We start from the raw sequence: 165,493 nt of genomic DNA, 5'->3' as shown, positions 1-165,493 counted from the left end.
TGCCGCCAGCGTTCAATCTGAGCCAGGATCAAACTCTTCAGTTTAATCTCTGTTACTTTGCCATTTTATTGGCACCGTCTTGCGACGGGTCGCTCACTCAAAAAACTGACAGGCTACTTCCGAAGAAGTATCCTATTTCATTATTTCTTGTGAACATTTGATATTTTAAGTTAGACGCCAATCCGAAGATTGACGCTGCACTTACATCAAATGCCCACACTTATCGACTGTTAATTGTTAAAGAACTGTATTCGGTGCTACTTTCGCGCTATCGACAAAGCGTTGTGTTTGTCAGCTGCGAAGAAGGAAGAGTATGAAGCGTTTGCAGCATTTCGTCAACCTTCTTTTTTCACCCTGCTTTACTCTGCATTTGCATGCGTCGTTCAGCGAGGGGGCGAATTATAGCCAAGGCGCCACGGCGGCGCAAGGGCCATTTACGGCAACACGAACGATTTCACCAGGGTCAGCTCGCCGGCGGCCCGCATCGGCACCTGGAAGCTCTGCAATTTTTCACGCGGCGTGCCTTCGTTGGTGATGATGGACAGTCGGGCCACCGTCAGCACGGAGGTGTTTTCGCCGCTGCCGTAGTAATTGACGTAGACGTGATAATTGCCCTTCACGGGCGCCGAACTGGAAAAGATTTCCGGACCATAGCCGGTCGTCACGTCCACGTCCAGCGCGCCGCCATCTTTCAATACGCGGTTGCCGTACCAGGCGTGGCCGCCGTCCGGCGTGACCACGTGCAGGTCGAGGTCGGTGCCGGCGCTATCCCACGACAGCACGACACGCAGGCGCGCCTGGGTCTTGCCCTGGTAGCCGTCGACAAACTGGGTGCGCGCGCGACTCCTGCCGTCGGGCGAGCGTACTTCCACACTATTGGAGCCACTGCCAAAGCCATAGGGACGGCCATAGCTGCCGTCTTCGCCCACTTCCATCGGCATCGCCACGCCGTTGACGACCAAGGTGGCAGGCTTGCCCTTGACGGCGCCCGCGATGCGCCCGCGTATCTGCGCCGTTTCGGCCTGGCCCGGCTGCAGATTGACCGACGCGGCCGGGTAATTGACCGCTTGCGTATAGTCCTCGCGCGCGCCGGCCGAATTGCGCCAGCCGCTCTTCGGTGCGTCGATGGTGACCTGGGCCTGCGCCCAGAGCGGTAATAACATGAACGGAATCGCGCAACGGATATAAAAACTCACAGGGCCTCCAGGTTAAGGTCGACGAGCCGGCGGGCCAGCCGCTCGACATATTCTTCGTCCTGGCCGCGCGGATGGTTGCGCAAGCCAAGGTGCAGATATTCATGGGCCAGGGTGATGCGGTCTTCGCGCGTGGCCAGCGGCCGCATGTAGATGCGGTTACGCGACTGCTCCGAATATGGCGCGCCGCTTTGCAAGGCGCAGACCAGCGGCGCTTGCGGCGGCGCTTCATAACCGGCCTCGCGCAGCAGCACGCGCTGCCAGCGCGGCACGGACCGCGCCAGCCAATCCTCGTTCTGCGCCAGGCGCCGGCAACGCGCGCCCGTATTGCCGAAGGTGCTCAGGGCGCCGCCCGGATAAGCCGCCGCCAGCAATTCATCATAGTGCTTGCCCTGTCTGGCTTGGCGCACCGCCTCGCTCCACGCCATCGTGCCCTCGGACGCCTGGTTACTGTGATAGCGCACGGTGACGCCATCGACGATCAGCTGGTCGGTCCAGCGCGCAATCGCCAGCGCCGCCGGCGTGGCGGGGCTGGGACTGACGCGCTGGGTCGCGCTGCTGTCGGCGATCTGCTGGCAGCCCGCCACCGTCACCGCGTTCTGCTGCAGATACGTGCGCGCGGCAATCGCCAGCGCCTTGGCCGCTTCCGGCTCGTTGGCATTCGCCTCGCGGTCGAGCACACGCGCCACATATTCATTGACGCCAAAGCGGCCGCGCAATAGCGGGCGGCCGCCCTTCTCTTGCAGCAGCATCAGCTCGCCGGTACTGCGCAAGGCCAGGTTCTGGCCATTGTCGAATTGCACATGGTAGCGGCCATTCAGAGGGCCAGGTGCGGCCACGCCACGTTCGCCGCGCACGGTGCGGATCGGATAGCGCTTGAAATAATCGACCACCACGCAACCACCATCGTCGGCCGCGCCTACGTTCGGCAAGCTGGCGGCCAGCCTGGGCGCCCACTGTTCAAAGACATTGCTGCTGCCGCCCGCGCCACCGAACCAGATGGGCGTGCCGTCGGCCAGCCAGCCGGCCGCGCCGCCGATGCGTTCGTTCTCGCGGCGCTGCTCGTGCCAGGAATACGTCTTCACGCGCAGCTGGCTGCCGAACCAACGGGCAGTGCCGGCGCCGCGTCCATCAAGCACCACGCGCAGCAGCGCCGCTTCCGCGTCCACGCGGCTGGCAGCCGGGATGCTGTCCAGGGCGCGCAGCAGGCTATCGAGGCGCACCATGCGCTTTGGTGCCAGCTGCGCAGGGTCGGACAACCAGGCAAAGTCGCCTGCCGGCGCGCTACCGAGGCGGCCGGTCCAGTATTTGCGCCATGCGGTGGCCGTGATCATCAGCCGCCCAGGCGAGAAGAATGGGCCACACGATTGCGCCAGCGCCGCATCGTGGCCGATGCTCTGGCCCGCATCGCAGCAATACACTTCTTCCGGATCGCGGCCGCCGCAGCGATAGTCCGGCATCACCACCTTGTTATCCGTCGCGTACACATACACGAACAGCTTCCACAAGCTGGCCAGCGGCACTTGCCGCGCGCCGTCGAACAGCGGCGGCGCGACACCGCCCTGGCGCAGCTGGCGCACTTCCATCTTGCCGTTGCGCCACCAGGCCACGTCCAATGAAGCCGACCAGGCAGGCATGGCCAGCAGCGTGGCAAGCATCAATGCAGGACGTGCAAAGCCCATCACTCGACCTGCAGTGCGCGCGTGGTCTTGCCGCCGCCTTCGAAAGCTTTCTGCTCCGGCTGGTACATGCGGTAAAAGCGCGCCGGCGGCAGCACGTAACTGCCCTTCTGCGCAAAGCGCAGCAAATGGCGCACCGTCACCTCGCCGGCCAAAGGCTCGATCGGCACGGCATAGCCGTCGCGGCGCTCCGTATGACGCGCGCGTTCCAGCGCGGCCGGCTTGTCGCCCGCCATGACCATGCCCCAGGTAGTCGATTCGACCATGGCGCCCGGCGGCAGCGCCACTTCCAGCAAGCCAAAACGGTGCTTCGCGCCCGGCGCCGCTTTCAAGGTAATTTCATCGAGATACAACGCGTCCGTGCTGAGCGCCTCTCCCGGCTTGACCAGCTCCGTCGTGTAGCCGCCCTTGCCCGCCTTCATGCGCAGGATGCGGCGCTCGACGGCGACCGGCAAGGTTTGCGCTTCGGCCGCGTGGCTGTCGTACTGCAGCACGGCCACCGTGCCGGCCGGCGCCGGTGCGGCGAGACGTAATTTATCCGGCGCGCCCTTGGCGTCCGTCCAGCGCCAGACCGGCTGGCCGCTGCGGCTGTCGCGTTTTTGCCAGGCGCCGTCCAGCGCGACGGCCGGGCCCTTGCCGAACGATACGCCACCCAGCTTCTTTTGCACCCACATCAAGGTCATCGCGCGGTCCAGTGTCGGCATCTCGGCGCGCACACTGGCCAGCACGGCGTCGGCCTGCGACGGGGGGACTTCGCCGGCCAGCATCAGCAGGGCCTGCGCCACCGGCGCTTTGGACTCGCGCAGCACCTGCCACGAGCTGGCCACTTGCAGTTGCAGCCCATGCGGCAAGGCGATGCCATTCTGGCTGGCCACCAGCGCCACCAGGCCCAGCGACATCGCTTGCGCTTCGCGGTCAGATGCCCCGCCCAGCAGCAGGCTACCGCTGTCGCCAGGTTGGCGCGGCTTGCCGCCCAGGACGGCGATCGCGCTGTCGTCCACGAGTCCCGCCGCCAGGGTCTGCGTGGGCAGGCCCATCTCGCGCGCCATCCACAGCACCAGCGCGCGGTCGCCCATCGCATCCTTCAAGCCATGTTCGCTGTAGACGGCCAGCAGCTTGTTCCAGTGCTCGGGCGGCAGCTCGATGTGCAGCGCGCGCGCCGCGTACCAGTCCGCGTAATAGGCATAGGCCGTCATCAATGCATTGCCGGCCGTGGCATTGCCCCACCAGCCGAAGACGGCGTTCGGGCCGGCCATCGATACCAGGCGCAGGCGCTGCGCAGTCAGCAGCGTTTGCAGGCGTTCGCTTGCCGCGCCCGCGTCCGGCCCCAGGCTTTGCGTGGCCAGCGCCAGCGGAATCAAACGGCTGGCCGTCTGCTCCACGCAGCCATATGGATAGTCGATCAGATCGTCGGCGATGCGCGCGAACTGGCTGGCCGCTCCCTGGGCGAACGAGACGCGGATATTGCGCGCATCCGCCGGCAGCTTGAGTGGAATATCCGCGGTGGCGCCATCGAGCGGCAACGCCAAGGAGCGCGGGCTGCTCCAGGCGGCGGGCAAGGTTTGCATGGCCGTGTCCAAGGCGTCGACCAGTTTGCCATTCTGTTTCAGCTCCAGGCGCAGCGGCCCGCCGCCAGCCGCCAGCGGAAATTCAACGTAGTTGACACCCGGTTTGGCGGTCAATTTTTCCGTCTTCGGCTGTGCCCCGCCGGAGAGAACGACGTCGAGCGTATGCTCCTTGCCCGTCTGGTTGAATACGGCCACCGAAGCGCGTGGCGCATCGCCGGCGCGCATCCAGTCGGGCGCCGTCCACTTGGCATAGAAATTTTTATCGGAACGCAGATAGGCGGTGCGCTGGCCCACGCGCCCCTGTTCATCCATCGCGCGCCCCGTGATCCTCCAGCGGGTCAGCGCATCGGGCATGGTAAAACTCACGCGCGCGTTGCCATTCGCGTCGGTCTTCAGCGACGGCGCCCAGTAAGCCGTGTCGATATTGTCGCGGCGCGGACGTTCGAGCACCTTCACGCCACGCTCGTTGTAATTGTGGCGCGCCGGCGCGCCCGCTGTGCGGCCCTGCGCCATGTCGTAGCTGATGAAGGACAGGCTGGCCGTCGTGCGCACGTTGTTACGGCGCGGGTGATAGAAAAAGTCGCCGATGTCCGGTGCGATTTCCGGCTGCAGTACATAGATCATTTCATCGACCACGCCCAGCGCCACCATCGTGCTCAAGGGCTTGCCATCAAGGGTGGCCTTGACGTCCAGCGTGACCTTCTCGCCCGGCTGGTAGACCTCCTTGTCGCTCTTGAACTGCAGCGCGATGCGCGGCTCGATCACTTGCAGGCCGGCGTTCTCGAACACAAAGTCGCCATTGCGCGTGTACGCCACCGAGAACGTCATGTTCGGGCCGTGCTCTTCTTTTACGGGGATGCGCACTCTCCACTGCCGCGGCGCCACCCGCTTCGCCTGGTACCAGTCAGCGGCGCCGGCCATCAGACCATGGTGCTCCACCTTGTCGCGCTCAAGCGTGAACAGCGCCTGGTCGACCTTGTCGGAGAACGTGATCAAGGCCTCTGCCGTGTCGCCCGGACGATAGCGGGCGCGGTCCAGCACGATCTCGATGCTGCCCGGCGTGGTCTGGATTCCATCACCCGACACCCAGTGGCTGGCGGCCGCCAGCAGGTTGCCGCGCTCGTCGCGCAGCGCCAGCTGATACGAGCCCGATGCGGGGAACGTCACGTCCCAGCCCTTGGCGTTTGGATCGAACGCGCCGTCGGTCTTGCTCTGTTTTTCCAGCTGCACCATCTCCCAGCGCACGGGCCTGGCCGCGCCCTGGCCATCGGCGAGCAAATCAAAATGCACGGCCTGGCCTGGATCGGAAAACTGCCGCGTGGCCTTCAGCTGGTAGCTGCTGCTCGAGCGTTCTATCATCAGCTCGCGCGTCGCCTTGACGCGGTAGGCCGCGCCATCGGTCGCCAGCACGGTCAGGATGTAGCGCGAGGGATCGGCGGCGGGCGGCAAGCTGAAGTCGACATTGCCGCTGCCATCGCTCGTCACTTCCTCGGTCTTCAAAGCCACGGGAAACAGGCCGCTGTAGCGCAGTTCGCCTTCAACCATGGTGTTTTGCTGGCCGCGCAAGGACAAGGTCATCTTCGCGTTTTTCACGGGCTTGCCATCGGGGTAGCGCAGCGCGATGCTGCCCTTGACCGCCTCGCCCGTCTTGAATTCGGGCTTCGATGGCTGGACGTTGATTTCAAAGTGCGGCTTGACGTATTCGGCTACGCGGAAGGCCGCGCCATACACGCCATCCTTGTAATTGAAACGCAGTTCATAGCCGCCGGCGGTCGCTTCCATGGGCAGGCGGAAGCGCGTGTCGGCGCCCGTGTCGCCGGACAGCTGCAGCGTTTGCGTCAGCAGCGGCGTACCGTTCGGATTGAGCACGCTCAAGCTGACCGGCGCCGCGCTTGCCGCCTGCGAGTTGCGTGCGGAGGTAAATTCGCGTCCCAAAAACTTGACGTTGACTTCATCGCCCGGCCGGTACAGGGGCCGGTCCGTCACGGCATAGATCTTGGTGTTGTAGATCTCGCTGTCATAGTAAAAATTCTCGGATACGAACACGCCGCCGGCGCGGTCCTGGCCCAGCACATACGTGTGTTCCGGGCTGCCGCGCTCGAGCGAGGCGACACCATCGGCGCCGGTGACAGCCGACTGCAGCACGCCGGTGCCGTCCGTCCACGCCACATTGGCGCCCGCCACGGCGGCGCTGTTGTCGCGCCGCGCCGTCCACACCAGCATCTGGCCGGACGATACCTTGGTGACGGCCACCGTGTCCGACACGAATACCAAAGTGGTGGCGCGGTGCTCGCCGATGATCGCTTCGATCAGGTACAGGCCCGGCTTGCGTTTGCCCAGCGGGATCATCACGTTGCCGGCGCCAGCGACGATGAAGTCGCTGCTGGAGCCATCGAGCTTGACGCCTTTCGGTGGCGCGATGGCCTTGGCTTGCCAGATCGGATAGCGGAAGCTGTCGACCAGTTCCATGCCCTTGATCGGCTTGTACTGCGGATGGTTGGCGAACACGGTGCGCCGACGGATCGCGTCGTTGGTCGCCAGTTGCGGCTGCTCTTTTGTGACCGCAAGGCGTGCCTCGCCGGAAAACAGCTTGCGCCAGGCCAGGCGCGACTGCTTCCACCAGCTATCCCACAAAAAGCTCAAGGTGTTGGCCAGGCCTTCGCCCTGGTAATTGCCCTCGACCTGGATGCGGTGCAGATTACGCTGCTTTTTCAGGAATTCCATCGGCTCGGGCACGCGGTAGACGACGATGTCGGCGCCCGAATACGCTTCCAGGTTCATGCGTCCCATGTCGCGGCCCGGCACCTCGAGGCGCACGCGCGCTTCATCAAGACTGCCATAGCTGGCGTCCGACAGCAGGAAGAACGGTTCGCCCTTGAAGGTCGTGTAATTGCTTGTCTCGCGCTGCTGCGCGAAGGCGCTGCCCAGCATGAACAGCGCCAGCAGGCCCATACATAGCAGCTTCATGACAAAAATAGGCTTCATGACAGGAACGCCAGCCGGAACACGCCGGCGAAATTGGGATTGTTGACCACAGGTTGCCACCGCGTGTCCTTCCAGCTCGTAAGTTCTTTGATATCGACGGTCCGCAGACCATTGTCGTCGGGGGTGACGGTGCCGGTGTGGTAGGCGATGCGCGCTCCCATCCAGACCATCAGATGCTGTTCGTCGCCCTGGTCGAAAAACAGCAGGTCGCCGGGCAGCGCCTGGCTGATTTCGCGGGCGATGAAACGGCTGTTGTGCTGTACCAGCGCCAGCGCCGTGACGAAGTGGCCGACATTGCCGCCCGTCTGCACCCAGCGGTTGCGCAAGGCGGCCTGGGCCGCGCTCAGTTCCAGCTCGGGCGGCAGGCGCCTGTTGCTGGCGATGCCGTTCGCATGCAGCCACTTCGCGTCATGCACGGTGAGCGCTTCATTGACGGCAAAGCGCACCAGGCCGGCGCAATCGCGGTGCGTCCAGCGCGGCGACGGCCCCCGTTCGATCTGCGCGTTGACGATGCGCAGCATCCAGGCCTGGAAGGCACGGCTCTGGGCTTGCGACAGCTGCACTTGCGGTTCGGCGGCCGCGCGCAGGGCCCAGGCGGGCATTGCCACGGTGGCGGCGCAGGCCGCCAGCGATCGCAAGGCGGCACGGCGTCCATGCCGTCCATGCCACAGCGTCATCGCCCAGTCTCCTGCCATTCCAGCGCTTCCCACGACGTGCCGCTGGCCGGCTGCCGCTTGAGCACCATGCGCAGCGGCGGATATTTTTTCAAGGCGTTCAGGCGCGGCACCAGGTGTTCATTGGCGGCTGCGCGCAAGACCGGTTCGTTATTCGCCGGCAGGGTATCGAAGGCTTCCAGCTGGATCAGCCGGGCCAGCGACGCCGGCGCGATCAGGCCGATGGTGCGCGCGCCATCGGGCAGCAGGTCGCTGGCGGCCGGCGCCTGCTTGCGGCGCACGGCCAGCACCTGGTCCACCAGCTTGCCGTCGGCGGAAAAGACAACGGTATTGCCGGCCACGGCCAACGCCGGCGTGGACTGGCCCAGCGCCGTGGGGACGCTGCGTTCCCAGCGAACGGCGCCATCCTTCCCTGTGGTCTTGCGCACGGGGTCCTTGCCGCCGATGGCCGCCTCGAACAGGCTGCCATAGACAGCGTCATCGCCGGCCTGCGCACTGCGGGTGGCCACGAACACCGGCGTATGCAGGCGCGAAGTCCCGTACCAGCACGCGGCGGCCGGGCCTTGCAAGTGCCCGGCCAGCGGCGCCACCGGCTCCGATGTCTTGCTGCCCAGGCGCTTGAGCACGGGCTGCAGCGCGGTCCAGTCGACGGGTACGCTGAAACAGGCGCTCGGGTTGTGCGGCAGCACGGGCCACAAGGCGCTGCTGTCGTAGCCACCGTTTTTCAGTTTGTCGGCATTGAGCAGCACCTTCGATTGCCAGGCGCCCTGTTGAAAATCGAAGCGCAGCGCCTCTAACGCGCCAAAGAAGGGCTGGTAGCCGAAGGACAGGAAGTCCGCCTTGACGGCGATGCTGTGGCCCTCGGGCGCGGCTGGATCGAGATGGAACTGCGCATGAAAGACGTTCTGCTTGGCCGGCTCCGGCGCCAGCAGGCTGGCCACGGTTTTCTCGGCCGTGCCATCGCCATGCTTGCCATCGCTGCCGCCATACAGCATGCCGGGATGGGACAGGATGACCAGGCGCTGGCCATGCGCGGCAAACAGCAAGGTGCGCTGGTAGGCATAGTTCAGCGCATACACGGGCACCTGGCCGCCATCGACGCGCAAGCTGCCGGCCACGCGCATCTGCGTATCCTTCAAGGCGATCTTGCCCGCTTCCTCGAGCAAACGCGTGAGCTGGCTGCGCGACACGGCAATGGCGAAATGCTTGAGCGAGCCGTCGGCGTCGCGCCACAAGGCCACTTCCGCCGGCTGGTCCAGCACCATGCGCAGCAACTGGTCGCCCCAGCCCAGCTCATGTTCATAGGCGATGCGGCGCAAACTGCCCTTCAAACCCAGCCGGTCTTCGCTTTGCTCGTAATAGAACAGGAAATCCTCGCGCAGCACGTCGCGTGCCAGCGGCACCGTCAGCAGGTCGCGCGGCAAGGCCGACAGGCTTTTCGTGCGGACCAACGCGTCGGGCTTGGATAAATCGAGCTTCAGGCCGTTGACCGGTCCCATCGCGCCCCAGCCGAAAACCCGGTAGCCGACCAGTGCGGCCGCTACCACGGCCACGCCGGCCAGCGTCCCGAGCAGGACTTTTTTATTGAGTACTTTTTTCGCCAGCACCTTGTATCCTTTTAGCCTGCCGCAGCATTGACAAGTTAGTAATTATTGACAAATGGTAACATGGCATTTGTTGCCGCAGCGCACAGCTGACGCGACAGCGTAAAATAGCGGTTTCGCCGTTTTCATCGCCGCCATGACCATCCTGCTCTCCACCCTGAACGCCCGCTACACCCACGCCTCGCTGGGATTGCGCTATCTGCTGGCCAATATGGGCCCGCTGCAGGCGCAGACGCGGCTGCAGGAATTCGTCATCGGCACGAAAACCACGGAACTGGTCGAGCGCATCCTCATCAACAAGCCGCGCATCATCGGTTTTGGCGTATATATATGGAACGTCGAGGAAACGACCAAACTGGTGGCCATGCTCAAGCGCGTGGCGCCCGAAGTCGTCATCGTGCTGGGCGGGCCGGAAGTGTCGCATGAGGCGGGCGAGCAGGAAATCGTCAAGCTGGCCGACTACCTGATCACGGGCTGGGGCGACGTCACCTTCCCCAAGCTGTGCGGCGAGATCCTCAACGGGCCAAAACCGCTGATGAAGATCCATGCGGGCGTGCAAGCGCCGCTGGCGGAACTGCAACTGCCCTACTCCTTGTATACAGATGACGATATCCGCCACCGCACGATTTACGTGGAAGCGTCGCGCGGCTGTCCGTTCAAGTGCGAATTCTGCCTGTCTGCCCTGGACAAGACGGCCTGGCCCTTCGCGCTCGAGAACTTCCTGGCCGAGATGGAATCCCTGCATGCGCGCGGCGCGCGCCTGTTCAAGTTCGTCGACCGCACCTTCAACCTGAACATCAAGACCAGCCTGAAGATCATGCAGTTCTTCCTGGACAAGATCGAGGCGAATCCGGACGACCCGATCTACGCCCACTTCGAACTGGTGCCAGACCACTTGCCCGACGCCTTGAAAGAAGGCATCAGCAAATTCCCGCCCGGCGCGCTGCAGTTCGAGATCGGCATCCAGAGTTTCAATCCGGACGTGCAATCGCTGGTCAGCCGCAAGCAGGACAATCAAAAGGCGGCCGACAACATCCGCTGGCTGTGCGAGGAATCGAACGCCCACTTGCACGTGGACTTGATCGCCGGCTTGCCGGGCGAAGATGAAGCGAGCTTCGCGGCCGGCTTCAACAAGCTGGTGGCCTTGAAACCGCATGAAATCCAGTTCGGCATATTGAAGCGGCTGCGCGGCACGCCCATCATCCGCCATACGGAAAACTATGGCATGGTGTTCGATCCGCACCCGCCCTACACCATCCTGGCGAACAAGCAGCTCGATTTCATGAGCATGCAGCGCCTCGTGCGCTTCGCCCGCTACTGGGACCTGGTGGCCAACTCTGGCCGTTTTGCCAATACGGTGCAATGGATGCTGGGCGAGTCGCCGTTTGAAAACTTCATGGATTTTTCGAACTGGCTGTACGCCCACACGGACGCCACCCACCGCATCGCCATGGAGCGCCTGGCCAAGCTGGTGGCGCAATGGCTGCAGACGCGCGGCATGAGCGCGCTGGAGGCCAACGCCCTCGTGGCCAGCGACTATGCGGGTGGCGCGCAAGCGGCCGCGCATGCCAAGCCAGCCGAAGCGAGTACTGGCAGCGCCAAGGTGCGCCCGGACGTCGCCCTGCCCCAGCGGCAGGCGCGCCACCTGGCGTCCTGACAGGCCGGCGATTGAACAGCGGTGGCGGTCTGCGCCATTCTCCCTTAAACTGGCACGATGCCGACTGTACAATCGCCGAAACTGACCCTCTCCCAGACCAGCCCCCAACAGGGAGCCATCGTGACCGCCAGCGGCACCTGGCAGGTGCACGCCCTCGCGCATGACAATGCGATCAAGGCCGTCGACGCCCAGCTCAAGCCCTTGCAGGGCGATGCCAAGGTGCAATGGGACCTGTCGGCCATCGACAGCATGGACCATATCGGCGCCCAGCTGTTCTGGAATGCCTGGGGCAAGCAACGCCCCGCGCAGCTGACCCTGGCGCCATCGCAGGAAGAGTTTTTCCGACGCATCGAAGAAACGGGGCCGTTGACGACGCCGCCCTCGCGCGCCAACCGCCTTACGCCCGTGATGAAACTGGGCATGGCCATCCTGCTGTTTTTCGAACATTTGAAGGGCTTTATTGCCTTGGTCGGCCAGGTGACGCAGGATATCGGCCGCTTCGCGCGCCATCCGATGCGCGGGCCGTGGCGTGAAATTTCCGCCAATATCTTCCATGCGGGATTCCAGGCGCTGGGCATCACGGCCCTCGTGGGCTTTCTGATCGGCGTCGTGCTGTCCTATTTGTCGGCGCAGCAGCTGCGCGCGTTTGGCGGCGACATCTACCTGGTCAACCTGCTGGGCATGAGCGTCATCCGCGAACTGGGGCCGCTATTGGCCGCCATTCTCGTGGCCGGGCGTTCGGGTTCGTCCATCACGGCCCAGCTGGGCGTCATGCGCGTCACGGAAGAACTCGACGCCATGCTGGTGATGGGCATTTCGCATGGTTTCCGCCTGATCATGCCGAAAGTGCTGGCCCTGGCCATTTCCATGCCCCTGCTCGTCATCTGGACGGACACGGCCGCGCTGATCGGCGGCATGGTGGCGGCCAAGGTGGAATTGAACCTGTCGGCCCGCTACTTCATCCAGAAGCTGCCGGACGCCGTGCCGCTGGCCAACTACATGATCGGCCTGGGCAAGGGTGCCATCTTCGGCATGCTGATCGCGCTGGTCTCGTGCCACTTCGGCCTGCGCATCAAGGCCAACACGGAAAGCCTGGGACGCGGCACCACCACCGCCGTCGTCACGGCCATCACCGTCGTGATCCTGGCCGACGCCGTGTTCGCCATCGTCTTCAATGGAGTGGGCTACTGATGACGGACGACACCGATATCGCCTGCGGCACGAGCCAGGACGGCCAGTTCAACCTGCACGGCAGCGCGCCCGTGGTGGACATCACGAATCTGTGGACCAAGTTCGGCCGCACCGTTGTGCACCAGGACTTGAACCTGGAAATCGAACGGGGAGAGATCCTGTCCATCGTGGGCGGCTCCGGCACGGGCAAGACGGTGCTGCTGCGCCAGATGCTGGGCCTGGAACATCCGGCGCGCGGCTGCGTCAAAGTCTTCGGCGAAGATATCAACCGGGCAAGTTCCGACCAGCTGCAACAGTTGCGCAACCACTGGGGCATGCTGTTCCAGCAGGGCGCGCTGTATTCGGCCCTGACCGTGTTCGACAATGTGGCCCAGCCCATGCGCGAATTGCGCGTGCTGCCCGAGGCGCTGGTGCACGACGCGGTATTATTGAAAATGAATATGGTGGGACTGGGCCCGGAACATGCGCTCAAAATGCCATCGGACTTGTCGGGCGGCATGATCAAGCGCGTGGCACTGGCGCGCGCCCTGGCGCTGGAGCCGAAGCTGCTGTTCCTCGATGAACCGACGGCGGGCCTGGACCCGGACTTGTCGGAAAGTTTCGTCGCCCTGATCCAGTCGCTGCACCGCGAGCTGGGCTTGACGGTGGTGATGGTCACGCATGACCTCGACACCTTGTTCGCCCTGTCCACGCGCATCGCCGTGCTGGCGGAAAAACACGTGATCGCCATCGGCCCCACGCGCGAAGTCATCCAGGTGGACCACCCGTTCATCAAGCAATTTTTCCTCGGCGACCGCGGCAAGCGCGCGCTGGCCGTCCTCGATGAAAAACAGGCGGCGGGCAATGCGGCGCTGCCGGGCGGCGACGCCGGCACAGACAAGAAAGCGGAGAAGTAATGGAAAACAGATCACATGCCCTGATGACGGGATTTTTTACTATCACCCTGCTGGTGGCCGCCATCCTGTTCGGCGTCTGGTTCAACCGCGACCGCGTGGAACGCGTGCCCTACCTGCTGGCCACCACGCTGTCCGTGCCGGGCCTGAATCCGCAGGCGACCGTGCGCTACCGGGGCCTGGAAGTGGGCAAGGTCGACGCCATCGACTTCGACACGCAAAAGGCGGGGCAAATCCTCGTGCACATCAGCGTGGCGCCCGACACCCCCGTCACCAATACCACGTTTGCCACCCTCGGCTACCAGGGCGTGACGGGCATCGCCTACATCCAGCTCGACGATGAGCACGTGGGCTCGAAACTGCTGGGCACCAGCAAGGACAAGCCTTCGCTGATTCCCCTGCGCGCCGGCTTGCTCGACCAGCTGGAAAAGCGGGGCAAGCGCATCCTCGACCAGGCCGAGCAGATCACCAACAAGGTCAACAATCTGCTCAGCCCCGACAACCAGGCAGCCATGCTGGGCGCCTTCACGGAAGTGGGCAAGGCAGCCAAGGCCTTCGGCGCCATTCCGCAGCAGCTGGAACCGACCCTGACGCAACTGCCCCAACTGACGGAACAGACGCGCCAAACCCTGACGGCCGTCAGCACGGCCAGCAAGAATGTGTCGGACTTGACGGCCACGTGGAAAAAGCTGGGCAACGATATCCAGGCGCCCGGCGGCGTGCTCGACAAGGTCAATGGCACGGTCGACCGGGTCGGCAGCTCGGTGGAAACGGTGGCCAATGGCGTGTCGCTGGAAGTCTTGCCGCAGGTAATCGAGCTGAGCGGCGAGGCCCGTTCCTCGATGCGCTCCCTGAAAACCACCATGAGCACGCTCAATGAACAGCCGCAGAGCATCTTGTTCGGCGCCCCAGACATCCCGCCCGGTCCGGGCGAGCCCGGTTTTTCGGCGCCGGGCAAATAAGGAGAACATCGCATGCCTATCCCACGCAATCTCACCGCCCTGGCCCTGGCCGCCGTCTTCCTGCTGGGCGGCTGCGCCAGCCGCGGCCCCGTCCCCACTTTCTATGATTTCGGCCCGGCCGCGCCGCTGACGTCCGCGCCAGCGGCCGCGCCGGCCGTGCCCGTGCTGGTGATCGCCGACGCCAACGGCCCGTCCTGGCTCGACAGCCAGCGCATGTATTACCGGCTGCTGTACGCAGACGCGCAGCAATCGCGGCCCTACGCCTACAACCGCTGGAACACGCCGCCGCTGCAGCTGCTGAGCCAGCGCCTGAAAACCCGCGTGGCGCAAAGCGGCGTGAAAGTGCTGTCGACCACGGATGCGGCCGCCGGCATGCCCCTGCTGCGCATTGACGTCGATGATTTTTCGCAAAATTTCGACACGCAAACGCAAAGCAGCGGCCACGTATCGCTGCGCGCCTCGCTGTTTCGCGGCCACCGCCTGATCGACCAGAAAACCTTCAGCCGCAGCGGCCCTGCCGGCAGCGCGGACGCGCAAGGGGGCGCGCAAGCGCTGGCGGCGGCATCGGACGCCATCGCCGCCGACCTGCTGACCTGGCTGGGCACGCTGAATATCACGAAAGAATGACCGACCCCGCATCCCCAGCCAGCCCGGTGGCGCCACTGCCGCCCGTCCGTTCCTCGCCCGTGTCGCGCGCGACCCTGCTCGCCTACGTGTTCCTGATCGTGTACGCGAGCTGGTTCCCGTTCACGGGCTGGCACAGCAATGGTTTGTCGCCGCTGACGTTCCTGGAAAACACGCGCATGCCCCGTTACTGGACGGGCTTCGACGTGGGCATCAACGTCGTCGGCTACATCCCGCTGGGCGCGCTGATCGTGTATTCGCTGTTTCCAAGGATTACTGGTTTCTTTGCCGTCATCGTCGCCAGCCTGTGCGGCATGTTCATTTCCGGCAGCATGGAAGCCGTGCAAACCTATCTGCCCAGCCGTGTCTCGTCGAACCTGGATTTTTATACGAATGCGGCCGGCTGCTTGATCGGTTCCGTCATCGGCGCCCTGTCGGCACGCAAGCTGCTCGACCATAGCCATTTGTACCGCTTGCGCCAGCGCTGGTTTGCCCAGCACGCCAGCCAGGGCCTGGTGCTGGTGGCCCTGTGGCCGCTGGCGCAAATCTATCCGCAAGGCTATCTGTTCGGCCTGGGCCAGCTGCTGCCCATCCTGTCGGACTGGCTGTCGCAGCTGGCCGGCATCGATATCGACCTGGCCACGTACCTGCGTCCCGACGTCGTCTTGACGGTCGAGCAATATTGGCTTTCAGAAACCATCATCACGGCTTGCGGCATGACGGGCGCCGTGCTGACCTTGCTGTGCCTGCTGCGCCGCGCCGCGCCGCGCACCATCTTGATGCTGGGCCTGATCACCGCCGCCCTGATCGTGCGCTCGATGGCCAGCGCGCTGCTGTTTTCCCCGGAGAACGCCTTCGTCTGGATCACGCCGGGCGCGCAGGGCGGCTTTCTGATCGGCCTGATCATGCTGGGCGGCCTGGCCTTCGCGCCCCACGTGGCCCAGCGCCGCATCGCGGCCGCCACCTTGCTGCTGAGCCTGGTGATGGTGAATACGACGCCGATCAACCCGTATTTCATGTCGACCTTGCAAGGCTGGGTACAAGGTAAGTTCCTGAACTTCAATGGCGCGGCGCAATTTTTGGCCTTGCTGTGGCCTTTCATGGCCCTGTGGTTCCTGTGCCTGCCCTCGCATCGCCTGAACCGGCAGGAAGATGTGCAGCGCCAGCGTCGCGAAGACCCCCCATAAGCGCTATCATGGCGCATTGATGAAATCGCAGGAGGATAGTATGAGCGACGCACCGTATTTTGAACGCCACGTTTTTTTCTGCATGAACAAACGTGAAGATGGCCGCAACAGCTGCGGCGACCATGGCGCGGAAGCGGCGCAAAAGCATTGCAAGCGCCGCATCAAGGAACTCGACATGAATGGCGCGGGCAAGATCCGTATCAACCAGGCCGGCTGCATGGACCGCTGCGAAGAGGGCCCGCTGCTGGTCATCTACCCGGAAGCGACCTGGTACACCTATGTCGACACCAGCGATATCGATGAAATCATCGATACGCACCTGGTGGGTGGCAAGGTCGTCGAACGCCTCAAGATTTAATGCCAATTTAAGAGATATCCACCAGTATGAGCATCATGAACAGAAACTCGGAAAAATTTACCCTCGCCGGCCATGCAGGCAGCATGGAAGGCTTGCTCGATTTCCCGGCAGACACTCCTCGCGGCATCGCCCTCGTTGCCCATCCACACCCGCTGTACGGCGGCACGATGGACAACAAGGTCACGCAAACCCTGGCGCGCGCCTTTGTCGCCCTCGGCTACGTGGTGGCGCGCATCAACTTCCGCGGCGTGGGCGCATCGGAAGGCGTACACGACCATGGCGTGGGCGAGACGGACGACATGCAGTTGCTGTATGAACACATGCGCGGCCTGTACCCGGGCTTGCCCGTGGCCCTGTCCGGCTTCTCGTTCGGCACCTTCGTGCAATCGAAACTGCAGGAACGCCTGGCCGCCGCCGGTACGCCCGTCGAGCGCCTGGCACTGATCGGCAGCGCGGCCGGCAAGTGGGCCATGGCCGATATTCCCGCCGACACCATCTTGATCCACGGCGAACTGGACGACACGATCCCCCTGTCCGCCGTCTTCGACTGGGCCCGTCCACAAGACATACCCGTGATCGTGATCCCCGGCGCCGACCACTTTTTCCACCGCAAGCTCAATCACATCAAGAACCTCGTGATTGCCCTGTGGCATGGTGACAAACCCGCAATCGCAGCAGATGATCATTGAAGTGTGGGCTTACTCCTGCTTCCACGGCTATAATTGATCCGTTTTTTCCACGCGGCCATGTCAGTAGCAACAACATGGCCCTCAGCCTTCATCTTTTTCGCAGACCAGCCTCCATGAAAAAACTTTTAGCGGCACTGGCCTCCAGTGTACTTTTCCTATCCGCCGCCTTCGCGCAAACCGTTCCCGCCCCAACCATCGCCGCCAAGTCCTGGCTGCTGCTTGACGCCACCAGTGGCCAGATCATTGCTTCGCAAGATCCGGACGCGCGCATCGAGCCAGCCTCGCTGACCAAGATCATGACGGCTTACCTGACGTTTGCCGCCATCCGCGAAAAGAAACTGGCGCTGGACCAGAAAGTAAACGTGTCCGTGCGCGCATGGAAAGTCGATTCGAGCAGCTCGAAGATGTTCATCGACCCCGCTACCCCCGTCTCGATCGACGACTTGCTGCACGGCCTGATGATTCAATCGGGTAATGACGCCGCCGTGGCGCTGGCGGAAGCCGTTGCCGGCGATGAAGGCACGTTCGTCGTGCTGATGAACCGCGAAGCCCAGCGCATGGGCATGAAAAACACGCGTTTTGCCAATCCGCATGGCTTGCCTAGCCCCGATAACTATTCCACGGCGCAAGACTTGTCCGTGCTGGCCAAGCGCGTGATCGCCGACTACCCGGAATTCTACAAAATCGATTCCATCAAGAGCTTTACGTACAACAAGATCACCCAGCCTAACCGCAACCGCCTGCTGTGGCTGGACCCAACCGTCGATGGCATGAAGACAGGCCACACGGAAGCGGCCGGCTATTGCATGATCGCGTCGGCCCGCCGTCCAGGCGGCACGGGCGAGCGCCGTTTGATTTCCGTGGTGCTGGGCACCTCGTCCGACCAGGCCCGCACGCAGGAAAGCCAGAAGCTGCTGAACTGGGGCTTCCAGAACTTCGATACGGTCAAGCTGTACTCGAAAGGCCAGGCCGTGGCCACGCCGGAAGTGTGGAAAGGCTCGAAAAGCACCGTGAAAATCGGTTTCGCACGCGATGTGCTCGTCACCGTACCAAAAGGCACGGCTGCCAAGATGAAGCCTGTGCTGGAACGCAAGGACCCGCTGGTCGCGCCACTGGCTGAAAACGCCCCTGTCGGCAAACTGAAAATGATGGTCGACGACAAGGTCCTGCTGGAACTGCCGGTCGTGGCGCTGGAAACCATCAACCAGGCAACGATCTTCGGCCGCGCCTGGGATTCGATGCGCCTGTGGATGAAATAAGTTTTTAACGTTCCCATAAAAAATGCCCGCAGATGCTGCGGGCATTTTTTTCGCCTGCTCACTTTACTTCACGGGAGCATCCTTCAGGTGCGGCTTGCGCGCCACGGGCGGGAAGGTGCCGTGGCGGCCTGCCGCAAACGTCGCTTCCGTCTGCGACGCCTCCACCGGCACGGACACCTTGCGCACCTTGGCCACCTGCGCCGCCGTCACCGGCGTGCCGCGGTTGCCCCAGCTGGTCTGGATGAACGTCACCACCTGGGCAGTCTGCTCGTCATTAAAAATGTCCGCATACGGCGCCATCGTCAGCGCCGACGGCGCCGTGCGCGTGGCCGGCACGGCGCCGCCCGACAGCACGATGTTGATGGCCGACGTGGGATCGTTCGTCTGCAGCACGGCATTGCCGGCCAGCGCAGGGAAAGCCTTGTCGTAGCCCTTGCCGTCGGAACGGTGGCAGCCGGCGCAACGGTCCAGGTACAACTGCGCGCCTGTCGAGTTGACGATACCGCTGAACAATTGCTTGCCCAGTTTGTCGTCGGCCACGAAGGCTGGCGTGGCCGGATTCGATGGCGGCAATGACTTCAGGTATTTCGCCATCGCCGCCAGGTCGCCATCCGTCATGTGCTGCATGGAATGGGCCACCACGTCGTTCATGGCGCCGAACGAGGCCGTATGGCTGTTGCGGCCCGTTTTGAGGAATTCGGCGATCTCCGCCGCGCTCCAGCGCGCCAGGCCGCCGCCATGTTCATTGCGCAACGATGGCACGGACCAGCCGTCGATCACGCCGCCGCCCGCCAGGAACGTCGTGTTGCCCTCGTCCGTCAGCGATTTTTCCTGCATGCCCACGCCGCGCGCCGTATGGCAGGCGCCGCAGTGGCCCAGGCCCTGCACCAGGTAGGCGCCGCGCAGCAATTGCGCGTCGCCCGTGACCGGTGCCTTGTAGGGCTGCGGCGTGGGAGCAAACGCCCAGCGCCAGATGGTCAAGGGGAAACGCATCGACAATGGCCATGGAATATCGGCCGCCTTGTTCGGCGTCGGGTCCGCCTTCACGCCGTGCATGAAGTAGGCGTACAGGGCCTGCATGTCCGCCTCGCTCAGGCGCGAGTACGACGGATACGGCATGGCCGGATACACGGTGTAGCCGTGTTTCGTCACGCCCGTGCGCATCAGCTTGTCGAAATCGGCAAAGCTCCAGTCGCCGATGCCAGCCTTTTTATCGGGCGTGATGTTGGTGGAATACACCTTGCCGATCGGCGTTTCCATGCCCAGGCCACCGGCGAACGGCTGGCCTTTCGTGCCGGCCGTATGGCAGGCGATGCAGTCGCCCGCGCGGGCCAGGTATTCGCCCTGGCGTATCAGCTGGGCGTTCGGGACGGTGGCGGCGGCCGACCAGGCGGCGCCGGGGATACTGGCGGCGAGCGCCAGCAGCAGCGCGCCCACGGTATTGGTGAATGTGTTGTTCATCTTGTTCTTCATCAGGCGACCAGGGGACGGGGATCTTTCAGGTATTGCTCGCGAATAGCCTTGGCCGACCAGTAGGTCAGCGCGCAAGCGAGGCCCGTCGGGTTGTAGCCTATGCCGACCGGGAACACGCTGGAACCGACGGCAAACACGTTGTGCACGTCCCAGCTCTGCAGGTAACGGTTGACGACGCTGGTCTTGCGGTCCGCGCCCATGGCCGTGCCGCCCGCCCAGTGCGTGGTCTGGTAGTTGCGCAGGTCGAGATGGTCGCCCACGTTCTTGACGGACACCTTGATCGATTCCGGGTTCATGGCTTCGGCCACCTTCATCATCTTGTCCGTGACGAAACGGCTCATCTTGATGTCGTTTTCCTTCCAGTCGAAGGTAAAACGCAGCAATTGCTGGCCATACTTGTCCGTGTAGGTGGGGTCGAGGTCGACATAGCAGTCGCGGTAAGTCATGTTGGCGCCGTGGCAGTCGAACGAGACCGTGTTCAAATAGCTCTTCTTGACGGCCTTTTTCCAGGCCGAACCCCAGGCGGGCGTGCCGTCCGGCGTGGCAATGCCGGAAATAGGCTTGGAGCCGGCCGGGTTGCACCAGGCGGGCGAGCCGCCGACAAAGCCCAGCGGGCCATGGTCGAAATTGTCGCCATTCCAGTCATCGAGCGCGACGCCGGTGCCGCCGGCGCCGATGAACGGGTTCGTGTTCGTGTCTTCCTTGAAGAAGGTCTGGATGGTGGACATCATCTGGTAGGCGATATTGCGCCCCACCACACCCTCGTTGCTGACGGGGTCATATGGCTTGCCGATGCCCGACAGCAGGAACAAATGCGCATTGTTGTAGGCAAAGGCGCTCGCGATGACGAGGTCGGCCGGCTGCTCGACGGCCTTGCCGTCCGCATTGATGTAGGTCACGCCCGTTGCGCGCGCTTTGCCACCCTTGCTGCCGTCGAGGTTGATGCGCACGACGTTGCAATTGGCGCGCAATTCAAAGTTCGCCACCATGCGCAGGGCCGGCATGATGTTGACGTTGGGCGAAGCCTTGGAATAGTTATAGCAGGCGTAGCCCGAGCAGAAACCGCAGAAGTTGCATGGGCCCATCTGGCAGCCGTACGGATTCGTGTACGGGCCGGACGCGTTCGACGAGGCGTTGACGAAGGGGTGGTAGCCGACAGCCTTGGCCGCGCGGCGGAACAGCTCGGCCGTGTACGGCACTTTTTGCGGCGCCAGCGCGTAATTGTCGGAGCGGTCGCCCTCGAACACATTGCCGTCGCCGACGACGATGCCGTTGACTTTATACGCCTGGCCCGAGGTGCCGAAGACTTTCTCGACGAAATCGAAGTGCGGCTCCAGCTCGGCGTAAGTCACGCCGAAGTCCTGGATCGTCATGCCTTCGGGGATGAATTTCTTGCCGTAGCGGCGTTCGTAATGGCTGCGGATTTGCAGCTCTTCCGGCAAGACGCGCCAGTGCATGCCCGACCAGTGCAAGCCCGCGCCGCCCACGCCCGTGCCCGGCTTGAAGGCGCCGATCTGGCGGTAGGGTACGGCCACGCCCGTGATGCTGTGGCGGAAGGTGAACGTGCTCTTCGACATATCCTGGAACAGCTTGCTGCGCTGGATGTAGGTCAGCTCGTCGAGCGTCTTCGGATAAGCGCCATCGGGATAGGTGTCGCGGTACTCGCCGCGTTCCAGCGCGACCACGTTCAGGCCCGCCTCCGTCAATTCCTTGGCCATGATGGCGCCGGTCCAGCCGAAGCCGACAATCACGGCATCGACAGGCTTCATTTTTACATCTGGTGTGATATCACGCATGATGGTTTTTCTTTTTCTTTGATCGGGTACTAAAAGTTTTAGGCGATGGATACGGGAGGCAGCGGATACTTCTTGCCATACTGTTCCACCCAATCCATGTAGTCGGCGCGCGCGCCAGGGAAACCCACCATCTTCCAGGCCAGCATGTCCTTGTTACCACCGTGCACGGGGTCGCAGAAATAGCCTTCGCGCGTGTTTTGCAGCAGCTGGTTGAAGAAGACTTTCGACGGCACTTCGCCGATGTCCAAGGTCCCTTTTTGCAATTGCGTGATGACGGCGTCGCGCTCGGCCCCGTTCAGCTGCACGAAAGGCTTGCCGGACTGTTTCTGCACGGCCGCATTGACGCCGGCCAGGGCACTCTTGTACAGCTCGCGCGGCGCCATATGGAACTGGTAGCCGAACTGTTCGATCGATGGCACGAACGGCCCCTGCATGTACCACAGCGCGCCATAGGCGTATGGCGTGTTCATCTGCAAGTCGATGAATTCATGCGCGCCCGATTCCAGCGCGCCCGGCCCTTCGGCGTCGGCGGGAATCAGGCGGTCGACCAGCGCCGTCAAGGTGGCCCATTCGGTGGCGTCGAAAAAGCGCGGTTTGTAGGCAGGCTGGTCCTTGGAGACGGCCATGGCCAGGCCGCCGCCGGCACCGGCCAGCAAGGCCACGGCAGGCGCGGCGCCGACGGCCTTGCGCAGGAAGTTGCGCCGATGGGGCGAAATCCCGATGATTTTCATAGGTTTTCCTCAGGCGGCACGAGCCGCCACAGTGATGGATGTGGAAGTCAGAAAGAAAATACGGGCACGCGCCGCGCAGAGTGCAGAGTTCACGTTGGACAGACTGGGATATCGCGGCGCTCCACCGTCAATCTCCCGGTTAGTTGACGAGGATGATTGACAAGCAGTTGCTTTGCATTTACGGTGCGCATCGTACCATAATTAAAAGAAACATTCAGAGACAGGCCAGACGTGATTAAAAAAGAGGCAGCAGTGCGTGGCCGCCCGCGCAAGGCGGGCGTGGAAGATGCGGTACTGGAAGCGATCGTCATGCTGGTGCGCCAGCATGGGCTCGATGCGGTGACGACACAGATGGTGGCCGACGCTGCCGGCGTGGGGCGCCAGACGATCTACCGGCGCTGGCCGCGCCGCGAAGACATGCTGCTCGACGCGCTCGTCAAGCGCACGGCGGAAAAGCTGCAGCGCGCGCTCGACATGCCGGACGGCCAGGAAATCGAGGCGATCTGCGCGCGCATCTTCGACAACCTGAACGCCGATGGCCGCTTCACCTGCGACTTGTTGGTGCTGATCCACAATGATGCGGCGGCGCAACTGCGTTTTCGCGAGCAGATCGTCGCGCCGTGGATTACCCTGGTGGTGCAGCGCCTCGTCAACATCGGCGTGCGCGCCGACCTCGACCTGCGCCTGTTCGCCTTCATGCTGCAGTCGGCGCTCGTGTACCAGATGCAACTGGGCGGCCAGCTCGACGATGCCCTGCAGGAGCGGTGCTGCCGCTTTATCCGCAGCATGCTCTAGCACTGGATATAATCGTGGCGTCACCTTCTTCGCCACCACCAGAAAGCCAGCCCATGAGCCACGTGTTTCCCGCCAGCCTGCAAGCGCCACGCAGCCGTTTAAGCAGCAACGGTCCCGAACTGTCGCGCATCGTCGCCGGCATGTGGCGCATCGGCGAGTGGAATATGTCGGCGCAGCAACGCCTGGCCTTCATCGAGCAATGCCTGGCGCTGGGCGTGAGCAGTTTCGACCACGCCGATATTTATGGCGATTACAGCGCCGAAGGTTTATTTGGCGAAGCGCTGGCCCTGCAGCCGGCCTTGCGCGACAAGATGGAGCTGGTCAGCAAATGCGGCATCAAGCTGCTGTCGCCGCACCGCCCCGGCCATGCCATCCAGCATTACGACACGAGCGCGGCACACATCACCAGTTCCGTGGAACAGACCTTGCGCCAGTTGCAGACGGACCGCCTGGACTTGCTGCTGATCCACCGCCCCGACCCGCTGATGGATTTCGACGAGATCGCCGGCGCCTTCACGCAATTGAAAGCGGCGGGCAAGGTGCTGCACTTTGGCGTGTCGAACTTCAGCCGCCACCAGTTCGAGTGCCTGCACCGGCGCTTTCCATTGGTGACGAACCAGGTGGAATTTTCGCCGCTGCACGTGGCGCCCCTGTTCGACGAAACCTTCGACGGCTTGCAGGACGTGGGGGTGGCGCCGATGATCTGGTCGCCGCTGGCGGGCGGCCGGCTGTTCCAGGGCGGCGACGCGAATGTGGAAAATTTGCGCAATGTCATCAAGCAGATCGCGGATCAACTGCAGCGTCCGTTTGCCAGCGTGGTGTTTGCCTGGATCATGCAACTGCCATGCCGCCCCCTGCCGCTGACGGGCACTGGCCGCATCGAGGCCGTGGGCGTGGCCGTGGAAGGCACGCAGTTTACGCTCAGCCGTAGCGACTGGTTCGCCATCCTGCGCGCCGCGCGCGGGCACGAGGTGGCCTGAGATTAATCGATCTCGTCCGGGTCGTTGAATACCTGCGGCAGCGCAATGCCGCGCCAGCCCAGGTACCACGCCAGGTTCAGCGCCAGGGTGGCGGCGATGTAGACGGCGAAGAACAGCGCGAAGAAGCTTGTTTTCAGCCACACGAGCAGGCCGATGGCCACGATCAGCACCAGCAGCGCGGCAGGGCTTTTCTTTTGCTTGGAGCTGGGGAAGCGCAAGGTCGACACCATCAGGCTGCCCACGCCGACGAGCAGCAGCATCAGCAGATAGCTGTGCAGCATGGAATCGATGGGCGCCGGCCACGCCACCACGACGGCCGCCACGCAGGCGGCCCCGGCCGTGATCGGCATGCCGACGAAATACAGGGGATCGGTACGCCCCACATTCACATTGAAGCGCGCCAGGCGCATGGCGCCGCACGCGACAAAGAAGAAGCTGGCCATGCCGCCAAAGCGCAGCAGCAGCGGATCGTGCACGCCCATCTGCACGAAACCATAGCAGTACAACAGGACGGCTGGCGCGCAGCCGAAATTCATCACGTCGGCGATGGAATCGAGCTGCACGCCGAACTGCGAACTGGTGCCCGTCAACCGGGCCACGTAGCCGTCGAGCGCATCAAACACGCCGGCGAGCACCAGCAGCGCCGCCGCCAGGCGGTAGGCATCCGCGTCGCCGACGCCGGCGTTATCGACGGAAATGACGATGCTGGCAAAACCGCAGGCTATCGACAGCAAAGTCACCATGCTGGGCAAGGCATATTTGGCGCGCTGCAGGCGCGATTTGGGCAATGTATTCAAATGTATGGGCAATCAAAGTAGCGGGATGAGGCAATGCAGCGGCAAACGCTGCGCCGCGCCCATTCTACCCTGCGCAGCTGCGACGCCGTCCGCGCACGGTCGCGCGACATATCTTTTCATGGATGCTCTACGGAGTATCAAAATACTTTAGAATCGTTTTACAGGGCAGCACACGGGTCCCCGCCGCTGTCCGCCTACCTATACAGGAGTCAATTTGATTGCCTCGTCGCTGCGTTGGAAATACTGGATACCCACCCTGCTGAGTGCTGCCCTGCTCAGTGCATGCGGCGGAGGCGGCAGCGATAGCAGCAATGCTGCGCCCGGCACGTCGACCCCGGCCGGGCAACTGACACAGGAGCCAGGCGCTCCCGTCCTCAGCAACAATATTGCCACCGATGGTTTTAACTGGTTCAACTACCGACGCAGCCAGATCGGCCTGTCGCCACTGGTGCGCAACAGCCTGATCGACAGCGCGGCCCTGGGCCATTCCAGCTATCTCAATCTCAACAATACAGTGGCGCACGAACAGGTGCAGGGCAAGCCCGGCTTTACAGGCGTCACGCTGGGCGACCGCCTGGCCAAGGCCGGCTACGTCGTCACCTCGCTGCAGGGCGAAGTCATCGCCGGCGCGAGCAACACGTCCGGCTTTTACCTGGCCGAAGAGCTCGTCACGGCCATCTATCACCGCTTCGTCATTTTCGAGCCGCTGTTCAAGGAAGGTGGCGCGGGCGCGGCCGTCAGCGGCACCGGCTATGCGTATTTCACCACCGACCTGGCCGGCAACCGCAACTATGGCCCCGGGTTGACGGCGGGACAAATCGTCACCTATCCGTTCAGCGGCCAGCAAAAGGTGGCCGTCAGTTTTTCCAGCGATAACGAATCACCCGATCCCGTGCCGAACCAGGACGTGGTCGGCTACCCGATCAGCGTGCATGCCAACTACGGCACGCCCGTCAGCGTGGCGGCGTTCAGCGTGCGCCAGCGCGGCGCCGCCGCGGACCTGGCGGTGCGCCTGCTCACCAGTGGCAACGATGTGCATACGCCGGTCTCGGCCGCATCCATCATCCCGCTGGCGCCCTTGAACGCGAACACCAGCTATGACGTGAGTTTCATCGGCAAAGTCAATGGCGCCGACGTCACGCGCAGCTGGTCATTCACGACGCGCTAGCCATGCCAAGCGGGCGCGGCGTCGAAGACGAGTGGATGTAGAATAGCTGGTACTGCTTTACTGACATTGACAAGTTTTGGGGCGCCCTGCACACCAGGCATGATGAAACCACACGCCACTTGCGATGATGATGCCGCCGTTGCGGCATCCGACATGGTCCGTATCCTCGATGTCGAGAACGGACTGGGCCGCATCATGGGCGACCGCGTCCTGTACCTGAAAATCCTGCGCCGCTTCCTGCACGACCACGGCACCACGCCGTGCCAGATCCGCGCCGAATTCGACACGGGCAACTATGCCTCCGCGCGGCTGAAGGCGCATACCCTGAAGGGCGCCGCCGGCATGATCGGCGCACGCCATGTGCACAGCTTGGCGCAAACCCTGGAATCGGCACTGCGCGCGCAGGCGCCCGACCTGGCCCAGCAGATGCTGCAGCTGGAACTGGCGCAAGACCAATTGCTCGGCGCGGTCAGCAGCATGCTGGGCACGCCGGAGGCAACCCACACGGCGGCGCAGGACGTGGCGCCCGACCCGGCCGCGCCCGCCATCCAGCTGCTGCTGGCGCGCCTGGCCAGCCATTTGCGCGAAGGCGACGGGGCAGCCATCGACATCCTGGAAAACTCGGCCAGCGTGCTCGCCGCCAGCCTGGGCGTGAACGTCTACCAGGAAGTGGCGGCCGCCGCGCACGAATTTGATTTCGACGGCGCCCTGGCGGCGCTGCTGCGGCGCCGCTAGCGCTCAGCCCGCTGCCGCTCAGCTGTTGTACTGTGCCTCTTCCGCATACGCCACGCAACAACTCTTGCAACAGAAACGGCGCACGGCATCGAGCGGCTTGTCGCAGTACCAGCAAGCGCCTTTCGGCGGCAGCGCTGCGATCAATTGCGACAGGGAAGGCAATGGCGGCGCCACGACTCCCCCGCTTTCCACGACTTCCGGCTGTTCGCTGTCCATGGCGCTTCCTTTCCTAGCGGCACTTCAAGGCCGCTCAGCAAGATTACGTCAGCGCAGTTCGGACTTCATGACATTTCTCAACGGGGCAGATGCTAGCTTGACTTCCGATAGCTGCGCACCGCGTCATTGGCCTGTTCGTCGATGATTTTCCGCAGCTTCGGCTGCCCCGCATACTTGGCGGACAGCCGCTTCCATTGCCGCTGCGCCTGGCCGCAGGCATCGTCCACGGCCGCGATGATTTCGCGCTGGCGCGCCTTGTCGTTCTCATCCCATTCGCCGGCAAAATGCTCGCACGTTTGCGCGTGCTCAATGAACTTGGCCACGTCCTTGGGTAATTTTTCCTGCGCGCCAACCAGCATGGGCAGGCAGGCGAACACGAAAGCGAGCATAAGTTTCATCGCCACCTCCTTATTTGCCGATGCAGAAACGGCTGAAGATCACGCCCAGCAGATCGTCTGGCGAAAACTCGCCCGTGATGCTCGACAGTTGCACCTGCGCCAGGCGCAGCTCTTCGGCGAACAGGTCCAGCGACTGGTCATCCTGCGCCGCGTGCTCGGCCGCGATATTCAAATGCTTGCCGGCAGATTTCAAGGCGATCAGATGGCGTTCGCGCGCCAGGTACAGCGATTCGCCCGTCTGCTGCCAGCCGGCGATGCGCAGCAGTTCCGCGCGCAAGAGGTCGATACCGATGTGCTCGTGCGCCGACAGATACACGTGGGTGGCGTCCGGCATGCTGTCGACGCCGGGCTTGTGGCCGGAGAGATCGATCTTGTTCCACACGCGCACCACGGGCACGCCTTCGGGGAAGGCGGCGACGATGGTTTCATCGGCCAGGGTCGGGCCGTGGTCGGCGTCGAGCAGATGCAGGATCACGTCCGCCTTGCCGATCTCGCCCCAGGTGCGCTCAATGCCGATGCGCTCGACGGCGTCGACAGTGTCGCCCGCGCTGCGGATGCCGGCCGTGTCGATGATGTTGAGCGGAATGCCTTCGATCTGGATGGTTTCGCTGACCTTGTCGCGCGTGGTGCCGGCGATCGGCGTGACGATGGCCACGTCGGCGCCCGCCAGCGCGTTCAGCAGCGACGATTTACCCACGTTGGGCTGGCCGGCCAGCACGACATTGAGACCTTCGCGCAGCAGCGCGCCCTGCGCCGCCTGGGCAAACACTTTGTTCAAGGCTTCGATGACGGCTTTCAATTGACCGCGCGCATTCGATTTTTCCAGGAAGTCGATTTCCTCTTCCGGGAAATCCAGGGTCGCCTCGACCAGCATGCGCAAGCCCGTCACCTGTTCCACCAGCGCGTGGATGGTGTTCGAGAACGCGCCCGACAGCGATTGCGAGGCGGACTTGGCGGCCGCTTCCGTGGACGCGTCGATCAGGTCGGCCACGGCTTCCGCCTGCGCCAGGTCCAGCTTGTCATTGAGAAAAGCGCGGCGCGTGAATTCGCCCGGTTCGGCCAGACGCAAGCCGCTGTCACGGCCCGCTTCCAGCACGCGCGCCAGCAGCAGCTGCAGCACGACGGGGCCGCCATGGCCCTGCAATTCCAGCACGTCTTCGCCCGTGTAGGAATGCGGGCCCTTGAAGTGGATGGCGATACCCTGGTCGATGATGGCGCCATCGGCTTCCGTAAAGGGAAGATAGGTGGCGTGACGCGGTTTGAGCTGCTGCGCGCCGAACAGGGCCGTCATCAGGGGAGCGAGATTTTTGCCGGAGGCGCGTACCACGCCGATGCCGCCGCGCCCGGGAGCGGTGGCGATGGCGGCGATAGGGGAAGAGTCGAGTTTCATGGGGGATATTGTAGATGAAAAAAAAGCCCGCGCGAGGCGGGCTTTCTGTTCGCTGGCCGGAATTATTTGGCGGCTGGCGCGTATTTTTTGGTGATCACCCATTGCTGGCCGATCGACAGGACGTTGTTGACGACCCAGTAGAGTACCAGGCCCGACGGGAAGAAGAAGAACATCACCGAGAATGCCAGTGGCATGAACAGCATCATCTTCGCTTGCATCGGATCGGCCGGGGCCGGGTTCAGCTTGGTCGTGATGTACATCGAGATCGCGTACAGCACAGGCAGGATGCACCATGGGTCATGCTGGGCCAGGTCGGTGATCCAGCCGATCCACGGCGCGCCGCGGATTTCCACGGACGCGTTCAGCACCCAGTACAGGGCGATAAAGACGGGCATCTGGATCAGGATCGGCAGGCAGCCGCCCAGCGGATTGATCTTTTCCGTCTTGTACAGCTCCATCGTGGCCTGGTTCATCTTTTGCGGGTCGCCCTTGTAGCGCTCGCGGATCGCCTGCATCTTCGGCGTGACCAGTTTCATCTTGGCCATGCTGCGGTAGCCGGCGGCCGACAGCGGGAAGAACGCCAGCTTGATCAGGATCGTGAAGGCGATGATGGTCCAGCCCCAGTTGCCCAGCACGCTGTGGATGTGTTCCATGACCCAGAAGATCGGCTTGGCGATGATGGTCAGCCAGCCGTAATCCTTGACCAGTTCCAGGCCAGGCGATACCGATTCCAGCAAGTGCGCAATTTGCGGACCCGAGTACAGCTTGCTGTCCATGCTGGCCGAGGCGCCAGGCGCCAGGGTCGGCAATGGCAGCACGTTGCCGATGGCGTACAGATTGGTGCCGACTTTCTTCGTGAAGATGTCGCGCTTGACGTTCTCGGGCGGAACAAAGGCGGACACAAAGAAGTGCTGCGAAATCGCAAACCAGCCGCCATTCGCCGATTGCGGATGCAGGCCTTTCATGGCGTTGTCGTTGCCCTTCTTCTCGTCTTCCACGGCCGCTTTTTCGATTTTCTCGAACGTCAGCTTCTGGTACTTGTCTTGCGGCGTGTACAGGGTCGGACCCGTGAAGCTGCTGTTGAAGAAGGAATCGCCGACCGGCTTGTTGCCGTCATGCGTCAGTTGCAGGTACAGCTGCGGCGTCACGGGGGCCGCGCCCACGTTGGCCACGTCGTGGCGCACGTCGATGACGTAGTCGCCGCGCTTGAACGTAAACGTCTTGGTCAGCTTGACGCCGCCTTCGACCGCTTCCATCACCAGTTGCACTTGCTTGCCGTCACCGAGGGTGCGCACGCCAGGCTGCACGGTAAAACCGCTCGCGTGGGTAGGGAAAGGACCGCCGACCAGGCCCGACTGCGCCAGGTAGGTATGGTTCGCGCCTTCGTCGAACAGCACTTCGTTTTGCTTGCCTTCGTCAGGCTGGCACCATTTGAACAGGCCGAAGCAGCCGCCGAACCAGCCCGGATTGCCCGCGCCCTTGAACTTCAGCAATTCCAGACGCTTGACCTGGCCGCCCAGGGTGTCGATGTCGACCTTGATGACGTCGGTGGTGATGGTAATCACTTCGCGCTTGAACGCGGCGGGATCGGTCACTTCGCCAGGCACGGCGGTCGCGCCGGCGGCAGCCAGGGCGGCCGTCTTGGCCGGGGTGACAGGCGCCTTGGCGGTTTGTTCCGTGTTCGCGGAGAACATCGACGGCTTGCCGTTCGAGATCATCCATTCGTTCCAGAGAATTACCAGCGAGACGGAAAACACGATCCACAGGATGGTACGTTTATTGATATCCATTAGGGTATTTGTCAGGAGTGGTTGCAACCGCAAGCGGTCGTTGAAGATTGTTTGCAATCGGCCGGCGGCACCGGGTCGACGCCCCCTTCATTCCAGGGGTGGCAGCGGCACAGGCGCTTGGCAGCCAGCAGGCTGCCCTTGGCTGTACCGTGCACGCGCAGCGCTTCCATCGCGTAATGCGAACAGCTCGGATAGAAACGGCAATTCTGTCCCAGCATGGGGCTGATCAGCAACTGATAAGCGCGCAGCAGGAACAGCAGCAGGGTTTTCATGGCGTGCAGGGTGGTGATGCAGCAACAGAACGGGCCTGGGCGGCGATTTGCGCCGCGAACAGGCGGCTCAATTCTTCACGCAGCTCGGCTTTGAGCTTGGTCGTGGTGGCCGGGCCATCCTTGCTGTTGACGGCGCGCGACAAACGCACCACGCAGTCGACCGGCGGCATCGCGCTGTTGCGAAACAGCTCGCGCGTGACGCGCTTGATCGTGTTGCGGGTCGCCGCGCGGGGCGCGAAACGCTTGGCCACAACGACGCCCAGCCGCGCATGCGGCAATTGATTGTGTCGGGTGTACAGCACAAAATGCGCTGTTTTTTGCGAAGGGCGCAAACGAAAAACGGATGAAAATTCATCCGTTTTAACGATACGCCGAACGCGCGCGAAGTCGTGTGAACCTTCGCGTTGATTGCCGACTGGAGTACAGCTAGCCACGCGATCAGCTGTCAACGACAAGCCTAGACGGCCAGACGTTTACGGCCTTTTGCGCGACGTGCGTTGAGCACATCACGGCCACCACGGGTAGCCATACGAGCGCGGAAGCCGTGCGTACGCTTGCGGCGAACGACGGAAGGTTGGTAAGTACGTTTCATGTTGGTCTCGCTAAAAACAAAAAAAATGCAAAATCGGGTCTGACGTCCCGTCAGTTTTTGGTGCCAATGACAATCGCGCACTTATGCCAAGGCACAAGCTGGCCAATCTCATCGCCCGCTTAATCCACGCTTAGTCCATATTGTCGTTCCAAATGAATAAACACGGAATACGGGCGGGGAACCCTGAATTATTCAGCATATGCCCCCCTCTTGTCAAGGATTGCCGTGATCGCCTGGAAATTTGCGCGCCGGCCCCCATCTGCTTGCAAGGCCCCGCCACAGGCCGCGCCAGCACTGCCTGTGACGGGATAACCGGGGGATAAGTCGCCTCTTATGCACACGGCGCCCCACCCTGCCACAGAAAAATAAGCGTCGTGCCTGTGGATAACTTTGTCAGTCGGGAGTAGAATAGCGCGTTACGTGTGGCGAGCCCTCGCGCGACGCCGGCCTTGCAACACGGTGAACGCAGGGCAGAATCGATACGCCCTCCCACACCTTTTCACATAGACATACATGGATAATTTCTGGCAGGCCTGTTCCGCGCAGTTGGAACTGGAGCTGACACCGCAACAATTCAGTGCGTGGATCAAACCGCTTATCCCTCTCGATTACGAAGAGGGCAAGCTGCGCATTGCTGCGCCCAATCGCTTCAAGCTCGATTGGGTCAAGACCCAGTTCGCCAGCCGCATCACGGCCCTGGCCATTCAGTACTTCGAAGCGCCGACGGAAGTGCAGTTCGTGCTCGACCCGCGTCTGGCCTTGCCGAAGAAGCCCGTTGCCGCCAGCACCCCGGCCAGCGATCCGAACGGCGGCGCGCCTAGCGCGCGCGCCGCGGAGCCGCAGCCCAGCGTGCCGGAACTGAGCATCGGCGCCGCCCCGCGCCGCGAACAGAGCCGCATCAACACCGACCTGACCTTCGACAGTTTCGTGACCGGCAAGGCCAACCAGTTGGCGCGCGCCGCCGCCATCCAGGTGGCGAACAATCCGGGCGTGTCCTATAACCCGCTGTTCTTCTACGGCGGCGTCGGCCTCGGTAAAACCCACTTGATCCACGCCATCGGCAACCAGGTGATGGCCGACAATCCGGGCGCAAAGATACGCTACATTCACGCGGAACAGTACGTTCGCGACGTAGTGACCGCTTACCAGCGCAAGGGTTTCGACGATTTCAAGCACTACTATCACTCGCTCGACATGCTGCTGATCGATGATATCCAGTTCTTTGGCGGCAAAAGCCGCACGCAGGAAGAGTTCTTCTATGCGTTCGAGGCATTGATTGCTGCAAAGAAACAGATCATCATCACCTCGGATACGTATCCGAAGGAAATCACGGGCATGGACGACCGCCTGATCTCGCGCTTCGACTCGGGCCTGACGGTGGCCATCGAACCGCCGGAACTGGAAATGCGCGTGGCGATTCTATTGAAAAAAGCCAAGCAGGAAGGCGTGACCTTCTCCGACGACGTGGCCTTCTTTGTCGCCAAGCACTTGCGCTCGAACGTGCGCGAGCTGGAAGGCGCGCTGCGCAAAATTCTGGCGTACTCGCGTTTCCATGGCAAGGACATCACCATCGATATCGTCAAGGAAGCCTTGAAGGACTTGCTGTCGGTGCAAAACCGTCAGATTTCCGTGGAAAACATCCAGAAAACCGTGGCCGACTTTTTCAATATCAAGGTTGCCGACATGTATTCGAAGCGCCGCCCCGCGAATATCGCCCGGCCGCGCCAGATCGCCATGTACCTGGCCAAGGAATTGACGCAGAAGAGCCTGCCCGAAATCGGCGAGCTGTTCGGCGGCCGCGACCACACCACGGTGCTGCATGCCGTGCGCAAGATCGCGCTGGACCGCACCAAGAATCCGGAATGCAACCATGAATTGCATGTGCTGGAACAAACGTTAAAAGGATAAGCGCGCCTGCGGGGCAAGGCTGGCTCAAAACGTGCTTTACCCTTATTATCTGGGAGAGCACCGCAGCCGGCCTGCCGGGGCTCCCCTTGCAATGATTGTTAAATTACTACGTTAAACTTCATACCTATACATTGAGGATAAATATGCAATTGGTCAAAACCACCCGAGATACCCTTCTCCGGCCACTGCAGATCGTGAGCGGTATTGTCGAGCGTCGGCACACTATGCCGATTCTGGCCAATATCCTCATCCGCAAAGACGGTGAAAATGTCTCCTTCCTGTCGACCGACACCGAAGTGCAGATCACCACGCACGCGGAAATCGGTTCCGGCGCGGACGTGACGGGCACCACCGTGGCCGCGCGCAAGCTGCTGGACATTCTGCGCGCCCTGCCCGAATCGGGCGACGTCACGATGACGCTGCTGAACAAGCGCCTGACCGTGCAAACGGGCAAGTCGCGTTTCGCCCTGCAAACCCTGGCGGCGGAAGAGTTTCCAACCGTGCAACAGGCGGAAAGCTACAACGCGTCCGTCACCCTGCCCCAGAAAACGCTGAAACACCTGTTCAATATGGTGCATTTCTCGATGGCGCAGCAAGACATCCGCTACTACCTGAACGGCTTGCTGCTGGTTCTGGATGGCAATAACGTCATCGCCGTAGCCACCGACGGCCACCGCCTGGCGTTTTGCCAGGTCGCCACCGAGCAGACGTTCGCGCGCCAGGAAGTCATTATTCCGCGCAAGACCATCATCGAACTGCAGCGCCTGCTGGAAGAGAACGATGAGCCGGTCCAGCTGGACATCGCCGCCAACCAGGTGAAACTGACCTTTGCCGACATCGAGCTGATCTCGAAGCTGGTGGAAGGCAAGTTCCCCGACTACACGCGCGTGATTCCAAAAGGCTACAAAAACGACTTCACCATCGGCCGCGATGAACTGCTGCGCTCGCTGCAACGCGCCGCCATCATGACCAGCGACAAGTTCAAGGGCGTGCGCTGCATCATCACCCCGGGCAGCATGAAGATCAGCTCGACCAATGCGGACCAGGAAGAAGCCGTCGAAGAGCTGGAAATCGACTACGGCGGCGACTCCGTCGACATCGGTTTCAACGTGACGTATCTGCTGGACGTGCTGAACAACCTGAAATGCGAATACGTCAACATCGCGCTCGGTGATTCGAACTCGTCCGCCCTGATCTCCATCCCCGACAATGCCGACTTCAAGTATGTCGTCATGCCGATGCGCATCTAAAGACCACAGCAGTGACGTAGGTCGGATGAGCGCAGCGTAATCCGACATGCTGAATCGCCGTCTGTCGGGTTACGCCGTTCCGGCTAACCCGACCTACGTCATCAGCCAGCAGCCCCGAATCAATCAGCAATCGTTATTTGAGAAAGCAGTCCATGTCCGAGAATCCACAAGACACCCCGATCCAGGCCAAAACGGAAGAATACGGCGCCTCCTCCATCCAGATCCTGGAAGGCCTGGAAGCCGTACGCAAACGCCCGGGCATGTACATTGGCGACACCTCGGACGGCACCGGCTTGCACCATCTGGTGTTCGAAGTGCTGGACAACTCCATCGATGAATCGCTGGCCGGCCACTGCACGGAAATCCACGTCACCATCCACAGCGACAATTCGATCTCGATCACCGACAATGGCCGCGGCGTGCCGACCGGCCTGAAGATGGACGACAAGCACGATCCAAAGCGTTCGGCGGCGGAAATCGTCATGACCGAACTGCACGCGGGCGGCAAGTTCGACCAGAACTCGTACAAAGTCTCGGGCGGCTTGCACGGCGTGGGCGTCTCCTGCGTCAACGGCCTGTCGAAACTGCTGAAACTGACCATCCGCCGCGACGGCAAAGTGCACTTCATGGAATTCGTGCGCGGCGTGCCGCAGAACCGCGAAATCGAAATGCGCGACGGCGTGGCCGTCTCGCCCATCAAGGTCATCGGCGATACGGACAAGCGCGGCACGGAAGTGCATTTCTGGGCCGACGAAGAGATTTTCACGCACGTGGAATTCCACTACGAAATCCTGGCCAAGCGCATCCGCGAACTGTCCTTCCTGAACAATGGCGTCAACATCAAGTTGTCCGACCAGCGTACGGGCAAGGAAGAAGTGTTCGCCTTCGAAGGCGGCACGCGCGGCTTCGTCGAATACATCAACAAGGCCAAATCGGTCTTGCACCCGACCATTTTCCAGGCCACGGGCGAGCGCCTGTCGGACCAGGGCACGAACATCACGGTCGACGTGTCGATGCAGTGGAACGATGCCTACAATGAACAGGTGTTGTGCTTCACGAATAATATCCCGCAACGCGACGGCGGCACCCACTTGACGGGTCTGCGCGCGGCCATGACGCGCGTGATCAACAAGTACATCGACGAGCAGGAATTCGCCAAGAAGGCGAAAGTGGAAATCAACGGCGACGACATGCGCGAAGGCCTGACCTGCGTGCTGTCCGTCAAAGTGCCGGAACCGAAATTCTCGTCGCAGACGAAAGACAAACTGGTGTCGTCGGAAGTGCGCGGCCCCGTCGAAGAGATCGTCGCCAAGACCCTGGCCGATTACCTGCAAGAAAAACCAAACGACGCCAAGATCATTTGCGGCAAGATCGTCGAAGCGGCGCGCGCACGCGAAGCGGCCCGCAAGGCCCGCGACCTGACCCGCCGCAAAGGCATCATGGACGGCTTGGGCCTGTCGGCCAAGCTGGCCGACTGCCAGGAAAAAGACCCCGCCCTGTGCGAACTGTACATCGTCGAGGGTGACTCGGCAGGTGGCTCGGCAAAACAAGGGCGCGACCGCAAGTTCCAGGCGATCCTGCCGCTGCGCGGTAAAGTCTTGAACGTGGAAAAAGCCCGTTTCGAAAAAATGCTGTCATCGGAGCAGATCACCACCCTGATCGCCACGCTCGGCACCTCGATCGGACCGGACGAATTCAACGTGGAAAAACTGCGCTACCACCGCATCATCATCATGACCGATGCGGACGTCGACGGCGCCCACATCCGTACCCTGCTGCTGACCCTGTTCTACCGCCAGATGCCGCAACTGGTCGAGCGCGGCCACATCTACATCGCGCAACCGCCGCTGTACAAGGTCAAGGCCGGCCGTGACGAGCGCTATCTGAAAGATGACGCCGAAGAAGCGAGCTACATGATGACGGTGGCGCTGAACACGGCCGTGCTGGTGCCGCGCGAAGGCGCGGAAGGCATTTCCGGCGAAACGTTGACGGAACTGGTGCGCAAGTTCAACCTGTCGAACAGCATCATGACGCGCCTGACCCGCGTCATCGACCGCGCCGCCCTGACGGCCATCATGACGGGCGTGCAGCTGGACCTGTCGACGCTGGACCTGGCGGAAACCTCCGCCCTGGCCCTGCAGACGGCCATCAACGACAGCGCCGTGCGCGTGCACGTGCGTTCCGACGATTTGTCGGAAAAACACAAGCTGCACATCGAGCGCATGCACCACGGTAACGTCAAAGTGACGGCCATCGACGCCGACTTCGTGCAAGGCCCGGACTACGCCGTGCTGAGCAGCGGCGCCGCCACCTTCGAAGGCCTGATCGGCGAAGGCGCGTTCGTCCGCCGCGGCGAAGGCGAGCGCACCAAGGAAATCGCCGTGGTCGACTTCCACCAGGCCATGCAATGGCTGCGCGACGAAGCCGAACGCACGGTCTCGAAACAACGCTACAAAGGTCTGGGCGAAATGAACCCGGATCAACTGTGGGAAACGACGATGGACCCGACCGTCCGCCGCTTGTTGAAAGTGCAGATCGAAGACGCGATTGCCGCGGATCAGATCTTCACCACCTTGATGGGGGATGATGTGGAGCCACGCCGCGCGTTCATTGAAAACAATGCGCTGCGGGCGGGGAATATCGACGTGTAAGCCAGCCAGCTTCCTGGTTTCCGTTGCAGCCAAGGCGGCCCTCTTCAGGGCCGCTTTTTTTATGCACGCAACATCCTGCCGCCATATTGACATACTTGCTAAAAGCAAGCAATAATGTGCCTTAAGCAAATAAATGAAAGCTATCGTATGCAGGCGGATCAACTCGGCGAGCGCACGGAGATCGTGCGTCGTTTCAACCGTTTCTATACGCGCCAGATTGGCGTGCTGCATGAACACTTGCTGGACAGCGCATTCTCTCTGACGGAGGTGCGCATCCTGTATGAGCTGGCGCACCGGGAGCAACTGACCAGCGCGGACCTGTGCCGCGAGCTGGGTTTGAACGCGGGCTACCTGAGCCGTGTCATTGCCGGATTCGAAAAGCAGGGACTGATCGCCAAGACGCGCTCGCCCACGGATGCGCGCGCGGCGCAATTGCAGCTGACCGAACAGGGACAGCGCACCCTCGCGCCCCTGGTCGATGCCTCTCGGCGCGAAGTGGCGGCCATGCTGGAACGCTTGCCGGCAACGGCGCAGCAGGAACTGGTCGCTGCCATGGGGCAAATCCAGAGTTTGCTGGGGGAAACATCGCCCGGTTATATCCTGCGCAATCCGCAGCCGGGCGACATGGGCTGGATCATCCACCGGCAAGCCGTGCTGTATGCGCAGGAATATGGCTGGAACAACGAGTACGAGGCGCTTGTTGCCGAAATCCTCGCCAAATTCGTGCGTGAATTCGACCCGACCCGCGAGCGCTGCTGGATCGCCGAGAAGGACGGCAAGGTGATCGGTTCGGTCTTCATCGTGCGCCAGGACGAGACGACGGCCAAGCTACGCCTGCTGTATGTCGACCCGTGCGCGCGCGGCCTGGGCATCGGCAGCCGCCTGGTCGATGAATGCCTGCGCTTCAGCCGCCAGGTTGGCTATACGAAAATGGTGTTGTGGACCAACAGCATCCTCGCCGATGCGCGCCGCATCTATGACAAGGCAGGCTTCCAGCTGGTCGAGGAAGAGCCGCATCACAGCTTTGGCAAGGACCTGGTCGGCCAGGTGCTGGCACGCGCGCTGTAACGACGTGCTTGCGCCGCCGTCTGCCACTGTGGCGGCGGCAGGACACTGGCTACCGTTTCCCTCGCTTCAATCACCATTTCCCTCAAGAAACCAGTACACTAGTTCCTGAGCGCAACTATTTTGTGCGCGCCATGCCGCCTGCCATTGCCGGGAGGCGTCCCTGCCGCAAGGCGTGTTGTCTGCCTGGACAAATGGAATGTTCACTTCGCGCAGTCTGTCTCCTGCCTTCTATTACCTGTTCTTTTCAGGAGAACGGGAGCAGCAGCAGCGCTTTTTCAAGGAACTGCATTTCATTTCGATAGCGATCCTGACGTTTGGCCTGGCTTGCTGGCTGGTCACGTTCAGCCTGACCTTGCCGCGCGCTTCGCTCGATCATGCGCAGGCGGCGCTGGGTGTGACGGGCATGCTGGTCGGGCTGCTGCTGACCATGTATGCGAGGTCCTTGCAGGCCATCATCGCCAGCGGCACGATCAGCGTGCTGTTCATCGCTTTCAGCTTTCGCGTGCTGATGCTGGGCACGGAAGACCCCGCTTTCTGGGTGTTGCCGCTGGGCGTGATGATCACCCTGACGACGGCGCCCATTTTCAGCGGCATCGCGTATTACCTGGGCGTATCGCTGTGCGTGTGGGCCATCCTGGGGCTGGGGCAGTTTCCCGTGCATGCGGGCCAGGCCGACCAGCATTGGCCCGTGCTGGCCGTCACCATCAGCGTCATCATCGGCCTGGCGCTGAATATCTATTTTCTCGTCTTGCGCATCCACAACTACCGTGCCCAGCGCGACCTGGCGACGATGGCCTACAAGGATGGCTTGACGGGACTCAACAACCGCCGCATGTTTACGCAGGGCGCCCGCGCCCTGCAGCGTACGGTGCGCACGCCCGCGTATTTCCTGATGATCGACATCGATGACTTCAAGCAAATTAACGACGTGTACGGCCATGACGTGGGCGACGAAGTGCTGAAAAAAATCGCTGACGTGATCGCCAGGCTGTCGGGCGAGCACCTGTGCGGGCGCCTCGGTGGCGAGGAGTTCGCCGTCATTTACCTGGGCGAAAAAAACGCGGCCTGCGACTTCGCCGCCCAGCTGGTCGATGCCGTCGAGGCAGCCTTCGTGCCGGAACGCAAGGTATCCGTCAGCATCGGCGTCGCGGAACTGATCAAGGAAGCGGACTTGTCGCACAGCTACCGGCGCGCCGACGAATCCTTGTACCTGGCCAAGAAAAGCGGCAAGAACCGCTACGTGCTCGACGCCGCTTGAGAACACGTCATTTCTTCACAGAATGCTAAGATCGCGGCCCGCGCGTGCCGGCGACCGGACCGGCATGGCGTCTCGACAAGGATGACCATTGAATTTTCCCCTGCACACCGTGTTCCCCCTGCTGTCGCTGTGCGCGGCCCTGTATGCGCCGACGATTGCACTCGCGCAAACGGCGGAGGATGCCGCCTTCGTTGCCGCCACCGTGCCCGTGCCGTCGCCGCCGCTGCGCCTGAGTGCGCATCCGGAAATCCGCGCCGACGTCTTCAAGCTGCTCGGCTATGCGCGCGGCAGCTATACGCAGGGCAATACCCTGATCGCGCGCCAGGTGCTCGACAGCATGTATTCACTCGATGACATCACGCGCACCATGCTGCCCGACGGGCGTTCGGTGCTGGCCTCCATCGATGCCGGCACGCACGGTGCGTGGCGCGCCGCCATGCTGTTCGATCCGCAACGCAAGCTGTTGGCGCTGGGCCTCGTCAACGGCCATTGCCAGGCCGTCACCGGCGACGCCGCGCCGGCCTGCCTGCCATCCACGCACGCCGTGCTGACGGTGTTCGTGCCGCCAGGCGCAGAGGACGAGATAGCCGCGCCGCTGCTGGTCTGGGCGCGGCAATTGCCGCCCATGCTGGCACAGGCCGCGCCGGAACAACGGCAAAGCATTGCGGCGGTGGAATACATCACGACCCGCCCCGGCCAGCCCGGCTGGGAGGCGCGCGACGTGCCGCCCGGCTTTCCCGACAGCCTGCTGCACCTGCTGCTGCCGAATGCGGAATTGAATGGCAGCTCCAGCGGCGGCAAGATCGTCACACCGGCGGGCCTGGCCGGCTTGCCCATGCGCACGCCCACGGAAATGGCCGAGGCGGGCGACGAGCCCGTGCCCGATGCCGAGATCACCGTGCGCAGCTATGCCGATTTCCACTGGGTGCTCAACACCTACGCCAAACTGGCCAAGGGCGCGCAAGTGAAGGGCCACGACGACAAGGTGGTGTTTACGGGCAGCGATGCCGGCGGCCGCTACACGGTGACCTTGCGCGAACCCAACAAGGACGATGGCGTGTTCATCACCGTGGCCAGCTGGCGGGAAAAATAAACGACAGAGCAGGGAAAGCATTGCCATTACGCACAAGAGCATGGCATTTTGGCATTTTGCGGTATGATTTCCGGCCGTGCGGCGCGGCCCTGTCCCTGCCTTGCCCACCCTGCCCTTCAAGCCAGTCACGCTTGCGTCGCATCCTGCCTCTAAGGAATTCATATGTTCGGTTTTAACTTGCGCGTTGCCAAGATGGTGTGGACGGCGTTCCTCATCGCCTTTTTGTTATTTCTCACCTACAAGGTCTCGTCGACCCTGATCGTCGTGGTCTTTGCCATTTTCTTCAGCTACCTCGTGTATCCGCTGATCGGCCTGCTCGAACGCCATGGCCCGAAACGCTTGCCGCGCACGGCCGCCATCGGCATTGTCTTTCTCGTGGTGATCTTGCTGGTGGCGATACTGGGTTCCATCTTCGGCGCGCGCATCGAAGAAGAGGCGATCAAACTCAGCGATCAGTTGCCGACCCTGCTCAAGGGCAACAACTTTGCCGAGCGCATCCCCTTGCCGGAATTCATGGAGCCGTTGCGCGCGCGCCTGCTGTCGTTCATGCAGTCGCAACTGAGCAGCGGCACGGGACAAGCGATGCCGCTGGCGAAAGAACTGGGCTTGACCGTCATGCATGCGGCCAGCAACCTGATCTATCTGGTGCTGGTACCCGTGCTGAGTTTTTTGCTGATCAAGGAAGGACCGGACATGCGCGACGGCTTGCTGTCGCTGCTGAACCGCCCGAACAAGAAACTCTGGGGCGCCATCATCGACGACCTCGACATCCTGCTGTCGCGCTATGTGCGCGCCCTGCTGCTGTTGTCGATCGCCACGTTTGTGTCCTACAGCATCGCCTTTTCCCTGATGGGCGTGCCGTACAGCCTGCTGCTGGCCGGCGCGGCCGCCTTGCTGGAATTCATTCCGTTTGCCGGCCCGCTGGCGGCCGCCGTCATCGCCGTGGTCGTGGCCGGTTTCAGCGGCTTCGAGCACGTGTTCTGGCTGATCGGCTTTATCGCCGCCTACCGCTTGTTCCAGGATTACGTGGTCAATCCGTACTTGATGAGCGAAGGCGTGGAAGTGAGCCCGCTGATGGTGATCGTGGGCTTGCTGGCCGGCGACCAGTTGGGGGGCGTGGTCGGCATCTTTTTGTCCGTGCCCGTGATGGCGGCCATCAAGATTGTCTTCGTGCGTGCGCGGGCAGCCTTGCAGGCGCGCCATGATGCGATGGAGAAAGCGGAACAGGCTGCAGAGGAAGCGCGCGCCCAGGCCCTGGCCGAGGCGGCGCGCTTGCAGGAACAGGGCAGCAAGGCCGCCCTGGAAGCGCAGTAACTTAGAACTCTTCCCACTCGCCGCTATTGTCGGCGGCGGGTTTGGCGGAGCGTGGCTGGGCTGCGGCCGGGGCGGCAGCGGCGCGCGCCGGTGCCAGGCGCAGCGACGGGCGTTTCAAGGCCGTGCTGGCGGCGGCCACGACAGGCTTGCGCAAGGCAGGCTTGGCCGCAGACGGACCGCTATGGTTGGCGTCGAGTTTGAAGATGCTGACCATCTCGGCCAGCGCCGCCGCCTGCTCCTGCATGGCTTCCGAGGCGGCCGCCGCTTCTTCCACCAAGGCCGCATTCTGTTGCGTCACGGTATCCATTTCCGCCACGGCTTGGTTGATCTGGCCGATGCCCAGTTCCTGCTCGCGGCCGGCGGCGCTGATTTCGCCCATGATGTCCGTCACGCGGCGGATGCTCGAGACGATCTCGTCCATCGTCGTACCCGTCTGGCTGACCAGTTCGCTACCGGCGCCCACGTTCTGCACCGAAGCTTCGATGAGCACTTTAATATCCTTGGCGGCGCTGGCCGAGCGGTGCGCCAGGTTGCGCACTTCCGTGGCGACGACGGCAAAACCACGACCCTGCTCGCCGGCACGCGCCGCTTCCACGGCCGCGTTCAGGGCCAGGATATTCGTCTGGAAGGCGATGCCATCGATCACGCCGATGATGTCGGCAATCTTTTTCGACGATTCGCTGATGGTGCCCATGGTATCGACCACTTGCGCCACCAATGCGCCACCTTTCACCGCCACGTCCGAGGCCGACACGGCCAGCTGGTTGGCCTGGCGCGCATTGTCGGAATTCTGCTTCACGGTCGAGGTCAGCTCTTCCAGCGACGAGGCCGTTTCTTCCAGGCTCGACGCTTGCTGCTCCGTGCGGCTGGACAGATCCAGGTTGCCCGAAGCGATTTCATTGCTGGCCGTGGCGATGGCGCCGCTGCCGTCACGCACACCGCGCACGGTGGTCGACAGGCGTTCCTGCATCTTCTGCAAGCCCGTCAGCAAGGCGCCCATTTCGTCGTGGCGCGTGATGACGATGTCGTTGGCCAGGTTGCCGTCGGAAATGGCGCCGAAATGGCGCAGGGCCTGGTCCAGCGGGCCAAAGATGGCGCGCAGCAGCAAGATGCTGGAAATAATGGTCAGCAAGGCACCGACTATCATGCCGCCGATGGCCATGCTCACTTGCGTGTGGTAGCTGGACTGGCTTTCCGCATACATCTTGGATGCCGAAGTGACCTGGTATTGCGTCAAGGTTTCGGCGGCCTGGTCCAGGCTGCGGTACAGCGGCGTCAGCCCCTTCATCATCAATTCGTCCGCCTGCGCGACGTTGCCTTCACGCAAAGCCTTGCTCATGGCCAGCACGCCATTGTTCATGTAATCGCTGCGCTTCTTGTCCATGTCGTCGGACAGGCGCTTTTCATCCGCGCTTTGCGGCAAGCCCAGGTACACCTTCCAGGACTTGTTCGAAGCTTCCATGAATTGTTCGGCGCGGGCCAGGGTATCCTTGGCATCGGCCGCGTCCGGGTGCACCATCACGCGGTCCATCGTAAAGCGGGCACGGCCCAGGGCAATTTGCGATTCGCCGATCGCTTGCGTCGATGCCAGCTGATTGCTGTAGACCTCGTTGAGGCTGTTGTTGGCCGATTTCAGGCTGATAATACTCATGACGCCCAGCAGGGCGATCAGCAGACCCAGCACACTCATGGTGGCAATCAGGCGCATCTTTATTGTTATATTCGACAGCATGCAATTTTCCTTGGTAGGGGCGCAACCATGCCTGCGCATGCCGGACGAGATAGCGGCAAACGCCAGATGGATGGGTCACGTGAATTGTTCAGGACAGGTCGATACGGCGTGTGCGGCAGCAGGGGGGAAGGCGGCCCGCGCATATCGTCAGGAGTGCAAGACAGGGCAACGAGGTCGAGGTTTCCTGTACTTTTAATTTCCTGATTGCAAGATACAGGGAAAGATTACCAGTAGCAACATCCAGCATGGATTTTCACGCTTTGTAACAAGCGGATGATGTTTTTTGCGCAGAACTGGCATTCCGCTGCCGTGCGCGGTCGCGTGGGAATGCCAGTTATGTTAATAGACGGTTTCTGCAATCGAGCATGGTCAGCATTTGCCAGCCACCGTCCGGTGTCGGCTTTTACGGCCCCTGTTTCACGTCATCGACATACAGGCCGCCACCGCCAGGTTCCACCCACTGGCCCTGCTTCTTGCCATTTACATAGTTGCCCTGCCATTGCACCACCCCGTCGATGCGGCGTTCGCTGGGGCCGTTCAAGCGGTCCTTCACAAACGTGTCATAACCGGTAAAACTGTGCATGTCCACTTCGCGCCATTCGTCCACACCCGGGTTCACTTCCCAGCGGCCCGTGCGCTGGCCACGCTGCATCATGCCCGTCGTCGTTTCATCGCCGCTTTCATACGTCCACGGCCCTTCGGCCTTGTCATCGACAAAGGCGCCAAACGAGCGGATGGTGTTCGGCTCCTCGTAGTGCCACTGCCCCGTGCGCTTGCCGTGCGCATACTGGCCACGGGCATACACGCTGCCCACGCAGCAATTCACGTTGTACTCGATGAATAGCCCATCCTGGCTGGCGGCAAAGCGCTGCGGCTGCGTTTCCCATGTGATCCACTTGATGTGATAGCTGGGTGCGCGGTTCCCTTTCCGGCCCTTGCCCAGCAGATACGTGACCGTGAGGAAATGGCCATCCTTTTCCACGAAGGTTTTTTTATAGGCAAACGCCGGCGCATCGGCCGGCTTGCCGGGCAATAAATCGCCATCGATATTGAAATAGCCGACGAGGGTGCCATGGCCATGCTCGATGGCGTCGAACTCGGCCACGCCCGTGGGTGCGTAGGCTATGCTGTGGTCGATCTGCGGAAAATGGGCCAGCGCCGTGCGCACCTGCGCCTCGTCCGTGGTTTTCGCGCCGCGCTCGACGGTACTGGCGGTGGCCATCGGTTTACCATCGTAGAACCGCGCCGCCTGCGCTGGCGCCAGGGTGCCCAGCGCCAGCAGCGCCGCCATCGTGCTCATCCAAAATGTTTGCCGCATGCCCACTCCACTGCCGAAAAACCGCCATTATGCATGGCCGTTCAGGCAAGACCGGACACACGAGGACGCCGGCCGAACAGGGGCCGCTGCACCGTCTGTGCCAGCAGCACGCCCAGCAGCGAGATGCCGCCGCCGACCAGGTGGTACACATGCATGTTTTCGTGCAGCCAGACGATGGCCAGCAGGGCCGTCAGCAGGGGCAGCAGGTTAACGTAGATGCTGCAGCGGTTCGGCCCCAGCAGTTTGACGCCTTCGATCCACAGGTAGGACAGGACGATGGACGAGCCTATGCCCGCATAGCCGATCAAGGGCAAGGTGGTGGCGTCCAGCTTGGCGCTGCCGGGCGGCAAGAGCAGGAAGAACGGCAGCATGCACGCCAGGGCGGCCAGCGCCTGGCAATAAATGGCTTGCCAGGCGGGAATGGACAAACGCCAGCGGCGCAGCAGCACGCCATACAGGGCGAAGCTCAGGGAAGCGAGCAGCATCAGCGCATCGCCCGCGTGCACGCCCTGCTGCAGCAAGGCCAGCACGTCGCCGCGTCCCACCAGGTACAGCAGGCCGCCAAACGACAGCACGCCGCCGGCCGCCATGCCCACCGTCAGGCGCTCGCCCAGCAGCAAGACGCTGAGCAGGGCCGTCATCAGGGGCGCCAGCGCCGTGACGATGGCCATATTCGTCGCCGTGGTGCTTTCTGCGGCGCGGTAGGACAAACTCTGGAACAAGGCCATCGACATCAGGCCGCACAGGGCCAGCTGCCACCAGTGGCGGCGGATGGCGGCGCGGTTGCGCCACAGGGGCCGGGCGATAAACGGTGTCATCACCAGCAAGACCAATACCAGGCGGTAAAAGGTGATGGCCGTGGGGGCGATGCTGGACGCGGCCAGCTTGGACACGATGACGTTGCCGGCCCACAGCAACATGGCCAGAAACGGATACAGATAGGCGCGCACAGGCATGCGAAACTCCGGGAATAGTTGCGGGGAACCATCATGCCGCAGGCACGCCGCGCCTTCTCGCGCTAAGATGTCCATACCTATCGCAAAACTGACCCCATTTTCATGGATTGTTCGTCCCACGCCTTTCAGGAATTGCTGCCCGTCACGGCGCGCGCCATGGCGCTGGCCGTCGACTATGCGCACGGCCACGTGATTTCCGCGCACCGCCACACGCATGCGCAGTTGCTGTATGCCATCGAGGGCGTGATGACCATCGAGGCGCAGGGCGGGCGCTGGGTAGTGCCGCCCACGCGCGGCGTGTGGCTGCAGCCCGGCATCGCGCACAAGGTGCGCATGAGCGGCGCCGTGAAAATGCGCACAGTGTTCGTCAACTGCGCCAATTCGCCATTGCTGCCTGGCCACAGCTGCGTGCTCGAGATCAGTCCATTGCTGCGGCAACTGATTGTGGCGGCCGTCGACATCGCGCCCGATTTCACGGAAGGCAGCCGCGACTGGCATCTGCTGCAATTGCTGTTGCACGAGCTCGACAGCCTGCCCGTGCTGCCCCTGTATCTGCCGTTACCCGTCGATGCGCGCCTGCGCGGCATTTGCGCGCGGCTGATGGAACAGCCGGGCGAACAGCAGACGGTGGCGCATTGGGCACAGGAACTGTCCATCACCGAGCGCAGTCTGCACCGATTATTCCAGAAACAGACGGGCATGCGCTTTGGCCAGTGGCGCCAGCAGGCGCGATTGCTGCGGGCGCTGGAGCAATTGGCGCAAGGCGTCAAGGTCATCGACGTGGCCATGGACAACGGCTACACGAGCCAGAGCGCATTCACGGCCATGTTTAAAAAACATTTCGGCACCACGCCCACCGCGTTTTACCAGGCGAAAGTCATCGCTGCATAAAAAAAATGCTGCTATGCATCAATAATCATGGGCGATAGCCGCCGAGCTTGTTATCATCGCAAGCCTTATCGCACCGCGCCCATCCTGGCGGCGGTGTTGACCTCATCTTCTCGCCACCATGACACAGAATTTCTTCCAGACATTTATCCTGCTCTTGCTCGTCACTGACCCGTTCGGCAACGTTTCCCTGTTCGTCAATGCCCTGAAACGGGTGCCCATCGAGCGGCGTTGGAAAGTCGTGGTGCGCGAATGCATGATCGCCTTCGGCATCTTGCTGCTGTTTATGTTCTTCGGCCGCCATTTCCTGAACGCCTTGCAATTGTCGGAGGTGGCCCTGCGCATCGGCGGCGGCGTGATTTTGTTCCTGATCGCCATGCGCATGGTATTTCCGCAGCCGAACGCGGGCAATAGCGACCACGAGATGGGCGGCGAACCGTTCATCGTGCCGCTGGCCATTCCCGCGCTGGCCGGCCCGTCGGCCCTGGCCACCGTGCTGCTGTTTTCCTCGCATGAAATGAACGAAGTGATCGCCCACGTGGCGGGCTTGACGGCCGTGGCCGTCGTCTGGCTGGCCGTCTTCCTGTGCGCCGAACGCTTGCAGCGGGCGCTCGGTCCAAGGGTCATGACGGCGTTCGAGCGCCTGATGGGCTTGATTCTGACGGCGATGGCCATTGAAATGCTGCTCGCCGGCATACGCGCCTTCCTGAAATCCGTTTAACATCAGCATTCATCCACTGAAGGAGTCCAGCATGAGCCGTTGCGCCCACATTTGCCTGATGGCCGATTACAACCAGTGGATGAATGTCAAGGTCTACGCGGCGGCGGCCAGCCTGCCGCCAGGCGAGCTGGAGCGCGAACGGGGCGCCTTTTTCGGTTCCCTGCTGGCCACCTTGAATCACGTGATGGTGGGCGACACCCTGTGGCTGCAGCGCTATGCGAAGCACCCGGCCGGCTTCCCCCTGCTCGATCCCGTCCGCGCCATCACGCCGCCCGCGTCGCTCACGCACCCGCTGTTCGCGGCCGAGGATTTTGCCGCCATGCACGCGCACCGGCTGTGGCTGGACCAGCTCATCATCGACTGGGCCGCCTCCATCCGCGAAGAAGACCTGGACCACCTGCTCGACTACCGCAACAGCAAGGGACCGAACCGGCGCGAGTTTTTCAGCCTGCTCATGCATTTCTTCAACCACCAGACGCACCACCGGGGCCAGGCCAGCACACTGCTGTCGCAGGCGGGCATCGACATTGGCGAGACGGATTTACTGTTTCGCATCCCCAACCATATAGCCGACTGACGAGGGGCGGTACAGCCACGCCTTCACGGCAACCGCCGCCAGCGCCAGCATACCCAGCAGCGCGCCGCACACCAGCGCCCCCTGCATGCCATGGCGCGCAATGGCCATGCCTCCCGCCAAAGTCCCCACCGTCACGCCCAGGTTGATGGCGGCGATGTACACGCCGATGGCGAACGCGGGCGCCTCGCGCGCTTCGCGGCTGAGCCACACTTGCGTGACGATCAGCCCGCTCGTATGCGCCGCGCCCCAGAACAGCAACAGCACCGCCATGGGCGCCCAGCCGATACCGCTGCCCGCATAGCGGTACAGCAGCCAGTATGCCAGCCCCAGCAGCACGGGCTGCAGCAACACCGAGCGCAGCACGTGCGTGCCCAGCTGGCGCCCCGCGAACAGATTGCCCGCCACGCCACCGATACCAAACACCACCAGCGCCAGCCCCGTCTGGCGCACCGACAAGCCCGCCACCTGCTGCAGATACGCGGCCGCATACGCATACACGGCAAACATGGCGGCAAACACCAGCACGGCGGCGGCAATGGTCAGCCACAGGGCGGGTTTGCGCAGCACGGCCAGCTGGCGCCCGTAGGCCATCGGCGCCTCGCGTGGCGTGTCCGGCAGGAACACATATAAACCGAGCGCCGCCAGGGCATTGACGAGGGCGCAGGCAAGGAACGATGCCTCGTAGCCATACTGCGCGGCAATCCAGGTGGTGAGCGGAATGCCCAGCACCATGCCCATGCTGGTGCCCGTGAATGCATGCGCGCCGGCCCGCGCCGCCTGCGGCGGCGGGTACAGGGCGGCGGCCGCCACCATGGCCAGCGAGAAATACACAGGATGAAACAGGGCCGGCACGATGCGCAGCGCCAGCAGCAGCTCGAAGCGGGGCGCATACGCCGACACCACGCTGGCCAGCGCGAACACGAGCAGGGACGCGATCAGCACGCGCTTGCGGCGCCAGCGCGTGGCCAGCAGCACGAGGAAGGGGCCGCCCACGGCGATGACGAGGGCGAACAGGCTCACCAGCGAGCCCGCCTGCGCGGCCGTCACGCCGTAGCGCTGCATGATCATCGGCAAGATGCCGACCACGCCAAACTCGATGCAATACACGCCGAACAGGCCCAGCGCAAGAAAGACGATGGGATGCGGCCGTGTCATGGCGCCTCCATCACGCCATACACCGCCTGGCACAGTTCCGTCACGAACGGCCCCGCCATGCCTTCCAGTGCCGTATTCGTAAACGCCACCACGGACAGCTCTTGCGCCGGGTCGACAAACCACGAATGGCCATACGTGCCGCCCATGCGCCAGCTGCCGACGGACTCCGGCGTGGCAGCGGCAAGCGGGTCCGTCAACACGGTAAAGCCGAGGCCAAAGCCGCGGCCCGGCCAGAACGGCAAGTCGAACGCCCCAGTCTGGCTCGTGCCCATCTGATGCGCCAGACCGGTCGGCAGCAGCGGCGCGCCGCCCTGGCGCAAGGTTTCCAGCAAACGCATGAAGTCGGGCGCGGAACCCACCATGCTGGCGCCGCCCGATGGATACGCCTGCGCGTCGCGGGCACGCGCCGGTGACAGGGTAAAACCGGCCATGCCATCGAGAAACGGCAGATGGTCTTCGCCCTCGTCGCGCAAGCGGCGCGGCCGGGACTCTCCCGCAGCCCGGTCCGCATACGCGACGGCCAGGCGGGCCGGATCGGCCGCCGCAAACCCCGTGTCGCGCATGGCCAGCGGCGCCGTCACCAGATGTTCCACGGCCTGCGCCAGCGGCAAATCAGTCACCGCTTCGATCACGGCGCCCAGCACGTCGGTGGCAATCGAATACGCCCAGCGCTCGCCCGGCGCATACGCGAGCGGCACGGTAGCCAGGCGGCGCAGGTTGTCCTCCAGGGAAATGCGCGACGCATCCATGCCGTCCGACACCCCGGCCTGCGCATACGGACCACCCGGCGGCTGGAAGAAACCATAGTCGAGCCCGGCAGTGTGCGTGAGCAAGTGGCGCACGGTGATGGCCGCCACCGTACCGTCCGGCTGGCGCGGCGCAAAATACGGCAGCCAGCGCGTCACCAGGTCGTCCAGGCCCAGGCGATGCTGTCCCACCAGCGCCAGCGCGGCCGCCGAGACGATGGGTTTGCTGACGGACGCCAGGCGGAAGACGGCGTCCTCAACCATGGGCGTGCCCGCCTCACGGTCCAGGTAGCCAGCCGCGCGGCGGTACATTTCCTGGCCACGCTGGCGCACCAGCACGACGGCGCCCACCAGGCGCTGCTGCTGCAGAACACAGTCCAGCAAGGGATCGATGCGGGCGGACAGGGCCGCGGAAGAGAAGTTATAAATCATGACAGAGCCTTTCAAATGATCAGACGGCCAAGGTAAGGCAGGCGCGATCAAAGAAAAACAGGCTATAGTTTCTGTCTGTGCGGACGTTGAGATCCGCAATTGACGAGGAACGACATGGATAACCTGGCGGGATTGACGGCCTTCGTGCAGGCGGCCGAGACGCGCAGTTTTGTGGCGGCGGGCCGCGTGCTCGGCATTTCCGCCTCGGCCGTGGGCAAGAGCATCGCGCGGCTGGAAGAGCGCCTCGGCGTGCGTCTGTTTCACCGCAGCACGCGCAGCATCGCGCTCACCAGCGAAGGCACCGTGTTTCTCGAACGCTGCCGGCGCATCCTGGGCGAGATCGAAGCGGCCGAGCTGGAGTTATCGAACAGCAAGAGCGCGCCGCAAGGCCGGCTGCGCGTCAGCCTGCCGCAGGTGGGCAGCTTGCTCAATCCCGTGCTGGCCGCGTTCGCGCGCGCCTATCCGCTGGTGGAACTCGACCTCGATTTCAGCGACCGCCGGGTCGACGTGATCGAAGAAGGCTACGACGCCGTCGTGCGCGCGGGAGAGAGCGCCGACAGCCGTTTGATGAGCCGCCTGCTGGGCCAGTTCCAGCTGCAGCTGGTGGCCGCGCCCGCCTACCTGGCGCGGCACGGCACGCCGCTGCTTCCCGCCGACCTCGCACAGCACACTTGTTTGCTGTACAAATTTCCCAGCAGCGGCAAGGTCGAGGCCTGGCCCCTGCCCGAGTGGCCTGCCCTGCACGCGGCCGGCTTGCCGTCCCTGCTCCACTGCAACCATGTCGACACCCTGCTGCACTTTGCCGAAAGCGGCCTGGGCATCGCCGCCCTGCCCGACTTCGCCGTGCGCGCCGCGCTGGCCGCAGGCCGCTTGCAGAGCTTGCTGGAAGGCCATCGCCAGCACGACGGCGCCTTCCGCATCCTGTGGCCCAGCAGCCGTCACCTGACACCGAAACTGCGCGCCTTCATCGATTTCCTGGCCACCCACGTGTTTCCGGAAAGCTGAATCGACATCCAGCGCCGCGCTCGTTGTTTCCACACGACAACTTATACAATTTGCTACCAGTTTTTCAGATTTTCGCGGACTTGATACAAGTTTTTGTATTGCAGTGCGGAATTTTGAGGAACAATTACAGGCTGGCCGCCGCTACGTATAAACCCGTAGCGCTGGCCTGTCCGATGTTTTCCCTCACTTCCGCAACACGAAAGCAATCATGTCACTCACACAATTCAAAATCGGCACCCGGCTCGGGATCGGGTTTGCTGTCGTCCTCGGCCTGCTGGTGGCCGTCTTGCTCGTCGGCCTGTATTCCATGGGACAACTGAGCGCACGCACGCACGACATCGTGACCGACAAGAACGTCAAGATGGCGGCCGCCAATACCATGAGCGACAACGTGCGCAACATCACCCTGGCGATCACGAGCGTGGTGGTGGCGCCGACGGAAGCGCTGGTGCAGGCGGAACTGGCGAAAATTGGCGAAGCGCGCAAGAAGTACGGCGCCGCCAAGGAAACCTTGCAAAAGAAAATCTCGACGGACAAGGAAACGGCGCTGATGGCCGAACTGGACGCGGCCCTGAAAGCGGGCGCGCCGCTGAACAACAAGGTCATCGAACTGCGCAATGCGGGCCAGACGGACGAAGCGATCGCCTTTTTGACGCAGCAGGCGGCGCCGAGCCTGAAGCGCGTGCTGGGCGCGCTCGACAGCCTCGTCGCGTATGAAGGCGAACAGGCGGCGCAGGCGGCAACGGACGCCGAAACGCTGAGCGCCAGCGCGCGCGCCTCCATGCTTGCCCTGGGCAGCGTGGCCGTGCTGCTGGGCGCCTTCGTTGCCTGGATCATCACGCGTTCGATCACCCAGCCCATCAATGCGGCTGTCAGCGTGGCCGAAACCGTCGCGTCGGGCGACTTGTCGTCGCACATCGTCGTCAATTCCAGCGATGAAACGGGCCGCCTGCTGGGCGCCCTGAAAGCCATGAACACCAGCCTGCTGGGCGTGGTGGCGCAAGTGCGCAACGGCACGGATGCGATCTCCACGGCATCGAGCGAAATTGCCGCCGGCAACCTCGATCTGTCGTCCCGCACGGAAGAGCAAGCCAGCTCGCTGGAAGAAACGGCGTCGGCCATGGAAGAGCTGACCTCGACCGTGAAGCAGAACGCGGACAATGCGCGCCAGGCGAACCAGCTGGCGAAAAGCGCGTCGGAAGTGGCCGTGCGCGGCGGCAGCATCGTCTCGCAAGTGGTCGATACCATGGGCACGATCAATGCCTCGTCGCGCAAGATCGTCGACATCATCGGCGTCATCGACGGCATCGCCTTCCAGACGAATATCCTGGCCTTGAACGCGGCCGTGGAAGCGGCGCGCGCGGGCGAACAGGGCCGCGGCTTTGCCGTCGTGGCTTCGGAAGTGCGCAACCTGGCCCAACGATCGGCTGGCGCGGCGAAAGAAATCAAGGAATTGATCGCCGCCTCTGTTGCCAACGTGGACACGGGTTCGCGCCTCGTCAATGAAGCGGGCCAGACCATGGGCGACATCGTCGACAGCATCGTGCGCGTGACCGACATCATGGGCGAAATCACGTCCGCCACGCACGAGCAGACCATCGGCATCGAACAGATCAACATGGCCATCGCGCAAATGGATGAAGTGACGCAGCAAAACGCGGCCCTGGTGGAAGAAGCGGCAGCCGCCTCGCAAAGCATGCAGGACCAGGCGGGCGAACTGGCCCACGTGGTCGGCTTCTTTAAAACCGGCAACCATGTCGCCAGCGCAACCAAGCTGGCGCCTGTGCGCGCCACGCCAGCAGCACCAGCCATCGCGCGCCCCGCAACCAAGCCAGCGCCAGCGCGCAAGGCCGTCGCGGCCGCGCCGGCACGCCGCAGCAATGCGGCTGCAGAGAGCGAATGGGAAGAGTTTTAATACAGTAGTTTTAACAACCGGCAACACCCTCCCCAAGGGAAAGCCAGGCAGGAAGTTGCTGCCTGGCTTTTTTTCGTCTGCCAATACCACTTTTTTTGCGGCAAAGCCCGCGCAATAGACAAAAGTGCAAAACGTGCAGCGCGCATACGCTTTACAATCCTCGCTCGCTTTACAAAATATTGGTCATCATGAATCAGGCAGAACAGCAGCGCCTCCTGGCTATCCTGGAGTATTGGCACAAGATCGAATTCTTTATCCCGTTTGACCTGAATCAAATCACGGACGTTGAAGACCAGTCCACCGTGCGTCTCCTGCACCGCGAACAGCTGGCGCAATTGCCGCCGCAGTTCGTCACGCAATGGCAAGTAGCGTCCGACCGCGAGATCGACGGCTTTTCATTGTTCCTTGGCGTGTTCGACAAGGCGGAAATCAACAAGGCTTGTCCGCCAGCCACTGGCCCGGAAAACATTGCCGAAACAGAAAAAACAGAACTGCTGGGACGCTCGTGCTTTGCCCGCATCAATCTCAATGCGCTGGGCGAGCCGCAGTTCGATCCCGTGTCCGTGTCGACCTTGCCGTGGGCCCTGGGCCGCGCACGCACGCCGGACTGGTCGGGCCTGAGCCTGGACGCCTTCAGCGACAGCCAGCTGGCGCTGCAGGACAGCTTGCGCAACTTCGCGGCCAGCCGCACGCCACAGCAAGTGACGGACGAAGCCGGCAATGTCTCCTCTCCCCTGTCCGGCATGGAAATCGCGGCCCTGGCCGACCTGCTGCGCGACTGGGCCGGCTTCCACCCGTCGGCCGGCCAGCCGCTGGCCGTGCTGGAATTGCGCACGCGCAAGAAACGCGCCGCCGCCGACACGGCCGATGCGCTTGAAAGCAGCCAGAACCGCACCTTGGACTTAGGCGACGTCGCGGAACCGTCTATCGATATCCTCAACAGTTTTTACCTCGATGACCTGGAACAGATCATCCGCGCCTTGCGTGGCGGCAAGCTGCCGGCCACGGTCGCCGCCTACCTGACGCCGCTGGCGCAGGATGAGCGCATCAACCTGTACAGCCCGGCCGGACGCCAGGCGCTGGCCGCCATGCTCAATCCGGCGAACATGAATCGCGGCCACTGGCTGGAAGACGCCAGCTACGCCATGAGCCTGATGCAGCAGTTCGCCATCCACGGCGCGCGCACGGGCTTGAGCGAACGCGGTATCTTTTCCGTCAACGGTCCGCCGGGCACGGGCAAGACGACCTTGTTGCGCGAATTGTTCGCCGACAACATCGTGCGCCGCGCCAGCGTGCTGTCCTGCCTCGATCGCGCCGGCGACGCCTTCATCGGCAAGGTCGCCGTCGCCTTCGAAGGCGTGCGCGACCCGATCACCATCGCCCGCTTGCGTCCGGAACTGACGGGCTTTGAAATGGTCGTCGCTTCGTCGAACAATGCGGCGGTGGAAAACATTTCCGGCGACCTCCCAAAACCCAAGCAACTGGGCAAGGAATGGGCGCGCACGCGCTATTTTGAAAGCGTGGCGCGCCGGATCGTGGCCGACGGCAATGGCGCCAACCGCGCCCTGGGCGAGGCGGAAGCGCCGTGGGGCTTGATGTCCTGCGCGCTGGGCAACAGCGCGAACCGCCGCCGCTTCGTCAGCAATTTCTATGACGACGACTGGGACAAGACCACGACGCGCAAGACGCCGAACGCGCAAAATATCCGCCAGTGGTTGGCCAGCCACCAGGGCGTGAGCTTTGCCCAGGCCGCGCGCGAATTCCGCGAAACGGAACACGTGGTGGAAAAAGCCCTGGCCGAGCACGCCCAATACGCGGCCTTGTGGCAAGCCGTGGGCACGTGCACGGAAGCCGAATTCATCCACAGCAGCCAGCAAGCGCTGATCGCTGCCGAGCAGGAAATGGATGCGGCCAATGGCGCCCTGTCCGACGCGCTGGCGCAACAGGACACCTTGCTGGTCAGCAAGAAGGAATTGCTGGAAGAAGAACGCCTGGTGGCGCTGACACAGCCCGGTTTCTTTGCCCGCCTGTTCCGCACGGCACCGGCGCGCGCCTACAAGGACGCCTTCGTGGCCAATGTCGAGGCGCAGCGCCAGGCCGCGCGCGACGTGTCCGCCATCAAGCTGCTGCTCAAGGGCGAACTGGAGCCCCGTTGCGAACGCGCCCGCAACAGCCTGCACATCGCCCTGCGCACGGCGCAATCGCGCCAGCGCGAATGGGATGACAGTACGGAACTGCTGCGCCGCGCGCGCATGCGCTTCCCCACCATCGCCGCGCCGGCGAGCCTGGAAGAGCTGGACGGCGACGCCTTGCAAATTGGCGGCCTGTGGCATGAACCGGCACTGGCCCGTTTGCGCTCGCGCCTGTTCGCCAAGGCCCTGGCCCTGCATGAAGCATGGCTGGCGGAAGTGGCAAAGAAAGGCGGACCCGGCTTCGGCGGCAACTTGCTGGCCGTCTCCAAATTGCTGAAAAACAAGCGCGCCTATGACCAGTCGCACATCGCCATGGTCTGGCACAGCCTGTTCATGGTGGTGCCCGTCGTGTCGACGACGTTCGCCTCGTTCGCGCGCCAGTTCCAGGGCATGGGTCCCGAATCGCTGGGCTGGCTGTTCATCGATGAAGCGGGCCAGGCCGTGCCGCAAGCGGCGCTGGGCAGCCTGTGGCGCGCCAAGCGCGCCGTCGTCGTGGGCGACCCGCTGCAGATCGAACCCGTGTTCACGGTGCCGGGCCGCCTCGTGCAAACCTTGTCCGCCCAGTCGCCGCACACGCAGGACGGCAGTTATGCGCCGACAAGCGTGTCCGTGCAGACACTGGCCGACAAGGCCAACCGCTATGGCGCCACTGTAGGCGCGAATAGCGCGCAACCGCTGTGGATCGGCAGCCCCCTGCGCGTGCACCGCCGCTGCGTGGAACCGATGTTTTCGCTGGCCAACAGCATCGCCTACGAAGACAAGATGGTCTACGGCTTGAGCGAGCGCACGCCGCCAGCCGGCGCGCGGGGACTCACGCGTGGCCCCAGCTGCTGGATCGACGCCGCCGGCCCCGTCAGCTACAAGCAGGTCGTGCCCGTGCAACTCGATTTCGTGCTGGAAGTGCTGCTGAAGCTGTATCGCCGCGACGGCAAGCTGCCCGACATGTATGTGATCACGCCGTTCAAGGCCGTGCGCAACGAATTGCGCTCGCGCATCGTGGACATGGACTGGGATCGCCGCCTCGGCTACGGCAAGGCGCCGACGGCCCGCGAATTGCGCCAGTGGAGCAGCCAGATGGTGGGCACCGTGCATACCTTCCAGGGCAAGGAACAAAGCGTCGTGATGCTGGTCCTCGGCGCCGACGACAGCACGGTGGGCGCGGCGCAGTGGGCGGCGGCCACGCCGAACCTGCTCAACGTGGCCCTGACGCGCGCGCAGCACCATGTGTACATCGTCGGCAACTCGCTGCTGTGGGGACAGTTGCCGCACTTTGCGCCGGCGTGCGCGCAATTGCCGCATGCGGGCATGCATGAGTTTTTGGTGGAGATGGGTTGACGGCCCCATGACCATGCTTTACGGCGTAGGTCGGATTAGGTCCGCAGGACCGTAATCCGACAATATGGTTGGCGCATGATGTCGGATTACGCGCTTGCGCGCTAATCCGACCTACAGTCCTCGAGCGGAAACACTAAAGTGAACGTCGTGGCGGCCGCATCGGACGCCACGGTCGCGCTGCCGCTATGCAACTGCATGATGGCCGTGACGATGGCCAGGCCCAGGCCTGTGGAAGCGGCCGAATCGCTGCGGGCCGGGTCGGCGCGATAAAAACGCTCGAACAAATGGGGCAAGTGGCGCGCGGGGATGGCCGGGCCGAGGTTGCTCACGCTCAGTTCCACGCCCTCGTTCGTCGCGTGCGAGCGCAGCAGGATCGTGCTGCCCGGCGCCGCGTGGCGGATGGCGTTCGACAGCAGATTACCGAGCGCGCGGCGCAGCAGTTGCGGCTCGGCCGTCACCGTGCCGCTGCCGTGGCAAGCCAGCGCCAGCTCGCGCTCTTCGGCCAGGCCTTCAAAGAAATCGGCCAGGCGCAAAAACTCGTCCTGTATGGGCAGGACTTGCTTGACGAGCAGCATTTCCTCCTGCTGGGCGCGCGCCAGAAACAGCATGCTGTCGATCATGCGCGACAGCCGTTCCAGCTCTTCCACATTCGACGACACCAGCTGTTCATATTCGTGCGCGCTGCGCGGACGAGCCAGCATGACCTGGCTTTGCCCCAGCAGATTGGTGACGGGCGTGCGGAATTCATGCGCCAGGTCGGCGGAAAATTGCGACAGCCGCGCATAGCCTTCCTGCAAGCGCGCCAGCATGGCGTTCAGGGCCTGTATCAGGGGCAGTAATTCCGTGGGCGCGCCGCGCGCATCGAGCTGCTGCTCCAGCTTGCCCGGCCGCACGAGGGCTGCGTGCGCGGCGATATTGCGCAGCGGTCGCAATCCCCGCAGCAGCATCAGGCTCGCCAACAGGGCCGCCACCAGCGCGCTGACGGCCACCGAAACGACGATCTGCCAGCGATAGGCGGCAAACATGGCCGTGCGGTCGCCGTAGACCCGGGCGACGGAAATGTCCGCCATCTGCGCCGGATCGCCGATGCGCGCGCTGGCCGCCACCACGCGTGCGGGATAGCCGTCGCGGCTGGTCCAGCTGACGATATCGCTGTTTGTCACGGGCGCATCGACGGCAACGGGAACAGCATGCGCCACCGTCTCGCCGTTCGGATTGACGTCGATCAAACGCGTGCCATCGGCGCGCACGATGCGCACCAGCGAATTCTCTTGACCGCTCATGGTGTCGCGGAAATACTGGGGCCGTTCGCGGATGATGTCGAGGGTGCCCGCATTACCCAGCAATTGCTGGATCTGCCGCAGTTTACCCAGCAACAGAATATCGTCGCGGCGCTCGATTTCCGCCACAAACGAGCGGTACAGATGCATGCCCAGCCCGGCCGACACGAGCGCCACGATCAGCACGAAGACGAGCGTGACGCGCAGGGTCAGCGAGCGGCGAAGTTGCGCCAGTTTCATGCGTCAGCTGCCGTGGGCGCGCGCAATTCGCAGACATAGCCCATGCCCCGCAAGGTGTGGATCAGCTTGGGTTCGAACGGGTCGTCGAGCTTGCTGCGCAGGCGGCGGATGGCCGCGTCGATGACGTTGGTGTCGCTCTCGAAATTGATGTCCCACACTTGCGAGGCGATGATGGAGCGCGACAAGACTTCGCCCTGGCGCCGCGCCAGCAGATGCAGCAAGCCGAACTCCTTCGCCGTCAGGGTGATGCGCTGGCCTTGGCGGCTGACCTTGCGTTTCATCACGTCGATTTCCATGTCGCCGATGCGGATGACGTCGTCTTCGCGCGGCGGCCCGCGCCGCAGCAAAGTGCGGATGCGCGCCACCAGTTCGGCAAAGGCGAATGGTTTCACCAAGTAATCATCGGCGCCCAGTTCCAACCCTTTGACCCGGTCCTGCACTTCGTCGCGCGCCGTGAGGAAAATCACGGGCACGTCCGCGCCGCCCTCTTGCAGCCGCAGCGCGCGCAAGACTTGCCAACCGTCCATGATGGGCAGCATCACGTCGAGCACGATGAGATCGGGTGACTCCGTACTTGCCATGTGCAGGCCGTCGCGGCCGTTGCGCGCCAGGCTGACCGTAAAGCCGGACTCGGCCAGACCGCGCAGCAGATAGTCGCCCGTCTTCGGTTCGTCTTCTATGACCAGGATGCGCATCGGTGGGGGCTTTCTTGTGGGAAGTTGGACCATTCTACGCCGCACGCAGGGCGCAGCAGATGATAAAAATGTCATGCGCCGATCATCTTCTCGTAGGGCAACGCTGGCCATACTGGCGTCACTTACTCAACGGACAGCCACATGAAAAACCTGTTACTCGGCAGTACCCTGCTGTGCCTGCTGGCCAGCCCAGTCCACGCCCAGCTGCGCAAGATCGATGACCTTTCGCTGGCGGCGGCCAACAAGCTGGCCGACGCGGCCATGGCTGCCTGCCAGGCGCAAGGCCGGCACATCGTCGTCACCGTGCTGGACCGTGGCGGCAATATTGTCGCCGTGCAGCGCGCCGATGGCGTCGGGCCGCACAACACGGATGCCAGCCGGCGCAAAGCCTACACGGCCCTGTCGACGAAAACCGATACGCAGGCGCTGGCCGTGGCCGCGCGCGGCAATCCCGACATGGCCAATTTGACCACCGTGCCGGAACTCTTGCTGCTGGGCGGCGGCCTGCCCTTGCGAACCAAGGGCGAAGTGGTCGGCGCCATCGGCGTGGCTGGCGGCGGTGGCGCGCAGCAAGACCGCGCCTGCGCCCATGCCGCCCTGGCCGCCATCCCCGAACTCGATTCCCCTACCCTGTAAAGAAAGATACGACGATGACCACACTGAAACACATTACCGCCGCCCTGGCCTTCGCCAGCCTGTCCGGCATGGCCCTGGCCGCCGCCAATCCCTTGAGCGTGCACATCCTCGACTTGCAGAGCGGCCAGCCGACGGCGGGCGTAACGGTCACCCTGGAGCAAAAGAACGGTGAAGGCTGGCAACAGCTGGGCAGCGCCGTGACGAATGCGCAGGGACGCATCGCGGCCATGTATCCGGTGGATGCGCCCATGCAGGCGGGCGACTACCGCATCGTGTTCAAGACAGGCGAGCACTATGCACGGCTGAAACAGGAAACGTTTTTCCCGGAAATCCCCGTGCAATTTCACGTGGAAAAGACGGACCAGCACTATCACATCCCGCTGCTGCTCAGCCCTTTCGGCTTTTCCACGTATCGCGGTAACTGACCGTTGATCAGGCCACCGTCTTTGCCGTCTGACCGAACAGCACGCTTTTCGCGTCGCCGCTGACGGTCGGCTGCACATTGATCTCGGCCGCCCGCGCATATGCGCGCACGGTGGCGGGACGGGCGGCGATGGCCGCGAACCAGCGCGCCAGGTGCGGGAAATCTTCCAGCTTCTGGCGCTGGCGTTCGTGCGGCACGATCCACGGGTAGATCGCCATGTCGGCGATGGAATAGCTGTCGCCGGCCACGAATGCGCGGTCGGCCAGGCGCTTGTTCAACACGCCATATAGCCGGTTCGTTTCATTCACGTAGCGCGTGATGGCGTAATCGATGGGTTCGGGCGCATATTGCACGAAATGGTGATTTTGCCCGGCCATGGGGCCCAGGCCGCCCATTTGCCAGAACAGCCACTGCATGACTTCGGCGCGTCCGCGCACGTCCGCCGGCAGGAATTGCCCGCTTTTCTCGGCCAGGTATTGCAGAATCGCGCCCGACTCGAACAACGACAACGGCGCGCCGCCATCTTCCGGCGCCTGGTCGACGATGGCGGGAATGCGGTTGTTCGGCGCGATGGCGAGAAACTCGGGCTTGAACTGCTCGCCCTTGCCGATATGCACGGGAATGATGTTGTAGGGGATGCCCGCTTCTTCCAGGAACATCGTCACTTTGTGCCCATTGGGCGTGGTCCAGTAATACAGGTCGATCATCGTCGTCTTTCAGCTCGTTGGCATAGGGCGGGCGTAACTATTGTCGCGCCGCAACTGGTGTGCATGGATATAATGCCACGTAAGCGAAAAACAAGACGGCGCCCAGGCAGGGCAAGCATTCACTCGCACCGTCACGCAGGCATCCCGACATTCCAGAGCACAAACAAAGAAAGCCGACCATGCGCAAACTCCTGATCGTCACGCTGTCCGTCCTGCTGTCAGGCTGTGTCCAGGACTTCGCCATCTACATGTTCGACGGCCAGGACCATTCCCTGACCATACGCCGCCAGCAACGTTATTTTTGGCAAGATACCGTGGAGGTGCAGCTGATGGCGACCAATCTGCCGCAATGCCAGCGCCTGCATACCCTGTCGACGGATGCGCCGGCCGACATCACCGTCGAGCTGTTTGCGGCCGGCGATGGCATCTGGAATATCCGCATGGGCAAGCAGTTGTGGCAAGCGGAAACGAATACCTGCAATGAACTGACGGAAATGGAAAACGACCCGAAAGCCGACCTGGGCCAGCCGGTCGGGCAATTCGTGGTCGTCGATGACAAGCTGGAATTCGAACCGGCACCGCCAGCGGCAGCGCCAGCCCGGTAAAACCCTAGCGCGTCGCCAGGCTGCGCAGCGGCTTTTTCGCCACGGCGCGCGGTGCGCCAGCCGAGCTTGCCGCCAGGCGCGGCGCCGTGCCCGACTCTTGCGCCGACAGTTTGAAGCGCGCCACCAGCTGCGCCAGCACGGCCGCCTGGTCCTGCATGCTCGACGCCGCTGCCGCCGCCTCTTCCACCAGTGCCGCATTTTGCTGCGTCACGCTATCCATTTCCGTGATCGCCTGGTTGACGTGGCCGATACCCGTGCTTTGCTCGTGCGAGGCGGCCGTGATGTCGGCCATGATGTCGGTGACGCGCGACACGGAAGCGACCACCTGATCCATGGTCGTGCCCGCCTGTGCGACGAGGGTGCTGCCGGCCGCGATGCTGTCGACGGAGGCGCCGATCAGTTCCTTGATTTCCTTGGCCGCGCCCGCCGAGCGCTGCGCCAGGTTGCGCACCTCGGACGCCACGACGGCGAAGCCGCGTCCCTGTTCACCGGCGCGCGCCGCTTCCACCGCCGCGTTCAGGGCCAGGATATTCGTCTGGAAGGCGATGCCATCGATGACGCCGATGATGTCGACGATCTTGCGCGACGAAGCGTTGATCGTGTCCATGGTGCCGATCACTTGCGCCACCACGGCGCCACCCTGGCGCGCCACGGCGGAAGCGGACTGCGCCAGTTCATTTGCCTGCACGGCGTTGCCCGCGTTCTGCGTCACGGTCGAGGTCAGTTCCTCCATCGAGGCGGCCGTTTCTTCCAGCGAACTGGCTTGCATTTCCGTGCGCGCCGACAAGTCCATATTGCCGCTGGCGATCTCGCTCGATGCCGTGGCGATCGTCTCGGCGCTGTGGCGGATTTCGCTGATCGCATCGACCAGGTTCGATTGCATGGTTTTCATCGCGTACAGCACGCTGTGGCGGTCGTTGGCATGCGTGCGCACGACGCCGCTCAAATCGTTATTTGCGATCTTTTCGGCCACGTCGGCCGCATATTCGGGGTCGCCGCCCAGCGCATGGCGCAGGCTGCGGTTGATCACCACGACGACGGCGGACAGCAGCGCGCAGACGAGTACCAGCACGCCCAGCGAGGTGAGCAGCGACTGGCGGAAGGCCGCGTCGATATCGTCCATGTACACGCCCGTCACGATGGTCCAGCTCCATGGCTTGTAGGCCACCACGCGGCTCATCTTCGGTTCGGGGGTCTTCTGGCCGGGACGGGGGAAATAATAGTGAACGAAGCCCTTGCCCGTATCGGTCTTGCCGACGGCAACGATGTCGCGGTACAGATAGGTGCCGTTGGCATCTTTAAAATCCGCCATGTTCTTGCCATTCGTTTGCGGCGCGGCAGGATTCATCACGACAACGGCGTCGAGGTTGATGATGGACAAATAACCGGTCTCGCCGAAACGCATGCTCTTGATCACGGCCGTGGCCTGCTTTTGCGCTTCTTCCTTCGTCAAGGCGCCGCTGGCGGCCAGGTCGCCGAACATCTTGACGGCGCCCAGGCCCAGGTCGGCGGCATTGCTCAGGTCGGCGCTGCGCTCTTCGATGCGGATCTTGCGGATTTCCAGGGCGTTATAGACAAAAATAACGGTGATGCACAACAGGCTGCAAATCAGGGGAATCCATAACTTCTGCTGGAACGTCAATTTCTTCATGCTGTGTCTCCAACTATCTATGTGCGGCGAAAGGCGTGGCCCGCTTCCAGCTCGGCAGGCCAGGAATGCGGCGGCGACGGTGCTCTGGCGGCACCGTTCAGACGACACCAGCATACGCTCGAAATACCGATATTTACAATGCCGGGAAGCAATGATTTGTGCCTGGTGTTGTTAATGCGTTGTCGTTGCACATGCTGCATCGCAATAGAATTAGCGTCAGCACGCGTGCTTTTTTTACGCTACAGTCGCTCTACCGTCGCCACCGCGCAAGGAATCCCATGTCGACCACATTCACCTGGCAAGGCTTTGCCATCCTGTCGGCCATGTTCGCGGCCCTGACGGCCATCCTGGGCAAGCTGGGCGTCGCTCACCTGAACAGCAATATGGCCACCTTGATACGCACGGGCGTCATCCTGCTGGTGACGGCCGCCATCATCTCCCTGCGCGCCGAATGGCAGCGCCCCAGCGGCGGCAACTGGGTGGGCTGGACTTGCCTGATCGCCTCGGGCGTGGCCACGGGATTGTCGTGGCTATGCTATTTCCGCGCATTGCAGCTGGGTCCCGTCTCGCTGGTGGCGCCCGTCGACAAGCTCAGCGTGGCGCTCGTCATGCTGGCTGGCTGGCTGGTGCTGGGCGAACCGTTCACGCTGAAGGCGGCCGCCGGCGGCGGATTGATCGTGCTCGGCTCGCTGATTTTGCTGCTGTGAGGCATTCCACGGCACGGGGGGCGCGCCTGTGTCAGAATGCACGCCGCATAGATCGACACACGAAAGAACAGCATGACCAAGAATGAAGCCATGAAACGCATCAACGACCGCCTGGGCAAACCCACCCTGACGGAGAAAAATACGCACTTTGCCAGCGTCGCCAGCTATGGCACGGACGAAGGCTGGTGGCTGAAGATCCCCTTCCTGACGTTCAAGCAGGAATTGCACTTCATCCTCAACAATGAAAAAACGAAAAGCTTCCAGCACCTGAAAATCGGCGCCAACCAGATCCTCAGCCCCGGCATGAAGTTCCGCAGCACGGGCGGCGCCGCCGACGCCTTCATGTCGGCCTCGGCGCCGAAACGCCTGGTCGACTTGCTCGACGGCGGCAGCAAGTACAACTTCACCAAGCATTTCATCAACGATTACCGCTACTAAAACACCTGACCAAACCTACTGCGCGGCGCGCTTTGCGCGCCTGCGATGCTCACCGTACTAGAGTACGGTTGCGCTTCTTAGCCACAAATCACTGCCGCTCGCGACGGTTTTGTCAGGTGCTCTTCATGTCGTTAGTCTTCCCTTGGCGGCAGCCACGCGTGCAGCAAATGCTGCGCGATGTCGAGCGCATCGTCGCGGCTGGTGCCGAAATGCAGGGGGTAGCCCCAGAACTTGCCGAACATCACGGCAAAAGCCTTGCCCGCCAGGCGCTTGGCGGCGCTCGGCTCGACCAGCACCATGCCCTGGATATACGCGCGGATGGCCGCCTTGTTCTGCTTCATCCAGAGCGCAGCCCGCTTGCGCTCTTCCTGCGGGTGTTCGTGCCCCTCCTCGTCAAAACCTTCCTCGCTGAGAATGACAAACGCCTGGCGACGCGCCAGCAGCGCGTCAAACTGGACAAACAGCATATCGGGCTGGACAGGCGCTGCCTCGCGGCGCATCCAGACGAGGGGAAAAGTGGATAGATCAAGCTGCATGGTGATGACTCCTTCAAGGGGTTGCCGTTCCTCCTTACCTTCATCAGAACACTGGCGGCGGCGGTTGCCGTTGAAGCGGGGCTGCGGATACCCATACGATAGCGCTGGCGGCGCTGCGCGTCATTGCATAAAATAGCCACAATATTATTCAATCCAGCCAAACCATTCCCATGCCCTCTCCCCTCTTGCCCAAGGTGCTGACGGCCCAGCTGGGCCTCGAGGCCGGCGCTTCCCTCATCGATTTCGACATCGATGGCGTGCTGCGCCCGCTGCTGGCCGTGGGACTGGCCAGCGTGCCCGAGGATGGCGAGCAGGCGCCGCACCGGCACCGCAAGGGGCAGCTGCTGTATGCGACGCGTGGCGTGATTCATTGCGAGGTGGACAGTGGCGTGTGGATCGTGCCGCCCCAGTGCGCCGTGTGGATACCGGGCGGCCTGATGCATTCGGCGCAGGGCGTGGGCGAGGCCGCATGTTATTGCCTGTTTGTTGAACCGGCCATGGCGCCGGCCTTGCCGGCCGTCTGCTGCACCGTGGCCGTGTCGCCCCTGCTGCGCGAACTGATCTCCAAGGCGGCCGGTTTTCCCACCCTGGCCGCGCTGCATGGCGCGCAAGAACGCCTGGTGCTCACCCTGCTCGATGAACTGGCGGCCGCGCCCGTGGAAGACTTGCACCTGCCGATGCCACGCGATCCTCGCCTGCGCCGCCTGGCCGCCCTGCTGCTGGCGCAGCCCGGCGATAAAAGCACCCTGGCCGAATGGGCCGGCCGCATCGGCATGAGCGAGCGCAGCATGACCCGGCAATCACTGGAGGAACTGGGCATGAGCGTGGGCCGCTGGCGCCGGCAATTGCACGTCATCCTGGCCTTGCAGCGGCTGGCGCAAGGCCACAGCGTGAAAGCGGTGGCGCTGGAACTCGGTTATGAAAACACGAGCGGTTTCGTCACCATGTTCCGCAAGGCCGTGGGCAAGCCGCCGGCGCGCTACCTGGCGGAACGGGAATCGAAGAGGATATAAAAACGCATAAAAAAGGCGGCATCACGCCGCCTTCGTCACGCATCGTCGCCGAACAATCAGCTTTCGCGCGCCAATGCCAGAAATTCCGTGCGCAGCGCCAGGTTCGGCTGCATCTCGCCCAGCATGGCCGAGGTGATGGTTTCCTCGCCCGGCGTGCGGATGCCGCGGCTTTCCATGCACAGGTGGCGGCAGCGTACGACCACGCCCACCGATTTCGGTTCCAGCACTTCCATCAGGGCATTGGCGATCTGCATCGTCATGCGTTCCTGCACTTGCAGGCGCTTGGAGAAGCAATCGACGAGGCGCGTCAGTTTCGACAGGCCGACGATCTTGCCGTTGGGCACGTAGCCGATGGTGGCCTTGCCGAAGAATGGCGCCAGATGGTGTTCGCAATGGCTGTAGACGGGAATGCCGCGCACGACGATCAGCTCGTTGTACTGTTCCGCGCCATCTTCAAACGCTTTCAGCAAATCCACCGGATCCTGGCCATAGCCGGACGTCCAGTGCTTCCACGCCTTGGCCACGCGCGCCGGCGTTTCCAGCAAGCCGGGACGCTGCGGATCTTCGCCAAAGCTGCTGATCAGCCGACGCCAGTCGTTTTCGGAGAATTCTTCTTGAGACATGCTACACCACCCTAAAATTTGCAATTGCCGTCAGTATATAGAAAATGTGACAGGCTGCCCCGACGGCCATTGCTTTCCCTATGGCTTAGGCGGACGGTGCGCGCGCACCAGCAGCGCGGAAATCGACACGCTCGAACTCGCCTCCGGCCACACGTCGCCGGGGCCGAACCAGCGCGCCTCGGCGATCTCGTTTTCATCGACACGGATCTCGCCATCGAGATAATCGGCCGTAAACGCGATCATCAGCGAATGGGGAAACGGCCAGGACTGGCTCATGAAGTATTGCAGGTTGTGCACGCGCAAGCCCACCTCTTCCATCACTTCGCGGTGCACGGCTTCCTCGATCGATTCGCCCGCTTCCAGGAAACCAGCCAGTGGACTGAAACGCTGCGATGGCGAGTGCTTGTGCATGGCCAGCAGCACCTGGTCGCCCTTGCGGATGAGCACCATCATGGCCGGCGAAATGCGCGGATACGCGAGCATGCCGCAGGCGGCGCACGTGAAACAGCGTTCGCCGCGCGTGCGCTGCATGGGCGTGGCGCACACGCCGCAATGGCGGTGCGTGCGCGCCCACTCGGCCAGCTGCACGGCGCGGCTGGCCAGGCCCAGGAAGGCGTCGTCGACGGCATTGAACAGGGTGCGCATGCCGTGCCAGGCCAGGCCGGCGCCGGCGGGCAATTCCTCGTCGGCCCAGACCGTCTGGCAATAGCGGCCTTGCCACAAGCCCACGGGCTGGGCGTCGCCGAGGTCGATATCGAGCGCGGCCACCTCGGCGGCAGTGGGCAGGGCCAGCTCGGGCGTGCGCAACAACAGACGCCCGCGGTGAAAGACAAAGGTCAGCGTCTGGTCTGCGGCCGGGGCAGGTTCGGGCGCATCGATCAGGGGGACAAAGGCATCGGGAGTCTGCAGCATGCTCGGTGGAATTTGTAAAGGTTGCTCATCATACTCCCGCTGCCGGACGCTTGCGCGCATAGCAGCGCCGCAGCGGCAAAGCAAGCATTCATCAGCCATGGCCGTATTTTTTTTGCGTCAAGCCCAATCCGTTGCGTAAACGATACTGATAACGATTCTCATTTACGAAATAGCGCCCAGTTATTACAATACCGCCTACCCCGTCTCCATCGCCAGCCACTTGCCCGCGTGCCCAAGCACAACGGCGCAGAGCCAGCCAGGAACCACTACCCTGACCTTTTCGAAAGAGCAAGATGGCAATCAAGAGCCGCAAACACGCACCTACCCGTTTCAACCAGCACATCGGCGCCGCCCTGGCCGTGATGCTGCTGCCCGTCGCCGCCCAGGCGGCAGACCCGGCCGGCCAAAGCGCCCCGGCATCGCAGCAAACCCTGAACGAAATCAAGGTCGTGGGCTCCAAGGAAAATGATTTCAAGGCCGAAAAAGCCTCGTCGCCGAAATACACGGAAGACCTGGTCAACACGGCGCAAACCATCGTCGTGATCAAAAAGGAATTGATCGAGCAGCAAGGCGCGCTGACCCTGACGGACGCGCTGCGCAACACGCCCGGCGTCGGCACCTTCTTCCTCGGCGAGAACGGCAACACGAACACGGGCGACGCCGTCTACATGCGCGGCTTCGATGCCTCGGGCAGCATCTATGTCGATGGCGTGCGCGACGTGGGTTCCATCTCGCGCGACGTCTTCAACATCGAACAGATCGACGTATTGAAGGGCCCGGCGGGCACGGACAGCGGCCGCGGTTCGCCGACCGGTTCGATCAACCTGGTCAGCAAGACGGCCACCATGGAAAACAAATTCAATTCCCTGCTGACGGCGGGCAGCGGCAAGCAGAAACGCGCCACGGCCGACTGGAACCGCATCATCGACGCCGATTCCGGCACGGCCTTCCGTCTGAACCTGATGACGCAGGACAGCGGCAACCCGGCGCGCGATGAAGTCAAGAACAAGCGCTGGGCCTTCGCGCCCACCGTCACCTTCGGCATCGGCAAACCGACGCGCATCACGGCCAGCTACCTGCACGTGGATCAAAACAACGTGCCCGACGGCTTTGTGCCGACCATCGGCTTGCCAGGCTACTCGACGCCGGACACCATCACGCCGACGAACAAGGTGATCCGTACCTTCCTGAACGGCGCCGCCAAGGTCGATCCGAAGAATTTCTACGGTTCCACTGCGGATCACGACAAGGTCAAGGCCGACATGGGCACCTTGCGCATCGACCATGACTTCTCGCCGACCGTGCAGTTCCAGAACACCACGCGCTACGGCAAGACCAAACAGGATTACCTGCTGACGGCCTTCATGGGCAGCACCGCCAACCTGAAGACGCCGGTCGCCGCTGATCCGTCGACCTGGACCCTGGCACGCTCGCTGCGCACCGTGAAGGACCAGGAAAACACGATTCTGACCAACCAGACCGTGGTCAGCGCGCAATTCGACACGGGCGTGCTGAAACACTCGGTGGTGGCTGGCGCCGAATTCACCAGCGAAAAACAGACCAACTACAGCTATGTGCCTGCCAGCCTGGGCACCATGCCGGACGCCAATCTGTACCATCCGAATCCGCGCGACCCCGTCACCGGCTACCAGCCCGTGCGCAACGGCGCGTTCACCGAAGGCGAAGTCAACACGCAAAGCCTGTATGTGTTCGACACCGTCAAGTTCGGCGACAAGTGGATCTTCAACGGCGGCGTGCGCTTCGACCATTTCAACACCACGTATGACGCCGTCACCCTGCAAACGGCCGTGACCGCACCGGCAGTACAGCCATTGCCAGTGGGCACGCCGATTCCTACCCACTTGACCCTGAGCGACACCTTGGCCAACGGCAAGATTTCGGCCATGTACAAGCCGACGCCGGACAGCAGCGTGTATGCCTTGCTGGCCACGTCGAAAGCGCCACCCGGCGTCAACTTCGCCCTGAGCACGGGCGCCAGCAGCGCGCAAAACCCGAAATATGACCCGCAGGAAACCATTACCAAGGAAATCGGCACCAAGTGGGACTTCCTGAAGCAAAAGCTGTCGCTGTCGGCCGCCGTCTACCAGACCACCGTCAAGAATGAAGTGGAACAAGATCCTGTGATCCCGACCATTTATTACCAGACCGGCAAGAAGCGCGTGGAAGGCCTGGAATTGGGCGTGGTGGGCGAGATCATGCCGAACTGGCTCGTCAGCGCCGGCTACACCCGCATGAACACCAAGGTCGAGTCGGGCAGGGTCGTCACGGCCAGCGGCGTCAACAACCTCAGCTACACGCCTAAACAGGCGTTTACGGGCTGGACCTCGTACACCCTGCCCTTCGGCCTGAAGATCGGTGGCGGCGCGCGTTACGTGGGTGAAATGCTGCGCGGCACCGATGGCGCCGTCGGCACGCCGGCCCGCGTGGATGCCTACTGGGTCTTCGACGCCATGGCAACCTACACCGTCAACAAGAACCTCGACCTGCAGCTGAACGCCTACAACCTGGCCGACAAGACCTATGTGGCGGCCATCAACAAGTCCGGTTTCCGCTACACCCCGAGCCAGCCACGTTCGTTCAGCCTGACGGCCAATATCAAGTTCTGACGTCAATAGAACACGACTGCGCCACATCAAGCCCCTCTTCGGAGGGGCTTTTTTATTGTCCTGATAATCTTGCCTTTTTGGCGTACCGCCACCGTGCCGCGACTAGCGTATGAAAAGTCATACAGCGATGGCCCGCCGCGTCCAATATTTCGCGCAAGCAGGCCAAATTGCGACATCCTGACAACAAAAAAAGCTTCCTTAAATCAACAACTTAAGAAGTTATGCGCCAAATGCCGATTTCAGGCATATCCTTTGCTATGTACAGGTTTTGCTGCAAATAATCGCTGGCACGCAAGGGCTTGTTTTTGAGAAATATTGACTCCAAGCTTGAGTTGCTCGCAATCAATAATCCGCTCACAGCGGCGCTTCATTTGGAGGAGTCAAAATGAAAAAGAAACGGCCATTAACCCTGTACATCCTGATTGCCATGGTCCTCGGCATTATTGTCGGCTATGGATGCAATACCGCCTTCCCTGATGCCAAGCTCAGCGCTCAGATCGCTGGCAATATTTCCATCGTCACCGACGTTTTCCTGCGCCTGATCAAAATGATCATTGCGCTGCTCGTATTCTCCACCCTGACGGTCGGCATCGCCCACATGGGCGACGGCAAGACGGCGGGCCGCATCGGCCTGAAAGCCATGTGCTGGTTCGTCGTTGCCTCGCTCGTGTCGCTGGCGCTGGGCATGGTGCTGTCGAACCTGATGCAGCTGGGAACCAACCTGGGCTTGCCATTGCCGGACGTCCACGCTTCGACGAATTTGAAAACGGCCGCCTTCACCTTGAAAGATTTCTTCACGCACCTGGTGCCGAAGTCGCCGATCGAGGCCATGGCCAACAATGAAATCCTGCAAGTACTGGTGTTCTCGATCTTCTTCGGCGGCGCACTGGCCGGCCTGGGCGAATCGGGCAAGACCCTGACGGCCGTCGTCGACCAGCTGGCGCAAGTCATGCTGCGCATCACCGGCACCATCATGAACTTGGCCCCACTGGCCGTGTTCGCCGCAATGGCTTCCGTCATCACCACGCACGGCCTGGGCGTGCTGGTCACGTTTGCCAAGTTCATGGGCGGCTTCTACCTGGGCCTGCTGTGCCTGTGGGCACTGCTGATCGGCGCCGGCTTCGTCGTCATCGGCCCGCGCGTCTTCAAACTGGTTGGCCTGATCCGTGAACCATTCTTGCTGGCATTCTCGACGGCCAGCTCGGAAGCGGCCTATCCAAAACTGCTGACGGCGCTCGACCAGTTCGGCGTGGACCGCAAGATTTCCAGCTTCGTGTTGCCGATGGGCTACTCCTTCAACCTCGATGGCTCGATGATGTACTGCACCTTCGCCGTGCTGTTCATCGCGCAAGCCTACGGTATCGACCTGTCGATCGGCACGCAGATCACCATGCTGCTGCTGCTGATGCTGACCTCGAAAGGCATGGCCGGCGTGCCGCGCGCCTCGCTGGTGGTGATTGCCGCGACCCTGAACCAGTTCAATATTCCGGAAGCGGGCCTGCTGCTGCTGATGGGCGTCGATCAATTCCTCGACATGGGCCGTTCGGCCACCAACGCGGTCGGCAATGCCGTCGCCACGGCCGTCGTCGCCAAGTGGGAAGGTGGCCTGGCCACCGAGGAGGAAGCAGCCGCAGCCAACGCGGCCAGCCAGAACACGGAAAGCCATTGGGGCGAAGCGGATCACGCTAGCAAAGCCTGATAGCGCCATGGCCCGCCACAAGCGGGCTATTTATTTGTTGTCCATGTTGAGTAACAAGCAGTCAGGTAGTGCGATCAGTAGTCATTCCAACCTATTAGAGAGATTTTCATGAAAAAAGTCCTGTTTACCCTGCTGACCCTCGGCGCAGCCTCCACCGGCGCCCTGGCCCAATCGAACGTGACCATGTATGGCGTGGCGGACGCCGGCCTGGTGTTCGACAAGGATGCCGCCGGCGACCGCCTGAACCGCGTCGCTTCCGGCATCGCCTCGGGCTCGCGCATCGGCTTCAAGGGCAAGGAAGACCTGGGCGGCGGCCTGGCCGCCACCTTCGTGCTGGAAAGCGGTTTCAATATCGACACCGGCACCTCGGGCCAGGGCGGCCGGCTGTTCGGCCGCCAGGCGTATGTGGGCCTGACCGGCAGCGCCGGCGCCCTCACCCTGGGCCGCCAATATACGCCGTACTACCTGGCCCTGCGCGACGTGGCCGATCCGTTTGTCATCGGCCTGGCCGGCACGGCATCGAACATTATGGCGACGAATTACCGCGTCGATAATATGGTGCAATACAGCTCGCCGACCTATAGCCACCTGTCGGCCGACCTGGCGTACGGTTTTGGCGAAGTGGCCGGCGACAATGCGAAAAACCGCAGCATGGGCGGCGCCGTGCATTACATCGATGGCCCGCTGAACGTGACCCTGACGCATCACCGCCAGGAAAATGCGCTGGCGACCCAGCAAAGCCGCAACACCTTGCTGGCCACGCGCTACGACTTTGGCGTAGTACAAGGTAACTTCGGCTACGCCGACAACCGCGCCCTCGACAACAGCAAGAGCAACGACATCCTGGTCGGCTTCAGCGCACCGTTCGGCGCCACCAAGCTGGTCGCGTCGTACATCCGTCACAACGACAAGAGCAACGCCAACCGTGACGCCCAGCAGTGGGCCATTGGCGCCTTCTATGCGCTGTCCAAGCGCAGCGACCTGTACACAGGTTACGGCCACATCAGCAACAAGAACGGCGCGACCTACAAGGTTGGCAATGCCACCGACGATGGCACCGGCACCAGCGGTTTCAACTTGGGTATGCGCCACACGTTCTAAGGACGTCGAGCTGTCCGTAAAATAGAAGTGTGGGCCGCCGGATGCATATCCGGCGGCTTTTTTATTTCCGCGATTACTTAAATGCGATACTGTGGGTTCTTGCAAGTTGGCAGCTGATTTTATGAATAACAGTAGTAAACCCTCCCTTTCCTGGCGCCAGCGCCTGTCGCAACGGTCGGGCCGCGAAACGCTGGCCTGGGGCGTGGTGCTGGCCGCCTGCCTGGCCACCGTCTGGCTCGTGTATTTCTGGACCGAACGCATCGCCATCGGCAAGCTGCAGGCCAGTGGCGCGCAGCGCCTGGAGGTGTATGTCAGCAGTCTTGAAAATGCGCTGGAGAAATACGACTTCCTGCCCAAGACCCTGGAGCTGAACCGCGACGTGATCCGCCTGCTGCAGCACCCGGAAGATCCGGTGCTGGTCGATACGGTCAACCATTACCTCGAGCAGATGAATGCCCAGGCGAAATCGTCGACCATTTTCATCAGCAACCTCGACGGCAACACGCGGGCCGCCAGCAACTGGCAACAGCCCGATAGTTTTATTGGCGACAATATCTCGTTCCGCCCCTACGCCCAGGATGCGCTGCGCGGCACGCCGGGCCGCTTCTATGGCGTGGGCACGACGCGCCTGGAACCCGGTTACTTCTTTGCCCACGGCATCTACCAGAATGGCCACATGCTGGGCCTGGCAACGGTGAAGGTGAATCTGGAAACCCTGGAAAAACGCTGGGTGCAAGGCGCCGACAAGGTGATGCTGGCCGACGAGCACGGCGTGATCTTCCTCAGCTCCATGGCGGACTGGAAGTACAAGACCCTGGCGCCGCTGTCGCCCGCCATCGTCGAGGAACTCAACCGCACGCGCCAGTACTATTCGAAGCAGCTCGCTGCCATCCCCTTCGTTTCCGACCGCCAGCTGGGCAATGGCGCGCGCGTGATCAGCGTGCGCGAGCATGAACATGCCGATGCCCCGCCGAAGACCAGCTCGAGCGTCATGACGCAGATCAAGCTCAAATCGCCGCAAGGCTGGACTTTTATTTACCTGTCCGACCTGGCGCAAGCCAAGGCCAGCGCGCGCGCGGCGGCCGCCTTCTCTTGCGTGCTGCTGGGCTTTTTCATGCTGCTGTTCTTTTACCTGCGCCAGCGCCGCGCGGCCGTGGCGCAAAAATTGCGCGCCCGCGAAGATCTGCAGCACGCCTACGACAACTTGGAAGCCATGGTCGAGGAGCGCACGTCGGAACTGAACGCCATGACGCAAAGCCTGAGCCAGGAAATCGAGGTGCGCAGCAAGGCCGAGCAAAAGCTGCACATCACGCAAAACGAACTTTTTCAGGCCGGCAAGATGGCCGTGCTGGGGCAAATGTCGGCCAGCATCACACATGAACTGAACCAGCCACTGACGGCGCTGCGCACCATGTCCGACAATGCCGTCATCCTGCTCGAGCGGGGGCGGCTCGACGATGCACGGCGCAACCTGGCGAAGATATCGCAAATTGCGGCCAGGATGGGGACCATTACGGGACAATTGAAGATTTTTGCGCGCAAATCGACAACCAGCCTGACCTCCGTGTCGATCCCCACGGCGATCAGCAACGCCCTGTTCCTCGTCGAACGGCGGCTGCAGGTGGAAAATGTGCGTTTTACCCTGCAATTGCCGCCCGAAGACATCTTCGCCATGTGCGAAAGCAACCGCCTCGAGCAGGTGCTGGTGAACCTGTACGCCAATGCGCTCGATGCCATGAACGGCAGCGACGTGCGCAGCCTGCGCGTGTCCGTCGAATCCACGCCCGGGCACGTGCTGATCCACGTGGCCGACACGGGCCCGGGCCTGTCGACGGAAGTGTATGAACACCTGTTCGAACCGTTCTTCACGACCAAACCGCAAGGCCTGGGACTGGGCCTGGGCTTGGCCATTTCCGAACAGATCACGCGCCAGTTCGGCGGCGTGCTGCGCGCCGAGAACGCCCCCGGCGGCGGCGCCATCTTCACCATCGAACTACAGATAGCAACGCAGGAGGAAAAACATGTTTGACGGCTTGAAGGTCTTGCTGGTCGAAGACGACCCCACCGTACGCGAAGGCAGCGAGCAGGCATTGCAGCTGGCCGGCCTGGATGTGCTGGCCTTCCACTCGGCCGAGCTGGCCTATAAACTGCTGACGCCGGATTTCCCCGGCATCGTCGTCAGCGACGTGCGCCTGCCCGGCATGAGCGGCCTGGAATTGCTGCAAGCGGTCAAGACGCTCGATGCCAACCTGCCCGTGATCCTCGTCACGGGCCACGGCGACATCACCATGGCCGTGCACGCCATGCGCACGGGCGCCTACGATTTCATCGAAAAGCCGTATTCGTCCGACCAGCTGGTCGACGTCATCCTGCGCGCGCTGGAAACCCGGCGCCTGACCCTGGAAGTGCACAGCCTGCGCCGCCAGCTCGAGGACGGCGGCGGCATCGAAGCGCGTTTATTGGGCAATTCCGTGGCGATGCGCGACATACGGCGCCTGATACTCGACGTAGCAGACGAACCGGCCGATGTGCTGATCTATGGCGACACGGGCACGGGCAAGGAAATGGTGGCCCGCTGCCTGCACGACTTCAGCCACCGCCGCAAGCACAACTTTGTCGCCGTCAACTGCGGCGCGATTCCCGAAAGCATATTCGAGAGCGAAGTCTTTGGCCACGAACCGGGCGCGTTTACGGGCGCGGCCAAGCGGCAGGTGGGCAAGATCGAACACGCGGACCAGGGCACTTTCTTCCTCGACGAAATCGAATCGCTGCCCCTGTCGCTGCAAGTGAAATTGCTGCGCGTGCTGCAGGAACGCTATATCGAACGGCTCGGCTCGAACGTGCCCACGCCCGTCGACGTGCGCGTCATCGCGGCGGCCAAGCTGGACCTGGAAGACTTGTCGCAGCAGCAGAAATTCCGCAGCGACCTGTACTACCGATTGAATTTGATCGTGCTGCACCTGCCGCCGCTGCGCGAACGGCGCGAAGACATCCCCATCCTCTTCGAGCACTTCGTGCTGGCCGCCGCCGCCCGCTACAACCGCGCCGCGCCCGTCGTTTCCAGCGCGCAGATGCGCAACCTGATGGCCCACTCCTGGCCCGGCAATGTACGCGAACTGCGCAATATCGCCGACCGCTTCGTGCTGGGCATCGCCGGGGGCGCCTCGAGCTTGCTGGCGGCCGGACTGGCCAGTCCATTGTCGCTGGCGGAACAGGTCAACGGCTTCGAACGGTCACTGATCGAGCAGGAACTGCGCGCATATGCGGGCAACGTCAGCGAAGTGAGCGCGGTGCTCGGCTTGCCGAAACAGACCTTGTATCACAAGATGCAAAAGTACAACCTGGTGGCGGAAGAGTTCAGGTAGGCACGCCGACCCGGCCCGTGCGCAAGGGCACGACCCAGTCGGGCCGGCCGTTGGCCAGCGCCAGCCGGGCCGCCTTTTCCCAGTCATATTCCACCGCGCGCAACTGCGCCGTCCAGCTGCCATCGGCTCCCTGTTCGGCAATCGCATAGCGCGCGTGCGGCGTGCCGTTTTCCATCACGTGCGGATAACCATGGTCGTCGTCGTAGGCTTGCAAGCCCACGCTGCCCGGGTTGACGATCAGCCGGCCATCGGCTAGGCGCACCTGGCGCGGCATGTGCGTATGGCCGCACAGTATCAAGGCCGCGTCGGCCTCGCCGGCACGTTCCGCCACTTCCCGCAGCGTGGCGGCACGGCTGCCTTGCGGCGTGACGCTGTCGAGAAAATACACGAGGTCGCTGCTGGGCGTGCCATGCACGAGCAGCACGTCATGCCGCAGGCGCAAGGTGGCGGGCAGCGCATCTATCCATGCGAGTTGCTCCGGCAACAGTTGCGCGCGCGCATAGGCGTCGGACACGCCCATGCGGGCCGGATCGCCCAGCAGCTGGCGCTCGTGGTTGCCGCGGATGGTGGGCAGATTGATACCCATCAGGCGCGTCGCCGTGGCGCGCGGCTGCAGATGGCCCGAGACGATATCGCCGAGGTTGACGGTCACGTCCACGCCACGCCGGGCGATGTCGGCAAGCACGGCGTCAAGCGCGTCCAGGTTGCCGTGGATATCGGATATGGCAGCGATTCTCATGCGATGTCTCCTGTTCTTGCGCACCATTCTGCGCGCCTCCCCTGTTGCAGGCAATGCCGCGCACCAGCAATGACATGCGGTAGGACAAATCCGACGGTAATTTGCGCCGTGCGGCTACGTGATCTAAATGTAACAGTTGCTACCATTTCCTCATTGCATTAGACCTGTCGGCCGCCCCAGCGTCGCGGCCCACCCATTACTTTTCAGAGGAGTAGTTCCATGTTTGTCACGCCCGTCCCCGCCCGCCTTTCCCCACTCCGTTTGCAGCTTCTCGCCTTGCGCGGCGCCCTGATGCTGGGCGTGCTGGGCATTGCCACGGCGGCGGCCACGGCGCGGGCCGAGCCATCGCCGACACTGGACCGTGTCAGCATTTCCGTGGGGGCGTTTTCCGCCGATCCGCGCATCAATATCGGCGCCGACACGCAGTTTGGCCGCATCGACGCGCCCGAATCGAAGCCAAGCCACACCACGATTCCCCGCGTCAAGGCGGACTTGCTGATCGGCGACCGCCATGGCCTGGCGTTCGACTACTACCGCTATGATAAATCCTACACTCCCACATTGACGGGCGAAACCATCATCAATGGCCAGCCCGTGACGGGCACAGCCACGGCGAATGCCGACCTGAAACTGGACCTGGCCAAGCTGGCCTATAAATGGTGGCTGGGCAGCGGCAACGACACTTTCGGCATCGGCCTGGGCGCCGCCTACTACCATGCCAACCTGAATGGCACGGCGACCGGCATCGTCAATGGCGAAACGGCCACGGCGCGCGATTCCATCAGCGAGCACGCCTTTGCTCCGCTGCTGGAAGTGGGCTGGCGCCACGCCTTCACACCGGACTTGCGCATGTATGCGGAAGCGTCGGGCATCAAGAAAAACGGCGGGCGCATCAATGGACACATCTACGGTGGCAATATCGGCATGGAATGGTTCCCGTTCAAGAACATCGGTTTCGTGGCCGATTACGGCATCTCGAAAATCAAGCTGCACCGCGACAGCGAACGTGATGCCGACCTGAACATTCGTCTGACGGGACCGTCGGCATATGTGAAAGTACGCTTCTAAACCAGCTCAGGCCGCCGGTTTCAGCAACGTCAGCTGGAACCGCGGCAAGTCCGGATCGTCGTACGCCTCGACCCTGGCAAACGGCAGGCGCGCAAATGCCTGCCGCCAGAACGCGCAGGCAGCGACATCGGCGCGGAACGTCGCCACCATCCACGTCTGCTCGCTGCCCAGCAGCACGCGGCGCACCACTTCCAGCGCCAGCCCCCGACGCCGGTATTTGCGCAAGATGAAAAAGTCGCTGAACTCCTGCACCGGCAGCTTGCCGGCCATGCCAGGCTCCGTAATGAAAAATCCCGCCAGCGCGCCATCGACCTCGATCCAGGCGGCCGTATGGCCGGGCGCATGCACGTACTCGGCCAGCCCGGCATCGCACACATCGTAGCGGCCATCGGCCAGCACGTCCTCCCCGCTCCAGGCGGCATTGTCGTAGCAATACAGCTGGAACAGCTGCGCCAACGCCCCTTCTTCGCCCGGGGCTACGGCGCGCAATGTCATGTTCTGTGCTACCGGCATGGTCCGCCTTTCCGCCACCTGGCGTTGCTGAGATGACGAGTGTAGCACCACGTCGCTCATCCCTTCCCGTACGGTTCAGGCCAGCAAGTACATCTGCCGCAATGCGCATCCCACCTGCACCACACAAAACAACATGGCAACGAGCAATAGCCCCAGATGGATTTTTAAAATCAGAGCGGATGCATGGAAAGAAGCGCAATCTGTACCAGAGGTGGCACAGCGGTACAGGCAAAACGCTCGATACCGGCATGCGCGACTAAACAAGGGAGCTGCCCACACGGTCGATACGGCCCGCATAACAGCCCCGCTTGGCATTGTGGACGTGAATATAACTGACGCCCGCATCGGCGAATAATCGCGCAATGACGGCTTCCATGGCGCTGCCATCGACCACCTCGGCATCGAGCATCATGCCGTCGGCGGCATAGGCGCGCAGCGACAATAGACGCAGCCGCATCGATTCCGGCACCTCGTTGACGGCATCGTAGGCTTGCGTGGCGCCCTCGCGGACAAAAATGGCATGGCAAGCCCGGTAAGGCGTCATGGCGGGCTGGCAGACATGATTCAATAACAGCACGGTCTCGCCCAGTTCGGCCTCCGCCAGCGTTATACGGTCAGGAAATCCAGGTTTTTGGTCGACCACATGGCGCCGCATGCCGAGCGCCATCAATTCGGCATCGGACAGGGAAAAAAAGGGAATAAAAGGTTCGGGCGACAAACCCGTAATGTGAAAATCCATGCTGTTCTCCGGTGTCGTCAAAACCACCATCAGACCAGCATCGGGACAGCGCCGCCATCCGCTTCTTGCTGTGGAATGTGACCATGCCCCCGGATCGCCCACTACCGCCCGCGCGCATAAAAAAGCCTGCTTCACGGATGAAGCAGGCTCTTTATCGGCAGTAGCTGGCGACAGGCGTCAGAACGGCGTGCTTAGAACGGGATGTCGTCATCCATATCCGAGAAGTTCGGTGCTGGCTTCGGTGCCGGGCGTGGTGCTGGCGCCGGGGCTGGGCGCGGAGCCGGTGCTTGGCGCGGGGCCGGGGCTTCGTAGCCACCGCCGCCACCGTAGCTGTCATCGCCACCGCCGGCGTCGCCGCCCATGCCGGAACGGCCGCCCAGCATTTGCATCTGTTCCGCGATGATGTCGGTTGCGTACTTCTCGACGCCGTCCTTGTCCGTGTATTTACGGGTTTGCAGACGGCCTTCGACGTAGACGGACGAGCCTTTTTTCAGGTATTGGCCGACGATTTCCGCCAGGCGGCCGAAGAACGAGATACGGTGCCACTCTGTCAATTCTTTTTGTTCGCCCGTGTTGCGGTCCTTCGATTTGTACGAAGTGGCCACGGCGATGTTGGCGATCGCGTCGCCGCTAGGCATGTAGCGGATTTCCGGGTCACGGCCCAGATTGCCGACGATGATGACTTTGTTGACTGATGCCATGAATAACTCCTGATGAACTGCAGCGGGAGCCGGTGTCCCGCGCGTTAGTTTAGTGTACTAAACGAGGATTATAAGCGACCACGCGGCGCAAAGCACCCGCTTTCTAACGGACGCCAGCTACCGTGCGGCAGCACGTTTTTTTCACAGCAAGAGAAAACAAGAAACTTGAATACTGGTATTATATACAGTGTTTAAACGTCTGCACGCATCTGTATCAAACTTTGTCGGGGCACGTTCGCCTGGCGGCGCAATCCGCCCATGGACGCCTCAGGCATGCAGAGCAAAACCCGGCTATAGTTACAGGTTGACCCGTTGTGGCCTCTCATCCGCACCCTGGCCCGATGCGCCGGCCGCACCACTCACTGAAAGCAAGGCAATCACATGGAACAGATCCGCATTCGCGGCGCTCGCACGCATAACCTCAAGAATATCAATCTCGATTTGCCGCGCAATAAGCTGATCGTGATTACCGGCTTGTCCGGCTCCGGCAAGTCGTCGCTGGCCTTCGACACCTTGTACGCGGAAGGCCAGCGCCGCTACGTCGAATCGCTGTCGGCCTACGCGCGCCAGTTCCTGCAACTGATGGAAAAGCCCGACGTCGACCTGATCGAAGGTTTATCGCCCGCCATCTCCATCGAACAGAAGGCAACGTCGCACAACCCCCGTTCCACAGTCGGCACCGTGACGGAAATCCACGATTATCTGCGCCTGCTGTATGCGCGCGTGGGCACGCCCTACTGCCCCGACCATCCGGAAAACGCGCTGGCTGCCCAGTCCGTGTCGCAAATGGTCGACGCCGTGCTGGCCATGCCGGAAGACACCAAGCTGATGATACTGGCGCCCGTCGTCGCCAACCGCAAGGGCGAACACGTGGACTTGTTCGAGCAGATGCAGGCGCAGGGCTTCGTGCGCTTCCGCGTGCAGAGCGGCACGCATGCGGCCAAAATCTACGAAGTCGATGACCTCCCGAAATTAAAAAAGACGGAAAAACACACAATCGACGTCGTCATCGATCGGGTGAAGGTGAACCAGGACATCAAGCAGCGCCTGGCGGAAAGTTTCGAGACGGCCCTGCGCCTGGCCGACGGCCGCGCCATTGCCTACGAAATGGATACCGCCCAGGAGCATGTGTACTCCAACAAATTCGCCTGCAATGTGTGCGGCTATTCCCTGCAGGAACTGGAACCGCGTCTGTTCTCGTTCAACAACCCCATGGGCGCCTGCCCAGAATGCGACGGCCTGGGCCACATTGAATTCTTTGACCCGAAACGCATCGTCGCGTTCCCCAACCTGTCGCTGGCTTCGGGCGCCGTCAAAGGCTGGGACCGCCGCAACCAGTTTTATTTCCAGATGCTGACGAACCTGGCCGCCTTCTATGAATTCGACCTGGACATGCCGTTCGAGCAGCTGGACTTGAATTCACAGCAAGCCGTGCTGTACGGTTCCGGCAAGCAAGTGATTCCGTTCAGCTATGTGAACGAACGGGGCCGCACCGTCATCAAGGAACACACGTTCGAAGGCGTGGTCAACAATCTGCAGCGCCGCTACCGCGAGACGGACTCGATGGCCGTCAAGGAAGAATTGGCCAAGTTCATCAATGAAAAATGCTGCCCTTCATGCGATGGCGCGCGCCTGCGCGTGGAAGCGCGCTTCGTCAAGGTCGGCACGGGCAAGCAGCAGCGCGCCATTTATGAGGTGGCGGAAAAACCGCTGCGCGAAACCCTGGAATTCTTTGAAAAGCTGAAACTGACGGGCGCCAAGAAAGAGATCGCCGACAGGGTTGTGAAAGAAATCATTTCGCGCCTGAAATTCCTCAACAACGTGGGCCTCGACTACCTGTCGCTGGACCGCAGCGCCGACACGCTCTCCGGCGGCGAAGCACAGCGCATCCGCCTCGCATCGCAAATCGGCTCCGGTTTGACGGGCGTCATGTACGTGCTCGATGAACCGTCGATCGGCTTGCACCAGCGCGATAATGACCGCCTGATCGAAACCTTGAAACACTTGCGCGACATCGGTAACAGCGTGCTGGTGGTCGAGCATGACGAAGACGCGATCCGCACGGCCGACTACATCGTCGACATGGGCATCGGCGCGGGCGTGCACGGCGGCGAGATCATCGCCGAAGGCACCCTGCCCGACATTTTAAAAAACAAGAAATCGCTGACGGCGCAGTACCTGAACGGCAAGCTGAAAATCGCCGTGCCGGCCAAGCGCCACGCCAGCGATCCGGAAAAGCAGCTGGTCATTACTGGCGCGACGGGCAACAACCTGAAAAAAGTGTCGCTGAGCTTGCCGGTGGGCTTGATGACGTGCGTGACGGGCGTGTCCGGCTCGGGCAAGTCGTCGCTCGTCAACGATACCTTGTACCCTGCCCTGTCGCGCCATCTGTATGGTTCGCAGACGGAACCGGCGCCGCACGACTCGATCAGCGGCCTGGAGCACTTCGACAAGGTCATTTCCGTCGACCAGGCGCCGATCGGCCGCACGCCGCGCTCGAATCCCGCGACCTACACGGGCTTGTTCACGCCGATCCGCGATTTGTTCTCCACCGTGCCGACGGCCAAGGAACGCGGCTACAGCGCGGGCCGCTTCTCGTTCAACGTGAAGGGCGGACGCTGCGAAGCGTGCCAGGGCGATGGCGTGATCAAGGTCGAGATGCACTTCTTGCCCGACGTCTATGTGCCGTGCGACGTGTGCCACGGCAAGCGCTACAACCGCGAAACCCTGGAAGTGCAATACAAGGGCAAGAACATCACGGAAGTGCTGGGCATGACGGTGGAAGAGGCACATGAATTCTTCAAGCCCGTGCCCTTGATCGCGCGCAAGCTGCAAACCCTGCTCGACGTGGGCCTCGGCTACATCAAGCTGGGGCAAAGCGCCACGACCTTGTCCGGCGGCGAGGCGCAGCGCGTGAAATTGTCGCTGGAATTGTCCAAGCGCGACACGGGCCGCACCCTGTACATCCTCGATGAACCGACGACGGGCTTGCATTTCCACGACATCGATTTGTTATTAAAAGTCATCCACCGCCTGCGCGACCAGGGCAACACCCTCGTCATCATCGAGCACAACCTGGACGTCATCAAGACGGCCGACTGGATCGTCGACCTGGGTCCGGAAGGGGGCGCCGGCGGCGGGCAGATCATCGCCACGGGCACGCCGGAAGACGTGGCGCTGAACCCGGCCAGCGTGACAGGTAAATACCTGGGACCGCTGCTCAAGCAATAAGGACGGCAGCGCAATAAAAAACGGCGCGGATTGCTCATGCAATCCGCGCCGTTTCTCTTTTGATAGCACCCCAGTCATTGCCGGCGTGTCCTTTATCGCACGCCAGTCTTTGCCGGCGCGTTTCTCCCCCACTACAACTCTCAACACCTGACAAGCTACTGCGCTAGTCAGGTGCCGCTTTACGCTAACTTAGTTACGCACTCAGCCGCTTTTCCAGCGCAGCCTTGTTATCTGCCAATTCTTGCGGCAGATGATACGCGAGTTTTTCAAACAACTGCGTATGCAATTTCAATTCTTCCACCCACGCGGCCTTGTCGATCGAGGTGATGGTGTCGAACTGTTGCTGCGTGAATGGCAAGCCATCCCAGTTCAGGTCGCCATACTGCGGCGTCGTGCCGAACAGGTTTTCCACGCCGCCCGCCTTGCCTTCGATGCGGTCCAGCATCCATTTCAGCACGCGCATATTGTCGCCAAAGCCAGGCCAGACGAACTTGCCCGCCTCGTCCGTACGGAACCAGTTGACGCAATAGATCTTCGGCAGGGCAGCCGGGTTGACCTTGCCCACCTTGACGCCCATGTCCAGCCAATGCTGGAAGTAATCGCTCATGTTATAGCCGATAAACGGCAACATGGCAAATGGATCGCGGCGCACGACGCCCATCTGACCCACGGCCGCAGCCGTCGTTTCCGAGCCCATGGTGGCAGCCATGTAGACGCCTTCGACCCAGTTGCGCGCTTCCGTGACCAATGGCACGGTGGTCGAGCGGCGGCCGCCGAAGATGAAGGCCGAGATCGGCACGCCGGCCGGATCGTCCCAGGCCGAGTCGATCACGGGGTTTTGCGTTGCCGCAACAGTAAAGCGCGCGTTCGGGTGCGCGGCCTTGGTACCGGACGCCGGCGTCCAGTCCTTGCCTTGCCAGTCGATCAGGTGGCTAGGTGCTTCCTTGGTCAAGCCTTCCCACCACACGTCGCCATCGTCCGTCAGCGCCACGTTGGTGAAAATCGTGTTGTCGCGCATGGACGCCATGCAGTTGTAATTGGTTTTTTCGTTCGTGCCCGGCGCCACGCCGAAGTAGCCCGCTTCCGGGTTGATCGCATACAGGCGGCCATCGGCGCCAGGCTTGATCCAGGCGATATCGTCGCCGATGGTGGTCACTTTCCAGCCATTAAAACTTGCCGGCGGGATCAGCATGGCGAAGTTGGTCTTGCCGCAAGCCGATGGGAACGCTGCCGCGACATAATGCTTCTTGCCTTCCGGCGATTCCACGCCGAGGATCAGCATGTGTTCGGCCAGCCAGCCCGGATTGTTGTCGGCAGCTTGCGCTTCCTGGTAGCCCATGTTCGAGGCGATGCGCAGGGCGAAGCACTTCTTGCCCAGCAAGGCGTTGCCGCCGTAGCCCGAACCGAAAGACCAGATTTCGCGTGTTTCCGGGAAATGCACGATGTACTTGGTGCTGTTGCACGGCCATTTCACGTCGGCCTGGCCGGTGGCCAGCGGGGCGCCCACGCTGTGCACGCACGGCACGAACTCGCCATCGGTACCGAGCACGTCGTACACGGCACGGCCCATGCGGGTCATGATCTTCATGTTGACGGCGACATACGGCGAATCGGACAGTTCCACGCCGATGTGCGCGATTGGCGAACCCAGCGGGCCCATCGAGAATGGCACGACATACATGGTGCGGCCACGCATGCAGCCATCGAACAGGCCGTTCAGGGTGTGACGCATTTCGCCAGGTTCGGTCCAGTTATTCGTCGGGCCGGCCGCTTCTTTCGTTGCCGAGCAGATATACGTGCGGTCTTCGACGCGGGCCACGTCGCTCGGGTCCGAGCAGGCCAGGTAGGAATTCGGGCGCTTTTCCGCATTCAGTTTTTTCATGGTGCCGCTGGCAACCATTTCAGCGCACAGGCGCTCGTACTCTTCTTGCGAGCCATCGCACCAGTAGATGCGGTCCGGCTTGGTCAGCGCGGCAATGTCGGCCACCCAGTTGATCAGTTTCTGTTGTTTAATATAAGCTGGGACGTTGAGTGCGGCGACGCCACCCATGACGGGCTGATTCATATTACCTCCAATACCAATAAAAGAAATTCTGGTCATTCCGCAAGACAGGCAGCATCGTTGAGAGGTGGCTGCGGCTCACTGCGGGCGGCGTGCTCACGCGGGCAGGGCTCTGGTGTCGTTTACCTGGATCATGCACCCAGGCTGCGGGAACAGTTTGCGCTATCACTATAATCAGGAAGCTTCAAAAGTGCCGGCGATTGTACACCCGCCAAACGGCTATTCTCGCAAAAATGTAGGAGAATAGCCTGACTAATGTAGTAGGCTATTCAGCATTTCCCGTATCCTGTTATTTCCCTACCAAATCCTTACTAAAATCGGCCATCCACCATGAAAATTGCCATACTCGATGATTACCAGGATGCCGTGCGCGGCCTCGATTGTTTCCAGTTTCTCGATGGCCACGAGGTCAAAGTGTTCAGCAATACAACACGAGGCCTGGGCCAGCTGGCGATCCGCCTGGCGCCGTTCGACGCGCTGGTGCTGATCCGCGAACGCAGCAGTTTCAACCGGGCATTGCTGTCGAAACTGCCGAACCTGAAACTGATTTCGCAAACGGGCAAGGTCAGCGGGCACATCGACGTGGCTGCCGCCACCGAGCTGGGCATCGCCATCGCGGAAGGCATCGGTTCGCCCACGGCGCCGGCCGAACTGACGTGGGCGCTGATCATGGCGGCGCAGCGCAAGATCGTGCCGTACGCGCAACATTTACAGGAAGGGCTGTGGCAGACGTCGTCGCTGGAGCCACAGCGCAATACGCTGGGCACCGTATTGAAAGGGCGCACCCTGGCGATCTGGGGCTATGGCAAGATCGGGCAATTGATCGCCGGCTATGGCCGCGCCTTCGGCATGACCATCCTCGTGTGGGGGAGCGAAACGAGCCGCGCGGCGGCCGTGGCGGCCGGCGATACGGCGGCGGCATCGCGTGCAGCCTTCTTCGAGCAGGCCGACGTGCTGAGCTTGCACTTGCGCCTGTCCGACAAGACGCGCGGCCTGGTAACGGCAGAGGACCTGGCGCGCATGAAGCCGACGTCCCTGTTCGTCAACACCAGCCGCGCCGAACTGGTCGCCGAGGGCGCGCTGGAAGCGGCGTTGCCGCTGGGACGCCCGGGCGCCGCGGCGCTGGACGTGTTTACGGATGAACCCTTGCCGCCAGGTTCGCCGCTCTTGCAGCTGCCGAACGTGCTGGCCACGCCGCACCTGGGCTACGTCGAGCGTGACAGCTATGAGCTGTATTTCCGCTACGCCTTGCAAAACATCGTCGATTTTGAACGTGGCCAATGCACGCGCCTGCTCAACCCCGAGGTGTTGACGCATGCGCGGCAAAGCCCTCAGGAGCGCTGAAATCCCTTGATGAGATCGGGCTCGCCCGTGATGCGGATGGCGGGCGCCGGCAGCGCGTGCCGGCCGCGCCACAGGCCGGCCCAGCCGGGCGGCCAGGCGATATCCGGCCCGCTGTACGGCGCCACGCCGGCGCGCACGGCCACCACCGGCACGGGCGGCATGTCTTGCAAGGGTTCGCCTGCCGTGCGCTGCATGTCCAGGCTGTACATGTAGTGGGGTAATAAAGCGTCGCAGACGCGGCCAAACCACTCCGTGTGGTCGTCGTCGCGTCCCAGCGCCTGCGCCAGCCCCTGCGGGTCGAACCGGGCCAGCGCATCGATCAACTCGCCGGTGGAGGCGCCGGGCGTATCGCCCCAGCCCATCACGGGGTTGACGTTGTAATCGGCGCCCGAGCCATACCAGCCTTCGCGCCAGGGCCGCTGCATCCAGTCGCGCGGCCCTGTAAACAAATGCCAGCGCCAGTGCAGGCCGGAAGGCTTGGGCCAGGAATACAGATACAGCTTTTGATAGCCGGCCTGGTGCAGCTCGCGCACCATGGCCATCAGGCGCGCGTGCGGCATGCGGTCCGGCGGCGCGCGGCGAAACAGGATTGCTTCGCCATCGGCGAACTGCACGTCGTCCGTCGACAGGTTCAAATCCAGGGTCCGCGCCTCGCTGCCGAAACGGGCGGCGATCCAGCCCGTCAGCAAATTGACGGACGTGATCACCCCGTAGCCGCGGTGGCGGTGAAAAATGACGGTGCCGGGAGCGAGCGCTTTCATACGGAGTCGGGGGTGGCAGGCAAACAAAGAAACCAGTGTACTCACAGATGACCAAATTTTCCAGATGCGGCGCCATTCACGCAAGGGCGCCAATCCACGATATCATGCGCGTCATTCTCCACTGACATCGTGACCACATCATGACTTTGCGCATACTCGCCACTGGCGGCACTTTCGACAAACACTACAACGAATTGAACGGTACCCTGGGCTTTTCCGACAGTCATTTGCCGGCAGCGATTGCCCGCGCGCGCATGACGGCGCCCGTGGCGCTGGAGCAATTACCCCTGCTGGACTCGCTCGACATGCAGGATGCGGACCGCCAGCGCGTGCTGGCCTCGTGCCGCGCGGCGCAGGAGAAAGCCATCGTCATCATCCACGGCACCGACACCATGCGCGAAACGGCACAAGTGCTGGGCGCGGCGAACCTGCAGCAAACGGTGATTTTGACAGGCGCCATGATTCCCTACGAAATCGACAACTCCGACGCCCTGTTCAACCTGGGCTTTGCCTGCGGCGTGGCACAAACCTTGCCGGCAGGCGTGTACGTGGCCATGAATGGCCAGATCTTCGCCTGGGACAATGTGCAAAAGAACCGCGCCGCCGGCGTATTCCAGCCCTTGTAAGCCGATGGCCCGACAGGGCAAAAAAACAGACCGGCACACGGCCTGAGCGACACTCTGTCACAATTCGACCAGCCCGCTTTTAGCGGGCTTTTTTACATATTTTCACCTGGCATAAATTCTGCAATTCCTTAGTTTTCATCAAATTATTGCAGGCAGAACATCAAATTGCCAATACAATAATTTAATGTTGTATAAAAACGCCATTGATCATTTTTTAAAACAACGATATTTATAAATATAAACTTTATATTTAACATTTAAATCAAATATTCTTCAGTATCTCGAATTTATTGCCAAATCCGACACGGTTAAGCTGCATTTTTTCTTGCTGAGACGACATAATGTTCGCCTCGACAAGTTAAAAGTGCATTTATAACAATATTGCGCTAAGTAGTCTTCCACTTCCCACCGACGTGGTTCCGCCTACCGTACACGCCTCCGCTGGCCATCTACCCGATGGCTTGAGCGGTGCTCGTGTACTGCTTGTCGTTATTAAAACTACTACGGAGTAATTGTTACAATGGCATTTAAAGAAAAAATCGGCGTACGCAGCGTGCGCCTGGCCCTGACCGTTCTGGCAGGTAGCGTCTTGTTCTCCGGCCAATCCATGGCGGACGAAGCAATCCAAAAAGTTGAAATTACCGGTTCGAGCATCAAGCGTATCGCCGTCGAAGGCGCATTGCCTGTGCAGCGCCTGTCGCAAGAAGCGATCGCCAAATCGGGCGCCACGTCGGTTGCCGACCTGATCCAGGCCCTGCCAGCCATGCAAGGCTTCACCATCGGCGCAGTTGCTGCCGGTTCTGATTCGGGCGGCAATACCAGTGCATCGCTGCACGGTATCGGCGAGTCCTACACCCTGGTGTTGTTGAACGGCCGCCGCATCGCGCCACAAGGTTCCGGCACCACGGTCAACCTGAACGCCATCCCGATGAGCGCCGTTGAGCGCGTCGAAATCCTGACCGACGGCGCTTCGGCCCTGTACGGCTCGGACGCCATCGCCGGCGTACTGAACTTCATCCTGAAGAAAAACCAGCAAGGCGCCACCCTGGAAGCCACCTATGGCGGCCCGGAAGACAAGGGCGGCAACGCCTGGAATACCAGCGTCACCTACGGTTTCGGCGACCTGGACGAAGACCGTTTCAACGTGCTGCTGTCCTACCGCCACGACGAGCAGTCGAAACTGGTAGCGACCGATCGCAAATTCGCCGATACCTCGTTCGTGAAATTCAACCGCGGCGGCAAGAACTACATCTGGGACCGCACCAGCACATCGGCTTCGCCAGCAGGCGCCACTGTTGCCTACAAAACGAAGAACAGCGCATCGACTTCCTTCACGCCTTACTTGCGGCAAAACGGAAATTGCCCTGACGACTCCTTCGTCACGACCGGCAATGCACGCGCTTGCGGCTTCGACACGGGTTCCACCGTGGAAATCGTGCCGCAATCGAAACGCGACAGCCTGTTTTCCAAAGCAACGTACAAGCTCAATGACAGCCTAAACGCGTTCGCCGAACTGGCCTACTCGCGCTACGACCTGACGGCGCGTATCGCCGCCAACCCGATCCCCATCTCGATCGCGCAAACGGTAAAAAACCCTAAAACCAACGTTGACGAGCTGGTGTTCAATAATCCAGCTGCCTACGCGACATACGTGCAACCTTACCTGACGCCAGCGCAACAGGCTGATATCAAATCGGTCACGGCCAACTACCGCAGCACCGACTTCGGTTTGCGTGCAAGCCAGACCGTTACCCAAACCAAGCACATGGTGGTTGGCGTGGAAGGCGAACTGGGCGCGTGGAACTTCGAAAGCGGCCTGACCTGGTCGCAAAACTCGATCGACGAGCGTTACACCGGCGGCTACGCGACAAATCAGGGCTTCAATGCGATCCTGGCCAATCCGGATTTCGATGCGTTCGCGTTGGGCCAAAAGCCATCCGTGCAAGCGCAAGTCGCCGGCGCGCAGTTCGTCGGCTCCGTGCGTACCGCATCGACCACGATGCGCGGCATCGACACGCACGGTTCGCGTGAATTGTTCTCCTTGCCAGGCGGCAAGGCCAGCCTGGGTATCGGCGGCGACTACCGCACCTACCGCTATGAGCAGTCGCCAGGCGCCACCGGTGACGACATCTACAGCTTCAACACGAAAGCTGCCTACGACATGAGCCGCGACACCTACGGCGCGTTTGTCGAGTTGCTGGCACCGTTGACCAAGTCATTCGAAATGACCGTCGGTGGCCGTTACGATGCCGTCAAGGCGATCGATGACAAACTGAACAGCAAAACTGTCGGTAAAAAAGACAGCGCCAATACCTACAAGGTATCGGCACGCTGGCAGCCGGTACAAACCGTGCTGATCCGCGGCTCCTACGGCACGGGCTTCAAGGCGCCAAGCATGCTGGACATCGCTCAGCCACTGGTCAATGCTGGCTTTACCGCCAAGAAATTTACCTGCCCATATCCAGGTACCGAGTTCTGCCGCGGCGAACCAATTCAATACAACGCCGTATCGGAAGGCAATCCAGAACTGCAATCGGAAAAATCGAAACAGTTCACCCTGGGCTTCCGTGTTGAGCCTAGCTCTGCCTTCTCGTTCGGCGCCGACCTGTGGGATGTGAAACTGCGCAATGCCGTCTCGGAAATCACCGAAGATCAGGCATTTGCCGATCCGGTCAAGTATGCGACGAGCTTCGATTACTACAAGGAGCCATCGACCGGCAATACCTACTACGCGTTCAAGAAACTGTCGGTCAACGTCGGCAAGAAGGAATACCGTGGTATCGACTGGGATCTGTCGGCCAACCACAAGTTCTCCTTCGGCAAGCTGACCGCCCAATTGAGCGGTACGCACATGTTGCACGCGAACTACACCAAGGCGGGCAGCAACAACGTGTTCACCAGCAACATGAACTTCTTCGGCGACACCAACGAAGTCACGTTCCGCAACCTGATGAAGCTGACGACGACCCTGGATACGGGCCGCCTGAGCAACACGGTCACGGTCAACTACCGTAACGGCTACACCGATGCGGCAGCAAGCGTATACAACGAGGACACCAAAACCAAAATAGACGATTTCCGCCTGCAAGTACCGTCGTACACGACGTTCGACTGGCAAGCACGTTTCGCCTTTGACAAGCAAACCACGATCCGCGCAGGCATCAAAAACCTGTTCGACCGTGCGCCACCGCTGTCGCTGCGCGCTTCGTCGGGCCACCAGGTTGGTTTCGACCCACGCTACGCCGATCCAATGATGCGTTCGTTCTACATCACCGGCAACTACAAGTTCTAATGTGACGTTTTGAATTAGCTTGTCCGAAAGCGCCTTGCACTTCACCGTGCAAGGCGCTTTTTTTTATGCCGAAACATATTACGCAGACGAAAAAAAGGAGCCGCAGCTCCTTTTTTGTACCGGCATGACTGTTGTTACGCCGTCGCTTCGCCACCCAATGCTACCACCACGTCGGCCATCAGCTTGGAGAGCTCGCCCGTCATCAGCATCACGTCGCCGTCGAAACGCTCTTCGTCGTTCTTCGTGCTCGATTCCGTTTCCTTGATCACGTCCAGCGGCTTGACGCTCTTGATGGCCAGGGACTCCGTCAGCACGAACGAGATCTTGTCGTTCCACGTCATGGCCAGGCGCGTGCACTGCTTGCCGGCCGCGATGTGGCGGCGCACGTCGTCCGCTTCCAAGGTGTGGCGCACATAGCGCACGGTGGCCTTGCTTTCACCCGTGGCGCGCAATTCCGTATCCATGTCGACCGTGAAGCCGGCCGGCGCATCGTCAGCCTGCAGCCATTCCGTCATCACCGCCACGGGCGAGCGCTGCACGCGCAGGCTTTCCAGCGGCAGTTTGTCGACGGCTTTCAACAGCAGCTTGATGACTTCATCGGCTTTCGCCGGGCTGGCGGCATCGACCACCAGCCAGCCATTGACGGGGTCGATCCACGTCCAGACGTTGCTGCGGATGCTGAAGGCGCGCGGCAGCAGTTCGTCGGCCACGCGTTCCTTCAATTCCTTCATGGCCTTCTTGCCTGGGGCAAAGCCTTGCGCTTCTTCCATCTCGGCAGCGCGGGCCTTGGCCACCTGATTGATGACGGTCGCTGGCAGCAGTTTCTTTTCCGTGCCCAGCAGGATCAGCATCTGCTTGTTGACCACGTGGACCAGGCCGCCGTTCGGGCGTGGCGTATCCCAGCCCTGGCGCATCAGATCCATGCTGGTCGCCGGCGTAAATTTGTTCGAGGACAGCGCCTCTTCCAGTTGTTCTGGCGTGTAAGCCCACGGTGCGGGCAGGCGGTAAATCTGAAGATTCTTGAACCACATAGTTTTTGTCTTCCGTTTGTTTCAGTAGTGCCAGGGGAACGCCATTCTACACTTTCAACACGGAAATGCCGTCAAAAGCGCGGACTGGCGCGGTGTTGTTGCTGCGTGGGGAATGCCGCTACAGGGCGGGAAACAGCTCCGCCTGGGCCGGCGCCTGCCGCGTCACGAGGGCAGGGTCGGACAAGGTGGAGATGCGCACGCCCAGCAGGCGGATTTTTTTGTCAAATGGCACGCGCCGCAAGCAATCGCGGCTGGCGCGCAGGATGGCGGCGGCATCCGCCGTGGCACTGGGCAAGGTGACGTCGCGCGTGACGGTGCTGAAATCCTCGAAACGCAGCTTGATGCCCACCGTGCGCCCCGCCAGCGATTGTTTGTCGAGGTCGCCCGCCACGCGCGTGCACAGGCTTTCCAGCTTTTCCGACAGGGTGGCGCGGTCGCGCACCACCTGCAAGTCGCGCTCGAACGTCGTTTCACGACTGACGGACTTGGTTTCCCGGTTCGTCTGCACGGGCCGGTCATCGATGCCCAACGCCGCCTGGCGCAGCCAGCCCGTGTACAGGTCGCCGAACTGCGTGCGCAGCATGGCCATGTCGGCCCGGGCCAGCTCGCCGATGGTGATGATGCCCAGTGCTTCCAGCTTGGCCGTCGCCTTGGGGCCGATGCCGTTGATCTTTTTCGCCGGCAAGGGCCACACGCGCGTGGCGACATCCTCCGGGTGCAGGATGGTCAGGCCGTCCGGTTTTTCCAGGTCGGAACAGATTTTCGCCAGCAATTTGTTGGGCGCCAGACCGATCGAGCACGACAGGCCCGTGGCGTCGAACACGGCCGCCTTCAGGCGGGCCGCCATGGCCGGCGCCTGCTCGCCGTATTCGGTGAGATCGACATAGATTTCATCGATACCCACGTTCTGGATGATGGGACACAGCTGGGCCACGGCCTGCTTGAAGCGGGCCGAATAGTCGCGGTAAGCTTCAAAATCGGCCGGCAACAGGATGCTGTCGGGCGCCAGCTTGGCCGCCTTCATGATGCCCATGGCGGAAAAGACGCCGAACACGCGCGCCGCATAGGTCGACGTGGTGACGACGCCGCGCCCCACGTAGTCGCGCATGCGCGCAAACTGCCGCGTGCCGTCTTCCTGCAGCACGGGCTGCTGCAAGCGCCCGCCGCCGATGACGACGGCTTCGCCGCGCAATTCCGGATATTTCAACAATTCCACGGAGGCAAAGAAGGCGTCCATGTCCAGGTGGGCTATCCAGCGGCGCGGTTCGGAGGGTACGGGGGCAGATGCGGTCAAGGACACCTCGCGGCGGGATACTGTAGTTATATACAGTATCGCTGGAAATGCCCGTGGATGCAAGCTGAAACGCACGCGCACGGCGGTTGCTTTTCTCAATAGCAAGATTACAATCCTGACACAACTATTCAAAGGAGTCGCCTTGTCCATCACCCATCACGCTGCGCGCCGCCGGTCCGCCTGGTTATCCATCCTGCCGGCCCTGCTGCTGTCCACGCTGGCGCCATCCGCGCTGGCCGCTGACGCCGCCACCATGTCGGCCCCCGTTGCCGCCAAGACGGCCTGGCAGGAAACGCGCCACGGCACCGTCGTCACGGACGACTACCGCTGGCTGCAAAAGAAAACCGATCCTGCCGTGATCGACTACCTGAATGCGGAAAACGCCTACACGGCCGCCGTCACGGCCCCGATCCAGCCGCTGGCCGACAAGGTGTTTGCGGAGGTCAAGGGGCGCATGCAGGAAGTGGACTTGTCCGTGCCTGCGCGCCAGGGCAATTTCTACTATTACACGCGCATGGAAGCGGGCAAGCAATACCCGATTCACTGCCGCCGTCCCGTCGGCGCCAGCGGCGCCTACGATGCGCAGGCGCTTGAGGAAATCCTGCTGGACCAGAATCAATTGGCCGAAGGCCACAAATTCTTTGCCGTGCGCGCATTTGCCATCAGCCCGAATGAACAACTGCTGGCCTACACCACCGACACGACGGGTTTCCGCCAGTACGAGCTGCACGTCAAGGATTTGAAGACAGGCAAGCTGCTCACGGACACCATGCCGCGCGTGACGTCCCTGGCATGGGCGGCCAACAACGCCACCCTGATGCTGGCGCAGGAAGACGCCACCACCAAGCGCTCGGACCGCGTGTTCCGCCTGGCCCTGGGCGGCGCGCCGCAACAGGTTTACCACGAACCGGTGGAACAGTTCGCCATCCATGTGGACCGCACGCACGACAAGCAGTTCTTCGTGCTCACCTCGGGCAGCACGGATACGAGCGAAGTGCTGCTGCTGCCGACGAACAAGCCGCAAGGCAGTTTCCAGAGCGTGCTGAAACGCGAAAAAGGCCACCGCTACGTCGTCGAGCACCGCGACGGCCAGCTGTTTATTCTGACCAACAAAGAGGCGAAGAATTTCCGCGTCGTCAGCGCGCCGGTGACCGCCCCGCAGCCGAAGAACTGGAAGAGCGTCGTGCCGCACAACAAGGATGCCGTGATCCAGTCCATCGACGTCTTCCAAGGTTACCTGGTGGTGATGGAAAAGGCGCGCGCCCTGAACCGCGCCCGCATCCATGATTTCGCGCGCAATAGCTGGAAGACGGTGCAGTTCGACGATCCCGTCTACCTGGCCACGTCCGTCGGCACGCCGGAGTTTTCCGCCACGCAATTTCGCATGTCCTACCAGTCGCCCGTCACGCCGCCCACCGTCATCGACGTGGCAATGCAAGACGGCAAGCGCACGGTGCTGAAGCAACAGGAAATCGTCGGCGGCTTCGACGGCAGCCGCTACACGACGCAGCGCCTGTGGGTGACAGCGCGCGATGGCGTGCAAGTGCCGCTGTGGCTCGTCTACAAGAAAGGCGTGAAGCTCGACGGCTCGGCGCCGCTGCTGCTGTACTCGTATGGCTCGTATGGCATCTCGACGGAAGCCACTTTTTCCATCAGCCGCATCAGCCTGCTGGAACGGGGCGTCATCTATGCGCAGGCGCATATCCGCGGTGGCACGGACATGGGCGAAGCGTGGCATGAAGACGGCATGCTGATGAAGAAGAAAAACACCTTCAATGACTTCATCGACAGCGCCGACTACCTAGTGCGCGAAAAATGGACGAGTCCGAACCGCCTGATCATCCAGGGCGGCAGCGCGGGCGGCTTGCTGATGGGCGCCGTCGTCAACATGCGTCCCGAGCTGTTCCACGCCGTGCACGCGGCCGTGCCCTTCGTCGACGTGATGAACACCATGATGGACGCCAGCCTGCCGCTGACGACGGGCGAATACCTGGAATGGGGCGACCCGAACCAGAAGGCGGCCTACGACTACATGCTCAGCTACTCGCCATACGACAACATTGCGCGCAAGAATTACCCGGCCATGCTGGTGACGACGGGCCTGAACGACAGCCAGGTCATGTACTGGGAACCGGCGAAATACGTGGCCAAGCTGCGCGCGTATAAGACGGACGGCAATCCGCTGCTGCTGAAAACGAATATGGGCGCCGGCCATGGCGGCGCCTCGGGCCGTTACAACGCCATCGCCGAGAACGCTTTCAATATGGCGTGGATGCTGTCGCAGTGGAATATCACGGAATAATGTGAAAAAAGCGCTTGCACAAGGATTTTACCCGTCCTATAATAGCGCCTCTTCCAGACGTGGTGACAAACGTCGGGATGGTTTTCTGAGACAAGCATTGGGTGCTTAGCTCAGTTGGTAGAGCGGCGCCCTTACAAGGCGTAGGTCGGGAGTTCGAGCCTCTCAGCACCCACCAAATCAGAAAACTGTCCAGTGCTTCATGGATCAGCAATACAGATCATACGAGCTTGGAGTGGTAGTTCAGTTGGTTAGAATACCGGCCTGTCACGTCGGGGGTCGCGGGTTCGAGTCCCGTCCGCTCCGCCAATAAAAGAAAAGCCCTTTGGTTCTCTGAACCGAAGGGCTTTTCCCATTTCAGAACAAGAAAACACATCAACACTCCCTACCGTGAACATTTTTGCGCTTTTCAGCAAAAAAACTGCCGTTCGCCCTCAAGAATAGTTGCACAAGCACGAAAGCGCCCCCTATAATAGTGCCTCTTCCAGACGTGGTGACAAACGTCGGGATATTTTTCTGGGTATGCGGGTGCTTAGCTCAGTTGGTAGAGCGGCGCCCTTACAAGGCGTAGGTCGGGAGTTCGAGCCTCTCAGCACCCACCACCAATACAGAAAATTATCCAGTGCTTCATGGATCAGCAACACAGATCATACGAGCTTGGAGTGGTAGTTCAGTTGGTTAGAATACCGGCCTGTCACGTCGGGGGTCGCGGGTTCGAGTCCCGTCCGCTCCGCCAATAAAAGAAAAGCCCTTTGGTTCTCTGAACCGAAGGGCTTTTCCCATTGTGGGGTCAGACCCACAACACCGCTAACACAGAGTGTTACGCCAACGCTCATGGGGGTCTGACCCCAGCTGTTAGAATCAGCGCTACCCCGACTCCGCTCCTGCCTGATGCGCCTGCCCCGCAGCCTTTCCCCCTATCTTGCCCTGCGCTTGCGCCTGGCCCATCATGCTTTGCTGCAATTTGCCGCCAGCCTGGCCAGTTCCATGGAAATTCTCGTGTTCCTGGCCGGCCCCGTCTTGCTGGGCTTGCTCAGCGTCATCGCCCTGCCCGGTTTTCTCGCCGTCACCCTGCCCTGGCCCGCCGCGCTTGGCCTGCTGGGTGCACAAGTGCTGCTCACGTGCCTGCCCGCCTGGCTGCTGCGCAAGCGATTGTTGCCCGCCAACATAGCCGCCTGGCTGCGCCAGCTGCCCTTGCCGCCGCGCCTGCGCTGGCAAGCCGATATCGCCGTGGCCGGCCTGCTGATGCTGCCGCTGGGCGTCGCCTATGCCGTCTCGGCCAGCATCTGGCTGGTGCAGTCGCCGCCCTGGTTGCGCCCGGTCGCCGCGCCCGGCATGGCCGCCACCGTCGCCGTCTGGCTGCTAGCCTGGCTGCTGACGACGCTCATCGTGGCGCAGCGCCTGCGCCCGCCGCAGCCCGCACAAAAGGCGCGCCCGCCAACGATGACGGCATACGTGCCGCAACGGCCCCGCTGCGCTACCCTGTTCCTGTGGCGCCAGCTGTTCTGGCTGCCGTTCTGGCGCAACGAGAATGTGATCGGCCTGCAGCAAAGCCTGCTGCTGGCCACGGCTGGCGCCAGCATGCTGGCCTGGCTGCTGCGCACGCCCCTCGTGCCCGCACCGCTGCTCGGTTTGCTGGCCAGCGCCAGCCTCATCATTTTGACGGACCGGGGCGACAAGGCCGTGCGCGAGCAGATCGCCGTGCTGCGCCCTACGCTGAACGCCTGGCCCGTCGCCAGCACGGCCTTGACGCGCCTCGCTTGCGCGGCCAGCCTGCTGCCACCGTTTGCCGTGCTGCTGGCAGGCGCGGTCTTGCTGTACTGCATCGATCCCGCCGCCTTGCAGCAGCGCGTGACCCGGGTCTACGCCATCGCGGCCAGCCTGGCCCTGCTGGCCATCGTCGGCCTGCCCCGCCTGACGGCGCGCGGGCGCGTCGCCCTCGTCGTCCTGTCCATCCTTGCCTTGAGCGCCATCGGAAGCGAATTATGGAATTGAATGCCACCTCTCCCGTGCTGCACGTCGAGCACCTCGATTTTCACTTCCCCACGCACAGCGTCTTCCAAAGTTTTAGCCAGCAATTCGGTCCCGGCGTCACCTGGCTGCGCGGCGCGAACGGGGCCGGCAAGACGACCCTGCTGAAGCTGGCGGGCGGCGCCCTGCTGCCCGCGCGCGGCGCCATCCGCCTCGATGACGTCGACAGCGGCTTCATGCCGCTGGCCTACCGCGCGCAAGCGTTCTATTGCGGCGGCGATGCGCCCGCCCTGCCCTGGCTGCAAGTGCACGAGTTTCTCGACCTGCACCTGGCCCTGTATCCGGGCAGCAACGAGTCCCTGCTGAACGACGAGCTGAGCGCGTTTTCCTTGCTGCAGACCTTGCAGCAAAGCATCACCGCGCTCTCGCTGGGCCAGCACAAAAAGCTGCAACTGGCGCTGGCCCTGGCCTTGCCCGTGCGCCTGCTGCTGATCGATGAGCCGTTCAACGGCCTCGACGCGGCCGCCATGGCGCATCTGCGCGCGCGCCTGTCCGAGCCATCCCGCCTGGCGCGCCAGTGCATCGTGCTGACCAGCCATTTGGCACCGGACGTGCCGCTGGCGGCGACAGTGCAATTGTGAAATAGGCCTTTGCAGATCAGACAAGAAACGCTTAGGATGCCGTGTTGCAAAAACCGGCGATCCCGGTGCAGCCACAACGACAACACGGCGCGGCTACTCGCTGCGCCTGGCTTATTCTTGGAGATGACTATGTTGAACACCCACCGCAGCGCCCTGGCGATACTGTGCGCCACCCTCGCCACCTCGGCCATCGCAGCTGGGCCCACGGGCACGGCCGCCGACTATGGCAGCAGCGCCTCGCACGCCGCCGCCCAGCGCAGCATCGAGCTGCAGCCCGACACCCGCCACATCAACGTCACGCGCGGCGAAACCGTCACCATCGCGCGCGCCGGCCAGCGTTTTACGTGGCACGTGCAAACTTTTAACCATCAAACGACATTCGCCCTGGCCGAGATCGCGCCGAAGGACATGGCCGTCGATGGCGTGCAAGTGTATGTGGCCGCCAATCCCCTGTACGCGGGCAGTTGAGTTTCTTCTACACGTAAAAAAACCGGAGCAGCCTCGCGGCCGCTCCGGTTTTTTTTCGGCGTGCAGATTTACGCCGTCAATGCTTCTTTTGCCGCCGATTCATCAACCACTTCCTCGTCGTCCGAGCGGATCAGGTGGTCAAAGGCGGACAGGGCTGCCTTGGCGCCTTCGCCGGTGGCGATGATGATCTGCTTGTACGGCACCGTGGTGACGTCGCCGGCCGCAAACACGCCGGGGATCGAGGTCTGGCCGCGGGCATCCACTTCGATTTCGCCGTGGCGCGACAGCGCTACCGTGCCTTTGAGCCATTCCGTGTTCGGCACCAGGCCGATTTGCACGAAGACGCCTTCCAGCTCGACCTTTTTCGACTCGCCGCTGACGCGGTCCGTGTAGGAGAGGCCATTGACGATCTTGCCGTCGCCGTGGATCTCGGTCGTTTGCGCCGAGGTGATCACGGTCACGTTGGGCAAGCTGTGCAGCTTGCGTTGCAGCACCGCATCGGCACGCAGTTCCGCGCCGAACTCGATCAGGGTCACGTGTTTCACGAGGCCGGCCAGGTCGATCGCCGCTTCCACGCCCGAGTTGCCGCCGCCGATCACGGCCACGCGCTTGCCCTTGAACAGCGGGCCATCGCAGTGCGGGCAGTAGGCGACACCGTGGTTGCGGTATTCCTTCTCGCCCGGCACGTTGATTTCGCGCCAGCGGGCACCGGTGGCCAGGATGACGGTCTTGGCTTTCAGCACGGCGCCATTGGCCGTTTCAATCTGCACCAATTTGCCCGGCGTCAGTTTCGCGGCGCGCTGGGTGTTCATGATGTCGACTTCGTATTCCTTGACGTGCTGTTCCAGCGCCACGGCGAACTTCGGACCATCGGTTTCCTTGACGGAAATAAAGTTCTCGATGGCGAGCGTATCGAGCACCTGGCCGCCGAAACGCTCGGCCAGCACGCCCGTCTTGATGCCTTTGCGGGCCGCGTAGATGGCCGCTGCCGCGCCGGCAGGACCGCCGCCGACGATCAGTACGTCAAACACATCTTTCTTGTTCAACGCTGCCGCCTGGCGGGCGCCGGCATTGGTATCGAGCTTGGCGAGGATTTCCTCGACATTCGTGCGACCCTGGCCAAAGTGTTCGCCATTGAGGAACATCATCGGCACGGCCATGATTTGCCGCTCTTCCACTTCTTGCGGGAACACGCCGCCATCGATGGTGGTGACCTTGATGCGCGGGTTGATCACCGCCATGGCATTCAAGGCTTGCACCACTTCCGGGCAGTTATGGCAGGAGAGCGAAATAAACGTTTCAAATTCGTAGTCGCCGTCGAGGTTGCGGATCTGCTCGATCACGGCCTCGTCGAACTTGATGGTGTGGCCGCCCACTTGCAGCAGCGCCAGCACCAGGGAGGTAAATTCGTGGCCCAGCGGTACGCCGGCGAAACGCACGCCGATGTCCGAGCCTGCACGGTTGATGCTGAACGACGGGACCCGTACGCCAGCGTCAAGGCGCTCGACCAGCGTGATCTTGTCGCTCAACAGGACTATCTCCTGGAGCAATTCCTTCATCTCGCGGGCTTTTGCGCTGTCATCGAGAGAAGCGACCAGCTCAAGCGGATACACCACTTTTTCCAGGTAGGATTTCAGTTGGGTTTTGAGGGTTGCATCTAACATGATTTTTTCTTCCTTTACAAATATTTAGGCGAATGCCGGGCCGGACGCCCGGTCCGGCATCGCGGTAACTACTTGTTTGCTACGTGTTGCATCGAGACTTAAATCTTGCCGACCAGGTCCAGCGATGGGGTCAGGGTTGCTGCGCCTTCCGTCCATTTGGCTGGGCAAACTTCGCCTGGGTGAGCGGCAACGTATTGGGCTGCCTTAACTTTGCGCAACAGTTCCGATGCATCACGGCCGATGCCGTTGTCATGCACTTCCAGCACTTTGATGAAGCCGTCCGGATTGATGACGAAGGTACCGCGCAGTGCCATGCCTTCTTCTTCGATCATGACTTCGAAATTGCGCGACAGGGCGCCGGTTGGGTCGCCGATCAGTGCGTATTGCACTTTCTTGATGGCGTCCGAGGTGTCGTGCCATGCTTTGTGCGCGAAGTGCGAGTCGGTCGAGATGCCGTAGACATCGACGCCCAGCTTCTGGAATTCAGCGTGGTGATCGGCCAGATCTTCCAGTTCGGTTGGGCAAACGAAGGTGAAGTCGGCTGGGTAGAAGACGAATACCGACCACTTGCCTTTCAGCGACGCTTCCGTCAGGTCGACGAATTTGCCATTGTGGTATGCGGTTGCCTTGAATGGTTTAACTTGGGTATTGATCAGCGACATTTCATTTCCTCTCGTGTGGTGAATCAGTAAGACTCTAGTGTAAGGGGTTTTAACCCATATGCAAAATTGATTGTCACAATAGTTTCAATTGGTTTTAGCTATCATGACATGATGAGAACTCCATGATAGGCAGTTCCCACGCGCTTGGATAGCGGCGGCAGTGGATACCCCTGCCGCCGCCAGGTGTTTAGTTCTTCAGTTCTTCCGGTACCTTGCCGCCGTTTTCCGCCAGCTTGATCATCACCTGGCGGTGCAGCCAGATATTCATGCTGGCCGAATCGTTGGTGTCGCCTGTGAAATGCAGTTCTTGCGCCAGTTCCTTGCGCGCGGCCAGGCTGCTGTCGAGTTGAAGCAGTTTCATCAGGTCGACGATGGACGTGCGCCAATTGAGTTTTTCCGCGTTCTTGCTGGCCAGGTCGACCAGCACCACTTCCACGTCCACCACGGGCGCGGCAGCCGCTGGTGCAGGCGCTGCCGCTGGTGCGGCCGCTGGCGCATCGGTAGCGGCCGCCGGCGTGGCTGCCGGGGCGGCGTCGGACGAATGGTGGAAGATTTTATTGTAGATGTTGCTGAAAATGCCCATGAGGTCACCTCGAGTTGAGTGAATGGAAGAAGTTTGCCTGCGCACCCGGTGTAGGTACCGGTGACAGCAAAGCCGGGCGCAGGCGCCAGCCCATCGAGTATAAGCCCGTTCACGCCGGAAGCCCTGTCCCGCAGGCTTGCGTCAGATCTGGTGGCAGGCCAAGGCTGTTTCAAGGGTGCAAGGGCTGCCGGGCGCGCAGCAGCGCGTCGAACGCGTCGATGACCAGCGGCGGGGCAAACAGCTCGCCTTGCGCAAAATCGCAGCCGGTCTCCAGCAGCAGCGCGCGCTGTTCTTGCGTCTCCACGCCTTCGGCAATGACCTGCAAGCCCAGCTTGTGCGCCATGGTGACGACGGCTTCGCACAGCGCCAGTTCGCTGGCGCCGGGGACCAGCTTGCGCACCAGCACGCCGTCGAGCTTCAGGTAATCGACGCCGCACTGCTGCAGCTGCGTCAGCGAGGCATGGCCGCTGCCGAAGTCGTCGAGGGCGATCTGCAGGCCTGCCTCGCGCAGGTGCTGCAGACGCGGCGCCATGCTATTGCCATTGGGTAAAAGCACATCTTCGCGCATGTCGAGCACAATGGCCGAGGCCGGCACATCGAGCGCCATCAACTGGCGCAGCCAGGTGCCGGGCGCCTCCACTTCGCGCTGCAGCTCCAGCGACGACTGGTTCAGGCACAGTTGCAGCCCCGGCAAGCCGATGGCGTGACCTTGCGCGCGCCAGTCCAGCAGTTGCGCGGCCGCCGTGCGCAGCACCCAGTCGCCGATCTCCACGATCAGGCCGCTGCTTTCGGCCAGCGCCAGGAAATCCGGCGGGCATACCACACCCCGCTGCGGATGCTGCCAGCGCAGCAAGGCTTCCGCTTTGACAAGTTTGCTGCTGTGCAGCTCGACGATGGGCTGATAATACAGCCGCATCTGCTGTTCGCGCAGGGCCGTGCGCAAGTCCGCCGCCAGGCGCATGCGATTGACGGCCGCCACCTGCATGGCGGGCGTGAAGTAACTGTAGCGGTTGCGCCCCGCGCCTTTCGACACATACATGGCCTGGTCCGCCTGCTTGAGCAAGTCCTCGATATTGCCCGCATCATCGGGATACAGGGTGATGCCGATCGAGGCCGAGACGAAGGCCTGCTCCTGCCCCAGCACGAATGGCGCCAGCAAGCCGTCGAGTATCTGCCGCGCGATACGGTCGACTTGCTGCAAATCATCGAGGTCGGACAGGATCACCGTGAATTCATCGCCGCCCAGGCGCGCCACCGTGTCCGTCTCGCGCACGCCTACGCGGATGCGCCGCGCCGCTTCGATCAGCAAGATGTCGCCCTGGTGATGGCCCAGGGTGTCGTTGACTTCCTTGAAGTGGTCGAGATCGATGAACAGGATGGCCACGCGGCTCGCATCGCGCCGTCCCTGGGCCAGCGCCAGGCGCAGGCGCTCGTGGAACATGCGGCGGTTCGGCAATTGCGTCAGGGTATCGAAGTTGGCTTGCTGCCAGATCAGCGCTTCCGTTTGCCGCTTGTCCGTCACGTCTTCCAGCATGCACAGGTGGTGCGGGCCGCCATGGCGCGCCGTGGCGATGGCCGTCACCGAGGCATCGACCCACACCACGCCGCCATCGGGACGCACGATGCGCTTGGCGTGGCGGAAACCCTGCATGCGCTGCGCCAGCAGCTGCGCCATGTGCGCCTGCTCGCCGGCCACGTCGTCGGGATGGCTGATCTCCATCCAGCTCGACCGCTTCATCTGCTCCAGGGTGCGCCCGGCGATGGCCAGGTAGCGCGGATTAATATCGAGAAACTGCCCGCTCACGGTATCGATCAGGGCGATGCCCATGGGCGCTTCCTCGAACATGGTGCGAAAGCGCAATTCGCCTTGCCGGATGGTTTCCTCCGTGCGGCGGCGCTCGCGCGCCAGATTGCTGAAGTGGAACGCCGCCGACACGGCCAACAGGCTGCCCGCCACGCCCAGCGACAGGTATAGCCAGCCCAGGTCGGCGCCGGGCACGGGGCGGTACAAAAAACCCTGGTAGGCGCGGCTGGCCGTGGCCTTGGGCGGCAGCACGCCCATGGCCGCATAGGTGTCGGCGATGTGCTGCCAGCGCTGCGGATTCATGTAGCCGGGCTCCACCAGCACGGGCTGCAGCAGCAATTCCATCTGCTGCGCCTCGTACAGCAGATGGGCGCGGTCGTGGCGCTGGCTGTACTTGGCGTGTATCAGTCGCGCCATTTCCTCGCGGTGCGCCATCGCGTATTGCCAGCCGCGCAGGCTGGCGGCGCGGAACGCTTTCACGCGCTCGGGATGGCGGCGCAGTTCCTGTTCGCTGGTAAACAGGTTGTCGCCGTAGAAATCGATGCCGGCCGTGCGCGGCGTGAATTGATAGTAGGGAAAGCCCGCCCGGTCCAGGTAGTCCGGTTCGTTGGTGGAATACGCGGCAATGGCATCGACCTTGCCGTCGATAAAATCCTCGAGGCGGTAGCTGGGCGGCAAGTGGCGCATCTGCTGCGGCGCGACACCCATTTTTCCCAGGAACAGCGACACTTCATCGGAAGCGGCCGCCACATTGACGGCCGCGCCGATCATCACGGGCGCCCCCACCAGCTTGCGCACGTCGGGCGCGCCGCCATGCTGGCGCATCAGCAGCACGCTGGGCGAATGCTGGAATACCACGGCCAGCACCACCACGGGTTTGCCCGCCAGGCGGCTGAGCAACAAGGTGCTGTTGCCCACGCCATACTGGGCCTGGCCCGCCAGCACGGCCGCCTCTGCAGGGGGCACGCCGCTGCCTTCGACCAGTTTCACTTCCAGCCCCGCCTCGCGGTAATAGCCTTGCTCGATGGCCGCGTAATAGCCGGCGAACTGGAACTGATGCGTGAAATTGAGGTGCAGGGAGACGGTTTCCAGCGCCCGGGCGGGCGTGGCCAGGCATAGCAGCAGAATGAAACAGCAGCGGAAAGCGTCGTGTGCTTGCATCGGCATGGCGTGACACCGCAGGAAGCTGCCGCGTTGGCAGGGGTAAGGCTATTGTAGCCGCCCCTTTTGCCAATAGATAATTATTTCTGCCGGAGCAATAGCGTTGATGTTTTTGGCAAACAACCGCGCCATTGCTTGCGTTAGAACACGACGCCGGCCACCAGAATGACGTTGGCATACGGGCTGCACTCGCCCGTGCGCACGATGGCGCGCGCACCCTTGCTCAATTGCTTGAACTCCTCGTGCGTCACCTGGCGCGCATCGGGCAAGGCCAGGGCCGCCACCTGGGCCGCCATGGCCGGATTATGCTGGGGCAATTCGCTGGCGAGCAAATGGTATTCCACCTGCATTTCGCTGAGCACGGTATTCACGGTATCGATGAAACCGGGAATGCCGCGCGTCAGGGCCAGGTCGATCAGGGGCACGCCCGGCTGCGACGGCAAGCCCGCGTCGCCGATGACGAGCATGTCGCCATGGCCGAGCGAGGCGATCAGTTGCGACAGTGCGATATTGAGCAGCGGTGATTTTTTCATGGGTTCAGAACAGCTCGTGCAAGTGGGGGATCGACGTTTGCGCGCCGGGCTTGGTGACGCTCCAGGCGGCCGCGCGCTGGCCTTGGCCGATCGCTTCCGCCTCGTCCATGCCGGACGCCAGGCCCGCCACAAAACCGCCGATAAAGGTGTCGCCGGCGGCCGTCGTGTCGACGGCTTTTACCGCTTCGGCCGGGAACGTGTAATCGCCGCCATACAGGGCCGCGTGCACGCCCTTGGAACCCAAGGTAATGATGACGTTGTCGCTGCCCAGCTTTTGCAGCGCGCCCGCCAGCGCCTTGACGTCCGCGCCTTCCGGGCTGACGCCGGCCAGCATGGCCGCTTCGATTTCATTCGGGATCAGATAGTCGACCAGTTCCAGCACGCCTTCCGGCAAGCTGGCGGCCGGAGCCGGGTTCAGCACGACGGTCTTGCCCAGCGAACGGGCCAATTTGATCGCGTGCACGACGGTCGCCATCGGCGTTTCCAGCTGCAGCACGACGATGTCGGCCTGTTCGATCAGCGCCTTCGCCGCGTCGATGTGCGCGGGGCTGAGCAGATCGTTGGCGCCGCCGGCGATCACGATGCTGTTCTGGCCGTTGTCATCGACAAGGATGGAAGCGATGCCGGACGCGACGCCAGGCAAGGTGGTGATGTGGCTGTCGATGATGCCGTCGCCGACCAGCGCGGAGCGCAACGTCGCGCCAAACGCATCGTCGCCCACGCAGCCGACCATGGCCACTTGCTGGGCGCCCGCCACTTTGCCGCTCAGACGCGCGCAGGCCACGGCCTGGTTGGCGCCCTTGCCGCCAGGAATGGTTCTAAACGCGCCGCCCGTCAGGGTTTCGCCGGGAAGGGGCATGCGCGGCACGCGCAAGACCAGGTCCATATTGATGCTGCCGATAACCACGATCATGATGTCATTCCCATCAGTTCAGTTGCAGGTAAAGAAGTAGGTACAGAAGAAGGCACTGCGACGGCGGCACTGGAACCGCGCACGTGCAGCTCGGGCGCGATGCTGCGCTGCTGGCGCGGCAAGGCGGGGTCCGCGATGCGGGCCAGCAGGCAGGCGGCCGTGATGTGGCCCAGCTCGCGCGTATTTTGCGCCACGCTGGTCAAGGCCGGGTGCACGAAGCTGGCCAGGTCGATATCGTCGAAGCCGACGACGGCCAGGTCCACGGGCACGGCAATGCCCCGCTCGGCGGCGGCGCGCAGGGCGCCAAAGGCCATCAAGTCATTGCAGCAGAACAAGGCGTCGGGGCGTTGGCCTGGCGGCAGCGCCAGCAGATCCAGCGCGGCCGCATAGCCGCCCGCGCTCGTGAAATCGCCATGGCGGCACAGCGCATCGTCCATGACCACGCCCGCGTCCGCCATGGCATCGCGCGCGCCGGCTATGCGCTCGTTGGAAATGCTCACTTCGCGCGGACCGGCGATGCAGGCGAGACGCCGGCGTCCCAGGCCCAGCAAATGGCGCGCGGCCAAGGCACCGCCAGCGCGGTTGTCGACGGCCACGGCATCGATGGACAGGTCGCTGGGCGCGCGGTCGAGCAGCACGGCCGGCACCTTCATCTTGCGCAGCAATTCGCCATCGCTGTCGGCCAGCGCGGACAGAATCAAGCCGTCGCAGCGCTTGGTCAGCAGCACATTTAAATAGTCGCGCTGCTTGACGGGGTCGTCATCGGAATTGCACAGGATCACGCTGTAGCCGGCCGCGTAGCAGCTGTCCTCGATGCCGCGCGCTACTTCCGAAAAATACGGGTTCGTATTGTTGGGGATGATGAGGCCGATGGTGCCCGTGCTGCGGCTGCGCAAGGAACGCGCCAAGGCGCTGGGCACGTAATGCAATTGTTCCACGGCCGCCAGCACGGCGCGGCGCGCCTCGTCGCTGACTGGGCGGGTATTATTGAGGACGTGCGATACGGTGGTAAACGACACCCCCGCCGCCTGCGCCACTTGTTTGATGGTTGCCATGGGCCAGTATTATGAACGCTCGCCGCGACGGCGGTAGGTGTCGAGCACCACGGCCGCGACGATCACCAGGCCCGTGACGATGCGTTTCACGGGTTCGGACACGCCCACTTGCGCCAGGCCCGCTTCCAGCACGGAAATAATCAACACGCCGATAAAGGTGCTGATGACGGAGCCGCGTCCGCCCATCAGGCTCGTGCCGCCGATCACGACGGCGGCGATCACTTGCAATTCCATGCCCACGCCGCCGTTCGGGTCGGCCGCTTCCAGGCGCGACACCTGGAACAGCGCGCCCACGCCGGCGAGCAAACCCATCAAGGCAAACACCAGCACTTTCGACGGTTTCGTGTTGATGCCGGACAAACGCACGGCTTCTTCATTCGTGCCGATGCCGATCCAGTGGCGTCCCAGCACCGTGCGCGTGAGCACCAGATGACCGACGACAACGATGGCGATCGAGGCGATGAAAGCGGGCGACAGGCCGAAGGCGATCGGCGAGCTGATGCCGTCAACGGCGCTGCCGATGTATTCCGTGCGCGAGTTCGTCACCTGATACGCCATGCCGCGCGCCATTTCCAGCACGCCCAGGGACACGATGAACGAGGGAATGCGCCAGCCGACGGAAATCAAGCCCGTGGTGGCGCCGCACAGGGCGGCGACGAACATGCCCAGCAGGGCTGCGCTCCACACGGGCCAGCCCCAGTGCACGACGGCCAAGGACAGCACGGAGGCGGCCAGCGCCATCACGGAGCCGACCGACAAATCGATGCCGCCGATGATCAGCACGAAGGTCATGCCGACAGCCATCACGACCAGGGTCGGGATGTTGTTCGACAGGGTGCTCAAGGTGGCCAAGGTAAAGAAGTTTTCGCTGGCGAACGAGAACAGCACGCACATGGCCAGCAGGGCGCCGATCAGGCCCGCATAGTTTTTCAGGTCGGCCAGGCTGCGCTGCAGATACGAAGGAGAGGAATTGGTGGTCATGGGAATCTTTCCGGCGGATCAGGCCGCAGCTGGAGTGGAAGTGGGGGTCAAATAGCCGGAGAAGGCGGCCGACAGCAGCGCGTCCTGGCTCCAGGCGCCGCGCTCGAAGGTCTCGACGATGCTGCCGGCGCTCATGACGGCGATGCGGTCGCAGATCAGCATCAGTTCGCGCAAGTCGCTCGAGACGATGACGAGGCCCTTGCCCTGGCGCGCCTGTTCGGCCAGCACCTGATAAATATCAAACTTGGCGCCGATATCGATGCCACGCGTGGGCTCGTCGAACAGCATCACGGGGCAGTCGCGGTACAGCCAGCGGGCGATCACCACCTTTTGCTGGTTGCCGCCGGACAGTTCCGCCACCGTTTGCGCGCTGTTGCGCGAGCGGATGCCCAGGCGCTCGATGTAATCGTCAGCCACCGACGCTTCGGACGCATCGTTGAGCCAGCCTGCGCCGCTGACGGTGTCGAGCGAGGCCAGGGTCGTATTGACGGCGATGGACTGGCGCAACAACAAGCCTTGTCCCTTGCGGTCTTCCGTGATCATGGCGATGCCCGCTTTCACCGCTGCCTGCGGCGAGGCCAGGGCGGCCGGCGTTTCGCTGTCGCCAAGGAACACGTCACCGGCGTCGGCACGGTCGGCGCCGAAGATCAGGCGCAGCAATTCCGTGCGGCCCGAGCCGATCAGGCCGGCGATGCCGAGGATTTCACCGGCGCGCAAGTCGAACGAGGTCGGGTTGACGACCTTGCCGCGCGCCAGTCCCCGCACGCGCAGCAGCGGCGCGCCTATGGTGCGCCCGCTCAAGTCCACCGCATCGTCGGCCGAACGGCCCACCATCAGGCTGACCAGGTCGGCGGCGGAGTGGCCCGCGATATCGTCGTCGCACACGAGCTGGCCGTCGCGCAGCACGGCGATGCGGTCGGCCACGCGCTTGAGTTCTTCCAGGCGGTGGGAAATATAGATGATGCACACGCCTTCGGCTTTCAGGCGTTCAATTTGCAGGAACAGCAACTCCACTTCGCGGTGCGTCAGCATGGCCGTCGGCTCGTCGAGCACCAGCAGGCGGCAGGCGCCAATCAGATTGCGCGCGATTTCGATCATTTGCTGGTGGCCGATGCCCAGTTCGCCCACGAGGGTCCACGGGTCGAGTCCGCCCAGGCCCACTTTTTCCATCTGTTCGCGCGCGTCGCGCTCGAGACGGGCGCGGTCGATGAAGCCGAAACGCTGCGGCAGGTTTTTCAGGTACAGGTTTTCCGCGATCGACAGGGTAGGAATCAGATTGAGTTCCTGCATTACCATGCGGATGCCCAGCGCTTCGGCCGCGCCGCGCGAGGCGGGCTGGTAAGGCTTGCCGTCGAGCAGCATCGTGCCCGTGGTGGCTTGCTCCAGGCCGCAGATGATCTTCGACAAGGTGCTCTTGCCAGCACCATTTTCACCCGTCAGCGCCATGACCTGGCCAGGGGCGAAGCGCAGGCCCACGCCGCCCAGCACGGGGCCGACATAGGACTTGCCGATGTTATCCAGGGTCAATAGAGGGGGGGCGGCTGATGGCGCCGGGGGGATGTCGGTAGGCATGATAAAACTCCGCGGAAAAAGACGGCGGGGCCGGCGCCAGCAATGTTGCTATGGCGCTGGCCCCGGCGGGATCAAACGATCAGGACTTGGCGCCCTTGGCAACCAGTTCGACCTTGGTTTCGATGACGCCACCCAGATCGGCCTGTTTCTTCTTCTGCGCCAGCGCTTTGAGCACGGTGTCGATGCCGAACACGGCTTGCTGCGAACCGAACTGGTCGGCGGTAGCCAGCACGCGGCCATCGGCCAGCATCGGCTTGATGGCGTTGATGTTGTCGTAACCGACGACGAGCACTTTGCCCGTCTTGCCGGCCGCCTTGATGGCCGACACGGCGCCGATGGCCATGTTGTCGTTACCGCACAGCAAAGCCTTGATGTTCGGGTTGGCGTTCAGCATGGCGGCCGCCACCGTGTTGGCAGGGGCGATTTCCCACTGGCCCGACTGCACGCTGACAACCTTGGCGCCGGCCGCGTTCATGGCGTCCTGGAAGCCCAGGGTGCGCTGCTGCGCGTTGTAGGTCGTCGACACGCCTTCGATGATGCCGACCGGGTCACCCTTCTTGATCTGCTTGGCCAGGAAGTCGCCGACCACCTTGGCGCCCTTGCGGTTGTCCGGGCCGACGAACGGCACGGTGATGCCCTTCTCTTTCAGGGCGCCTTCGTCGAGCTTGTTGTCGATATTGACGACGATGATGCCCGCGTCGATGGCTTTTTTCAGCACCGGCACCAGCGCTTTCGAATCGGCCGGGGCGATCACCAGCGCGTTGACGCGCGAGACGATCATTTGCTCGACCAGCTTGATCTGGCTCGACGTATCCGTCTCATCCTTGATGCCGTTCGACAGCAGGTCGTACTTGGCGGCATTGGCCTTCTGATGCGCCTTGGCGCCATTTTCCATGGTCAGGAAAAATTCATTGGCGAGCGACTTCATCACCAGCGCCACCTTCGGTTTGGCAGGTGTCTGCGCCATCGCCGGTACGGCGGGCAAGGCACACACCAGGACAGCGGCGGCAATCATTTTCAGGCGAATACGGGATGTCATGAGCGTCTCCAGAGTTGTTGGTCAAGCACGTGTGGATCATGCTTTTATGGAATTTTACGATGCGCAAACGTTTGCGCGAAGCGAATAGTGCCTCAATGCCCTATTCCAGTGCAAGCAAAACTGTATGTGCGGTGCAGCAAAAAGGCGGCGCCCAGAGGGAAAGGGGCAGGCCGATGCGATCAGCCTGCCGAGGGGAAATGCGCGGAAGTCAGGCGTTTGTTGCGGGACGGGCGCTGGCCCATTGCACGGCCAGCACGCTGGCCAGCACCAGCAGCAAGCCCAGCATCGACCAGCCCGTCATGGCCTGGCCCAGCAAGGCCCAGCCCAGCACGACGGCCATCAGGGGGCTGAGCAGCCCCAGCGAGGAAACGGCCACGGGCGACAGCCTGGCGATGCCGCGAAACCACAGCGCATATGCCAGCAGGGCGCCGGCCAGGCACAGGTAGGCGTAGGCCAGGACTTGCTGCCAGGACAGCGCCGGCAAGGGCGCATCGGCCAGCCAGGCGACGGGCGCCAGCATCAGGCCGCCCAGCAGCAATTGCCAGCCCGTCAGCGCCAGCACGGGCAAGTCCGGCTTCCAGCGCCGCGTCAGATAGGTACCGGCCGCCATGCAGGCCGTGCCGCCCAGCGCGGCGGCAATGCCGATCGGTTCCCACACCGTACGCGGCGACAACAGCAACACGGCCATACCCGCCACGCCCAGCACGCTGGCCCCCAAGGCCAGGCGGGCCGGACGGCGCCCTTCCACGCCCCAGGCCAGGCCCATCACCAGCAGCGGCTGGATGGCGCCCACCACGGCCGCCAAGCCGCCGGGCAAGCGGTAGGCCGCGACGAACAGCAGGGCCTGGAACACGCCGATATTCAACGCCGACAGGATCAGCACGCGGCCCCAGTCGCGCCGCGCGGGCAAGCGACGCATCACAAGCAGCAACAGCAAGCCGGCCGGCAGTACGCGGATCAGGGCCGCCGTGAACGGCCGCTCCGGCGGCAGCAGTTCGGACGTGACGATATACGTGGAACCCCAGATCAGGGGCGCCAGCGCCGTGAGCACGATATCGCCCCAGGCGGGGCGGACAGGAGAGGCAGGCATGGACTATCTCGACATCAAGATAAAAAGCCAGTGTGGGCGCGAACTATCTTGATGTCAAGATAAATTGACGTTGGGTCGCCGCCAGACGGGCGTAAAAAAGCCCGGCATGGCCGGGCTCCGGGATGATGCGAGACAGCAAGCTGCGCCGTCTGGAGAAGGGGCTAGTCGCGCACCCGCTGCAGGACCGCGATCCGCAAGCCGCCAAGCATGAGCGTGGCCGTATTGTTGCTGTTGCTCAGACTGACCTGCATGGGCATGCCGCCCCGCTCTTCCGAGAGGATCGTCACGACATTGCCCTCGGCGGTAAACGTGGCCTTGCTTGCCTTGCCATGTTCATCGATCATGCTATCCCGCGTAAATTCCAGGACTTCGCCCGCCGAGGTCTTCCATTTGCCCACCAGCGGATGAGCGCCAAAGCGGAACAGGCTTTTCAGCTTGTCCAGCATGCCCGCTCCTTGCGCGCCGGACGCGTTGCGCATGGCGCCCGCCATGGCCATGGCGGCCTCGTGCATTTGCGCGCGGTCGGTGACTTGCCATTGCTTGTCGACCAGCGCCAGCGGCAGTTGCACTTCCAGGTCGCCATGTGGCAAACGCTGCAGGATCAGCGCACGGTCCGGCGATTTGGCGAGCCATGCCGCTTCATCGGTCAGCGCCAGCTTGGCTGTCGCCATCGCCACCTGCTGACCGCCCATGTCGCGTACCTGCTCGTAGCCGCTGACACTGGCCACTTTCACGCCCTTGGCCACGCACAGCTTGTCGCCGCGCAAGGCGGCCTTGCCCGGGGCGGACAGCGCGTAGACAAATTGCGATTGCGTGATCCAGCCACCGCTGCTTTGCTCGACGGGAGCGCTGTACAGGCCGCCGCGCACGAGGATATCGAGCCATTGCCGAGTGGAACTGTCGTACGACGCCACGCGGATTTCTTCCTTCTGGTACGGCAAGTTGGACAAGCACAGCAGCTTGTCGCGCGCCGCCTCGTCGGCCGCCAGGTGGGCATCGATGGCGCGGCTGAAACTGCCGGCCGAGGCCGCCTCGGGCGCCAGCAACCACGCCAGTGCACCACCGGCCACGATGACCACCGCCAGCACGCCGCCGGCGATCATGACGTGGCGCCGCTGCACGCCGGCGCCCGCCGGCTTGGCGGGCGCGGCGGGTGCCGGTGCCGGTGAAGGCGACGACGCGGCGTTGACGGCCTTGCCGCACTCGTCGCAGAAACGCGCGTCCGGCGTGTGGGCGGTGCCGCACTGTTTACAGAATTGCGCCATGGTCTGCCTTACTTGAGTTTATGCGCGCATTCGCCGCAGAACACGTCATCGGACGCGACCGGTGCCTTGCAGCTTGGGCAGTGCAGGCTGTCAACGGGTGCGGCAGCCGGCGTGGCCGGCGTGGCCGGTGCGGCCGGTGCGGCCGGTGCGGCGGGAGCAGCCGCCTGCTCGGCCAGGGCGCGCGCGCGTTCACGCGCTTCCTCGGCTTTTTTCTTGACCGTGGCCAGGCCGTCGTTCAGGCTCGCTTCCGAGGCGCTGAAATCGACGTTGCGCGTGGCGTTCAGGTAAATGATGCACACGCCCTTGGTGAAGATCAGGCCCGGTACCACGGCCGCGGCCGCCATCAGCAAGCCGCCCCCCAGACCGGCTGCGATGATGTAGCCGGAACCGCCATTCAATCCCGAAGCCAGGGAATACATGTTCATCTGGCCGCCCAGGCCCAGGATGCCGGCCGACATGCCGCTCGTCAGCGACACGCCGGTACCGACCACGCCAAAGATCAGCAGCGCCACAAACGTCGTGATCAGGAACAGCAGCACTTCCAGCAAGATCACGGACACCAGCTTGGTGCGCACGATCAGGTTCAGGCGGGCAATGATCTGGAACACGGTGGCGCCCGACCAGGCGGCAGGGCCGGCCAGCGGCAGCATCACGTAGAACAGGGCAAACACCAGCACGCCCAGCACGATGGCCGACAGCGGGAAGACGACCGTGTACAGCACGGGGCCAAGCACGGGAATCTTGCAGACGAACAAGATGATGGCGATGGCGATCATGGCCGCCAGCACGATCAGAAATTCCAGGAACACGACCGCGATCAGGCGATGGCTCGTGTACAGCGAGACGAGCACGGCATCGACCAGGCTCATGCCAGGCTGGCCTTGCGCATCGCGCATCAGCAGGATGCCCACGGCGTTGGAGCCGTAAAACATCACGAGGAAGGCCATCAGGCCGCCCAGGAAGCCCAGCAGCACGCTGCTCATGCTGCCGGCAAGCATCGTCAACAGGCCGCCGACGAGCACGGCGCCGATGAAGGTCAGGGCCAGCAGGGCAATCGCGCGGAAGTTCTTGATGGCGTCGGTCGCTTCGATCAGCGAGCCGAGCGCGGAGGAAAAGGGAAGAGGTTTAGCTGCTTCTGTGGAAATGGTCATGTGTGGCCTGGAAGGGTCAATCGGGGAAAAGGGCAGCCTGCCTGGCCGCCCCGGGATATGGATGGGTTAGTAGGCGCGGGCCAGTTGCAGCTCGCTCGCGGGCGCCTGGCGCTGGACGATCTGCAGCTTGACGTCCTGGCCACCGACGCGCTTGCTATTCAGGTACAGGGCCGTGCGTACCGGGTAAATGCCTTGCGGCACGCCTTCCGGCATGGGAATCGAGAAGCCGCCCTTGTAGGCGCCGCTGCCGTTGTTGCTGCTGACCACCTTGCGCACGGTTTTGATCAACTCGCCATTGGGCTTGTACAGGCTCAATTCTTCTTCGACCAGCGGGTTCGGATCGCGCGTGCCGGCCGCCACTTCGATATACGAATTGGTCTGCGCCTTCTGGCCAGGACGCACGGACGATGGCGTAAAGCCCGTCTCGTATTTCACCAGGGTCGATTGCTCGGGCAGCTTGCCCTTGTTCGCCACCTTGTAGTCGGTCTGCACTTGCTGCGCCGTCTTGACTTGCTGGCTTTGATAATTGAGGGCCACGCAGGCGAGCGCGCCCAGGCTGGCGCCCAGTGCCGCGCCGCGCACGGTGTTGGTGCCACCGCCCAGCAAGCCGCCCACGACGGCGCCGATGCCGGCCAGCATGGCCGTATTGCATTCGCCGCTGGCCGCTTCCGTGCCTGCGGCGGTGGTGTTGCCGGTGGCGCCAGGGCCGCCCGGCGCGGCGCAGCCGGCCAGCATCGAGGACACGACCAGCAGCGCCACCATGGGCTTGGCAATTTGTTTCAAGTTTTTCACGTTATTCTCCGGAAAGATCAAAATAGGAATGGGAGGCAAGCGGCGCCGCTTACTCGATCTGGATTTGCGACAGCGCCTTGTCTTGCGCTTCTTTCGCCTTGCGCTTGATATCGAGCGCATGGCGGTTGCCCGCATCCATGCGCAACACGGCATTCGCGTTGGCAATGGCACAGTCGTATTTGCGCTGGCTCATGCAGTGGCTCGCTTCGGACAGGCTGTCCGTGATCACGCTTTCCAGGCCGCTGGACTGTTTGACAGGCGCCGGCGGCGGTGTCGCCTTGACGGGCTTGGCCGGCTTTTCCGCGACGGGGGCCGGTGCTGGGGCCGGCGCTGGCTCGGGAGCAGCGACAGGAGCCGGTGCAGGAGCGGCGGCAGGTACTGGCGCCGGTGCAGGCTCGGCTGCGGCCGCAGCGGGCTCGGGCGCCGTGGCGCCATCGAGCGCCGGGTCGCTGATGGCCAGCGGCTGCTCGGCGGCAGGTGCAGGGTCCGCCTGCGCTGGCAAGGCTGGAACAGCTTCCGGCACCGCGGCAGCCGGCTTGCCTGACATGAAATAGTAAGCGCCCGCACCGCCCAGCAGCACCACCGCTGCGACGGCGGCGGCGATCAGTTTCGTGCGCTTGGCAGCTGGTAGACTGTCCGCGGGCACGTCGGCGGCGGGAACAGCTTCGGGCGCTGGCTCGGGTGCAGCTTCGGGCACGGGATCGGCACGGCGCTTTTCCAGCACGGGCGGCGGCGGCGCGACCGGTTCCGGCACTGGCGCCGGGGCGGGCTCGACGGCGGGCTCAATCACGGCTTCAAGCACAGGTTCAATCCCCCCCACAATCGCTGGCGCAATCACGGGCTCCGGCAGCGGCAGCGGCGGCGGCACGGGCGCGGCAACGGGCGCCACGGCAAAGCTGAACGCGCACTTGGGGCAGAACTTGGCGTCCGGCTTGCAGTCATGGCCGCACTGGCCACAGGATTTGCCTGGCACCGGGGCGGCGGCAGGCGCAACGGCAAACGTGGTGCCGCAGGAAGAACAGAATTTGGCGCCCGGTTTATTCTCGGCTTGGCAGGAAAGGCATTTCAATTGGCATCTCTTTTCATATCAACGCTGGGAGCCGCGTACGCTGGCGCTTGCCAGAATGGCAGCTTTGTTGCCGTACGGCTAAATATCCAAGGAGTATATTTTCAAACACCAAGTTGCCACAAGGGAAAATTGTCTTTTGCTCTATTCAATTTTTAAATATTGGTAAAAATCCTGCCGCGCCCGCATTTTGTGCCCCATCCTGGTGCGCAGATAACAAAAAACCCGGCAACGCTGTACGCGTTGCCGGGTTTCAGTCAATGCCCGAGGGGGAGGAACCGCTTACTTGCGTCCGCCCCGTGCCGGCGCCCCATGGCCGCCCTTGGCTGGCGGCTTGCCGCCACGCCCCATCGGCACGGCGGCCGGCTTGGCCTTGGTTTTGATGGTCGACAAGATCGATGGGCGCACTTTCGACTCGACGGCCGTCGCCTTCGGCGCGGCAGCCGTGCCGCCCAGGGCGATGCGGTTCTTGCCCGGCGTCACCTTGAACTTGTCCGGCGTGCCGGCGCCATGCGTCTGGCGGCTGCGTTCGCCTGCGGCCAGGCCGCCCGATTCCGACGACGTCCAGGCGGGTATCAAGTGCTTGTCGCCATTGCCGATCAAGTCGCCACGGCCCATGTTGACCAGCGCTTCGCGCAGGATAGGCCAGTTGGCCGGGTCCTGGTAACGCAGGAAAGCCTTGTGCGTGCGGCGGATCTTGCCGCTGCGCGCCGTTTCCACCACTTCCGAGTCCGCCGTGACCTTGCGCAAAGGATTCTTGCGCGTGTGATACATCGTCGTGGCCATGGCCATCGGCGTGGGCATGAAGGTTTGCACCTGGTCCAGCTTGAAATTGTTTTTCTTCAGCCACAGGGCCAGGTTCAGCATGTCCACGTCCGTCGTGCCCGGATGGGCGGCGATGAAGTACGGGATCAGATACTGCTTCTTGCCCGCTTCCAAGGAGAAACGGTCGAACATTTCCTTGAATTCGTCATACGCGCCGATGCCGGGCTTCATCATCTTCGACAAGGTGCCCTCTTCCGTGTGCTCAGGGGCAATCTTCAGCAAGCCGCCGACGTGGTGCGTCACCAGTTCCTTCACGTACTCGGGCGAACGCACGGCCAGGTCATAGCGCAAACCCGAGCTGATCAAGACTTTCTTGATGCCAGGAATGGCGCGCGCCTTGCGGTACAGGGAAATGAGCTTGCTGTGGTCAGTGCCCAGGTTCACGCAGATGGATGGGTAGACGCACGACAGGCGGCGGCACGACACTTCGATCTCTTTTTCCTTGCACGCCAGGCGGTACATATTCGCCGTCGGGCCGCCCATATCGGAAATGGTGCCCGTAAAACCTTTGGTTTTATCGCGGATATGCTCGATTTCGCGCAGGATCGACGGTTCCGAACGGCTCTGGATGATGCGGCCTTCATGCTCCGTGATCGAGCAGAAGGTGCAGCCGCCGAAGCAGCCGCGCATGATGTTGACGGAAAAGCGGATCATTTCCCAGGCGGGAATGTGCGCCTTGCCATAGCTCGGGTGCGGGGCGCGCGCGTAATTCATGTCGTACACGCCATCCATCTCGTCCATGGCCAGCGGCAACGGCGGCGGGTTCAGCCACACGTCGCGTTCGCCGTGCGCCTGCACCATGGCGCGCGCATTGCCCGGATTCGATTCCAGGTGGAACACGCGCGACGCATGCGCGTACATGACGGGGTCATCCTTGACGACGTCGTACGATGGCAGGCGCACGACCGTCTTGTCGTGCTTTTCCTTGGCCATGGCCAGGCGCTCTTCGCGGCTCATGATGCGGATAGGCTTGATGACTTCGGCCGATTTCGACGCATTTTCCGTGGCGCAGGCGGTCTTGTCTTCCTGCACCATCTCGTAGGGGCTGTAGTGCGGATCGATCTTGCCGGGCACGTCGACGCGGGTGGAATTGTGCACGCCCCAGTCGTCGCCGGGCAGCCAGCCGGACGGCACCATGAAGGCCGTGCCGCGCAGGTTGCGGATATCCTTGATCGATTCGCCGGCGGCCAGACGGTGCGTCAGGTCGACCAGCGCCCGCTCGGCATTGCCGAAGATCAGCAAATCGGCCTTGGAATCGGGCAAAACGGAACGGCGGACCTTGTCCGACCAGTAATCGTAATGGGCGATGCGGCGCAACGATGCTTCGATACTGCCGATGACGATGGGCACGTCGGGATAGGCTTCGCGCGCGCGCTGGGCGTACACGGTGACGGCGCGATCCGGGCGCTTGTTCGGTTCGGCATTCGCCGTGTAGGCGTCGTCGGAGCGGATCTTGCGGTCGGCCGTGTACTGGTTGACCATGGAATCCATGTTGCCGGCGGTAATGCCGTAGTACAAACGCGGCTTGCCGAGGATGCGGAACGCATCGGCCGACAGCCAGTCCGGCTGGCTGATGATGCCAACGCGGTAACCTTGCGCTTCAAGCAGGCGGCCGACGAGGGCCATGCCGAAACTCGGATGGTCGATGTAGGCGTCGCCCGTGACGAGGATGACGTCGCACTGGTCCCAGCCCAGCGCGTCCATCTCGGCACGCGACATCGGCAGGAAAGGCGCCACGGCAGCGCGGGCAGACCGCTTGGGAACGGTCGCAAATAAATTGGTAGGGGAGCTCATAGGGTACGGATTGTACCGGAATTGGCCATTTCCAACCTGACGGCCTGCTTTTTACTGTTGGATTTCAGTACAAAAAACGTTTATTTTTCAAACACTTGGGGAAATGTGGCCCTTGGGGTCAGACCCTTCAGGGGTCTGACCCCAGCTTTTCCCCGGGTTACATCAGATCCCCATATTCGCCAGAATCTCACCAAGTTCCCGCAGCGCCGGCTCCAGTTTCGGATGCTTGACCGCAAACTTGGCCGACAATTCCTGGCTGCGCTCGGCCAGTCCATAGGTGGTCGACTCTTCTTCCTGTTCCTGCGCGGCGCGCTTTTCCAGCAGCTGCTGAATATCGCCATTGAGCTGTTGCAGCAAACCATGCGTTTCTTCATCCACAGGATCGCCAGATGCGATGGTCGATTGCAGCTGTTGCAACGATTCCTTGAGTTTGCTATCCATGTTTTTTCCTGTCAGTCGGTAAATTGTGTGTCCAGGAACAATTGTTCCACCTTGCTTCTGGCCCACGGGGTCTTGCGCAAAAACTTCAGGCTCGACTTGATGCTGGGATCGCTGATGAAGCAATTGATATCGATGTGCTTGGCCAGGCCATCCCAACCGTAATGGGCTTGCAGGCGCGTCACAATCGCTTCCAGGGTAATGCCATTCAAATCTTGCTGACTCATAAACTCTTTCGACTGCCTTCTTGTTTACATCTTACTCAATTCTACGCCGCCGGCACGGAAAGCTTGCGTGCGCCAGGTCAACGCAACGCAAGCTTCTGATGAGGACGTCTTACTTGGCGTTCAAGCCGCGGCGTTCCAGCAATGGTTCCACGGTGGCATCACGGCCGCGGAAGTCACGGAACAGTTGCAGCGCATCGACGCTGCCGCCGCGCGACAATAACTTGCTGCGGAACCAGTCGCCATTCTTGCGCGTCAGGCCGCCGTTTTCCTTGAACCAGTTGACCGATTCCGCATCCAGCTTTTCCGACCACAGGTAGGCGTAATACGCGGCCGAGTAGCCGCCCGAGAAGCTGTGCGAGAAATACGTGGTGCGGTAGCGCGGCGGCACGGGAGCGTAATCGACGCCCGCGTCTTTCAGCGATGCCGCTTCAAAGGCCAGCACGTCGGTCGGGATCTGGCTTGGCGCCAGCTGGTGCCAGCGCTGGTCCAGCAAGGCCGCCGACAGGTATTCCGTCGTCATGAAACCCTGGTTGAATTTCTTCGCCGCCGTCACCTTGTCGAGCAATTCCTGCGGCATGGCCGCGCCGCTCTGATAGTGCTTGGCATAGTTTTGCAGCACTTCCGGCCAGACGGCCCACATTTCATTGACTTGCGATGGATACTCGACGAAGTCGCTCGGCACGCTGGTGCCGGCAAAGCGCGGGTACTTCACGTTCGAAAACATACCGTGCAGCGCATGGCCGAATTCGTGGAACATGGTCGTCACTTCATCGAACGTCAGCAAGGTCGGCTGGCCGGCCGGCGGCTTCGGAATGTTCAGCTGGTTGGCCACGACCGGATGCGTGCCCATCAGCATTGACTGCGACACGTATTCATTCATCCACGCGCCGCCATGCTTGTTGCCGCGCGCATAGAAGTCGGCGATGAACAGGGCCAGCGGCTTGCCGTTGGCGTCCGTCACGTCGTAGACGCGCACGTCCGGGTTGTACACCGGTAGATCAGTACGCTGCTTGAAGCTGATGCCGTACAGTTTATTGGCGGCAAAGAAGACGCCGTTGTTCAGCACGCTGTTCAATTCCAGGTACGGTTTCAGCTCGTTTTCATCGAAATTGAACCGTTGCTTGCGCAGCTTGTCCGTGTAGATGGCCCAGTCGGCCGCCGCCACCTGGAAACCGCCTTTTTCCGCATCGACCACTTGTTGCAGGTCGGCCGCTTCGCGGCGCGCGTTGGCGACGGCTGGTTTCGCCAGTTCCGACAGCAGGGTGTTGACGGCCGTCGTCGTCTTGGCCGTCTGGTCCTCCAGCGAATACGCGGCGTAGTTGGCGTAACCGAGCAAGGTGGCCCGTTCGGCGCGCAGTTTCGCCAGTTTCAATACGATGGCGCGGTTGTCGAACTCGCCGCCCTGGCTGCCCCGGTTCAGCGACGCATCCATCAGGCGCTGGCGTGTCTTACGATCCGTCAATACGGCCAGCGGCGGCTGGCCGCTGGTGTTCACCAGAGCAATGACAAACTTGCCCGTCAGGCCGCGTTCCTTGGCGGCGGCGGCGGCCGTGTCGATATCGCTGTCCGTCATGCCGGCCAGTTCAGCGCGCGTGTCGACGACGATGCTCTTGGCATTCGTTTCCTTCAGCACGTTTTGCGCGAAGGCCGTTTCCAGGCCCGCCTGCTCGGCGTTATAGGCTTTCAATTTTTCCTTGTCCGCATCGGACAGCTTGGCGCCGGCGCGCACGAAATCCGTGTGATAGCGTTCCAGCAGGCGCAAGGATTCGGCATCGAGGCCCAGCTTGTCGCGCTTGGCGTACAGGGTGTCGATGCGGGTAAACAGCTTCGGATTCAAGGTAATCGCATCGCCATGCGCGGCCAGTTTCGGCGACACGTCCACTTCCACCGCTTCCAGCACGGCATTGGTATTGGTCGACGTCATATTGCTGAAGATGCTCTGCACGCGGTGCAGCAACTGCCCCGTACGCTCGAGCGCCACGATGGTATTCTCGAAGGTGGGCGCCTGGCGGTTGTTGGCGATGGCGTTGACTTCGGCCAGCTGGCGTTTCATGCCTTCGGCAAACGCCGGCGCGTAGTGTTCGTCCTTGATCAGGCCGAACTGCGGCATCTGGAATGGCAGCGGACTGGCTTTCAGCAAGGGGTTCTGGGCGCTGACGGCGGCGGCAGGCGCGGATTTTGCGGTGGCGGCAGCCATGGCGGATGGGGCGGCGTGGGCCAGCATGACGCTGGCGGCGATGACGAGCAGTTGTGGACGGATCATGACATCTTTCTGAAAGCGCGGGGAAGAGCCGCGATCGCGTCGCGGGCCAGTGGCAGATCATAGCAGCCTGTCACACAGGCGTCATCCAACATGGGCGATCCTGTGGTGCATCACGCCAAATGCCCGGTTTACCACGGTTTGCAATCGAAATCTCCAAATAAAAATGGCCGCCAATTGCTTGGCGGCCTTTTTCATTGACCCGGCTTTCACACCGGAATCATCCGACTTGCTTGCCGGTTTATTTGCCGTTCAGGCCACGGCGTTCCAGCAGCGGTTCGATCTTCGCATCGCGGCCGCGGAAGTTGCGGTAGATGTCGAGCGCGTCGGCGCTGCCGCCACGCGACAGCAGTTTATTGCGGAACCAGTCGCCGTTCTTGCGCGTCAGGCCACCGTTTTCCTTGAACCATTCGACCGTATCGGCATCGAGCTTTTCCGACCACAGATACGCGTAGTAGCCGGCCGAGTAGCCGCCCGCGAACGCGTGCGAGAAATACGTGGTGCGGTAGCGCGGCGGCGCCGGGGCGAAATCGACGCCCGCATCCGTCAAGGCGGCTTTTTCAAAGGCCAGCACGTCGGTGGGGATTTGCGCCGGGGTCAGCTGGTGCCAGCGCTGGTCCAGTAGGGCCGACGCCAGGTATTCCGTGGTTTTGTAGCCCTGGTTGAAATTGTCGGCCGCCGTCACTTTCGCCAGCAGCTCGGCGGGAATCGCCGCGTCCGTCTGATAGTGCTTGGCATAGTTTTGCAGCACTTCCGGCCACAGCGCCCACATTTCATTGACTTGCGACGGGTATTCGACGAAGTCGCGCGGCACGCTGGTGCCGGCGAAGCGCGGATATTTTACGTTCGAAAACATGCCGTGCAGCGCATGGCCGAATTCGTGGAACATGGTGTTGACTTCGTCAAACGTCATCAGGGTCGGCTGGCCCGCTTCCGGCTTCGGGATGTTCAGGTTATTCGCGATCACCGGCTTGCGGCCCAGCAAGGTCGACTGGCCCACATAGGCATTCGCCCAGGCGCCGCCGCGCTTGTTGCTGCGCGCGTAAGGGTCGAGGGTGAAGATGGCCAGCTGCGTGCCGTCTTCATTGAAGACGTCGTACACCAGCATGTCGGCGTTGTAGACGGGCAAATCGGTACGCTGCTTGAAGGTCAAGCCGTACAATTTGCCGGCGGCAAAGAACACGCCCTTGGTCAGCACGCTGTGCATTTCAAAGTACGGTTTCAATTGCGTTTCATCGAAGTTGTAGCGTTCGGCGCGCACCTTGTCGCTATAGAAGGCCCAGTCGGCGGCGCCCACCTTGAAGCCGCCTTTGCCTGCATCGATGACCTTCTGGATATCGTCCGCTTCACGGCGCGCATTGACGACGGCCGGCTTCGCCAGCTCGCCCAGCAGGGCGTTCACGGCGGTGGTGTCGTGCGCCGTCTGGTCTTCCAGCGAATACGCCGCATAGTTCGGGTAACCCATCAGCGCGGCACGTTCGGCGCGCAGTTTCGCCAGTTCCAGCACTTCCTGGGTGTTGTCGAACTCGCCGCCACGGCTGCCGCGCGCTTGCGAGGCGGCCATGATGCGTTCGCGCAAGGCGCGGTTGGTCAGCAGCGACAGCGGCGCCTGGCCCGTCGTGTTGACGAGGGCGATCACGTATTTGCCGTCCAGGCCGCGTTTCTTGGCCAGGCCGGCGGCCACTTCGATGGCGGCGGGCGACAGGCCGTCCAGTTCTTCGCGCGTGTCGACGACGACGGCCGAAGCGTTCAATTCTTTCAAGACGTTCTGGGCGAACTTGGTCGACAGGGCAGCGAGCTGGCCGTTGTAGGCGCGCAGTTTTTCCTTGTCCGCCGCCGACAGCTTGGCGCCGGCGCGCACGAAGTCCGTGTGGTAGCGCTCCAGCAGGCGTTTCGATTCGGCATCCAGACCCAGCTTGTCGCGCTTGGCGTACAGGGTGTCGATGCGCTTGAAGAGTTTGTCGTTGAGCATGACCGCGTCGCTGTGGGCCGCCATTTTCGGTGCCAGTTCGCGTTCCAGGCCCTGGATCGTGTCATTCGTATTCGAGCCGGACATCACGGAAAACACAGTGCGCACGCGGCCCAGCAACTGGCCCGAGCGTTCCATGGCGACGATGGTGTTGTCGAACGTGGCCGGCTTCTTGTTGTTCGCAATCGCACTGATTTCCGCCAGGTTGGCGGCCATGCCTGCCGCAAAGGCGGGCGCGTAGTCGGCGTCCTGCACCTTGTCGAACGGCGGATAGTTGAACGGCAGGCTGCTCGCTTGCGCAAACGGGTTCGAGGCGGGCAAGGCTGCCGCCGCGGTAGCGGTGGCGGCAAAAGCGGCGGCGGCAGGCGCCAGCACCAGGCTGGCGGCGATGACGAGCATAGTTGGACGGGTCATGTCTTCTTTCAAGAAACGCAAGAGAGCCGCGATTGTGTCGCGGGCCAGCCTGAAATAATAACAGTCTGAAACACTTGCGTCACCAGCAACTACCGATGGTATCGCGCCAGGCGGTGATGAACGGTTTTCATGCCTTGCGCATGAAAATGTCTTTTAATAGTGCGGCGGACGCTCGTTGACCAGCCCGCCATTGGCCTGCTGCGCCCCGTCGCGCACGTGTTCGCCCAACTTGTGCAGCATCGCCTCGAGCTGGTCGATGCGCTTGCCCTGCTGGTACACCATCTGGTTCAGCGACTCGACCAGGTCTTCCTGCTGCGCCAGCTTGATTTCGATATCGACGAAACGTACTTCCATCTGTTCTGCATTGTCCATGGTGCTCTCGGTGATTCCTGACTGAAAGGGAGCATTTTAACGCGTGCCTTCACACAGACCGCATCGTGCCGGTAGACAACGATGCGGAGCGTGACCAGGTTCTATTTCGCGGATAGGTCGGCAGGCAGGCCACGCAGCGCCAGGGCAGCCGCCATACTGGACAGGCCCAACAGGTAAAACACCACCATGGCCAATAACACGGTGCCATACAAAACCACCTGCATGGCGCTGGCGCTCCCCGTAGACGCCCAGCACACCGCAGCGACCGCTATCATGCCGGCAAAGACCGCGATGATACGTGTGAGCGTGGCTTGCGCATAACGCCAGAGATTGTCAAAGTCATTGTAGGCAAACCGCGCCAGCCTACCCTTGCATTTGATGGCCATCACGCTAAGCAGCAGCATGGCCAGGACTGTGAGCAAGACCGGATAGCCGAAGCCGGACAACAGCTGGAACGCCAGGGCGGGCCAGCGCGAGTCGCCGCGCCACCAGCCCAAACCGGCGACGGCACTGCTCAAGGTGAACAGTAGCGCGGGACGGGTCAGCGAAGACACGGTCAGCGGAGCTTCAAATGGATGGGTCATGGCAGCCTCAAAAAAGTGGAAGATACTCCGTATAGCACCGCCGTACCATTTGCGGGCAAAACGGTGGTGGCAGCACCCGCCGCCGGCACGCGACACTAGCCTTTCGGCGCGGCCAGCAAGGCCTTCATGCGCGCCAGACGTTCTTTTGGCGAAATCACTTCCGCCTCCGTCGGCACGGCGTCGCCCACGTCGAGTTCCATTTCCTTGATGAAGCGCGACGGGTCGCAATGGACTTGCTCGCCGGCCCGCTTGCGCTTCTTGCACCAGGTGATGTGCAAGGTGCGCTGCGCCCGCGTGATGCCCACGTACATCAGCCGGCGCTCTTCCTGGATGCGCGCGGCGATGGTTTCGGCCGGCGCGTCAGGGTCGCCCTTGTGCGGCAAGATCCCCTCTTCCACGCCCACCAGAAACACGTGCGGAAATTCGAGCCCTTTCGACGCGTGCAGGGTCGACATGCGCACGGCGTCCTGCTCCTCGTCCTTGCCCTCAAGCATCGTCATCAGGGCCACCATCTGCGTCAGTTCCAGCACGTTCTTTTCTTCGCCGTCGCGGTCCTTGCCGCCCCGGCCCCGTTCCTTGAGCCAGTTGACGAATTCCAGCACGTTCTGCCACTTGCTTTGTGCTTGGCGTTCCTCGAAAGCATCGTACAGATACGATTCATAGTGGATTTCCTTCATCATGTCGTCCAGCACTTCGGCCGCGTTGTCGCCGCTGCCGGCCGCGCCCGGACGGCTGGCGCGCGATTCCAGGTCGTTGATGAAGTTGCAGAAGTCGCGCAACGGCCCCAGCTGGCGGTCCGTCAGCTTGGCCTCGATTCCGCCCTTGAAGACGGCCTGGAACAGCGAGCACTGCCACTGCCCCGAGAACGCGCCCAGCACTTCCAGGGTCGACTGGCCCACGCCACGGCGCGGCGTCGTCACGGCGCGAATGAAGGCCGGATCGTCGTCTTCGTTGGCCAGCAAACGCAGGTAGCTGATGATGTCCTTGATCTCGGCCTTGTCGAAGAAGCTCTGGCCGCCGGAAATCGTGTACGGGATACGTTCCTTGCGCAAGCACTGCTCGATGATGCGCGCCTGGTGGTTGCCCCGGTACAAAATCGCATAATCGGAAAATTTGTTCTTGCGTTCAAAATGGTCGGCCGAAATCATGATGGCGACCTGCTCCGCCTCCTGCTCGTCCGTCTGCATGCCCAGCACCTTGATCGGCTCGCCCAGGCCGTGCTCGGACCACAGCGACTTTTCAAACAGTTTCGGGTTGTTGCCGATGACGGCATTGGCCGCGTTCAGCACGCGCATGGTGGAGCGGTAATTCTGCTCGAGCTTGATCACGCGCAGATCGGGAAAATCCGTCTCCAGGGTCTTCAGGTTTTCCACGGTGGCGCCGCGCCACGCGTAAATCGCCTGGTCGTCGTCGCCCACGGCCGTAAACATCGGCTTCTTGCCGATGCCCGTCACCATCAGTTTCACCAGTTCGTACTGGCAAGTATTCGTGTCCTGGTATTCATCGACGAGCAGATAGCGCAGGCGGCGCTGCCACTTGTCGCGCACGGCGCCGTTGTTGCGAAACAGTTCCACGGGCAGGCGGATCAAATCGTCGAAATCGACGGCCTGGTAGGCGGAGAGCGTTGCCACATAGCTGCGGTAGATGCGCGCCGCGTTCGCCTCATCCTCATCCTTGGCTTGCGCCAGGGCCATGTCCGGATCGATCAGGCCATTTTTCCACAAAGACATGGCATTCTGGATGCCACGAATGATTTGTTTATCGGTGGTAATGGCGAGGTCTTGCACAAGCGAAAAACAGTCGTCGCTGTCCATGATGGAAAAGCGGTCCTTGAGCCCCACGCCATTGGCTTCCTGGCGCAGGATTTTCACGCCCAGCGAGTGGAAGGTCGACACCGTCAACTGCTTGGCCTGGCGCGGCTGTTTCAGCAGCTTGGCGATGCGTTCCTGCATTTCCAGCGCCGCCTTGTTGGTAAAGGTCAGGGCGGCGATGGTGCGCGGATCGTAGCCCCGGTCTTCGATCAGATGGGCGATCTTTTGCGTGATCACGCGCGTCTTGCCCGAGCCGGCGCCCGCCAGCACGAGGCAAGGGCCGTCGAGGTAGGTAACCGCTTCGCTTTGAGGCGCATTCAGACCGAACTGTGGTGCTTTGGACATCAGGGTATTTCCGCAGGGAACAGCAGCCCATTGTACCAGCGTCGCGCAGGCTATTTGCATGGCGGGCCCTGCCTGAAAAACAGGCAATGGCATTGATATATCGCCATCTGACGCCATCTTGGGCCATGCAATGCGTGCGGCACGGCCACGCCTGGAGTACCATTCCGCCTATATCGCCCGTGCGCGCCCACTTACCGAATGGCAGTCCCATGAAATTTGAACACCTGATTGAAATCAACGATCCCTTGAACCCGCTGATCGACACCTTGACCCTGGAGCAAGTGTGGCGCGGCCTCGTCTTGCGCGCAGAGTCGCCCAAGCTGTTCGTGCCGCACCTCGATGAATGCCATATCAGCGAGCGCAGCGACACCGGTTTCGCGCGCAGCCTGCGCTACGGCGAACTGGTCATCAACGACAAAGTGGTGCTGGTGCCGCAACTGCAGGTGCGCTATGAAGTGCCGGCGCAACAGGATATCAGCGCCTCTTCGCTGGTGATGACCATCGAAATGCCCGACGAAGCGAGCCTGTGGGTACGTTTCCAGTACGACGACGGCCACGACGCGGCCACCGACGAGGCCAACGCCCTGTACGACGACTTCCGCCGTTCCGCCTACCAGGAATCCGATATCGACACGGTGCGCGTCATGCGCGAGCTGGCGCTCGAGGGACGGCTGGATGCAGGCTTGCTGAACTAAATCAAACTCTGGCGCTGCTGCCCCACAGCTGGTCGGGGCGAAACTGCAGTCCCGCCTGCTCGGCGCTGAGCACTTCGCGAATCGCATGCAAGTCCACGCGCGTATCGCGCCGCAGCGGCACGTCCAGGCGCGCGCCGCGGGGGCCGATCAGCGATTGCACGTGGGGCGTGGCCGCATTCAAGCCCTTGCGCGTGACGACGCCGATTTCTCCATTGAGCAGTTTGACGAAGGTGCCGACCGGGTAGATGCCCAGTTCGCGCACCAGCAGGGACGCCAGCGGCGCATCGAGCGAGGCTTTTTCCGCCGACAGCATTTCGCGCAGGGCCACGTTCGGCAACAAGGGCTGGCGGTAGCTGCGCGCCGAAACCCTGGCGCAATAGCGGTCGGCCAGCATGATCAGGCGGGCGCCAACGCCGATCTGCTCGCCCGTGATACCCAGCGGATAGCCGCTGCCATCGATATTTTCATGGTGCTGCAGCACGGCTTGCAGCCAGACGGCGTCCGTCACGCCGGCCGCGCGCAGCAAGTCGACACCGGCTTGCGGATGGGCACGCAAATAGACGCGCTCCTGCGCATCCAGCGGCCCCGCCTTGTGCTGGAAATGGGCATGGCGTTCCAGCATGCCCACGTTCATGCTCAGCGCGGCCAGCAGCACGCTGCGGATCAGGCCATCGTCGAGCTTCAGGGCGCGCGCCAGCAAGGCCGTGATGACGGCCGTGTCGACGCTGTGGCGCACGGCAAAGTCGCCCGCACCCTGGTTGTGCAGGATGCAAGCCAGCGCCACGTCGGCGTCGAGGGCGACGGCCTCTTCCACCAGCTGCGCCAGCGGCGCCAGTTGTGCCTGCGCCACCATTTGTCCGGCGGCGATGGCCGGCAAGACGAGGGCCAGGCCAGCCGTGACGAGATTGAGCATGCGCAGGGCCGACGGCGCTTCCGTGGCCGTGCGCGGCACGTCGGCGCTGGTATCGGCGATGACGCCGCGCGCCAGCAGCAATGCGATCTGGTTCTCGCTGCTGATGACATGGCCCAGCCTGGCCAGCAAGCTGCCCGTTTCGCCGTGCACGTCCCAGGGCAGGGCCACGCCCAGGGCAAGTTCTCCCGCGTAAATGCGCCGAATCTTCACATCGTCTCCGTCATCGCTAGCCGCTCCCCCCTTTTACCATTGCGGCATGGGTGGCGTGCATCAATTGAAATGTTTTTTGCTTTTAATCAATATTCCAATGTGACAGCGATGATCGCGCAATCATGTGAGCTTGTCTACAAAATTATATAAATCATAAAGTTGCATTCAGGGACCGGGCGTGCAATCGGCGCAGCCGGGCGCGTGTTCCGGGTCTGTTTCCAGGTGCAGCGCCAGTTCGCGCAAGGCCGTGCGCACGCCTTCCTCGATGACGGGGTGGTAAAACGGCATGTCGAGCATGGCCGGCACCGTCAGCTGCGCCTGGCATGCCCAGGCCAGCAAGTGGCCCAGGTGTTCCGCCCGTGGGCCGATCAGCTCGGCGCCGAGAAAGCGCTTGCTGCCAAATTCCGCATACACGCGCAGCAAGCCCTGGTTTTGCAGCATGACACGGCTGCGGCCCTGGTTGCCGAACGACACGGCGCCAACGGCGAAGCGGCCCACGTGGCTCACGCACAATTGCTGGTACGTGGCGCCCACGGTGGCGATCTGCGGCTCCGTGAAGGCGATCGTCAACGGCGTGCGGCGCAAGCCCGGCTTGACGTCGGGAAAGCGCGCCGCGTTCTCGCCGGCGATGCGCCCCTCGTCGGCCGCCTCGGGCAGCAGCGGTAGTTCGTTGTCGGCATCGCCGGCGATGAAGATGGCGCTCTTGCCGCACTGCATGGTGTGCCGGTCATGCAGCGGAATGCCATGGCGGTCGAGCTCGATTTGCGCCGTTTCCAGGCCGATCTTGTCCACGTTCGGCGCACGGCCGATGGCGGCCAGCACATACTCGAACTGCTCGATTTTTTCCACGCCGGCGTCGTCGCGACTGGTCAGCAGGATGCCGCTGCCGTCAGGCGTTTTTGCCATGTGCGCGACCTTGGTCATGAAACGGATATCGAGTTCGCGCGCCAGCACGGCGTCCGCCTCGCGCAGCACCAGCGGGTCCGTCAGTTGCGCCACCTTGTTGCCGCGCGCAAACAGGGTCACGCGCACGCCCAAGCGTGCCAGCGCCTGGCCCAGCTCCAGCCCGATGACGCCGCTGCCGATCACGGCCACGGAGCCGGGCAAATCCGTCCAGTCGAACACGGCGTCGCTGGTGATGAGGCGCTCGCCCGCCGCCTGCCACTCGGGCGGCACGATGGGCGTGGACCCGGTGGCGATGACCACGCTGGCGGCCTCGACGATCGTATGCTCATCGACCTGCAATTTGCCGGGAGAAATAAAACGCGCATGGCCGCGCAGCTTTTCTTCCTCGGGGATGGCGTTGACGCCGTCGAGCACGAAGCCGACAAAACGGTCGCGCTCGCTGCGCACCCGGGCCATCACTTGCCGGCCGTCGATGCGCACGGGACCCGGATGCACGCCAAAGCCGGGCGCGGCAGCCACGGCATGGGCCGCTTCGGCCGCCGCGATCAGGAGTTTGCTGGGCATGCAGCCGACTCTGGCGCAGGTAGTGCCGTACGGCCCGCTTTCGATCATCAGCACGCGCTTGCCCTGCATGCGCGCCGCCCTGTGCGCCGTCATGCCGGCCGTGCCGCCGCCGATCACGGCCACATCCACTTGTATCGTCTTCATCATGCTATCCATCCCACCGAGGTTTGCTCACAGCGTTCGATGTTACCCGTTTGCCGAAAATAAGGTTTTACTTTGCTGCAATATATGCATTAGTATAACTAATCTTTTTCAAAATTTATAAGCTGAGCTAATGGGATCACTCGATTATCGCGCGCTGGCCGTGCTGGACGCCGTGGCCAGCCATGGCAGTTTCGACAAGGCCGCCCTGGCGCTGGGCATCACCCAGTCGGCCGTCTCGCAGCGCATCAAGGCGCTGGAAGACGCCAGCGGGCGGTTGCTGATCATCCGTGGCCAGCCAGCCGTGCCGACGGGACTGGGCCAGCGCCTGATCGTGCATCACCGTAACGTCAAGCTGATGGAAGCGTCGCTCGACATCGACCTGGGCAACAGCGTCAGCATGCCGGAAATCGCCATCGCCATCGATGCCGACAGCCTGGCCACGTGGTTCCCCGACACCTTGCCGGCCCTGCTGGCGCCGCCGCGCTGCCAGCTCGACGTGCGCCTGGCCGACAGCGACAGCGCCTTGCAGATGGTGCGCGACGGTTCCGTGTTTGGCTGCGTGGCGGCCGAATCCGGCGTGGCCATCGACGCGGCGGCCGCCACCAGCGTCACGCCGCTGGGCGCGATGCGTTATGTCTGCGTGGCAACACCCGTGTTCGCGGGCCACTGGTTCGGCGATGGTTTTATTGCCGAGGCGGTGCAACTGGCGCCCGCCGTCGTGGGCCAGCACGGCTTGCTGGCGCGTTTCCTCGCTGAACAATTGAACATGCGTGAACCATTCCCCCACCACACCTTGCCGGTGGAAGCGGCGCGCCGCAGCTGCGTCCTGGATGGCCTCGCCTACGGCCTGATGCCGCAGCGCCTGGCCGCGCCAGCGCTGGCGACGGACAGACTGGTCGATCTGATGCCGGGCAGCACCCTGGACGTGCCGCTGAGCTGGCATGCGTGGGCCTTGGACACGCCATTTACCAAGCTGCTGTCCGAGCAGGTCGTCCGGGCCGGACGCGCTTATCTGGATTAAATATCGAGCGGGTCCACTTCCAGCGACCATTTCACGCGCGTCTTCATGGCGCGCAATTCAGTGAGCCATTCTTTTAAAAACGCCTGCAGCGCGGGCCGCGAGGGCGATTCCAGCAGCAGCTGGGCGCGGTCCACGTTGTAGACGCGCGTCATGCTCATGGGAATCGGGTCATTGATGGTCACCTGCGGGTGTTCCATGCACTCTTTCGCCGCCTGCAGGAATTCGATGGCCGTGGCCAGCTCGGGCGCTTCGGCGCGCAGCAGGGCCTGGAACAGGTAGGGCGGCAGCGCCGCCTGCGCCCGCTCTTCCAGCAAGGTGGTGGCGAAATGGTCGTAATCGTGGTTGACGACGGCGTCGTACAGCGGATGGCGCGCATAGCGCGTCTGGATCAGCACTTCACTGACGCTGCCCCCTTCCGTCTGCGCGGCGCGGCCGGCGCGGCCCGCCACCTGCATCAGCTGGGCGAACAGCCGTTCGCTGGCCCGGTAATCCTGCGAAAACAGGGCAGTATCCGGATTCAAAATGCCGACCAGGGTCAGCTTTTTGAAATCGTGGCCCTTGGCCACCATCTGCGTGCCGATCAGAATATCGACTTCGCCCCGGTGCACGGTGTCGAACGCTTCCTGCGCGCTGCCCTTCTTGCGCGTGGAATCGGCGTCGATGCGCAAGATGCGCGCTTCAGGAAACAATTGCTGCAAGCCCTCTTCCACGCGCTGCGTACCGCGTCCCAGCGGCTGCAAGTCGACGTTGCCGCACGTGGGACAATGGCGGGGGATGCGCAATTCCAGGCTGCAATGGTGGCAGCGCAAGCGGTGTTCGGGCTTGTGCAGCACCATGAACGAGGTGCAGCGCGTGCAATTGCTGATCCAGCCGCACGATTCGCAGCAGATCACCGGCGAATAGCCGCGCCGGTTCAGGAACAGCAGCGATTGCTCACCGCGCTCCATGCGCAGTTTCAGTGCGGCTACCAGATGCGAAGTCAGGCCATCTTTCGGCTTGTCGCGCTCCATGTCCAGGATCTTGACGCGCGGTAACACCGCATTCCTGACGGCCCGCTCGCGCAATTCCAGCTTGCGGTAGCGCCCCGTCTGTGCATGGTGCCAGCTTTCCAGCGAGGGCGTGGCCGAACCGAGCACGATGGGGATCTGCAATTGCCAGGCGCGCCATACGGCCAGGTCGCGCGCGGAATAGCGCAAGCCTTCCTGCTGCTTGTAGGAAGGGTCGTGCTCCTCGTCGATGACGATCAGTTTCAGCTTCGGCAGCGAAGCAAGAATGGCCAGCCGCGTGCCAAGCACGATGCGCGCCTGGCCCTGGTGGGCGGCCAGCCAGTGCAGCATGCGCTCGCCCTCGGACAGGCTGCTGTGCAAAGTCGCCAGCATGACGCCCGGAAAGCGCGCACGGATATTGCCTTCCAGCTGGGGCGTGAGGTTGATCTCCGGCACCAGAATGAGGATTTGTGCATCGTCCCCGCGCGCCAGCACCTGGGCGCAGGCTTGCAGATACACTTCCGTCTTGCCGCTGCCCGTCACCCCGTACAGCAGGGTCGGCTTGAAACCTTGCGCGCCGCCGATGGCGTCCGCCGCTTCCTGCTGGGCGGCATTCAGGGCCGGCATGTTCAGCGGCGTGCCGTCGTGCGCGTCGGCCAGCTTGCCCAGCTTCTTGATGGCGCGGTCGAGCGCCACGGTGGTGAGCACGCGCAAGTTCTTCGGCAAACCGGGCAGCGCCACTTCACCGAGCGGACGCTGGTAGTAATCGGCGGCAAAGGCGGCCAGCGCCAGCCACTGTTCCGACAGGGGCGCCAGCTGGCTGCGTACGGCCAGCACGTCCTTCAATTTCGCGACGGGCACGTCGGTGCTGTCGGACACGCCGACGATCAGCCCCATCACTTCGCGCCGGCCAAATGGCACCAGCGCCAGCTGCCCCACTTGCGGCAATGGCGCGGCAGCGTCCGCACCGGCATCGGCCGCCGCGTTCCAGCGGTAGTCGAACAGGGCGTTCAAGGGCGTGTCGAGCGCGATTTTCAGGATGCACGACGTCAAAATGCACTGCGACATGGAGGGTGGGCCTATCTCAATAAAAAAGCGCGCCGTACGGTAGAGGACGCTGCGGGATGTCAGGCATCGAGCCAGCGGGCCATGATACTTGTTTCGCCCGTCAAACGCCTAACGGCGGACAGGACAGCGTGCCATCGTGCCTGAAGAAAATTCTGTGGATAACTTTGTGGACAAAGCAAAATTAACTTTCACAAAAATGTGGACAGAAAATTTTGATCGCCGTCAAGAGCGGCACGCAAGAAAAATTAACGCATTAAAATCAATGACTTAAAAATTGATGCCCGGGAAGCCATAAATCCACAGGGCATTTCCGCCGCTGTGCATAACTGAACCATTTGTAATGTATTTATACAGAAATCAGCACCGTTTTGATGCATCCGCTCCGGGAAAACACAGGAGGCATGAAGTAAAGTTGACAATTGCCGGGCAAGCGTTCGGTTTTAGCTGTCGAGCGGCGAAACATTGCTCAATTATCATGCACTGCAACATGCACTTCAGGTGAAACTTGAACATCGGCGCTAAGTATCGGTTAACAAAATACTTTTCAATTTTATCCACAGAATCTGTTGATAACTTTGTGGACAATGAAGGAATAAGGCAAGCGAACGAAAGAATAACCTTATCAAATGCAATAAAGTCCGCCGAACAATGGATTTTTTATCTCTTAATAATCAAGTACTTGCAAAGCCTTCCCGGGCATGGCTTTTATACTGCCTCTTATTTCCGCAGCAAAAAAAATTGTGCATAAGTCGGTATTTTTTGCTAAGGGGCAGCAAAGAAAAAGGCAGGCTTCCGCTGGAAAGCCTGCCTTGGGCGCCTTGGCGCCGGGGAAAACGGGAACTTACTGGCCGTTGCGCATGGCGCGGCTCATGCTGTGCACGGCTTCCACCATGGCTGCCACGGATTCCGGCGGCGTGAACTGGGAAATGCCGTGGCCAAGGTTGAACACGTGGCCCGCGCCTGCCGATGGCGCGCCAAAGGCGTTGAGCACTTTCGCCACTTCGGCGCGGATCTGCTCGGGGCTGGCGAACAGGATGGCCGGGTCGAGATTGCCCTGCAAGCCCACTTTATGACCGACCAGCTGGCGCGCGCGCGTCAGGTTGACGGTCCAGTCCAGGCCCACGGCATCGGCGCCGATGTCGGCGATCTGCTCGATCCACTGGCCGCCGCCCTTGGTAAACACGATGGCGGGAATCTTGACGCCATCCTTGTCGCGTTTCAGCTGCGCCACCACTTGCTGCATGTAGGCCAGCGAAAATTCCTGGTAGGCGCCATCGGCCAGCGCACCGCCCCAGGAATCGAAAATCATCACGGCTTGCGCGCCGGCATCGATTTGCGCATTCAGGTATTGCGCCACGGACGTGGCGTTGATGGCCAGGATGTGGTGCATCAGGTCCGGGCGGTTGTACAGCATCTTCTTGATGGTGTGGAACTCTTTCGAACCGCCGCCTTCCACCATATAGCACGCCAGGGTCCACGGGCTGCCGGAAAAACCGATCAGCGGCACGCGGCCATTCAATTCCGTGCGAATTTGCGTGACGGCCTTGAAAACGTAGTCGAGCGATTCCAGGTCCGGCACTTGCAGCGCCTTCACGTCCTGTTCCGTGCGCAGCGGGCGCTCGAACTTCGGACCTTCGCCATCGGCGAAGTACAAGCCCAGGCCCATGGCGTCCGGCACCGTCAGGATGTCGGAAAACAGAATCGCCGCGTCGAGCGGGAAACGCTCGAGGGGCTGCAAGGTCACTTCCGTCGCGTAATCGGGATTCTTTGCCAGGCCCAGGAAGGAGCCGGCCCGCTCGCGCGTGGCGCGGTATTCGGGCAGGTAGCGGCCCGCCTGGCGCATCAGCCAGACAGGGGTATGCTCGGTCGGCTGGCGCAGCAGGGCGCGCAGGAAATTGTCATTCTGGAGCGGAGCAAATTGTGGCATGGAAGGCAATCAATAGCTGGGAGAAGCGGTATTATCGCATCCAATCGCCGCCAAATCATTGATTCCGGTGCCGCTTTGCAGCATTTGCCGCGCGGCGCGCCGCTTTCGTTGTGCCTGCCCTTCCATTATGATGATGAACGCCGCCGCGCGCCCTGACCCTGCCTGGCGGCCCTTGATCCCCCTCACTACACGGAGCCCGCATGACCTCGACCGCATCCAGCATCCCTTATGGCGTTTGGCCATCGCCGATCAGCGCAGCCATCGTCGCCGCCGGCGCCTCGCCGCTGACGCAGTTGGCCCTGGGGGAGGCGGATGGCGCCGACGTGTACTGGCTGGCCGGACGCGCCAGTGAGGCGGGCCGCAATACCCTGCTGCGCCAGCGCGGCGCGCGTGTCGATGAACTGACGCCGGCACCGTTCAATGTGCGCACCCGCGTGCATGAATATGGCGGCGGCGCGTATGCCGTGGCCGGCGATACCGTGTATTTCTCGCATTTCGCCGACAATTGCCTGTACCGCGTGAGCGGCGACGGCGCGCCTGAAGCGTTCACCACGGGCGGCAACACGCGCCATGCGGACTTCGTTGTCGATGCGGCCCGTTCCCGCCTGATCGCCGTGCGCGAACAGCATCCGGAAGAAGGTCACGCCCATCCGGAAAACAGCCTGGCGGCCGTCGGTTTCGACGGGCGCGAAACCGTGCTGGCGCGCGGTCACGATTTTTATGCGGCGCCGCGTTTGTCGCCGGACGGCAGCCAGCTGGCCTGGATCAGCTGGGACCACCCGCGCCTGCCGTGGCAAGGCACGGAACTGTGGCTGGCCGACGTGCAGGCGGACGGCAGCCTCGGCTCGCCACGCCTGATCGCCGGCGGCGCGCGCGAGTCGATTTGCCAGCCTGAATGGTCGCCCAAGGGCTTGCTGCACTTCGTCTCCGACAGCAGCGGCTGGTGGAATCTGTACCGCCTGCACGGCGCCGACATCGAGGCCCTGTGCCCGATGGAAGCGGAATTTGCCACGCCGCACTGGACCTTCGGCGGCAGCATGTACGGTTTCCTGTCCGACGACGAGATCGTCTGCACGTATATCCAAGCCGGCATCAGCTACCTGGCGCAATTGAACGTGGCGGCGGCGAAACTGGAGCCGATCCCCCACCCCTACCAGGAAATCCGCGAACTGCGCGTGGGGGCCGGCTTCGTCGCGCTGCTGGGCGGCAGCCCCACCATCGCACTGGAACTGGCGCGCATCGATTTGGCGAACCATGAGCTGGAAGTGCTGGCCCAGTCGATCGCACAATTGCCCGCGCTCGAGTATCTGTCCGTGCCGCGCAGCTTGAGTTTCCCAAGCAGCAATGGCCGCACGGCCTACGCCTTCTTTTATGCACCCGCCAACGGCGACGTGCAGGCGCCGGCGGGAACATTACCGCCCGTCATCGTCATCAGCCATGGCGGCCCCACCAGCATGGCCAGCAATACCCTGAAACTGGCAACGCAGTACTGGACCAGCCGCGGCATCGGCGTGCTCGACGTCAACTATGGCGGCAGCAGCGGTTTCGGCCGCGAATACCGCGACGCGCTGCGCGGGCAATGGGGCATCGTCGACGTGGAAGACTGCATCGCCGGCGCGCGCTACCTGGCTGCCAACGGCCTGGCCGACCCCGAGCGCCTGATCGTACGCGGCGGCAGCGCGGGCGGCCTGACGACCCTGTGCGCATTGACGTTCCACGACGTCTTCAAGGCGGGCGCCAGTTACTATGGCGTGTCCGACCTGAAAGGCCTGGACGACGATTCGCACAAGTTCGAATCGCGCTACACCGATTACCTGATCGCCTCGCAGCCGCAAGCCGAGGCGCTGTACCGCGAGCGCTCGCCCATCCACCACACGGATAAACTGTCGCGCCCGATGATTTTCTTCCAGGGCCTGGACGACAAGGTCGTGCCGCCGCAGCAGTCGCAGCTGATGGTCGACGCCCTGCAGGCGCGCGGCGTGCCCGTCGCGTACGTGCCGCTCGAAGGCGAGGGACACGGCTTCCGCAAGGCGGAAAACATCGTGCGCACCCTGGATGCGGAACTGTATTTCTACCAGCGCGTGTTCGGCCTGCCCGTGGCTGCCGGCGAGCCGCCCGTGCATATCGATAATCTGCCCGCATGAGTGAAGACCATTTGCTGGACGAGTTCGCCGCACTGGAGCAGCACGAACAGATGATCCTGGCCTTGCTGGCCATCACGGGCGAACCGGTCGGCAAGCACGCCGTGTATGAACACTTGCAGCGGGCCAATGTCGTCGAACCGGACGGCACGCCGTTTTCCCTGCTGGTGGTGACGAACATGCTGCAGCGGCTGACGCGTCTGGCGCTGGCCAGCGAGGTGGTGGGACGCGGCTTTGCCTGCGAAGCGAAGCTGCGCTGGCCCGCCATGCGCGCGGCCATCGAACATCTGGTGTTTCGCGACCTGTGCCAGGCCATCGAGCTGATCAATCCCGTGCGCCGCAACTGGGATGGCTATGTGGAATTGCGCAGCTACCGGCAAGGCGTGGCGCGCCTGCGCATCGCCCTGTTGCGCAACGACGAGGTACGCCACGTGGCCGCCATCCTGGCCGCCTGCATGGCCTGCTATGAAGCGCAGCAGCTGCATCCGCTGATCGAGATTTTCGGCCGCCCGTTCGAGCCGGAAATGCTGTCCTTCGTCATGCCGCAATTGCAGGATGACATACTCGCCGTGCTGCTGGGCAACGCCCCGCGCGAACCGGCCACGGCGCACGCCATCCGCACCTACGCGCGCGCCCACCATGCACGCCAGGCGGCCGCCGGCGACCATATCGGCGCCGCCCTGCCGCTGGCCTTGGCCGAAGATGCCCTGCTGTGCGGCGAACTCGACGCGGCCGCCCGCTACCTGGCGGGCCAGCAGGGGCCGCAGGCGCTGTTTGTCGACAGCAGCATCGCCCTGTTGCGCGGCGAACATGCGCACGCCGTGGCGGGCTTCGAAACGGCCTTGAAAGGGCTGCGCAAGGAGGCGGGCAAGCGCAAGCTGTGCTTCACGGGCATCGGCGGCCATTTGTACGTGCTGGCACTATTGCGCGGCAACGATGCCAAGCTGCTGAAAAACGCGGAAACCTATCTCGATATCGCGCTGCACGCGCAGCCGAACCACGACAGCATCGTCTACCAGCAACTCAACACCTTGTGCCTCGTGCGCGCCGGCGTGCAGCAGGCGGAAAGCATTTCCACCCGCAGCTGGGAAACGGGACTGCAGCCGCAATTGTTCCAGGCCCTGCTGTACTACTGGCTGGCCCTGCCGCAACTGGCCGAACGCAAGGACCAGTTGCGAGCGCTGGTGCAGCAGGCGGACGCGGCCGGCTACGATCTGATCGCGGCCCAGGCGGCCGGCTTGCTGGGCTTGATGGGCGAACCGCAGCAGGAACGCTACGCCACGGCCAAGCGGGCGCAGCATGGATTGACGGACATGGCGCCGTGGTTCGAGCGCCAGGAAGCGTGGCAGCGCCAGTTGAGTGCCCTGATTAACCTGCAGCAGAACGCGCCCGCCGAAGCGCTGGGCGGCGTGTCGCGCCTCGTGTGGCTGGTGGCGTTCGACCCGCGCTTTGGCCTGACGGCCGTGGAAGTGCGCGAACAGAAACGCGACGCGCGCGGCGGCTGGAGCAAGGGCCGCGCCATGGGTCTCAAACGCCTGGCCGAGGAAGCGGGCGACATCGATTTCCTCACGCCGCAAGACGCCCGCGCGGCCGGCAGCATCGCCCCTTTCAAACAATATTATTCGTCGGCGCCGCGCTATGAAGTCGAGCTGGACAAGGCTGCCGTCTTGCTCGTCGGCCACCCGCTCGTGTTCTGGCTCGACAACCCCGACACGCGCGTGGAACTGATCGCCGGCGCGCCCGAACTCCTGATCAAGTCGCACGAGGGGCAGCTGTGGCTGGGCATGCAGCCGCCACTGCCCGACAGCGGCAGCCATGTCGTGGTGCAGCGCGAGACGCCGACGCGCCTGCGCGTCGTGCACATCCTCGACGAGCACCGGCGCATCGGCGCCATCGTGGGCCTGGGCCTGTCCGTGCCCCTGCATGCCGAGAAACAGGTGATGCAGGCGATCGGCGCCATCTCGTCCATGGTCACCGTGCAATCGGACATCGGCGGTGGTGGCGGCGACGCGGAAGCGATCACGGCCGACCACCGCCTGCACGTGCACCTGCTGCCCTACCAGCAGGGCCTGAAAATGCAGATCCTGGTGCGCCCGTTGCTCGACAACGGCGCCTATTACGCACCGGGCAGCGGCGCCGAAAGCGTGTTTGCCGACGTGGCGGGCCGGGCCGTGCAGGCGCGGCGCGACCTGAACGCGGAACGCGAAGCGCAGCGCCAGCTCATTGGTAAATGCCTGGTGCTGGAAGAGGCGGAAGAAGAGCATGGCGAGTGGCTGCTGGGCCAGCCTGCCTTGGGCTTGCAACTGCTGGTCGAATTGCAGGCGCTCGACCCCGCCGGCATGGTGCTGGCCTGGCCCGAAGGCGAAACCATGCGCGTGTCGAAACGCATCGACAGCGGCCAGATGCGCTTGAACATCAAGAGCGAAAAGGACTGGTTTGCCGCCAGCGGCGAAGTGCAGATCGATGAAGACAAGGTGATGGATTTGCGCGCCCTGCTCGACTTGATGCAGAACAATAAAAGCCGCTTCGTGGCCTTGGGCGACAACCAGTTCCTGGCCCTCAGCGACGAGCTGCACCGGCGCCTGTCGGAACTGGCCGCGTATGGCGAGGCGCATGCCGACGGCGTGCACATCCACCCGCTGGCCGCTTTCGCGCTGGAAGAGCTGGCCAACGATGCGGGCGGCGTGAAGGCCGACAAACTGTGGCGCGAACACTTGCTGCGCCTGCGCGCCCTCGACGACTATCAACCGCAACTGCCCAGCACCCTGCAGGCGGACTTGCGCGACTACCAGCTGGCCGGCTACGAATGGCTGGCGCGCCTGGCGCACTGGGGCGTGGGCGCCTGCCTGGCCGACGACATGGGACTCGGCAAGACCTTACAGGCGCTGGCCCTGATCCTGGCGCGCGCGCCGAACGGCCCCACCCTGGTGGTCGCCCCCACGTCCGTCTGCATGAACTGGATCAGCGAAGCGCAGCGCTTCGCGCCCACCTTGAACATCAAACTGTTCGGCAGCGGCGACCGCGCCGACATGCTGGACACATTGCAGCCCTTCGACGTGGTGGTGGCCAGCTATGGCTTGCTGCAGCAGGAAGCGGCCATGTTTGCCGGCGTGCGCTGGCATACGATCGTGCTCGACGAAGCGCAGGCGATCAAGAATGGCGCGACCAAACGCTCGCAAGCCGTGATGGCCCTGCAAGGCGATTTCCGCATGGTGGCCAGCGGCACGCCGCTGGAAAACCACCTGGGCGAACTGTGGAACCTGTTCCGCTTCATCAACCCCGGTTTGCTGGGCACTCTCGACCAGTTCAACCTGCGCTTCGCGGGGCCGATTGAAAAGGACCAGGATAAACGAGCGGCGGCCGGCGCGCGCCTGCGCTTGCGCCGCCTGATCGCGCCGTTCATCCTGCGCCGGACCAAGACGCAAGTGCTGTCGGAATTGCCGTCGCGCACGGAAATCGTGCTGGAAGTGGAATTGTCGCCGCAGGAAACGGCACTGTACGAATCGTTGCGCCGCGAAGCGCTGGAAAAGCTGGCCATGGTGGAAGGGCCGGCATCCAAGAAAGCCATCCAGATCCTGGCCGAAATCATGAAACTGCGCCGCGCCTGCTGCAATCCGCAACTGGTGGCGCCGGAACTGGGCCTGGCCAGCAGCAAGCTGGCGGCCTTCGCCCAATTGCTGTCGGGCTTGCTGGAAAACCGCCACAAGGTACTCGTCTTCAGCCAGTTCGTCGACCATCTGACCCTGATCCGCCAGCACCTGGAGCAGCATGGCGTGCGCTACCAGTATCTCGACGGCAGCACGCCCATGCAGGAGCGCAAGCGCCGCGTCGATGCCTTCCAGGCGGGCGACGGCGACGTTTTCCTGATCAGCCTGAAGGCGGGCGGCATGGGCATCAATTTGACGGCGGCCGATTACGTGATCCACATGGACCCGTGGTGGAACCCGGCCGTGGAAGACCAGGCCTCGGACCGCGCCCACCGCATGGGGCAATTGCGTCCCGTCACCATCTACCGCCTGGTGGCCAAGCACACGATCGAGGAAGGCATCGTCGAATTGCACCAGCACAAGCGCGACCTGGCCGACAGTCTGCTGGAAGGCAGCGACGCGGCCGCGCGCATGTCGGCCCATGACATGCTGGCCATGCTGCAGGACGGGTTGAAGCCATGAGCTTGAAAAAATGCACGGGCAAGCCGCGTTCCATGCGATGATCGTTTTTCCCTGTTTTGATGCCACGCCATGACCGACTTTATCGCCACCAGCGCCGGCCAGCGCGCCACCTTTTTGTGCGGCAAATCCTGGACCGCCTACGTCAGCACCTTCCTCATTGCCGTGCTGCTGTTTTTTGCCGCCCTGCCGCTGGCCTTCAAGTACAACACGCGCGCCGCCTTCATCGTGCTGATCGGTTCGGCCCTGATCGTCGGCTACCGCCTGCTGACGATACGCAGCTATCAGCTGTATATTGATGAGGCGGGCGTGTGGCTGGCCTCCGGCATCTTGCCGTGGAAAAAGAAACTGACGGGCGTCAAATGGCGCGACATGGATGAAGCCGTCTATGAAACGAACTTCTGGAGCTGGCTGTTCCAGTCCTATACTGTGCGCGTCAGCCAGCGCTATACGCAAGACATCGAAATCCACGCCACCGGCATGGCGCGCGGCAAGGATGCCGTGGCGGCCATCAATGCGCGCCACCAGGAACTGCTGCACGGCAGCGCCATCATCGTCTAGCGCCGCAGGGGCAATTAGTGCTAACCTTTGGGCCGCCCAGGCAAGCAAGGCCAACCTTTCAATAGTTGTTTGTTAGCCATATTATTAGTTTATTATTTTATGATAATAACAAACAACAAAATATTCAAGAGATAAACTATGCTGATAAAAAATAAAGTTGCGCTCGCCGCATTGATGATGGCTTTTACCCTGACACCGGCCAGCGCCGCCAAGAAGCCGCAGAAAAGCGGCAAGGCCGGCACCAGCAGCAGCAAGAAGAAAACCAGCGCCAAGAAAGCGGCCGTCGTCACGGCGGCCACGGCAGCTACGGTCGCTGCCGTTGCCAGCGAGAACAGCAGCGACCGTTCCATGAATAACCTGAGCGGCCAGTTCCTCACGGCCCTGTGGCGCCTGGACCCGGAAAGCGCGATTTCCGTCGGCAAGTACGATGGCGCCGCCAACCTGAGCATTCCCGACGCGGCCAGCCGCCAGAAGCAACTGGCCTTCATCGAAGAATGGCTGGGCAAGTTCGGCAAGCTCAATGCCGGAAAAATGTCGGACAAGCAACGTACCGACCTGGCCTTGCTGACGAATAAACTGCAATCGGACCGCTGGTATCTGACCACCTTCCGCGAATTCGAATGGAATCCCGCCCAGTACAACGTGGCCGGTTCCATCGATTTCATCCTGAACACGGAATACGCGGCCCAGCCGCAGCGCCTGCGCACCTTGCTCAAGCGCATCGCCACCGTGCCGCAATACTACGCGGCCGCGCGCGCCAGCATCGTCAATCCCACGCGCGAACACACGCAGCTGGCCATCGCCCAGAGCGCCGGCGTGCTCAGCGTGCTTGACGACCTGAACAAGACGGCACAGGGCTCCATCCTGACACCGACGGAAAAGCAGCTGTACAACGCGCGCATCGCCGCCGCCCGCACGGCCGTGCAAGGCTATGCGGCCTGGCTGACGGAGCAGGATGCGGCGCTGGCGCAGAACGGCAATGCGCGCTCCTTCCGCATCGGCAAGGATTTGTATGAGCAAAAATTTGCCTACGATATCCAGGCCAGCGTGAGCGCCGAGCAGATGTACCAGAAGGCCCTGGCCGCGCGCGAAAAGCTGCTCGAGCACATGGATAGCCTGTCCGACGAGCTGTGGGTGAAAACCATGGGCAGCACGGCCAAGCCGGCGGACCGCACGGCGAAGATCGGCATGGTGATCGACAAGCTGTCGAGCAACCACGTGGCGGCCGCCGATTTCGTGCCGGAAATTCGCCGCCAGATCCCGGAACTGCAGGAATGGGTGAGCAGCCACAACCTGCTGACGATGGACCCGAAAAAGCCCCTCGTCGTGCGTGAAACGCCCGCTTACCAGCGCGGCGTGGCCGGCGCCAGCATCGAGGCGCCCGGCCCGTACCGCCCGCAGGACCGCACCTATTACAACGTGACGCCGCTCGATGGCGAAACGCCGGAACAGGCGGAAAGCAGCTTGCGCGAATACAACCACTGGATCTTGCAGATCCTGAATATCCACGAAGCCATTCCCGGCCACTACACGCAGCTCGTGTATGCGAACAAATCGCCATCCTTGGTCAAATCGATCTTCGGCAACGGCGCCATGATCGAAGGCTGGGCCGTGTATGGCGAGCGCATGATGCTCGAATCGGGCTATGGCAACAACGCGCCGGAAATGTGGCTGATGTATTCGAAGTGGAATTTGCGCAGCGTCACCAACACCATCCTCGACTACAGCGTGCACGTGCTGGGCATGACGGAAGCGCAAGCGCTCGACCTGCTGACGCGCCAGGCCTTCCAGACCCAGCGTGAAGCGAAGGAAAAATGGCGCCGTGTGCAGCTGAGCTCGGTGCAACTGACCAGCTATTTCAGCGGCTACAGCGAAATCATGGATTTGCGCGAACAGCGCAAGCAAGCGCTGGGCAACAAATTCGTGCTGAAGGATTTCCATGAGCAATTCCTCAGCTACGGCAGCGCACCCGTGAAAGTCATCAAGGAACTGATGAATTAACTCGTACGCATCCTCTGCTTGCAAAGGGCGCCGCGGCGCCCTTTTTGCATGCGTTTGCGCCGCCGCAAACCAGCGGCGTGTCTGTCCATTAAGCTGACGGGAAGGCAGGCGCCACAGCACTCCTCACTGGCAATTGCCGATTTTCCTGCTAGGCTGGATATCAGGAGCGTCCATGCATATGCCCATCCAGTTCGACACCCTCGATTACGCCAAGCGCCTTGCCTCGGCCGGCGTGCCCACACAGCAGGCAGAGGCCCATGCCACGGCCTTGGGCGACGTGCTGGGTTCGGCTGTCGTCGTACATGGCGAACTGGCGGCGCTGGAGCGCAATCTGCTGGGGGAAATCAAGCTGGTGTCGCACAACGTCGATACCAAGGTCGGTGCCCTGGAGGTGAAGATCGATGCGCTGGAACATAGATTCGATACCAAATTAGAGGCATTGGAGCAAAAAGTCGATGCCCGTCTGGAACGCATGGACTTGCGCCATGGCGCGGACATGAAACACGTCTATTGGATGATGAGTACCCTGATCCTGCTCAACCTGGGCATCCTCAGCAAACTGATGCTGCAATAGGCATACACGCACTTTCCTGGCGATAAAAAAGCCGCTGCTCCCGAGGAAGTCAGCGGCTTTCGTTTGCGAATATAACAGGCCGTCTAGGACGCTTCTTCCGGCGCCTGGGTGGCCTTGACGAAGATGGGCGCCACCAGCAGGCCCAGCTCGAACAGCAAACACATCGGGATGGCCAGCGAGAACTGGCTGACGACGTCCGGCGGCGTGACGATGGCGGCAATGACGAAAGCGCCGACGATGACGTAGGGACGCACCTCCTTGAGTTTCGCGATGGAAACCAGGCCCATGCGCACGAGGATGACCACCACCACGGGCACTTCGAAGGTGGCACCAAAGGCCAGGCACATCGACATGACGAAATCGAGGTAGTTTTCGATATCGGGCGTGACGGCGATCGACGACGGCGAAAAGTCGCTGATGAAGTGGAAGACGCGGCCAAACACGAAGAAATAACAGAAGGCCACGCCAGCCATGAACAGCAGGGAAGACGAGATGACGAGCGGCGCGATCAGGCGCTTTTCATGCGTGTACAGGCCGGGCGCGATGAACGCCCACATCTGGTACAGCACCCACGGCAAGGCGACGATGAAGGCGATGACCAGGGTCACTTTCATCGGCACGAGGAACGGTGAAATCACGCCGGTGGCGATCATTTTCGAGCCGGCCGGCAGCGAGGCGATCATTGGGGCAGCGATGAAATCGTAGATATGCGAAGGGCCGGGCCAGTAAAACAGGATGGCGCAGACGACGGCGATGCCGATCGAGGCCTTGACCAGGCGGTTGCGCAGCTCGACCAGATGCGAGATAAAAGTTTCTTCCACCGGGGATTTGCTACTCATGAGTAAAAGGAGGAGGAACTGGCGCGCGGACGGAAGCGCGCCACGCGGGCGGCCGCCGACTGCACGTGCAGCTTGCCGCCGTGGCGCTGCTTGTACCAGCCAGGGATGGCGGAATTGCGCACCAGCTTCTTGCGGCGGAATTCGCGCGCCTTGCGGGCCAGGTCATCGTTGGTGGCGCGCAGCATGGCTTCATGTTCGTCGTGATGCCCGTCATACGCACTGGCATCGCCGCGCCAGGCGTTTTCCACTTCGGCCAGGTTGCCGGAGATCGAATTTTCCACGCCATGCATGGATTTCTCCACGCTTTGCTTGACGGAATGGGCCGCATCCTGCACTTCCTTCTGCAGGTTTTTCAGCTCTTCCAGTTCAATTTCGCGCGTGACTTCGGACTTCACCTGGTTCAGATAGCGTTGCGCGCGGCCATACAGGGTACCGGCCATGCGCGCCACTCTCGGCAACTTTTCAGGGCCGATGACTATCAACGCAACGACGCCGATGATGGCGATTTTAGAGAGACCGAGATCGATCATAAGCGGACAAGGGCTGTTACCGGACGAGGCAAGCGCCCCGCCACGCTATCAGAACTTGCTTTTCTCTTTCGTCTCGACGTCGATGGTGCTTTTGTCGGCCACTTGCGATGGCGCAGCAGGAGGGGTATTGGCTGCCGGGGCGTCATCTTCGCCCTTGACGCCATCCTTGAAGCCTTTGACGGCCTTGCCGATATCACCGCCGATATTGCCCAGTTTCTTGGTGCCGAAGACCAGCATCACAATGACCAGAACGATCAGCCAGTGCCAAATACTCAATGAACCCATCACATTCTCCTTGCGGGACGGTGCCCGAATAGCGTCAACCAATGCCGGTAGTATACACGCGAACCCGGCGCACGGCGAAATCAGTGCTGGCCGCGCCAGGGGCGGGGACCGCCGTACACGTGCATGTGCAGGTGATACACTTCCTGCCCCCCGTTCGGGCCGCTGTTGATCATGGTCTTGAAGCCGCCGGCAGGCGCGCCATCGGCGTCATAGCTGACGGCGCAGCCGAACTCGGCAGCGAGTTTCGGCGCCAGGCGCAGCAGCTTGCCCAGCACTTCCGTATGGCTGTCGTCGCAGTCGGACAGGCTGGCCACGTGGCGCTTCGGAATCAAGAGCAGGTGCACGGGGGCGGCCGGGTTGATGTCCTTGAAGGCCAGCAAGTCCTCGTCTTCATACACGATGGTCGAGGGAATTTTTTTTGCAGCAATTTTGCAGAAAATACAGTTATCCACGCACGCTCCAATAGGTCAGTGTTTGTCTGTTTCGCCGGCGTCGCGCAGTTCATCCTTGCGGGCCGCCTTTTCCTCGAGGCCGGACAAGCCTTCGCGGCGCGCCAGCTCGTCAAGCACCTGCTGCGGCGTCAGGTCGAACTGCGCCAGCATCACCAGACTGTGAAACCACAGGTCGGCGCACTCGTACAGGACCTTCGACGGGTCGTTGTCGCGGCGCGCATCCTTGGCCGCCATCACGGTTTCCGTCGCTTCCTCGCCGATTTTTTTCAAAATCGCATCATCGCCCTTGGCAAACAGGCGCGCGACATACGAGGTGGCGGGGTCGCCGCCGTTGGCCAGCTTGCGCGATTCGATCACGGCGGCCAGGCGTTTTAAAGTTTCGCTCATTTGCTCTTGCTTTCCGCGTAAATCGTCTCCGGGTCTTTCAGGACGGGGTCGGTGATTTGCCATTCGCCCGTTTTTTCATCGCCTTCGAACTTCTGGAAGAAGCAGGAATGGCGGCCCGTATGGCAGGCGATGCCGCCAGCTTGCTCGATTTTCAGCAAGACCACGTCTTCGTCGCAATCGAGGCGGATTTCCAGCACCTTTTGCGTGTGGCCCGACTCCTCGCCCTTGTGCCACAGTTTCTTGCGCGAACGACTCCAGTACACGGCTTCGCCCAGCTCCACCGTGCGCGCCAGCGCGTCGCGGTTCATCCAGGCGAACATCAGCACGTCATTGCTGCCCGCTTCCTGCGCGATCACGGGCACGAGGCCGTGCTCGTCCCATTTGACCTTTTTCAGCCACTTGGCATTGCTTGCTACGATGGTTCCGTTTTGCATGTTCTTCTATCCTGCTGATTTTACGCGAGGCGCATGGGGATGCCCTGCTGCGCCATGAAACGCTTGGCTTCCTGCACCGTGTGCTGGCCATAGTGGAAGATGCTGGCGGCCAGCACGGCATCCGCGCGGCCCACCTTGATGCCATCGACCAAGTCCTGCAAGCCGCCCACACCGCCCGAGGCGATGACGGGAATGCTGACGGCGTCAGACACGCCGCGCGTCAGGCCCAGGTCGAAGCCGACTTTGGTGCCATCGCGGTCCATGCTGGTGAGCAAGATCTCTCCGGCGCCCAGGCTTTCCATTTTACGCGCCCATTCGAACGCGTCCAGGCCAGTGGCGGTGCGCCCGCCATGGGTAAACACTTCCCACTTGCCGGGCGACACTTGCTTGGCGTCGATGGCGACGACGATGCATTGCGAGCCGTGCTTTTGCGATGCCTCGTACACCAGCTGGGGATTCGTCACGGCCGAGGTGTTGATGCTGACCTTGTCGGCGCCCGCGTTGAGCAGCCGGCGCACGTCTTCCACCACGCGCACGCCGCCGCCCACGGTCAACGGAATGAACACTTGCGACGCGACGGCTTCGATGATGTCGAAGATCAGGCCGCGGTTGTCGCTGGAAGCGGTAATGTCGAGGAAAGTGATTTCATCGGCGCCCTGCTCGTCATAGCGGCGGGCGATTTCCACCGGATCGCCGGCGTCGCGCAATTCCGTGAAATTGACGCCTTTGACGACGCGGCCATTGGTCACGTCGAGGCAGGGGATGATACGTTTTGCAAGCATGATGGTATCCAGATTGTCGCCAGGCCGGGCGTGCGCAGGCACGCTCCCGGCCGGGCAGGCTTAAACGGCGGCGTCGGTCAGTTCGTCGGCGCGTTCCTGCGCCTGCGCCAGGTCGATCGTGCCTTCATAGATGGAACGGCCGCAGATCACGCCTTCGATGCCTTCGGCCTGGACCGCGCACAACGCTTCCACGTCGCCGATGTTGTGCAGGCCGCCCGAGGCGATGACGGGGATCTTGACGGCTTGCGCCAGCTTGACGGTGGCGTCGATATTGATGCCGCCCATCATGCCGTCGCGGCCGATGTCCGTGTAGATGATCGATTCGACGCCATAGGCCTCGAATTTTTTCGCCAGATCGATCACTTCGTGGCCCGACATCTTGCTCCAGCCATCGGTTGCCACCTTGCCATCCTTGGCATCGAGGCCGACGATGATGTGGCCCGGGAAGGCGCTGCAGGCATCGTGCAGGAAGCCGGGGCTTTTCACGGCCGCCGTGCCGATGATGATGTAGGTGATGCCGGCGTCGAGGTAGCGCTCGATGGTGTCGAGGTCGCGGATGCCGCCGCCCAGCTGCACGGGGATTTCCTCGATGTCGTTTTCCACGGCAAAGTCCTGCACGGCCTTCAGGATGGCTTTCACGGCGCCTTCGTTCTTCGGCTTGCCGGCAAAAGCGCCGTTCAGGTCGACCAGGTGCAGCCGGCGCGCGCCTTGCATCAGCCAATGGCGGGCCATGTCGGCCGGGTCTTCGGAAAATACGGTGGCAAGTTCCATATCGCCTTGTTTCAGGCGTACGCAGTGACCGTCTTTCAGGTCGATGGCGGGAATGAGCAGCATGGTCAGTGTGGTTTAAAAGTGAGTGAGAAGCGAAAAAAAGCCGGAGAGCTAACGTTAAGGTTGCCAGTGAACGAAGTTCTTGTACAGCTGCAGGCCAGCGGCAGCACTTTTTTCAGGGTGGAACTGTGTCGCGAAAATATTATCACGGGCGACGGCGCAAGCGAACGGCGCGCCATAGACAGTCTCGCCCACCGTGTGCAACGCCTCTTGAGGTTGAGCAAAATAGCTGTGCACAAAGTAAAAATAGGCGTTGTCGGCAATGCCATCCCACATGACATGGGACGCCGTTTGCCGCACTTGGTTCCAGCCCATTTGCGGCACCTTGAAGCGCGAGCCGTCTTCCTGCACCTGGCCGTCGAGCTGGAAGCGCACGACTTTGCCTGGCAACAAGCCCAGACCGGCCGCGTCTCCCTCTTCGCTGCCGTCGAACAGCATTTGCTCGCCGATGCACACGCCTAGCACGGGTTTGCTGTCGGCGGCGCGCAGCAGCGCTTCGAGCACGCCCGATTCGCGCAGGCTGCGCATGCAGTCGGGCATGGCGCCCTGGCCCGGCAAGACGATGCGGTCGGCGCTGTCGATGTCGGCAGCTACGCCGGAAATGCGCACGTCGGCTTCGGGCGCCACGGCACGCAAGGCCTGCGCCACCGAGCGCAAATTGCCCATGCCGTAATCCACCACCACAATTTTATTCATGTTTAATCTCGGAATCTACAGTGATCCGCAGGCGCTTACAGGCTGCCCTTGGTCGATGGAATGATGCCGGCCGCGCGCTCGTCGAGCTCGGCAGCCATGCGCAGCGCGCGGCCAAAGGCCTTGAACACGGTTTCGCATTGATGGTGGGCATTCGTGCCGCGCAGATTGTCGATATGCAAGGTCACGCCCGCATGGTTGACGAAGCCGCGGAAAAATTCCAGGGTCAGGTCGACGTCGAAGCCGGCGATCATGGCGCGCGTAAACGGGATGTGGTATTCGATGCCCGGGCGGCCCGAGAAATCGAGCACCACGCGCGACAGCGCCTCGTCCAGCGGCACGTACGCATGGCCGTAGCGGCGGATGCCCTTCTTGTCGCCGATGGCCTTGGCCACCGCCATGCCCAGCGTGATGCCCACGTCTTCCACCGTATGGTGGTTGTCGATATGCACGTCGCCCGTCGCTTCGATATCGAGATCGATCAAGCCGTGGCGGGCGATCTGGTCCAGCATATGGTCGAGGAAGGGCACGCCAGTGTTCAGCTTTTGCTGGCCGGTGCCATCGAGGTTAAGGGCGACGCGAACTTGCGTCTCATTGGTGTTGCGCGTGATTTCTGCGGTGCGGTTCATGGGAGGCTCTGGCGATAGGCTAAACGAGGGATGCCTTGAAGGCATCGTAAAAAAGGGAATTTTCTTCCGGGGTGCTGACGCTGATGCGCAGGCAATTGGCCAACGCAGCATGCATTTTACTCATATTTTTAATTAAAACCCGGCGGGCAAGCAGTTTTGCGCAAACATCGTCGGAATCAGCCACACGAATCAAAAGAAAATTTGCCTTCGAGGGAAACACGGTTACGCCCGGCAGTTCCGCCAGGCGCCGCGCCAGGTCGTCGCGCGCGCTGTTGAGCAGGTCCGCCTGCGCATTGAGCACATCGAGGTGCTCGAGCGCGAATTCGGCCGCCGCCTGCGTCAGCACGTTCACGTTATACGGCGGGCGCACTTTCTCGAATTGCGCCAGCAGGGCCGGCGCAGCCGACATGTAGCCGAGGCGGATGCCGGCCAGGCCCAGTTTCGACACGGTGCGCATCACCACCAGGTTCTCGAACTCGGGCAGGCGGCCCATGAAACTGTGCTGCGCGAACGGCTCGTACGCTTCGTCGACGACGGCGATGCCCGTGTCGCCCAGCGCCGCGAGGATGCGCTCGATGTCGGCGCTGGCAAACAGGTTGCCCGTCGGGTTGTTCGGATAGGCGAGGAAGACCAGCGCCGGGCGGTGTTCTTCGATGGCCGCCAGCATGGCCGGCATGTCCAGGCTGAAGTCGGCCTGCAAGGGCACGCCAACGAAATCCATGCCGGCAAACTGCGCCGAGCGCGCATACATGACGAAGGCGGGAACGGGCGCCAGCAGCACGGCGCGCTTGCCCGGCGCCTGCGTGGCGCAGGCCATGGCCAGGATCGAGATCAGTTCATCGGAGCCGTTGCCCAGCATGACATCGTAGCCGGCGGGCACGCCGAGCTTGGCGCAGATGGCCGCCTGCAGGCTGGCGTAGGACGGCGGGTAGCGGTTCAGCGCCACGCCGGCCAGGCGCGCGCCCAGTTCCTCGCGCAGATGCGGCGGCAGCGGATACGGGTTTTCCATCGCATCGAGTTTGATGTAACCGCTGGCATCGGCTACCTGGTAGCTTTTGACGGCCCGCACATCGGACCGCACGGTGTTGCTGATTAACTGATCGAGGAAAGACATGCTGCAAACACTCCTGATGGAATTAAATGGATACGTCTTCCGGCACGGCGGCGCTGCGCGCCTTGCGGGCCGGCGCTTTTTTCGCGGCGGGCGGTTTCTTCACGGCGGCCGGCTTTTTCGCTGCCGCCGGTTTTTTCGCCGCCGCCCTGGCGGGCTTGGTCGCGGCCAATGTGGCCGGTTCGGCCAGCTCCTGCGTCAATGCCGCCAGGCGCTGTTCGATGATGGCGCAATAGTCGGGGTTCAATTCGAAGCCGACGAAATCGCGCCCGCAGCGCTTGGCGGCCAGCGCCGTGGTGCCGCTGCCCATGAACAGGTCGAGCACCACGCCACCGGGCGGGCACGACGCCTTGACCATGCGCTCGATGATTTCGAGCGGCTTTTGCGTCGGGTGGTCGGCCCGTTCCGGGTGTTCCTTGTGCAGGCGCGATACGCTCCACAAGTCTTTCGGGTTGTAACCCACTTCCAGCCATTTGGCGCCGATGAAGATCGAGCGCGAACGGGCTTTCTTGGTGGCCGCGTCGTAGGCGATGCGCACCGCGTCAAGGTCGAAGTAGTAATCCTTGCGCTTGACGAAGAAGCCGATGGTGTCATGCACCGATGAAAAGCTGCGCACGCTGCCGCCCATGGACGGCACGCGGCGGTCCCAGATGATTTCGTTCATCATCGCCATGCGCTGCTTCAGCATGACGAAGATCTCCGGCGAATAACGCCAGGTGAGAAAGATATACAGGCTGCCGTTGGCTTTGAGCTTGGGCAGCGCCGCATCGATCCACTGTTCCGTCCAGCGCAGGTAGTCTGCCACCGACTGCTGGTCCGAGGCATTGCCGTAATCCTTGCCCAGGTTGTACGGCGGATCCGTCAGGATCAGGTCCACCGAGCCATCGGGAATGCGCGCCAGCCCCGCCAGCGCATCTTCGCAATAGACCCGGTTGACCCAGTCAGGGCGATCCGCCAACTTCGTCATGGCTGCGGCTTCAGGCGCAGTTCGGCGCTGCGCGCGTGCGCCTGCAAGCCTTCGCCATACGCCAGGGTAGCGGCGACACGGCCCAGGGTTTGCGCACCCGCTTCGCTCACGTAGATGATGGACGAGCGTTTCTGGAAGTCGTACACGCCCAGCGGCGACGAGAAACGCGCCGTGCGCGACGTCGGCAGCACGTGATTGGGGCCGCAGCAATAGTCGCCCAGCGATTCGGACGAGAAGCGGCCCAGGAACATGGCGCCCGCGTGGCGGATCTGCTCGGCCCACTGCTGCGGATTCTCGGCCGAGATTTCCAGGTGTTCGGCCGCGATGGCATTGGCGATCTCGCATGCCTCTTCCATGCTGCGCACCTTGATCAGGGCGCCGCGGTCGGCCAGCGAGGTGCTGATGGTGGCCTGGCGCGGCATCGTCGGCAGCAGCTTGGCGATGCTCTCTTCGACTTTCGCGATGTAATCGGCGTCCGGGCACAGCAGGATCGCCTGCGCCAGTTCGTCGTGCTCGGCCTGCGAAAACAGGTCCATGGCGACCCAGTCCGGGTCCGTCGTGCCGTCGCACAGCACGAGGATTTCGGAAGGCCCCGCGATCATGTCGATCCCGACGATGCCGAATACGCGGCGCTTGGCGGCGGCCACGTAGGCGTTGCCGGGGCCGACGATTTTATCCACGGCGGCAATCGTCTGCGTGCCATACGCCAGTGCGCCGACGGCTTGCGCGCCGCCGATGGTGATCACGCGCGTCACGCCCGCGATCGCGGCGGCGGCCAGCACCATCTGGTTTTTCACGCCATCGGGCGTCGGCACCACCATGATGATCTCGCTCACGCCCGCCACGTGCGCGGGAATGGCGTTCATCAGCACGGACGACGGATACGCGGCCTTGCCGCCCGGGACGTAGATGCCGACCCGGTCCAGCGGCGTGATCTTCTGCCCCAGCACCGTGCCATCGGGTTCGGTGTAGGTGAAGCCGCGCAGTTCCTCGCGCTGGCGTTCGTGGAAGGCGCGGATGCGCTGGGCGGCGATCTGCAGCGCTTCGCGCTGGGCCGACGGCAAGCCGTTCAGGGCAGCCTGCAATTCGGCCTGCGAAATATCGAAGGCCGCCATTTCCGCCGCGCCGCCATGCGGGATGCGGTCGAAACGGTTGGTGTATTCCAGCACGGCGGCGTCGCCGCGCGTTTTCACATCGGCCAGGATTTTTGCGACCGACGTTTCAATCGCCGCATCGGTCCCCTCCTCGAACGCCAGCAAGGTGTCGAGCGATTGTTGGAAACCATCCTGGCTTGAATCGAGCTTGCGTATCTGTATCGGCATAATCGGCTTTCTGCTACTGAATGTGTCTAGGCTTGCGAGGCGGTTTGCGAGGCGCGTTCAAACGCCTCGATGATCGGCTGCAAGCGCTCGCGCTTGAGTTTTAACGCCGCCTGGTTCACCACCAGGCGCGACGAAATTTCCATGATGTGCTCGACCTCGACGAGGTTGTTCGCACGCAGGGTGCTGCCCGTGCTGACCAGGTCGACGATGGCGTCGGACAAACCGACCAAAGGCGCCAGCTCCATCGATCCATACAGCTTGATCAGGTCGACGTGCACGCCCTTGGCGGCGAAGTGCTCGCGCGCCGTGTGCACGAACTTGGTGGCCACGCGCAATCGCGCACCCTGGTGCACGGCCTTTTCGTAGTCAAAACCGGCCTGCACCGCCACCGACATGCGGCAAGCGGCGATATTCAGGTCGATCGGCTGATACAGGCCTTCGCCGCCGTGTTCGAGCAGGACATCCTTGCCCGCCACGCCGAAATCGGCCGCGCCGTACTGCACGTAGGTCGGCACGTCGCTGGCGCGCACGATGATGACGCGCACGTTCGGATCGTTGGTGGCCAAAATCAGCTTGCGCGAGGTCTCCGGGTTTTCCAGCACACGGATGCCGGCCGCTTCCAGCAGCGGCATGGTGTCCTCAAAAATGCGGCCTTTCGACAGCGCCAGAATCAGCTGGGAGCTGTCACCGTTGTTCGATCCGTTCATGCTCGTTCCTTGTTATTTGATGCGTACGATATTGGCGCCGACGGCGGACAGCTTCACTTCCATGCGGTCATAGCCGCGGTCGAGGTGATAGATGCGGTCGATCAGGGTTTCGCCATCGGCGGCCAGGGCCGCGATCACCAGCGACGCCGACGCGCGCAGGTCCGTTGCCATCACGGGTGCGCCGCGCAGCTGCTTGACGCCGGCGATGATGGCCGTGTTGCCTTCGATGGTGATGTCGGCGCCCAGGCGGTTCATTTCCTGCACGTGCATGAAGCGGTTCTCGAAGATTGTCTCGGTGACGCGGCTGGCGCCATTGGCGATGGTGTTTACGGCCATGAACTGCGCCTGCATGTCGGTCGGGAAGCCCGGGTATTCCGTCGTGCGGAAGCTGACGGGGTTCGGGCGGGCCGACATCTCGGCGCGAATCCAGTCGGCGCCGAAGGTCATCGTCAGGCCCATGGCGCGCAGCTTGTCGAGCGCAGAGTCGAGGATGTCGGTACGCACGTTGCGCAGGGTGATATCGCCGCCGGTGGCCGCCACGGCGCACAGGAAGGTACCCGTCTCGATACGGTCGGGTATCACCGCGTGCGAGGCGCCGTGCAGCGCGTCGACGCCCTGGATCACCAGGCGGCTGGTGCCGATGCCGTCGATCTTCGCGCCCATGGCCACCAAGAGGTGGGCCAGGTCCGTCACTTCCGGTTCGCAGGCGGCGTTTTCCAGGATGGTTTCGCCTTCGGCCAGGGTCGCTGCCATCAGCAGGTTCTCGGTGCCGGTGACGGTGATCATGTCGGTGACGATGCGCGCGCCTTTGAGCTTGGCGCACTTGGCGTAGATGTAGCCCGCCTCGATGCGGATCTCGGCGCCCAAGGCTTCCAGACCCTTGATGTGCTGGTCGACGGGGCGCGAACCGATGGCGCAGCCGCCCGGCAGCGACACCTTGGCTTCGCCGAAGCGCGCCAGCATGGGGCCGAGCACGAGAATCGAGGCGCGCATGGTTTTCACCAGTTCATACGGCGCTTCCAGGGTGTCGATGGCGCTGCCGTTGAGCACCACGCGGTCACCGTCCTGCTGCACTTTCAGGCCAGTCTGGCCCAGCAGTTTCAACATCGTGGCCACGTCGTGCAGATGCGGCACGTTGGTCAGGTTCAGGTCGCCCGCGGTCAGCAGACCGGCGCACAGGATGGGCAGGGCGGCGTTTTTCGCGCCGGAGATGGCGATGTCGCCGTTCAGGCGGTTGCCGCCGTTGATGAGGAGCTTGTCCATGTGCTTATCCTTGGAATTCTTCAGGTGTCAGGGTTTTCATCGACAGCGCGTGGATTTCCTCGCGCATGCGGTCGCCCAGCGCCGCGTAGACGATCTGGTGGCGGGCAATCAGACGCTTGCCGGCAAACGCGGGCGAGACGATCACGGCCTGGAAGTGCTGGCCATCGCCCTCCACTTCGAGGTGCGTGCATTCGAGGCCGGCCGACAGATAGCCGTGGATCAGTTCTGGAGTGGTGGTCACGATAAGTCCTTGATATTGAATAATGTAGTGATGTGAGGTGCCGCAGTTAGTGGCGCAATCTGTAACCGCTTTTCAGCAGGCGGATCGACGCCAGCGCCAGGATCACGAGGAAGCCGGCGACGATGGAAAGACTGAGCCACGGGCTGACGTCGGACACGCCGAAGAAGCCGTAGCGGAAGCCGTCGATCATGTAGAAGAAGGGGTTCAAATGCGATACCGTCTGCCAGAAGGCGGGGAGCGAATGGATCGAATAGAACACGCCCGACAAAAAGGTGGCCGGCATGATCAGGAAGTTCTGGAAGGCGGCCAGCTGGTCGAATTTCTCGGCCCAGATGCCGGCGATCAGGCCCATGGTGCCCAGCATGGCGGCGCCCAGGAAGGCGAAGATCACGATCCACAGCGGCGCGACGAACGACAAATTAGCGAACCAGCACGTGATGGCGAACACGCCAAAGCCCACGGCCAGGCCGCGCGCGACGGAAGCGAGCACGTACGCCGAGAAGATTTCCCAGTGCGACAGGGGCGTCAGCAGCACGAACACCAGGTTGCCCGTGATCTTGGACTGGATCAGCGAGGACGAGGAATTGGCAAACGCGTTTTGCAGCACGCTCATCATCACCAGGCCGGGAATCAGAAAGGCCGTGTAGCTGACGCCGGGACTCGGCTCGACGCGGCCATCGAGTACATGGCCGAACACCAGCAGGTACAGCATCGACGTGAGCACGGGCGCGGCCACGGTTTGCGTCGCCACTTTCCAGAAGCGCAGCGTCTCTTTGTAGACGAGGGTGCGAAATCCTGTCGAAATCATACGGTACCTTTATCCATGATCTGCAAGAAGATATCTTCCAGGTCGGCTTGTTGCAATTGCATTTCATCGATCTCGACGCCCGCTACGCGCAGGCGCGCGAGGATTTTCTCGACTTCGCTGTATTCGTTGACGCGCAGGCTGAACTTGTTCGGCGCCTGCTGTTCTTCCGCATGCAGCACCAGGTGCCGCAGGTCGTCCGGCAGGCTGCCGTTTTTGAGGTGCAGCTGCAGCTGCGAGCCGGCGATGCGGCGGATCAGGGCCGACATGGTGTCGAGCGCCACCACCTTGCCGGTTTTCAGCATGGCCACGCGCTGGCACATGGCTTGCGCCTCTTCCAGGTAGTGGGTGGTCAGCACGACCGTGTGGCCGCCTTCGCGGTTCAGGCGCGAGATGAACTTCCACAGGGTCTGGCGCAGTTCCACGTCGACGCCGGCCGTCGGCTCATCGAGCACGATGACGGGTGGCTTGTGCACCAGCGCTTGCGCCACGAGCACGCGGCGCTTCATGCCGCCGGACAGGGCGCGCATATTCGTGTCGGCCTTGCCGGTCAGGTCGAGGTTTTCCATGACCTCGTCGATCCACTTGTCGTTGTTCGGCAGGCCAAAGTAGCCTGACTGCAGGCGCAGGGTTTCGCGCACGGTGAAGAACGGGTCGAACACCAGTTCCTGCGGCACCACGCCCAGGTTGCGGCGCGCGTTGCGGAAGTCCTTGACCACGTCGTGGCCGTGGATCTTGACGGTGCCCGCGTCAGGGCGGATCAGGCCGGCGATGATGGAAATGAGGGTGGTCTTGCCGGCGCCATTCGGGCCGAGCAGGCCGAAAAACTCGCCTTCCTCGATGGCCAGCGACACGCCGCCCAGCGCCTTGAGCGATTTATAGCTCTTTTCTACATTCGTAATTTGAATTGCGGTCATGTGCTTGTTTCAAGTGTAATGCGTCTGGTGTGATGCGCCAGTTGCCGCAGACATGGAGGCCGGCAGGCTGGTGCAGGGCGCCCCTTCCGCAGAGGGTGGCGCAACAGTCAATTATAGTTGGAAACTTCGTGGAACACTTGGAGATCAATCCGGCGGCGCTGCTGGCCTGCCGGCTTGAAAGCTACTGCTGATGCGGGGAGTGGGACAGGATCAATGATGATGCAGGTCGGACGGGCTGCGTTCGGCGAGGCCGCCGGCGCTGGCGCAGTCGTCGGCCGTCAAGGTGCTCGACACGAGCGAGCAGACGCCATACAGCTTGGTCAGGTTTTTCAGGTTGTTCGGCAGATTTTTCAGCTCCAGCACGGCGCCGGCATCCTGCGCGGCGCGCTGCCACGTCAGCATGACGGAAACGGCGGCCGAATCGACGGCCTTGACGTTGCGCAAGTCGAACTTCGTCTGACCCGAGCGGATGGCGTCCAGACCCTGCTCCAATGCCGAAGTGGCATTGTGCACGGTCAGGGAAGTCAGGGACTGCAAGGTGTCGAGAGAGTCGGGCATGGCGTCGGGCTGCGCTGGTCTGGAGCTGGGTCAGGAGCTATATGATAGCCGATTATTTGGCTTTGGCAGCGGGACGGCTGGCCAGGGCCTTGTTTTTTGCCTGCAAGGTCTTGATCAGGCCATCGATGCCGCCCTTGCTGATCTCGCTGGCAAAGCTGCTTTTGTACGTTTCCACCAGCCACGCGCCCAGCACGTTGATGTCATAGATCTTCCAGCCAGCTGGGGTTTTCGCCACGCGGTAGTTCAGGGGCACGGGTTCGCCGCGCGCCACGTTCACCTGCGAGCGCACTTCCACTTCCGTGTCGGCCGGGTCGGCGCGCAGCGGCTTGAATTCCACGGTTTCATTCTTGATCTGCGACAGGGCGCCCGAATACGTGTAGATCAGCAAGGTGCGAAATTCCGCAGCCAGTTGCTTTTGCTGGTCCGGCGTGGCGTCACGCCAGTAGCGGCCGGCGGCCAGGGCCGTCATGCGCTGGAAATCCACGTACGGCAAGATTTTGCTTTCCACCAATTCAGTGACGCGCTTGATATCGCCAGCCTGGATGGCCTTGTCGTTCTTGGCCGTGTCGATCACGTCCTGGCTGATGCGTTTGACCAGGACGTCCGGCGCTTCCACGGCGGGAGCGGCCTGGGCGGCGGTGGCAAAAGCGATGGTGGCCATCGCCAGCAGTTGTTTCATCAATTTCATGGTTCTACCTTTCATGGTGTTGCTGTGCACCGGCTGGCGTTGATCGCAGCCGTGGTGTTCTTGCGTCCAGTTTACTCCTGAGGCCTGGCCTCGGAAGCAACGGTATTGCTACCAGATGTTACGAGGTCCGCCGGCGCCACCACGGCGGCGGCCGTTGCCGCAGGCGCGTCATTGGCCGGCTGCGGTTTTGCCTCGTACTCCGGCTCGTAATCGCTGGTGTCGTTTTTTGGCACTTTGCGGTCGCGGCGGTCCGTATCGCCATCGAATACCTTGCTTTCGCGCGCCTGCAGGAAGCCGTCGCGGATGAATTCATAGCGGTCCAGCGCGGCCGCTTCCATCAGGTTGGTCGCGTCGAGCAGCGCGGCGCGTTTGTCGACCACGCGCGTCACCGTGCCGATATTGCGCACATTGACGGGATCCTTGTAGCGCCATGGATCGCCCGTGATGTCGAGCGGCAGGGCCACCGTGTCGCGCACGGTCGATGGGCCCAGCAGCGGCAGCATCACGTACGGACCGGGCTGGACGCCATACCAGCCCAGGGTCTGGCCAAAGTCTTCGTTATGCTTGGGAATACCGGCCTGCGAAGCGATGTCGATCAGGCCAAGAAGTCCGAAGGTCGAGTTCATGCTGACGCGCACGACGTCTTGCAAGCCCGCTTCGCCCTTGCCTTGCAGCAAGTTGTTCACGGCGCTCCACACATCGGCCAGGTTGCCGAAGAAGTTGCCCACGCCCGTTTGCACGAACGATGGCGTCACCGTCTTGTAGGCCGTGGCGACCGGCTTCAAGGCCACCTGGTCGACGGTATCGTTAAACTTGAACATGGCGCGGTTATACCCTTCCAGCGGGTCGCGCGGATTGGTGCCGGTGGCGCAAGCGCTCACGCTGGCGGCGATGGCCAGGGCCAGGCCGATACGCGCCAGGCTGCCGTGGGATTGTTTGGTCGACTCGCTCATTTGCTGTCCTTTCCTTCCGCTGCCTTGCTGTAGATGAACTGATTGATCAGATCTTCCAGCACTGTGGCCGATTGAGTACGGGCGATCTTGTCGCCCTCTGCCAGGTTCGCCAGATCGCCGCCTGCTTCCAGGCCGATATATTGCTCACCCAGCAAACCGGCCGTCAAAATCTTGGCCGAGCTGTCTTTCGGAAATTTGTAGCCATCTTCGATGTCCAGTTTCACCAGCGCCTGGTAGGTCTTGTCGTCAAAGCGGATCTCCGCCACGCGCCCCACCACCACGCCCGCGCCCTTGACGGGCGCCTGCGGCTTGAGGCCGCCAATATTGTCGAACTTGGCACTAATGGTATACGTCTTGCTGAAAGACAGCGAGCTCATATTGCCGGCCTTGAGCGCCAGAAACATCAATGCCGCCACACCCAGCAAGACGAACAAGCCGACCCAGACATCCAAAGATTTACGTTGCATAAACAATCCTAAATAATTTTTACTTGCTGCCGCCTGCGCAACATCTTGCCCAGGCCCGCTGTTTGTAGCTGATCGGCAATTACTTGCTAAACATCAAAGCCGTCATCATGAAATCGAGCCACCACACCATCAACGACGAAATCACCACCGTGCGCGTGGTAGCGCCGGACACATCTTCCGGCGTCGGCTGTGCCTGGTAACCCTGGAACAGCGCGATGAAGGTCACCGCGATACCGAACACCAGGCTCTTGATGGTGCCATTGCCCACTTCTTTCCAGACATCGACGCCGCCTTGCATCTGCGACCAGAACGAGCCTTCATCGACGCCGATCAGCACCACGCCGACCAGGTAGCTGCCGATAATGCCGACCGCCGTGAAGATGGCGCCCAGAATCGGCATGGCGATCACGCCGGCCCAGAAACGGGGCGCCAGCACGCGCTGGATCGGGTTGACGGCCATCATTTCCATGGCCGACAGTTGCTCGCCCGCCTTCATCAGGCCGATTTCCGCCGTCAGCGACGTGCCGGCACGGCCGGCGAACAGCAGCGCCGTCACGACGGGGCCCAGTTCGCGCGTCAACGACAGCGCCACCAGCAAGCCCAGCGACTGCTCGGCGCCATACGTGGTCAAAGTGTAATAGCCTTGCAAACCCAGCACCATGCCGACGAACAGGCCGGAAACGGCCGTAATCACCAGCGAGCGGTTACCGATAAAAAACAGTTGCTCAATCACCAGGCGCGGACGGCGCCACAGGCCGCCCGACGAGGCGATGATGATGAAAAACGAACGCACGGCAAAGCCGAGGTCTTGTACCGAACGACGCAACCACGCTCCGATCGACGCCAGGAAACGCGCGATCATCGGCCGCCCCCCGCCTGCAGACCCAGGTCGTCGGCCAGAGACTTGCCCGGATAATGGAAGGGCACGGGGCCATCGGCCTCGGCATTGACGAACTGCTTGACGTAGGGATGCGTCGACACGGCCATCTCGGCCGGCGTGCCGTGCGCCACGATCTTGCCCGATGACAGAAAATAGACGTAATCAGCGATGGCGAAACACTCCTTCACATCGTGCGATACCAGGATAGACGTGGAGCCCAGCGCATCGTTCAAATTGCGGATCAAATTGGCCGTCACGCCCATGGAAATCGGGTCCAGGCCGGCGAACGGCTCGTCGTACATGATCAGTTCGGGATCGAGCGCGATGGCGCGCGCCAGCGCGACGCGGCGGCCCATGCCGCCCGAGATCTCGGCCGGCTTCAATTGCGCCGCATTGCGCAATCCCACGGCGTGCAGCTTCATCAGCACCAGGGTACGGATCAGCTCTTCATTCAAGTCCGTGTGTTCGCGCAGGGGGAAGGCCACGTTTTCGAAGGCCGTCAGATCCGTAAACAGCGCGCCGTGCTGGAACAGCATGCCCATCTTGCGGCGCAGCTGGTATAACTCGTCGGTCTCGAGCGTATGGACGATCTGGCCGTCCACATTCACGGAGCCGGAACTGGGACGCAGCTGCCCGCCGATCAGACGCAGTACGGTCGTCTTGCCACTGCCGGAGCCACCCATGACGGCCACAACTTTTCCACGTGGGAAATCCATTTGAAGGCCCGATAAAATCGAACGTTCTCCATAGGCAAAGTGTAAATCACGGATCTCAACAAGATTTGGCACGACGAAGCTCACTATTTTAATGGCGTATTGTAGTGCAGAAACGCCAACCTCTGCTGAGACACCCCTGCTTACAGCCCGGGACAGGGGAAGAATACAACACTAATGAATCGAAAGTCAGATATTGTAGTGGAAATTCGGCCGCCGCATCGCGTCCCAGCCCGATGACATTCGCGGCTGTTGACTTGACCAGTAAAATAACAAAAGCCACGTCGCGATCCGCGCCGTGGCCCTGTCAAAAAACGAACAATTGCTCGTTTTTTAGCGTGGCAGCAGGGAGGCACCCATCAGGAACTCATCGACGGCGCGCGCGCACTGGCGCCCTTCGCGGATGGCCCACACGACCAGCGACTGTCCGCGGCGCATGTCGCCGGCCGCAAACACCTTGGCCACCGACGTCTGGTAGCAGCCGGCACCATCCGTTGTTGCCTTGACATTGCCGCGCGCATCCGTATCGACGCCGAACGCTTCCAGCACTTGTTGCACAGGTGAAACAAAACCCATGGCCAGGAAGACCAGGTCGGCCTTCATCTCGAATTCCGAGTTCGGCACTTCGCTCATCTTGCCTTCTTTCCATTCGACACGGCAGGCGATCAGCTTTTCCACCTTGCCGCCCTTGCCTTCGAAACGCTTGGTGGCCACGGCCCAGTCGCGCTCGCAGCCTTCCTCGTGCGAGGACGAGGTGCGCAGCTTGGTTGGCCAGTACGGCCAGACGAGCGGCTTGTTTTCCTGTTCCGGCGGCTGCGGCATCAGTTCGAACTGGGCCACCGAGGCGGCGCCATGGCGGTTCGAGGTGCCCACGCAGTCGGAACCCGTGTCGCCGCCGCCGATCACCACCACGTGCTTGCCCGTGGCCTTGATCTGGTCCTTGAGCTTGTCGCCCGCGTTGACCTTGTTTTGCAGCGGCAGGAAATCCATGGCGAAGTGCACGCCTTTCAGCTCGCGGCCCGGCACGGGCAAGTCGCGCGGCTGCTCGGCGCCGCCGGCCATGATGACGGCGTCAAATTCTTTTTCCAGGTCTTCCGGGAAAATGGTTTCCTTGGCCCAGTTATTCACGTGGGCAGGGAAATCCTTGCCGACCAGCACGCTGGTGCGGAACACGACGCCTTCGGCTTCCATCTGTTTGACGCGCAGGTCGATGTGCGACTTTTCCATCTTGAAGTCGGGGATGCCGTAACGCAGCAAGCCACCGACCCGGTCGCTCTTTTCAAACACTGTGACGGCATGGCCGGCGCGCGCCAGCTGCTGCGCCGCCGCCAGGCCGGCGGGGCCGGAACCGACGATGGCTACTTTCTTGCCCGTACTGAAACCCGCCGGCTGCGGCGTGACCCAGCCGTGCTCCCAGCCCATGTCGATGATTTTATGCTCGATCGACTTGATGCCGACCGGGTCTTCATGGATGCCCAGGGTGCAGGCCGACTCGCACGGCGCCGGGCAGATGCGGCCCGTAAATTCCGGGAAGTTATTTGTCGAATGCAAGACGTCGAGCGCTTCGCGGTAGTTACCGCGGTACACGAGGTCATTCCAGTCAGGAATGATGTTGTTCACGGGGCAGCCCGTGGTGCAGAAGGGAATGCCGCAATCCATGCAGCGCGCGCCCTGCACGGTCGCTTGCGCATCCGACAGGTGCAGCACGAATTCCTTGTAGTTCTTCAGGCGCGCGGCAGGCTCCAGATAGTGCTCGTCCTGGCGCTTGAATTCCATGAAGCCGGTAATTTTACCCACGATAGTTCCTTTGTATTTGGCTGGCGGGGAGCGGCCTGGCCGCTCCCGTATCATTTAGCTTGGCTGGCTCAGGCGGCGACGGCTTGGACTTCCATGGCGGCGTCGGCTGCCATTTCAATCAGCGCGCGCTTGTATTCGTTCGGGAAGACCTTCACGAACTTGCCGCGCGCCACGGCCCAGTCGTCGAGCAAGACGCGGGCGCGGGTGCTGCCCGTATGCTTGAAGTGACGCTCGATCAGGCGCTTGAGGATGACCTCGTCCGCTTCCGGCACGCCATCGCGGTGCTGCGTATGCCAGGCATCGCGGTCGACGTGCTGTTCCGCTGCCGACACGACCTTATCCAGGCTGACCATGGCCGTGTTGCACTTGCTGGCAAAGTCGCCGGCCGGGTCATACACATAGGCGATACCGCCCGACATGCCGGCCGCGAAGTTGCGTCCCGTGTTGCCCAGCACCACGACCGTGCCGCCCGTCATGTATTCGCAGCCATGGTCGCCCAGGCCCTCGACCACCGTGGTGGCGCCCGAGTTGCGCACGGCAAAGCGTTCGCCAGCCACGCCATTGAAGAAGGCTTCGCCGGCAATCGCGCCGTACAGCACCGTGTTGCCGATGATGATGTTGTCCACGGCCCAGCCGCGGAACTCGGTATTGGGCCGCACGATGATGCGTCCGCCCGACAAGCCCTTGCCCACGTAATCGTTGCCCTCGCCCACCAGGTCGATCGTGATGCCGTGCGCCAGGAAGGCGCAGGCCGACTGCCCCGCCGTACCTTGCAGCTGGATGTGG

General features: G+C 62.4%; 142 protein-coding genes and 4 tRNA genes (1 of these 146 running past the window's edge). 57 read left to right on the top strand and 89 right to left on the bottom strand.

Annotation, left to right across the window (positions count from 1 at the left end):
• Positions 1 to 434: 434 nt before the first annotated feature.
• The 5 genes from BLU39_RS23600 to BLU39_RS23580 are packed head-to-tail and all read right to left on the bottom strand — an operon-like array spanning position 435 to position 9,706.
• Positions 435 to 1,163, bottom strand: coding sequence for a YfaP family protein (locus BLU39_RS23600; protein WP_092717707.1), 729 nt, complete (start codon positions 1,161 to 1,163; stop codon positions 435 to 437).
• A 29-nt stretch (positions 1,164 to 1,192) separates the two neighbouring features.
• Complete coding sequence (locus BLU39_RS23595) at positions 1,193 to 2,851, bottom strand: DUF2300 domain-containing protein (RefSeq protein ID WP_175539395.1); 1,659 nt, start codon at positions 2,849 to 2,851, stop codon at positions 1,193 to 1,195.
• Positions 2,852 to 2,874: 23 nt separating this feature from the next.
• On the bottom strand, positions 2,875 to 7,425 hold the full coding sequence (locus BLU39_RS23590) for an alpha-2-macroglobulin family protein (protein WP_092717667.1): 4,551 nt from the start codon (positions 7,423 to 7,425) through the stop codon (positions 2,875 to 2,877).
• On the bottom strand, positions 7,422 to 8,102 hold the full coding sequence (locus BLU39_RS23585) for a DUF1175 family protein (protein WP_092717664.1): 681 nt from the start codon (positions 8,100 to 8,102) through the stop codon (positions 7,422 to 7,424). The genes BLU39_RS23590 and BLU39_RS23585 overlap by 4 nt, the downstream gene beginning before the upstream one ends.
• On the bottom strand, positions 8,099 to 9,706 hold the full coding sequence (locus tag BLU39_RS23580) for a DUF2138 family protein (protein WP_092717661.1): 1,608 nt from the start codon (positions 9,704 to 9,706) through the stop codon (positions 8,099 to 8,101). The genes BLU39_RS23585 and BLU39_RS23580 overlap by 4 nt, the downstream gene beginning before the upstream one ends.
• A 133-nt stretch (positions 9,707 to 9,839) precedes the next feature.
• Between BLU39_RS23580 and BLU39_RS23575 the strand changes: the two genes are divergently transcribed.
• From BLU39_RS23575 to BLU39_RS23535, 9 genes are all read left to right on the top strand, one after another.
• Positions 9,840 to 11,360, top strand: coding sequence for a B12-binding domain-containing radical SAM protein (locus BLU39_RS23575; RefSeq protein WP_092717658.1), 1,521 nt, complete (start codon positions 9,840 to 9,842; stop codon positions 11,358 to 11,360).
• Between the two features lie 57 nt (positions 11,361 to 11,417).
• Positions 11,418 to 12,551 carry an MlaE family ABC transporter permease gene (locus BLU39_RS23570; RefSeq protein WP_092717655.1) on the top strand — a complete coding sequence of 378 codons (1,134 nt, stop codon included), beginning with the start codon at positions 11,418 to 11,420 and terminating at the stop codon, positions 12,549 to 12,551.
• On the top strand, positions 12,551 to 13,447 hold the full coding sequence (locus BLU39_RS23565) for an ABC transporter ATP-binding protein (protein WP_092717652.1): 897 nt from the start codon (positions 12,551 to 12,553) through the stop codon (positions 13,445 to 13,447). The genes BLU39_RS23570 and BLU39_RS23565 overlap by 1 nt, the downstream gene beginning before the upstream one ends.
• Positions 13,447 to 14,406, top strand: coding sequence for an MlaD family protein (locus BLU39_RS23560; protein ID WP_092717650.1), 960 nt, complete (start codon positions 13,447 to 13,449; stop codon positions 14,404 to 14,406). The genes BLU39_RS23565 and BLU39_RS23560 overlap by 1 nt, the downstream gene beginning before the upstream one ends.
• A gap of 12 nt (positions 14,407 to 14,418) precedes the next feature.
• Entirely contained in the window at positions 14,419 to 15,033 is a 615-nt protein-coding gene (locus tag BLU39_RS23555; protein ID WP_092717647.1) for an ABC-type transport auxiliary lipoprotein family protein, read from the top strand.
• Positions 15,030 to 16,217, top strand: coding sequence for a VanZ family protein (locus BLU39_RS23550; protein ID WP_092717644.1), 1,188 nt, complete (start codon positions 15,030 to 15,032; stop codon positions 16,215 to 16,217). Before BLU39_RS23555 ends, BLU39_RS23550 begins: the two co-directional genes overlap by 4 nt.
• Positions 16,218 to 16,257: 40 nt before the next feature.
• On the top strand, positions 16,258 to 16,575 hold the full coding sequence (locus BLU39_RS23545; protein ID WP_070310269.1) for a (2Fe-2S) ferredoxin domain-containing protein: 318 nt from the start codon (positions 16,258 to 16,260) through the stop codon (positions 16,573 to 16,575).
• A 35-nt stretch (positions 16,576 to 16,610) separates the two neighbouring features.
• Positions 16,611 to 17,264 (top strand): alpha/beta hydrolase, encoded by a 654-nt coding sequence (locus BLU39_RS23540; RefSeq protein WP_058050378.1) that lies wholly within the window; start codon positions 16,611 to 16,613, stop codon positions 17,262 to 17,264.
• A gap of 113 nt (positions 17,265 to 17,377) precedes the next feature.
• Positions 17,378 to 18,523 (top strand): D-alanyl-D-alanine carboxypeptidase family protein, encoded by a 1,146-nt coding sequence (locus tag BLU39_RS23535; protein WP_092717641.1) that lies wholly within the window; start codon positions 17,378 to 17,380, stop codon positions 18,521 to 18,523.
• Positions 18,524 to 18,586: 63 nt separating this feature from the next.
• Here BLU39_RS23535 and BLU39_RS23530 read toward each other — a convergent pair whose 3' ends face one another.
• From BLU39_RS23530 to BLU39_RS23520, 3 genes are read right to left on the bottom strand one after another with little or no spacing between them, the layout of a single operon-like run.
• Positions 18,587 to 19,984 carry a cytochrome c gene (locus BLU39_RS23530; protein ID WP_092717704.1) on the bottom strand — a complete coding sequence of 466 codons (1,398 nt, stop codon included), beginning with the start codon at positions 19,982 to 19,984 and terminating at the stop codon, positions 18,587 to 18,589.
• An 11-nt stretch (positions 19,985 to 19,995) separates the two neighbouring features.
• Complete coding sequence (locus tag BLU39_RS23525; protein WP_232731240.1) at positions 19,996 to 21,792, bottom strand: GMC family oxidoreductase; 1,797 nt, start codon at positions 21,790 to 21,792, stop codon at positions 19,996 to 19,998.
• 38 nt (positions 21,793 to 21,830) lie between these two features.
• On the bottom strand, positions 21,831 to 22,523 hold the full coding sequence (locus BLU39_RS23520) for a gluconate 2-dehydrogenase subunit 3 family protein (protein ID WP_092717635.1): 693 nt from the start codon (positions 22,521 to 22,523) through the stop codon (positions 21,831 to 21,833).
• A gap of 231 nt (positions 22,524 to 22,754) precedes the next feature.
• On the opposite strand from BLU39_RS23520, the gene BLU39_RS23515 reads away from it, so the two are divergent.
• A complete protein-coding gene (locus tag BLU39_RS23515; RefSeq protein ID WP_139178460.1) occupies positions 22,755 to 23,318 on the top strand; it encodes a TetR/AcrR family transcriptional regulator in 564 nt (187 codons plus the stop codon).
• 53 nt (positions 23,319 to 23,371) lie between these two features.
• Positions 23,372 to 24,298 carry an aldo/keto reductase gene (locus BLU39_RS23510; RefSeq protein WP_092717630.1) on the top strand — a complete coding sequence of 309 codons (927 nt, stop codon included), beginning with the start codon at positions 23,372 to 23,374 and terminating at the stop codon, positions 24,296 to 24,298.
• Between the two features lie 2 nt (positions 24,299 to 24,300).
• On the opposite strand, the gene pssA is transcribed toward BLU39_RS23510, so the two are convergent.
• A complete protein-coding gene (gene pssA, locus BLU39_RS23505) occupies positions 24,301 to 25,041 on the bottom strand; it encodes a CDP-diacylglycerol--serine O-phosphatidyltransferase (protein WP_254789051.1) in 741 nt (246 codons plus the stop codon).
• Between the two features lie 268 nt (positions 25,042 to 25,309).
• Between pssA and BLU39_RS23500 the strand changes: the two genes are divergently transcribed.
• Positions 25,310 to 26,263: a CAP domain-containing protein gene (locus tag BLU39_RS23500; protein WP_368087033.1), complete on the top strand. Its 954-nt coding sequence runs from the start codon at positions 25,310 to 25,312 to the stop codon at positions 26,261 to 26,263.
• 99 nt (positions 26,264 to 26,362) lie between these two features.
• Entirely contained in the window at positions 26,363 to 26,998 is a 636-nt protein-coding gene (locus BLU39_RS23495) for an Hpt domain-containing protein (protein WP_092717623.1), read from the top strand.
• 18 nt (positions 26,999 to 27,016) lie between these two features.
• On the opposite strand, the gene BLU39_RS23490 is transcribed toward BLU39_RS23495, so the two are convergent.
• The 7 genes from BLU39_RS23490 to rpmH all read right to left on the bottom strand — a co-directional run bounded on the left by BLU39_RS23490 (position 27,017) and on the right by rpmH (position 31,656).
• Entirely contained in the window at positions 27,017 to 27,214 is a 198-nt protein-coding gene (locus tag BLU39_RS23490) for a hypothetical protein (protein WP_092717621.1), read from the bottom strand.
• Between the two features lie 92 nt (positions 27,215 to 27,306).
• Positions 27,307 to 27,612, bottom strand: coding sequence for a hypothetical protein (locus BLU39_RS23485; protein ID WP_139178458.1), 306 nt, complete (start codon positions 27,610 to 27,612; stop codon positions 27,307 to 27,309).
• Positions 27,613 to 27,622: 10 nt separating this feature from the next.
• Entirely contained in the window at positions 27,623 to 29,002 is a 1,380-nt protein-coding gene (mnmE, locus tag BLU39_RS23480; protein ID WP_092717617.1) for a tRNA uridine-5-carboxymethylaminomethyl(34) synthesis GTPase MnmE, read from the bottom strand.
• A gap of 62 nt (positions 29,003 to 29,064) precedes the next feature.
• Entirely contained in the window at positions 29,065 to 30,792 is a 1,728-nt protein-coding gene (gene yidC, locus BLU39_RS23475; RefSeq protein WP_092717615.1) for a membrane protein insertase YidC, read from the bottom strand.
• An 11-nt stretch (positions 30,793 to 30,803) separates the two neighbouring features.
• On the bottom strand, positions 30,804 to 31,064 hold the full coding sequence (yidD, locus tag BLU39_RS23470) for a membrane protein insertion efficiency factor YidD (protein WP_010401993.1): 261 nt from the start codon (positions 31,062 to 31,064) through the stop codon (positions 30,804 to 30,806).
• A complete protein-coding gene (rnpA, locus tag BLU39_RS23465; protein ID WP_092717610.1) occupies positions 31,061 to 31,498 on the bottom strand; it encodes a ribonuclease P protein component in 438 nt (145 codons plus the stop codon). Before rnpA ends, yidD begins: the two co-directional genes overlap by 4 nt.
• A gap of 23 nt (positions 31,499 to 31,521) precedes the next feature.
• Positions 31,522 to 31,656, bottom strand: a complete 135-nt coding sequence (rpmH, locus tag BLU39_RS23460; RefSeq protein WP_010401996.1) for a 50S ribosomal protein L34 — start codon at positions 31,654 to 31,656, stop codon at positions 31,522 to 31,524.
• A gap of 513 nt (positions 31,657 to 32,169) precedes the next feature.
• Here rpmH and dnaA point away from each other — a divergent pair.
• From dnaA to BLU39_RS23425, 7 genes are all read left to right on the top strand, one after another.
• Complete coding sequence (dnaA, locus tag BLU39_RS23455) at positions 32,170 to 33,564, top strand: chromosomal replication initiator protein DnaA (protein ID WP_034754339.1); 1,395 nt, start codon at positions 32,170 to 32,172, stop codon at positions 33,562 to 33,564.
• Positions 33,565 to 33,707: 143 nt separating this feature from the next.
• Positions 33,708 to 34,814 (top strand): DNA polymerase III subunit beta, encoded by a 1,107-nt coding sequence (gene dnaN, locus BLU39_RS23450; RefSeq protein ID WP_034754341.1) that lies wholly within the window; start codon positions 33,708 to 33,710, stop codon positions 34,812 to 34,814.
• Positions 34,815 to 34,966: 152 nt separating this feature from the next.
• Positions 34,967 to 37,465, top strand: coding sequence for a DNA topoisomerase (ATP-hydrolyzing) subunit B (gene gyrB / locus BLU39_RS23445; protein WP_092717607.1), 2,499 nt, complete (start codon positions 34,967 to 34,969; stop codon positions 37,463 to 37,465).
• A gap of 147 nt (positions 37,466 to 37,612) precedes the next feature.
• Positions 37,613 to 38,533, top strand: coding sequence for a bifunctional helix-turn-helix transcriptional regulator/GNAT family N-acetyltransferase (locus BLU39_RS23440; RefSeq protein ID WP_092717604.1), 921 nt, complete (start codon positions 37,613 to 37,615; stop codon positions 38,531 to 38,533).
• 196 nt (positions 38,534 to 38,729) lie between these two features.
• Positions 38,730 to 39,791: a GGDEF domain-containing protein gene (locus BLU39_RS23435; RefSeq protein WP_092717601.1), complete on the top strand. Its 1,062-nt coding sequence runs from the start codon at positions 38,730 to 38,732 to the stop codon at positions 39,789 to 39,791.
• A gap of 88 nt (positions 39,792 to 39,879) precedes the next feature.
• Positions 39,880 to 40,884 (top strand): hypothetical protein, encoded by a 1,005-nt coding sequence (locus BLU39_RS23430; protein ID WP_092717598.1) that lies wholly within the window; start codon positions 39,880 to 39,882, stop codon positions 40,882 to 40,884.
• Between the two features lie 162 nt (positions 40,885 to 41,046).
• The gene (locus BLU39_RS23425) at positions 41,047 to 42,198 is read left to right on the top strand and encodes an AI-2E family transporter (protein WP_092717595.1); all 1,152 of its coding nucleotides are present in this window, start codon (positions 41,047 to 41,049) and stop codon (positions 42,196 to 42,198) included.
• 1 nt (position 42,199) lies between these two features.
• On the opposite strand, the gene BLU39_RS23420 is transcribed toward BLU39_RS23425, so the two are convergent.
• From BLU39_RS23420 to BLU39_RS23410, 3 genes are all read right to left on the bottom strand, one after another.
• On the bottom strand, positions 42,200 to 43,930 hold the full coding sequence (locus tag BLU39_RS23420; RefSeq protein ID WP_092717592.1) for a methyl-accepting chemotaxis protein: 1,731 nt from the start codon (positions 43,928 to 43,930) through the stop codon (positions 42,200 to 42,202).
• A 403-nt stretch (positions 43,931 to 44,333) separates the two neighbouring features.
• On the bottom strand, positions 44,334 to 45,248 hold the full coding sequence (locus BLU39_RS23415; protein WP_139178456.1) for a toxin-antitoxin system YwqK family antitoxin: 915 nt from the start codon (positions 45,246 to 45,248) through the stop codon (positions 44,334 to 44,336).
• A 41-nt stretch (positions 45,249 to 45,289) separates the two neighbouring features.
• Positions 45,290 to 46,204: a DMT family transporter gene (locus BLU39_RS23410; RefSeq protein WP_092717585.1), complete on the bottom strand. Its 915-nt coding sequence runs from the start codon at positions 46,202 to 46,204 to the stop codon at positions 45,290 to 45,292.
• A 102-nt stretch (positions 46,205 to 46,306) separates the two neighbouring features.
• Here BLU39_RS23410 and BLU39_RS23405 point away from each other — a divergent pair, with 102 nt between their 5' ends.
• The 3 genes from BLU39_RS23405 to BLU39_RS23395 all read left to right on the top strand — a co-directional run bounded on the left by BLU39_RS23405 (position 46,307) and on the right by BLU39_RS23395 (position 48,390).
• The gene (locus tag BLU39_RS23405) at positions 46,307 to 47,095 is read left to right on the top strand and encodes an AraC family transcriptional regulator (RefSeq protein ID WP_092717582.1); all 789 of its coding nucleotides are present in this window, start codon (positions 46,307 to 46,309) and stop codon (positions 47,093 to 47,095) included.
• Positions 47,096 to 47,213: 118 nt separating this feature from the next.
• The gene (locus BLU39_RS23400; protein WP_034754361.1) at positions 47,214 to 47,813 is read left to right on the top strand and encodes a MarC family protein; all 600 of its coding nucleotides are present in this window, start codon (positions 47,214 to 47,216) and stop codon (positions 47,811 to 47,813) included.
• Between the two features lie 31 nt (positions 47,814 to 47,844).
• Positions 47,845 to 48,390 (top strand): DinB family protein, encoded by a 546-nt coding sequence (locus tag BLU39_RS23395; protein WP_092717579.1) that lies wholly within the window; start codon positions 47,845 to 47,847, stop codon positions 48,388 to 48,390.
• Here BLU39_RS23395 and BLU39_RS23390 read toward each other — a convergent pair.
• Both BLU39_RS23390 and BLU39_RS23385 read right to left on the bottom strand, forming a co-directional pair.
• Entirely contained in the window at positions 48,355 to 49,545 is a 1,191-nt protein-coding gene (locus BLU39_RS23390; protein WP_092717576.1) for an MFS transporter, read from the bottom strand. The genes BLU39_RS23395 and BLU39_RS23390 overlap by 36 nt on opposite strands.
• On the bottom strand, positions 49,542 to 50,723 hold the full coding sequence (locus BLU39_RS23385) for a serine hydrolase domain-containing protein (protein WP_092717573.1): 1,182 nt from the start codon (positions 50,721 to 50,723) through the stop codon (positions 49,542 to 49,544). The genes BLU39_RS23390 and BLU39_RS23385 overlap by 4 nt, the downstream gene beginning before the upstream one ends.
• Positions 50,724 to 50,837: 114 nt before the next feature.
• Here BLU39_RS23385 and BLU39_RS23380 point away from each other — a divergent pair, with 114 nt between their 5' ends.
• From BLU39_RS23380 to BLU39_RS23370, 3 genes are all read left to right on the top strand, one after another.
• Positions 50,838 to 51,728, top strand: a complete 891-nt coding sequence (locus BLU39_RS23380; protein WP_092717570.1) for a LysR family transcriptional regulator — start codon at positions 50,838 to 50,840, stop codon at positions 51,726 to 51,728.
• A 208-nt stretch (positions 51,729 to 51,936) separates the two neighbouring features.
• Entirely contained in the window at positions 51,937 to 53,643 is a 1,707-nt protein-coding gene (locus BLU39_RS23375) for a methyl-accepting chemotaxis protein (RefSeq protein ID WP_092717567.1), read from the top strand.
• A 188-nt stretch (positions 53,644 to 53,831) separates the two neighbouring features.
• Complete coding sequence (locus BLU39_RS23370; RefSeq protein WP_254789048.1) at positions 53,832 to 57,170, top strand: DEAD/DEAH box helicase; 3,339 nt, start codon at positions 53,832 to 53,834, stop codon at positions 57,168 to 57,170.
• 101 nt (positions 57,171 to 57,271) lie between these two features.
• Here the strand turns inward: BLU39_RS23370 and BLU39_RS23365 are convergent, their stop codons facing one another.
• Positions 57,272 to 58,690, bottom strand: a complete 1,419-nt coding sequence (locus BLU39_RS23365; RefSeq protein ID WP_092717560.1) for a heavy metal sensor histidine kinase — start codon at positions 58,688 to 58,690, stop codon at positions 57,272 to 57,274.
• Complete coding sequence (locus tag BLU39_RS23360; protein WP_092717556.1) at positions 58,687 to 59,385, bottom strand: heavy metal response regulator transcription factor; 699 nt, start codon at positions 59,383 to 59,385, stop codon at positions 58,687 to 58,689. Before BLU39_RS23360 ends, BLU39_RS23365 begins: the two co-directional genes overlap by 4 nt.
• Positions 59,386 to 59,526: 141 nt before the next feature.
• Here BLU39_RS23360 and BLU39_RS23355 point away from each other — a divergent pair, with 141 nt between their 5' ends.
• Positions 59,527 to 60,021, top strand: a complete 495-nt coding sequence (locus BLU39_RS23355) for a GlcG/HbpS family heme-binding protein (protein ID WP_092717553.1) — start codon at positions 59,527 to 59,529, stop codon at positions 60,019 to 60,021.
• A gap of 14 nt (positions 60,022 to 60,035) precedes the next feature.
• Positions 60,036 to 60,446, top strand: coding sequence for a hydroxyisourate hydrolase (gene uraH, locus BLU39_RS23350; RefSeq protein WP_092717550.1), 411 nt, complete (start codon positions 60,036 to 60,038; stop codon positions 60,444 to 60,446).
• A 7-nt stretch (positions 60,447 to 60,453) separates the two neighbouring features.
• Here uraH and BLU39_RS23345 read toward each other — a convergent pair whose 3' ends face one another.
• The gene (locus BLU39_RS23345) at positions 60,454 to 61,152 is read right to left on the bottom strand and encodes a glutathione binding-like protein (RefSeq protein ID WP_092717547.1); all 699 of its coding nucleotides are present in this window, start codon (positions 61,150 to 61,152) and stop codon (positions 60,454 to 60,456) included.
• Positions 61,153 to 61,331: 179 nt separating this feature from the next.
• Here BLU39_RS23345 and BLU39_RS23340 point away from each other — a divergent pair, with 179 nt between their 5' ends.
• The gene (locus BLU39_RS23340; RefSeq protein WP_092717544.1) at positions 61,332 to 61,757 is read left to right on the top strand and encodes a YdgH/BhsA/McbA family protein; all 426 of its coding nucleotides are present in this window, start codon (positions 61,332 to 61,334) and stop codon (positions 61,755 to 61,757) included.
• A 4-nt stretch (positions 61,758 to 61,761) separates the two neighbouring features.
• Here the strand turns inward: BLU39_RS23340 and BLU39_RS23335 are convergent, their stop codons facing one another.
• A complete protein-coding gene (locus BLU39_RS23335; protein WP_092717541.1) occupies positions 61,762 to 63,408 on the bottom strand; it encodes a methyl-accepting chemotaxis protein in 1,647 nt (548 codons plus the stop codon).
• A 278-nt stretch (positions 63,409 to 63,686) separates the two neighbouring features.
• Between BLU39_RS23335 and BLU39_RS23330 the strand changes: the two genes are divergently transcribed.
• The gene (locus BLU39_RS23330; protein ID WP_092717539.1) at positions 63,687 to 64,115 is read left to right on the top strand and encodes an EamA family transporter; all 429 of its coding nucleotides are present in this window, start codon (positions 63,687 to 63,689) and stop codon (positions 64,113 to 64,115) included.
• 72 nt (positions 64,116 to 64,187) lie between these two features.
• Complete coding sequence (locus BLU39_RS23325) at positions 64,188 to 64,553, top strand: hypothetical protein (protein ID WP_092717537.1); 366 nt, start codon at positions 64,188 to 64,190, stop codon at positions 64,551 to 64,553.
• Positions 64,554 to 64,684: 131 nt separating this feature from the next.
• On the opposite strand, the gene BLU39_RS23320 is transcribed toward BLU39_RS23325, so the two are convergent.
• A complete protein-coding gene (locus tag BLU39_RS23320) occupies positions 64,685 to 65,089 on the bottom strand; it encodes a hypothetical protein (protein WP_092717534.1) in 405 nt (134 codons plus the stop codon).
• Positions 65,090 to 65,259: 170 nt separating this feature from the next.
• Between BLU39_RS23320 and BLU39_RS23315 the strand changes: the two genes are divergently transcribed.
• On the top strand, positions 65,260 to 66,102 hold the full coding sequence (locus BLU39_RS23315; RefSeq protein WP_092717530.1) for an AraC family transcriptional regulator: 843 nt from the start codon (positions 65,260 to 65,262) through the stop codon (positions 66,100 to 66,102).
• 56 nt (positions 66,103 to 66,158) lie between these two features.
• Here the strand turns inward: BLU39_RS23315 and folE are convergent, their stop codons facing one another.
• Positions 66,159 to 66,725: a GTP cyclohydrolase I FolE gene (folE, locus tag BLU39_RS23310; RefSeq protein ID WP_034754386.1), complete on the bottom strand. Its 567-nt coding sequence runs from the start codon at positions 66,723 to 66,725 to the stop codon at positions 66,159 to 66,161.
• Between the two features lie 78 nt (positions 66,726 to 66,803).
• Positions 66,804 to 67,637, bottom strand: coding sequence for an NAD(+) diphosphatase (nudC, locus tag BLU39_RS23305; protein WP_092717527.1), 834 nt, complete (start codon positions 67,635 to 67,637; stop codon positions 66,804 to 66,806).
• Positions 67,638 to 67,930: 293 nt separating this feature from the next.
• Between nudC and BLU39_RS23300 the strand changes: the two genes are divergently transcribed.
• From BLU39_RS23300 to BLU39_RS23280, 5 genes are all read left to right on the top strand, one after another.
• Positions 67,931 to 70,264 (top strand): catecholate siderophore receptor Fiu, encoded by a 2,334-nt coding sequence (locus BLU39_RS23300; RefSeq protein ID WP_092717524.1) that lies wholly within the window; start codon positions 67,931 to 67,933, stop codon positions 70,262 to 70,264.
• 385 nt (positions 70,265 to 70,649) lie between these two features.
• The gene (locus BLU39_RS23295) at positions 70,650 to 71,963 is read left to right on the top strand and encodes a dicarboxylate/amino acid:cation symporter (RefSeq protein ID WP_092717521.1); all 1,314 of its coding nucleotides are present in this window, start codon (positions 70,650 to 70,652) and stop codon (positions 71,961 to 71,963) included.
• Positions 71,964 to 72,071: 108 nt separating this feature from the next.
• Positions 72,072 to 73,064 (top strand): porin, encoded by a 993-nt coding sequence (locus BLU39_RS23290; RefSeq protein WP_092717517.1) that lies wholly within the window; start codon positions 72,072 to 72,074, stop codon positions 73,062 to 73,064.
• Between the two features lie 121 nt (positions 73,065 to 73,185).
• On the top strand, positions 73,186 to 75,093 hold the full coding sequence (locus BLU39_RS23285; protein ID WP_092717514.1) for a sensor histidine kinase: 1,908 nt from the start codon (positions 73,186 to 73,188) through the stop codon (positions 75,091 to 75,093).
• A complete protein-coding gene (locus BLU39_RS23280) occupies positions 75,086 to 76,429 on the top strand; it encodes a sigma-54-dependent transcriptional regulator (RefSeq protein WP_092717512.1) in 1,344 nt (447 codons plus the stop codon). Before BLU39_RS23285 ends, BLU39_RS23280 begins: the two co-directional genes overlap by 8 nt.
• Here BLU39_RS23280 and BLU39_RS23275 read toward each other — a convergent pair.
• Positions 76,422 to 77,168: a metallophosphoesterase family protein gene (locus BLU39_RS23275; RefSeq protein WP_092717510.1), complete on the bottom strand. Its 747-nt coding sequence runs from the start codon at positions 77,166 to 77,168 to the stop codon at positions 76,422 to 76,424. The genes BLU39_RS23280 and BLU39_RS23275 overlap by 8 nt on opposite strands.
• A gap of 219 nt (positions 77,169 to 77,387) precedes the next feature.
• Here BLU39_RS23275 and BLU39_RS23270 point away from each other — a divergent pair, with 219 nt between their 5' ends.
• Positions 77,388 to 78,236 (top strand): hypothetical protein, encoded by an 849-nt coding sequence (locus BLU39_RS23270; protein WP_092717507.1) that lies wholly within the window; start codon positions 77,388 to 77,390, stop codon positions 78,234 to 78,236.
• 6 nt (positions 78,237 to 78,242) lie between these two features.
• Here the strand turns inward: BLU39_RS23270 and BLU39_RS23265 are convergent, their stop codons facing one another.
• The 3 genes from BLU39_RS23265 to ssb all read right to left on the bottom strand — a co-directional run bounded on the left by BLU39_RS23265 (position 78,243) and on the right by ssb (position 80,189).
• Positions 78,243 to 78,731, bottom strand: coding sequence for a hypothetical protein (locus BLU39_RS23265; protein ID WP_092717504.1), 489 nt, complete (start codon positions 78,729 to 78,731; stop codon positions 78,243 to 78,245).
• A 274-nt stretch (positions 78,732 to 79,005) separates the two neighbouring features.
• Complete coding sequence (locus BLU39_RS23260; RefSeq protein ID WP_217635104.1) at positions 79,006 to 79,518, bottom strand: DUF1203 domain-containing protein; 513 nt, start codon at positions 79,516 to 79,518, stop codon at positions 79,006 to 79,008.
• 161 nt (positions 79,519 to 79,679) lie between these two features.
• Positions 79,680 to 80,189, bottom strand: a complete 510-nt coding sequence (gene ssb / locus BLU39_RS23255) for a single-stranded DNA-binding protein (RefSeq protein WP_034781209.1) — start codon at positions 80,187 to 80,189, stop codon at positions 79,680 to 79,682.
• Between the two features lie 381 nt (positions 80,190 to 80,570).
• Here ssb and uvrA point away from each other — a divergent pair, with 381 nt between their 5' ends.
• Entirely contained in the window at positions 80,571 to 83,420 is a 2,850-nt protein-coding gene (uvrA, locus tag BLU39_RS23250; protein ID WP_092717498.1) for an excinuclease ABC subunit UvrA, read from the top strand.
• A 193-nt stretch (positions 83,421 to 83,613) separates the two neighbouring features.
• Here uvrA and BLU39_RS23245 read toward each other — a convergent pair whose 3' ends face one another.
• A complete protein-coding gene (locus BLU39_RS23245) occupies positions 83,614 to 85,485 on the bottom strand; it encodes a phosphoenolpyruvate carboxykinase (GTP) (RefSeq protein ID WP_092717495.1) in 1,872 nt (623 codons plus the stop codon).
• A gap of 327 nt (positions 85,486 to 85,812) precedes the next feature.
• Between BLU39_RS23245 and BLU39_RS23240 the strand changes: the two genes are divergently transcribed.
• Positions 85,813 to 86,826, top strand: coding sequence for a D-2-hydroxyacid dehydrogenase family protein (locus tag BLU39_RS23240; protein WP_092717492.1), 1,014 nt, complete (start codon positions 85,813 to 85,815; stop codon positions 86,824 to 86,826).
• Here BLU39_RS23240 and BLU39_RS23235 read toward each other — a convergent pair.
• Positions 86,814 to 87,587 carry an L-asparaginase gene (locus tag BLU39_RS23235; RefSeq protein WP_092717488.1) on the bottom strand — a complete coding sequence of 258 codons (774 nt, stop codon included), beginning with the start codon at positions 87,585 to 87,587 and terminating at the stop codon, positions 86,814 to 86,816. The genes BLU39_RS23240 and BLU39_RS23235 overlap by 13 nt on opposite strands.
• Before the next feature lie 140 nt (positions 87,588 to 87,727).
• Here BLU39_RS23235 and BLU39_RS23230 point away from each other — a divergent pair, with 140 nt between their 5' ends.
• A complete protein-coding gene (locus BLU39_RS23230) occupies positions 87,728 to 88,213 on the top strand; it encodes an asparaginase domain-containing protein (RefSeq protein WP_034781194.1) in 486 nt (161 codons plus the stop codon).
• Positions 88,214 to 88,733: 520 nt separating this feature from the next.
• Complete coding sequence (locus BLU39_RS23225) at positions 88,734 to 91,505, top strand: TonB-dependent receptor (RefSeq protein WP_092717485.1); 2,772 nt, start codon at positions 88,734 to 88,736, stop codon at positions 91,503 to 91,505.
• A 134-nt stretch (positions 91,506 to 91,639) separates the two neighbouring features.
• On the opposite strand, the gene BLU39_RS23220 is transcribed toward BLU39_RS23225, so the two are convergent.
• The gene (locus BLU39_RS23220) at positions 91,640 to 92,536 is read right to left on the bottom strand and encodes a recombination-associated protein RdgC (protein WP_092717482.1); all 897 of its coding nucleotides are present in this window, start codon (positions 92,534 to 92,536) and stop codon (positions 91,640 to 91,642) included.
• Positions 92,537 to 92,654: 118 nt separating this feature from the next.
• On the bottom strand, positions 92,655 to 93,830 hold the full coding sequence (dinB, locus tag BLU39_RS23215; RefSeq protein WP_092717479.1) for a DNA polymerase IV: 1,176 nt from the start codon (positions 93,828 to 93,830) through the stop codon (positions 92,655 to 92,657).
• Between the two features lie 142 nt (positions 93,831 to 93,972).
• Here dinB and BLU39_RS23210 point away from each other — a divergent pair, with 142 nt between their 5' ends.
• The 8 genes from BLU39_RS23210 to BLU39_RS23175 all read left to right on the top strand — a co-directional run bounded on the left by BLU39_RS23210 (position 93,973) and on the right by BLU39_RS23175 (position 99,209).
• Positions 93,973 to 96,132, top strand: a complete 2,160-nt coding sequence (locus BLU39_RS23210) for a S9 family peptidase (protein WP_092717476.1) — start codon at positions 93,973 to 93,975, stop codon at positions 96,130 to 96,132.
• Between the two features lie 99 nt (positions 96,133 to 96,231).
• Positions 96,232 to 96,307: transfer RNA gene (locus BLU39_RS23205), tRNA-Val, on the top strand.
• A gap of 54 nt (positions 96,308 to 96,361) precedes the next feature.
• Positions 96,362 to 96,438: transfer RNA gene (locus tag BLU39_RS23200), tRNA-Asp, on the top strand.
• 217 nt (positions 96,439 to 96,655) lie between these two features.
• Positions 96,656 to 96,731: transfer RNA gene (locus BLU39_RS23195), tRNA-Val, on the top strand.
• A gap of 57 nt (positions 96,732 to 96,788) precedes the next feature.
• Positions 96,789 to 96,865 (top strand) — tRNA-Asp (locus BLU39_RS23190).
• A 155-nt stretch (positions 96,866 to 97,020) separates the two neighbouring features.
• Positions 97,021 to 98,124: a hypothetical protein gene (locus tag BLU39_RS23185; RefSeq protein WP_092717473.1), complete on the top strand. Its 1,104-nt coding sequence runs from the start codon at positions 97,021 to 97,023 to the stop codon at positions 98,122 to 98,124.
• Entirely contained in the window at positions 98,115 to 98,741 is a 627-nt protein-coding gene (locus BLU39_RS23180) for an ABC transporter ATP-binding protein (RefSeq protein WP_092717470.1), read from the top strand. Before BLU39_RS23185 ends, BLU39_RS23180 begins: the two co-directional genes overlap by 10 nt.
• Before the next feature lie 129 nt (positions 98,742 to 98,870).
• Entirely contained in the window at positions 98,871 to 99,209 is a 339-nt protein-coding gene (locus tag BLU39_RS23175) for a CzcE family metal-binding protein (protein WP_157808850.1), read from the top strand.
• Positions 99,210 to 99,277: 68 nt separating this feature from the next.
• On the opposite strand, the gene ahpF is transcribed toward BLU39_RS23175, so the two are convergent.
• From ahpF to BLU39_RS23060, 23 genes are all read right to left on the bottom strand, one after another.
• On the bottom strand, positions 99,278 to 100,873 hold the full coding sequence (ahpF, locus tag BLU39_RS23170) for an alkyl hydroperoxide reductase subunit F (protein WP_092717464.1): 1,596 nt from the start codon (positions 100,871 to 100,873) through the stop codon (positions 99,278 to 99,280).
• A 98-nt stretch (positions 100,874 to 100,971) separates the two neighbouring features.
• Positions 100,972 to 101,535 carry an alkyl hydroperoxide reductase subunit C gene (gene ahpC / locus BLU39_RS23165; RefSeq protein ID WP_092717461.1) on the bottom strand — a complete coding sequence of 188 codons (564 nt, stop codon included), beginning with the start codon at positions 101,533 to 101,535 and terminating at the stop codon, positions 100,972 to 100,974.
• Positions 101,536 to 101,722: 187 nt separating this feature from the next.
• The gene (locus tag BLU39_RS23160; protein ID WP_092717459.1) at positions 101,723 to 102,118 is read right to left on the bottom strand and encodes a DUF3597 domain-containing protein; all 396 of its coding nucleotides are present in this window, start codon (positions 102,116 to 102,118) and stop codon (positions 101,723 to 101,725) included.
• Positions 102,119 to 102,287: 169 nt separating this feature from the next.
• A complete protein-coding gene (locus BLU39_RS23155; RefSeq protein ID WP_254789047.1) occupies positions 102,288 to 105,089 on the bottom strand; it encodes an EAL domain-containing protein in 2,802 nt (933 codons plus the stop codon).
• A gap of 134 nt (positions 105,090 to 105,223) precedes the next feature.
• A complete protein-coding gene (rbsD, locus tag BLU39_RS23150) occupies positions 105,224 to 105,616 on the bottom strand; it encodes a D-ribose pyranase (RefSeq protein ID WP_092717456.1) in 393 nt (130 codons plus the stop codon).
• A 4-nt stretch (positions 105,617 to 105,620) separates the two neighbouring features.
• Entirely contained in the window at positions 105,621 to 106,529 is a 909-nt protein-coding gene (rbsK, locus tag BLU39_RS23145; protein ID WP_092717453.1) for a ribokinase, read from the bottom strand.
• The gene (locus tag BLU39_RS23140) at positions 106,526 to 107,584 is read right to left on the bottom strand and encodes a LacI family DNA-binding transcriptional regulator (RefSeq protein WP_092717450.1); all 1,059 of its coding nucleotides are present in this window, start codon (positions 107,582 to 107,584) and stop codon (positions 106,526 to 106,528) included. Before BLU39_RS23140 ends, rbsK begins: the two co-directional genes overlap by 4 nt.
• A 9-nt stretch (positions 107,585 to 107,593) precedes the next feature.
• Positions 107,594 to 108,565 (bottom strand): ABC transporter permease, encoded by a 972-nt coding sequence (locus BLU39_RS23135; protein ID WP_092717447.1) that lies wholly within the window; start codon positions 108,563 to 108,565, stop codon positions 107,594 to 107,596.
• A gap of 18 nt (positions 108,566 to 108,583) precedes the next feature.
• Positions 108,584 to 110,137, bottom strand: coding sequence for a sugar ABC transporter ATP-binding protein (locus BLU39_RS23130; protein WP_092717444.1), 1,554 nt, complete (start codon positions 110,135 to 110,137; stop codon positions 108,584 to 108,586).
• Positions 110,138 to 110,216: 79 nt separating this feature from the next.
• On the bottom strand, positions 110,217 to 111,152 hold the full coding sequence (locus BLU39_RS23125) for a sugar ABC transporter substrate-binding protein (RefSeq protein WP_227742192.1): 936 nt from the start codon (positions 111,150 to 111,152) through the stop codon (positions 110,217 to 110,219).
• A gap of 232 nt (positions 111,153 to 111,384) precedes the next feature.
• Positions 111,385 to 112,266 (bottom strand): EamA family transporter, encoded by an 882-nt coding sequence (locus BLU39_RS23120; RefSeq protein ID WP_092717441.1) that lies wholly within the window; start codon positions 112,264 to 112,266, stop codon positions 111,385 to 111,387.
• 161 nt (positions 112,267 to 112,427) lie between these two features.
• Positions 112,428 to 113,531 (bottom strand): zinc-ribbon domain-containing protein, encoded by a 1,104-nt coding sequence (locus BLU39_RS23115; RefSeq protein WP_092717438.1) that lies wholly within the window; start codon positions 113,529 to 113,531, stop codon positions 112,428 to 112,430.
• A gap of 8 nt (positions 113,532 to 113,539) precedes the next feature.
• Entirely contained in the window at positions 113,540 to 114,682 is a 1,143-nt protein-coding gene (locus BLU39_RS23110) for a zinc ribbon domain-containing protein (RefSeq protein ID WP_092717435.1), read from the bottom strand.
• Positions 114,683 to 114,748: 66 nt separating this feature from the next.
• Positions 114,749 to 115,474 carry a hypothetical protein gene (locus BLU39_RS23105; protein ID WP_139178452.1) on the bottom strand — a complete coding sequence of 242 codons (726 nt, stop codon included), beginning with the start codon at positions 115,472 to 115,474 and terminating at the stop codon, positions 114,749 to 114,751.
• Positions 115,475 to 115,523: 49 nt separating this feature from the next.
• On the bottom strand, positions 115,524 to 116,543 hold the full coding sequence (locus BLU39_RS23100; RefSeq protein WP_092717428.1) for a zinc ribbon domain-containing protein: 1,020 nt from the start codon (positions 116,541 to 116,543) through the stop codon (positions 115,524 to 115,526).
• Positions 116,544 to 116,822: 279 nt separating this feature from the next.
• On the bottom strand, positions 116,823 to 119,084 hold the full coding sequence (locus tag BLU39_RS23095; protein ID WP_217635106.1) for a YgiQ family radical SAM protein: 2,262 nt from the start codon (positions 119,082 to 119,084) through the stop codon (positions 116,823 to 116,825).
• Between the two features lie 237 nt (positions 119,085 to 119,321).
• On the bottom strand, positions 119,322 to 119,600 hold the full coding sequence (locus BLU39_RS23090; RefSeq protein WP_092717421.1) for a DUF4404 family protein: 279 nt from the start codon (positions 119,598 to 119,600) through the stop codon (positions 119,322 to 119,324).
• A gap of 11 nt (positions 119,601 to 119,611) precedes the next feature.
• Positions 119,612 to 119,824: a VF530 family protein gene (locus BLU39_RS23085; RefSeq protein ID WP_092717418.1), complete on the bottom strand. Its 213-nt coding sequence runs from the start codon at positions 119,822 to 119,824 to the stop codon at positions 119,612 to 119,614.
• Between the two features lie 109 nt (positions 119,825 to 119,933).
• Positions 119,934 to 122,087, bottom strand: coding sequence for a M3 family metallopeptidase (locus tag BLU39_RS23080; protein ID WP_092717412.1), 2,154 nt, complete (start codon positions 122,085 to 122,087; stop codon positions 119,934 to 119,936).
• Between the two features lie 238 nt (positions 122,088 to 122,325).
• Positions 122,326 to 124,467 (bottom strand): M3 family metallopeptidase, encoded by a 2,142-nt coding sequence (locus BLU39_RS23075; RefSeq protein WP_254789044.1) that lies wholly within the window; start codon positions 124,465 to 124,467, stop codon positions 122,326 to 122,328.
• 153 nt (positions 124,468 to 124,620) lie between these two features.
• Entirely contained in the window at positions 124,621 to 124,839 is a 219-nt protein-coding gene (locus BLU39_RS23070) for a SlyX family protein (protein ID WP_034753936.1), read from the bottom strand.
• Between the two features lie 101 nt (positions 124,840 to 124,940).
• On the bottom strand, positions 124,941 to 125,423 hold the full coding sequence (locus BLU39_RS23065; RefSeq protein WP_092717407.1) for a hypothetical protein: 483 nt from the start codon (positions 125,421 to 125,423) through the stop codon (positions 124,941 to 124,943).
• 95 nt (positions 125,424 to 125,518) lie between these two features.
• A complete protein-coding gene (locus BLU39_RS23060) occupies positions 125,519 to 127,579 on the bottom strand; it encodes a UvrD-helicase domain-containing protein (RefSeq protein WP_092717404.1) in 2,061 nt (686 codons plus the stop codon).
• 209 nt (positions 127,580 to 127,788) lie between these two features.
• On the opposite strand from BLU39_RS23060, the gene BLU39_RS23055 reads away from it, so the two are divergent.
• Positions 127,789 to 128,274: an SRPBCC family protein gene (locus tag BLU39_RS23055; RefSeq protein WP_092717401.1), complete on the top strand. Its 486-nt coding sequence runs from the start codon at positions 127,789 to 127,791 to the stop codon at positions 128,272 to 128,274.
• Position 128,275: 1 nt separating this feature from the next.
• Here BLU39_RS23055 and BLU39_RS23050 read toward each other — a convergent pair whose 3' ends face one another.
• Complete coding sequence (locus BLU39_RS23050; RefSeq protein ID WP_232731245.1) at positions 128,276 to 129,397, bottom strand: HD-GYP domain-containing protein; 1,122 nt, start codon at positions 129,395 to 129,397, stop codon at positions 128,276 to 128,278.
• Positions 129,398 to 129,562: 165 nt separating this feature from the next.
• On the bottom strand, positions 129,563 to 131,011 hold the full coding sequence (locus BLU39_RS23045) for a dihydrolipoyl dehydrogenase (RefSeq protein ID WP_092717689.1): 1,449 nt from the start codon (positions 131,009 to 131,011) through the stop codon (positions 129,563 to 129,565).
• A 130-nt stretch (positions 131,012 to 131,141) separates the two neighbouring features.
• Here BLU39_RS23045 and BLU39_RS23040 point away from each other — a divergent pair, with 130 nt between their 5' ends.
• Positions 131,142 to 132,032, top strand: coding sequence for an ArgP/LysG family DNA-binding transcriptional regulator (locus BLU39_RS23040; protein ID WP_092717398.1), 891 nt, complete (start codon positions 131,142 to 131,144; stop codon positions 132,030 to 132,032).
• Here BLU39_RS23040 and BLU39_RS23035 read toward each other — a convergent pair.
• Together BLU39_RS23035 and hemE are read right to left on the bottom strand one after the other, a co-directional pair.
• On the bottom strand, positions 132,029 to 134,086 hold the full coding sequence (locus BLU39_RS23035) for a primosomal protein N' (protein ID WP_092717395.1): 2,058 nt from the start codon (positions 134,084 to 134,086) through the stop codon (positions 132,029 to 132,031). The genes BLU39_RS23040 and BLU39_RS23035 overlap by 4 nt on opposite strands.
• Positions 134,087 to 134,927: 841 nt before the next feature.
• Positions 134,928 to 136,013 carry a uroporphyrinogen decarboxylase gene (hemE, locus tag BLU39_RS23030; RefSeq protein WP_092717392.1) on the bottom strand — a complete coding sequence of 362 codons (1,086 nt, stop codon included), beginning with the start codon at positions 136,011 to 136,013 and terminating at the stop codon, positions 134,928 to 134,930.
• 200 nt (positions 136,014 to 136,213) lie between these two features.
• Between hemE and BLU39_RS23025 the strand changes: the two genes are divergently transcribed.
• From BLU39_RS23025 to BLU39_RS23005, 5 genes are all read left to right on the top strand, one after another.
• Positions 136,214 to 138,157 (top strand): dipeptidyl-peptidase 5, encoded by a 1,944-nt coding sequence (locus BLU39_RS23025; RefSeq protein WP_092717389.1) that lies wholly within the window; start codon positions 136,214 to 136,216, stop codon positions 138,155 to 138,157.
• Positions 138,154 to 142,323, top strand: coding sequence for a DEAD/DEAH box helicase (locus BLU39_RS23020; protein ID WP_092717387.1), 4,170 nt, complete (start codon positions 138,154 to 138,156; stop codon positions 142,321 to 142,323). Before BLU39_RS23025 ends, BLU39_RS23020 begins: the two co-directional genes overlap by 4 nt.
• Before the next feature lie 69 nt (positions 142,324 to 142,392).
• A complete protein-coding gene (locus tag BLU39_RS23015) occupies positions 142,393 to 142,881 on the top strand; it encodes a hypothetical protein (protein WP_092717384.1) in 489 nt (162 codons plus the stop codon).
• Positions 142,882 to 143,022: 141 nt separating this feature from the next.
• A complete protein-coding gene (locus BLU39_RS23010) occupies positions 143,023 to 144,882 on the top strand; it encodes a DUF885 domain-containing protein (protein WP_217635105.1) in 1,860 nt (619 codons plus the stop codon).
• A 172-nt stretch (positions 144,883 to 145,054) separates the two neighbouring features.
• Positions 145,055 to 145,456, top strand: a complete 402-nt coding sequence (locus tag BLU39_RS23005) for a hypothetical protein (protein ID WP_092717377.1) — start codon at positions 145,055 to 145,057, stop codon at positions 145,454 to 145,456.
• A gap of 83 nt (positions 145,457 to 145,539) precedes the next feature.
• Here BLU39_RS23005 and tatC read toward each other — a convergent pair whose 3' ends face one another.
• From tatC to BLU39_RS22875, 26 genes are all read right to left on the bottom strand, one after another.
• On the bottom strand, positions 145,540 to 146,295 hold the full coding sequence (tatC, locus tag BLU39_RS23000) for a twin-arginine translocase subunit TatC (protein WP_092717374.1): 756 nt from the start codon (positions 146,293 to 146,295) through the stop codon (positions 145,540 to 145,542).
• Positions 146,292 to 146,825: a Sec-independent protein translocase protein TatB gene (gene tatB, locus BLU39_RS22995; RefSeq protein ID WP_092717371.1), complete on the bottom strand. Its 534-nt coding sequence runs from the start codon at positions 146,823 to 146,825 to the stop codon at positions 146,292 to 146,294. The genes tatC and tatB overlap by 4 nt, the downstream gene beginning before the upstream one ends.
• Positions 146,826 to 146,873: 48 nt before the next feature.
• The gene (tatA, locus tag BLU39_RS22990; RefSeq protein ID WP_092717368.1) at positions 146,874 to 147,110 is read right to left on the bottom strand and encodes a Sec-independent protein translocase subunit TatA; all 237 of its coding nucleotides are present in this window, start codon (positions 147,108 to 147,110) and stop codon (positions 146,874 to 146,876) included.
• A gap of 80 nt (positions 147,111 to 147,190) precedes the next feature.
• Positions 147,191 to 147,562 carry a histidine triad nucleotide-binding protein gene (locus tag BLU39_RS22985; RefSeq protein WP_092717365.1) on the bottom strand — a complete coding sequence of 124 codons (372 nt, stop codon included), beginning with the start codon at positions 147,560 to 147,562 and terminating at the stop codon, positions 147,191 to 147,193.
• A gap of 15 nt (positions 147,563 to 147,577) precedes the next feature.
• Complete coding sequence (locus tag BLU39_RS22980) at positions 147,578 to 147,949, bottom strand: phosphoribosyl-ATP diphosphatase (protein WP_034753849.1); 372 nt, start codon at positions 147,947 to 147,949, stop codon at positions 147,578 to 147,580.
• On the bottom strand, positions 147,946 to 148,383 hold the full coding sequence (gene hisI / locus BLU39_RS22975; protein ID WP_070219635.1) for a phosphoribosyl-AMP cyclohydrolase: 438 nt from the start codon (positions 148,381 to 148,383) through the stop codon (positions 147,946 to 147,948). The genes BLU39_RS22980 and hisI overlap by 4 nt, the downstream gene beginning before the upstream one ends.
• Positions 148,384 to 148,403: 20 nt before the next feature.
• The gene (hisF, locus tag BLU39_RS22970) at positions 148,404 to 149,165 is read right to left on the bottom strand and encodes an imidazole glycerol phosphate synthase subunit HisF (RefSeq protein ID WP_034753845.1); all 762 of its coding nucleotides are present in this window, start codon (positions 149,163 to 149,165) and stop codon (positions 148,404 to 148,406) included.
• 60 nt (positions 149,166 to 149,225) lie between these two features.
• Positions 149,226 to 149,999, bottom strand: coding sequence for a 1-(5-phosphoribosyl)-5-[(5-phosphoribosylamino)methylideneamino]imidazole-4-carboxamide isomerase (gene hisA / locus BLU39_RS22965; RefSeq protein WP_034753842.1), 774 nt, complete (start codon positions 149,997 to 149,999; stop codon positions 149,226 to 149,228).
• 54 nt (positions 150,000 to 150,053) lie between these two features.
• On the bottom strand, positions 150,054 to 150,692 hold the full coding sequence (gene hisH / locus BLU39_RS22960; RefSeq protein ID WP_092717362.1) for an imidazole glycerol phosphate synthase subunit HisH: 639 nt from the start codon (positions 150,690 to 150,692) through the stop codon (positions 150,054 to 150,056).
• Between the two features lie 35 nt (positions 150,693 to 150,727).
• Positions 150,728 to 151,318 (bottom strand): imidazoleglycerol-phosphate dehydratase HisB, encoded by a 591-nt coding sequence (gene hisB, locus BLU39_RS22955; protein WP_010402123.1) that lies wholly within the window; start codon positions 151,316 to 151,318, stop codon positions 150,728 to 150,730.
• A gap of 19 nt (positions 151,319 to 151,337) precedes the next feature.
• A complete protein-coding gene (gene hisC, locus BLU39_RS22950; protein WP_092717360.1) occupies positions 151,338 to 152,432 on the bottom strand; it encodes a histidinol-phosphate transaminase in 1,095 nt (364 codons plus the stop codon).
• 22 nt (positions 152,433 to 152,454) lie between these two features.
• Positions 152,455 to 153,396, bottom strand: coding sequence for a DNA-methyltransferase (locus BLU39_RS22945; RefSeq protein ID WP_092717357.1), 942 nt, complete (start codon positions 153,394 to 153,396; stop codon positions 152,455 to 152,457).
• On the bottom strand, positions 153,393 to 154,718 hold the full coding sequence (gene hisD, locus BLU39_RS22940; RefSeq protein ID WP_092717354.1) for a histidinol dehydrogenase: 1,326 nt from the start codon (positions 154,716 to 154,718) through the stop codon (positions 153,393 to 153,395). Before hisD ends, BLU39_RS22945 begins: the two co-directional genes overlap by 4 nt.
• A gap of 26 nt (positions 154,719 to 154,744) precedes the next feature.
• A complete protein-coding gene (gene hisG, locus BLU39_RS22935) occupies positions 154,745 to 155,425 on the bottom strand; it encodes an ATP phosphoribosyltransferase (RefSeq protein ID WP_092717351.1) in 681 nt (226 codons plus the stop codon).
• Positions 155,426 to 155,437: 12 nt separating this feature from the next.
• On the bottom strand, positions 155,438 to 156,688 hold the full coding sequence (gene murA / locus BLU39_RS22930) for a UDP-N-acetylglucosamine 1-carboxyvinyltransferase (protein ID WP_092717348.1): 1,251 nt from the start codon (positions 156,686 to 156,688) through the stop codon (positions 155,438 to 155,440).
• Between the two features lie 4 nt (positions 156,689 to 156,692).
• A complete protein-coding gene (locus BLU39_RS22925) occupies positions 156,693 to 156,929 on the bottom strand; it encodes a BolA family protein (protein ID WP_010402134.1) in 237 nt (78 codons plus the stop codon).
• Between the two features lie 46 nt (positions 156,930 to 156,975).
• The gene (locus tag BLU39_RS22920) at positions 156,976 to 157,737 is read right to left on the bottom strand and encodes an ABC transporter permease (RefSeq protein WP_092717345.1); all 762 of its coding nucleotides are present in this window, start codon (positions 157,735 to 157,737) and stop codon (positions 156,976 to 156,978) included.
• The gene (locus BLU39_RS22915; RefSeq protein ID WP_092717342.1) at positions 157,734 to 158,651 is read right to left on the bottom strand and encodes an ABC transporter ATP-binding protein; all 918 of its coding nucleotides are present in this window, start codon (positions 158,649 to 158,651) and stop codon (positions 157,734 to 157,736) included. The genes BLU39_RS22920 and BLU39_RS22915 overlap by 4 nt, the downstream gene beginning before the upstream one ends.
• A gap of 210 nt (positions 158,652 to 158,861) precedes the next feature.
• Positions 158,862 to 159,209, bottom strand: a complete 348-nt coding sequence (locus BLU39_RS22910; RefSeq protein WP_092717339.1) for an STAS domain-containing protein — start codon at positions 159,207 to 159,209, stop codon at positions 158,862 to 158,864.
• A gap of 52 nt (positions 159,210 to 159,261) precedes the next feature.
• Entirely contained in the window at positions 159,262 to 159,897 is a 636-nt protein-coding gene (locus tag BLU39_RS22905) for an MlaC/ttg2D family ABC transporter substrate-binding protein (protein WP_092717336.1), read from the bottom strand.
• 71 nt (positions 159,898 to 159,968) lie between these two features.
• Positions 159,969 to 160,850: an MlaA family lipoprotein gene (locus BLU39_RS22900; protein ID WP_092717333.1), complete on the bottom strand. Its 882-nt coding sequence runs from the start codon at positions 160,848 to 160,850 to the stop codon at positions 159,969 to 159,971.
• Positions 160,847 to 161,317 (bottom strand): outer membrane lipid asymmetry maintenance protein MlaD, encoded by a 471-nt coding sequence (gene mlaD, locus BLU39_RS22895; protein WP_070346035.1) that lies wholly within the window; start codon positions 161,315 to 161,317, stop codon positions 160,847 to 160,849. The genes BLU39_RS22900 and mlaD overlap by 4 nt, the downstream gene beginning before the upstream one ends.
• A 79-nt stretch (positions 161,318 to 161,396) precedes the next feature.
• Complete coding sequence (gene mlaE, locus BLU39_RS22890) at positions 161,397 to 162,179, bottom strand: lipid asymmetry maintenance ABC transporter permease subunit MlaE (RefSeq protein ID WP_046683187.1); 783 nt, start codon at positions 162,177 to 162,179, stop codon at positions 161,397 to 161,399.
• Positions 162,176 to 162,985 carry an ABC transporter ATP-binding protein gene (locus BLU39_RS22885; RefSeq protein ID WP_092717686.1) on the bottom strand — a complete coding sequence of 270 codons (810 nt, stop codon included), beginning with the start codon at positions 162,983 to 162,985 and terminating at the stop codon, positions 162,176 to 162,178. Before BLU39_RS22885 ends, mlaE begins: the two co-directional genes overlap by 4 nt.
• Before the next feature lie 258 nt (positions 162,986 to 163,243).
• Entirely contained in the window at positions 163,244 to 164,707 is a 1,464-nt protein-coding gene (locus BLU39_RS22880; protein WP_092717330.1) for a glutamate synthase subunit beta, read from the bottom strand.
• 68 nt (positions 164,708 to 164,775) lie between these two features.
• On the bottom strand, positions 164,776 to 165,493 hold the final stretch of the coding sequence (locus BLU39_RS22875; RefSeq protein ID WP_092717326.1) for a glutamate synthase-related protein. The gene runs 3,983 nt beyond the window's last position; 718 of the gene's 4,701 nt are visible here — the last part of the coding sequence; the start codon falls outside the window, past its right edge — the gene reads right to left on this strand; it ends in the stop codon at positions 164,776 to 164,778.

Source organism: Janthinobacterium sp. OK676 (assembly GCF_900103595.1).
In the GTDB taxonomy this organism is placed as follows: domain Bacteria; phylum Pseudomonadota; class Gammaproteobacteria; order Burkholderiales; family Burkholderiaceae_D; genus Janthinobacterium.
This window is presented reverse-complemented; position numbering and strand designations above follow the sequence as displayed.

Bases quoted from the DNA above. Each gene is read 5' to 3' on its own strand.
- rpmH (WP_010401996.1), bottom strand. From the start codon at position 31,656: ATGAAACGTACTTACCAACCTTCCGTCGTTCGCCGCAAGCGTACGCAC.
- BLU39_RS23390 (WP_092717576.1), bottom strand. From the start codon at position 49,545: ATGACACGGCCGCATCCCATCGTCTTTCTTGCGCTGGGCCTGTTCGGC.
- BLU39_RS22920 (WP_092717345.1), bottom strand. From the start codon at position 157,737: ATGATTTCGACAGGATTTCGCACCCTCGTCTACAAAGAGACGCTGCGC.
- folE (WP_034754386.1), bottom strand. From the start codon at position 66,725: ATGTCTCAAGAAGAATTCTCCGAAAACGACTGGCGTCGGCTGATCAGC.
- BLU39_RS23330 (WP_092717539.1), top strand. From the start codon at position 63,687: ATGTCGACCACATTCACCTGGCAAGGCTTTGCCATCCTGTCGGCCATG.
- BLU39_RS23520 (WP_092717635.1), bottom strand. From the start codon at position 22,523: ATGAAAATCATCGGGATTTCGCCCCATCGGCGCAACTTCCTGCGCAAG.
- BLU39_RS23420 (WP_092717592.1), bottom strand. From the start codon at position 43,930: ATGCTGTCGAATATAACAATAAAGATGCGCCTGATTGCCACCATGAGT.
- murA (WP_092717348.1), bottom strand. From the start codon at position 156,688: ATGGACAAGCTCCTCATCAACGGCGGCAACCGCCTGAACGGCGACATC.
- BLU39_RS23575 (WP_092717658.1), top strand. From the start codon at position 9,840: ATGACCATCCTGCTCTCCACCCTGAACGCCCGCTACACCCACGCCTCG.
- BLU39_RS23565 (WP_092717652.1), top strand. From the start codon at position 12,551: ATGACGGACGACACCGATATCGCCTGCGGCACGAGCCAGGACGGCCAG.
- BLU39_RS23060 (WP_092717404.1), bottom strand. From the start codon at position 127,579: ATGTCCAAAGCACCACAGTTCGGTCTGAATGCGCCTCAAAGCGAAGCG.
- BLU39_RS23240 (WP_092717492.1), top strand. From the start codon at position 85,813: ATGAAAATTGCCATACTCGATGATTACCAGGATGCCGTGCGCGGCCTC.
- gyrB (WP_092717607.1), top strand. From the start codon at position 34,967: ATGTCCGAGAATCCACAAGACACCCCGATCCAGGCCAAAACGGAAGAA.
- BLU39_RS23570 (WP_092717655.1), top strand. From the start codon at position 11,418: ATGCCGACTGTACAATCGCCGAAACTGACCCTCTCCCAGACCAGCCCC.
- BLU39_RS23005 (WP_092717377.1), top strand. From the start codon at position 145,055: ATGCATATGCCCATCCAGTTCGACACCCTCGATTACGCCAAGCGCCTT.
- BLU39_RS23510 (WP_092717630.1), top strand. From the start codon at position 23,372: ATGAGCCACGTGTTTCCCGCCAGCCTGCAAGCGCCACGCAGCCGTTTA.
- BLU39_RS23490 (WP_092717621.1), bottom strand. From the start codon at position 27,214: ATGGACAGCGAACAGCCGGAAGTCGTGGAAAGCGGGGGAGTCGTGGCG.
- uvrA (WP_092717498.1), top strand. From the start codon at position 80,571: ATGGAACAGATCCGCATTCGCGGCGCTCGCACGCATAACCTCAAGAAT.
- BLU39_RS23185 (WP_092717473.1), top strand. From the start codon at position 97,021: ATGCGCCTGCCCCGCAGCCTTTCCCCCTATCTTGCCCTGCGCTTGCGC.
- BLU39_RS23395 (WP_092717579.1), top strand. From the start codon at position 47,845: ATGAGCCGTTGCGCCCACATTTGCCTGATGGCCGATTACAACCAGTGG.
- BLU39_RS23545 (WP_070310269.1), top strand. From the start codon at position 16,258: ATGAGCGACGCACCGTATTTTGAACGCCACGTTTTTTTCTGCATGAAC.
- yidC (WP_092717615.1), bottom strand. From the start codon at position 30,792: ATGGATATCAATAAACGTACCATCCTGTGGATCGTGTTTTCCGTCTCG.
- BLU39_RS23325 (WP_092717537.1), top strand. From the start codon at position 64,188: ATGACCAAGAATGAAGCCATGAAACGCATCAACGACCGCCTGGGCAAA.
- BLU39_RS23525 (WP_232731240.1), bottom strand. From the start codon at position 21,792: ATGCGTGATATCACACCAGATGTAAAAATGAAGCCTGTCGATGCCGTG.
- BLU39_RS23415 (WP_139178456.1), bottom strand. From the start codon at position 45,248: ATGCGGCAAACATTTTGGATGAGCACGATGGCGGCGCTGCTGGCGCTG.
- tatA (WP_092717368.1), bottom strand. From the start codon at position 147,110: ATGGGTTCATTGAGTATTTGGCACTGGCTGATCGTTCTGGTCATTGTG.
- BLU39_RS23345 (WP_092717547.1), bottom strand. From the start codon at position 61,152: ATGATCGACCTGTATTACTGGACCACGCCCAATGGGCACAAAGTGACG.
- BLU39_RS23115 (WP_092717438.1), bottom strand. From the start codon at position 113,531: ATGGCGCAATTCTGTAAACAGTGCGGCACCGCCCACACGCCGGACGCG.
- hisH (WP_092717362.1), bottom strand. From the start codon at position 150,692: ATGAATAAAATTGTGGTGGTGGATTACGGCATGGGCAATTTGCGCTCG.
- yidD (WP_010401993.1), bottom strand. From the start codon at position 31,064: ATGAAAACCCTGCTGCTGTTCCTGCTGCGCGCTTATCAGTTGCTGATC.
- BLU39_RS23070 (WP_034753936.1), bottom strand. From the start codon at position 124,839: ATGGACAATGCAGAACAGATGGAAGTACGTTTCGTCGATATCGAAATC.
- BLU39_RS22915 (WP_092717342.1), bottom strand. From the start codon at position 158,651: ATGACCGCAATTCAAATTACGAATGTAGAAAAGAGCTATAAATCGCTC.
- BLU39_RS23375 (WP_092717567.1), top strand. From the start codon at position 51,937: ATGTCACTCACACAATTCAAAATCGGCACCCGGCTCGGGATCGGGTTT.
- ahpC (WP_092717461.1), bottom strand. From the start codon at position 101,535: ATGTCGCTGATCAATACCCAAGTTAAACCATTCAAGGCAACCGCATAC.
- BLU39_RS23340 (WP_092717544.1), top strand. From the start codon at position 61,332: ATGCGCAAACTCCTGATCGTCACGCTGTCCGTCCTGCTGTCAGGCTGT.
- dnaA (WP_034754339.1), top strand. From the start codon at position 32,170: ATGGATAATTTCTGGCAGGCCTGTTCCGCGCAGTTGGAACTGGAGCTG.
- BLU39_RS23045 (WP_092717689.1), bottom strand. From the start codon at position 131,011: ATGAAGACGATACAAGTGGATGTGGCCGTGATCGGCGGCGGCACGGCC.
- BLU39_RS23015 (WP_092717384.1), top strand. From the start codon at position 142,393: ATGACCGACTTTATCGCCACCAGCGCCGGCCAGCGCGCCACCTTTTTG.
- BLU39_RS23235 (WP_092717488.1), bottom strand. From the start codon at position 87,587: ATGAAAGCGCTCGCTCCCGGCACCGTCATTTTTCACCGCCACCGCGGC.
- BLU39_RS22910 (WP_092717339.1), bottom strand. From the start codon at position 159,209: ATGCCCGACTCTCTCGACACCTTGCAGTCCCTGACTTCCCTGACCGTG.
- nudC (WP_092717527.1), bottom strand. From the start codon at position 67,637: ATGCTGCAGACTCCCGATGCCTTTGTCCCCCTGATCGATGCGCCCGAA.
- BLU39_RS23355 (WP_092717553.1), top strand. From the start codon at position 59,527: ATGAAAAACCTGTTACTCGGCAGTACCCTGCTGTGCCTGCTGGCCAGC.
- BLU39_RS23360 (WP_092717556.1), bottom strand. From the start codon at position 59,385: ATGCGCATCCTGGTCATAGAAGACGAACCGAAGACGGGCGACTATCTG.
- BLU39_RS23370 (WP_254789048.1), top strand. From the start codon at position 53,832: ATGAATCAGGCAGAACAGCAGCGCCTCCTGGCTATCCTGGAGTATTGG.
- BLU39_RS23530 (WP_092717704.1), bottom strand. From the start codon at position 19,984: ATGAACAACACATTCACCAATACCGTGGGCGCGCTGCTGCTGGCGCTC.
- BLU39_RS23410 (WP_092717585.1), bottom strand. From the start codon at position 46,204: ATGCCTGTGCGCGCCTATCTGTATCCGTTTCTGGCCATGTTGCTGTGG.
- BLU39_RS23085 (WP_092717418.1), bottom strand. From the start codon at position 119,824: ATGAGTCAGCAAGATTTGAATGGCATTACCCTGGAAGCGATTGTGACG.
- BLU39_RS23550 (WP_092717644.1), top strand. From the start codon at position 15,030: ATGACCGACCCCGCATCCCCAGCCAGCCCGGTGGCGCCACTGCCGCCC.
- BLU39_RS23140 (WP_092717450.1), bottom strand. From the start codon at position 107,584: ATGGCAACCATCAAACAAGTGGCGCAGGCGGCGGGGGTGTCGTTTACC.
- BLU39_RS23080 (WP_092717412.1), bottom strand. From the start codon at position 122,087: ATGATCCGTCCACAACTGCTCGTCATCGCCGCCAGCGTCATGCTGGCC.
- BLU39_RS23035 (WP_092717395.1), bottom strand. From the start codon at position 134,086: ATGTCGCAGTGCATTTTGACGTCGTGCATCCTGAAAATCGCGCTCGAC.
- BLU39_RS22945 (WP_092717357.1), bottom strand. From the start codon at position 153,396: ATGACGAAGTTGGCGGATCGCCCTGACTGGGTCAACCGGGTCTATTGC.
- BLU39_RS23040 (WP_092717398.1), top strand. From the start codon at position 131,142: ATGGGATCACTCGATTATCGCGCGCTGGCCGTGCTGGACGCCGTGGCC.
- BLU39_RS23365 (WP_092717560.1), bottom strand. From the start codon at position 58,690: ATGAAACTGGCGCAACTTCGCCGCTCGCTGACCCTGCGCGTCACGCTC.
- hisC (WP_092717360.1), bottom strand. From the start codon at position 152,432: ATGTCTTTCCTCGATCAGTTAATCAGCAACACCGTGCGGTCCGATGTG.
- BLU39_RS23245 (WP_092717495.1), bottom strand. From the start codon at position 85,485: ATGAATCAGCCCGTCATGGGTGGCGTCGCCGCACTCAACGTCCCAGCT.
- BLU39_RS23440 (WP_092717604.1), top strand. From the start codon at position 37,613: ATGCAGGCGGATCAACTCGGCGAGCGCACGGAGATCGTGCGTCGTTTC.
- BLU39_RS23435 (WP_092717601.1), top strand. From the start codon at position 38,730: ATGTTCACTTCGCGCAGTCTGTCTCCTGCCTTCTATTACCTGTTCTTT.
- BLU39_RS23120 (WP_092717441.1), bottom strand. From the start codon at position 112,266: ATGCCTGCCTCTCCTGTCCGCCCCGCCTGGGGCGATATCGTGCTCACG.
- BLU39_RS23020 (WP_092717387.1), top strand. From the start codon at position 138,154: ATGAGTGAAGACCATTTGCTGGACGAGTTCGCCGCACTGGAGCAGCAC.
- hisF (WP_034753845.1), bottom strand. From the start codon at position 149,165: ATGCTTGCAAAACGTATCATCCCCTGCCTCGACGTGACCAATGGCCGC.
- BLU39_RS23600 (WP_092717707.1), bottom strand. From the start codon at position 1,163: ATGTTATTACCGCTCTGGGCGCAGGCCCAGGTCACCATCGACGCACCG.
- rbsK (WP_092717453.1), bottom strand. From the start codon at position 106,529: ATGATCGTGGTTATCGGCAGCATCAATATGGACCTGGTCTTGCGCGTG.
- mlaE (WP_046683187.1), bottom strand. From the start codon at position 162,179: ATGATCGCGCGTTTCCTGGCGTCGATCGGAGCGTGGTTGCGTCGTTCG.
- BLU39_RS23275 (WP_092717510.1), bottom strand. From the start codon at position 77,168: ATGAGAATCGCTGCCATATCCGATATCCACGGCAACCTGGACGCGCTT.
- hisD (WP_092717354.1), bottom strand. From the start codon at position 154,718: ATGCCGATACAGATACGCAAGCTCGATTCAAGCCAGGATGGTTTCCAA.
- BLU39_RS23075 (WP_254789044.1), bottom strand. From the start codon at position 124,467: ATGACCCGTCCAACTATGCTCGTCATCGCCGCCAGCCTGGTGCTGGCG.
- BLU39_RS23110 (WP_092717435.1), bottom strand. From the start codon at position 114,682: ATGACCATTTCCACAGAAGCAGCTAAACCTCTTCCCTTTTCCTCCGCG.
- BLU39_RS23385 (WP_092717573.1), bottom strand. From the start codon at position 50,723: ATGATTTATAACTTCTCTTCCGCGGCCCTGTCCGCCCGCATCGATCCC.
- BLU39_RS23160 (WP_092717459.1), bottom strand. From the start codon at position 102,118: ATGGGCATTTTCAGCAACATCTACAATAAAATCTTCCACCATTCGTCC.
- rbsD (WP_092717456.1), bottom strand. From the start codon at position 105,616: ATGAAAAAATCACCGCTGCTCAATATCGCACTGTCGCAACTGATCGCC.
- BLU39_RS23425 (WP_092717595.1), top strand. From the start codon at position 41,047: ATGTTCGGTTTTAACTTGCGCGTTGCCAAGATGGTGTGGACGGCGTTC.
- BLU39_RS23155 (WP_254789047.1), bottom strand. From the start codon at position 105,089: ATGCCGATGCAAGCACACGACGCTTTCCGCTGCTGTTTCATTCTGCTG.
- dnaN (WP_034754341.1), top strand. From the start codon at position 33,708: ATGCAATTGGTCAAAACCACCCGAGATACCCTTCTCCGGCCACTGCAG.
- hisG (WP_092717351.1), bottom strand. From the start codon at position 155,425: ATGAACGGATCGAACAACGGTGACAGCTCCCAGCTGATTCTGGCGCTG.
- BLU39_RS23585 (WP_092717664.1), bottom strand. From the start codon at position 8,102: ATGACGCTGTGGCATGGACGGCATGGACGCCGTGCCGCCTTGCGATCG.
- BLU39_RS23595 (WP_175539395.1), bottom strand. From the start codon at position 2,851: ATGCTTGCCACGCTGCTGGCCATGCCTGCCTGGTCGGCTTCATTGGAC.
- BLU39_RS23025 (WP_092717389.1), top strand. From the start codon at position 136,214: ATGACCTCGACCGCATCCAGCATCCCTTATGGCGTTTGGCCATCGCCG.
- BLU39_RS23380 (WP_092717570.1), top strand. From the start codon at position 50,838: ATGGATAACCTGGCGGGATTGACGGCCTTCGTGCAGGCGGCCGAGACG.
- BLU39_RS23540 (WP_058050378.1), top strand. From the start codon at position 16,611: ATGAACAGAAACTCGGAAAAATTTACCCTCGCCGGCCATGCAGGCAGC.
- hisI (WP_070219635.1), bottom strand. From the start codon at position 148,383: ATGCAAAACGGAACCATCGTAGCAAGCAATGCCAAGTGGCTGAAAAAG.
- BLU39_RS23400 (WP_034754361.1), top strand. From the start codon at position 47,214: ATGACACAGAATTTCTTCCAGACATTTATCCTGCTCTTGCTCGTCACT.
- BLU39_RS23320 (WP_092717534.1), bottom strand. From the start codon at position 65,089: ATGCAGCTTGATCTATCCACTTTTCCCCTCGTCTGGATGCGCCGCGAG.
- BLU39_RS23295 (WP_092717521.1), top strand. From the start codon at position 70,650: ATGAAAAAGAAACGGCCATTAACCCTGTACATCCTGATTGCCATGGTC.
- BLU39_RS23265 (WP_092717504.1), bottom strand. From the start codon at position 78,731: ATGACATTGCGCGCCGTAGCCCCGGGCGAAGAAGGGGCGTTGGCGCAG.
- BLU39_RS23125 (WP_227742192.1), bottom strand. From the start codon at position 111,152: ATGATTGCCGCCGCTGTCCTGGTGTGTGCCTTGCCCGCCGTACCGGCG.
- BLU39_RS23560 (WP_092717650.1), top strand. From the start codon at position 13,447: ATGGAAAACAGATCACATGCCCTGATGACGGGATTTTTTACTATCACC.
- BLU39_RS23175 (WP_157808850.1), top strand. From the start codon at position 98,871: ATGTTGAACACCCACCGCAGCGCCCTGGCGATACTGTGCGCCACCCTC.
- BLU39_RS23220 (WP_092717482.1), bottom strand. From the start codon at position 92,536: ATGTGGTTCAAGAATCTTCAGATTTACCGCCTGCCCGCACCGTGGGCT.
- BLU39_RS22905 (WP_092717336.1), bottom strand. From the start codon at position 159,897: ATGAAATTGATGAAACAACTGCTGGCGATGGCCACCATCGCTTTTGCC.
- BLU39_RS23535 (WP_092717641.1), top strand. From the start codon at position 17,378: ATGAAAAAACTTTTAGCGGCACTGGCCTCCAGTGTACTTTTCCTATCC.
- pssA (WP_254789051.1), bottom strand. From the start codon at position 25,041: ATGGTGACTTTGCTGTCGATAGCCTGCGGTTTTGCCAGCATCGTCATT.
- BLU39_RS23315 (WP_092717530.1), top strand. From the start codon at position 65,260: ATGCCCTCTCCCCTCTTGCCCAAGGTGCTGACGGCCCAGCTGGGCCTC.
- BLU39_RS23270 (WP_092717507.1), top strand. From the start codon at position 77,388: ATGTTTGTCACGCCCGTCCCCGCCCGCCTTTCCCCACTCCGTTTGCAG.
- BLU39_RS23280 (WP_092717512.1), top strand. From the start codon at position 75,086: ATGTTTGACGGCTTGAAGGTCTTGCTGGTCGAAGACGACCCCACCGTA.
- BLU39_RS23095 (WP_217635106.1), bottom strand. From the start codon at position 119,084: ATGTCGCGTGCCGAGATGGACGCGCTGGGCTGGGACCAGTGCGACGTC.
- mlaD (WP_070346035.1), bottom strand. From the start codon at position 161,317: ATGCAACGTAAATCTTTGGATGTCTGGGTCGGCTTGTTCGTCTTGCTG.
- tatB (WP_092717371.1), bottom strand. From the start codon at position 146,825: ATGATCGATCTCGGTCTCTCTAAAATCGCCATCATCGGCGTCGTTGCG.
- BLU39_RS23090 (WP_092717421.1), bottom strand. From the start codon at position 119,600: ATGGATAGCAAACTCAAGGAATCGTTGCAACAGCTGCAATCGACCATC.
- BLU39_RS23130 (WP_092717444.1), bottom strand. From the start codon at position 110,137: ATGCCTACCGACATCCCCCCGGCGCCATCAGCCGCCCCCCCTCTATTG.
- BLU39_RS23590 (WP_092717667.1), bottom strand. From the start codon at position 7,425: ATGAAGCCTATTTTTGTCATGAAGCTGCTATGTATGGGCCTGCTGGCG.
- BLU39_RS23300 (WP_092717524.1), top strand. From the start codon at position 67,931: ATGGCAATCAAGAGCCGCAAACACGCACCTACCCGTTTCAACCAGCAC.
- BLU39_RS23290 (WP_092717517.1), top strand. From the start codon at position 72,072: ATGAAAAAAGTCCTGTTTACCCTGCTGACCCTCGGCGCAGCCTCCACC.
- ahpF (WP_092717464.1), bottom strand. From the start codon at position 100,873: ATGTTAGATGCAACCCTCAAAACCCAACTGAAATCCTACCTGGAAAAA.
- BLU39_RS23555 (WP_092717647.1), top strand. From the start codon at position 14,419: ATGCCTATCCCACGCAATCTCACCGCCCTGGCCCTGGCCGCCGTCTTC.
- BLU39_RS23285 (WP_092717514.1), top strand. From the start codon at position 73,186: ATGAATAACAGTAGTAAACCCTCCCTTTCCTGGCGCCAGCGCCTGTCG.
- BLU39_RS23225 (WP_092717485.1), top strand. From the start codon at position 88,734: ATGGCATTTAAAGAAAAAATCGGCGTACGCAGCGTGCGCCTGGCCCTG.
- mnmE (WP_092717617.1), bottom strand. From the start codon at position 29,002: ATGAAACTCGACTCTTCCCCTATCGCCGCCATCGCCACCGCTCCCGGG.
- BLU39_RS22980 (WP_034753849.1), bottom strand. From the start codon at position 147,949: ATGAGCGAAACTTTAAAACGCCTGGCCGCCGTGATCGAATCGCGCAAG.
- hisA (WP_034753842.1), bottom strand. From the start codon at position 149,999: ATGCTGCTCATTCCCGCCATCGACCTGAAAGACGGTCACTGCGTACGC.
- BLU39_RS23405 (WP_092717582.1), top strand. From the start codon at position 46,307: ATGGATTGTTCGTCCCACGCCTTTCAGGAATTGCTGCCCGTCACGGCG.
- hisB (WP_010402123.1), bottom strand. From the start codon at position 151,318: ATGAACCGCACCGCAGAAATCACGCGCAACACCAATGAGACGCAAGTT.
- BLU39_RS23485 (WP_139178458.1), bottom strand. From the start codon at position 27,612: ATGAAACTTATGCTCGCTTTCGTGTTCGCCTGCCTGCCCATGCTGGTT.
- BLU39_RS22900 (WP_092717333.1), bottom strand. From the start codon at position 160,850: ATGAGCGAGTCGACCAAACAATCCCACGGCAGCCTGGCGCGTATCGGC.
- BLU39_RS23335 (WP_092717541.1), bottom strand. From the start codon at position 63,408: ATGAAGAAATTGACGTTCCAGCAGAAGTTATGGATTCCCCTGATTTGC.
- hemE (WP_092717392.1), bottom strand. From the start codon at position 136,013: ATGCCACAATTTGCTCCGCTCCAGAATGACAATTTCCTGCGCGCCCTG.
- BLU39_RS23495 (WP_092717623.1), top strand. From the start codon at position 26,363: ATGATGAAACCACACGCCACTTGCGATGATGATGCCGCCGTTGCGGCA.
- uraH (WP_092717550.1), top strand. From the start codon at position 60,036: ATGACCACACTGAAACACATTACCGCCGCCCTGGCCTTCGCCAGCCTG.
- BLU39_RS23055 (WP_092717401.1), top strand. From the start codon at position 127,789: ATGAAATTTGAACACCTGATTGAAATCAACGATCCCTTGAACCCGCTG.
- BLU39_RS23180 (WP_092717470.1), top strand. From the start codon at position 98,115: ATGGAATTGAATGCCACCTCTCCCGTGCTGCACGTCGAGCACCTCGAT.
- tatC (WP_092717374.1), bottom strand. From the start codon at position 146,295: ATGAGTAGCAAATCCCCGGTGGAAGAAACTTTTATCTCGCATCTGGTC.
- BLU39_RS23260 (WP_217635104.1), bottom strand. From the start codon at position 79,518: ATGGTGGTTTTGACGACACCGGAGAACAGCATGGATTTTCACATTACG.
- ssb (WP_034781209.1), bottom strand. From the start codon at position 80,189: ATGGCATCAGTCAACAAAGTCATCATCGTCGGCAATCTGGGCCGTGAC.
- BLU39_RS23135 (WP_092717447.1), bottom strand. From the start codon at position 108,565: ATGACCACCAATTCCTCTCCTTCGTATCTGCAGCGCAGCCTGGCCGAC.
- BLU39_RS23230 (WP_034781194.1), top strand. From the start codon at position 87,728: ATGACTTTGCGCATACTCGCCACTGGCGGCACTTTCGACAAACACTAC.
- BLU39_RS23065 (WP_092717407.1), bottom strand. From the start codon at position 125,423: ATGACCCATCCATTTGAAGCTCCGCTGACCGTGTCTTCGCTGACCCGT.